Origin of the sequence: Haemophilus sp. SZY H36 (genome assembly GCF_018829625.1) — a bacterium.
Taxonomy (GTDB): Bacteria; Pseudomonadota; Gammaproteobacteria; order Enterobacterales; family Pasteurellaceae; genus Haemophilus; species Haemophilus haemolyticus_K.
Map to the genome: position 1 here is coordinate 57,672 of NZ_JAHKKA010000001.1, position 230,686 is coordinate 288,357.

General features: G+C 38.1%; 180 protein-coding genes, 2 tRNA genes, 1 other RNA gene, 6 pseudogenes and 1 riboswitch (1 of these 190 running past the window's edge). Of the genes and pseudogenes, 108 read left to right on the forward strand and 81 right to left on the reverse strand.

All coding sequences use genetic code 11. The features are described from left to right. On the reverse strand, window positions 1–121 hold the 5' end (the start) of the coding sequence (hmrM, locus tag KP713_RS00250; protein ID WP_215769511.1) for a sodium-coupled multidrug efflux MATE transporter HmrM. The gene continues 1,274 nt to the left of window position 1, outside the view; the window shows 121 of its 1,395 coding nt (coding positions 1–121); it begins with the start codon at window positions 119–121; its stop codon lies beyond the left edge, outside the window. Window positions 122–163: 42 nt separating this feature from the next. Here hmrM and ribE point away from each other — a divergent pair, with 42 nt between their 5' ends. Then, a complete protein-coding gene (ribE, locus tag KP713_RS00255; RefSeq protein ID WP_215769512.1) occupies window positions 164–778 on the forward strand; it encodes a riboflavin synthase in 615 nt (204 codons plus the stop codon). Between the two features lie 71 nt (window positions 779–849). On the opposite strand, the gene KP713_RS00260 is transcribed toward ribE, so the two are convergent. Then, entirely contained in the window at window positions 850–1,446 is a 597-nt protein-coding gene (locus KP713_RS00260; protein WP_215769513.1) for a DedA family protein, read from the reverse strand. Between the two features lie 225 nt (window positions 1,447–1,671). Between KP713_RS00260 and rplY the strand changes: the two genes are divergently transcribed. From rplY to aroG, 6 genes and pseudogenes are all read left to right on the forward strand, one after another. Then, window positions 1,672–1,959 carry a 50S ribosomal protein L25 gene (rplY, locus tag KP713_RS00265; protein ID WP_005633680.1) on the forward strand — a complete coding sequence of 96 codons (288 nt, stop codon included), beginning with the start codon at window positions 1,672–1,674 and terminating at the stop codon, window positions 1,957–1,959. Between the two features lie 297 nt (window positions 1,960–2,256). Next, a complete protein-coding gene (locus tag KP713_RS00270) occupies window positions 2,257–8,571 on the forward strand; it encodes an ESPR-type extended signal peptide-containing protein (protein WP_215769514.1) in 6,315 nt (2,104 codons plus the stop codon). A 287-nt stretch (window positions 8,572–8,858) separates the two neighbouring features. Then, complete coding sequence (locus KP713_RS00275) at window positions 8,859–12,086, forward strand: ESPR-type extended signal peptide-containing protein (RefSeq protein ID WP_215769515.1); 3,228 nt, start codon at window positions 8,859–8,861, stop codon at window positions 12,084–12,086. A gap of 49 nt (window positions 12,087–12,135) precedes the next feature. Further along, window positions 12,136–12,243: pseudogene (locus KP713_RS00280) on the forward strand (acylneuraminate cytidylyltransferase); the annotation flags it as partial. 295 nt (window positions 12,244–12,538) lie between these two features. Next, window positions 12,539–21,283 carry a YadA-like family protein gene (locus tag KP713_RS00285; protein ID WP_215769516.1) on the forward strand — a complete coding sequence of 2,915 codons (8,745 nt, stop codon included), beginning with the start codon at window positions 12,539–12,541 and terminating at the stop codon, window positions 21,281–21,283. Between the two features lie 275 nt (window positions 21,284–21,558). Continuing rightward, window positions 21,559–22,647 (forward strand): 3-deoxy-7-phosphoheptulonate synthase AroG, encoded by a 1,089-nt coding sequence (aroG, locus tag KP713_RS00290; RefSeq protein WP_252346284.1) that lies wholly within the window; start codon window positions 21,559–21,561, stop codon window positions 22,645–22,647. A gap of 69 nt (window positions 22,648–22,716) precedes the next feature. Here aroG and KP713_RS00295 read toward each other — a convergent pair whose 3' ends face one another. Further along, complete coding sequence (locus KP713_RS00295; protein ID WP_140450012.1) at window positions 22,717–23,157, reverse strand: LexA family protein; 441 nt, start codon at window positions 23,155–23,157, stop codon at window positions 22,717–22,719. 287 nt (window positions 23,158–23,444) lie between these two features. On the opposite strand from KP713_RS00295, the gene sstT reads away from it, so the two are divergent. The 3 genes from sstT (at window position 23,445) to KP713_RS00310 (ending at window position 26,002) form a co-directional block, all read left to right on the forward strand. Beyond that, window positions 23,445–24,689: a serine/threonine transporter SstT gene (gene sstT / locus KP713_RS00300; RefSeq protein WP_048953555.1), complete on the forward strand. Its 1,245-nt coding sequence runs from the start codon at window positions 23,445–23,447 to the stop codon at window positions 24,687–24,689. A gap of 120 nt (window positions 24,690–24,809) precedes the next feature. Further along, window positions 24,810–25,418 carry an NAD(P)H-dependent oxidoreductase gene (locus KP713_RS00305; protein ID WP_215769517.1) on the forward strand — a complete coding sequence of 203 codons (609 nt, stop codon included), beginning with the start codon at window positions 24,810–24,812 and terminating at the stop codon, window positions 25,416–25,418. Then, entirely contained in the window at window positions 25,418–26,002 is a 585-nt protein-coding gene (locus KP713_RS00310) for a TorD/DmsD family molecular chaperone (RefSeq protein WP_215769518.1), read from the forward strand. The genes KP713_RS00305 and KP713_RS00310 overlap by 1 nt, the downstream gene beginning before the upstream one ends. 17 nt (window positions 26,003–26,019) lie before the next feature. Here the strand turns inward: KP713_RS00310 and KP713_RS00315 are convergent, their stop codons facing one another. Beyond that, window positions 26,020–26,574, reverse strand: coding sequence for an NAD(P)H nitroreductase (locus KP713_RS00315; protein WP_215769519.1), 555 nt, complete (start codon window positions 26,572–26,574; stop codon window positions 26,020–26,022). Window positions 26,575–26,671: 97 nt separating this feature from the next. Between KP713_RS00315 and sppA the strand changes: the two genes are divergently transcribed. Continuing rightward, complete coding sequence (sppA, locus tag KP713_RS00320; RefSeq protein ID WP_215769520.1) at window positions 26,672–28,525, forward strand: signal peptide peptidase SppA; 1,854 nt, start codon at window positions 26,672–26,674, stop codon at window positions 28,523–28,525. A gap of 65 nt (window positions 28,526–28,590) precedes the next feature. On the opposite strand, the gene mnmC is transcribed toward sppA, so the two are convergent. Then, complete coding sequence (gene mnmC, locus KP713_RS00325) at window positions 28,591–30,603, reverse strand: bifunctional tRNA (5-methylaminomethyl-2-thiouridine)(34)-methyltransferase MnmC2/FAD-dependent 5-carboxymethylaminomethyl-2-thiouridine(34) oxidoreductase MnmC1 (protein ID WP_215769521.1); 2,013 nt, start codon at window positions 30,601–30,603, stop codon at window positions 28,591–28,593. A 148-nt stretch (window positions 30,604–30,751) separates the two neighbouring features. Between mnmC and fabB the strand changes: the two genes are divergently transcribed. After that, on the forward strand, window positions 30,752–31,972 hold the full coding sequence (gene fabB, locus KP713_RS00330; RefSeq protein ID WP_005633515.1) for a beta-ketoacyl-ACP synthase I: 1,221 nt from the start codon (window positions 30,752–30,754) through the stop codon (window positions 31,970–31,972). A 65-nt stretch (window positions 31,973–32,037) separates the two neighbouring features. Here the strand turns inward: fabB and KP713_RS00335 are convergent, their stop codons facing one another. Continuing rightward, on the reverse strand, window positions 32,038–32,301 hold the full coding sequence (locus tag KP713_RS00335; protein ID WP_005628952.1) for a GrxA family glutaredoxin: 264 nt from the start codon (window positions 32,299–32,301) through the stop codon (window positions 32,038–32,040). A 115-nt stretch (window positions 32,302–32,416) separates the two neighbouring features. Here KP713_RS00335 and KP713_RS00340 point away from each other — a divergent pair, with 115 nt between their 5' ends. Then, window positions 32,417–33,325 carry a RimK family alpha-L-glutamate ligase gene (locus KP713_RS00340; RefSeq protein ID WP_140527726.1) on the forward strand — a complete coding sequence of 303 codons (909 nt, stop codon included), beginning with the start codon at window positions 32,417–32,419 and terminating at the stop codon, window positions 33,323–33,325. Between the two features lie 56 nt (window positions 33,326–33,381). On the opposite strand, the gene hypF is transcribed toward KP713_RS00340, so the two are convergent. Then, a complete protein-coding gene (gene hypF / locus KP713_RS00345; RefSeq protein ID WP_215769522.1) occupies window positions 33,382–35,652 on the reverse strand; it encodes a carbamoyltransferase HypF in 2,271 nt (756 codons plus the stop codon). 85 nt (window positions 35,653–35,737) lie between these two features. After that, entirely contained in the window at window positions 35,738–36,964 is a 1,227-nt protein-coding gene (locus tag KP713_RS00350; RefSeq protein WP_215769523.1) for an ATP-binding protein, read from the reverse strand. A 429-nt stretch (window positions 36,965–37,393) separates the two neighbouring features. On the opposite strand from KP713_RS00350, the gene KP713_RS00355 reads away from it, so the two are divergent. The 11 genes from KP713_RS00355 to hycI all read left to right on the forward strand — a co-directional run bounded on the left by KP713_RS00355 (window position 37,394) and on the right by hycI (window position 49,226). Next, the gene (locus tag KP713_RS00355) at window positions 37,394–37,993 is read left to right on the forward strand and encodes a 4Fe-4S dicluster domain-containing protein (RefSeq protein ID WP_046938549.1); all 600 of its coding nucleotides are present in this window, start codon (window positions 37,394–37,396) and stop codon (window positions 37,991–37,993) included. A 42-nt stretch (window positions 37,994–38,035) separates the two neighbouring features. Then, a complete protein-coding gene (gene hyfB / locus KP713_RS00360) occupies window positions 38,036–40,057 on the forward strand; it encodes a hydrogenase 4 subunit B (protein WP_215769524.1) in 2,022 nt (673 codons plus the stop codon). Between the two features lie 9 nt (window positions 40,058–40,066). Next, complete coding sequence (locus KP713_RS00365; protein WP_005631964.1) at window positions 40,067–41,029, forward strand: respiratory chain complex I subunit 1 family protein; 963 nt, start codon at window positions 40,067–40,069, stop codon at window positions 41,027–41,029. 9 nt (window positions 41,030–41,038) lie between these two features. Then, a complete protein-coding gene (locus KP713_RS00370) occupies window positions 41,039–42,484 on the forward strand; it encodes a hydrogenase 4 subunit D (RefSeq protein WP_005631962.1) in 1,446 nt (481 codons plus the stop codon). A gap of 10 nt (window positions 42,485–42,494) precedes the next feature. Then, window positions 42,495–43,133 (forward strand): hydrogenase 4 membrane subunit, encoded by a 639-nt coding sequence (hyfE, locus tag KP713_RS00375; RefSeq protein ID WP_005626080.1) that lies wholly within the window; start codon window positions 42,495–42,497, stop codon window positions 43,131–43,133. Between the two features lie 4 nt (window positions 43,134–43,137). Next, a complete protein-coding gene (locus KP713_RS00380; RefSeq protein WP_140527722.1) occupies window positions 43,138–44,676 on the forward strand; it encodes a hydrogenase 4 subunit F in 1,539 nt (512 codons plus the stop codon). A 19-nt stretch (window positions 44,677–44,695) separates the two neighbouring features. Next, entirely contained in the window at window positions 44,696–46,426 is a 1,731-nt protein-coding gene (locus KP713_RS00385) for a hydrogenase large subunit (RefSeq protein WP_215769525.1), read from the forward strand. Between the two features lie 10 nt (window positions 46,427–46,436). After that, entirely contained in the window at window positions 46,437–47,012 is a 576-nt protein-coding gene (locus KP713_RS00390; RefSeq protein WP_005626087.1) for a formate hydrogenlyase complex iron-sulfur subunit, read from the forward strand. Then, a complete protein-coding gene (locus KP713_RS00395; RefSeq protein WP_065246297.1) occupies window positions 47,009–47,785 on the forward strand; it encodes an NADH-quinone oxidoreductase subunit B family protein in 777 nt (258 codons plus the stop codon). Before KP713_RS00390 ends, KP713_RS00395 begins: the two co-directional genes overlap by 4 nt. A gap of 582 nt (window positions 47,786–48,367) precedes the next feature. Then, window positions 48,368–48,775 (forward strand): formate hydrogenlyase maturation HycH family protein, encoded by a 408-nt coding sequence (locus tag KP713_RS00400; protein ID WP_215769526.1) that lies wholly within the window; start codon window positions 48,368–48,370, stop codon window positions 48,773–48,775. Continuing rightward, window positions 48,768–49,226 carry a hydrogenase maturation peptidase HycI gene (gene hycI / locus KP713_RS00405; protein WP_215769527.1) on the forward strand — a complete coding sequence of 153 codons (459 nt, stop codon included), beginning with the start codon at window positions 48,768–48,770 and terminating at the stop codon, window positions 49,224–49,226. Before KP713_RS00400 ends, hycI begins: the two co-directional genes overlap by 8 nt. Window positions 49,227–49,309: 83 nt before the next feature. Here hycI and KP713_RS00410 read toward each other — a convergent pair whose 3' ends face one another. From KP713_RS00410 to KP713_RS00440, 7 genes are all read right to left on the reverse strand, one after another. Next, a complete protein-coding gene (locus KP713_RS00410; protein WP_048953587.1) occupies window positions 49,310–50,257 on the reverse strand; it encodes a ribose-phosphate pyrophosphokinase in 948 nt (315 codons plus the stop codon). A 1-nt stretch (window position 50,258) separates the two neighbouring features. Beyond that, window positions 50,259–51,200, reverse strand: a complete 942-nt coding sequence (gene ispE, locus KP713_RS00415; RefSeq protein WP_215769890.1) for a 4-(cytidine 5'-diphospho)-2-C-methyl-D-erythritol kinase — start codon at window positions 51,198–51,200, stop codon at window positions 50,259–50,261. Window positions 51,201–51,211: 11 nt separating this feature from the next. Then, window positions 51,212–51,832 carry a lipoprotein insertase outer membrane protein LolB gene (gene lolB, locus KP713_RS00420; RefSeq protein WP_288144754.1) on the reverse strand — a complete coding sequence of 207 codons (621 nt, stop codon included), beginning with the start codon at window positions 51,830–51,832 and terminating at the stop codon, window positions 51,212–51,214. 71 nt (window positions 51,833–51,903) lie between these two features. Further along, window positions 51,904–53,154 carry a multifunctional CCA addition/repair protein gene (locus tag KP713_RS00425; protein WP_215769529.1) on the reverse strand — a complete coding sequence of 417 codons (1,251 nt, stop codon included), beginning with the start codon at window positions 53,152–53,154 and terminating at the stop codon, window positions 51,904–51,906. Window positions 53,155–53,160: 6 nt separating this feature from the next. Beyond that, entirely contained in the window at window positions 53,161–53,772 is a 612-nt protein-coding gene (locus KP713_RS00430; RefSeq protein ID WP_005641802.1) for a TIGR04211 family SH3 domain-containing protein, read from the reverse strand. 67 nt (window positions 53,773–53,839) lie between these two features. Then, window positions 53,840–55,102: an inorganic phosphate transporter gene (locus KP713_RS00435; RefSeq protein WP_118856286.1), complete on the reverse strand. Its 1,263-nt coding sequence runs from the start codon at window positions 55,100–55,102 to the stop codon at window positions 53,840–53,842. 24 nt (window positions 55,103–55,126) lie between these two features. Continuing rightward, a complete protein-coding gene (locus KP713_RS00440) occupies window positions 55,127–55,807 on the reverse strand; it encodes a TIGR00153 family protein (protein WP_005638079.1) in 681 nt (226 codons plus the stop codon). Window positions 55,808–56,025: 218 nt separating this feature from the next. On the opposite strand from KP713_RS00440, the gene KP713_RS00445 reads away from it, so the two are divergent. From KP713_RS00445 to KP713_RS00495, 11 genes are all read left to right on the forward strand, one after another. Beyond that, entirely contained in the window at window positions 56,026–56,466 is a 441-nt protein-coding gene (locus tag KP713_RS00445) for an HvfX family Cu-binding RiPP maturation protein (RefSeq protein ID WP_081278329.1), read from the forward strand. Window positions 56,467–56,500: 34 nt separating this feature from the next. Beyond that, window positions 56,501–56,737 (forward strand): oxazolone/thioamide-modified RiPP metallophore HvfA, encoded by a 237-nt coding sequence (gene hvfA, locus KP713_RS00450; RefSeq protein ID WP_204714063.1) that lies wholly within the window; start codon window positions 56,501–56,503, stop codon window positions 56,735–56,737. 77 nt (window positions 56,738–56,814) lie between these two features. After that, entirely contained in the window at window positions 56,815–57,735 is a 921-nt protein-coding gene (locus tag KP713_RS00455) for an HvfB family MNIO-type RiPP peptide maturase (protein WP_215769530.1), read from the forward strand. After that, entirely contained in the window at window positions 57,725–58,441 is a 717-nt protein-coding gene (locus KP713_RS00460; protein WP_215769531.1) for an HvfC family RiPP maturation protein, read from the forward strand. The genes KP713_RS00455 and KP713_RS00460 overlap by 11 nt, the downstream gene beginning before the upstream one ends. A gap of 404 nt (window positions 58,442–58,845) precedes the next feature. After that, window positions 58,846–59,883, forward strand: a complete 1,038-nt coding sequence (locus tag KP713_RS00465; RefSeq protein ID WP_215769532.1) for a CYTH domain-containing protein — start codon at window positions 58,846–58,848, stop codon at window positions 59,881–59,883. Between the two features lie 125 nt (window positions 59,884–60,008). Then, window positions 60,009–61,385 (forward strand): DNA repair protein RadA, encoded by a 1,377-nt coding sequence (gene radA, locus KP713_RS00470; RefSeq protein WP_215769533.1) that lies wholly within the window; start codon window positions 60,009–60,011, stop codon window positions 61,383–61,385. A 122-nt stretch (window positions 61,386–61,507) separates the two neighbouring features. Then, window positions 61,508–61,987 carry a leucine-responsive transcriptional regulator Lrp gene (gene lrp, locus KP713_RS00475; protein ID WP_048953599.1) on the forward strand — a complete coding sequence of 160 codons (480 nt, stop codon included), beginning with the start codon at window positions 61,508–61,510 and terminating at the stop codon, window positions 61,985–61,987. A gap of 8 nt (window positions 61,988–61,995) precedes the next feature. Continuing rightward, window positions 61,996–64,803 (forward strand): DNA translocase FtsK, encoded by a 2,808-nt coding sequence (locus tag KP713_RS00480; RefSeq protein WP_215769534.1) that lies wholly within the window; start codon window positions 61,996–61,998, stop codon window positions 64,801–64,803. A 17-nt stretch (window positions 64,804–64,820) separates the two neighbouring features. Further along, the gene (gene lolA / locus KP713_RS00485; RefSeq protein ID WP_215769535.1) at window positions 64,821–65,438 is read left to right on the forward strand and encodes an outer membrane lipoprotein periplasmic chaperone LolA; all 618 of its coding nucleotides are present in this window, start codon (window positions 64,821–64,823) and stop codon (window positions 65,436–65,438) included. Between the two features lie 60 nt (window positions 65,439–65,498). After that, a complete protein-coding gene (locus tag KP713_RS00490) occupies window positions 65,499–66,839 on the forward strand; it encodes a replication-associated recombination protein A (RefSeq protein WP_215769536.1) in 1,341 nt (446 codons plus the stop codon). Window positions 66,840–66,859: 20 nt separating this feature from the next. After that, complete coding sequence (locus KP713_RS00495; protein WP_215769537.1) at window positions 66,860–68,035, forward strand: multidrug effflux MFS transporter; 1,176 nt, start codon at window positions 66,860–66,862, stop codon at window positions 68,033–68,035. Between the two features lie 41 nt (window positions 68,036–68,076). Here KP713_RS00495 and KP713_RS00500 read toward each other — a convergent pair whose 3' ends face one another. From KP713_RS00500 to KP713_RS00540, 9 genes and pseudogenes are all read right to left on the reverse strand, one after another. Next, window positions 68,077–68,364 (reverse strand): c-type cytochrome, encoded by a 288-nt coding sequence (locus KP713_RS00500; RefSeq protein ID WP_373454881.1) that lies wholly within the window; start codon window positions 68,362–68,364, stop codon window positions 68,077–68,079. Between the two features lie 33 nt (window positions 68,365–68,397). After that, window positions 68,398–68,880, reverse strand: coding sequence for a TlpA family protein disulfide reductase (locus tag KP713_RS00505; RefSeq protein WP_140531122.1), 483 nt, complete (start codon window positions 68,878–68,880; stop codon window positions 68,398–68,400). Continuing rightward, window positions 68,867–69,541, reverse strand: coding sequence for an ABC transporter ATP-binding protein (locus KP713_RS00510; RefSeq protein ID WP_005636775.1), 675 nt, complete (start codon window positions 69,539–69,541; stop codon window positions 68,867–68,869). Before KP713_RS00510 ends, KP713_RS00505 begins: the two co-directional genes overlap by 14 nt. Before the next feature lie 41 nt (window positions 69,542–69,582). Continuing rightward, a pseudogene (locus KP713_RS00515) lies at window positions 69,583–69,741 on the reverse strand (ABC transporter permease); the annotation flags it as partial. Between the two features lie 80 nt (window positions 69,742–69,821). Then, a complete protein-coding gene (locus KP713_RS00520; protein ID WP_106014217.1) occupies window positions 69,822–70,976 on the reverse strand; it encodes an ABC transporter permease in 1,155 nt (384 codons plus the stop codon). Beyond that, window positions 70,963–72,303 (reverse strand): ABC transporter permease, encoded by a 1,341-nt coding sequence (locus KP713_RS00525; RefSeq protein WP_106014218.1) that lies wholly within the window; start codon window positions 72,301–72,303, stop codon window positions 70,963–70,965. The genes KP713_RS00520 and KP713_RS00525 overlap by 14 nt, the downstream gene beginning before the upstream one ends. A gap of 2 nt (window positions 72,304–72,305) precedes the next feature. Then, window positions 72,306–73,721, reverse strand: a complete 1,416-nt coding sequence (locus KP713_RS00530; RefSeq protein ID WP_215769538.1) for a Fe-S-containing protein — start codon at window positions 73,719–73,721, stop codon at window positions 72,306–72,308. Window positions 73,722–73,816: 95 nt separating this feature from the next. After that, the gene (locus KP713_RS00535) at window positions 73,817–74,338 is read right to left on the reverse strand and encodes an iron transporter (protein ID WP_005626197.1); all 522 of its coding nucleotides are present in this window, start codon (window positions 74,336–74,338) and stop codon (window positions 73,817–73,819) included. A gap of 27 nt (window positions 74,339–74,365) precedes the next feature. Further along, window positions 74,366–76,249 carry an FTR1 family iron permease gene (locus KP713_RS00540; RefSeq protein WP_252346294.1) on the reverse strand — a complete coding sequence of 628 codons (1,884 nt, stop codon included), beginning with the start codon at window positions 76,247–76,249 and terminating at the stop codon, window positions 74,366–74,368. A 203-nt stretch (window positions 76,250–76,452) separates the two neighbouring features. On the opposite strand from KP713_RS00540, the gene KP713_RS00545 reads away from it, so the two are divergent. The 4 genes from KP713_RS00545 to qseC all read left to right on the forward strand — a co-directional run bounded on the left by KP713_RS00545 (window position 76,453) and on the right by qseC (window position 79,920). After that, entirely contained in the window at window positions 76,453–77,340 is an 888-nt protein-coding gene (locus tag KP713_RS00545) for a Dyp-type peroxidase (protein ID WP_065264980.1), read from the forward strand. Window positions 77,341–77,471: 131 nt separating this feature from the next. Continuing rightward, window positions 77,472–77,837 (forward strand): YgiW/YdeI family stress tolerance OB fold protein, encoded by a 366-nt coding sequence (locus KP713_RS00550; protein ID WP_005636761.1) that lies wholly within the window; start codon window positions 77,472–77,474, stop codon window positions 77,835–77,837. Between the two features lie 64 nt (window positions 77,838–77,901). Further along, window positions 77,902–78,564: a response regulator gene (locus tag KP713_RS00555; RefSeq protein WP_140527707.1), complete on the forward strand. Its 663-nt coding sequence runs from the start codon at window positions 77,902–77,904 to the stop codon at window positions 78,562–78,564. Further along, window positions 78,565–79,920: a quorum sensing histidine kinase QseC gene (gene qseC / locus KP713_RS00560; protein ID WP_215769540.1), complete on the forward strand. Its 1,356-nt coding sequence runs from the start codon at window positions 78,565–78,567 to the stop codon at window positions 79,918–79,920. 47 nt (window positions 79,921–79,967) lie between these two features. On the opposite strand, the gene KP713_RS00565 is transcribed toward qseC, so the two are convergent. The 10 genes from KP713_RS00565 to KP713_RS00610 form a co-directional block, all read right to left on the reverse strand. Further along, window positions 79,968–81,341, reverse strand: a complete 1,374-nt coding sequence (locus tag KP713_RS00565; protein WP_215769541.1) for a sodium-dependent transporter — start codon at window positions 81,339–81,341, stop codon at window positions 79,968–79,970. A 59-nt stretch (window positions 81,342–81,400) separates the two neighbouring features. After that, entirely contained in the window at window positions 81,401–82,036 is a 636-nt protein-coding gene (nth, locus tag KP713_RS00570) for an endonuclease III (RefSeq protein ID WP_118855114.1), read from the reverse strand. Window position 82,037: 1 nt separating this feature from the next. Further along, complete coding sequence (locus tag KP713_RS00575) at window positions 82,038–82,736, reverse strand: electron transport complex subunit E (protein ID WP_215769542.1); 699 nt, start codon at window positions 82,734–82,736, stop codon at window positions 82,038–82,040. A 1-nt stretch (window position 82,737) separates the two neighbouring features. Further along, window positions 82,738–83,361, reverse strand: a complete 624-nt coding sequence (gene rsxG, locus KP713_RS00580) for an electron transport complex subunit RsxG (RefSeq protein ID WP_215769543.1) — start codon at window positions 83,359–83,361, stop codon at window positions 82,738–82,740. Beyond that, entirely contained in the window at window positions 83,361–84,437 is a 1,077-nt protein-coding gene (gene rsxD, locus KP713_RS00585; protein ID WP_215769544.1) for an electron transport complex subunit RsxD, read from the reverse strand. The genes rsxG and rsxD overlap by 1 nt, the downstream gene beginning before the upstream one ends. Window positions 84,438–84,441: 4 nt before the next feature. Further along, window positions 84,442–86,670 (reverse strand): electron transport complex subunit RsxC, encoded by a 2,229-nt coding sequence (gene rsxC / locus KP713_RS00590; protein ID WP_215769545.1) that lies wholly within the window; start codon window positions 86,668–86,670, stop codon window positions 84,442–84,444. Next, on the reverse strand, window positions 86,671–87,252 hold the full coding sequence (rsxB, locus tag KP713_RS00595; protein ID WP_046943227.1) for an electron transport complex subunit RsxB: 582 nt from the start codon (window positions 87,250–87,252) through the stop codon (window positions 86,671–86,673). Between the two features lie 87 nt (window positions 87,253–87,339). Further along, a complete protein-coding gene (gene rsxA / locus KP713_RS00600; protein WP_215769546.1) occupies window positions 87,340–87,918 on the reverse strand; it encodes an electron transport complex subunit RsxA in 579 nt (192 codons plus the stop codon). Window positions 87,919–88,009: 91 nt separating this feature from the next. Further along, on the reverse strand, window positions 88,010–90,142 hold the full coding sequence (gene yccS, locus KP713_RS00605) for a YccS family putative transporter (protein ID WP_215769547.1): 2,133 nt from the start codon (window positions 90,140–90,142) through the stop codon (window positions 88,010–88,012). 101 nt (window positions 90,143–90,243) lie between these two features. Further along, window positions 90,244–90,912, reverse strand: coding sequence for a curli polymerization inhibitor CsgI-related protein (locus KP713_RS00610; protein WP_215769548.1), 669 nt, complete (start codon window positions 90,910–90,912; stop codon window positions 90,244–90,246). A 156-nt stretch (window positions 90,913–91,068) separates the two neighbouring features. Here KP713_RS00610 and ribH point away from each other — a divergent pair, with 156 nt between their 5' ends. The 6 genes from ribH to dapB all read left to right on the forward strand — a co-directional run bounded on the left by ribH (window position 91,069) and on the right by dapB (window position 94,978). Then, window positions 91,069–91,542, forward strand: coding sequence for a 6,7-dimethyl-8-ribityllumazine synthase (gene ribH / locus KP713_RS00615; protein ID WP_005628657.1), 474 nt, complete (start codon window positions 91,069–91,071; stop codon window positions 91,540–91,542). A 3-nt stretch (window positions 91,543–91,545) separates the two neighbouring features. Then, window positions 91,546–91,980, forward strand: a complete 435-nt coding sequence (gene nusB / locus KP713_RS00620; protein WP_215769549.1) for a transcription antitermination factor NusB — start codon at window positions 91,546–91,548, stop codon at window positions 91,978–91,980. A gap of 65 nt (window positions 91,981–92,045) precedes the next feature. Further along, window positions 92,046–93,032, forward strand: a complete 987-nt coding sequence (gene thiL, locus KP713_RS00625) for a thiamine-phosphate kinase (protein ID WP_215769550.1) — start codon at window positions 92,046–92,048, stop codon at window positions 93,030–93,032. Continuing rightward, window positions 93,029–93,520 (forward strand): phosphatidylglycerophosphatase A family protein, encoded by a 492-nt coding sequence (locus KP713_RS00630; protein WP_215769551.1) that lies wholly within the window; start codon window positions 93,029–93,031, stop codon window positions 93,518–93,520. The genes thiL and KP713_RS00630 overlap by 4 nt, the downstream gene beginning before the upstream one ends. Then, window positions 93,520–94,149, forward strand: a complete 630-nt coding sequence (locus KP713_RS00635; protein ID WP_005671457.1) for a LysE family transporter — start codon at window positions 93,520–93,522, stop codon at window positions 94,147–94,149. The genes KP713_RS00630 and KP713_RS00635 overlap by 1 nt, the downstream gene beginning before the upstream one ends. A gap of 16 nt (window positions 94,150–94,165) precedes the next feature. Then, window positions 94,166–94,978 (forward strand): 4-hydroxy-tetrahydrodipicolinate reductase, encoded by an 813-nt coding sequence (gene dapB, locus KP713_RS00640; RefSeq protein ID WP_215769552.1) that lies wholly within the window; start codon window positions 94,166–94,168, stop codon window positions 94,976–94,978. Here the strand turns inward: dapB and yfaE are convergent. Further along, window positions 94,973–95,221: a class I ribonucleotide reductase maintenance protein YfaE gene (gene yfaE / locus KP713_RS00645; RefSeq protein ID WP_215769553.1), complete on the reverse strand. Its 249-nt coding sequence runs from the start codon at window positions 95,219–95,221 to the stop codon at window positions 94,973–94,975. The genes dapB and yfaE overlap by 6 nt on opposite strands. 48 nt (window positions 95,222–95,269) lie before the next feature. Here yfaE and KP713_RS00650 point away from each other — a divergent pair, with 48 nt between their 5' ends. The 5 genes from KP713_RS00650 to KP713_RS00670 all read left to right on the forward strand — a co-directional run bounded on the left by KP713_RS00650 (window position 95,270) and on the right by KP713_RS00670 (window position 100,336). Beyond that, the gene (locus KP713_RS00650) at window positions 95,270–95,947 is read left to right on the forward strand and encodes a hypothetical protein (RefSeq protein WP_252346285.1); all 678 of its coding nucleotides are present in this window, start codon (window positions 95,270–95,272) and stop codon (window positions 95,945–95,947) included. A gap of 148 nt (window positions 95,948–96,095) precedes the next feature. Continuing rightward, window positions 96,096–97,085, forward strand: coding sequence for a phenylalanine--tRNA ligase subunit alpha (pheS, locus tag KP713_RS00655; RefSeq protein ID WP_040033629.1), 990 nt, complete (start codon window positions 96,096–96,098; stop codon window positions 97,083–97,085). 33 nt (window positions 97,086–97,118) lie between these two features. Further along, entirely contained in the window at window positions 97,119–99,506 is a 2,388-nt protein-coding gene (gene pheT, locus KP713_RS00660) for a phenylalanine--tRNA ligase subunit beta (RefSeq protein ID WP_215769555.1), read from the forward strand. 1 nt (window position 99,507) lies between these two features. Continuing rightward, complete coding sequence (locus KP713_RS00665; protein ID WP_005628676.1) at window positions 99,508–99,798, forward strand: integration host factor subunit alpha; 291 nt, start codon at window positions 99,508–99,510, stop codon at window positions 99,796–99,798. Window positions 99,799–99,850: 52 nt separating this feature from the next. Next, window positions 99,851–100,336 carry an NlpC/P60 family protein gene (locus KP713_RS00670; protein ID WP_048953656.1) on the forward strand — a complete coding sequence of 162 codons (486 nt, stop codon included), beginning with the start codon at window positions 99,851–99,853 and terminating at the stop codon, window positions 100,334–100,336. A gap of 48 nt (window positions 100,337–100,384) precedes the next feature. On the opposite strand, the gene KP713_RS00675 is transcribed toward KP713_RS00670, so the two are convergent. The 4 genes from KP713_RS00675 to potA form a co-directional block, all read right to left on the reverse strand. Then, on the reverse strand, window positions 100,385–101,467 hold the full coding sequence (locus KP713_RS00675; RefSeq protein ID WP_111696885.1) for an extracellular solute-binding protein: 1,083 nt from the start codon (window positions 101,465–101,467) through the stop codon (window positions 100,385–100,387). 128 nt (window positions 101,468–101,595) lie between these two features. After that, window positions 101,596–102,366: a spermidine/putrescine ABC transporter permease PotC gene (potC, locus tag KP713_RS00680; protein ID WP_005628794.1), complete on the reverse strand. Its 771-nt coding sequence runs from the start codon at window positions 102,364–102,366 to the stop codon at window positions 101,596–101,598. Beyond that, window positions 102,366–103,226 carry a spermidine/putrescine ABC transporter permease PotB gene (potB, locus tag KP713_RS00685; RefSeq protein WP_005638601.1) on the reverse strand — a complete coding sequence of 287 codons (861 nt, stop codon included), beginning with the start codon at window positions 103,224–103,226 and terminating at the stop codon, window positions 102,366–102,368. Before potB ends, potC begins: the two co-directional genes overlap by 1 nt. Further along, window positions 103,210–104,328, reverse strand: a complete 1,119-nt coding sequence (gene potA / locus KP713_RS00690; protein ID WP_005645368.1) for a spermidine/putrescine ABC transporter ATP-binding protein PotA — start codon at window positions 104,326–104,328, stop codon at window positions 103,210–103,212. Before potA ends, potB begins: the two co-directional genes overlap by 17 nt. Before the next feature lie 296 nt (window positions 104,329–104,624). On the opposite strand from potA, the gene pepT reads away from it, so the two are divergent. Next, complete coding sequence (gene pepT, locus KP713_RS00695) at window positions 104,625–105,863, forward strand: peptidase T (protein ID WP_215769556.1); 1,239 nt, start codon at window positions 104,625–104,627, stop codon at window positions 105,861–105,863. Window positions 105,864–106,021: 158 nt separating this feature from the next. Here pepT and KP713_RS00700 read toward each other — a convergent pair whose 3' ends face one another. From KP713_RS00700 to KP713_RS00715, 4 genes and pseudogenes are all read right to left on the reverse strand, one after another. After that, window positions 106,022–106,651 (reverse strand): histidine phosphatase family protein, encoded by a 630-nt coding sequence (locus KP713_RS00700; RefSeq protein ID WP_215769557.1) that lies wholly within the window; start codon window positions 106,649–106,651, stop codon window positions 106,022–106,024. Between the two features lie 90 nt (window positions 106,652–106,741). Continuing rightward, window positions 106,742–108,109, reverse strand: coding sequence for a toxin/drug exporter TdeA (gene tdeA, locus KP713_RS00705; protein WP_215769558.1), 1,368 nt, complete (start codon window positions 108,107–108,109; stop codon window positions 106,742–106,744). A 76-nt stretch (window positions 108,110–108,185) separates the two neighbouring features. After that, on the reverse strand, window positions 108,186–110,117 hold the full coding sequence (locus KP713_RS00710) for a MacB family efflux pump subunit (protein ID WP_215769559.1): 1,932 nt from the start codon (window positions 110,115–110,117) through the stop codon (window positions 108,186–108,188). A gap of 18 nt (window positions 110,118–110,135) precedes the next feature. After that, window positions 110,136–111,320, reverse strand: a pseudogene (locus KP713_RS00715) (efflux RND transporter periplasmic adaptor subunit). Window positions 111,321–111,542: 222 nt separating this feature from the next. Here KP713_RS00715 and glnS point away from each other — a divergent pair. From glnS to pntB, 20 genes and pseudogenes are all read left to right on the forward strand, one after another. Further along, complete coding sequence (glnS, locus tag KP713_RS00720; protein WP_215769560.1) at window positions 111,543–113,213, forward strand: glutamine--tRNA ligase; 1,671 nt, start codon at window positions 111,543–111,545, stop codon at window positions 113,211–113,213. 77 nt (window positions 113,214–113,290) lie between these two features. After that, on the forward strand, window positions 113,291–113,743 hold the full coding sequence (locus tag KP713_RS00725) for a YcgN family cysteine cluster protein (protein WP_215769561.1): 453 nt from the start codon (window positions 113,291–113,293) through the stop codon (window positions 113,741–113,743). Window positions 113,744–113,813: 70 nt separating this feature from the next. Next, a complete protein-coding gene (gene malQ / locus KP713_RS00730) occupies window positions 113,814–115,904 on the forward strand; it encodes a 4-alpha-glucanotransferase (protein WP_215769562.1) in 2,091 nt (696 codons plus the stop codon). 9 nt (window positions 115,905–115,913) lie between these two features. After that, entirely contained in the window at window positions 115,914–118,103 is a 2,190-nt protein-coding gene (glgB, locus tag KP713_RS00735; protein WP_215769563.1) for a 1,4-alpha-glucan branching protein GlgB, read from the forward strand. A 3-nt stretch (window positions 118,104–118,106) separates the two neighbouring features. Continuing rightward, entirely contained in the window at window positions 118,107–120,083 is a 1,977-nt protein-coding gene (gene glgX / locus KP713_RS00740) for a glycogen debranching protein GlgX (RefSeq protein ID WP_215769564.1), read from the forward strand. Window positions 120,084–120,105: 22 nt separating this feature from the next. Beyond that, window positions 120,106–121,407 (forward strand): glucose-1-phosphate adenylyltransferase, encoded by a 1,302-nt coding sequence (glgC, locus tag KP713_RS00745; RefSeq protein WP_046949815.1) that lies wholly within the window; start codon window positions 120,106–120,108, stop codon window positions 121,405–121,407. A gap of 106 nt (window positions 121,408–121,513) precedes the next feature. Beyond that, on the forward strand, window positions 121,514–122,944 hold the full coding sequence (gene glgA / locus KP713_RS00750; RefSeq protein WP_215769565.1) for a glycogen synthase GlgA: 1,431 nt from the start codon (window positions 121,514–121,516) through the stop codon (window positions 122,942–122,944). Between the two features lie 240 nt (window positions 122,945–123,184). Continuing rightward, a complete protein-coding gene (locus KP713_RS00755; protein ID WP_215769566.1) occupies window positions 123,185–125,650 on the forward strand; it encodes a glycogen/starch/alpha-glucan phosphorylase in 2,466 nt (821 codons plus the stop codon). 180 nt (window positions 125,651–125,830) lie between these two features. After that, window positions 125,831–127,606 carry a ShlB/FhaC/HecB family hemolysin secretion/activation protein gene (locus KP713_RS00760; protein ID WP_215769567.1) on the forward strand — a complete coding sequence of 592 codons (1,776 nt, stop codon included), beginning with the start codon at window positions 125,831–125,833 and terminating at the stop codon, window positions 127,604–127,606. Window positions 127,607–127,676: 70 nt separating this feature from the next. Continuing rightward, a complete protein-coding gene (locus KP713_RS00765; RefSeq protein WP_215769568.1) occupies window positions 127,677–136,862 on the forward strand; it encodes a two-partner secretion domain-containing protein in 9,186 nt (3,061 codons plus the stop codon). Further along, window positions 136,831–137,487: a hypothetical protein gene (locus KP713_RS00770; protein WP_118781354.1), complete on the forward strand. Its 657-nt coding sequence runs from the start codon at window positions 136,831–136,833 to the stop codon at window positions 137,485–137,487. The genes KP713_RS00765 and KP713_RS00770 overlap by 32 nt, the downstream gene beginning before the upstream one ends. Window positions 137,488–137,797: 310 nt before the next feature. Beyond that, on the forward strand, window positions 137,798–139,492 hold the full coding sequence (locus KP713_RS00775) for a polymorphic toxin type 50 domain-containing protein (protein ID WP_215769569.1): 1,695 nt from the start codon (window positions 137,798–137,800) through the stop codon (window positions 139,490–139,492). Window positions 139,493–139,498: 6 nt separating this feature from the next. Then, window positions 139,499–139,801 (forward strand): MafI2 family immunity protein, encoded by a 303-nt coding sequence (locus KP713_RS00780; protein WP_048953334.1) that lies wholly within the window; start codon window positions 139,499–139,501, stop codon window positions 139,799–139,801. Between the two features lie 225 nt (window positions 139,802–140,026). Next, window positions 140,027–140,914: a toxin C-terminal domain-containing protein gene (locus KP713_RS00785; protein WP_215769570.1), complete on the forward strand. Its 888-nt coding sequence runs from the start codon at window positions 140,027–140,029 to the stop codon at window positions 140,912–140,914. Between the two features lie 3 nt (window positions 140,915–140,917). Further along, the gene (locus tag KP713_RS00790; protein WP_215769571.1) at window positions 140,918–141,262 is read left to right on the forward strand and encodes a hypothetical protein; all 345 of its coding nucleotides are present in this window, start codon (window positions 140,918–140,920) and stop codon (window positions 141,260–141,262) included. A 205-nt stretch (window positions 141,263–141,467) separates the two neighbouring features. After that, window positions 141,468–143,519 (forward strand): annotated as a pseudogene (locus tag KP713_RS00795) (hemagglutinin repeat-containing protein); the annotation flags it as partial. A 1-nt stretch (window position 143,520) separates the two neighbouring features. Beyond that, window positions 143,521–143,886 (forward strand): hypothetical protein, encoded by a 366-nt coding sequence (locus KP713_RS00800; protein ID WP_252346286.1) that lies wholly within the window; start codon window positions 143,521–143,523, stop codon window positions 143,884–143,886. 454 nt (window positions 143,887–144,340) lie between these two features. Further along, the gene (locus KP713_RS00805) at window positions 144,341–144,721 is read left to right on the forward strand and encodes a hypothetical protein (protein WP_179228230.1); all 381 of its coding nucleotides are present in this window, start codon (window positions 144,341–144,343) and stop codon (window positions 144,719–144,721) included. Between the two features lie 335 nt (window positions 144,722–145,056). Then, window positions 145,057–146,595: a Re/Si-specific NAD(P)(+) transhydrogenase subunit alpha gene (gene pntA, locus KP713_RS00810; RefSeq protein ID WP_005631652.1), complete on the forward strand. Its 1,539-nt coding sequence runs from the start codon at window positions 145,057–145,059 to the stop codon at window positions 146,593–146,595. Window positions 146,596–146,605: 10 nt separating this feature from the next. Next, window positions 146,606–148,030 carry a Re/Si-specific NAD(P)(+) transhydrogenase subunit beta gene (gene pntB / locus KP713_RS00815; RefSeq protein WP_215769572.1) on the forward strand — a complete coding sequence of 475 codons (1,425 nt, stop codon included), beginning with the start codon at window positions 146,606–146,608 and terminating at the stop codon, window positions 148,028–148,030. A 60-nt stretch (window positions 148,031–148,090) separates the two neighbouring features. On the opposite strand, the gene KP713_RS00820 is transcribed toward pntB, so the two are convergent. Then, window positions 148,091–148,633, reverse strand: a complete 543-nt coding sequence (locus tag KP713_RS00820) for a KdsC family phosphatase (protein WP_140518775.1) — start codon at window positions 148,631–148,633, stop codon at window positions 148,091–148,093. Between the two features lie 9 nt (window positions 148,634–148,642). Then, complete coding sequence (locus KP713_RS00825; RefSeq protein ID WP_215769573.1) at window positions 148,643–149,578, reverse strand: KpsF/GutQ family sugar isomerase; 936 nt, start codon at window positions 149,576–149,578, stop codon at window positions 148,643–148,645. 171 nt (window positions 149,579–149,749) lie between these two features. On the opposite strand from KP713_RS00825, the gene rnpB reads away from it, so the two are divergent. Next, an RNA gene (rnpB, locus tag KP713_RS00830) (RNase P RNA component class A) lies at window positions 149,750–150,126 on the forward strand. 3 nt (window positions 150,127–150,129) lie between these two features. Here the strand turns inward: rnpB and KP713_RS00835 are convergent. Genes KP713_RS00835 through KP713_RS00855 form a run of 5 tightly spaced genes read right to left on the reverse strand, consistent with a single transcriptional unit; the run spans window position 150,130 to window position 155,516 of the window. Next, complete coding sequence (locus KP713_RS00835; protein ID WP_048953251.1) at window positions 150,130–150,927, reverse strand: peptide ABC transporter ATP-binding protein; 798 nt, start codon at window positions 150,925–150,927, stop codon at window positions 150,130–150,132. Then, the gene (locus KP713_RS00840; protein ID WP_065264853.1) at window positions 150,927–151,976 is read right to left on the reverse strand and encodes a peptide ABC transporter ATP-binding protein; all 1,050 of its coding nucleotides are present in this window, start codon (window positions 151,974–151,976) and stop codon (window positions 150,927–150,929) included. Before KP713_RS00840 ends, KP713_RS00835 begins: the two co-directional genes overlap by 1 nt. Before the next feature lie 3 nt (window positions 151,977–151,979). Then, window positions 151,980–152,867 (reverse strand): ABC transporter permease subunit, encoded by an 888-nt coding sequence (locus tag KP713_RS00845; protein WP_140527925.1) that lies wholly within the window; start codon window positions 152,865–152,867, stop codon window positions 151,980–151,982. Then, window positions 152,857–153,822 (reverse strand): ABC transporter permease, encoded by a 966-nt coding sequence (locus KP713_RS00850; RefSeq protein WP_065264851.1) that lies wholly within the window; start codon window positions 153,820–153,822, stop codon window positions 152,857–152,859. Before KP713_RS00850 ends, KP713_RS00845 begins: the two co-directional genes overlap by 11 nt. Further along, on the reverse strand, window positions 153,822–155,516 hold the full coding sequence (locus KP713_RS00855) for an ABC transporter substrate-binding protein (RefSeq protein WP_215769574.1): 1,695 nt from the start codon (window positions 155,514–155,516) through the stop codon (window positions 153,822–153,824). Before KP713_RS00855 ends, KP713_RS00850 begins: the two co-directional genes overlap by 1 nt. A 69-nt stretch (window positions 155,517–155,585) precedes the next feature. Between KP713_RS00855 and KP713_RS00860 the strand changes: the two genes are divergently transcribed. After that, entirely contained in the window at window positions 155,586–156,998 is a 1,413-nt protein-coding gene (locus KP713_RS00860) for a YcjX family GTP-binding protein (protein ID WP_215769575.1), read from the forward strand. Between the two features lie 37 nt (window positions 156,999–157,035). On the opposite strand, the gene ppc is transcribed toward KP713_RS00860, so the two are convergent. Together ppc and purR are read right to left on the reverse strand one after the other, a co-directional pair. Then, window positions 157,036–159,675 carry a phosphoenolpyruvate carboxylase gene (gene ppc, locus KP713_RS00865; RefSeq protein ID WP_215769576.1) on the reverse strand — a complete coding sequence of 880 codons (2,640 nt, stop codon included), beginning with the start codon at window positions 159,673–159,675 and terminating at the stop codon, window positions 157,036–157,038. Between the two features lie 186 nt (window positions 159,676–159,861). Continuing rightward, window positions 159,862–160,869, reverse strand: a complete 1,008-nt coding sequence (gene purR, locus KP713_RS00870; RefSeq protein ID WP_215769577.1) for an HTH-type transcriptional repressor PurR — start codon at window positions 160,867–160,869, stop codon at window positions 159,862–159,864. Window positions 160,870–161,222: 353 nt separating this feature from the next. Between purR and dapD the strand changes: the two genes are divergently transcribed. Beyond that, entirely contained in the window at window positions 161,223–162,050 is an 828-nt protein-coding gene (dapD, locus tag KP713_RS00875) for a 2,3,4,5-tetrahydropyridine-2,6-dicarboxylate N-succinyltransferase (RefSeq protein ID WP_215769578.1), read from the forward strand. Between the two features lie 67 nt (window positions 162,051–162,117). Here the strand turns inward: dapD and tehB are convergent, their stop codons facing one another. Both tehB and metG read right to left on the reverse strand, forming a co-directional pair. Beyond that, entirely contained in the window at window positions 162,118–162,978 is an 861-nt protein-coding gene (gene tehB / locus KP713_RS00880) for an SAM-dependent methyltransferase TehB (protein ID WP_215769579.1), read from the reverse strand. 112 nt (window positions 162,979–163,090) lie between these two features. Continuing rightward, window positions 163,091–165,139 (reverse strand): methionine--tRNA ligase, encoded by a 2,049-nt coding sequence (gene metG, locus KP713_RS00885; protein ID WP_215769580.1) that lies wholly within the window; start codon window positions 165,137–165,139, stop codon window positions 163,091–163,093. Window positions 165,140–165,289: 150 nt separating this feature from the next. Here metG and apbC point away from each other — a divergent pair, with 150 nt between their 5' ends. The 4 genes and pseudogenes from apbC (at window position 165,290) to bioD (ending at window position 168,636) form a co-directional block, all read left to right on the forward strand. After that, a complete protein-coding gene (apbC, locus tag KP713_RS00890) occupies window positions 165,290–166,402 on the forward strand; it encodes an iron-sulfur cluster carrier protein ApbC (protein WP_215769581.1) in 1,113 nt (370 codons plus the stop codon). Window positions 166,403–166,505: 103 nt separating this feature from the next. Further along, entirely contained in the window at window positions 166,506–167,534 is a 1,029-nt protein-coding gene (add, locus tag KP713_RS00895) for an adenosine deaminase (RefSeq protein WP_215769582.1), read from the forward strand. A gap of 3 nt (window positions 167,535–167,537) precedes the next feature. Further along, window positions 167,538–167,803, forward strand: a pseudogene (locus tag KP713_RS00900) (YcgL domain-containing protein). 101 nt (window positions 167,804–167,904) lie between these two features. Further along, complete coding sequence (gene bioD / locus KP713_RS00905; RefSeq protein WP_215769583.1) at window positions 167,905–168,636, forward strand: dethiobiotin synthase; 732 nt, start codon at window positions 167,905–167,907, stop codon at window positions 168,634–168,636. A gap of 29 nt (window positions 168,637–168,665) precedes the next feature. On the opposite strand, the gene KP713_RS00910 is transcribed toward bioD, so the two are convergent. Then, complete coding sequence (locus tag KP713_RS00910; protein ID WP_215769584.1) at window positions 168,666–169,229, reverse strand: YceB family lipoprotein; 564 nt, start codon at window positions 169,227–169,229, stop codon at window positions 168,666–168,668. A gap of 78 nt (window positions 169,230–169,307) precedes the next feature. Between KP713_RS00910 and KP713_RS00915 the strand changes: the two genes are divergently transcribed. The 8 genes from KP713_RS00915 (at window position 169,308) to KP713_RS00945 (ending at window position 177,024) form a co-directional block, all read left to right on the forward strand. Further along, complete coding sequence (locus tag KP713_RS00915; RefSeq protein WP_215769585.1) at window positions 169,308–170,030, forward strand: BUD32 family EKC/KEOPS complex subunit; 723 nt, start codon at window positions 169,308–169,310, stop codon at window positions 170,028–170,030. Then, entirely contained in the window at window positions 170,030–170,164 is a 135-nt protein-coding gene (locus tag KP713_RS09055) for a hypothetical protein (protein ID WP_258182774.1), read from the forward strand. Before KP713_RS00915 ends, KP713_RS09055 begins: the two co-directional genes overlap by 1 nt. Window positions 170,165–170,267: 103 nt before the next feature. Continuing rightward, a tRNA-Met gene (locus tag KP713_RS00920) sits at window positions 170,268–170,344 on the forward strand. A gap of 186 nt (window positions 170,345–170,530) precedes the next feature. Continuing rightward, the gene (gene rimP, locus KP713_RS00925; protein WP_048953178.1) at window positions 170,531–170,986 is read left to right on the forward strand and encodes a ribosome maturation factor RimP; all 456 of its coding nucleotides are present in this window, start codon (window positions 170,531–170,533) and stop codon (window positions 170,984–170,986) included. A 17-nt stretch (window positions 170,987–171,003) separates the two neighbouring features. Continuing rightward, a complete protein-coding gene (gene nusA, locus KP713_RS00930; protein WP_215769586.1) occupies window positions 171,004–172,491 on the forward strand; it encodes a transcription termination factor NusA in 1,488 nt (495 codons plus the stop codon). A gap of 11 nt (window positions 172,492–172,502) precedes the next feature. Then, window positions 172,503–175,037, forward strand: a complete 2,535-nt coding sequence (gene infB, locus KP713_RS00935) for a translation initiation factor IF-2 (RefSeq protein ID WP_215769587.1) — start codon at window positions 172,503–172,505, stop codon at window positions 175,035–175,037. A gap of 143 nt (window positions 175,038–175,180) precedes the next feature. Continuing rightward, window positions 175,181–176,200: a quinone-dependent dihydroorotate dehydrogenase gene (pyrD, locus tag KP713_RS00940; protein ID WP_140449745.1), complete on the forward strand. Its 1,020-nt coding sequence runs from the start codon at window positions 175,181–175,183 to the stop codon at window positions 176,198–176,200. After that, a complete protein-coding gene (locus tag KP713_RS00945; protein WP_215769588.1) occupies window positions 176,200–177,024 on the forward strand; it encodes a PHP domain-containing protein in 825 nt (274 codons plus the stop codon). The genes pyrD and KP713_RS00945 overlap by 1 nt, the downstream gene beginning before the upstream one ends. Window positions 177,025–177,059: 35 nt before the next feature. Here the strand turns inward: KP713_RS00945 and KP713_RS00950 are convergent, their stop codons facing one another. Then, on the reverse strand, window positions 177,060–177,953 hold the full coding sequence (locus KP713_RS00950) for a LysR family transcriptional regulator (RefSeq protein WP_065264833.1): 894 nt from the start codon (window positions 177,951–177,953) through the stop codon (window positions 177,060–177,062). Between the two features lie 95 nt (window positions 177,954–178,048). On the opposite strand from KP713_RS00950, the gene topA reads away from it, so the two are divergent. Next, window positions 178,049–180,655: a type I DNA topoisomerase gene (gene topA, locus KP713_RS00955; protein ID WP_215769589.1), complete on the forward strand. Its 2,607-nt coding sequence runs from the start codon at window positions 178,049–178,051 to the stop codon at window positions 180,653–180,655. Between the two features lie 96 nt (window positions 180,656–180,751). On the opposite strand, the gene KP713_RS00960 is transcribed toward topA, so the two are convergent. Continuing rightward, on the reverse strand, window positions 180,752–181,234 hold the full coding sequence (locus tag KP713_RS00960) for a Dps family protein (RefSeq protein ID WP_065264831.1): 483 nt from the start codon (window positions 181,232–181,234) through the stop codon (window positions 180,752–180,754). A gap of 273 nt (window positions 181,235–181,507) precedes the next feature. On the opposite strand from KP713_RS00960, the gene cdd reads away from it, so the two are divergent. Beyond that, entirely contained in the window at window positions 181,508–182,386 is an 879-nt protein-coding gene (gene cdd / locus KP713_RS00965; RefSeq protein ID WP_215769590.1) for a cytidine deaminase, read from the forward strand. Window positions 182,387–182,479: 93 nt separating this feature from the next. On the opposite strand, the gene KP713_RS00970 is transcribed toward cdd, so the two are convergent. The 3 genes from KP713_RS00970 to ttcA all read right to left on the reverse strand — a co-directional run bounded on the left by KP713_RS00970 (window position 182,480) and on the right by ttcA (window position 184,069). After that, a complete protein-coding gene (locus KP713_RS00970) occupies window positions 182,480–182,689 on the reverse strand; it encodes a TOBE domain-containing protein (RefSeq protein ID WP_005631673.1) in 210 nt (69 codons plus the stop codon). Between the two features lie 107 nt (window positions 182,690–182,796). Continuing rightward, window positions 182,797–183,126 carry a TusE/DsrC/DsvC family sulfur relay protein gene (locus KP713_RS00975; protein ID WP_106014273.1) on the reverse strand — a complete coding sequence of 110 codons (330 nt, stop codon included), beginning with the start codon at window positions 183,124–183,126 and terminating at the stop codon, window positions 182,797–182,799. A 1-nt stretch (window position 183,127) separates the two neighbouring features. After that, entirely contained in the window at window positions 183,128–184,069 is a 942-nt protein-coding gene (ttcA, locus tag KP713_RS00980; RefSeq protein ID WP_054457008.1) for a tRNA 2-thiocytidine(32) synthetase TtcA, read from the reverse strand. Between the two features lie 443 nt (window positions 184,070–184,512). Between ttcA and KP713_RS00985 the strand changes: the two genes are divergently transcribed. After that, window positions 184,513–185,301 carry an AraC family transcriptional regulator gene (locus KP713_RS00985; protein WP_252346287.1) on the forward strand — a complete coding sequence of 263 codons (789 nt, stop codon included), beginning with the start codon at window positions 184,513–184,515 and terminating at the stop codon, window positions 185,299–185,301. Here KP713_RS00985 and KP713_RS00990 read toward each other — a convergent pair. After that, window positions 185,298–185,855 carry a YbhB/YbcL family Raf kinase inhibitor-like protein gene (locus KP713_RS00990; protein ID WP_215769591.1) on the reverse strand — a complete coding sequence of 186 codons (558 nt, stop codon included), beginning with the start codon at window positions 185,853–185,855 and terminating at the stop codon, window positions 185,298–185,300. The two genes, KP713_RS00985 and KP713_RS00990, sit on opposite strands and share 4 nt — an antisense overlap. A gap of 372 nt (window positions 185,856–186,227) precedes the next feature. On the opposite strand from KP713_RS00990, the gene mukF reads away from it, so the two are divergent. The 5 genes from mukF to sbcB all read left to right on the forward strand — a co-directional run bounded on the left by mukF (window position 186,228) and on the right by sbcB (window position 195,467). Next, the gene (mukF, locus tag KP713_RS00995; protein ID WP_215769592.1) at window positions 186,228–187,562 is read left to right on the forward strand and encodes a chromosome partition protein MukF; all 1,335 of its coding nucleotides are present in this window, start codon (window positions 186,228–186,230) and stop codon (window positions 187,560–187,562) included. Window positions 187,563–187,821: 259 nt separating this feature from the next. Further along, window positions 187,822–188,556, forward strand: a complete 735-nt coding sequence (gene mukE / locus KP713_RS01000; RefSeq protein WP_215769593.1) for a chromosome partition protein MukE — start codon at window positions 187,822–187,824, stop codon at window positions 188,554–188,556. After that, entirely contained in the window at window positions 188,556–193,088 is a 4,533-nt protein-coding gene (gene mukB, locus KP713_RS01005) for a chromosome partition protein MukB (RefSeq protein WP_215769594.1), read from the forward strand. The genes mukE and mukB overlap by 1 nt, the downstream gene beginning before the upstream one ends. Before the next feature lie 69 nt (window positions 193,089–193,157). Continuing rightward, the gene (locus KP713_RS01010; RefSeq protein ID WP_215769595.1) at window positions 193,158–194,033 is read left to right on the forward strand and encodes a DMT family transporter; all 876 of its coding nucleotides are present in this window, start codon (window positions 193,158–193,160) and stop codon (window positions 194,031–194,033) included. A gap of 12 nt (window positions 194,034–194,045) precedes the next feature. Then, on the forward strand, window positions 194,046–195,467 hold the full coding sequence (gene sbcB, locus KP713_RS01015; RefSeq protein ID WP_215769596.1) for an exodeoxyribonuclease I: 1,422 nt from the start codon (window positions 194,046–194,048) through the stop codon (window positions 195,465–195,467). A 174-nt stretch (window positions 195,468–195,641) separates the two neighbouring features. Here sbcB and KP713_RS01020 read toward each other — a convergent pair whose 3' ends face one another. Next, window positions 195,642–195,992 carry a hypothetical protein gene (locus KP713_RS01020; RefSeq protein WP_215769597.1) on the reverse strand — a complete coding sequence of 117 codons (351 nt, stop codon included), beginning with the start codon at window positions 195,990–195,992 and terminating at the stop codon, window positions 195,642–195,644. A 632-nt stretch (window positions 195,993–196,624) separates the two neighbouring features. On the opposite strand from KP713_RS01020, the gene ftnA (KP713_RS01025) reads away from it, so the two are divergent. The 3 genes from ftnA (KP713_RS01025) (at window position 196,625) to KP713_RS01035 (ending at window position 197,856) form a co-directional block, all read left to right on the forward strand. Continuing rightward, window positions 196,625–197,113, forward strand: coding sequence for a non-heme ferritin (gene ftnA, locus KP713_RS01025; RefSeq protein WP_048953195.1), 489 nt, complete (start codon window positions 196,625–196,627; stop codon window positions 197,111–197,113). Between the two features lie 15 nt (window positions 197,114–197,128). Further along, window positions 197,129–197,623 (forward strand): non-heme ferritin, encoded by a 495-nt coding sequence (gene ftnA / locus KP713_RS01030; protein ID WP_065264819.1) that lies wholly within the window; start codon window positions 197,129–197,131, stop codon window positions 197,621–197,623. A 147-nt stretch (window positions 197,624–197,770) separates the two neighbouring features. Next, a tRNA-Leu gene (locus KP713_RS01035) sits at window positions 197,771–197,856 on the forward strand. Window positions 197,857–197,961: 105 nt separating this feature from the next. Here the strand turns inward: KP713_RS01035 and KP713_RS01040 are convergent. Then, window positions 197,962–198,318, reverse strand: a complete 357-nt coding sequence (locus KP713_RS01040) for a DsrE/DsrF/TusD sulfur relay family protein (RefSeq protein ID WP_106014280.1) — start codon at window positions 198,316–198,318, stop codon at window positions 197,962–197,964. A 25-nt stretch (window positions 198,319–198,343) separates the two neighbouring features. After that, complete coding sequence (locus KP713_RS01045; protein WP_215769598.1) at window positions 198,344–199,297, reverse strand: oxidoreductase; 954 nt, start codon at window positions 199,295–199,297, stop codon at window positions 198,344–198,346. A 58-nt stretch (window positions 199,298–199,355) separates the two neighbouring features. On the opposite strand from KP713_RS01045, the gene ybaK reads away from it, so the two are divergent. Next, a complete protein-coding gene (gene ybaK, locus KP713_RS01050; RefSeq protein ID WP_005631703.1) occupies window positions 199,356–199,832 on the forward strand; it encodes a Cys-tRNA(Pro) deacylase in 477 nt (158 codons plus the stop codon). 46 nt (window positions 199,833–199,878) lie between these two features. On the opposite strand, the gene recD is transcribed toward ybaK, so the two are convergent. The 7 genes from recD to thrS all read right to left on the reverse strand — a co-directional run bounded on the left by recD (window position 199,879) and on the right by thrS (window position 209,850). Continuing rightward, entirely contained in the window at window positions 199,879–201,801 is a 1,923-nt protein-coding gene (recD, locus tag KP713_RS01055) for an exodeoxyribonuclease V subunit alpha (protein WP_215769599.1), read from the reverse strand. Further along, complete coding sequence (gene recB / locus KP713_RS01060; RefSeq protein ID WP_215769600.1) at window positions 201,801–205,436, reverse strand: exodeoxyribonuclease V subunit beta; 3,636 nt, start codon at window positions 205,434–205,436, stop codon at window positions 201,801–201,803. The genes recD and recB overlap by 1 nt, the downstream gene beginning before the upstream one ends. A 109-nt stretch (window positions 205,437–205,545) precedes the next feature. Then, on the reverse strand, window positions 205,546–205,899 hold the full coding sequence (rplT, locus tag KP713_RS01065) for a 50S ribosomal protein L20 (RefSeq protein WP_005596075.1): 354 nt from the start codon (window positions 205,897–205,899) through the stop codon (window positions 205,546–205,548). Window positions 205,900–205,964: 65 nt separating this feature from the next. Next, complete coding sequence (gene rpmI, locus KP713_RS01070) at window positions 205,965–206,162, reverse strand: 50S ribosomal protein L35 (RefSeq protein WP_005596065.1); 198 nt, start codon at window positions 206,160–206,162, stop codon at window positions 205,965–205,967. A gap of 207 nt (window positions 206,163–206,369) precedes the next feature. Further along, window positions 206,370–206,915 (reverse strand): translation initiation factor IF-3, encoded by a 546-nt coding sequence (gene infC, locus KP713_RS01075; RefSeq protein ID WP_425613348.1) that lies wholly within the window; start codon window positions 206,913–206,915, stop codon window positions 206,370–206,372. A gap of 129 nt (window positions 206,916–207,044) precedes the next feature. Further along, entirely contained in the window at window positions 207,045–207,857 is an 813-nt protein-coding gene (locus tag KP713_RS01080; RefSeq protein ID WP_215769601.1) for a D-hexose-6-phosphate mutarotase, read from the reverse strand. 61 nt (window positions 207,858–207,918) lie between these two features. After that, complete coding sequence (gene thrS / locus KP713_RS01085) at window positions 207,919–209,850, reverse strand: threonine--tRNA ligase (RefSeq protein ID WP_215769602.1); 1,932 nt, start codon at window positions 209,848–209,850, stop codon at window positions 207,919–207,921. A 449-nt stretch (window positions 209,851–210,299) separates the two neighbouring features. Here thrS and KP713_RS01090 point away from each other — a divergent pair, with 449 nt between their 5' ends. Then, a complete protein-coding gene (locus tag KP713_RS01090) occupies window positions 210,300–212,624 on the forward strand; it encodes a TonB-dependent receptor plug domain-containing protein (protein WP_252346296.1) in 2,325 nt (774 codons plus the stop codon). A gap of 116 nt (window positions 212,625–212,740) precedes the next feature. Next, the gene (locus tag KP713_RS01095; RefSeq protein ID WP_215769604.1) at window positions 212,741–215,521 is read left to right on the forward strand and encodes a M16 family metallopeptidase; all 2,781 of its coding nucleotides are present in this window, start codon (window positions 212,741–212,743) and stop codon (window positions 215,519–215,521) included. 73 nt (window positions 215,522–215,594) lie between these two features. Here the strand turns inward: KP713_RS01095 and KP713_RS01100 are convergent. Continuing rightward, a pseudogene (locus KP713_RS01100) lies at window positions 215,595–215,996 on the reverse strand (TGS domain-containing protein); the annotation flags it as partial. Between the two features lie 284 nt (window positions 215,997–216,280). On the opposite strand from KP713_RS01100, the gene KP713_RS01105 reads away from it, so the two are divergent. The 4 genes from KP713_RS01105 (at window position 216,281) to trpA (ending at window position 219,819) form a co-directional block, all read left to right on the forward strand. Continuing rightward, window positions 216,281–216,865, forward strand: coding sequence for an FMN-dependent NADH-azoreductase (locus tag KP713_RS01105; protein WP_140527667.1), 585 nt, complete (start codon window positions 216,281–216,283; stop codon window positions 216,863–216,865). Between the two features lie 175 nt (window positions 216,866–217,040). Further along, window positions 217,041–217,799, forward strand: a complete 759-nt coding sequence (locus KP713_RS01110; protein WP_111407407.1) for an SDR family oxidoreductase — start codon at window positions 217,041–217,043, stop codon at window positions 217,797–217,799. 17 nt (window positions 217,800–217,816) lie between these two features. Beyond that, a complete protein-coding gene (gene trpB, locus KP713_RS01115; protein WP_111407406.1) occupies window positions 217,817–219,013 on the forward strand; it encodes a tryptophan synthase subunit beta in 1,197 nt (398 codons plus the stop codon). Next, window positions 219,013–219,819 carry a tryptophan synthase subunit alpha gene (gene trpA, locus KP713_RS01120; protein ID WP_215769605.1) on the forward strand — a complete coding sequence of 269 codons (807 nt, stop codon included), beginning with the start codon at window positions 219,013–219,015 and terminating at the stop codon, window positions 219,817–219,819. Before trpB ends, trpA begins: the two co-directional genes overlap by 1 nt. A 42-nt stretch (window positions 219,820–219,861) precedes the next feature. On the opposite strand, the gene moaE is transcribed toward trpA, so the two are convergent. The 5 genes from moaE to thiI all read right to left on the reverse strand — a co-directional run bounded on the left by moaE (window position 219,862) and on the right by thiI (window position 223,842). Beyond that, a complete protein-coding gene (gene moaE / locus KP713_RS01125; RefSeq protein ID WP_111407404.1) occupies window positions 219,862–220,314 on the reverse strand; it encodes a molybdopterin synthase catalytic subunit MoaE in 453 nt (150 codons plus the stop codon). A gap of 1 nt (window position 220,315) precedes the next feature. After that, window positions 220,316–220,561, reverse strand: coding sequence for a molybdopterin synthase sulfur carrier subunit (moaD, locus tag KP713_RS01130; protein WP_111407403.1), 246 nt, complete (start codon window positions 220,559–220,561; stop codon window positions 220,316–220,318). 9 nt (window positions 220,562–220,570) lie between these two features. Then, window positions 220,571–221,053: a cyclic pyranopterin monophosphate synthase MoaC gene (gene moaC, locus KP713_RS01135; protein ID WP_215769606.1), complete on the reverse strand. Its 483-nt coding sequence runs from the start codon at window positions 221,051–221,053 to the stop codon at window positions 220,571–220,573. 30 nt (window positions 221,054–221,083) lie between these two features. After that, window positions 221,084–222,097, reverse strand: a complete 1,014-nt coding sequence (gene moaA / locus KP713_RS01140; RefSeq protein WP_111407401.1) for a GTP 3',8-cyclase MoaA — start codon at window positions 222,095–222,097, stop codon at window positions 221,084–221,086. Then, window positions 222,086–222,227, reverse strand: a riboswitch (molybdenum cofactor riboswitch). It overlaps the preceding gene by 12 nt. A 163-nt stretch (window positions 222,228–222,390) precedes the next feature. Beyond that, complete coding sequence (gene thiI / locus KP713_RS01145; RefSeq protein ID WP_215769607.1) at window positions 222,391–223,842, reverse strand: tRNA uracil 4-sulfurtransferase ThiI; 1,452 nt, start codon at window positions 223,840–223,842, stop codon at window positions 222,391–222,393. Between the two features lie 158 nt (window positions 223,843–224,000). Here thiI and xseB point away from each other — a divergent pair, with 158 nt between their 5' ends. The 3 genes from xseB to dxs are packed head-to-tail and all read left to right on the forward strand — an operon-like array spanning window position 224,001 to window position 227,062. Continuing rightward, window positions 224,001–224,240 (forward strand): exodeoxyribonuclease VII small subunit, encoded by a 240-nt coding sequence (gene xseB / locus KP713_RS01150; RefSeq protein ID WP_005628882.1) that lies wholly within the window; start codon window positions 224,001–224,003, stop codon window positions 224,238–224,240. Further along, window positions 224,240–225,130, forward strand: coding sequence for a (2E,6E)-farnesyl diphosphate synthase (ispA, locus tag KP713_RS01155; RefSeq protein ID WP_215769608.1), 891 nt, complete (start codon window positions 224,240–224,242; stop codon window positions 225,128–225,130). The genes xseB and ispA overlap by 1 nt, the downstream gene beginning before the upstream one ends. Before the next feature lie 54 nt (window positions 225,131–225,184). Then, window positions 225,185–227,062 carry a 1-deoxy-D-xylulose-5-phosphate synthase gene (gene dxs, locus KP713_RS01160; RefSeq protein ID WP_215769609.1) on the forward strand — a complete coding sequence of 626 codons (1,878 nt, stop codon included), beginning with the start codon at window positions 225,185–225,187 and terminating at the stop codon, window positions 227,060–227,062. Between the two features lie 35 nt (window positions 227,063–227,097). Here the strand turns inward: dxs and KP713_RS01165 are convergent, their stop codons facing one another. The 4 genes from KP713_RS01165 to rplM form a co-directional block, all read right to left on the reverse strand. Continuing rightward, on the reverse strand, window positions 227,098–227,550 hold the full coding sequence (locus KP713_RS01165; protein ID WP_215769610.1) for a ClpXP protease specificity-enhancing factor: 453 nt from the start codon (window positions 227,548–227,550) through the stop codon (window positions 227,098–227,100). Then, entirely contained in the window at window positions 227,550–228,188 is a 639-nt protein-coding gene (gene sspA, locus KP713_RS01170) for a stringent starvation protein SspA (RefSeq protein ID WP_111407396.1), read from the reverse strand. Before sspA ends, KP713_RS01165 begins: the two co-directional genes overlap by 1 nt. Before the next feature lie 173 nt (window positions 228,189–228,361). Next, a complete protein-coding gene (gene rpsI / locus KP713_RS01175) occupies window positions 228,362–228,754 on the reverse strand; it encodes a 30S ribosomal protein S9 (protein WP_106013213.1) in 393 nt (130 codons plus the stop codon). Between the two features lie 16 nt (window positions 228,755–228,770). After that, complete coding sequence (gene rplM / locus KP713_RS01180; protein ID WP_005628896.1) at window positions 228,771–229,199, reverse strand: 50S ribosomal protein L13; 429 nt, start codon at window positions 229,197–229,199, stop codon at window positions 228,771–228,773. A gap of 310 nt (window positions 229,200–229,509) precedes the next feature. Here rplM and metF point away from each other — a divergent pair, with 310 nt between their 5' ends. After that, window positions 229,510–230,391, forward strand: a complete 882-nt coding sequence (gene metF / locus KP713_RS01185) for a methylenetetrahydrofolate reductase (RefSeq protein WP_139989932.1) — start codon at window positions 229,510–229,512, stop codon at window positions 230,389–230,391. The last annotated feature ends 295 nt before the right edge of the window (window positions 230,392–230,686 follow it).

Genomic DNA, 230,686 nt, shown 5'->3' on the forward strand with positions numbered 1-230,686 from the left:
CCATAATGGTATCCGCTAATCCCATTGAGTTTTGTGCGATTTGCGCTAACAAAATGGGTAAAGAGATTTTAATTAATTTTTTAATATCAGCGTGATATTGGGACAAAAGACGAAAATTCATAAATTTGATATACTAAGAAAAATTTTTAGAAAAGGAGAAAATATGTTTACCGGAATTGTACAAGGCACGGCGCTTATTCATTCAATTACAGAAAAGGCTAATTTTAGAACACAAGTGGTAAAATTACCACCTGAAATGCGTAAAGACCTAGAAATTGGCGCATCGGTGGCAAATAACGGTGTATGTTTAACCGTGACTGAAATTAACGGCGATCTCGTTAGTTTTGATCTCATGCAAGAAACCTTAAGAATTACGAATCTAGGCTTGTTGAAAGTAGGTGACAATGTGAATATAGAACGAGCCATGCAAATGGGAACAGAAATTGGCGGGCATTTATTATCTGGTCATGTGTATTGCACCGCAAGCATTTCAGACATTATTGCCAGTGAAAATAACCGACAAATTTGGTTTGAGCTGCCAAGCGCAGATGTAATGAAATATATTTTAACGAAAGGATTTGTTGCGGTAGATGGTATTAGCCTTACTATTGGTGAAGTAAAAGACACGCAATTCTGTGTAAATTTAATTCCTGAAACTTTGCAACGAACCTTAATGGGGCAACGTAAAGTGGGCGATATTGTGAATATCGAAATCGATCCTCAAACGCAAGCCATTGTGGATACCGTGGAAAATTATCTGAAAACGAGAAATTTATAGTCCATTGAAATAAAAAGAGCGGTTAAAAAAACACAGAATTTTTTAACCGCTCTTTTGTTTGATGACTTCGCTTATTTTTTCGCTTTTTTCCATTTCCAGAACAGGAACAGGGCAAGTAAAGCAATAAGCACATAAATCACCATTTGACCTTTTTGGATTTGAGCATGTAACCAGTCTAAATTTTTTGCGCCAAATTCGCCTAAATACACCCAAATTGGCACAGAAATAATGGCAGCACAGAAATCAATTAAGACAAAACGTGTGTAACTTACACGGCGAGTAATACCAGAGATCATATAAATTGGTGCACGTAAACCTGGTAAAAAACGTGCGACAAATAATACTCGATTGCCGTATTGACTGAATTTTTCACGCACCATTCTTAAACGTTGTAATGTCACGATTTTACGCATTGGGCGGAAACGCAAAATCTTCGTACCATAAATACGACCAAGCCAATACATGGTCGAATCGCCCGCCAGTACACCAATCATACTGACGAGCAACATTAAATGTGAATTAACACTTTCAGGATAAAGCCCCGCAATCACACCACCAGAAACTAACGTAATGTCCTCAGGAATCGGCACACCAAATCCGCAAATAATTAAAACAAGAAGAACAGCCCAATAGCCGTACTCAGTAAAAAATCCAATCAGAAATTCCATAATCTTCCTACTTTATTTTTTAATGAATATCGTAAAAAACCGCTAAACATTCTAATCTTTTCAGGGTAAAAAACCTAGAAAAAGTTTGCTTTGAAAAGAGGGTTATTCTATAATTCACCGTCTCAAAGCATAGCTCAATGCTTGTCTTTGAGAACAATATTTGGAAAATTGCTGGGTCGCCTGCAATTTTCTTTCTTTTAACATTAATTTAAAGAGAACATTAAAATGGCATTTAAATTTAACGCTGAAGTTCGTACAGCGCAAGGTAAGGGTGCGAGCCGCCGCCTGCGTCACAATGGTCAAATCCCTGCAATCGTTTATGGTGGCAGCGAAGAGCCAGTTTCAATCATCTTAAACCATGATGAGTTAAACAACGCGCAAGCACACGAATCTTTCTATTCTGAAGTGATCACTTTAGTGATCGGTGGTAAAGAGGTTGCAGTTAAAGTACAAGCAATGCAACGTCACCCATTCAAACCAAAATTGGTTCATATTGACTTCAAACGCGCGTAATTTGTATTAATACGGTTTTACGTAAGTTAAAAAAAGCTCGTCAAATTTGACGAGCTTTTTTGTTTTTATAAATAACTATTTTTCACAATATATTAGGATATAGCATGCAAACGTTTACATATGTAAATGAATGTAAATATATGTAAATTGGGGGCTGAATTGCTTGACTTATATTTTTTCGCTGTTACCATGCGCGGCGTATTTTTCAGGTAATAGGGCGGTTTATGATAAATAAGTCGCTCTTAATTTTTATAACCTTTTAACTTAACTTTTTAATATTTAATAGGAAAGATATTCATGAATCAAATTTTCCGTGTAATCTGGAATCGCGCAACACAATCTTGGATTGCTGTTTCTGAATTAACTAAAGCACATAAGAAAGCAAGTTCAAGTAATACTATTAAGACTCTCTTGGGGGGAACTGCACTTTTATTAAGCCTTAATGGGGCTGAGGCTGCGCTTGCTATAAGTGATGTTACCTCTGATGGGAAGGTTGTTTCTAATGGGGCAACTGCTAGTGGAAATACTGCTATTGCGATAGGTGTTTCAACCGTTTCTGGTTCAGGCTTTGGTGTCGCTATTGGGAAAAATGCAAGGGCTGAAAAAGGTGGCCAAAGTATTGCAATTGGTGGGGGAAATAATTCAGGAGAGGGAGCTGTGGCTAAAGGAAGCCAATCTATTGCAATTGGTGGTAATACGATAGCTGAAGGTGATTCTTCGATTGCAATTGGTGGTGATGATGTTGATGATGCAGTTAAAGCTACTGTTACATATACTAATCCTCAGAATGGAGCTTCTAAGACCGATACAATTAAGCAGGCATTTCAGGATTTAACTGGTGTAGATATTTTGAATCCAAGATGGACTCCGACTAAAGCCTATAATGCTGCAACAGCAATTGGTATGAAAGCAGAAGCAAAAGAGCTTGCTGTAAGTATGGGTACGTTAGCCCGAGCTCAGAAAGTGAATTCTGTGGCTTTAGGTTCCGGGGCTCTTGCTACACTTGATAATGCTATTGCTTTAGGTGCGGGCTCTAAAACAGATAAACAAGGTACTAAGCAAACTCAAACAACAGTTCAAGGGATAACTTATAATTGGGCTGGTGGCGATAAGACTTCTATCGGGGATGTTGTATCTGTAGGTTCTGCTGGCTTTGAGCGTCAAATAAAAAACGTTGCGGCAGGTGAGGTGAGCAATGTATCTACTGATGCAATTAATGGTTCACAACTTTATGGTGTTTTGAGTAATTTAACGACGGGCGCGTTCTTAAATTATGCGGGTGATAATGCAGTCCAACCAAATGTGGATGATACTAAGGTCATCAAACAAAGCATAGCTAACAATCGTTTAGATATTCGTGGTGGTGCAGATAAAGATGCTTTAACCGAAAAGAATATTGGTGTGAACAATGAAAATGGCAAATTGTGGGTTAAATTAGCTAAAGATTTAAAGGGTTTAAATAGCACTAATGTTGGCGGTATTGTAACCAATGCAGACGGCATTGATATGAGCAATAAACCAATCACAAATTTAGCAGCGGGAACAAATTCAACTGATGCGGTTAATAAATCACAGTTAGATAAAGTCGCAAATAATAATATTAAACTCGGTGGTGATTCCGGGAACACTGATGCTCAGCAGTTAGATAAAGCTGGTGGTTTACAGTTTAATGTGAAAGGCACAAATGGCTTGACTACAACAGCCAGCGGTACGGATGTAACAGTTAAATTAGATGATGCCACGAAAGCAGCTGTAGATTCAATTGCGAATAAAATTGAAAATAACAAAATCAAACTATCCGCGACAAATGATTCAACTTCAACCTCTGAACAAGATTTAAATAAATCGGGAGGCATTGAGTTTAAGGTCAAAGGTGACAACGGATTAACAGCATCTGCGTCAGGTGATACTGTTACATTAAAATTGGATGATGCAACAAAAGCTAAAGTAGATTCAGTTGATAGTAAAATCGGCGACAATAACATCTCTTTAGGAAGTGATTCAGGAAGTACAGATACCCAGGCATTAACCAATGCAGGAGGGATGAAGTTTAATATCAAAGGTGAAAACGGCTTAACGACAACCGCGAGTGGTAAAGATGTAACCGTTAAATTGGATAATACCACCAAAGATAAAATTGATAATGCAGCGGATAAGAATTTAAGCAATATCACTCCTGCTGGTAAAAACAAAATAAAAGGTCTAGTCAGCTGGAACGCAAAAGCTATGAATTCTCATGCGGATTTAACTGAGAATGATGAATCTACAGATGTTGATGAGTTTGCTAAAATTGGTGTGGATGGTGAATTAACGTTGGATGCAGGTAAAAACTTACATTTGAAACGGAAAAATTCAATATTTACCTATGGCTTGGCTTCAGATTTAACGGGTATCAACAGCATCACTGGTTTAGCTAATACATTGCCAGTAACGAAAAATGATGCGGCAGCACCAACAAAAAATCAAACAGCTCCAACCGGTGTGGATGGAACTAAAGCTGCGTCTGTAAATGATATTTTAAATGCCGGTTGGAATTTAAAAGAAAATAATACAGACAAAGATTTTGTTAAAGCTTATGACACAGTGAAATTTGTTGATGGTACTGGTACCACTGCGAATATAACAGTCACTGAAAACGGTGCTGTAAGTGCGGTTAAATTTGATGTGAAAAAAACGACCCTTACTGCAGATGCTGATAAAGGTACGGTATCAGCTGGTAATGCAGGGGATAGTTTTGCGACAGCAAATGATGTTGCAAATGCGATTAATAGTGCATTCTGGAAAGTAACTGGCGCTGAAGATGGCGGTAAATTCGCTGACGGCAATACAACAACAGAAGAACAAGTAAAAGCAGGCGATAAAGTCACATTTAAAGCAGGCGAAAACATCAAGTTAAAACAAGCTGGTAAGGATTTTACTTATTCCTTAAACCCTGTGTTAAGTAACATTACAAGTATTGGTGGTAATGGTACGACAATGACCTTTAAAGATGCTGGTGTAGATTTAGGTGGTAAAAAAATTACAGGTTTAGCGCCAGGTGAAGCACCAACTGATGCAGTTAATAAGTCACAGTTGGATAAAGTCGCAACGAATAATATTAAACTTGGCGGTGATTCAGGAACTACTGATGCTCAGCAGCTAGATAAAACTGGTGGTTTACAGTTTAATGTGAAAGGTACAAATGGCTTGACTACAGAAGCTAGCGGTACGGATGTAACAGTTAAATTGGATAATGCCACTAAAGATAAAATTGATAATGCAGCGGATAAGAATTTAAGCAATATTACCGATGCTGGTAAAAAACAAATCAAAGATCAGGTAACTTGGAAGGCGAAAGCGACTAATTCAAAAGCTGATTTAGATCAAGACACGAAAGATTCTGATGATACTGCTGAAACTATTGGTGCAGACGGCATATTAACGCTAGATGCAGGTAAAAACTTACGTTTACAACGTAAAGGTAAGGAATTCACTTATGGATTAGAGTCTAATTTAACGGGTATCAACAGCATTACAGGTTTAACTAACACCTTGCCAGTAACGAAAAATGATGCAGCTGCACCAACAACCAATCAACCAGCCCCAACAAATGTAGATGGAACAAAAGCTGCGTCTGTAAACGATATTTTAAATGCCGGTTGGAATTTAAAAGAGAATGATACAGACAAAGATTTTGTTAAAGCTTATGACACAGTGAAATTTGTTGATGGTACTGGTACCACTGCGAATGTAACAGTTACTGAAAACGGTGCTGTAAGTGCGGTTAAATTTGATGTGAAAAAAACGACCCTTACTGCAGATGCTGATAAAGGTACGGTATCAGCCGGTAATGCAGGGGATAGTTTTGCGACAGCGAATGATGTTGCAAATGCTATTAATAAGGCATTCTGGAATGCAACTTCTGCAACAACTACAAATGGGGAGGTATCTGGTACTAAGGTACAACCAGTGAAAGCTGGCGATACTGTGACATTTGAAGCAGATAAAAATATCAAGCTTACTCAAGCTGATGGTAAGTTTACATTTGCAACTAAAGACGATGTTGAATTTAATACAGTAAAAGTTGGCGACAAAGAGGATGGTAAATCTCCAGTTGAGTTCAAAACAGAAAAGGCTAAACCGGCGAGTAATAATGGAGACAATAATCCAACAACTGCGTTAAATGTAAGTTCTGCTGATGGAAAACCTACACAAATTACAGGTGTGGCTTCATCATTAAATAAAGCACCAGTAACAACTGCGCCAAATGGTAAGGATGGGGCTAAACCTGAATCAAATCTAGTTGATTTGGCAAATGCTACTACACCAAATGCAGTTGCAACTGTAGGTGATTTACAAAACATGGGCTGGATTGTCGGTGCACCTGAAAATGGTTACGTGGATACAGTAAAGAACGCGAATAAAGTAGACTTCAAAGCTGGTTCTGGAGTTTCTGTAACTGGTGAAACTAAAGACGGTGTTCGTGAAATTACTATCGCAGTTAAAGATGGCGAAGTTGTAAAAGACGGTGATCTTACTGCAATCGTCAATGGTGAAAGTACCCCAGTAACTAAAGTGGGAGACAAATACTATAAAACCTCTGATATCGATCCTAAAACAGGTAAACCTGTCGATAATAAGGTATCAGCAGTAACACCAGATAAAGGCACGACACCAGTTGCTAATGCAGGTAATGGCTATGTAACAGGTAATAAAGTTGCAACAGCGATTCAAAAATCTGGTTTTGTTGTTGGTAAGCAAACAGAAACATTATCGGATGCAGACTTTAAAAATGAAGATGAAAAAGTGAATCCTAATGATGAACTGCGTTTTGCAGACGGTAAAAATACAAAAGTTAAGTTGGCAACGAAAGATGCTGTTGATAAGGAAGGTAATAAGGTTACGACCACAACAGTGAAATTTGATGTTGATACAGGCACAGTTACAAGTAATAAAGACGGTTCTGTTTCAGGCCCAGTTACGCCTGACATGAAGAAAGCCTTAGATGATGCTAAAAAAGCATTAGCGGATGCAACGACACCTGAAGCGAAGAAGGCCGCTCAAGATAAGGTTGATGCAGCGCAGGCTAATATTGATAATGTTGGCAACCCAATTGCAACAGTTCAAAATATTGCGGATGCAATCAATAATTCAGGTTTTACTTTAACAACTTCAGAAAATGGTGGTAAGAAGCTTTCTGGTAAAGATGAAATTATCAATCCAGGTAAGAAAGTTGATCTTGCAGCTGGCAAAAATATGACTGTGAAACAAGACGCTGAAGGTAAAGTCACTTATGCAACCGCGGATGAAGTAAACTTTAGTAGCGTTCAATTCGGTGATAATGGTCCGAAGATTAATGCTGCAGGTGATAACATCAATATCGGTGATAAAGACGGTAATCCAACAAAAATCACAGGTGTTAAAGCAGGTGATATTTCTCCAACAAGTACAGATGCGGTAAATGGTGCTCAAATTTATGCATTAAGTCGTGGTAATGTACCAAATGTGGAAAACATCACAGTAACAAACCCTGATGGTTCAAAAACGACTTATAAAGATATTGTTGTTGATGAGAATGGTACACCAATCTTAAAAACCTATAATGTACAAGGTCAGAAAGAAATTATTACTAACTCAGTCGTTGAGGCTGTTCATAATATGAATGAACAAGGTATCAAGTTCTTCCACTCTAATGATGGTGTAAATCGCCCTAAAGTGGAAACTGCAAATAGCTTTGACTCAAGTGCAAGTGGTAAATTTGCGACAGCAATTGGTAAAAGCTCTGTTGCCCATGGTGATAACGCTGTTGCAATGGGGAATAGCTCTAAAGCATTGGGTAATGACTCTATTGCAATCGGTACAGGCAATATTGTTGAGGCTAATAACTCAGGTGCCTTTGGTGACCCTAACGTAATTAAAGCTGATGCAACGGGAAGCTATGCATTTGGTAACAATAACGTGATTACGACAAAAAATACATTTGTATTAGGTAATGATGTTAATAATGCAGGCAACTCCACTTCGAGAGAAGGCACCGTTGAAAACTCTGTATATTTAGGTAATAAATCAACAGCAACCGCTGGAGATGGAAGCCGTACAGCAAGTTTATATAACATTAAACAAGATGGCACGAAAGGCACAAGTACTACTGCGGGTTCTGTAGGTACGGTAACCACCGCAACGGTAGGTAATATGACTTACGGTGGTTTCCAAGGAGCGAAAGCAAATGGTGTTGTTTCAGTTGGTGCTGCTGGAGATGAACGTCGTATCCAAAACGTAGCAGCAGGTGAAATTTCATCAACTTCTACCGATGCAATCAACGGTAGCCAGTTATATAGCGTGGCTAAAGGTGTAGGTAATCGTATTAATAACTTACAAGGTCAGGTTAATAGATTAGGTAAACGTATGAATGCAGGTGTAGCTGGTGCGATGGCTGCTGCTAACTTAATGCAACCTCACAAACCAGGACAATCAGCTGCGATGGCTGCAGTAGGGCAGCACCGTGGAGAAGCTGCATTAGCAGTGGGATATTCCCGTATTTCTGATAATGGGAAATATGGTATAAAATTATCTATGGGTGCAGATACACAAGGCCAAATAAGCACAGGTGCTGGTGTATCTTATTTCTGGTAATTCGATTTTACCCTATGTTTGATTTAAAGCCTCCGCATATACGGAGGCTTATTTTTTATTGATTTGGCATTATAATAGGTGTATGAGACAGGCAGTTTAATTGCAATAGCTAGTTTATTGAAAGCAAACATTTACAAATGTAAATGCATGTGAATTGGAGCTAAATTGCTTGACTTATATTTTTTGCTGTTAGTATGCGCGCGTATTTTTCATGTATAGAGCGGTTTATGATAAATAAGCCGCTCTTAATTTTTTATAACCTTTTAATCTTTATAGGGAAGACATCTATGAACAAAATTTTCCGTGTGATCTGGAATCACGCAACGCAATCTTGGGTCGCTGTTTCTGAGCTTGCTTCAGTAAAAGGCAAAACTAAATCAAAAACAATTTCAAAATTAGCCGCACTTTCGTTAGTAACGTGTTCTTCTATTGTGGCTGAACATGCGATGGCTGCTACTTATATTAATCAAACTAAAGTTAGCACTACAATTGCCGATGCAACTAAACAAATTGCAATTTTGCAGGGATCTTCTCAGGCAGCAAAAAGTTCGAATGGTACCATTCTTATCAGTAATAATCCTCTTATTCGAGCTGGTTCAGTGAAAATTGGTTTCGATATTGCTGATAATCAAGATGGTAATACTGGGGATACGTTAATTGGTAACCGTATCTCTGCAGGTGGGCAAGGTGGGAAAGATTCAATGTCTACTGCTGTTGGTTATGCTGCTCAAGTTGCAGGGCCGGCTGTATCCTTAGGTATTGGTGCACGAGCGGATATTAATGATAATAAGGGTTGGAAGGCTGTATCTAATAGTGGTGTTGCTATAGGTCCTTTTTCTTCAATCGGTGGGAATAGAGATGGTGGTGTTGCAATAGGTGCTATTGCTCAGGCTGATAATCATGGGTCAATTGCTATCGGACAGTTATCTGGTGCATATCGAGAGTTTTTTGATCGTGACGCTACATCGCAAAAGAAAGGAACTGTTTATCGAAATGCTGAGGCAGATGCTCAGTCGACAATTTCTATAGGTAAAGAGGCGGGGGCTCGGGCAACAAGTAGCATTGCTTTAGGTCATGGTGCTACTACTTCTCGTACAGGTTCGAATACGATTGCATTTGGTACAAATAGCGTTGCGATTAAGGATAATTCAATAGCATTAGGTAATAGCGCTGTTGCTGGTGGATATTCTAAAGACAATATATCAGATATCAATACTCAGTTAGGAAAGCTTAAAACTGATCTTGCTACAGCTGAAAAAAACTTAGGTACAGAGGAGGAGAATCTAAAAACAACAGATACTCCAGAGCAGAAATTTAGAGTAGCGAGTGCAACAGCAACTGTTGCGCGCTTGAAATTAGCAATAAAACGTTTAGAAAAAGATCTAACATATCTTGAGTCAGGAGAAAACGCTACTAATGCGATTGCAATCGGTAACCAAGCAAAAGCAACAAACCAGAATTCAACTGCATTAGGTAACAGTTCACGAGCAAATATTGCAACTGGTGTTGCTTTAGGTTCAAGTTCTGAAACAACGGCTGCAAAAGGTATTACTGGTTTTAGTCCTACAACTCAAGGTACTTCAGATATCCGTGCTAATACATATAAACCATTGGATGGTCGAGTGCTAACTTCAACCTTAGGTGGGGTATCTGTCGGTAGTGCAACAAACACTCGTCAAATTAACCATGTGGCAGCTGGTACTGCGGATGATGATGCGGTAAATGTGGCGCAACTTCGTTCTGTAAACTTAAAAATTGCAGGGGATACTACCAACAAAACAGAATCGGCAAAAAAAGGTCGCATTCGTGATAAGTCTACCTCAAAAGCTGATGTATTACTTGATAGTCAAACTTTGAATGTGGTAAGTAGTAATAAGGATTTATTAACTACAGATGCGACAAATAATACAATTACTATTACGCCAAAAACTACTAAGGTTAATGTTAATAATGACATAACAAAAGATGATTCTGGTAAAGTTTCTACTCCAACTACGAATGGGTTAGTAACCGCTACAGACTTAGCGGGTACATTAAATAATATGTATTGGAAAATAGCCGCAGATAAAAATGAGAAAGGTGATGTAAGAACTCCCTCAACAGAAGCCGTAAAAGCGGGGGATAAGGTGCGTCTAATCGCAGGTGATGGTGTAAAAATTGTACAAAAAGGTCGTGATTTTACGTTTTCTGTGAAGAATGTGATTAAACTTGCTAAGGCTGATGGTTCAAATAGCTTCTTTAGAGCAGGGCCAAATATGGATGTAGAGCTTAAAGGAGAAGGCAAAGATCAACACGTTGAATATAAATTATCTCCAGATATTACTATTAATAGTGTAACAACTAATGGGGGGGCTAAATTGGAAGGGACAACTCTGTCTGGTCTAAGTGATCATTTAGTACCGACTACGCCAAATGAGAAAGCAGGTACAAAACCCGCTGCGGCAGCTGGAGATCAACTAAAACAAGCCGCAACAGTTAATGATGTGTTAAATGCTGGTTGGAACCTACAAAATAATGGTGAAGCGAAGGATTTTGTAAAACCTTATGACACGGTAAACTTTGTAGATGGAAAGGGCACTAAGGCAGTTGTTGAATCAGATCATGAAACCAGTAATGTAACGTTTAATGTTGATACTGTTGACATGACTTCAACCCAAAATGGTACAGTTGAGAACCCGATGGGTAATAATGCTAAAAAGTTATTAGACGATTTAGCCGCTGCTAAAAAAGCAGTTGCAGACAATCCTGATGATGAAGAAGCAAGAGCAAAACTTAAAGATGCAGAAGATGCTGTAAATAAAGCAGGTGGAAACAAAATTGCAACGGCACAAAACGTTGCTAATATGATTAACAATTCAGGCTTTACATTAAAAGCGGATAAAGTTGACGGTGGTGAAAATACTACTGATGGTAATAACGCTAATGGAGATAAATTGACTGAAAAGGGTGAGTTAATCAAACCGGGTTCAACAGTAACGATGAAAGCTGGTAAAAATATGGCTGTTAAGCATGATACAAACGGCAATATTACCTATGCAACAGCTTCTAATGTAACCTTTAACAGCGTTCAGTTTGGTGATAATGGTCCTAAGATTACTAACAATGGTGAAAATATCAATGTTGGTACAGCGACAGGCGCACCAACTAAGATTACAGGCGTAGCACCAGGTGAAATTTCAGCAACTTCAAAAGATGCAGTAAATGGTAGCCAGTTATATAGTGTGGCAAAAGGTGTAGGTAATCGTATTAATAACTTACAAGGCCAAATTAATAAATTAGGCAACCGTATGAATGCGGGCATGGCGACTTCTGCTGCGATGGCAAACTTGTTACAACCGCATAAACCGGGTCAATCTGTCGCAACTGCGGGTATTGGTCAACATAAAAATCAATCTGCGGTAGCAGTGGGTTACTCTCGTATTTCTGATAACGGTAAATACGGTGTTCGCTTCTCAATGGGTGCTAATACTCAAGGTGAGGTGACCGGTGGTGCAGCAGTCGGATACTTCTGGTAATTTCACCGCACTCTTATAAATAAAACCGCTCCTTTGGGGCGGTTTTTTGTTTATTGCGCCAATGCGTTTTTATTTAATGCCAACTTATCGTTCCATTGATATTGATTCCACACTTGATTTGCAATTAGCAGAAAGTTTAATTTCAAAAGAATTCTAAAAAAATTGGCCGCACGTTGCGGCCTTTGTTTTTGATAAGCCTATTTGCTTTTTTCCAATAAAAAAACTCCCCTAAAACTCACCGCACTTTTGTTTACTTCTTGTGCAAAAAAAGGCAAACGTTTGCTATTGTTTTTCATTACACCTGATAAATGTAAATTATCGTAAAGATTGTATTTTTACATTGAACTTTATGACTAAATCTGTATAATTTTTCCACTTTATTTATGCCCAAGTTCTTTTATTAATTGAATAAGAGATTGAGGGTATTTTTAAACATCGTTAGAGAGACATTTATGAATAAAATCTTCCGTATCGTCTGGAGCCAAGCAACGCAATCTTGGGTGGTTGTTTCAGAATTAACCAAAGCACATAAAAAACAAAGTTCATCAAATTCACAAGGAAGTGCGGTTAAATTTTCAGGCAATTTTATTAAATCTTCAGCTATCGCCTTGACGCTATTAAGTGGCCATTCGGCTTATGCTGCTACAGCAGGCAACACTGCTGGGCAAGGTATAGCCAGTTCGGTTGCTTTTGGACCTGATTCAAATGCATCTCAAGATGGCGCTGTTGCACTTGGTAAGCAAGCCATAGCAACAGGAACTGAGGGTGCAGCATTAGGTAAAGGTGCTAAAGCTCAAGGGAATTTATCCGTAGCAGTCGGTGTTAAGGCCCAAGCTTCTGCTAATAATGCGATGGCTTTAGGTTTAGAAAGTAAGGCTACAAAAGACAATGCGGTTGCTTTAGGTAGAATGGCAGAGGCTACTCAAGAGAGTGCAGTGGCCCTTGGTTTCAAGTCAAAGGCTACAAGTTTCAATACTGTAGCTCTTGGTACAAATACAGAAGCGGCTGGGCAGCGTTCGATGGCATTTGGTAATGAAGCAAAGGCTACTGCGAATGATACAATTGCTTTTGGTTCATCTAGCGAAGCAAAGAAAAATAACGATATTATCATTGGTAAAGAAGCCAAAAGCCGTGATGAAGGGGGCGGACATAGCGTTGCTGTCGGCTATAATGCAACAGCCGGCTCTAATAAAACTGGAGCAGCTACTGATGTCACGAGAACAGGTACTAATGAAGCTGCAGGTGGCGTAGCTATTGGCGTCTCATCTTATACGGGGCTTAATAGAAATAATACAGCTATTAACTCTTCCGTAGCCATTGGTGCTGGTGCTGGTGCTGGGTATCGTGCGATTGGGGCAGACGGTTTACCGACAGGTAATGGTACCGATCCGGATGATAATGCTAAGGTATTGGTAAAAGCGTTTGGTGGCACTACTAGTACATTGGATTATTTTAAAAATACAGGAGATGCCAACAAGGATGGTTTCTTCTCTTTCCAAAATGTAGATATTAACGAAGGCACAGCCTTAGGTCGTAATACCCGTGCTATCGGGGACCAATCGGTAGCTCTTGGTGCACAATCTATAGCTGGTCAAGGCTCTATCGTTATTGGTGGTAATGATATTAAAGCTTATGTTAATAAGAAATACTTTAAGGCAGAAAGTCCGACTAGTGGACCAGCTAACACAGTAAATGATTTTGATGCGCCCACCACTCCTGCGACAGGAAAAAATGGACAGCCTATTACGATTACAAACAAGTATAGAGAGCTTGTAGGAGTCGCTTTAGATGATTCCTATCGTGCTAGCTATGGTCAAGACGGTTCTACCGTAATCGGTATGCAGGCCCACTCTACCACCCCGTTGGGCGTGGCGATTGGTACGAACTCTATCGTTAGAAAAGGTGCCTTTGGTTCGACAGCCATTGGTTCCGGTGCGTCCGTATTAGCGAATGCGGAGGCAGCAGTCGCCATCGGTATGGGGGCGGAAGCTCAGGGCAATTACGCCGTGGCTGCCGGTACGGCTGCCCGTGCTAAAGAATCTGCGGTAGCTGCTGGTTATCAGGCAAATGCTGATAAATCTGCGGTAGCTGTCGGCGATAGTTCTAAGGCGACAACATCTTCTGTTGCAGTCGGTCAGTTGGCACAAGCAACGAAAGAGGCTGATATTGCAGTTGGTCAAGGGGCGAAAGCGTCAGGTAATCAAGGTGCGATTGCCATGGGCTTGGGCACCAATGCGCAAGGCGATTCCTCTATTATGATTGGCGGTGCAAATATTGACTCCGCGTCTAAGCAAAATACAACATATGAAAAAGCAAACGGTCAAATATCGGAAAAAACGATAACTGAAATAATTAATGGCCATTCTGTTCAACGTAAATATAGTTTTGCAGGGACGACAACGACTACAGGAACTGTAGATAAAGCCTATAAAGAGTTAACCGGTCGTGATATGGATACATCTGCTATTAATTTTGCAGATACTACAAATAAAAATGGTCATGCATCCACATCCTTAGGGGTGCATGCCTTATCAAGAGGTGATTTGGGTACCGCTATTGGTGCAAGCTCTCGTGCTGACTCAATTGGATCTGTAGCCTTAGGTGTTGGCGCTCGGGCAACTAAACAAAATGCGGTAGCAATTGGTACGGGCTCCACAACCGATTTGGTGGGGACACGCCAATTAAGCGTGAATTACAACAGTGATGGCGAGATTGTTTCTGATAACTCAACAGATATAGCTTATACATTTAAGTGGGCAGGTGGTACCAATACCTCTGAAGGCGACGTCGTGTCTTTCGGTAGCTCCGGCGCAGAACGTCAATTGAAAAACGTGGCAGCCGGTCGCGTGGCAGAAGATTCTACCGATGCAATCAACGGTTCCCAGTTAAACTCCATCACCAAAAAAATTGCAGGGGGTTTTCACGCAAGCGGTAACGTGGTAACAGGATCTTCAGGTGAGTTCACATCTAAAAAAGCAAGTGTGACCCCAGCGGACAGCGCTTATGAAAGCGCAATCCGCCCGGAAGATAAAGTCCAATTTCAAGTCGGCAACAACTTGAAGTTAGATCGTGATGAAACCGAAGTTGAAGTTGAAGTTCCGGATGATTTTGATAAAACTAAAAAAGTTAAAAAGAAAATCAGAAAAGCCGATTTTGCCTACAGCCTGAACCCTGTATTAACCAACCTGACCAGCGCAGAGTTTAAAGGCAAAGATGCAAATGCGCCGACAACCAAGCTGACTAATGCAGGTGTTACTATTACTCCAGTAACAGCAGGTAAGAGCCCAGTTTCATTGACCGAAAACGGTTTAAACAACGGCGGTAATGCGATTACTGACGTAGCTGGCAACCTTGACGGTGCGAAAGCAAATACAAATGCACCAACAACTAATGCAACCAAACCGGCAACGCTTAATAACAGCAACGCCGCAACCGTAGGCGATGTATTGAATGCAGGCTGGAACTTGCAAGGAAATACGACAGCAAAAGATTTTGTTACCGCCTATGACACCGTTAATTTTGTTGACGGCGACGGCACAACTGTATCTGTTGAAAATACAGACGGCAAAACCAGCACAATCAAATACAGTGCAAACCTTGGCGATGGTTTGAAAAAGGATGATGCTACCAATAAGATCACTGTGAATGCTGCGGATAAATCCTTAACGGTAGGCTCTGACGGTGTTAAGGTTAATACTGGAAACATCAATACTGCAGCCGTGCCGACAGTAGATGCAGGAGATGAAAACAAAATCGCTACCGTAGGCAACGTCGCAGATGCCATTAAAGCAGCTGCTTGGAAGGCAACTTCGGCTGCCACAACAAGCGGTGAAAATACCGGCAAGAAAGAGCAAGAAGTCAAAGCTGGCGATACGGTAACCTTCGAAGCCGATAAAAACATCAAGATTGCTCAAGATAACGGTAAATTCACATTCTCGACAAAAGATGATGTGGTGTTTGAAACTGTGCAATTAGGTGGCGATCAAGGTCCTAAATTAAGTAAAACTGATGAGGGAGACCTTAAAGTATCTGGCTCTAATGGTACGGATCCAGTGAAAGTTACTAATGTGAAATCTGGATTGGATACGTATGGTGGTAATGTACCAGGTACAACGGCTAAAAACACTGGTTTAGTTGACTTGTCTAAACCTACGACAGGAGAACCTAAAGTAAGCGACAATACTGCCGCTACCGTAGGTGATTTACGTAATATGGGTTGGGTTGTATCTTCGGACAAAACAACAGGTGAATTAACAAAAGCGTACACAGACCAAGTAAAAAATGCGGACGAAGTGAAATTCGTTGGAGAAGGTGGCGTTACTGTATCTGGTAAAACAGAGAATGGTGTTCGTACTATCACTGTGAAAGCAGAGGCTCAAGAAATGCCTGAGCAACCTGTAAGTTATACAACTGCAGATGGTACAAAAGTATATCCTAAGACGGTAACAAAACCAGATGGAACTAAGGAAACTAAATACTATCCAAATCCAGATGGTACAGGCACTGAAATTCCTAAAGAGAATGTGATTGCATCTATCAATGGTCCAGAAGGTACTAAGGCACCAACTACATTATCCAATGTAGCAGGCAACTTAGATGGTGCTAAAAAAGGTACAACAGCGCCAACTACTGAACATGGCCCTGTAAATACAGCAGATAAAAATGCTGTTAACTATGTAAATCCTAATAATGCGGCTACTGTGGGTGACGTATTAAATGCAGGTTGGAATTTACAAAACAATGGCACTGCGAAAGACTTCGTAAAACCATATGACACAGTGAATTTTGTAGATGGAATCAATACCAAAGCGGTAGTGACCACGGATGCAGAAGGAAAAGTAAGTAATGTACAAATAGATGTAAAAGACTTACCGATCGCATATACAAATGAAGCTGGAGATAAAGTAGTTAAAGCAGCAGATGGAAAATATTACAAAGAAAGCGATTTAGCTGGAAAAGTATATGATCCAAAAACTAATCAGTTTAAAAATGCAGATGGAACAGCATTGAAGGAGCAACCAACAGAAGTAGCTGGAGATACTGTAAAAACTAATTTAGTAAATCCAAATGCAAAAGCAAACAAAGCTGGAGATGCAACACAATTGGGCAATGTAGCGAATGGTGCTAATACATTTGATCCAGTAGATGACAAAAAAATGGCTAACGATGGTAAATGGTATCCAGCTAATCAAGTTGAGCCTAATGGTCAACCTAAGAAAGATGCATCTCCAGTAGCTGTACCAAATAACATTGGTAAAGCAGGTTTAATTGATTTTAGCAAGTCTAATCCTAACAATGCAGCTACTGTAGGTGATTTACAAAACTTAGGTTGGATTGTATCTGCAAAAGGTAATGACTACTCAGATCAAGTACGTAATGCCAACGAAGTTAAATTTGTAGGTGAAGGCACAGCTTCAGTAACGGGTAAAACAGATGAGAATGGCGTTCGCACGATTACTGTGAAAGTAGATGACCAAGTATCTACAAATAATGCACAAATGCCTGTAAATTACACAACAGCAGATGGTACTAAAGTGTATCCAGTGAAGGATGAAAATGGTAATGTAACATATCACACAACGCCAGATGGAAAAGGTCAGGGAGATAAAGAAATACAAAAAGGTGATGTAATTACATCAATCAATGGCCCAGAGGGTACAACAGCACCAACAACATTATCTAATGTAGCAGGCAACTTAGATGGAGCTAAAAAAGATACAAAAGCGCCAACTACTGAACATGCTCCTGTAAATACAACAGATAAAAACGCTGTTAACTATGTAAACCCTAACAATGCGGCTACTGTAGGTGACGTATTAAATGCAGGTTGGAATTTACAAAACAATGACACTGCGAAAGACTTTGTGAAACCGTACGATACAGTGAATTTTGTAGATGGAATCAATACCAAAGCGGTAGTAACTACAGATGCAGAAGGAAAAGTAAGTAATGTAACGTTCAATGTCGATATGGCGGAAATGACACCTGAAACTGATGGTTCGGTGAAAGGTCCGGTTTCTCAAGACTTATTAGATGCATTAGATAAAGCTCAAGAAGAATTTGATAAAAATCCTAATGATGAAGCTGCGAAAAATGCATTAGAAGCAGCAGAAAAAGCAGTGAATGAAGCAGGTGGTAATAAAGTTGCTAACGCTCAAAATGTTGCAGATATGATTAACTCATCTGGCTTTACGCTGAAAACATCTGAAGTTGATGGTGGTAAAAAAGTTGCTGGAACTAAAGATAATGGTGAGTTAATTAATCCGGGTAAAACCGTTGAAATGGTGGCAGGCAAAAATATGTCTGTGAAACAAGATGAAAACGGTAAAGTGACTTATGCAACGAAAGACGATGTTGAGTTCAATACGGTAAATGTTGGCGAGCCTGAAACATACAAAAATGCAGCGGGCGAAACTGTTGTGAAAGGTAACGATGGTAAATTCTATAAACCAAACGAACTTAATGCTGACGGTAAACCAAATGAAGGAGCAACAGGTTTAGAACGAGACAAAGTGACGGTGGAAAATCCTCAAGTTACCTTGAAACGTGAAGCTGCGAAAGAGGCAACAAATAATGCCAATAAACCATCAAGTGCGTTGAATGTATCTTCTTCAGACGGCAAACCGACTCAGATTAAGGGGGTGGGCTCTGTATTAAATATCGAGGATGTTGATACCAAAGGTGATCAGGTTGATCCTAATGGCAATGTAACAACACCAGCTAAAGAAGCGAAAGACAAACTAGTTAACTTAGGCACTAACCCGAAAAAAGATGATAAACCTTTAAGCGAAGAGACATTAAATTCTGCTGCAACTGTTCGTGATTTAGCGAATATGGGCTGGGTGGTATCTGCAAAAGATAACAACTACACCAACACCGTGAAAAACGCGAACAAAGTGGAATTCAAAGGTGATAATGGTATCTCTGTAACAGGTAAAGATGTTACTCAAGCAGATGGTACTGTTACTCGCGAAATCACCGTTGCAATTGCAGATGGTAAAGTGACTGATAAGGTAACGATTACTAAAGATGGTAAAGACATTCCTGCAATTAAGATTGGTGATAACTACTATGAAGTAGATAAAAATGGTAAGCCAGTTGGCTACGAAGTAGATGAAAAGGGTAAACCGACAGCAAATAATAAACCAATTGATGTGGCAGGTGCGACTATTACGAATGAGGGTAATAAAGTCGTAACAGGTAATACCGTGGCAACAGCAATCCAAGAGTCTGGTTGGAATGTTGGTTTGGCTGATTCATCTAAAGCTAATGAAGCATTTAATGATGATAGTAAAGCGTTATCAGCAAATAAACTTGAGAAAGTCAATCCAAATGACAATGTTCGTTTTGCTGATGGTAAAGGTACAAAAGCAGCTGTTGCAACTGTTGAGCGTGTTGATGAGTTCGGCAAGAAAGTGACTGATACTTATGTGAAGTTTGATGTGGATGCGGGTGAAATTACTGCGGATACAACCAAACCTGGTGCGGTAAAAGGTCCTGTTACTGTAGATGAAGCGAAGAAACTGGCAGACGATCTGAAGAAAGCCGAACAGGCAGTAAAAGATTTGCCTGCGGATGCAACCCCGGAAACGAAAAAAGCTGCCCAAGATGCACTTAAACTAGCCCAAGATGCGGCAGCTCCGTTGAACAAAGTGGCAACCGCACAAAATGTTGCTGAAGCTATTAACAATTCAGGCTGGAGAACAAACTCTACCACTGCAACAGGCGGAGCGAAAGATACGCTAATCAATCCAGGTAAGGCTGTGAACTTTGAAGCTGGTAAAAATATGGAAGTGGCACAAACTGTCGATAAAGATGGCAATGTGGCATATACCTATAAAACCAAAGACAATGTTCAATTCAACAGCGTACAGTTTGGTGGTGATACGGGTCCTAAGATCAGTAACAATGATGGTAATATCAATGTAAGTGGTCCGGATGGTAAAGCACCAACTAAGATTACTGGTGTTGCTGCAGGCGATATTTCACCAAATAGTACCGATGCGGTAAATGGTGCACAAATTTATGCATTGGTTGGTGATCAAAGTAATGTTAACCAAACAAGTCCAACATACACTAAAGTGGATTTGGATGAAAATGGTAAACCAAGTTACACAACAGTAAATGCACCTGCTGGGAAAACAGTTGTGACGGCAAAAGATGATAATGGTCATGATGTTCCTGTGTTGAAAACTTATAACGTTCATAGCCAAAAAGAGATTGTGACTAACTCTGTTGTTGAAGCAATCCACAATATGAATGAGCAAGGTATTAAGTTCTTCCATTCAAATGATGGAGTTGAACGTCCTAAACAAGAGCAAACAAATAGTTTTGACTCAAGTGCAAGTGGTAAATTTGCAACAGCGATAGGTTCACGTTCAAAAGCGGATGGAACAAATGCAGTAGCAATAGGTTTTAATTCTGTTGTAACGGGTAATGATTCAATCAGTATTGGTACAGGCAACCGTGTAACAGGTAATAATTCTGGTGCATTTGGTGACCCAAGCACAGTTAGTGGCCAAGGAAGCTATTCTGTGGGTAACAATAATACCGTCGCAACCAATGATACGTTTGTGTTAGGTAATGAAGTGAAACATACTGTAGAAAATTCTGCTATCTTGGGTGCTAAATCAACAGCTCGTGGCGGTAATGGTTCTAAAACTGGTACTTTACGTAACTTGAAACAGGATGGCACTCAGGGTGCGAGCACAACAGCTGGTTCAACAGGTACTGTAAGTACTGCAACAGTTGGTCATATGACTTATGGTGGTTTCCAAGGTGATAAAGCTGATGGTGTAGTATCTGTAGGTGCTGCGGGTAATGAGCGTCGTATCCAAAACGTAGCAGCGGGTGAAATTTCTAAAACTTCAACAGATGCGATTAACGGTAGCCAGTTGTATGCTGTAGCTGCAGGTATTGGGCATAAACTTGGTGACTTGGATAACAAGATCAACAAAGTTGGAAAACGTGGTGATGCAGGTACTGCAAGTGCATTGGCAGCGGCGAATATTCCGCAGGCTTATACACCAGGTAAGAGCTTAGTTGGTATTGCAGCGGGTAGTTACCAAGGTCAAAATGGTCTTGCAGTAGGAATGTCTCGTATTTCTGATAACGGTAAGATCATCATTCGTTTATCTGGTACGGCAAATAGCCAAGGTAAAACTGGCGTCGCAGCTGGCGTAGGTTACCAATGGTAATCAGCTGATAGCAAAAACATAATGAAAAAACACCGCACTTTGCGGTGTTTTTTTATATCGGCTTTTAAAATATGCTTTAATTAACATTAAAAGAGGGAAAAATATGCCCGTATTATGTCATGCCATTTCACTTGCAATGCTTTATTAAAGATTGTTTAATAAGACTGTTCTCATAATAAGCTTAAAAAACAAAATGAACTAGTTTACTAGTACAAAAAATAAGTGTAGAGTAACAACATAATTAAACACAACATTTGAAAGCAAGAGAGTGATGTATGGCTAAAGAAAAAATTGAAATTGTCGTGGCAAACGATGATACGCGTATTGAGAAAGTCGATCAGGTTTTACCGCCCATTGCCTTATTAGAAAAATACCCAGCTAGTGAATATGCGGCTAAATTAGTAAAACAAACGCGTCATGAAGCACATAATATTATTCATGGTAAAGATGATCGTTTATTAGTGATTATTGGTCCTTGCTCTATTCATGATCCTAAAGCGGCAATTGAGTATGCAAACCGTTTAAAACCATTACGTGAAAAATATAAAGATAGCCTTGAAATTATTATGCGCGTGTACTTTGAAAAACCACGTACAACGGTGGGCTGGAAAGGTTTAATTAACGATCCGTATTTAAATGATACTTATCGTTTAAATGATGGTTTACGCATTGCACGAAAATTACTTTCTGATATTAATGATTTAGGTGTGCCATCTGCTGGTGAATTTTTAGATATGATCACGCCACAATATGTTGCAGATTTTATGAGTTGGGGCGCAATTGGGGCGCGTACGACTGAATCACAAGTTCACCGTGAGTTAGCTTCAGGTTTATCTTGTGCGGTTGGGTTTAAAAATGCAACTAATGGGGGCGTGAAAGTTGCTTTAGATGCGATTGGCGCAGCAGAAGCTCCTCATTATTTCTTATCTGTAACCAAATTTGGTCATTCTGCGATTGTTTCCACAAAAGGGAATGAAGATTGCCATATTATTTTACGCGGTGGTGATAAAGGACCAAACTATAACGCTGAAGATGTGGCAAAAGTTTGTGCGGATATTGAGAAGTCTGGTCGTATTCCACATGTTATGGTTGATTTCAGCCATGCAAATAGCTGTAAACAATTTAAAAAACAAATGGACGTTTGCCAAGATGTATGCAATCAGATTGCATCTGGTTCTAAACAAATCTTTGGCGTAATGGTGGAAAGTCATTTAGTGGAAGGCCGTCAAGATTTAGTTGATGGTAAAGCGCAGACTTATGGACAAAGTATTACAGATGCTTGCATTGGATGGGAAGATTCTGAAATTCTTCTTAAACAGCTTTCTGATGCGGTGATTGCTAGACGTAAAGTGAAGAGTAATTAATTGAAATATAATCTAGATACTAGATAGAAGTGCGGTTGATTTTCACCGCACTTTTTTATTCGCCTTTAACTACGCAGCCCATTTCATTTTATCGCGACGTTTCATTTGATGAATCGTATTGGTTACGGTGCCGACAATGGGTAAATTCGACCAATCTTTTGTATTTATATTTGGTGTAGTGGAATCCAATGCCATGAAAAGGTAATTGCCGCTATGCGCCATAAATTCATAGACATGAAATTCGTTATTTTCTTCTAGCACAACAAGATCACCTGTATAAAGATTGTCATTTTTTTCAACGACTAGCATATCTCCACTTTCAATCCCCCAAGCTAACATGTTTGGATTGGTGACATGAATAAAACAGGTTTGCTTTGGACGCTTAATGCAATAAAGATTCAAGTCTAGTTTTTTATTGAATTTAAGGCTGTCATCCATATCACTGAAAAAAGGGAGTGGATTATAAGAAAAATCCATTTCATATTGCGCAGTCAAAGTTTGGTTGTTCATTCTCTTATCTCCTGTTAAATAATATGGATAAATAACCTTTTACCTTGTTTTTTTGTACAGTTAAATTTTACTGGTGTTTCATACAGGGTGTCAATAGCTTAAATAAAAAATTTTTTTATCAGTATGTTTTTAGAAAATATCTAACAAATTTAGAAAAAAGTTCATTTATTGGATGACAAATAACAAAAAATATTTTCTTTCGATAAGAATTTACGCTATCTTTAATCTCCTCATAGGTGGATTGGCGACAATCTGAAGTTAAATTTATTAAAAAGAAAGATAAAAGTATGAACACATCTCGTTTATTTCGTCTGTTATTCCAGGGCAATTTAGTAAAAAGAATTGCAACTGGTTTAGTTCTAGGGATCATTATTGCGCTTGTTGGACCGGCACTTGAAGGTGCTTTAGGTTTTAATATTGCGGAAAAAGTAGGCGTTTTAGGTACCATCTTTGTTAAAGCATTGCGTGCTGTTGCGCCAATTTTGATTTTCTTCCTTGTTATGGCTGCGCTTGCAAACCGTAAGATTGGTACGAAAAGCAATATGAAAGAAATCATTGTGCTTTACCTTCTCGGTACATTCTTAGCAGCGATTGTTGCAGTTATTGCGGGTTTCGTATTCCCAACGGAAGTGGTTCTTGCAACCAAAGAAGATGCCAGCTCAGCGCCGCAAGCTGTTGGTCAAGTTTTATTTACCCTTATTTTAAATGTGGTAGACAATCCATTAAATGCGATTTTCAAAGCAAACTTTATTGGTGTATTAGCATGGTCTATCGGTTTAGGTTTAGCGTTACGTCATGCATCTGATGCAACTAAGAACGTATTATCTGATTTTGCAGAAGGCGTATCAAAAATTGTTCATGTCATTATTTCTTTTGCACCATTTGGTGTATTCGGTTTAGTGGCTGAAACCTTATCTGATAAAGGTTTAGTCGCATTAGGCGGTTATGCGCAGTTACTTGCAGTATTAATCGGTACAATGTTATTTACTGCTTTTGTTATTAACCCAGCATTAGTTTATTGGAAAATTCGTCGTAATCCGTACCCATTAGTATGGACTTGTGTACGCGAAAGTGGTGTAACAGCGTTCTTCACACGTAGTTCTGCGGCAAATATCCCAGTGAATATTGAATTAGCAAAACGTTTAAACCTTGATGAAGAAACTTATTCTGTTTCTATTCCATTGGGTGCGAACATCAATATGGCAGGTGCGGCAATCACGATCACAATTTTAACGTTAGCTGCAGTACACACATTAGGTGTGGAAGTATCTTTTGTTAGTGCGATTTTATTAAGTATCGTCGCTTCTCTTTGTGCTTGCGGTGCATCTGGCGTGGCGGGTGGTTCATTATTATTAATCCCATTAGCATGTAGCTTATTTGGTATTTCTGATGATGTAGCAGCACAAATGATCGGTGTTGGTTTCATTATCGGTATTTTACAAGACTCAACTGAAACCGCATTAAACTCATCAACTGACGTATTATTTACTGCGGCAGTATGTATGGAAGAAGAACGTAAAAACGCAGCATAATGATAATGCAAATAAGAGAGCGGGCTATGCCCGCTTTTTTTATGTGATTTTATATGCAAAGTGCGGTCTATTTTGATAGACTTCTGCCAAGTTTTATTTCCCTACAAATAGATAAGAAAAATGAACCACTTAATTATTTTTGCTCATCCTAATTCAGCGCGTAGTTTTGGACGAGCGATTGCCAATCGTATTGAGCAAATTAGTCAAGAAAATGGTGTAAATGTATTTTTTCGTGATCTTTATGAAATGAATTTCAATCCAATTTTATCTCATGAAGAATTGCAGAATGCTAACAAAGGTATTATTCCAGAAGATATTCAGCAAGAGCATGATTTTATTCTTCAAGCGAATTTAATTACGTTGGTTTATCCCCTTTGGTGGATGGGATTTCCATCAATTTTGAAAGGCTATTTAGATCGTGTATTAAGTCACGGCTTTGCCTATAAAACGGAAAACGGCGAATCGGTTGGATTGCTCAAAAATAAGCAAATGCAGCAATTTATTACGATTGGCAGTAATGTTGATAAATATAAAGAATTTGGTGTGGATAAATCGCTTAATCATTGTTTAATTAATGGATTATTTAATTACTGTGGCATTGAAAATGTTGAGTTTGAATTATTCGGTGATATTCATTTAATTGATGATGAGGCGCGTAAAGCAATGATTGAACTTGCCGCTCAAAAAACAAAAGAAAAATTGACCGCACTTTTAAAGGAAAAAGCGTAATGTCTGAAAAACAAATTAATAATTTTTCATTAATTAGTCGATTATTCGGTAATCTTTTTTATCGTTTTCCTACCGATGAAGTACTTGCAGGCGCGTTTACTTGGTTACAACAAAAAGGTCTGAATCAAGTTTGGGCATTAGATAGTGATAAAGAAAGTGAATTAGCGCTGAATAGCCTACAAGCTAAAATTGATCTCGATTTATTGAACGAAGAGTATCAAAAATTATTTGGTACCCATGGTAAAGTTATGACCTCTATTTCAGCTTATGGCATTGATGTTGAAGAATTTATGAATTTTCGCCTTGTACGCAATATGCCAGAAGTGGAAAGTGCGGATCATTTTGCTTTATTATTGCTTACCGCCTCTTGGCTTGAAGATAATTCGGATTCTTTAGTGGCTCAACAAGAATTGTTTGAAACCTTTTTATTGCCTTGTGCAGCGAAGTTTTTAACTCAAGTAGAAACTCAAGCAACTTTGCCTTTTTATCGTGCATTGGCCCTTCTTACTCGAGAAATATTGGCGGCGATGGCGGATGAATTGGAAGAAGAGTTGGGCAATATCTTGCTTTCCTCTAAGTCTTGAGGAAAGCAAGAAATATTTTATAGATAGGTTACAAAATCTTTTGTATCGATAATTCGGCATTCACGTTCGGCTTTTTCCATGCCTGTGCCAATCATGACTAATGCAATTACACGATCCTGTTCACGACATCCGAAAGCTTCTCGTAATGCAGTGCCATTAATCCATTTCCCTGAAATCCACACATTATCAAATCCTTGCGCTTGTGCAGCCAGTTGTAATCCATAAGTTGCACAACCTGCACTGAGCATTTGTTCCCATCCTGGTACTTTTGCGATTGTAGGATCAACTTTTGCTACAACACCGATTACCATTGGGGCTCGATGGGCTAAATTTTCAGCTTTTTTTAATCGCTCTTCACCAAGATCAAATTCGATAACCGCAGCTTTAAGCAGCTTTTCCAATTTATTAAGTCCTTCATTTTCCATGATAACAAAGTGATAGGGTTTTAATTTGCCATGATCAGGTGCACGCATTGCTGCTTGAAAAATTTGTTCTAATTGTTCAGCATTGGGCGCTGGTGCGGTTAATTTTTTATTTGATTTTCTTGTGGTTAAGAGGGTAAGTGCATCCATTGTATTATTCTCTGTCAATAAAAGTGCGGTAGATTATAGCATAGTTTTTGACAAGGCTTTGTGATACGCTAGCGCAAATTTTTTAAAGGTAATTCGTATGTTTCGAGTATTAAAATTATGTTGGAAAGCGCTGTGTTTCATTCGTGATCTCGTGATGAATGTGGTGTTTCTAGGTTTTGTCCTATTGCTAATGGCGATTATTAGCTTTTCAAGTGGTGGAAAAAAATCTACAACATTAACAGAGGAAGGTGGCTTATTGCTAAATTTAGATGGTTATTTAGCGGATAATCGTGATGAAACACTTCGTTGGCAAGATGCGCTAAGTGAATTGAACGGTGAGTATGTACCAAGAAAAATTTCAACATTTGATGTTGTGTCAGCGATTGAGTATGCGCAACAGGATCCTCAAATTAAAGGATTAGTACTCGATCTTAATCATTTTGAAGGAGCTGATTTACCTGCTTTAGATTTTATTGGTGCAACGATTAATCGCTTTAAAGAAAGTGGAAAACCTGTTATTGCTTATGCAGATAATTATACACAGGGGCAATATTATCTAGCTAGCTTTGCAAACGAGATTTATCTTAATACAATTGGTCAGGTGGATATACATGGGCTGGCTCAAGAGAATTTATATTTTAAAGATATACTCGATAAATTGGCAGTGACACCACATATTTTCCGCGTAGGAACTTATAAATCAGCGGTAGAACCTTTTATGCGCAACGATATGTCAGTTGAGGCAAAAACGAATATGCAGCGCTGGTTAAATTTAATGTGGAATCACTATACCTCAATGGTAAGCGAAAATCGTCATATTAAATCAAGTGATCTGTTGCCTGCGGCGAAACAATATTTAGATGAATTGAAAACATTGAAAGGGGATTCGACACGCTATGCGCAAAAACGTGGTTTGGTGACCCATTTGACAACACGTTTTGATTTAGAGAAAAAATTAACCATACTTTTTGGCAAAAATGCAGATGGGGAAGCTAATTTAGTCGCATTTGATGATTATTTAACACAATTCCCTGATCGTTTAACACCACAGGATAATTCACCAAATAAAATTGCCGTAGTGAATGTGGAGGGCACGATTATTGATGGGGAAAGTGATGAAGAAAATGTCGGAGGAGATACCATTGCGCGTCTTTTACGAAAAGCTTATGACGATAAAGCTGTAAAAGCGGTGATTTTACGCGTTAATTCTCCAGGTGGAAGTGCATTCGCTTCGGAAATTATTCGACAAGAGGCTGAAAATTTACAGAAAATTGGTAAACCTGTTATCGTATCTATGGGAGCAATGGCCGCGTCGGGTGGTTATTGGATTTCATCTACTTCAGATTATATCATTGCCGATGCAAACACCATTACGGGTTCTATTGGTATTTTCGCGATGTTCCCGACTTTCGAAAATAGCATTAAGAAAATAGGTGTGAATGCTGATGGCGTTTCAACTACTGAATTAGCCAATACATCCGCTTTTTCTCCGTTAGCAAAACCAGTGCAAGATATTTATCAAACAGAAATTGAGCATGGTTATGACCGATTTTTAGAAATTGTCAGCAAAGGCCGTCAAATTTCAAAAACACAAGTAGATAAACTTGCTCAAGGTCAGGTTTGGTTAGGCAGTGATGCATTCCAAAATGGTTTGGTAGATGAGATTGGTTCTTTTAATGAAGCAATCAATAAAGCTGAACAATTAGTGAATCAACGTCAAGAAAAAGCAATGGAATCTTTTAGCGTAGAATGGTTGATAGATGATGATAGCAATAGTTTTGTAAAGACATTATTACACGATACGAAAAAAACAACGCAACGTGCTTTTGCTAGCTGGATAGGGATGCCAGCTCCAATTCAAAAATTACAAAAGGAATTGAATGTATTAACTAAATTTAATGATCCTAAAGGACAATATTTGTATTGTTTGAGTTGTGGAAGCGTGAAGTAAAATTTACGTTTATTATGTTAACAGCACAAGTTTAATACCTGTGCTGTTATTTTTTTGAAGTAAAATTATTCCACGATGCTTCCTTTCAACCACTTTCTCACCCAAGCTCGGTTAGCTGAAAGATTATGTAATATGGCTTCGCTTATTGGTAATGGCTCGCCATAAATGATTGAGGCTAAGGTTTCACCTAAGAGTGGAGCGGAGGTGAGACCTCGAGAACCTAAGGCGGCTGTTAAGAAAAGATTCTGAAAATTGGCCGCACTTTGAATAGGTTGTTTACGGCGGCGGAGGTTGAATAAATTGTAATAATCCGCTTGTTGCTGTTTAAAATGAGGCACGTTTCCCACTATTGGGGCAAGATCTCTTACGGAGCAGCGGATGCCTACACGAGCGAGATTGCCTGATGTATCCACATCTTGAGTCCAAGCTTGAGCGATATTTTGTTGGAGTTTTTGTTGATTTTCTTGTTGTTCTTGTTCGCTAAAATGGCAATCAACATTATCACGAACATGGCTTGCGCCGATGCAATGTGAGGTTTTTAATTGATCGGCTGGGGTGAGATAACCATCATAACAAAGTACAGATTTTAGTTTGAGTAAGTTTTCCGATGTTGGGATTTGGCTGACTTGCCCGCGGATAGGGTAGAGCGGTAGCTTTTCTGTTTGAACAAAATCAGTAATTTTATATCCGTTCGCAAGAATCACGACTTCATGGTAGTATGTTTGGCCTTGCGTATTTTTTAGTTCCCAACCTTTTTGTTGTTGAGAAAGTGCGGTAATTTTTTGTGAGGTTTTAATGACGACACCCTGTTTTTCAAGAAATGAAAAGGCATTTTGAACAAATTGTCTTGGTGCAAGCCAAGCCCCTTGTTCAATCCAACCGCCTTCGCAATTAAGCGGTAATCCTACTTTTTCACTGAGTTGTTCAGCATTCAGCATTTGGAAGATTTCGTTCGGCAAACCAAGCTGAGAAATCTTTGTTAATTTGACCGCACTTTTTTCGTTGTAAGCACATAGTGCCACGCCACAAAATTCGTGTTCAAACGCTATGTTTTGTGAGATTGCCCAATCAAGTAATTGGCGACCGTAACTGAAAGCGTGCAGGTAAAAATCAACGGTGAGCCCATTATCATCGCTAAGTTGAGGATAAAATGCGCCTTGTTTATTGCCTGAGGCATTGAGTGCTAGCGCTTCATCCTCACAATAAATGGTGACTTTTGCCCCACGTTTTACTAAGGAAATGGCAGCACAAAGAGAAGCAATACCACCGCCGATAATAGCGACATCTTGTTTTTCCATTTTCGCAGGCTGAGCGAGATACCAAGGTGTCGAAAGTGCGGTCGATTTTGATTCTATTTTTAGCCCACTTAAGCATTCTCGTTTCTTGCCGAAGCCTTTACGTTTTGTCACATTAAAGCCAGCGGATTCAAGTCCTTTTCTGACCGCACTTGCTGCGGTGAAGGTGGCAAAAGAACCATTGGGTTTCGTGAAACGAAACATCAGATTATAGAGATCATCATTCCACATTTCGGGATTTTTGCTTGGCGCAAAGCCATCTAAAAACCACGCATCAATACGTTCATTCATATAATCGCCAAGTTGTGGCAAGTTTTCTGATACATCACCAAACCATAAATCTAACGTTGTCTCTCCAAAATGAATACGATGGCAACCTAGAATCAATGAAGGCCAATAACGTTGCAAATGAGCGCTTAAATCTTCAAACTGTGGATAGGCAAGGTGCGCTTGCGAAAGTGCGGTTATTTTTAGCGGATATTTTTCAAAGGAAATAAAATTAAGGCGTTTTAAAGGATGATTCTCGTGTTGCTGGCGAAATTCACGGAATAATTGGGTTACCGCAAAGAAATTTAATCCTGTACCAAATCCCGTTTCAGCGATGACAAAATTAGCTTCTTTGTGTGTTATCCAACGTTCCCAAAGTTGATTACCTTGTAGAAAAACATAATCTGTTTCTGCTAATCCATTTTCGTTAGAAAAATAGACATCATCGAATTGATCAGAGATGGGAATATGGTTTTGATTGAAGTGAATCTCAGCATGTTGGACGCTAAAAGTCATTTTTTATTCCTTCCTTGCCTAATGAAATTTGCATATAATAACGCGATTTTCTGAACTGGTCGAACAAATGAATTATTGCTTGAAATATTTTTATTTCGTAGTAATTTTGAGCCGTTATTTTTATATATAAAACAATAAGGAAGAAGCAATGAGAAGAGCTGTAATTACAGGCTTTGGGATTATTTCAAGTATCGGTAACAACAAAGAAGAAGTATTGGCTTCATTAAAAGCAGGGAAATCAGGTATTGAAGTTGTGCCTGAGTTTGTGGAAATGAATATGCGTAGCCATGTTGCCGGAACAATCAAATTAAACCCAAGCGAGCACATTGATCGTAAAGTGTTCCGTTTTATGGGTGATGCAGCAGCTTATGCTTATCTTTCTATGCGTGAAGCGATTGAAGATTCTGGCTTAACAGAAGATCAAGTTTCTAATGATCGTACAGGTTTAGTGATTGGTGCGGGTACGGGTTCTGCACATAATCAGTTAGTGGCTTGTGATGCGGTACGTGGCCCTCGCGGTGTAAAAGCGATTGGTCCTTATGCGGTAACGAAAACAATGGCATCAAGTGTTTCAGCTTGTTTAGCAACACCTTATAAAATCCGTGGTGTGAACTATTCAATCAGTTCTGCTTGTGCAACCTCTGCACATTGTATTGGTCATGCGGTTGAGTTAATTCAATTAGGCAAACAAGATGTAGTTTTTGCGGGTGGTGCAGAAGAGTTATCTTGGGAATGTGCTACTGAGTTTGATGCAATGGGTGCAGTTTCAACTAAATACAATGAAACGCCAGAAAAAGCATCTCGTGCTTATGACGCAAACCGTGATGGTTTCGTAATTGCTGGTGGTGGTGCAGTTGTAGTTGTGGAAGAATTAGAGCACGCACTTGCTCGTGGTGCAAAAATCTACGCTGAAATTGTAGGTTATGGCGCAACTTCTGATGGTTACGATATGGTGGCACCAAGCGGTGAAGGTGCAGAGCGTTGTATGAAACAGGCAATGGCAACTGTCGATACCCCAATTGATTACATCAACGTACACGGTACATCTACACCAGTAGGGGATGTGAAAGAATTAGGTGCAATTAAAAATGTATTTGGTGATAAAATCCCAGCGATTTCTTCAACCAAATCAATGACCGGTCACTCTTTAGGTGCGGCGGGTGCACACGAAGCAATTTACACGTTATTAATGTTGGATAATGATTTTATTGCGCCAAGTATTAATATCGAAACCTTAGATGAAGCCGCAGAAGGTTGCAATATCGTTACTGAGACGAAAGAAAATGCAGGATTACAAACGGTAATGTCAAATAGCTTTGGTTTTGGTGGTACAAATGCGACATTAATTTTTAAACGTTATAACGGTTAAACGATTCTATGAAAAAAGCCACTTTCAATCGAAAGTGGCTTTTTTGTATAAATTAAAAAGAAAAATTAAGCAACAATACCAAATTGTTCTTTCATTAATGCTTCAAAATCAGTGCAACCGCCGATTGGTTTTTCATCAATAAAGATTTGAGGTACGGTTTCTACTGGTTTACCAACAGATTTTGATAAATCTTCTTTAGTAATGCCTTCTGCGTGAATATCCACATAACGATAGTCAAAATCAGCAACTTCGCCTTTTAATTTTTCGGCAAGGTTTTTTGCACGCACACAGTAAGGGCAGCCCGGACGACCAAAAATAACAACGAACATAAGATTTCCTTTTTTGAGTTAAAATTCTAGGCAATTCTACCTGATTTTTATCGTCTACATAAAGTGTTTTTATTCGTGTAATATACGGAACATCGTAGACAATGAGTTAAATATTATGAAATTACTAATGCTTTGCCGCGAACCTCGTCTTTATAGTTGCCAACGCTTAAAAGAAGCTGCGAAATACCAAGGGCATGAGATGGATATTTTAGATCCGAATCGATGTCTCTTAAAACTCTCACAAAATCCACCGCACTTCCAGATTTTTTATCAAGAAAATTCCGAGTCGAAACCTTATTTATTGCCTGATTATGATGCTGTTTTGCCTCGATTTGGTACAACGAGTACGCAAATGGGATGTTCAGTCTTACAGCATTTTGAAGGCAAAGAGACTTTTTGTTTAAATTCATCTCAGGCATTTTTAAATGCTCGTGATAAATGGAAAAGTTTGCAACTTTTGCTGAATACAGGTGTTCCAGTTCCCAATTCACTTTTAAGTGGCGGTGAAGTGCAAGCTCAGGCGACAGTACCTTATATCAGTTCGCCGACAATTTTAAAAACGCTAAATGGTTCACAAGGAATTGGGGTTATTTTAGCTGAAAAGCCACAAAGTGCGGTGAGCATTATGGAAGCTTTTAAGCAAACCAATATATCTATGTTGCAGCAAGATTTTATCGAAGAAGCGGGCAACGCGGATATTCGTTGTTTTGTGATTGGTGATCAAGTTGTGGCAACAATGCAGAGAATTGGACAAGATGGTGAGTTTCGAGCGAATTGCCATCGTGGCGGAAAAACCGAAAAAATTACCCTAAGCGATGACGAGAAACAGATAGCCATTCGAGCTACAAAAGCTATTGGTTTAGATATAGCTGGTGTGGATTTAATTCGTTCAAAAAATGGATTATTGGTTTTAGAAGTAAATGCAAGCCCAGGCTTAGAAATGATTGAAAAAACAAGCGGGGTTGATATTGCCACTCAGATAATTACTTATGTCGAAACCGCTATAAGCTGTCATGTGAAATAGTATTACTGGTATATTTGATAATAAAAGCGCGTGTTTAGTATTCCACGCGTTTTTTATTAGTCAGATAAATTTGCGGCTATCATTGCTTGCCCTAAACTCAACCCGCCATCGCCCATAGGGTATTGATGGGCACTTAACACATTAAATTCTGCCAAATTTTCTTTTAATAGTTTGCGTAAAAGTTGATTATGCATCACGCCACCAGAAAGTACGATAGTTTTACAATGATGATATAGTGCTTGTTTCCGTGCTAATTCTGAGAATCCTTGTGCTAAGGCATAATGGAAAGCAAAGGCTTTATTAGCTTTAGACGTGTCGTATGCAAGCCAGCTTTGCCAGAAAGTTGATAAATCTAATTGATTATCTTTAATTGCCATTTTTACGGGAATATTCATCGTGCTTTTGTTTTCTTTAATAAAATCAGATTGTGTAGCAAGCGCTTCTAAATGGCAAGCCGCCTCTCCTTCCCAAGAGAGTTTAGTCTCTGTAATCCCTAAACCATAGGCGACTGCATCAAATAATCTTCCTGCTGATGAGATGAGTGGTGAGTTAAGTTTTCGTTGAATGGCATTGGTGAGGGGCTCCCAAGGTAAATAAGAGCAAGTTTTTGTTGCAAATGTTTGCCAATGAGGAACATTTTGTTGTAAATGGGCGATCCAATTACGCCAAGGTTGAGTTGCTGCAAGATCACCGCCAGGTAACGCCACGGCAGGTAATCCACCAAGATGTTGGCAAGTTTCGCCCTCTACAAGCAAACATTCTCCGCCCCAAAGTTGTCCATTCGCACCCATACCAATACCGTCTAATGCGATGCCAATAGCTTTTTCCTTGCAATGATGTTCCGCTAATACGGCTGTAATATGTGCATGATGATGTAAGACGGTGACATAAGGAATAGAAAATTTTTTTGCCAGATTTTTTCCTACTTTTGATGAAAAGTAGCCAGTATGAGCATCAATCGCAATTAAATCTGGTTTAAATTGATAAATTTGACAAAATAAATCAATGTTATTTTCTAATTGTTGTTGTATCAGTTCATTCGCTGTGTCACCAATATGTTGGCTGACAATGGCTTTATTTTGTTTGAGTAGGCAAAAGGTATTTTTAAGATCGGAACCCAATGCCAAAATATTTTTTTCAGTTTGGGTATTTAGGACAATTTCATCGGGTACATATCCTCTTGCTCTACGTAAGCTTTCCACACCGTCAAAGGCTACACGAACTAAACTATCATCTGCGCGTTGCAAAATATCACGATTATGGCAAAGATAGAAATCAGCCAAATGACTTAATTTTTTTACCGCACTTTGGTTATCTAGTACGGGCGGTTCTCCACTCGGATTGGCAGATGTCATCACAAGTGGTTGATTTATCTCTCGTAAAAGTAAATGCTGTAATGGATTACTTGGTAACATAATGCCGATTTCATTTAGATTAGGGGCAATATTTTCTGCTAAATTCGGCACTTTATATTTATTTAATAAGACTATTGGTGCAGCTGTGCTAGTGAGTAATTTAATTTCAGCTGGCGTTAGGTTTTGTAGAAAATCTAAACTAGGCACCATTACGGCAAGTGGCTTGCTAGGTCGATGTTTACGTTCACGTAATAATTGAACGGTATGAAAAGCTTGTGCATCACAGGCTAAATGGAAACCACCAATGCCTTTTATCGCAATAATTTTACCTTTTTTGAGTAAATCAGAAGTTTGTTTTAGCGCATTTTCATGTATTGAAAGTTGTTGATATTGATCTTGTAACCAAATGTGTGGCCCACAAACGTTACAAGCGTTAGGTTGGGCATGAAAACGACGATCTGCGGGATTTTTGTATTCATGTTCACAATCAGGGCAAAATGGAAAATCAGACATAGAAGTATTTTTACGATCGTAAGGGATTTTTTTTATGATCGTAAAACGTGGGCCACAGTGAGTACAATTTGTAAAAGGGTAGTGATAGCGGCGATTTTGAGTGTCAAACAAATCAGCGATACAAGCAGAACAGGTTGCCGCATCAGGTACAATTTGTGTATCCATGTCATTATTTTCACTTTCACGGATAACAAATTCTGAAAAGTGCGGTAAATCCTCCCAATATTTTTCTTGCTGTTGGATATCCGTAATTAATGCTAAAGGAGGAAGTTTTGTCTGTAAGTCCTGTAGAAACGCAGTAAGACTCTTTTCCTCTGGTTCGATAAAACGGATGAGTACGCCTTGGCCATCATTATTGACATCGCCTTTTAATCCATATTCATTGGCTATAAGCCATACAAACGGGCGAAATCCCACGCCTTGTACTTTTCCTTTTATACGTAATTCGATTCCTTTCATCATTTTTCCTGATGTGATATTGAGTGTATTTATAGTAACTTGAAATAGAAAAGTGAAATCTGATCTTTGTCAAAATTTGTTATTTTTAAATCCACCACACTGGCAATGCCACCAAATCTTCTGCAAGCCATAATTTTTGCGGATATTGATTAATAATCACGCCGTTCCCTATTTGGATTTCATCGGGCGGGAGATTATCTTTCAAAATACCAAAGGCTTTTGTCATTTTCTTGTTGGGGCTGGCGGTAGTCTTAATTTCGATGGGGTAGAGTGTGCGATTATGTTCAATCAAAAGATCGATTTCTTTTTGATTGGTATCGCGATAAAAATAAATAGGTGGCTCAATGCCGTTATTGTAGAAAGATTTAATGACTTCACTTACTACAAAAGTCTCAAAAAATTGACCGCTCTTTGCCCCTTGTTGAATAGTTTCCGGTGTCAACCATTTAGTTAACCAAGCCATTAAACCAGTATCCATCATATAAACTTTCGGTGTTTTGATTGCACGTTTTAGATGATTATTGTGATACGGCTGAAGCAGATAAATGATGCCTGATGTTTCGAGAATTGTCGTCCAGCGTTTAATGGTATCAACGGAAACACCAACTTCTTGCGCAACATTGCTGTAATTTAGTAATTCACCACTTCGTGCGGCGATAGTGATCATAAATCGCGTGAAATCAGTGATGTTGGTGATATTGGTGAGTGTGCGTACGTCTCGTTCAATATAGGTAGAAACATAGGATGCATAATAAATATCCCAGCTGGTTTCTTGTTGATATAGGCGTGGCATATAGCCTCGATGAATAATTTGCCAAATATTTTCTACAGGTTTAATAAGTCTTTCGCGCGTGTTGAGATAATCCATATTAGGCAGAAAAGGCGAATAAAACACCACTTCTTGAATTTCACGCAGAGAAAATCCTTGTAATTTTAATACTGCAATACGACCCGCTAAGGTTTCGGTAACATTTTGCATCAGTTGAAAAGCTTGTGATCCGGAGAGCAAAAAGAGCCCATTGATTTTTTGTTTATCAATGGCAAGTTTTAAACTGGAAAATAATTCAGGCGCATATTGTACTTCATCAAGGATTAATTTGCCTTGATGGTTGAGCATAAATAAGGTGGGGTCGTTACGTGCTTGAGCGAGCAAGATAGGATCATCAAAGGTAATATATTGATGTTCTTTGCTGATATGCTGTAACAACGTGGATTTTCCTACTTGGCGTGGGCCAGTAATGAGAATTGCTGGAAATTGTTTTATCAAAGTTTGCAATAAAGGTTGTATTTGACGTGAATAAAAATCTGACATGATAAAAATTAAGTTTAATTTAAGATTACATAGTAAATTAAACTAAAAAATAGATAAGAAGTAAAGATAAAATTAGTTTAATTTAAGATTGTGTCGCAAATTAAACTTAAAATTGCCGCACTTTCATATTTAAGTATCGACCTAAATGAAACATTATCAACAGCATTTTAACATTCCATTAATAATTATAACGCTAATTAATTCAATTGCTTACAATCATAACCTATGGAAATAAGAGTCAATCTCAATAATTATTTTACGCATTAAAAAATCGAAAAAATTTATGATCTCAGTCAATAAAACAATTGTTTTACTCTAGTCTGGGTAACTCCGAAGGAGTATCCTTATTTCCAGAGTGGTTATTGGACGTTTGGGTGTAATGCCCTCCACTTACTTTCTGTTTCTATCTATTATAATTTGGGGGAAAATATGAACCGTTTTGTTATAGGTGATCCGAAAGATTGCATTGGATGCAATACCTGTATGGCTGCTTGCAGCGAAGTACACAAAGCTTTTGGATTACAATCCTTTCCGCGGTTACAAGTAATGCGCAACGACGATATTACTGTGCCGATCTTATGTCGTCATTGTGATGATTCACCTTGTGCTACAGTATGTCCTGTGCACGCGATAAAGCATGATAATGACACCATTCAACTCAATGAAAGTTTATGCATTGGCTGTAAACTTTGTGCTATCGCTTGTCCATTTGGGGCGATTACACAGCATGGTAGCGCACCATTAGATGCACCAAACCATTATGACAGTTTTTCTTTCACTGATGCGGTAAAACGTGATATTCGCACTGCACCGAATAATACCGATGTTCACAATATGCTTGCATGGGAACCAGGTGTAAAAGCCATTGCGGTGAAATGCGACCTTTGCTATTTCCGTGAAGAAGGTCCTGCTTGTATGCAAACTTGCCCAACAAAAACTTTATTCTTAATTAGTGATGAGAGTATCGAACAAGCAAATCGCAAAAAACGCGAAATGGCAATGATGGGTTCTCCTGTCGTGCCAAGATAAAAATTTATTGTTTGTTTACTCGTTAATCAATGGAGTGAAATTATGAGTTCTTCAATCAGTTTACTCATCACGTCCTTGTTGATTTATGTCATTGGTGCGTTTATTTCTCTCGCTGTGCGAAAAAATGAACAACTTTCAATCAATATATCCGGCGTGACCGGTGTACTTGGTGGCTTGTTAGGCATTGTTGCCTGCATTCCCGTGCTTATCAGCAACGATACGGTCGTTGATGTGTTTTCAACCCCTTTCGACTTCGCCCAATTTTCAATCCGCATTGACGGATTAGCTGCGTTTATGGTGTGTGTAATTTCTTTAATGGTTATTATCACCGCACTTTATTCCTTTTCCTATGTGAAAGAATACATTGGCAAAGGCGCTGGCACGATGGGCTTCTTTATGAATTTGTTCATCGCCTCAATGGTTGCCTTAGTCACCAGCGATAACGCTTTCTACTTTTTAGTATTCTTTGAAATGATGTCTTTGGCATCTTACTTCTTAGTACTAACCGAACAAGATGACAACGCAACCAATGCAGGTTTATTGTATTTCTTCATTGCTCACGCTGGTTCTGTGTTGATTATGATCGCTTTCTTTATTTTCTATTGCTACGCAGGTAGCTTTGAATTTGAAGACTTCCGCCACACCGAGCTTTCAATGCCTTTAGCCTTTACGGTATTTATCTTGGCATTTCTTGGTTTTGGTGCAAAAGCAGGGATGATTCCATTACATAGCTGGTTACCAAAAGCTCACCCAGCTGCCCCTTCTCATGCTTCTGCAATGATGTCTGGTGTGATGGTTAAAATCGGTATCTTTGGGATTATCAAAGTTGGTATTGATCTACTTGGCGCACACAATATGTGGTTTGGTGTGATTGTACTTGCTTTTGGCGCAGTTTCTTCTGTGCTTGGCGTACTTTATGCCTTAGCAGAACATGACATCAAAAAACTTTTGGCGTATCACACCGTAGAAAACATCGGCATTATTATGATGGGTGTAGGTGTCGGTATGATTGGTATGGCAATCCATAATCCTATACTTGCTATTGTCGGTTTACTTGGTGGTTTATATCACTTACTTAACCATGCGGTATTCAAAGGCTTATTGTTCTTGGGTGCTGGTTCTGTGATGTACCGTTTACATTCAAAAGATATGGATTTAATGGGCGGACTTGGTAAATTAATGCCATTTACTGCTTTCTGTTTCTTGATTGGTACCATGGCAATTTCTGCATTACCACCGTTTAACGGTTTTGTGAGTGAATGGTTTACTTATCAATCTTTATTCAGCCTAAGCCAACACAATGATGTGGTATTACGTATTGCTGGCCCTGTTGCAATCATTATGCTTGCCTTAACAGGTGCGCTTGCCGCACTTTGTTTCGTGAAAGTGTATGGTATTAGCTTTGGTGGTGCACCACGCAGTGAAAAAGCAGCACATGCACGCGAAGTGCCAAAACCAATGGTGATTGCAATGGCAATTTTGGCATTATTCTGTGTACTTTTGGGTGTTGGCGCATCTGTCGTAACACCAATTATTGCCAATATTGCAACCGCACTTTCTCATAATGACATGCTTAATTTAGCTGAAAATGGCGTAGTGGTAGCAAGCAATACACCGAATACGGCGCTTTCTACACCAATGGTGAGCATTATGTTGATTGCATTCTTTGTGTTGCCGTTTATGTATTACGCTTATACCAAAGGCAATCGTATGGCAGATCGTGCAAAAGGCAATCCTTGGGCTTGTGGTTATGCTTACGAAATGGATATGGCAGCCTCTGCGGGTAGTTTTACTCGTCCGCTTCGTATTATTTTCAAACCACTTTATACCTTGCGTCAAGTGCTTGATCCAGCGCCTGCTGGTGCAAAAGGTATCAATGCATTAATTTCAGGTGCGACCAAAACAGAACCATTCTGGGAAGAAAAAGTAACAATGCCGATTGCGCATTTTATCCCATGGTTAGGTCGTAAAATTCAATGGCTACAACAAGGCGATTTCCGCGTTTATTGCGTGTACTTCGTGATTGCTTTGGTTGTGTTATTACTTTCCATTGCGTTGATGTAGGAGGAAATTATGATTTCATTACCTTCAGAAATTTCCACTTCCGCTGGAATGTTCCTTTTAGCCATTGTGCAAGCGTTAATTCTTCTCGCTTTGGCACCGCTCTTTTCAGGCATTTCACGGATGATTCGGGCTCGTATTCAATCTCGTCGTGGCCCGGGCTTGTTACAAGATTATCGCGACATTGCTAAATTAATGACGCGTCAAAATATTTGGCCAGATAATGCGGGTTGGGTATCTCGTGTTATGCCTTATGTGTTAATTAGCACAGTCATGGTGGTTGCGATGAGTTTACCCATGTTTACTCATCACTCACCTTTTGGGGCAGGCAGTGATTTAATCACCGTTATTTATTTATTCGCGTTGTTCCGCTTTTTCTTCTCAATTGCGGGTTTGGATTCTAACAGTACTTTCTCAAGTTTAGGTGCAAGCCGTGAAGTGACATTAGGCGTACTTGTTGAACCAATCTTAATGTTGGCATTCATTGTGATTGCTTTAATTGCAGGTTCTACAAATTTTGCAGTAATTAGCACCGCACTTTCTAGCCAACCTTGGCAATATCCTGTTGCAACAGTGATTGCCTTAGTTGCCGCTGCTTTTGCGATCTTTATTGAAATGGGCAAAATCCCATTTGACTTGGCTGAAGCAGAACAAGAACTTCAAGAAGGCCCACTTACTGAATATTCAGGCCCTTCTTTCGCCTTATTGAAAGTCGGTTTGAGTTTAAAATCAATGGTGGTTGCCTCTATCTTTGTGAGTGTGCTTTTCCCATTCGGTGCAGCACAAGAGTTCACAGTAAGTGCGGTTATTTTAGGTATCGTTTCTTTCTTTGTGAAATTGCTCGTGGTATTTATCGCCGCATGTGTGTTTGAAAACACATTGGCACGTACCCGCTTTATGCTAACAGGACGTTTAACTGTGGTCGGTTTCGGCATTTCAGTGTTGGCGTTTGTGTTTTACTTCACAGGATTGTAAGGAGGAAATATGGAACGTTTAGCACTAATTACAATCATTTTGCCGTTTGTCGGTGCGTTTATTGTGGGGTTGAACAAACAATCTTTCCCAAAAATTGCCACAATTTTTGCCGCACTTGCTACCCTTGGCACACTTGCTGTGGCGGGGCAGTGGTATGCAAATGGCGCACAATCTGTCACCTATGATTTAGTCAAATTTGGTGATACCGCAATCTTCGGAGTGACCTTAGATGCAGTGAGTACATTAATTGCCTTTGCCGTTGTGGGTTTAGGTTTCTTAATTTGCTTATATTCTTGTGGTTATTTAACCGATAAAAACCGTGAACATCCGCATAATGGATTACCTCGTTTTTATGCTTTCTTATTGATTTTCATCGGTGCAATGGCGGGCTTGGTGTATTCATCAACTTTAGCGGGTCAGTTGCTTTTCTTTGAAATTACAGGGGGATGTTCTTGGGCATTAATCAGCTATTATCAAAGCCAAAAAGCAATGGCGGCTGCGATGAAAGCGTTGATTATCACTCACGTAGGTTCATTAGGTTTATATCTTGCTGCGGCTTATTTATTTAGCCAATCTGGCACATTCTCTATCACCGCGTTAGAACATCTTGCGCCAGAAGCGAAAACTATCGTGTTGTTTGGGGTGATGTTTGCCGCATGGGGTAAATCAGCACAACTTCCAATGCAAATTTGGTTACCAAATGCGATGGAAGCACCAACACCAGTCAGTGCATATTTGCACGCGGCATCAATGGTAAAAGTGGGCGTCTATATTTTCGCTCGTTCCGTGATGTCTGCTGGTGAAATTCCGCACATTGTGGGTGAAGTGGGAATTGTGATGGCAATGATTACATTGATTTATGGTTTCTTAATGTACTTGCCACAAGCAGATTTAAAACGCTTACTTGCGTATTCAACTATTACTCAACTTTCTTACATTTTCATCGGGCTTTCTCTTGCAGCATTAGGTTCTAAATTAGCTTTTGTTGCAGCGATTGCTTATATCTTTAACCACGCCTTTGCGAAAAGCTTATTTTTCTTGGTTGCAGGTTCATTGAGTTATGCCACTGGTACACGTTCAATGCCTCGTTTACAAGGGATTATGCGCACCATGCCTGTTGTTGGTACAGGATTTGGTATTGCCGCATTGGCTATTGCTGGTGTGCCGCCGTTTAACGGTTTCTTCAGTAAATTCCCATTATTTGCCGCAGGTTTTGACCTTGGACAAGAATATTCATGGGTAACTTGGTTAATGGTGATTGCGTTGATTGAATCTACGGCAACATTTGTTTGGTTGCTTTATAAATTTGGTCAATGCGTTATCGGTAAACCATCTGAAGATGTGCAAAATGCGCAACCATTGCCATTCTCTATGACATTTGTTTTAGTGATTTTAATGGTGATGTCTGTGTGTTCTAGCTTTATCGCTGCCTATTGGTTAGGCCTTGCGGGTTAAGGAGAGAATTATGTTAATGATCAATGTATTAGCGAGTTTGCTCATCATTACATCGCTTTGTGTCATTATGGCAAAAACCGCAAAAAAATCCGCGTTGTGCTATGGTTTACAGTCTCTTGTATTGGTGGTGTTATTCGTTTATTTGGCATTTGAAATGCAAGCTCACGAACTTTATATGTGGTCCATTAGTGCATTCATCACGAAAGTATTATTAGTGCCAGGAATTTTAATCTTTTCTTTACGAAAAATTGACGAAAGTCAAACTCCTGCAGGAATGAATGTCGCTTGGTTGATCCCGATCACATCTATCATCGTTTGCTTATGTTACTTTGTTGTCATTCCAGTGAACTTACCGTTAGTTGAACATTTAAAACCAGCGTTGTCAGTATCTCTTAGCCACTTCCTTTTAGGTTTAGTGTGTATTGTGAGTCAACGCAATATTGTGAAACAAGTTTTCGGTTATTGTTTAATGGAAAACGGTGCGCATTTAACTTTGGCTTTACTTGCCAATAATGCGCCAGAATTAGTTGAAATCGGCATTGCCACCGATGCGATTTTTGCGGTCATCATTATGGTGGTGTTGGTGAATAAAATTTACCGCACTTTCAACACTGTTGATGCTAAACAACTTATGAGTTTGAAGGGGTAACGCTATGTATGAACAATGGATAATTGCGTTATTAGTCGCACCTTTAGTCATCGCTTTTGAAAGCTTTGCACTACGCGGAACAAAAAATCGGACAGTTTGTACCGCATTCCATATTACTGGGTTAATTTTGATGTTGTTCTTTTCCGTACAAGTCATTTCTGGCGTGTTGGAAAAAGGCAGTATCAGTGCATTTAACAACTGGGTGTATGTTGATAGTCTTTCTGCCATTTTCTTAGGCTTAATTGCTGTCGTGGGTTCACTTGCTGGGGTGTATTCCATCGGTTATGTGAACACAGAATTGGAAGAAGGACATATTGATTTTAAAACCTATGCTCATTACCACGGTTTCTTACACTTATTCTTCTTTACGATGATTGTGTCAGTTATCACCAATAACTTGATTTTAATGTGGGTTGCCATTGAAGCGACAACATTAAGCTCCGCGTTTTTGGTCGGTACTTACAAACAAAAAACATCCCTTGAAGCCGCGTGGAAATATATCATCATCTGTTCTGTGGGCGTTGCTTTCGGTTTATACGGCACACTTTTAACCTTTGCTAATGCAAATGGCGTGCTTGCCGATCCAAGCCAAGCAATTTTTTGGTCAGCAGTGAATCAACAAGCCACTGGTTTAAACCCAATGTTGATGTATATCGCATTCGCTTTCGTATTGATTGGTTTCGGCACGAAGTGCGGTCTATTTCCAATGCATACTTGGTTATCAGACGCACATAGTGAGGCACCAAGCCCAGTGAGTGCAATTTTATCAGCGGTGTTATTAAACTGTGCAATGCTTGTGGTGTTGCGTTACTACACATTGGTTTCAAAAGCGGTTGGCGCAGAATTTCCACAAACTTTAATGTTGATCTTTGGTTTACTTTCAGTGCTTGTGGCGGCGTTATTTATCATCGTGCAATTTGATATTAAACGTTTGCTTGCTTACTCAAGTATCGAAAATATGGGCTTAATCAGCTTTGCTTTCGGTCTTGGTGGCCCAATTGGAGTATTTGCAGGTTTACTTCACACTATCAACCACAGCCTTGCGAAAACCTTATTATTCTGTGCATCGGGTAATATTCTATTGAAATATAAAACCCGTGATATGAATCAAGTGCGTGGATTATGGCGTGTTGCACCAGTGAGTGCGGTGCTTTTCGCTGGTGGTGCGTTGGCATTAGGTGGTATCCCTCCATTTAACGTATTTGTGAGTGAATTTAGTGTTGTGGTCGCAGGGATTACAGCGGGTAAAACTTGGTTAGTTATTTTATGCTTAATTTTGCTTACTATCGTGCTTGCAGGACTTGCTTTGATGTTATTAAAAACGGTGCTTGGCAAACAACCTGATAATGTGGAAGCAGGCGAAGTCAGTAAAGTCTCTTTGGCGGCAATGGCCATACTATTGTTGTTAATGTTTGTAATGGGTATCCATATTGCAGAGCCAATCTTGCAGTTACTAAAAAGTGCGGTAGGAATTGTGCTTGGATCTGAACATGTGTCCTTTGGCGATATGCTAGTTTTACCTTGGCAAAGTTTAGCGAAATGATCGACAACTGGGGGAAAAAATGGAATTAACTAAAAATACATCGGTCGATCCGGTAAAAATGCTCGGCAAAAATTATATTGAAGCCGTTAATGCAAAATTTCCGAATACCATTTTAGATGAGGAGTGGTCTACACCGAATCAAGTAACTTTAACAGTGAAAACGAATATGTTACCTGATGTGGTGGAATATCTTTACTATCAACATGAAGGCTGGTTGCCATTAGTTTTTGGTAACGATGAACGTTCAATTCATGGTCATTATGCTGTTTATTACGTGCTTTCTATGGAGGGTGTCGTCAAAACTTTTGTGACCATTAAAGCACTCGTGGATCCTGTTACACTGGAATTTCCTTCCGTGACACCGAAAGTCAAAGCGGCGGTGTGGGGCGAACGTGAATTATTTGATATGTACGGTTTAAAAGCCGTCGGTCTTCCCGATCAACGTCGTTTAGTGTTACCAGATGACTGGCCAGATGATCTTTACCCATTACGTAAAGATTCTATGGACTACCGTTTGCGTCCCGATCCAACTACGGCAACGGAAACCTATGAATTTATTAACGAAAAAGGCGAAGCGCGTATTGTGCCTATCGGCCCTCTCCATATTACATCTGATGAACCAGGACACTTCCGTTTATTTGTCGATGGGGAAGATATTATTGATGCGGACTATCGTTTATTCTATGTACACCGTGGTATGGAAAAATTGGCAGAAACCCGAATGGATTACGATCAAGTCAATTTCTTGGCTGACCGTGTGTGCGGTATCTGCGGTTTTACCCATAGTGTTGCTTATGCTAACTCAGTCGAAAATGCGTTAGGTATTCAAATTCCTGAACGTGCACAATGGATTCGTGCAATTTTGTTGGAAGTTGAACGCTTACACAGTCATTTATTGAACTTAGGTTTATCTAGCCACTTTACTGGTTTTGATACAGGCTTTATGCAATTCTTCCGTGTTCGGGAAAAATCGATGACACTTGCGGAAGTGCTTACTGGTGCACGTAAAACCTATGGTATCAACTTAATCGGTGGTGTACGCCGTGATATGTTGAAACACCAACGTGAACAATGCATTAAGCTTATTGCAGAAATGCGTGAAGAGCTTAAAACTTTGGTAGATATTTTACTCAATACGCCAAATATGGAACAACGTACTGTGGGCGTAGGAGTGCTTGATCGTCAAGTCGCGCGTGATTTCAGCCCAGTCGGACCGATGATTCGAGGTTCCGGCTTCGCACGTGATGTGCGTAAAATTAACCCCTTCTCTGGCTATGGCGATGTACCATTCAATATGTTCACCGAACAAGGTGGCGATGTGATTTCTCGTGTAAAAGTGCGGGTAAATGAAGTATTTGAATCCATGAATATCATTGATTATATGGTAGATAACTTGCCTACTGGTGCGATTATCACTGAAGGTTTCAATTACACCCCAGGACGTTTTGCCTTAGGTATCACGGAAGCACCGCGTGGTGAAGACATTCACTGGTCAATGCTTGGTGATAACCAAAAATTATATCGCTGGCGTTGTCGTGCAGCAACTTATGCAAACTGGCCAACTTTACGTTATATGTTGCGTGGCAATACAGTATCAGATGCTCCGCTTATCATTGGTAGCCTTGACCCTTGCTATTCTTGTACTGACCGTGTGACTGTGGTGGATGTACGTAAACGCAAAGCACAAACGGTTTCTTACAAAGAAATCGAACGCTACGGCATTGAACGTAAAAATTCACCATTAAAATAGGGGGCGCACAATGTTTAAATTACTTAAAACCGTATTAAATGCGGGGGATGTTACCACTAAATATCCGTTTAAACCCTATGAAGTTGATCCTGATTTCCGTGGTAAACCAGAACTGAATTCTGATCAATGTATTGTTTGTGCAGCCTGTACAATGGCATGTCCAGCTAATGCGCTTACCATGCGTACTGATCCAGAAACAGGCGAACGTACTTGGTCATTATTTTTAGGTCGCTGCATTTTCTGTGGCCGTTGTGAAGAAGTTTGCCCAACAAAAGCGATTCGTTTAAGCCAAGATTTTGAATTATCAGTCAGCAATAAACAGGATCTTTATCAAGAAACAACTTTTACTACCACGATTTGTCATCAATGTGGTCAACCTTTTGTTTCTCATAAAGAACTCAATTATGCCGTGGATTTATTCAAACAAACATTGGATAACGATGAACTGGTAAAACATAAATTAGCGGTGCTCAACACTTGCCCAACCTGTAAACGCCAAAACAGTTTGGAAAAAACCGCCGATATGGAATCCAATATGCGCGTGAAATTGGCGTTATTTGATCACGTTAGGGAGATTGCAAGATGAACACACAAATCCCAATGCCCGTGAATGGTATTTCAACGCCATTTAGTGTGGATGAAAACATTGCGAAAATGAAACAAACTTTGTTGAAAAAGATTCAACGTTCCGCTTATGTTTACCGTGTTGACTGTGGTGGTTGTAATGGTTGTGAAATTGAAATTTTTAGTACCATTACACCAACCTTTGACGCTGAACGTTTCGGGATTAAGGTTGTTGCATCACCTCGCCATGCGGATATTTTATTATTTACTGGCGCGGTAACTCGTGCAATGCGTACACCTGCAATGCGTGCTTATCAAGCTGCACCCGATCCAAAAATCTGTATTTCCTATGGTGCCTGCGGTTGTGGTGGCGGTATTTTCCATGACTTGTACTGCGTGTGGGGCGGTAGCGATCAAATTGTGCCAATTGATGTGTATATTCCTGGTTGTCCTCCAACTCCAGCTGCGACTATTTATGGTTTTGCAATGGCACTTGGTTTACTTGATCAAAAACTCAAAGGTAAACAAGAAATTGCCGATCCTAATGCTGAGGCTAAATTACGTTTCCCTAATATTCCATTAGATTTACGCGTGGAATTAGAACGTGAAGCACGTCGTTTAGCGGGCTATCGACAAGGTGGAGACATTGCTAATCAATTTATGAGTATGATGTCTGAAAAAGATCAGGTTCCATTTGGTGTTCGTCTTGGCGAATTTTTGGAACGTGAAGCGGATCCTCGTTTGAGTGAAATCGTAAATCGATTACATGCAATTAGTATGCCGTTTTCGGGATAGTCTAACGATTGCTAAATAAACTAATAGCTCCGTTTTGATTTCTGCCAAATCTCCCCTTACCCCTCTTTGCTAAAGAGAGGAATAAGAGCGGTTGATTTCAATCTAGTTTTCTGCATTAACAACAGAAAATTAAAATGAGAGAGAAGATACTTTCTTGCTAAAGAAGAATCTTCTCTTTAGCAAAGAGAGGAATAAGAGCGGTCAATTTCAATCTAGTTTTTTGTATTAACAACAGAAAATTAAAATGAGAGAGAAGATACTTTCTTGCTAAAGAAGAATTCCCTCTTTAACTAAGAGAGGAATAAGAGCGGTTGATTTCAATCTAGTTTTTTGTATTAATAAGAGAAAACTAAAATGAGAGCAAGATACTTTCTTGCTAAGAAGAATCCTCTCTTTAGCAAAGAGAGGAATAAGAGCGGTTGATTTCAATCTAGTTTTTTGTATTAACAACAGAAAACTAAAATGAGAGAGAATTACTTTATTGCTAAAGAGAAATCCCCCTCTTTAGCAAAGAGGGGGAAGGGGAGATTTGGCAGTATTGATTAGCGAAGAAATTACTTTACAAGTTTTATAGGATGTACCATGACAACCCAAGTTTTTTTCTATTTACTCAATGAGCGTTTTGTTGAAAACGATGAGCAAGTTCCAGAGCAAGCCAAGCAAGTAATGTATTATTCCCTTGCGATTGGTCACCACGTTGGAGTAATTGACTGCTTTAAAAAATTGCTAATTTGTGATTATGCAGATTATCAACGTTTTGTAGATACCTTCCCTGAAGGCGATGCAAAACGTAAATTTGCGGGCTTAATGAAATTTGGCGAAATTGTGATTGATTCGAGTCATGTGAATTTATTGGCTAAGGCACTTGATGAAAATCGAGCTAATTTTTCGACTGAACATCAAAAATGGGTCGATATTTTAATGGACACGCTTGCTTCCATCCAGCGTGAACCTGTGATGTATATTATGGTGAAACGTCGTGATGAATGAAAATGTAATCCTAACTGTTGGTAACACAATGATGGGCGATGACGGCGCAGGCCCTTATCTTGCCCAGCTTTGTGCTGAAAATCCATTGCCAAATTGGACCACACTTGATGGCGGTTCCGCGCCGGAAAATCTTGTGCATCAGATCCGTGCCATGAAACCAAAGCGTTTAATTATCTTTGATGCAACAGAAATGGAATTGCCCGTTGGCAAAATTCGTATTATCGACAAAGAACTTATCGCCGAAATGTTCTTCGTCAGCACGCATAATTTGCCACTTAATTTTTTAATTGAGCAATTAGAGGAAGATATTCCTGAGGTTATTTTTATTGGTATTCAACCCGATCTTGTTTCTTTTGGTTTTCCGATGAGTGAAGCTGTAAAAAGTGCGGTGGAGTTTTTCTATGGATTTCTAAAAGAGGATGGTTCGTTAAACGAAATTGCAAGATTATAAAGTACATCTCAACGAAAGTGGGAATTTCACAAATATTGTTGAAATTCCCACAATTCTTAAAGATCATTGTCTAGCATTTTAATTTAATTAAACATAGCTGAAATTGACTCTTCATTACTAATACGACGGATAGCTTCAGCAAGCATTGCAGACAGAGTAAGTACGCGTACGCGACCTAATGCTTTGATTTCCTCAGAAAGTGGGATTGTATCTGTTACAACGATTTCATCAATAGCGCCACTAGCCAAATTTTTCGCTGCAGCACCAGAGAATACAGCATGAGTCGCATAAGCAAATACGCGTTTTGCACCACGTTCTTTTAATGCTTCAGCTGCTTTGCAAAGCGTACCGCCTGTATCGATCATATCATCGACAAGAATACAATCACGACCTGCTACATCACCAATAATATGCATTACTTGTGCTACGTTTGCACGTGGACGGCGCTTGTCAATAATAGCCATATCAGTATCGTTTAATAATTTAGCTACCGCACGAGCGCGAACAACACCACCAATATCTGGAGAAACAACAATTGGATTTTCAAGATCAGATTTTTTCAAAATATCGTGAATTAAAACTGGAGAACCAAATACGTTGTCCACAGGGACATCAAAGAAGCCTTGGATTTGTTCTGCGTGTAGGTCGCAGGTTAATACGCGGTCAATACCAACAGTTGAAAGTAAATCTGCCACAACTTTAGCGGTAATAGGTACACGTGCTGATCGTACGCGACGATCTTGTCGAGCATAACCAAAGTAGGGAACAACAGCCGTGATACGACCTGCAGATGCACGACGTAATGCATCTACCATCACAATCAATTCCATCAAGTTATCATTAGTTGGCGCACAAGTTGATTGGATGATAAATACATCCGCACCACGCACATTTTCATTAATTTGAACTTGGATTTCACCATCACTGAAACGGCCAACAGTGGCATCGCCTAGTGAAATATATAAACGTTCAGAAATATGTTTTGCAAGTTCTGGTGTTGCATTACCCGCGAAGAGTTTAATGTCAGGCATTTTATAAAACCTCAGGTTTAGATTGTCGATGAGTATGAATTGGTGATAGCTGCTTCAACATTGCGTGCAAGGGAGAAACATTGAGCCCTTTAGCGATAAAGCCAAAAAATTCTTCTGGTTTTTCTCTAAATACCGCTTGTGCCTCTGCTTCATGATCAAATTCAGCAAAAACACATGCTCCCGTTCCTGTTAATCTTGCCGGCGCATATTGTAGCAACCAGTTTAGCGCTTTTTCAACGTTTGAATAATGATTTATCACAACTTTTTCGCAATCGTTTACATAAGTCCCGCTCAAAAGTTGTTCTAGAGATTTTTTCGGTGTATTACGTGGTAAATTTGGATCTTGAAATATGACAGCAGTCGATATTGAATCATCGGGTTTTAATACAACAAACCATTTTTCAGCAGGTTCACAATAAGTGATTTTTTCCCCGACACCTTCAGCAAAAGCAGCGTGTCCATGTACAAATATTGGCACATCAGCGCCTAGTGTTAATCCTAATTTTGCCAGTTCATCAATAGATAAATTAGCTTGCCATAAATAATTTAAAGCGACCAATGCGGTTGCTGCATTAGATGAACCACCACCGACACCGCCTCCCATTGGAAGAATTTTATCTAAATGAATATTTGCACCCAATTGAATATTGGCTTTTTCTTGTAAAAGTTTTGCAGCCCGATAAATTAGATTATCTTCCGTTTTTAGATTTGGAATTTCAGGCGTTAAAACAATTTGATTGTCTTCTTCACGGATACTCATTTCTAACCAATCGCCAAAATCTAAAAATTGGAAAAGGGTTTGTAATTCATGATAGCCGTTCGGCAATTTTCCGTTGATATAAAGAAATAAATTCAGCTTGGCTGGGCTAGGGAAGCGCAATGGCTTCCCATTTGATTGTGTTGTATTTTGACAAAGTGCGGTAGAAAATTGATGTGATTTCATTAATGTATTCATTAGTAAATCCACTCATCTACGCGAATTTTTAGAGTTTGTTTCGTGCTGTCATTTTTTAGCAGAATATTTTCAGGCATCGAATTATTTGAGTGATAGGTTAGATAATCTGCTGTCCATTGAGAACCATCCACATGATAAGTAAATGCGCCAAGTAAATGGTTGGTACCGACTTGATAATCCGCATTCATTGCCGGTTGACCTTTTAACCAATAAGCTAAATGCTCTAACGGCACATCCATTCCAATGATTTCTTGTAATAATAGTTTCGCATCGGCAGCAGATTGTTGATTGCCGTTGTTATCGGAAATTGTCATCCCACTTTGATGCATTTGAATCCAAAGGGTAGATTTACTGATTAAAGAATAGAGTTTAAGCGTATAAGATTTCGGATTTTGGTATTGCCATTCAAAGCGACTAGAAAAACGTTCTGTTGGACTGATATAACCAATTTGTCCTTTAGCTTGATAGGATTGAATTTTTTGAATCTTTTGTAGATGCTGTTGCCATGTGGCATCCGTTTTATCGATGTATTGTACGTTAACTGGACGTTCAGCATCCATTGTACAGGCTGTAAGTATGTTGGTTACAAAAAGTGCGGTGAGAAATTTAAACGTTTTCATATTATTCATCAAGTTAATAAGCTCGCGTATTTTAAGGATTTAGTTGAATTGAGTAAAGTTACTTTTATTTGTTAATTTTTTGGGTAATTTGCTTTTGTTTGTTTAACCGCTAAGATTCTTCGTTTCGTCAATTCATTTCTGATTTCTTGTTTCTCAAATCCATCTGCAATAACTTGCTGGACATCTACTTCATTTGCCGCTTGTAATAATTGATTGATATAGTCTATTTGTGGATAGTCTTTATTTTCAAAACCTGTTCTACCTCGAGTATCAGCTAGACATACTTGTAGAAATTCTTGAAAGCGTTGAGGTTTTCTCCACACATCAAAACGATTAAACAGCGTTATGACGGTTTCAGCTCGAAGCTCAAAGGCCTTGTGAATATGCGTATGAAATTCACAAGTTAGTTCTGCAAGCTCTTGAAAATAACTTGGGACTTTCAAGCGTTTGCACAATGATCTAGTCGGTTTTATGCCAGCTTGTTCATGCCCATAATGATGGGGAAGAATATTTTTAGGTGTAAGAGCCTTGCCAAGATCATGACAAATTGCGGCAAAACGAACCGCACTTTTATTTAGGATAGGGTTATTTTCAGTCAAATTAACCGCTTGTTCTAATACCAACATGGTATGAATAAAACTATCTACTTCTGGATGATGTTTTACTGGATTTGGCACGCCATAAAGGGCATCGATTTCAGGAAATAAAACTCTTAATGCGCCTGTTTTATGTAAGGTTTCAAAATAAATTTCAGGATTTTTTTCGTTTAAGGCTTTTTCTGTTTCTAACCAAACTCGTTCCGCCGTGAGATGTTGTAATTCTCCCGATTGGGCAAGTTCTGCCATTAGAGATAGCGTTTCCGATGCGATTTTAAAACCGAGAGAATGATAACGGGCTGTAAAGCGTGCCACACGCAGTACACGTAAAGGATCTTCTGAAAAAGCGGGAGAAATATGGCGTAAAATTCGATTTTCTAAATCTTGTTTTCCGCTATAAGGATCGATCATTTCACCGTCTTCGCTTTGAGCCATAGCGTTAATAGTGAGATCTCGTCGAATTAAATCTTGTTCTAATGTAATTGTTGGGGAGAAATCACAAATAAAGCCAGTATAACCTGCGCTAGATTTACGTTCTGTTCGGGCAAGTGCATATTCTTCTTTTGTTTTAGGATTGAGAAAAACCGGAAAATCTTTGCCTACTTGTTGATAACCGAGAGAGAGTAGTGTTGCGGGGGTTGCGCCTACCACAATCCAATCACGATCTTTTACCGGTAAACCCAATAATTGATCGCGAACAGCCCCACCAACCAAATAAACTTTCATTCGTGATTATGCCCAACCATCACGACGGCGACGCTTGGGTAAAACATAAGGAATAAGCAAGCCGAAGAGTAAGCCTACGCCCAACACTGAACCGCCATAAATAAACCATTGGATCGCAATTTCTCGTTTACCTGCATCAAGCATCGCTTCTAAATCACGATTTTTATTTTTGGTCATTTCAAGTTCACGTTTCAATTGTGAATTTTGCTCTAAAAGATCCGCACTTTGTTGCTCAGCTTGTTTGGTTCGACGTTGCATTTCGACAGTACGTTGTTGCCAATCGCCATCTAAACGACTAAGTTTTAAGGTTAATTCTTGGACTTGAGCTTTTAATTTTGGATTTTCTTCTTTACTACTTGGCGTGTTGCTTAAGTCTGAATTTAAAATCCAAGCTTCACGATTTTTATTGTCGCGAATGAGTGTGTATTTGCCTTGGCGATCTAATACATTCACTGCTTCGCCAGCTTGAATTGAACCTGCAATTTTAAATTGTTCACCAGCACCGCGGCGTAAGAAGGTACTGAGATTTTCAGTAACATATTGCGTTTCTGCATGAGCAGTTGCAATACCTGTACCAAGTAAGGCGCAAGATAAAAGTGTATTGTAGATTTTTTTCATGCTTTCTCCTTAAAAATAAAAACAACAAAAGTGCGGCTGAATAAACCGCACTTTTTGTTGCAATAAATTAATTAAACACCGCACGCAGTAAATAGAAGATAATAATTGCGAAGAATGCGCCGGCTGGTAACGTGATTATCCAAGAACTAATGATGTTTCGGATAACCGTTAAATTGAGTGCTGCGATACCGCGAGCAAAACCGATACCTAAAATTGCCCCAACAAGTGTTTGTGTTGTTGAGATTGGCAAACCTGTACCGGATGCAACTACAACGGTCATCGCGGTGGCAAATTGAGCAGCAAAGCCACGGCTTGGGGTTAAATCGGTGATCCCAGATCCAACAGTCGCCATTACTTTTTGTCCCATAGTAATTAAGCCCACAGCAATGCCTAATGCACCTAGTGGTAAAATCCACCAAGTTAAGGCTCCGCCTGAAACAATTTTACCGCCTTGTTCTACGATTGATACCACCGCTGAAAGTGGGCCAATTGCATTGGCTACATCATTCGAACCGTGAGCGAAAGCCATCGCACAGGCTGTTAATAACATTAAAATACTGAAGACTTTTTCTACCGCACCAAAAGTCCCTTTGCTTGCAGATTGAGTGAATGTTTTGCTTTTAAAGTAGAAATGGAAAAACAGCATGCCTACAAGGCTAATGACAAGTGAAATGACTAAAGTTTCTTTATTGGAAAGATTTAAACCAACATGTTTTAAACCTTTTGTCATGGTTACGATACACAGTACAAATACGGTTATCCCCATGTAATAAGGACCATATTTTTGTGCATTTTTCAGTGGATGTTCGGTATCAAAAATAAGCTTTTGCGTACTTGCAAAGATTGCATAGGCGAGAATACCTGCAATGACAGGCGTGATGAACCAGCTACCAACGATGCTACCAATATTTGACCAATCTACTGCGCCAGGGCCAATCGTAATGCATGCAAATCCAATAATTGCACCGATAATAGTATGAGTACCAGAAACCGGCCAGCCCATTTTCGTTGCGATAAATAACCAAGCGCCAGATGCAAATAAAGCAGAAAGCATACCCAGTGCTAAAATATCTGGCGTATCAACAAATTGCATTGGATCGATTACGCCACTTTTAATGGTTTCTGTTACTTCACCACCAGCTAGATATGCGCCAGCGGATTCAAAAATTAACGCGATAATAATTGCTTGTTTGGCTGTTACAGTACCGGATCCTACGGATGTCCCCATTGAGTTTGAAACATCATTGGCTCCAATACCGAAAGCCATAAAAAAGCCGAAGGCTGCTGTAATCCACACCAACCATGAACCATATTGACTAATAACTTCCATAGTTAATTTCCTATGTTTTGTTGATTATGAACGCGCCAGCATTAATTCAATGCGTGAGCCAACACGTTGTGCTTGGTCAGCTAGTACGCCAACCCATTCAATAATTTTATATAAGAACATCACATCAATTGGATTATAACGGCTTTCTATGGTATAAAGCATTTTACGCAATTTGATCTGCATTTGGTCGGTATCATCTTCAATTGCATCGAGTTCTTGAATCATATCGTTAACTAATTTTAGTTCGCGGCCTTTAAAACCGGTTTCTAAAAGTTGATCCATTTCTTCGATTACTCGATGAGCTTGATGAATGGCATCTAAACTACGTTTGACGTAATGTAAGAATTCTTCCTGCATTTCTTCAGGAATACCAAATTGACGCCCAATCATACGCCCTGCAATATCTTTAGCAAAATTTGCTAATTTATCTTGTTGCGTGACTAATTCTAAGAGATCAGTACGATCGATAGGTAAGAATAAACCACGTGGCAATTTCAAACGAATCTCACGTTTCAAGCTATCCGCTTCACGTTCACGCTGAGAGATTTCTAAGCGTTTTTCTTCCGCTTTTTCCCAATCCTTTGAGAAGGTGGTTTCAAAAAAAGGAATTAAAAGATCGCTACATTCAGTGACTTTTTCCGAATGCTTTTGCAATGGTTTTAAAGGCGAATGGGCAAATAATCCGAGAATATTATTCATTGCCATAAGTGATTTACTCCATAAGGGGTTAAAAATTCGTGCGCATATTACCCGATTTTTGTTGATATTTAAAATTTTTCAAAAAAATTTGTAAGAAAAAAGGTTTATCTTCGACTAACTAAATAACTGGGTAATATTTCCTAGTGTGGTAAGATAAGTGACTCAATACACTTTTCGCTTTAAAAGCGAGAAAATTTGAAAGGTAAAAAGTGAAGGATTGTAAGATGCAAGGTATCAGCAGCAGCGTGAGTTTATTGATTTTACGCTTTTTTCTTGCGTGGGAATTTTTAGAGGCAGGGTTAGAAAAATGGAATGGTCAAAATTGGTTTACTGAAATACAAGATCGTTTTCCTTTTCCGTTTAATCTTATTCCTGCTGATATTAATTGGCACGTTGCAATGGGGTCGGAATTAATTCTCCCTTTTTTGCTAATATTCGGAGTACTAACTCGTTTTAGTGCATTAGGTTTAACGATTTTAATCTCTGTTGCGTGGTATAGTATTCATGCTGATTCAGGTTATAACGTTTGTGATAATGGTTATAAATTACCATTAATTTATGTGGTAACTTTATTAATCTTAATTACGCAGGGAGCAGGGAAACTCTCTTTAGACACGCTTATTAAGAAGGTTTATCCAACTAAAAGCTGGTTGAAATTCCTCTAACTATATATTCAAGAGCAAACTCTAGGAGACTTAAATGAAAAAATTATCCACTTTAGCCGCATTAGCTGGAGCATTAACGATGACAGTAGCTACTGCTACGCACGCTGAATCAAAATCAAGCAGTACGGATAAAGCTGCAACACCTTGTGTAGGTGATAAATGTGTGAAAACAAAAGCTGCAGAAGGTAAATGCGGAGAAGGCAAATGTGGTGCAAACGAAACGAAAGCCGCAGAAGGTAAATGTGGTGAAGGTAAATGCGGCTCTAAATAATCGTATTTTAATCTAGATGCCATACATAACACTGGTGTAAATTTACACCAGTGTTGTATTAAAAGGAGTAAATAATTATGTTACAAGGTGCAGGATTAGGGTATCGTCGAGATTTAGCGGATGATTTTTTGAATTTATCATCAAATAATGCGATTCAGTTTATGGAAGTTGCTCCAGAAAATTGGGTAAAAATGGGAGGAGCTGCTCGTTATAAATTTGATCAAGCCGCTGAAAGATATCCACTTGCGGTACACGGACTATCACTTTCATTAGGCGGGCAAGCACCACTTGATCGCGAGTTATTAAAAAATACTAAAGCATTAATGACTCAATATAATTCGACATTTTTTTCTGAACATTTGAGTTATTGTGAATGTGAAGGGCATTTATATGATTTATTACCTATGCCATTTACTGAAGAAGCTGTAAAACACGTAGCACAGAGAATCCGCTATGTGCAAGATTTTTTAGGATTACAAATTTCATTAGAAAACACCTCTTATTATTTACACTCTCCCACCAGCACAATGAATGAAGTAGAATTTTTAAATGCTATTGCACAAGAAGCGGATTGTGGTATTCATTTAGATGTGAATAATATTTATGTAAATGGCGTCAATCACGGTTTACTTGATCCTTATGTTTTTTTAGATCAAGTGGATGTGAAACGTGTCAATTACATTCATATTGCAGGACATGATGAAGAACATTCTGCCGCACAAGTTGTGGAGGGGTTAGAACGAGAATCATTTAATAAAATAAAAGGGGCATATCGCTATTTACCAGAGTTATTAATTGATACGCACGGTGAGGCAGTAAAAGGTACTGTCTGGGATTTATTAGAATATGCCTATCAACGACTACCTGTCATTCCGCCAACATTATTAGAGCGTGATTTCAATTTCCCTCCATTTGCAGAACTTTATGCTGAAGTTGAACATATAGCACAACTACAGCAAAAATATGCTCAAAAAGAGGTAATATCCTATGCAGCCTAAACTTTCGCTTATTGAAACACAAAAAGCACTTGCTACAGCAGTTCGATTGGCTCATGCTCAACCTTTAAATGGTTATGCTCCGAATCGCATCGCTGTTTATGCTCGCTTAGTTCGAAATAACATCTTTGGTTTTATTGACCGCTGTTTTGTTGAAGCACCTAAACACGTTTCTGCTGAGAGTTGGTCTCAGACAAAAGAAACGTTTGTATTAACAGGAAAATCACATTCGCCTTATTTTCAAGATATTGCAGGAGAATTTCTTTTATTTTGTCAAGAAAAAGAGAGTTTTGACGCCAATATACTGGCATTGATGGATTTTGAAAATACACAATTACTTGCAGAAGTTTCTTTAGCAAAAGTACCTGAAAAATTTGAGTGGAATAAGCATAGCGTAATGCAGTTATCTGATGCAGCTTATTTAAAAAGCTATGAAGTCGATTTTTTATCAAGCGATTTTAAACAATTTGATGAAAACCCTATGCAAGCTGTTATATGGCGGGATAGCGATTTTAATATTCTGCAACAACGCTTATCTGAACTTGACTTTTGGCTATTAAGTTATATACAAGAACAACCTTCATCTTTAGAAGAGGTATTATCTGCCTTAAATACTGTAGTTGAAGATAGCACCCCCTTAATTCCATTATTGGAAAACACTTGGGTGAATTGGATTAATGCTGAAGTGCTTTATCCGAAAGAGGGATAAATTTTGTATAGAAAAACTCAGAAAATGTTAGATAGGTGAAAAAGATGACTTTTTCACCTAATTTTTTCTTGGTTAGTATTTTCCATATATTATCTAAATCTTTTTAATATAGATTCGAGAACAGTCCGAATCATATTCTCCGCTTAAATGAAATCTTTCAGTTATAAATCTAAACATTTGATTTCCAATTTATTCAATTTCATATAATGAAAATTTTTCACATAATTTTTGAATGAACCTTTCATTTATAATTTCCTATATTTTAATTATAGGAAAATACTGCACAATAAATATAAATTAATTTATAGCTGTTTAATATGTAAAGTAAAACACCACAAAAACCTTGATTTATCTATTTTTATCTGTATATTTGAACAGTTTTAAGTTGAAGGGAGTATAATTTTATGAGTAATGAAATTGAAATTAAATTAGCGGTATCTGACCAAGCGTTTAATGAATTAGAAGAACATTTAAAAAACTTTACTTGTTTAGTGCATAAAAAACAGTTTCTGAGCAATACTTATTATGATTATCCTGATCATTTCCTTGCTAAACAAAAGATGGGATTACGTATTCGTCAAGAAGATCAAGAACTTACATTAACTCTTAAAACTAACGGCGAAGTTGTTGGTGGATTGCATAGTCGCCCAGAATATAATTTACCATTAACCGAAAAAGAAACGCCAACCAATGCCCAATTAAGAGAACTTTATCCTTTTGAACAATTACCTAGTTCTACACTACAACCTATTTTCTCCACAGATTTTAACCGCACTTTTTGGTTAGTTGAATTTCAACAATCCAAAATTGAAGTGGCGTTCGATCAAGGTAAAATTCTTGCAGGCGAATCTGAGCAACCTATTTGTGAAATTGAGTTTGAATTGAAATCTGGCAATGTGGAGGATCTTTTTGATTTTGTAGAAACCTTGCCTTTCGAAAGAGATATTTATTTTAGTAGTGCAAGTAAAGCGAAGCGTGGTTATTTGCTGGGCTCGAAACAATTTTTAACAGATTGGTTAAATAAATGGCGTGATTTCTTAAAAGAAGAACGAGAAGAAAGTGCGGTAGATTTTTGTGCAAAATTTAATTCCGTGTTGAAAATGGAACAGAAACTTTTGGAAGAAACCTTATCCTTTTCTCCCGCACTTTTTAGCCAAGATTTTATGAAAACAGTGGAGCGAGTTGGGGCATTTTTTAATCTTTATCATTATTATGATGAAAATGGAAAAATCCTAGAAGCGGTGGCAACAGAGAAACAAAAAGAAATGTTCTTACCAACTTTATTAGAAAGCAATCAAACAATCTTTGCTGAAATCCGTGATTTAATTCGTTTTCATAGTGAAACGAAAGACAATGAAAAAACTATTGAAAAATTGACTGCACTTTTGAAAAGTCGAGTTTATTTTGAGCGAATGATCAAATTAATGAGATTCTCGGCATAATGCGAATCAACCGTGCAAATGGGTAAGCTATACTTCTAGGCATTATGTACGCTTGTCCTGAACAATATAATGATATTTAGCCGTAGGTATATGAATACTCGGTTAAAGGATGAGAAGGATAAAAAATGGCTAAAGCCCCGAAAACAGCTTATGTATGTAACGATTGTGGTGCGGAGTTTTCTCGTTGGCAAGGGCAATGCTCGGCTTGTAAAGCGTGGAATACAATTACGGAAGTGCGGTTAATTTCCACGGCAAAATCAAAAAATGATCGTTTTAGTGGCTATGCGGGTGAAACTCAAGCAAAAATTCAAACGCTCTCTGAAATTAGTTTGCAAGAAACACCTCGTTTTTCCAGTGGCTTTAATGAATTAGATCGGGTTCTGGGCGGCGGGATCGTACCGGGTAGTGCGATTTTAATTGGTGGACATCCTGGTGCAGGGAAAAGTACCTTGTTATTACAAGTCATGTGTGGTTTAGCGAAAAATATGACCGCACTTTATGTAACGGGAGAGGAATCGTTACAACAGGTTGCGATGCGTGCTAGTCGATTGGGATTGCCAAACGATCAATTAAAAATGTTGTCAGAAACCTCTGTGGAACAGATTTGTAATTTGGCGGATCAGTTAAAACCGCAAATTATAGTGGTGGATTCGATCCAAGTAATGCATTTGGCAGATATTCAATCATCACCAGGAAGTGTAGCGCAAGTGCGTGAATGTGCTTCTTTCCTCACTCGTTATGCGAAAACCCGCCAAGTCGCCATTATTATGGTGGGGCATGTAACGAAAGACGGAACCCTTGCTGGGCCGAAAGTGTTAGAGCATGCGATTGACTGTTCATTACTATTAGAAGGCGAAGCCGATTCTCGCTATCGTACTTTGCGTGGCCATAAAAACCGTTTTGGTGCGGTGAATGAATTAGGCGTATTTGGTATGACCGAGCAAGGTTTGCGAGAAGTAAAAAATCCATCGGCGATCTTTTTAAGTCGAGGGGATGAGATTACATCAGGCAGTTCCGTTATGGTACTTTGGGAAGGAACTCGTCCTCTTTTAGTTGAAATTCAAGCCTTGGTGGATCATTCAATGTTAGCGAATCCTCGTCGTGTTGCGGTGGGATTAGAGCAAAATCGCTTAGCACTATTATTGGCGGTGTTACACCGACATGGGGGCTTACAAATGGCTGATCAAGATGTCTTTGTCAATGTTGTTGGTGGTGTAAAAGTGGGTGAAACAAGTGCGGATTTGGCTTTGTTGTTGGCGTTAATTTCAAGTTTCCGTAATCTCCCCTTGCCACAAGATTTAGTGATTTTTGGTGAGGTGGGATTAGCGGGAGAAATTCGCCCAGTACCAAGTGGACAAGAACGTATTAGTGAAGCGGCAAAGCATGGCTTTAAACGCGCGATTGTTCCTTTTGGTAACAAGCCGAAAAGTGCGGTCGAAAATATGCAAGTTTTTACGGTGAAGAAACTTGCTGATGCACTAGCCGTGTTGGATAATTTATAAATAATTCCATTAGAGATAATTAATCGCCTCAATGGAAATGAATTATCTAATTCCGTTGTACTGAAAACATTAGCAAAATTTGTTAAAATAAACATACTTTTTATTCAAAGAAAAATAAGAAAATGGAAAAAAAACTGAATAAAGCGCTGGATGCGATTGATATAAAAATTCTTAATGAATTACAACGCAACGGTAAAATTTCTAATATTGATTTGTCGAAAAAAGTAGGGCTTTCACCTACGCCTTGTTTAGAACGTGTGAAACGTTTAGAAAAACAAGGTGTCATTATGGGATACCGAGCCCTACTCAATCCAGAATTATTAGATGCGCCATTACTCGTAATTGTTGAAATCACTTTAGTACGTGGTAAGCCAGATGTATTTGAAGAATTTAATGCGGCAATTCAAGAGTTAGATGAAATTCAAGAATGCCACTTAGTGTCGGGTGATTTTGATTATCTTCTAAAAACTCGAGTTGCTGATATGGCAGAGTATCGTAAATTGCTTGGCTCAACTTTATTGCGCTTACCAGGTGTAAATGATACGCGCACTTATGTGGTGATGGAAGAAGTAAAACAAACTAATTATCTTGTATTGAAATAATAAACTATATGATTAAACGAATTACAGAACGCTTTACACCAAGACAGTATTTAGCTGAATTATTATTGGCATTAACCGCACTTTTTGGACTTTATTTAATTATTGCTTGGTCTAGTTATACACCTTTAGATAATTCTTGGGCAACTGCTGCATCTCATGATGGAACAATTAACAAGGCTGGAGCATTCGGTGCTTGGGTAATTGATCTCCTTTTTGTCTTTTTCGGATATGTTGCACATATTTTTCCTTTTGCTACGTTTTTAGTACCAGTTTATCTATTAAAAATTAAAGCGGTTAAACAGCTTTCATGTACGCGAATTATTTTACGTAGTTTTGGTTTTTTTACTTTAATCATCGGTCTTTGTGTGATGAGCATGTTGCTTTTATCAAGTAATTCTTTTTATTTGAGTGGCGGTGTGCTCGGTGGTTCACTTGTAGTAAATTGGATTTATCCTGTACTCGGTAAATTAGGTGCAATATTAATTGGGCTGGTCTTTGCTGTCATTGGATTCATTTTTTGTTCTGGTGCCTCATTTATTCGATTGCTTGTGACGTTTTATCATTGGCTTACTATGAAAAATGAACAAACTGAAGATGTTAAACAAGATGAATCTGGAGAGGAATTAGAGCAAATTTTGATTCAGAAACCAGATTTTATTCAAAATATGATATTGCCAGAAGTTGCGGAACAAAATGAACATAATCCAAAACTTGTGGAAGATAAGAATGATAGTGAGCTTGGAGAAAACGAAAAGTTATCTAATGAGCAAATGATAAATATTAGTGGATTAACACAAAATATCTCTATTCAAACAGATTATAACGAACTTAATTCACAAAATATTGATGAACAATTTATTTCTGATTTAGGTATGGAAAAATTGCCTAGTGTTCATATTTCAAATGAATTAAATCATCAAATGCCGAATGAAAATGATTTTGTCCCAGTGTGGATTAATAATAAAAAAGAAAAGGGACAGTTGAATAAATCAGAAAATGAAATAAGTGCGGATAATTTTTCAGAAATTTCTTTACTACAAGATGATGAAATCCCAACGGTTTCCTTGCGTGAAGGTTTAGCGCAGCAGAATGATGAAGAAAATAATTTTTCACACCTTGCTGAAGAATTTGCAGCTCGTGAAGCAGTACGTTTTGCTCAAGCTGATGAACAAGTTCGTTTAGCAGATAATAATTCAGAAATGATGGTTTCTTTACAGAATGAAGTGACTGAAGAACAAGTTAAAGCCACAGAAAATACACCTCATTATCAAGGTTATAGTGGTTCACTAATTCATCCTGCATTCCAACAGCAAACAACTAAACGTGAAAAGCCTAGTACACCGTTACCAAGTTTAGATTTATTATCAAAACATCCAGCAGTGGAACAAAATATTACGCAAGAAGAAGTTTTTGAAACGTCCCAACGTATAGAGCAACAATTACGTAATTTTAATGTGAAAGCGACTGTAAAAGATGTGCTTGTTGGCCCTGTTGTTACGCGTTATGAATTAGAATTACAACCTGGGGTGAAAGCGTCAAAAGTAACGAGTATTGATACCGATTTGGCGCGTGCATTAATGTTCCGTTCGATTCGTGTGGCAGAGGCTATTCCTGGCAAGCCTTATATTGGTATTGAAACACCTAATCTTCATCGTCAAATGGTGCCATTACGTGATGTGTTAGATAGTAGCGAATTCCGTGATACTCATGCTACTTTGCCAATGGCTTTAGGTAAAGATATTAGCGGAAAGGCTGTGATTGTTGATTTAGCGAAAATGCCACATTTGTTGGTAGCAGGTTCAACAGGATCAGGTAAGTCTGTTGGAGTGAATACGATGATCTTAAGTTTACTTTATCGTGTTCAACCAGAAGATGTGAAATTCATTATGATCGATCCTAAAGTCGTCGAACTTTCCGTTTATAATGATATTCCGCACTTGCTAACGCCTGTTGTAACAGATATGAAAAAAGCCGCTAATGCGTTGCGTTGGTGTGTAGATGAAATGGAACGCCGTTATCAGTTGCTTTCTGCGCTACGTGTACGCAATATTGAAGGCTTTAACGAAAAAATCGATGAATACGAAGCAATGGGAATGCCTATTCCAAATCCAATTTGGCGACCTGGTGATACAATGGATGCAATGCCACCTGCATTAAAAAAATTGAGTTATATTGTGGTTATTGTCGATGAGTTTGCTGATTTAATGATGGTGGCGGGTAAGCAAATCGAGGAACTCATTGCTCGCTTGGCACAAAAAGCACGAGCTATTGGTATCCATTTAATTTTGGCGACACAACGTCCTTCTGTCGATGTGATTACAGGTTTAATTAAAGCGAATATCCCAAGTCGTATTGCCTTTACCGTTGCAAGTAAAATTGACTCACGTACTATTCTTGATCAAGGTGGGGCAGAGGCTCTTTTAGGTCGTGGTGATATGCTTTATTCGGGGCAAGGTTCATCGGATTTGGTGCGTGTTCATGGTGCCTTTATGAGTGATGATGAAGTTATTCGTATTGCGGATGATTGGCGAGCACGTGGTAAACCTGATTATATCGATGGCATTTTAGAAAGTGCCGACGATGAGGAAAGCACAGAAAAAGGAATATCAAGCGGTGGAGAACTAGATCCACTCTTTGATGAAGTAATGGATTTTGTTATTAATACCGGTACAACTTCAGTATCTTCTATTCAACGTAAATTCAGCGTAGGCTTTAACCGAGCTGCTCGTATTATGGATCAAATGGAAGAACAAGGAATTGTTAGCCCAATGCAAAATGGTAAGCGTGAGATTTTATCGCGTCGTCCGGACTACTAATTTAAAAGGAAAGTAAAATGAAAAAAACAACGTTAAAATTTGCCTCACTTGCTTTACTTGGTTTGAGTAATTTGGCATTGGCTGATTCGGCAAGTGAATTGCAAATGCGTTTAGCTAAAGTCGATGTATTAAGTGCAGAATTTGTGCAAACAGTGACTTCTGGAAGTGGCAAAAATGTTCAACAGGGAAGTGGCAAACTTCAAATTAAACGCCCAAATTTATTCCGTATGGATACTAAAACCCCTCAAGAAACCCAGATTATTTCTGATGGTAAAACCTTATGGTTCTACGATCCATTTGTGCAACAAGTAACAGCACAATGGGTGAAAGATGCGGTAAATAACACTCCTTTCGTGTTGCTTACAAGTAATGATAAAAGCCATTGGGATCAATATTCGGTTATGCAACAAGTGGATACTTTTGTATTGAAACCTAAATCTTCAAAAAGTAATATCAAGCAATTTGATATTCGCGTCGATGCCAATGGCGTATTAAGAAATTTCAGTACGACAGAGAAAGATGGGCAAACCAATCTTTATGTTTTACGTAATATTACGAATCAAACCTTGTCTGATAGCTTGTTCCAATTCAAGCCAGAAAAAGGTGTGGAAGTGGATGACCAACGTAAAAAATAACAAATGATTATTTTAAATAAGGGCGTAGAAATACGCCCTTCAATTTTGTGAGAAATAAAAATGTCTAACCTCAATTTTGATTTTGCCGAAAATGATTTCCGTCCACTGGCAGCCAAGATGCGTCCAACGAATCTAGAGCAATATTTTGGGCAAACTCATCTTATTGGTGAAGGTAAGCCGCTGCGTAAAGCGATTCAAGCTGGACATATTCATTCTATGATTTTCTGGGGGCCACCAGGTACAGGAAAAACAACACTCGCAGAAATTATAGCGCAACGTATTAATGCAGAAGTTGAGCGAATTTCTGCGGTGACGAGTGGTATCAAAGAAATTCGTGAAGCCATTGACCGTGCAAAACAAAATCGTCTTGCGGATCGTAAAACTATTTTATTTGTGGATGAAGTCCATCGTTTTAATAAAAGCCAGCAAGATGCTTTTCTGCCACATATTGAAGACGGAACTGTTATTTTTATTGGGGCGACAACAGAAAATCCCTCTTTTGAGCTAAATAATGCGTTGCTTTCTCGTGCCCGAGTGTATGTGCTGAAATCACTCACCACGGCTGAAATTGAACAAGTTTTGCAGCAGGCTGTAGAAGATCCTGAACGAGGATTGGGTAAAGAGCGGTTAATTTTAGAAGAGAATTTACTACAAGTGCTTGCCGAATATGTTAATGGGGATGCGCGATTAGCCTTGAATTGCCTCGAATTAATGGTGGATATGGCGGATGAAACAGAAAATGGAAAGAAAATTGACCGCACTTTATTAAAAGAAGTTTTAGGCGAACGTCAAGCGAGATTTGATAAACAAGGCGATCGTTTCTATGATTTAATTTCTGCGCTACATAAATCTGTTCGAGGTTCTGCACCAGATGCTGCATTGTATTGGTATGCACGAATTTTAACAGCGGGTGGAGACCCTTTATATGTTGCGCGCCGATTACTTGCCATTGCTTCAGAAGATGTGGGAAATGCAGATCCTCGCGCTATGCAAGTCGCATTGGCTGCTTGGGATTGCTTTACTCGCGTGGGGGCTTATGAAGGGGAACGAGCCATTGCCCAAGCCATTATCTATCTTGCGGTAGCGCCAAAAAGTAATGCGGTCTATACTGCATTTAACACTGCGAAACAGCAAGCGAAAGATTTTCCAGATTACGATGTTCCACCACATTTATGCAATGCGCCGACTAATTTAATGAAAGAGCTTGGCTATGGTGCTGAATATCGTTATGCCCACGATGAACCTAACGCTTATGCAGCAGGTGAAAATTATTTCCCGCCTGAATTAAAGGACACTCAATATTATTTTCCGACGAATAGAGGTATGGAAATTCAGATTAAGGAAAAATTAGAACGATTACGTGAGCAAGATAAAAGTGCGGTGAAAAAACGGTATAAATAATCTTTATTTAGGAGATATAAATGCAAAAAACAAATTCAAAAGCCTTTTTAGTGATTTTACTTGGTGTACTTTCTGCCTTTGGACCATTTGTTGTCGATCTTTATTTGCCATCATTGCCACAGTTTGCACAATTTTTTGATACAACGGCTTCCATGACGCAATTAACGCTCACAACGGCAATGATCGGTTTAGCCGTTGGGCAGCTATTACTTGGCCCGATGAGTGATAAATTTGGACGCAAAAAGCCGCTGATTATTTCACTTTTAATTTATATCATCAGCACGATTTTACTGATTTTCTCACCGAATATTGAAACGATGATTGTATTAAGAGCGGTACAAGGGCTTTCCTCTGCTGGAAGTGTAGTAATTTCTCGTGCGGTAGCGACGGATTTATATCGTGGCCGTGAAATGACACGTTTTTTTGGGTTATTAATGACGATTAATGGTATCGCACCGATCATTTCACCGATTCTAGGCAGCTTATTATTAGAATATATTGGTTGGAAAGGCGTATTTTTCTTTTTAGCAATTATCGGTATTGTTGTATTACTATTTTGTCTTCGTTTAAAAGAAAGCCTAATTATTGAAAAACGTTTGAAAGGTTCTGTACTTTCCACATTCTTTACATTTGGCAAGATTATAAAAAATAGAATGTTTATGAGTTATGTTGGTATTGAAAGCTTTTTGCTTGCCACCATGTTTGCGTATATTTCCGCTTCACCTTTTATTTTGCAAAGTTTTTACGGATTAAGTGCGTTTACCTTTAGCTTATGTTTTGGAGCAAATGGTGCAGCATTAGTTATTGGAGCAAATATAGGTGGTAAGTTGTCAAATCGTACAGCCCTTTCTTTTGGAGTATTGGGCTTTGGGATTGTTGTTCTTTACACCATTTCGACACTTATTATTCAACCTAACTGGTTTTTAGTTGAAATTGGCTTCTTCCTTATGTTATTGATGATGGGGCTTACCTTTCCTGCAATTTCTTCATTGGCAATGGAAAGTGAACGTCAATATGCAGGAAGTGCTTCTGCGTTACTTGGTTTTACTCCCTTTTTTCTAGGGGGCATTGTTTCACCATTAGTCGGTATTGGTAATATTTTCTATGCAACAGCCCTGGTGATTTTAGTTTGTGCTTTCATCAGTTTGATAATTTATTTTTTAATTCGTACTAATATTAAGTCATACACAGAATAAAATTTAAATGCGATTAATTTCAAAAATTAATCGCATTTTCTTTATTTTTTTAATGTAGGAACAAGTTCAGATAAGTTTTTTATATCCTCTTCACTTAATTGGCTTTTTATCCTATTGCCCGCTCCTTCAATTTTTCCACTTTTTCGCTCAGAAAGTGCGGTATAAATTTCTTGAGGAGTCAGGTTATTGATAATTCTTGATTCTCCCATAGCAGATTTCTCACCAGATTTTCCATGGCAGGTAGTGCAGCTTCGTTTGTAGAGTTTTTCGCCTTGGGCAAGATTAGTATCAGCAAAGGCCACTTTAGTTAAGCTAAGGCCGAAAATCATAATCAGAATTATTGGGTTAGTTTTTTTCATTGTTTATCCTTTAAACAATTTATCTAAATCATTAGATGGAATTGCGCCTTCATATTTAGCTTGAATTTTCCCTTCGGGATTAATTACAAAAGATGTAGGGGTTCCCATAAGCTGATAACGTTCTGCGGTAATTTTCATTTGATCTTTAATTACAGGCAAGTGGAGTTCACGTTTAGCCACTACGGCTTTGGTGTCCATTTTATCGCCATCCACATTAATTGCAATGAGCGAAACTTTGCCAGGATTGTCTTCTGCGAGTTTTTCAAATTCTTTTAACTCTGCGATGCAATGTCCACAGGTTTCTGACCAAAAAACTAATAATCGTGTGCCTTTCCAATTCTCAAGGTTTGCCGGATTGCCTTGAAGATCATAGGCGGCAATATCAGGTGCTTTTTGCCCTACTGAGGCAACTTCATCTTTACAAGAAACAGCACCCAAAATAACCGCACTTATGGCAACTAATTTCAATAGTTTATTTGTTCGCATGATTTTCTTCCTTTACAAATTTTCCGTGATGTAAATAAATAACACGATCGGTGAGTTCACCTAACTCTGGATTATGCGTCACCATTACAATGGTACGCCCTTGTTGATTAAGTTTTGTGAGCAAATCTAGCACCAACGATTCGTTTTGCTCATCTAAATTTCCCGTTGGTTCATCAGCAAAGATCACGGGCGGTTGATTTACTAACGCACGTGCAATGCAAACACGTTGTTGCTCACCCCCTGAAAGTTGGCTAGGACGATGATCAATACGATGGCCTAAGCCTACTTGTTCCAATACCGCTTTGGCGGATGCTTCATCAATCACGCTGTGATAATGTTGTGCCAGCATCACGTTTTCAAGTGCGGTCAAATAAGGGATTAAATGGAATTGTTGAAACACTAAGCCGATTTTTTCTGCGCGGAAACGTTGACGACCGACTTCATCTAATTGAGCAGCATCCACGCCATCTAAAATGACTTTGCCTTCGCTAGCGGTATCTAAGCCTGTTAAAATATTCATCAACGTGGTTTTACCAGAGCCTGAAGCCCCCATAATCGCAACAAATTCTCCTTGTTTGATTTGAATATTAATGTCTTCCAGGGCGGTAACTTGCCCGAAGCGTTTGTATAAATGTTGGGTTTCTATTACAAAATTGGTCATGGTTTTTCTCTTTTATTATCTAATTTATAAGCGTTTCAGTTTTACTCACCCTTCAACACATTCGCAACATTAATACTCAATGCTCGACGTGTTGGAATAATAACAGCCACAAATGCTACTAATAACGAAAGCACAACCGTAATTGGTAACACTGGTAATCTCATATCAATATAAGATTTGAATACGGTTATTCCCCATATCCCCCCCTCTTTAGCAAAGAGGGGTAGGGGAGATTTGGCAGAAGTAAAAACGAAGAACAGGATTTATAAGCGTTTCAGTTTTACTCACCCTTCAACACATTCGCCACATTAATACTCAATGCTCGACGTGTTGGAATAATAACAGCCACAAATGCCACTAATAACGAAAGTACAACCGTAATTGGCAATACAGGAAGTCGCATATCAATATAAGATTTGAATACAGTTATTCCCAATACTTGAGCTAATAAATAACCCAAGCCAAGCCCGATAATAATCGCACAAAACGCGATAATTAAAATTTCGGTGCTGATTTGGCGAATGATGTCAAATTTTTTCGCGCCCAGTGATTTTTGTAAGGCAAATTCTTTGGCTCGTTCACCGACAATTGCAATTAATGTAGTGTTCACACATAAGGTTGCAAGCACCAAAATTACAAGGGAAATTAAGCCCATTAAGCCTTTAATTTTTTCTAAAATTTGTCCTTCTGAGGCGGAAACTTTACGGATCGGGCGAGCGGTTAAATCGGGATATTGTTGCATGATTTTTTCGGCAAATTGATCCACTGTATTAGTGCCTTGCTCATTTTGCACATTGAGTAATGCGTTGTTTACTACGCCTTCTTTATCCAACCAATTTTGTGCAAATTCAACATTTACAATAAGCATATTATCAGTTGCATCACCAGCTTCTACAATTCCTTTAATGTTGAAACTGTGTTTTTCTACGGCATTTTTAGAAAGTTGTAAGCTATCTCCCACTTTCACATGTAATCGTTCCGCAAGGGTTTTCCCGATCATCGCATTGCGGTCGTCAAAGTTTACGTTGATTTCAGATCCCGTAATTTGCCAGTAAGGGGCGAGGATGCGCATAGCATCAAAATTTACGCCCATCAGAACAATTTTTTCCAAATCACTGCGTGCGACGCCATAAAGATAAGGACTGGCAGCAGCGATAAAACCATCAGGTGATTTTTGCAAAATTGCATTTAATTCTGCTTGATTCATCATTCCACCATCGGCTGAACCAATGTAGAAATTTGCTCCGAAAGTGCGCAGTTCTTGGCTCATTTTGGTATTGATGTCGAAGTAAACCGCTGCCATTGCAGTGACGATACTTGCGCCGACTGTAAGTGCGGTGAAAATAATGAATACTCGTTGGAGGCGTAATCGCAACGCGCGGAAAATTAATCGCCAGAACATGCTTTGAGTATTTGCGCTTTTATGCTCTGCCATAAAGTACCTCGACAGGGTAAAGTTTAGCGATTTTATGTGCTGGGAACCAAGTGCCAATCACAGCAATAAGAATGGAGAGTACGAGAACACAAGGCACGACGATCCAAGCAAAATCAAGAGGCGCGCCAAATAGTGCGGCACCGATAAACTTGGCTAATCCCCATCCAGCTAAACAGCCAAATATTCCGCCTACTAATGCACTTAATACCGCTTCGCAGTAGAACAGTAAGGTAATTTGCCATTGATAAGCCCCTAGGGCTTTCATTAAGCCAATTTCTTTTGAGCGTTCGATAATGCCTGCACTCATTAAGGAAGCAATACCCATTGCTGCAGCGATTAATGCCGCGAAGGTAACTACAGCTAGTAAGAGTTGGATTTTACCAATGACGACACCTTCAGACGCAGCGACTTGCCAAATTGGGCGAACCATTGCGCCAGAAATGGCTTCTTCTAATTGATGGGAAATTGAAGAAACATAAGCGGTGCAATACCAACGGTCATAGGCTTCCGCATCTAAGGCATCCGTATTGGCGCGCGCTTTACGGGAAAGATCGTTTTCAGGCACGGTGAGGGCAGATACACGAACGGATTGCACTTTGCCTTCTAAACCCAGCAAATTTTGTACCGCACTTAGGGGCATCACAAGCTGATTATCTTCTGTTCCACCCGTACTTAAAATCCCTTTAATTTCTACCGCACTTTGTTGGCTTTCGCCGTTATCGTTTGTGTAGCTTAAGCTAAGTTTATCGCCAATTTTCCAATCATTACTTTTGGCTAGTTGTTCGCCAGCAAGTACAGGGACGATTTCGCCAAAGTCATTGTTTAAATCATCAACCCATTCCCCTTCTACTTTCCAGTAAGGGCTAATGATTCGTTGTCCTGTGTGGTAATCCTCTTCATCGGGTACGGCAATATTATGATCGAAGAAGGTACCAAGCACATTAATCGTTTTCGGCGCTGAAAGTGCGGTGGAATTTTGTGAAGATTTTGTCACCTGTACATTTGCTGAAAGCAATGGTGCAAAACCCACGATATTATTTCGCCAGAAAATATCTTTGATATTGGGAAGCTCTTTCTCATCTAAAAAATCTTGGCTAGATAATGAAGCACTATGACTGAGTTCATCAGGCAATGCCGCATTGCTGGCTGGCTCCACCAAAATATTGGCACCGTAAGATTTCAGCTCTTTTGCCATTTTGTCACCAATATCAATGGAAACAGCAAGCAGCGCAGAGACTAGGCCAGCGGCTAAGAAAATAGTGATAATGGCGAGCAATTTACGTTTGATCCCAAATCGCCAAGATTGAAATAACATTCTAGCAAGCATTGTTATTCCCCTTTTGGATTTTCGTTTTTGTTAATACCGAGATAGTTATCGGGATTATCGCGGAATAAATCGAGATTTTTTTCGTTCTCAAAGAAATAAGTATGCCCTTCGTGGCTATATTTATATTCAGTTTTGGTGTTTTTGAGTTTGGCGCCACTAATCGGATCTTGCACTTCAATTTCCGCAATCGTACTGAATAGATTTAAGCCATCTTCAAGGCTTTTACGAGAAATCACGATTTCATTTTCAGTTTGTTGCCAATTTTCAATCGGTACAGGGTTGCAACCGCCCGGTTTACCGATAGATGGAATAAAGAGATGCACGCCACAACCAACACAGACCACTTGATTGCCTTGCATGACATAGCCTTGATCGCCGCAGAGTAGGCAAGCATCGAATACTGCCGCCATACTGACTTTATTTGGTTGGCGATTGATAATGAAAAAGCGTACGGCTTTGCCATCATCTGCAATCCAAACAAAACGGTGAAGTTTACCGTCTTTAAGTGGCTCTAGTGCTAAATGCACTTCATTTTTGTCATTTAGTTGTACAGGAACCGCTTCGGAAAGTTGTGGCGGTTGAGAAGCAACTTTTTCCCAATAAAGTTGGCTTGCGGCAACAAATAAAATCCCCAATATTCCCCAATAAATGGTGCGTTTTGATGTTTGTACGAAAGCTAATTTTTTGCGTTTTTCAATCAGATCTTTTTCGGCTTTAGCTTCTCTTAAACGTTTTGAATGTGTTTGAATGGTAAAAATACATAAAACAACTAACATTAACACAACACAAATGATATTGAGCCAAGCGGTGATTTCCCCTGATTTTGCCACAAAACTTAACCGCACTTTGGTGAGTTCAATGAGTTGTAATTTCATTAAGGTAAGCAGTAGTTCTGCTACAAGAGGAAGAATTAACGCGATAAAAAGTAAAAAGCTGAGTGCAAAAAGTGCGGTAGATTTTCCTTGTGTTTTTTGTTGCTGTTTAAGTAATAAATAGATCCATGCACTTGAGGCTAAACTAAAAATTACGCCAAAAATAACCGCACTTATATTTAAAATAAAGTCAGTGTTAATCACATCTGTGTTGGTGAGTGCGGTGATGTTTGGATCTTTCGCCCAGGTTGCTCCCGCGATAAGCATTAATACAAATTGCCAGAATGCGGCAAGGTTTGATGATTTGCTCCATTGGCTGATTGCAAAAAGTAAAAAGATAATTAAAAAGCCGATGGTTAGAATAAGATTGCTGGTTTGTCCATTAGGAATATTTAGTCGTAGGACAACACCCAAAGCCAAGCCAATAAGGCTTAACCAAATAAGCATTTTAGGCGAAATATTGCCTTTTTTAATTGCCCAAGATGCACCGAGTAAAAGCGAAATTGGCAAAAGAGCTTGCAAAACAAAAATGAAAAAATAAGTCATAGAAAGCGGATTTTAAATGGTAGGGTGGGCTTTAGCCCACCGTTTTTTTATGTCTGATTGTTAATTGGTGGGCTGAAGCCCACCCTACAGCACTATTATTTTAAACCAGTAAATTTGAATTCATAATTTACATCAAATGGTTTCCACCAACGACCCACACCAGTTTCTTCATCAGTGTGGCGGTGCATACCAGCTTTTGGTGGCGGATCGATATGGTAAGTTAATTTGTAGTTACCCACGCCCATCATTTTGATGTTTGCGCCATAGTGTGGGCCATCGCCAGCAACCATTGGCATGAAGGTACCTTCTTGTTTAGCACCAGTATCGGTATTGACTAAGGTATAGTTGATGGTTAAATAAGGCATCCATTCACCTTCACCAAAACCGTTTTTGTTACCTTTCACCGCGTGAATATCTGCTTCTAAGTGAATATCAGATTTTGCTGCAGGTAAGCCCATGCCGCGAGGTTCCATATCTACTGGTTTTAAGTAAACCGCTGCAATTTCCATGTCATTCATAGTAACTGCTTCACCGATTGGATATTCTTGGAATGCGTAAGCAGAAGTTGCTGCAAACATTCCTGCTAATAAACTTGCGCTAAGAAGTGCTTTTTTCATAGTTTCTCTCCTGAGATGAGTTTTGAGTTAATTTGAAACCGCTTTTTTGCTTTGATATTTCATAACAAACAAAGCAAAAATAGCAGCAAGAATTAAGATTGCTTGTGGCACAAGGGTTTCCACATAAGGATAAACACCTAACCACGAGATTTCTGGTACACCATTAATTAATGTCGGTTCAAACAGTTTACCTTCAATAAGTTCAAGTACAGATTTGCCAGCGAATACAAATGCCATTAAATACATAAATGAACCAGTAAACATAAAGAATGGTTTTAATGGCAATTTAACCACGGTGTAACGCATTATAAAGTAGCAAATCGCCAGTAAAATCACCCCGCAAATAAAGCCAGCAAAAAGATAGGCTAAACTGACCGCACTTTTCGCATCGCCAACTAGGGCATAATAGAACAATACGGTTTCTGCGCCTTCACGATATACTGCGAGGAAACTGGTCAGCCATAAGCCGAATAGAGAGCCTGCTGTTAATGCCGTTGAAAGTTTGCCTTCGAGATAGCGTTTCCAGTTTTGTGCTTCGACTTTAGAAAGCAACCAGTAACTCATACTAAACAGCATGAAGACCGCAATAATCATTGTGAAACCTTCAAGCAATTCGCGGTTTTGCCCTGAGTTTTCAAAAATAAGTTGGAAGATGAATGCGGTAACGACGCTTGCCCCTAACGCCACATAAACGGATTGGCGAATAACTGGTAATTTATCGTGATGATTATTTTTCACCATATAAGCGACAATAGCGGCAACAATTAATAATGCCTCTAAGCCTTCACGTAAAATAATAAGCAAGCTATATAAGAACATGGACCAATCACTTTGTTCGCCACCTTGCAATATTTGAACGGCTTTCGCTAAGTTTTGGCTTAAACCTGCGGCTTGTTCTTGCAATTTGTCGCCATTTCCCGCTTTCATCAGACTGACTAAACGAGTGAAATAACCTTCTAATTCTGCTTTAAAATTGCTATCGCGCGAGCCTACTTTGTTTTCCATGCCCGAGCTTTCAAATATATCAAAATAAGTGTCTTGCACCGCAAGCATAGCTTTTTTCGCATCGCCTTGTTCATAAAGGGTAATAGCTTGTTGAATACGTTGGTTGATTTCACTCGTAATTTTTGCCCAATCTTGATCTGCAACGTTATCTGAAGTTTGTGCTTGTGATTGTGTCGCTTGAGCGTTTTGTTCATCGCGAGTGGTTGGCAAATTAGGAAGTTGTTCTTCAATATCTTGTAAGAGTTGTGTGCTTTGGTAAGCAATCTCTGTCATTTGATCAGGTTGTTCGCTCAAACGAATCAAATTATAGAATTGTTGATTGATCGCGGCTGAAATTTCAGAAGAGCGGTTAGTTCTAACCGACATTTCCATTTCAGAGTTTTTGTAGCCGTCGTATTGAGCTTGTTGGAATGCTTTTTTAGCATTGGCAAAATCGCCGCTTTCATAAGCGGTAATGGCTTGAGCAATAAAATCATCAATAGTTTTGAAACTTTGTTGCCAATAAGGTTTGATGGCTTGATTATCATAAACGCCGTGCTGACTATCAGCATTGAGTTGATGCCCTTCAACAAGAGAAGGTAAAACTTCTTGTAATTCCTTTTTTAAACCGTTGATTTTGGCTTGAACCTCATTCATTGGTTTACCTTCGCCAATCATTTTGCGAATTTCACCAAAAGTGGCTTCCATTTGGTAGCTTTTTTGCGCTGAAAAATTAATGCGAATCGGCCCTTCTAAATTTTCAAATATTTCAAAATAGGCCATTTGTACTTCGGTTTTAGCATCATCAATTTTGTTTTCTTTAAGAAGTTGTTCGGTGTGATTCAAGCGTTGAGTGATGTCATCTACCCATTTTTGATAGTTGTCTGCAAGAACAGATTGAGACAAAAGAAAGAGGAAGGGAATCATTACGTAACGAAAAACGCGAAACATAACAGTTAATCCTTTAAATGAAATTTATTCTTGTTTAGAGGTTATATTAAATAATAAAAAACCGCAATAATGAAATCGTATTTTTGTGATGGAAATCAATTTATGCTGAAATATTTAGGATTTTTATACAGTGTTTTTGTATAATTTGACCGTTTTTTTATTGATGTACGGAGATTTTTATGACTGCACAAACGGGTATTTTACTTGAATCTTGTAAAGCAGGTGTATTTTTAGAAGCAAATATTACGGATTATTCTGTTGTCTCTAAAGCTATTCATCAATTCCTTGACAGTCTTGAACAGTTACAACAAGCGTATCCTGATGCTCGTCTAGGTGCTGTGCTCGCTTTTGGTGATAGCGCATGGAAAAAGTTAGGTGGTCAAAGTGCGGTAGAGCTTAAACCTTTCGTAACCTTAGGCAAAGGTGATCTATCTGCGCCTAGTACACAAACTGATCTTTTAGTGCATATTCAATCGTTGCGCCCTGATGTTAATTTTTCTGTGGCACAAGCTGCAGTGAATGCTTTTGCTCAAGCTATTGACGTTCAGCAAGAAATTCATGGTTTCCGTTGGGTGGAGGAACGAGATCTCACCGGTTTTATTGACGGAACTGAAAACCCAAAAGATGCAAAGCGAGCAGAAGTTGCCTTAATTTCAAATGGCAATGATAAAGATGGGAGTTATGTATTTACCCAACGTTATGAACATAATCTCGCTAAATGGGAAAAATTAAATACAGCAAAACAAGAAAATGTGTTCGGACGCACCAAAACGGATAGCGTAGAAATGGAAGATAAGGCAGATACTTCTCATGTTGGTCGTACAGATTTAAAAGAAAATGGCAAGGGATTAAAAATCTTACGTCAAAGCTTACCTTATGGTACAGCCAGCGGTACACACGGATTATTCTTTATTGCTTACTGTGCAACGCTTTATAACATTGAACAACAGTTGCTTAATATGTTTGGTGAAAAAGACGGAAAAACTGACCGCATTTTAGGTTTCACCAAGGCTGTAACGGGCGCTTATTATTATGCACCATCTATTGAGCAGTTGAATAAACTTTAATTTATGAAAAACCTAAATTAAAAAAATTTAGGTTTTTTTATGTTTCTTAACTTTTTCTTAAGATTTATTTGTTTTAATACACACATCCAAGCAATGGTGCTTGAAATTAACTGACTTAAAAAGGAAACATTATGAAAAAATTTGCATTAGCAACAATCTTCGCATTAGCAACCACTTCTGCATTTGCAGGTTTTAACGGCGGAAATACTCAAGGGGGTTTTCAACAAGCAACCCCTTCAGCAATTAGTGTAAAACAAGCTTTATCTGCTGCAGATAATTCAATGATCACTTTAGTGGGGAATATCACACAACAAATTGATGACGATGAATTCTGGTTTAGCGATGGTACAGGTCAAATCAAAGTAGAAATTGAACGCCACGTTTGGAATGGTTTAAATGTAGATCCAAGTGATAAAGTGAAAGTTTACGGTAAACTAGATAACGAAGCATTCGAGAAAGCGGATCTTGAAGTATTACGTATCGAAAAAGTAAAATAATCATTCTTTGAAAATGGCGAGCATTGCTCGCCATTTTTATATAGGTAATTTTTTGGGAGGCTTGATGAAAATTTTACTTATTGAAGACGATAGCTTGATTGGTAATGGGTTGCAGATTGGTCTAACTAAACTAGGTTTTGCCGTAGATTGGTTTACGGATGGAAAAACAGGAATGGATGCCTTAACCTCTGCGCCTTATGATGCGGTTGTATTAGATTTAACTTTGCCGAAACTTGATGGATTAGATGTATTACAACAATGGCGTTCTAAGAATCAAGATGTACCTGTATTGATTCTGACTGCCCGTGATACTTTAGATGAACGTGTCAAAGGATTGCAAAGTGGAGCGGATGATTATCTTTGTAAGCCTTTTGCTTTGGCTGAAGTTGCGGCACGCTTGCAAGCACTGATTCGTCGTCGTTATGGCCATCATCATTCGGTGATTGAGCATGCTGGCGTTAAACTCGATCCAAATCAACGTTCTGTTTGGCTAAATAATCAACCTATTTCTTTAACAAGCCGTGAATACAAATTACTTGAATTATTTATGCTGAATAAAGATCGCGTACTGTCTCGCGCATCTATTGAAGAAAAATTATCAAGCTGGGATGAAGAAATTAGCAGCGGAGCGTTAGACGTGCATATTTATAATTTGCGTCAGAAATTAGGTAAGCAATTTATTCGAACAGTACACGGCGTAGGATATGCGTTGGGAGTAACGCAATAAATGAAAAACAAACGTTTAAGTTTTCGTCTTATTTCTGTTCTTTCTTTCACCGCACTTTTGGTGTGGGGCGTATCTACTGCTGTCGCATGGTGGCAGGTGCGTAGTGAAGTGAATGATGTTTTCGACGCCCAACAAATTCTTTTTGCTGAACGTCTTGCCAATTCAGATCTTAGTCATATTCTGTTAGAGCATGTGGAAGATATTAATAAACTCCAGCCACATTCGTTCAAAAAAAACTATGATGATGACGCATTGGCTTTTGCTATTTTTTCTAAAGAGGGAAAACGTTTATTAACAGATGGGCGTAATGGCGATAATTTTGTGTTTGATAATGAAATTGGCTTTGCAAAAGGTTATATGCTGAATGATGACGATGAATGGCGTATTTTCTGGCAGCCTGTAGCGAATGGAAATTTGATTATTGCCGTTGGGCAAGAGCTTGACTACCGCGAAGATTTAATTGAAGAAATGATCTTTGGGCAAATGTGGATTTGGTTTGCGAGTTTGCCTATTTTGATCATCGTTTTAGGATGGTTGATTCATAAAGAACTTCGACCAATTAAACGTTTAAGCCAAGAAGTTCAAACGAGAAAATCTGGTGATGTGTCATTGCTGAATACAGAGGGCTTACCTGCTGAAATTTTACCCTTAGTAAAAAATTTAAATCAATTTTTTGACCGCACTTCGGCTATGCTACAACGCGAACGCCGTTTTACCTCTGATGCAGCCCATGAATTGCGTAGTCCATTGGCGGCATTGCGTATTCAAACTGAAGTTGCTCAACTGGCTGGTGATGATAGGGAATTACGAGAACAAGCGCTTTTGCATTTAACACAAGGGATTGATCGTGCATCGCAGTTAATTGAGCAACTTTTGACCCTTTCAAAACTGGATAATTTACAAGAATTGGAAGAATTACAGCCTATTGATTGGGAAGGCATCATTCAATCGCTGATTGCTGAGCGCTATTTTGTGGCAGAAAAACGTAAAATTACCTTGGCTTTTGAGAAAGAATCTGAACCAAAGCAGAAACAAGGGCAACCAATTTTAGTTTCATTGATGCTTAGAAATTTACTAGATAATGCCATTAAATATTGCCCAGAAGACACAACTGTTTCAGTGAAAATCGCATCTTCTCAGATTATTATTGAAGATAATGGTGGTGGTGTTGACTCTGAAGATTTGAAAAAACTTGGTCAGCGTTTTTATCGCCCAGCTGGGCAAAATGAAAAGGGTAGTGGTCTAGGGCTTTCTATTGTCATGCGAATTGCAGAATTACACGGATTCAAAGTGCAGTTAGAAAATGTGATAAAAGAAGGGCAGCGAATTGGCTTAAAGGCTCAAATATTTTTATAAACATTTCCTTTAAAAAAGAAAACCGAGTAAAGACTCGGTTTTCTTTTTTATAATAGGTTGCTGATAAAGATGACTAAAATAATCACTGGCACAACGAACTTCACATAATTAAACCAGATTTTAGTGAATGTTGAGTCAGGTGTTGGAGAAAGTTCTTTTTTAGCATCATCTTTTAACACGAAACCAACGAAAATAGCACAACCAAGTGCGGTCAGCATAAAGAGAATATTTCCACTGACATAATCATAAAAATCAAAAATGCTTTTGCCGAAAATGGTGACATCTTTCCATACATTATCCCCTAAAATTGCTGGAATATTACCCAAGATAAAAATCCCACCAAGGGTTAAGACAATCGCTTTGCCACGGCGCATTCTGAGCTTTTCTTGTAATGCGGTAATGATCACTTCATAAATTGTGATAGAAGTAGTTAGCGCAGCAATTAATAATAAGCCGAAGAAAATAATTGCAAAGAATTTACCCGCCCATAAGTGAGAGAATACGATAGGTAAACTTTGGAATACTAAAGTTGGGCCTGCATTTGGTTCAATCCCAAAGGTGAAAAGTGATGGAAAGATCATAAAGCCCGCAAGTACGGCAATAATTGTATTGGTAAAACCAGTAATAACTGCAGTTTGTATTAAGTCTTCTTCTTTATTTAAGTAGCTTGAAAGCGTAATTAATACGCCAAAACCAAGACTCAACGCGAAGAATACTTGACCTAAAACGAAGATAAATAATTGTGGTGTAATTTTGCTGAAATCTGGTTTTAAATAAAATGTAATTCCTTCCATTGCACCTGGTAATGTTACGTTGCGAATAACCATTCCAATGAGGAAGATGAATAGCAATGGCATTAAATATTTTACAGAACGCTCAATCCCACCAATGATCCCTTTAGCTAAAATAATGTAATTCACCACAACAAATAAGAAGGTGTACAGTATAATTTCATAAGGGCTATTGCCGATATGCAGCTCGTAGAAATCTTTGGCAATGTCTTTTGTAATTGGTGTTGAAATATCTAATGTACCGCTAATTAGGCTGATGATATAAGAAATAACCCAGCCTCCAAGCACCATATAATACGCCATGATACCGAATGAACCGAGTAATCCCATGTAGCCAAGGATTTTCCAATATTTGGAAATGCCTTTTCCTTTATCCAGAATTTTATCGCCAAAGGCATCAATGGAATTTACACGTAATCGACGACCGATCACGTTTTCAACGAGAATCATCGGAATACCGATTACGATCATTGCGATACAGAAAAGTAGAACGTAGGCTCCGCCACCATTTTCGCCCACAAGGTAAGGGAAGCGCCAAGTAGCGCCGAAACCGACAGTTGCGCCTGCGACAGTCATGACATAGGTGAGTCGGCTCGACCAAGTTTGTCGCTGTTTATTATTTGTTGTCATTTGTTTTCCTATTTTTAATAAAAAGTGCGGTAAATAATTAGAGTGTTTTATCGCAAAAATTAAAACTCAATTTTTTCTTTATATTCACACAGATCTTCAATAATGCATGAGCCACAACGAGGTTTCCGTGCGATACAAGTGTAGCGCCCGTGTAAAATTAACCAATGGTGAACATCTACTTTAAATTCATCAGGTACGACTTTAAGCAGTTTTTCTTCCACTTTTACCACGTCTTTACCAGGTGCAAAATTAGTTCGATTGCATACACGGAAAATATGGGTATCCACCGCAATGGTTGGATGACCAAATGCCGTATTTAGTACAACATTGGCTGTTTTTCTGCCCACACCTGCTAATGCCTCTAAGGCTTCGCGATTTTCAGGCACTTCACCGTTGTGCTTTTCAATTAAATCACGGCAGGTTTTGATAATATTTTCTGCTTTACTATTAAAAAGCCCGATAGTTTTAATATAGCCTTTTAAACCATCTAATCCTAAATCTAAAATCGCTTGTGGCGTGTTTGCAACAGGGAATAGTTTTTCTGTTGCTTTATTCACGCCTTTATCGGTTGCTTGTGCCGATAGAATCACCGCAATTAATAATTCGAAGGGCGAATTATACTGTAATTCTGTGGTCGGGTGGGGATTTTGATCTCTTAATCGGGTTAATATTTCGATTCTTTTTAATTTATTCATCTTATTTATCAATTCGATTTTTTATTGCAAGGAGCAAGCCTAATCCTATAAATGCGCCTGGTGGCAGAATGAAAAGTAAAAAGCTACTGTCTGTATGGTAAATATGGAGCGTTAAAAATTTAGCTTGTTCGCCAAATAGATTTTCGATGCCATCAAAAACCGTACCTTGTCCAATGATTTCACGCAATGCACCAAGTACTGTCAAGCTAAGTGCCATCCCTAATCCCATTGAGAAACCGTCCCAAACTGAATGGAGTAAGCTGTTTTTTGAGGCGAACGCTTCTGCTCGACCTATCACAATACAGTTGGTAACGATGAGTGGAATAAAAATTCCAAGTGATTGATAAAGCGTATAGGTATAAGCATTCATTAAAAGTTGAACGACAGTTACTGTCGTCGCAATAATCATCACGTAGATTGGAATGCGGATTTCATTCGGAATATATTTACGGAAAAGTGAAATGACCGTATTTGTGCAAGTGAGCACAAGCATTGTCGCTAAACCTAAACCAAGTGCATTGGAGGCTGTGCTAGACACCGCTAAAAGCGGACAAAGACCGAGAAGTTGAACAACCGCTGGATTATTTTTCCAAATTCCTTGAGCAAAGATTTCTTTCCACATGGACTTTTGTTGATTTTCAACCGCACTTTCTATTTTTTCTTCTTCAAGTGCGGTATTTTTTTCAGTTAAATCTGTCATATTATTTCACTTGTGTTGAAAGCTGTTGTAACAAGGCTTGATTATTTAGCATGATTAATGCTGAACGTTTAGTTTGATTAACCACTGCGCGAGGTGTAATGGTTGCACCAGAAAATTGATCAAATTTTCCACCATCTTTTTTTACTGCCCATTCGCTCAAATTATGCTCATTAATCGATTGATGAGTGAAATTTAAAATCCAGTTGGAAATACGGAGTTCAATTTTATCGCCTAAGCCAGGTGTTTCATGGTGTTCAATGACTCGCACGCCTAACACTTGACCTTTCGGATCTAATCCCACAAGCAAGCGAATATCGCCAGAATAGCCATCAGGCGCAGTGGTTTCATAGGCATAGGCAGAAACATTTCCATCTTTTTTCGCAAAATAAATTTTCTGAATACCCACCAAATTTTTATCTTGAGGGATAACCGCACTTTCTAGCAAATTATTATTGAAATAATCTTGTGGAATGACCTGTAAAAGTAATTCTCGTTGTTGTGCCGCCATCACCGCGTCAATTTTATCTTTTGTTAGGAAAAAAATACCCGCAGAAATTGCTGTGCAGAGTAGGGCGACAAAGCCTAACAATATCCCGTAACGCGATGTGATTTTTACTGTGCCCATTATTTTTTTCCTTTTGTTGGATAACCAGATACTCGAGGACGTGTGTAATGATCGATAAGTGGAACGCAAATATTACTTAATAAAATTGCGAATGCTACACCATCTGGAAAGTTTCCGTGATAGCGAATGAGATAGACAAATAACCCCACTAATGCGCCAAAAATAATTTTTCCTCGTGGTGTAATGGAGGCTGTGACAGGATCTGTCGCAATAAAAAATGCGCCAAACATCATTGCGCCACTAACCAGTTGGCTAATCGCACTTAAATGCGTGAAGCCAGTAAAAGCGGTCGCGGTGGCTAAACAGAAAAAGGTGACAAGCATCGCCACTGGAATTTGCCAGTGAATTACACGTTTTAAAATAAGGAAAATTCCGCCCGCTAAGAAAGCCACGTTCACTTGCCACCAGCCTTGAGCAAAGTCGGTTCCATTACCCATAAAAATCGGCAGTTTAATTAATTCATAAAAATCATTTAATTGAGTGTGACTTTTATAGAAAATTTTTGCGCTATCCAAAGGTGTGGCTTGGGTGATGCCATCAATGTTATGTGTAAGTTGTGAAAGTGTAAATCCGTCAGTGGTTAAACCTGAAAATATTAATGAAAACGCATCTGAAAAAGTCGGTGGTTCCTGTAATAAATTAATTGGTGGCATCCAAGTTGTCATTTGTAACGGGAATGAAATTAGAAGAATGACATAACCAATCATCGCTGGATTGAATGGGTTTTGTCCTAAGCCACCATAAACCTGTTTACCTAATAAAACTGCACAAAGTGTTCCAATGATGATGACCCAATAAGGTGCATAAGGTGGAATAGCCATTGCCAAAATTAAAGCAGTCAGGGATATGCTGAAATCTGAAAGATAATTTAGCGGTTTTTTACCACGTAATTTTATTGCAATAAATTCCGCAATGATTGCTGTACCAATGGCTAATGCAGATTGAAACACCACGCCAAATCCAAAATAATAAATTTGCGTGAAAAAAGCTGGCATCATTGCCAACATTACCCAAAGCATAATACGCGCTGTGAGTTTCCCCGAATGAGTATGAGGAGAGCTAACCATTTTAAACATTATTTTATTCCTGATTATTTTCTAATGTTGCTTGTGTTTTTGCCAATTTCTTTGCTTTTGCTCGAGCAATAGCCGCAGCTACGGCTGCTTTTTTCGGATCGAGTGTGCTTGAATTTTCTTCTGTTTTTTCTATCGCACTTTCTACGGTTTGAGTATTTGAGACTGATACAGCGGTTTCATTTACTTGTGCAAGTTTTTTTGCTTTTGCTCGAGCAATAGCCGCAGCTACAGCCGCTTTTTTCGGATCGAGTGCGGTTGAATTTTCGTCTATTTTTTCTACAGCACTTTCTACGGTTTGAGTATTTGAGACTGATTCATCGGTTTCATTTGCTTGTGCAAGTTTTTTTGCTTTTGCACGGGCAATCGCTGCAGCTACCGCCGCTTTTTTTGGATCAAGTGCGGTTAAATTTTCGTCTGTTTTTTCTACCGCACTTTCTACGGTTTGAGTATTTGAGACTGATTCAGCGGTTTCATTTACTTGTGCAAGTTTTTTTGCTTTTGCTCGAGCAAGTGCGGCTGCAACTGCTGCTTTTTTCGCATCGGTTGGTTGAGTTTGTTGTTCTTGGTTTTCAACTTGAGATTCCGCTTGCTGACGAGCCAGACGACGAGCTTTACGTTGTGCTATTAAATCAGCGTTATCAGGTAAAACTTCCCCTTTTTCTGAGGTAATCGTTTTAACTTGTTTTGATTCTGTTTCATTGGCTTTTTTCGCTTTCAAGCGTTCTAGCGCCGCTTTAACAGGATCTTCACCTTTGGTTTGCGCTAATTCTTCACGACGTGCTTCTGCTGCACGTTGTGAACGTGCTTTACGCTCTTGTTCTTCACGTTCCATTCGCTCTTGTTTCGCTTCAAAGCGAATTTTGGCTTCATCTGATTTTTTCTGTTTTTCTTTTATTTGCCAAATTTTTGCTTTTTCTTGGCGGAAATACTGAATCAGCGGAATATGGCTTGGGCATACGTAGGCGCAAACTCCGCACTCGATACAATCCTTGAGGGCGTATTCTTCCGATTTTTTGTGATCATCACTACGCGCAAACCAGTAGAGTTGCTGTGGCATCAAGTTGACTGGGCAGGCATCAGAACAGCTAGAACAGCGAATACAAGCCTGTTCAGGCTCTGGTTCTGCATATTCAAAATAGTCTGGTGCAAGCAAGCAGTTGACAATTTTTGTCACTGGTGCATTGAGGTTGGAAAGTTCCAATCCCATCATTGGGCCACCCGCAAACACTGGATAACGTTCATCAAATTGATAGCCAGCGTGCGTCAATACTTGAGAAATTGGTGTACCAAGTCGAACCCAATAATTACCTTTTTCAGAAATTTTATCACCAGTAAGGGTGACCACTCGTTCAATTAAAGGTTCGTCATTTATCACCGCTCTTTTAATTGCAAAGGCTGTACCAACATTATGCATCAGTACGCCAATACTAGAAGAACGCGCGCCACTTGGCACTTCCATTCCTGTAAGTAAATAAATAAGCTGTTTTGCGGCACCCGAAGGATATTTTGTTGGAATTACTCGAACGCTAATGTCATTTGCTCCCTGTAGCGCTTTGTTAATTGCCTCTATTGCTTCAGGTTTGTTATCTTCAATAGCAATGACTACGTTTTCAGGTCGTAGGATGTAACGCAAAATACGAATGCCTTCTATGATTTCATCGGCCCGTTCACGCATAAGACGATCATCACAAGTGATATAAGGCTCACATTCTGCACCATTGATAATTAAGAGTTTAACTTTTTTCTCTGCTGATTGAATTTTAGCGGCAGTCGGAAATACTGCACCGCCCAAGCCAGCTATACCAGCTTGATAGATTTTGTTAATGAGTTGTTCTGGCGAGAGTGTTAAAAAATCATCAATAGGATTACGCGCTAGCCATTGATCTAAGCCATCTGCTTGCAAATGAATTGCTGGTTCATCAAGACCAGACGGATGTGCAGCGACATAAGGTTTAATAGATTTAATTGTGCCTGAAGTTGGCGCATGAACGGGTAGCATACGTAAGCCATCGCCTCGCGTTAAAGGTTGACCTTTTAATACGTAATCGCCTTCCTTTACTAAAAGGTGACCTGTTATTCCTGCGTGCTGTTTAAGAGGAATGTAAAAATCCGTGACTAAAGGGTGATGACGTAATGGTTGTGAATTAGATTGTGATTTCATTTCAGGCGGATGAATACCACCTTTGAAATCCCATAATTTACTGGAATTGAAACGAGATAATACGTCCGCCATTTATTCCCCCACAACCAATTTTTTCTCAGTGCCATTTACATTCATTACTGGAATGACTAATTTTGCATCAAACTTCCAATCCCAATTATCGATATTTTTTTTCACGGGAATCATTGATATACAATCTGTCGGGCAGGGCGCTACGCAAAGTTCACAACCTGTACAGAGATCTGGAATAATCGTATGCATGAATTTATTTGTACCAATAATGGCATCAACAGGGCAGGCTTGAATGCATTTTGTGCAGCCAATACACATATTTTCATCAATAAAAGCGACTTTCTCGATAGGTTCTTCTACTCCGTCCATAGCTGGCACATCAACACCTAAAATCTCTGCGATTTTTACGATGGTCGGTTGACCACCAGGAATACATTTTGTGATGTCATCTCCATTGCAAATAGCTTCAGCGTATGGTTTGCAGCCTGGATAACCACATTGTCCACATTGGCTTTGTGGCAAAATAGAGTCTATTTTTTCCACAATAGGATCGGCTTCAACTTTGAGTTTAAGTGAAGCAAATCCTAAAATCGCACCGAAAATTAAAGCGAGTAAAGTGATTACGATGAATAGAAGGGTCATTATTTCTTTCTTTTTCCTGAAAAATACTGAGAGAACCCAATAAATAAAATCAAAATGGTAATAGCCATTAAAAGATAAATCATTTTATTACTTCACTAGTCCTGCAAATCCCATAAATGAGAGAGACATTAAACCAGCGGTGATAAGTGCAATAGATGAACCTTTGAAAGTTAAAGGTACATCGGCTGCGACAAGACGTTCACGGAGTGCAGCAAAAAGCACTAATACAAGTGCAAACCCAAGAGATGCACCAAAACCATAAATGACAGATTCCGTTAAATTATGAGCAAGATTTACATTTAATAATGCGACACCGAGAACTGCACAGTTTGTGGTTATCAAAGGCAAGAAAATTCCAAGTAAACGATACAACGTTGGGCTAGTTTTATTTATCACCATTTCGGTAAATTGTACAACTACGGCAATAACCAAAATAAATACTAATGTACGCAAAAAAGTAGCATTCAAGGGAACAAGAATATAATGATCAACTAAATATGCGCAAAGGGAGGCGACGGTTAATACAAACATTGTTGCTAGTCCCATACCTACTGCGGTTTCAATTTTCTTTGATACCCCCATAAACGGGCATAGTCCTAAAAACTTTACAAGTACAAAGTTGTTAATTAATGCAGTACCGATAATCAATAAAATATAATTTGTCATTTTTCTTTGCCTTTTATGTGGGGAAGTATTATCGCTATTTATGAATTGAAGAACAATAGGTATTTTTAAATGCGATAAACCCTACTATTTATCAGTATTCTTTGTGAAAATAACCATAAAAAGCGGGCAATAATTGTGTGATTAAATTTAGTTGCTGATAAGGCAAGCTAAATGCTGTGCGATCTTGTTCTGTCATTTCCTGTTTCTCTAACTCCTTTAGGTGGGTTTCAATGTTTTTTTGGAGTTTAGCAAATATATCTGGCGGTATTTTTTCGATATTTTCAAGAGAATAAATGATTTTTTTGGCAACAGGATAGAAACCAGATAAAAATTGTGTAGTTTGTTGTAGAGTATTCATTTTTTCACGATAGGAACCTAGCGCAGAAATATAACTTAATAAGGAATAATTCAGTTTAAGTAAATCAAACCCTTGTTGTAAAAATGCTTTGTATTTTTCAGGTTCATTATTCATGTTTGAAAGCGTTGTACTAAGTGCTGCTGCATATTGATGTGCATTACGACGAGCAATGCGATACTTTAGATCATCACTTTTACCAAATTGTAGTTGACTAATAATATGTAAAAGATAAGTTGCATCACTTTGAACCGCTTTATGGCTAACTTTATCTAATTGTAAATATTTCCAATCAGGCCATAAATAAGAAACAGCAAACCACGAGATAGCCGAACCTAGTAATGTATCAAGTAAACGAGGCATGAGTGCAGCTGAAGTATTAAAACCCATAACATCAAAGCTTAACAAGACCTGTAATGTGATAAAAAAGGTAGAGAAGCTGTAATTATTACTGCGAAAGAAGAAAAATAGTGTACTAGTAAGGACTACAAGACCCAGCTTAAGTTCTAGGGTTGGATTAAAATAGGGTAAAAGCGATCCTATCACCACGCCAAGAAAAGTGCCGATAATCCGCTGGCGTAAACGTGTTTTGGTGGCAGAATAGTTTGGTTGGCAGACAAAGACAGCGGTGAGTAAAATCCAATAACCAAGATTAAATTGGAAAAACTCTACGATGACACAGCATAAAAAAACCACTATCGATAAACGTATTGCATGGCGAAAGAGTTGAGATTCAAAGGTAAAGTGGCTAAAAATTGCAGTAGAGATATTTTTTAAGCCAGTAATTTGATCCGTATGAATTCTTGCTAAATGATCAGCATCATCTGTTTCTTGAGTAAGTTGTCGAAGTTGCCAGTTAATACTTTGCAAGTTGTCTAGTAGGGTCTGAATCTCAATAAGCTGATCTTTATCGTGGATGTGTTGTTCTCGATATAGCTGGAATGAGTGCAATGTCCCCGATAGTGCGCGCTCAACCCGTTCATTGAATTGATAGTTTTTATTTTGGCGTAAACTCGTTGTTACTTCTCGGCAAGATTGTGCTTGTAATTCTAGTAAGCGCTGAATACGAAAAATTAAGTCTGTATTTTTTAGTTTTTCAGTAATTTGCTGATAATCAAAATGAGTAGAATTTACACGTTCATGGATATCTTGCGCAGCAAAATAATAGCGGAGCATTCGTTGTGTGCGAGGATGTCGATGTTGACCACGAATACGATAGAATAGTGCTGTACGAACAATATTAAATGCAGAAACTACATTTGCATTTTTCATAGCGAAATTAAGATGTTTTTTTTCTATTTCATTTATTTCATCGGGATCAAAAAAATAAGATTTGGCATCTAAGTAATCACCTAGCGCACAGAAAGCTTTAGCAACACTTTCTTGTACGGGACGATTTGGAAAGAATAAATAGACAATGAGTGTTATTACACTATAAAGTAGCGTACCGCATAGAATCATGACAGGGTTGATAAACCATTCATGTATTTCAGGTGTATAGGTTAGTGTAGTATAAAGTGCCACAACTAGTGTACCAAATGCAATGGTACTATAGCGTTGCCCAACAGCACCTATCATAGTAAAAATAAATGTAAGCGCAGTCATCAAGGCAATATATTGTATTGGCTTGCCGATATTTAATTGGACAATAAAGGATGAAATAGAGAAAGCTATCAATGTATAAAAGACATTTTTTAAACGCCCAGTTAAACGATTGTCTAAATCAACTAATCCTCCTGCAATAATACCTAGAATTAAAGGCATAGACTGTTGAGATATATTAAATGCCCATACGCTAATTGCGGCAATATTTACAGCAATAAAAATAGGAATGGCAGCAATCACTTTAGCATTTAACCAGTTGTTCATTATTCATCCTTATTACAATAGAAAAAGTGAGCAGCAAGGCTCACTTTTATTATCTATATAAGCGTACTCAAACATCAAAGCTTTTTGAACGAGATAATGCGTTACTTGTGGGATTTTGCCCAGTTTAAGAAACGTATTTGAGTTTCCTTATCTGCTTGTTGGAACCAGTATTGAAGTTGCTGTTCTGCAACATTCTCACCTTGAACAACAACTTTCCCTTTGTTTATTTTAGCATTGCTTGCAGAAGCAACTGGCATTGTGGTTGGTATTGCTGCAGTCGAAAATGCTGCAACAGATGCGGTTGCACCTGAGGCATTATATGTAGAAAGATCGTTTACCACGTTTGCACTAGGGAATAAACCCTCTTGTTTTAAAACATCTACTTTCGCTACAATAGTATTGCCTGACTTGCTAGTAATATTAATTGTTGGTGTACTATTAAATTTTTCACCTTCGGAGCGGCTACGGATTGAAGGTGCAGAGATAGTAATATCTTCTGGGGAACCTTTGAATGTAACAATGATAGGACTAGATTCAAATAAAGATTGATTAGAACCTGAACCAATAATATCACCTAAACGAACAACCACTTGATGTGTTTCAGTATCATTGATGTTAAATGATTTTGTTTCTTTTAATAATGCTTTTGATGCTTTTTGTCCATCAATGGCTAAAAACTCAAGATTAGATGACGTTGAAACCATTCCAGCAAAGCTCGTTGAGCTAGCACATAATATCGCTAGGCCTAATGCAATAGTGCGTAATTTCATAATTGCTCCTTTTAATAGATGAAAATGAGAACAATGCTTATGCTATGCTAAATTCACTAAAATGAAAATAAAAAAGTGCGGTTGGTTTTAAAAAAGTTTTTTTATGCTAGAATTCTCTACCAAATTAACGATAGCGATTTTTTAATAGGAAAAAATATGAAAGTTTTAGAAGGCTCAGTCGCAGCACCTAATGCAAAAGTTGCAGTAGCAATTGCTCGTTTTAACAGTTTTATTAATGAAAGTTTATTAGAAGGCGCAATTGATGCATTAAAACGTATCGGCCAAGTGAAGGATGAAAATATCACTATCGTGCGTGCTCCTGGTGCGTATGAGTTGCCATTAGTTGCTCGTCGTTTAGCTGAAAGTAAAAAATTTGATGCGATTGTGGCATTAGGCACAGTTATCCGTGGTGGTACAGCACATTTTGAATATGTAGCAGGGGAAGCAAGCAGCGGTTTAGGAAAAGTTGCAATGGATGCTGAAATTCCTGTCGCTTTTGGGGTATTGACCACAGAAAATATTGAGCAGGCGATTGAACGTGCTGGTACTAAAGCTGGAAATAAAGGTGCAGAAGCAGCCTTAACCGCACTTGAAATGGTTAATCTTATTCAACAAATTGATGCGGCATAAATCATGACAGAACAAAAACAAGTGAAAAAGCCTTCTGCTCGTCGTCGTGCGCGTGAATGTACTGTTCAAGCCTTGTATTCTTGGGCTGTATCTGGCAATCCTGCAGAGCAAGTTGAATTAGCCTTTGTGTTAGATCAAGATATGGATGGGGTCGATAAACCTTACTTCCGTAAATTATTTCGACAAACAGTAGAAAATATTGAAACCGTTGATCTTTCAATTTCGCCTTATATTGACCGCGCTTTTGATGAGCTTGATCCTATTGAAACTGCAATTTTGCGTTTGGCCGTTTATGAATTACGCTTTGAATTAGATGTGCCATATAAAGTGGTTATCAATGAAGCGATTGAAGTGGCAAAAGTATTCGGTGCAGATGAAAGCCATAAATATATCAATGGCGTACTTGATAAAATTGCACCAGCATTAGGGCGTAAATAATCTTTTTAAACTGAAAATGGCGCGCGTTTTTAACGCGTGCCTTTTCTTTTATAAGATAGGTGAAAATGGCAATGGGTGAATTTGATTTAATTAAACGATATTTTCAGCCACAAATATTAGTTGATGATTCTGTTCAATTATCTATTGGCGACGATTGTGCGCTGGTTTCCGTGCCAGCGAATTATCAGCTTGCCATTACGACCGATACAATGGTGGAAAATATGCATTTTTTACCAAGCATTTCGCCTGAAGATTTAGCTTATAAGGCCGTTGCAACAAATTTAAGTGATCTTGCTGCAATGGGGGCTCAGCCCAAATGGATTTCACTGGCATTAACTTTGCCAAATGTAGATGAAAATTGGATTTCAACATTTAGTCAAAGTTTATTGCACACGTTAAAACAATACAACGTCACATTAATTGGTGGCGATACCACAAAAGGCAACTTATCTATTACCATTACAGCACAAGGTTTTGTCGAAAAAAGTAAAGGGATTTGTCGGCATAAAGCGCAAGTTGGCGATTTAATTTATGTTTCAGGTACTTTAGGCGATAGCGCAGCAGGTTTAACACAAATTTTATTGGGCAAAAGTGCGATTGATTCTGATGATGTTTTTTTGCAACAACGACATCTTAGACCCACACCTAGAATAGAACTTGGACGGGCGTTAATTGATATTGCTCACGCTGCCATTGATCTTTCCGATGGGTTAATCTCTGATTTAGGGCATATTCTTGAACAAAGTCAATGTGGCGCAGAAGTTGAACTTTCTGCATTACCTTTTTCATCCGCGATTTTGCATAAATATGATCGCACTCAAGCGGAACAATTTGCCTTAAGTGGTGGAGAAGATTATGAACTTTGTTTTACCATACCGCCCGAATATAAAGATGAATTAGAATTACGCTTGAAAAAATTGAACGTGCCTTGTACTTGCATTGGTAAAATCACTGAAAAGTGCGGTGACTTTTCACCACTTTTTTTATGTGATGGAAAACCTGTGAATATTAGGTTTTCAAGCGGTTTCGATCATTTTAAGGAATCAAAATGACAGAAAATAATCCTCTAAAAAAAATCTCTCTTTTAAATCCTATTCATTTGCTTGCCGTTGGTTTTGGCTCGGGCTTAATTCATCCTGCTCCAGGCACGTGGGGGAGCTTAGCTGGAACAATTTTAGGTGTAATTTTGCTTTCTTTGTTAGGCGTAAAAATCTTTTTAATTTTTACCGCACTTTGTTTTCTGCTAGGTTGCTACCTTTGTCAAAAAACTACTGCAGATATGGGGGTGCACGATCATGGTTCTATCGTCTGGGATGAATTTGTAGGCGTATTTATTGTATTAGCGGCGATACCGTCATTATCTTGGCAATGGATTTTGGCTGGTTTTGCGTTATTTCGCTTTTTCGATATTTTAAAGCCGTTCCCAATTCGTTATTTTGATGAAAAACTAGAAAGTGGTTTTGGTATTATGGTCGATGATGTTTTAGCGGCAATTTATGCGGTGATTGTCGTATTTGCTATTCAGTATTGGATGTTGTGATGCTGAATTTAATCATTGTGCATTTATTTGGATTAATGACTCCAGGGCCAGATTTCTTCTATGTAAGCCGAATGGCGGCAAGTAACTCTCGTCGTAATACAGTTTGTGGCATTTTAGGCATAACGCTTGGTATCGCTTTTTGGGGAATGCTTTCCATGTTGGGATTGGCGGTGTTATTCGTTACTATTCCTGCATTACATGGTGTTATTATGTTGCTAGGCGGTAGTTACTTAGCATATCTCGGTTTTTTAATGGCTCGCAGTAAAAAATACGCTCAATTTGAACCGCACTCTGATACCGAATTTAATCAACAAACCACGATCAAAAAAGAAATTGTGAAAGGGCTTTTAGTGAATTTATCTAATGCAAAAGTCGTGGTGTATTTTAGTAGCGTGATGTCGCTTGTCTTAGTGAATATCACTGAAATGTGGCAAATTATCTTGGCTTTTATGGTAATTGTGGTAGAAACATTTTGTTATTTTTATGTGATTTCATTGATTTTTTCACGTAATATTGCCAAGCGTTTATACAGTCAATACAGCCGTTATATTGATAATATGGCGGGTATTGTATTTTTATTTTTTGGTTGTGTGCTTGTTTATAACGGCATCAACGAAATAATTCATTAATAAAAAAGGAAGTAACATGACATTAAAAATTGCAATCGCTGGTGCTGGCGGAAGAATGGGACGTCAATTAATTCAAGCGGTTTATTCTGCGGAAGGCGTAGAACTCGGTGCGGCTTTTGAACGCAAAGGATCATCTTTAGTCGGGACGGATGCGGGAGAACTGGCGGGAATTGGTCAACTTGGTGTAACAGTTTCGGACGATCTTGAAAGCCAAAAAGATAAATTCGATTTATTAATTGATTTCACTCGACCAGAAGGCACCCTTGAACATATTGCATTTTGCGTGGCGAATAATAAAAAAATGGTGATCGGTACAACTGGTTTTGATGAAAATGGTAAAGCGGCGATTGAAGCAGCTTCAGATAAAATTGCTATTGTGTTTGCATCAAATTTCAGTGTTGGCGTGAATTTAGTCTTCAAACTTTTAGAAAAAGCAGCAAAAGTGATGGGGGATTATTGCGATATTGAAGTGATTGAAGCTCATCACCGTCATAAAGTTGATGCGCCATCTGGCACCGCACTTTCTATGGGCGAACATATCGCGAAAACCTTAGGTCGTGATTTAAAAACGCACGGCGTATTTTGTCGTGAAGGAATCACAGGCGAACGTAAACGCGATGAAATTGGTTTTTCTACTATTCGTGCTTCGGATGTGGTGGGGGAACACACGGTTTGGTTTGCAGATATTGGTGAGCGTGTAGAAATTTCACATAAAGCATCAAGTCGAATGACTTTCGCTAATGGCGCAGTTCGAGCTGGTAAATGGTTAGAAAATAAAGCGAATGGCTTATTTGATATGACCGATGTATTGGATTTAAATAATTTATAAATCAATTTCAATGTCACTTTCTACGTGACAGCAGCATAATAAAATCTCATCAGGTTGAATAAAGGCAAGGGGCGAATCTTTATAGGATACCTTGCCTTTTTTGATCTTCACACGACAAGAACCACAATAGCCACTACGGCATTGATATTCATGGTGAATATTATTTTTCTCGAGATGCTCAAGTAAACTTGTTTCATTATTGAATTCTAATGTGGTTTTACTGTAGATTAGATGAATTTTCATAATAACAATGCAGTGAAATTTGCTGGGCATTATATAAGGAAAATCCATATGTTAAAAATACTGTGTTTTATAACCGCACTTTTGATTACGGCTTGTAGTTCTATTAGCAAAGAACCAGTGAAGACAATGGATGTTTATATCAAGCCTTATTATTCTGCTGAAAACGGAAAAACAGAAAATGTATTTGTACATAAAGAAATTGATCCTATGCTACGTAAAAATACGGTAAAAGGTTATGAAAGTGCGGTGAAATTTGTAGAAGAAAATCCGGCTCGCATTTCACCAATGACGATGTTCACGTTAGCCGCTCGGGCTTACGATTTTGGCTTAAGAGATGAAGCTGTTACTTGGTTTTATCGTGGACAAAATCGTTTGATCACCGCACTTTATGTGTTGGATTTACCAAAACAAACGGTTCAGGATAATACAGGGTTCAGCCATGTTGTAGGGCAGTTTGTTAATGCTTATGCGTTTTGCAATTTTGATAAACAAAGTCTTGCTGCCGAAAATGCGGTGAAATGGACAATTACTAATCCTTATGAAGTTATTTTCTTACCAGCATTGCCCTCAAAATTTGCAGATCGTCAAAAAGCGTTAAAAGAAGCAGAAGAAAAATTAGTCCAACGTTTACAGGAACAAGCACGTTTTTTTGCTAATCCAAACAATAAAGAAAAATGGCAAAAAGAGCGGTCAGAAAATTTTGTGAATGAACGATTTTGTTGGTAACAAGAAAAAATGGAATAGCGATAACGTTATTCCATTTTTATTTTTGATAAACCAATGATTTTTCGTATTATTCTTTTACTTTTTAAGTACTTGGTATTATCATTACTCGGTTTTTTATTTTATAGAGAAAAGAGAAGCAGGGGAAACTATGCAACATCTGAACGAGCTTGTCGAGAAAGCGAAATTAGCGATTGAATCCATTCAGGATAAAAGTTTAACGGCTTTGGATGAAATCCGTGTCGAATATTTTGGTAAGAAAGGGTATTTTACTCAATTAATGCAAGAATTGCGTAATGTGTCAGCAGAAGAACGTCCTGCGATGGGCGCAAAAATTAACGAAGCAAAACAAGCTGCATTAGAATTTTTAAATGCTAAAAAAGCGGAGTGGGAACAGGCTGAACTTAACGCAAAATTAGAAAAAGAACGTGTAGATGTCAGCTTACCAGGTCGCAAAGTTGAAACAGGTGGCTTACACCCAGTTACCATGACGATTAATCGCGTAACAAAATTTTTCTCAGAACTTGGCTTTTCAGTTGAAAATGGCCCTGAAATTGAAAGTGATTATTACAACTTCGATGCGTTAAATATTCCTAAACATCACCCAGCACGTGCCGATCACGATACTTTCTGGTTTAATCCAGAATTATTACTTCGCACTCAAACTTCTGGCGTGCAAATTCGTACTATGGAAAAAATGCAGCCACCAATTCGCATTATGGCTCCAGGACGTGTATATCGTAATGACTACGATCAAACTCACACGCCAATGTTCCACCAAATTGAACTACTTTATGTGGATAAAAAAGCAAATTTCACAGAATTGAAAGGCTTATTGCACGATTTCTTACGCGCTTTCTTTGAAGAAGATTTACAAGTGCGTTTCCGTCCCTCTTATTTCCCGTTTACTGAACCTTCAGCCGAAGTGGATGTGATGGGTAAAAACGGTAAATGGTTAGAAGTGTTGGGCTGCGGTATGGTGCACCCAAATGTGTTACGTAACGTTGGTATTGATCCGAATGAATATTCTGGTTTTGCTGTGGGAATGGGCGTTGAGCGTTTAACAATGTTACGTTATAACGTAACAGATTTACGTTCGTTCTTTGAAAACGACTTACGTTTCTTAAAACAATTTAAGTAATTTCTCGGATTTGAATTAAAAGGATAACAACAAATGAAATTTAGTGAACAGTGGGTAAGAGAATGGGTGAACCCTGCGGTGTCCACCGAGCAATTATGCGAGCAAATTACCATGCTTGGCTTAGAAGTAGATGGCGTGGAAAGCGTTGCGGGTAAATTTAATGGTGTCGTTGTTGGTGAAGTGGTGGAATGTGCACAACATCCAGATGCGGATAAATTACGTGTAACTAAAGTGAACGTAGGTGGTGATCGTTTATTGGATATCGTGTGTGGCGCACCAAATTGTCGTCAAGGCTTAAAAGTCGCTTGCGCAACAGAAGGTGCGGTATTACCTGGCGATTTCAAAATTAAGAAAACGAAATTACGTGGTCAACCATCAGAAGGAATGCTTTGTTCATTTTCTGAATTAGGTATTGATGTTGAAGCTGACGGTATTATTGAATTGCCACTTGATGCACCAATCGGTACAGATTTACGCGAATATTTAGGTTTAAATGACAATGCTATCGAAATTAGCCTAACACCAAACCGTGCGGATTGTTTGAGCATTGCGGGTATTGCGCGTGAAATTGGTGTGGTAAATAAACAGCCTGTAAATCAACCGCACTTTGAAGCGGTTTCCGCAACAATTTCTGATAAAGTTCAAATTGATTTACAAGCACCAGAAGCGTGTCCGCGTTATTTATTACGAGTGGTGAAAAACGTTAATGTGAAGGCTGAATCGCCAATGTGGATGCAAGAAAAATTGCGTCGCTGTGGTATTCGTTCTATTGATCCTATTGTTGATATTACTAACTACATTTTGCTTGAGCTTGGTCAACCAATGCATGCGTTTGATGCGGCTAAAGTTGCACAACCTGTTCAAGTTCGTTTAGCAAAAGAAGGTGAAGAATTAGTATTATTAGATGGCTCAACCGCAAAACTTCAATCAAATACTTTATTAATTGCCGACCAAAATGGTCCTTTAGCAATGGCAGGAATCTTTGGTGGTGCAGCCAGTGGCGTGAATAGCGAAACGAAAGATGTGATTTTAGAATCCGCATTTTTCGCTCCATTAGCGATTGCAGGCCGTGCAAGACAATATGGTTTACATACTGATGCATCACACCGTTTTGAGCGTGGTGTGGATTTTGAATTAGCCCGTAAAGCTATGGAACGCGCAACCGCATTATTGCTTGAAACCTGTGGTGGTGAAGCGGGTGAGATTTGTGAAGCAAGCAATGAAGCTCATCTTCCTAAAGTCAATACCGTTCAACTTCGCCGTAGTAAATTAGATGCACTTTTAGGTCATCATATTGAAACAGAAAGCGTAACAGAAATTTTCCATCGTCTTGGTTTCGATGTTACTTATGCTAATGATATTTGGACGGTAACTTCTGCAAGCTGGCGTTTTGATATTGAAATCGAAGAAGATTTAATTGAGGAAGTGGCGCGTATTTATGGTTATAACAGCATTCCAAACAATGCGCCATTAGCGCATCTCCGTATGCGTGAGCACAAAGAATCTGATTTAGATTTAGCTCGAATTAAGACCGCACTTGTGGATGCAGATTATCAAGAAGCCATTACTTATAGCTTTGTGGATCCAAAAATTCAAAGTTTATTACATCCACATCAAGAAGCACTTGTATTGCCAAATCCTATTTCTGTGGAAATGTCAGCAATGCGCGTGTCTTTGATTAGTGGTTTATTAGGTGCAGTGCTTTATAACCAAAATCGCCAACAATCTCGTGTTCGTTTATTTGAAACAGGATTACGTTTTGTGCCAGATGCCAATGCTGAATTTGGCGTACGTCAAGAATTTGTTTTAAGTGCGGTGATTACTGGAACGGCAAAATCTGAACATTGGGCAGGTAAAGCAGAGTCTGTAGATTTCTTTGATCTTAAAGGCGATTTAGAATCAGTACTTTCTTTAACAGAAGGTGGTAATAGAGTTCGTTTTGTTGCAAAACAATTTGATGCATTACATCCTGGTCAATCTGCTGCTATTGAATTAGATGGTCAAGAAATTGGTTTTATTGGTGCAATTCATCCATCTATTAGCCAAAAACTTGGCTTAAATGGCAAAACTTTTGTATTTGAAATTCTTTGGAATGCAATTGCGGCACGTAATGTGGTGCAAGCAAAAGAAATTTCTAAATTCCCAGCAAACCGTCGTGATTTAGCTTTAGTTGTCGCAGATATGGTACCCGCAGGGGAATTGATCGCAGCATGTAAACAAGCAGGCGGCGAAAAATTGGTGCAAGTGAACTTGTTCGATGTATATCAAGGTGTGGGCGTTGCTGAAGGCTATAAAAGTTTAGCGATTAGCTTGACTGTCCAAGATAATGAAAAAACACTTGAAGATGAAGAAATTAATGCAGTGATTTCAGCAGTATTAGCGGAGGTAAAACAACGCTTTAATGCTGAATTAAGGGATTAATATGGCTACGATAACCAAAATTGATATTATTGAATATTTAAGTGATAAATATCAGTTATCTAAACACGATACGAAAAATGTGGTGGAGAACTTTTTAGAAGAGATTCGTTCATCGCTAGAATCTGGTCATGATGTGAAATTATCAGGATTTGGTAATTTTGAACTACGTGATAAGTCATCTCGCCCGGGGCGTAACCCGAAAACTGGTGATGTTGTGCCAGTTTCTGCTCGCCGAGTGGTGACATTTAAACCAGGGCAAAAGTTACGTGCTCGTGTAGAAAAAACTAAATAGTAAGCAACAAAAAGTGCGGTGAATTTCTACCGCACTTTTCATATGAAAAGGTATGAAAGTATATAAATCGTTTTTAATCGCCACTGCCTCGCTGTTTTTATTCGCTTGTTCTAGTTTTCAAAATGATGATTATGCGATGAACTATAAAGGCCAAATCGGTGATCCTATTATGGCTATAGCCATGTTGAGTGAACAACAACATGAATGGGCTGGTACACCTTATGTGCTCGGCGGTGTTTCACGCCGTGGCGTAGATTGTTCTGGTTTTGTGCAGAAAACTTTCTTCGATCGTTTTAATCTTCGTTTGCCAAGAAGTACAACTGAACAAGCCAATTATGGTAAACATGTACGCAAAGAAGATATTCAAACGGGTGATTTAATTTTCTTTAAAACTGGACGAGGCCCTAATGGCTATCACGTGGGAATTTATGTAAAAGAAGATAAATTCCTTCATGCTTCCACCAGAGGGGGAGTTGTCTATTCTTCAATGCATAACCCTTATTGGTCTAAGGCATTTTGGCAGGTTAGACGGATTTAGATGATTTAAGTATAAGTGCGGTTTTAACCGCACTTATATTTATTAGAATTATTTAGCTGCTTTTAATTCTTGATAATATTGCTCATAGAATTGAATTGCATCGCCAACGTCATCTTGCCAGTGGCTATTTTTTAATACATCAGCCGGTGGATAAATCGCTGGATCTTCAGTTATTTCTTTTGGTAATGCTTTTTTCGCTTCTAAGTTAGCTGTTGGATAGCCAATTGCTAAGGTTAATTTTTCCGCAGCTTTAGCGCCTAACATGTAGTTAATAAGTTTATGAGCGCCATCTGGGTTTTTAGCGGTTTTAGGAATTGCTAGAGTATCAACCCAAAGTACAGGGCCTTCTTTCGGGAATACCATGTCTAAAGGTGCTTTTTCTTTTTTAGCAATACGTACAGAACCATTCCATAATTGACCTACTTCAACTTCACCTGAGATGAAAGAGTTCGCTGGGTTATCGGAATTGAAAGAAAGTACATTTGGACGTAGTTTTAATAATTCTTCATAGGCTTGTTTGATAATGGCTGGATCTTGAGTATTTGGATCTTGACCAATTTTCAACAAAGCGATGTTGAATACTTCGCGTGCATCGTCTAATAACTGAACTTTGTTTGCAAATTCTGGTTTCCACAAGTCAGCCCAAGAAGTGAATTGAGCGCCTTTATAAGTGTTGGTATTGAATGCAATACCTGGTGCACCTAATAATTGAGGAAGAGAGTATTTGTTACCTTTATCATAAGGTTTATTTAGCCAATCAGGGTCTAATTCTTTAATAACAGGTAATTTGCTGTGATCTAGCTCCATTAACATGCCTTCTCTAGACATTTTAGAGACGAAATAGTTAGATGGTGCAATAACATCATAGCCACCAGCAGCACCTTGAGTTTTGAGTTTTGCATACATTGTTTCGTTTGATTCTAGGCTTGAAACGATAACTTTGATGCCAGTTTCTTTAGTAAACTCATCTAAAAGACCATCTGGTACGTATTCAGTCCATGTGTAGAGGTACACGGTGTCATTGGCAGTAGCCGGAGATTTTGCAGCTTCAGCTTTGCTATCTTTATCATTACAAGCAGTTAAAGTTGCAGCTACTAAGCCTGCAGTAATTAAACCTGCGAATTTTTTCATTTTTGTTTGTTCTCCGTAAAGAGTCGTAAAAAAACCACCTGCCGAATGACAGGCATAAAAAAACGCCTTGATTGTGCGTCAAGGCGTATTCTATTTTAAATTCAAAGGTTTGTGAAACCTTTTGTTTATTAATGGTTATTTTTTCGTGTAATTAGTTGGCTTAAAACGACAAGAGCTAATGAAAGCACGATCATAATTGTTGCTAAAGCATTAACTTCAGGTGTTACACCAGTTTTCACTAAAGAGAATATTCTCAATGGTAAGATTTCATAACTTACGCCACTGACGAATGATGAAACTACAACATCATCTAATGAAATAGTGAAACTTAATAACCAACCAGATACAACAGCAGGTAATGCTAAAGGAAGGATAATTTTACGTAAAATGGTCACTTCGCTTGCACCTAAGTCTTTCGCCGCTTCTAACATTCTGGAATCAAAGCCATTTAAGCGAGAGAAGATAGTTACGGTCACATACGGTAAACAGAAGGTCACATGGGCCAGTAATAAAGACCAGAAACCTAATGAAATACCAACAACCATAAATAATGCAAGTAAAGATACTGCCATTACAATATCTGGTGACATCATAACGATAAATAACATACCGCTTACCGCTTGTTTACCGCGGAATCGATAGCGGTAAAGTGCGATTGCTGTTAATCCACCTACAATAGTAGCTAGTGTAGCCGCAAAAAATGCAATAGTTACTGAATGAATCGCAGCTTGTATTAAGGTATCGTTATTAAATAAACGCTCGTACCAGTTCCAGCTAAAGCCTTTCCAACTTAAACCATAACGATCTTCGTTAAAGGAATTGGTGACTAAAATAATAATTGGGATATACAAATAAGCGTATACCACAAACATAAATGCATTACGTAGTAAACGACTCATTATTCTAACTCCACTTTCTTATTCAATAGTTTGTTTGCGCGGTAGTACACGAAAATCAACAATGCCATTAGAACAGTTAAACCAATACTGATTGCAGAACCAAATGGCCAGTTACGAGAAATTAAGAATTCGCTCTTAATTACGTTACCAACAAGCAATACTTTTGCTCCGCCAAGTAAGTCTGCAACGTAGAACATTCCCATTGCCGGTAATAATACTAATAAACATCCCGCGATAATGCCGGGCATGGTTAGTGGTAAAATGACACGGAAGAAACGTTGGAAGGCATTTGCACCTAAATCTCTTGCAGCCTCTAATAAGCGACCGTCTAATTTCTCAATCGCAGAGTAGAGGGGCAAAATCATAAATGGCAATAGCAAATAAACTAAGCCAATGATTACCGCAATTTCTGTATTCAAAATGCGAATGGGTTCACTCAAAATTCCCATGTCCATCAACATAGTGTTAAGAACACCTTTCACGCCAAGGAACACTTTCATTCCATAAATACGGATTAATGAGTTTGTCCAGAATGGTAAAACCACAAGGAACAATAAGAGCGGTCGATATTTAGGATTAATTTTGCTCATCATGAAAGCAAATGGATAGCCAACTAATAAGCAAATAATGGTAGCTATGCCCGACATATACAATGAATTCCACACAACTTGTGCATAAAGCGGATTAAACAAGTTTGTGTAGTTTTCAATAGTGATTGGGAAAGCGTAAAAGTCGCTACCGTCTCTAGTCAGAAAACTTACGGCGAATACCAATAAGTTTGGAATCAACACAAAGAAGATGAGCCAACTGAAGATAATCGCAACAGTAATTTTCTGGAATTTATTATTGATTATCTTCATCGTTGAGAACAACCTCCCAGCCTTCATGCCATGTGATACCTACGCGTTGACCTACGCTATGATCCATATGCGGATCGTCTTCGTTAAAGAATTCACTTACAAGTACACGCATGCCATTGTGATCAAATTCTACCGTTGATTCTAATGTCATTCCTTTGTAAGTGCGGTCAACAATGTGGCCGATAATTGCTTTAGAATGTTCATTTTCATCTAATTCTTCAATCACAATATCTTCAGGACGAAGTAGTACTTGAAGTTTTTGATCTTTCTCTACAGGCATGTCTGTGTAAATATCACAAACTCGACCTTCCACATTAGCCAGTACAACTTGTTCTGACTTACGCTCAATCACTGTCGCTTCAAATACGTTAATTTCGCCAATGAAACGAGCAACGAATAAGTTAGCTGGATCTTCATAGATTTCACGTGGAGAACCATCTTGTGCGATTTTACCTTTACGCAACAACACGATGCGATCAGACATTGTAATTGCTTCTTCTTGATCGTGGGTAACGAAAATAAAGGTGATGCCAAGCTGACGTTGTAACATTTTGAGTTCATTTTGCATTTGTTTACGCAATTTGTAATCCAATGCTGATAAAGACTCATCAAGTAACAACACTTTTGGTTTATTTACTACGGCGCGAGCGATGGCAATACGTTGTTGTTGCCCGCCAGAAAGTTGGGTTGGCTTACGATCTGCCATTTCTTCTAGCTGTACCATACGTAAGGCTTCTAAAACACGCGGTTTAATTTCGTCGTTTGGTACTTTTTGCATACGCAAACCAAAAGCCACGTTCTCAAAAATTGTCATATGTGGAAATAGCGCATAGCTTTGGAATACCGTATTAATATGACGTTTTTCCGCAGGCACATTGGTGATATCTTCACCATCTAAAATAATGCTACCTGAATCCAATTCTTCTAAGCCTGCAAGTAAGCGCAAAACTGTGGTCTTACCACAGCCTGAAGGGCCGAGAATAGTGACAAATTCACCGTTATTAATTGTAAGATTGAAATCGTTAATAATGGTGTTAGAACCATAGGATTTTTTGATTGAACGAAGCTCAATAATAGGCTTGTTTTGAAGCTGATTTTCCACTAGCTTTGGTTTTCTCCCTAATTTCACCAATGATTTGGTACTGAGTAGAAATAAAACCTGCAAGACTGCAGGGGCGACATATAAAAATAGACGTCTATGATATAGTGAATTGTTAATAATTAAAAGGACTTAATGCCTTAGAAAGTAAAAAAACTGCCGTTCATAAAAATAACGAGAAATTTAACCGCACTTTCGATGAATTTTACTTCGTTAATTTTATAAATATTGTTATATATCAAGATGTTTTCTATTTTTCTCGTTAAACTAAAAAAGATATTTTTAAAAGGAGCGAGAATATGATTTCTCAAACAGATAAAACAGAACTTTTAGAACGATTTTTATATTATGTGTCTTTTGACACCCAATCAAAACCTAATGCTAAGCATTCCCCCAGCTCAGTCGGGCAAATGAAGTTAGCCATGCAGCTGCAAAAAGAGCTCATTCAACTTGGTTTAGAGAATGTTGAAGTAAGTAAATATGCAGTTGTGACAGCATTCTTACCCGCTAATGATCCTAACTTAACGAAAACCATTGGTTTAATTGCGCATCTTGATACATCTCCGCAATGTAGTGGCAAAAATGTACGTCCCGAAGTGATAGAGCAATATCGTGGTGGAGATATTGCATTAGGTATTGGCGAGGAGTTTATTAGTCCTGTTTATTATTCTTTTATGCAAAAATTGGTCGGGCAGACTCTGATTGTTACCGATGGAACCACTTTGCTTGGGGCGGATAATAAAGCGGGAATTGCAGAAATTATGACCGCACTTTCCATTCTTCAAAAAGAGAATATTCCTCATTGCAATATTCGCGTTGCTTTTACGTCTGATGAAGAAATTGGTTTGGGTATCCATTATTTCCCAATGGAAAAGTTTTCCTGTGATTGGGCATATACCATTGATGGGGGAGAAGTAGGGGAATTAGAATACGAAAACTTTAATGCTGCCACGGCAAAAGTGCGGTTTTTCGGGCGGAGTATTCATCCTGGTTACGCAAAAGGAAAAATGGTAAATGCACTGACTTTAGCTTGCGAGTTCCAGCAAGTTTTTCCAGTTGATGAAGTACCAGAAAAAACAGATGGGAAAGCGGGCTTTTATCATTTAGAAGATTTTTCTGGCGATATTGAGCAAGTAGAGCTCACTTATTTGATTCGTGATTTTGATGAGCAGAATTTCGCACAAAGAAAAACTTTTATTAAAAGTCAGGTGGAAAAATTTAATGCTAAAAAAGGTTTGAAAAAGCCTATTGAGTTAGAAATTCAAGATAGCTACCAAAATATGTATGATGTGGTAAAAAATGTTCCTCAATCAATTGAACTTGCTGATCGAGCAATGAAAGCGGTAGGGGTTAAACCAAGTCATAAGCCGATTCGAGGTGGTACAGATGGGGCATTTTTAGCATCTAAAGGTTTAGCATGTCCGAATATTTTTACTGGTGGCTATAATTTCCATAGTAAACACGAGTTGGTTTCTTTACAAGGTATGGAAAAGACGGTTCAAGTAATTATAGAAATGTTGAAATGTAAAGAACTGTAAAGATTTGTAAAGAACTGTAAAGATTTTTCTTGCTATTCTCTAGATTAGTCAATATACTAGCCTTGTTTTATCGAGATTCCTTTGATAAAGCTAAACTTTAGAGATTTTATTCATAAATTCCTTTTTGATGCCCCTAATGATTTAGGGGCTTTTTTTATCTATTGTAAATGCGTCGTGTCATTTAGTTTTTCAAGGCTAAAGCCTTTTTCATTGTCATAATGAATAATGCTAATAGCAGTATTTAATAAAGATACTGATTTGTCTTTGTCTCGGTGATTTTGCCAAGTTGCGCCATTAAGTAAAGCAATCAATAGACGCAAGGTATGGCCATGGGATACTACTAAAATATTCCCTTCTTGATGAATCTTAATGATGTCTTGTACTGCTGCGATAGCTCGTTTGGCTAGTTGTTCATAGGTTTCTCCACCATTCGATTCAGCTTTATAGTTTGCAGGATCATTAATCATTTGTTGGAATTCGGGTAAAGGTCGAATCAGTTCGACATTTGTTCCTTCCCAATTACCAAAATAATGTTCATTTAATCCACGATGTTGGAATAAGGGAATATCTCGATCGCCAATAATATAATTGGCTGTGTCAATGGTACGTTGTAAACAGCTCGAATAGGCCGCAATAAAATCGACATTTTGTAAAGCTTGCCCAGTTTTTACCACACTTTGAATGCCTTCTTCTGTTAATGGAGAATCTCCACTGCCTTGCATTAATCCTTGTTCGTTCCAAACTGTGCGGCCGTGACGAATAAAATAAAAAGTCAGTTGTTTTTTCATTTTTAGGAATATTTATTGGTAAGGTTTATACCTTAAGTGAGGAATCAAATATTAAAAAGGGCGCTTAAAAACGCCCTATGTTTGGTTTTATTAACGAGAGTAATATCCCGCCATTGAGCTATACACTGCATTTTCACTTTGCAACACTTGATATTTTGCATTCAAAATTGCAAGTTGTGATGATTTTTCAGTATTGGCTGCAACTAACCATTCGCGCAATTCGGACACGCCCGCATTATAGCGATTTCGATAATATTGCGTGATACGCTGATTGTAACTATGGGTTTGCTGTAAATTCCTTAAGGTGCTTTGCGCTTGGGTAAAGGCAAAGTAGTTGGTATCCACATTATTGAGAGCCGTAGTAATACGTTGTTCGTAATTTAAACGTGCGGTTTCATAGTCAGCTTCAGAAATTTTAACGTTCCATTTTACGGTGTTCCAATTTAAGAATGGCAAGCTAATTCCGACTGTGCCTGCAGCCACAGGATTGTGTAACGCGGTGCCAACAGTACTTGCGGTTGAAGATAGACTTCCGCCTAAATTAACTTCAGGGAACCAACTTTTTTGAGTTGCTTTGGCATTTTTGAATGCGCTACTTAAACGGAATTGCGCTGCTTTTACATCAGGACGATTTGCAATCACAGATACAGGAACATTCAAATTTACCCCTGCTGTTTTCACATTCATAATATGTGGGAAAGTGATATTTAAAGCATCGTTTGGTTTTAAGTTCAGCAGATTGCGTAAGGTTTGTTCTGCCGTTTTGCGTTGGGTTTCAAAATTTAATTTGTTATTACGCGCCGTTAATACTGCTTGTTGCGCTTGATCAACACTGACCCCATCAGCCACACCTTGTGCTAAACGCGTTTGCATAATATTACCAATGTCAGTGTAATATTTGATTGTTTCGTTGGTTGTGCTAATTGCATCATTTAAATAAGCAATTTGATAATAAGTCGTGACCACAGAATTGATTAATGATAAACGAGCAGATTCCATGTCTTCAGCGGTTGCTTTGTGCGACCATTCTGCAGCATCAGCGGCATTGGCTAAACGTTGCCAAAGATCCAATGTATAGCTCACATTTAAAGAACCTTTGTGTGAAATGGCAGAGTTTGCACTTGTGTCAACTCGGCGTTGTGCCGCAGATGAAGTTGAACCATTAAATGCAGGCACTAAATTTGCACCCACTAAATTTGCACTGTAAAGCGCACGGTTTACTGCCACAGCTGCTTTAGCTAAATCTTTGTTGTTTATTAACGCTTGTTCTATGACGCGATTTAATTGCGCATCGTTATACAATGACCACCAATTTTCTTTTACATTATATTGCTTGGTAATTTCTTCATATTGCTTGTAATCTTCAAGGCTAGCTTGATAAGAATCGCCAATATTGGCACATCCCACTAATGCACCAGACATCAACAAAGCAAGCGTCATATTTTTCATTTTAAACATTGAGTTTTCCTTCTTACGAAAATGAGTGGAAAGTGCGGATGATTTTAACCGCACTTTTGTGTTTTACAAAATGTCTTTATTCTCTTGCAAGAGCTGTAATTGGATCTAATTGTGCTGCGCGTTTTGCCGGCATATAACCGAAGATCACACCAATCAAGGTCGAGAAGACCACTGCAGCAACAATTGAGCCCGTTGAGAATGCCATTGTAAAGTCAGTCATAAATACGTTAAATAGCAGACCGATTAAGCCTGAAAGTAGAATACCCGTCACACCGCCAATTAAACAAATCAGAACGGCTTCAATTAAAAATTGTTGCAGAATATTGAATTGTCTTGCCCCAATAGCCATGCGCAAACCAATTTCTTTGGTTCGCTCTGTTACGGAGACCAACATAATATTCATCACCCAAATCCCACCAACGATTAATGAAATAAAGGCGATAGAGGAAATGAGTAATTTCATCGTGCCTGTTGTGCTTTCAATAGTTTGTTTAATGGTATCGCTATTCATGATGAAGAAATCTTTTTTACCATGACGCATAGTGAGCAATTCAGTAATTCCTTTTTCAGCGACAGTCGTATTCACTGAATCATCCACTTTAACGGTAATCGAACCAATTTTTTTGCTACCCGAAATACGATTCATCACGGTGGTGTAAGGTGCATACAGATTAAGTGAACTGCTTGCTCCGCCCATTTGTTTATCAGATACCACACCAATAATACGTAATGGACGTTTATTAAACATCACAATTTTGCCGATAGGATTTTCATCCGGGAAAATCGACTTTTTCGCACTTTCATCGATTAAGGCTACTTGATTGTTATCAGCCACATCTTGAGCAGAAAATAAATTACCGGATTTTAGTTTTAATCCATCTACATCAAAATATTGTTCGCCTACACCTTTTAAACTGGTTGAAGAGAAAGTCTGGTTACCATAAATTAATGTGCCACTTGATGAGCTATTTGGTGTGACACTTTGTACATAGCTTTGTTGATTTAAAGCAGTGGCATCATTAATTGTAAGGTTCTGCATCTGTTCAGCACGACGATCACCAAAACCAGTACCATTAAAGATGGTCATGGTACTTGTACCAATGCCTTTAATGTTAGCCAAGATTTTTTGTTGAGAACCGTTTCCCAATGCCACGACGGAAACCACAGAAGTAATCCCGATAATAATCCCGAGCATGGTTAAAAGAGAACGCATTTTGTGGGCAATAATTGCACTCACAGACATACGAAAGGCTTCAACAAATTGATCTTTGCTGAACCCAAAGTGCGGTTTAGATTTGGTTGGATTTTCGACCGCACTTTTTACCGCTTCTTTTTGCGTATCGCCAATGATTTCGCCGTCTTTAATTTCAATCACGCGATTGGCACTAGCGGCAATTTCTCGGTCGTGGGTTACCATAATAATAGTGTGGCCTTCTGCGTGTAATTGACGCAGAATTTCCATCACATTTTGACCGCTTTGTGAATCCAATGCACCAGTGGGTTCATCGGCTAAAATAATTTCACCGCCATTCATCAACGCACGCGCAATACTCACACGTTGTTGCTGACCACCAGAAAGCTGGCTTGGTTTATTTTGCCATTTATCGCCTAAACCTAATTTTTCTAGAAGTCGCTTCGCACGAGAAAGACGTTTTTCTTGTGACATTCCTGCATAAATAGCAGGCAAGGCGACGTTCTCAGCGGCAGTTAAACTCGACAATAAGTTATAGCGTTGGAAAATAAAGCCGAATTTTTGGCTACGTAAATCTGAAAGCTGATCTTTGCTTAATTCAATGGTTTCTTTACCATTGATTTTGTAAGAACCACTGGTTGCCGTATCCAAGCACCCGATGATATTCATCAAGGTTGATTTGCCTGAACCTGATTGCCCAATAATCGCGACGAAATTGCCTTTTTCAATATTTAAAGAGACATTCTTTAAAATATGAACGCGATTCTCGCCTTCACCGAAGTAACGGTTGAGATCCTTAATTTCAATAATATTCATTAATTTTCTACCGTACTTTTAGAACATTCTTGGACCACGAGGCATAGAGCCTACTTTTTCACCATTCTCGACTTGTGACACGATAACTTTTTCACCTTCGTTTAAACCAGATTTGATTTCAGTTTTGAAATCATTTTGAACACCAGTTTCCACTTCACGCTGTTCAGGTTGATTTTTGTCATTCAATACATTGACAAAGCTTTTGCCATCACGTTTTTGAATCGCCATATTGGAAACCAATAACACATCCTTAGCGTTGGCAATTTTGATGTTGTTTTCTGTCGTCATTCCGATGCGTAAAGTTCGATCAGGATTATCAATCAGTACATTGGCGTAATAGTAAATCGCACTGGTTGTGGAGTTGCTACTGCTTGAACTTGTCGAAGATGATGTTGAAGAGTTATCACTTGTTGTGGTATTGGCTGGATCAACAGAATCAATGACAGAGTGATACAGGGTTTGGCTATCCGATAAAATCTTAAAGCTAACTTCTTGACCTGCTTTAACTTTCGTAATATCGCCTTCTGAAATTTCAGGCTTAATTTTCATTTTGCTTAAATCGGCAATAGTCACAATTGTTGGCGTCGTTTAGTTGGCATTAACGGTTTGACCTTCAGAAACAGGCACGGAAATAACGGTACCATCCATTGGTGCGGTGATTTTGGTGTAGCCCACATTGGTTTCTGCGGTATTCACTTCAATTTCAGCTTGTTTGATATTGGCTTCAATGGCTTCCATTTCAGCTTTTGCATTATCAAGTGTGCTTTTTGCAGTATTCAAACTATCCAAAGACGTCGCTTTTTGTGTATAAAGTTTTGATAAGCGGTTATAGCTTGAAAGGGCAACATCATAAGCGGTTTTCTTCGCTTTTAATTGAGCTTGATGGCTGACTAATGCGGCCTTTTTGGTATTTAAAGCATTAATTTGAGTTGTGGAATCAATATCTGCGATCATTTCGCCTTTTTTGATTTCTTGCCCTAGTTTGACATAGAGTTTGGTGATTTTACCCGAAGCCTGGGCGCCGACATCAACTTCATTCACGCTTTCAACTGAACCAGAAGCGACAACGGTTTTTTCCACATTGCCACGGGTAACGGATTCCGTCAGATAGGTGGTTTCTTGTTTGTTATTGCTTGAGAAAAAATAATAAGCTGCACCAGCAGCGACGAGTAATCCGAGTAAAATAAAAAAGCGTTTTTTCATAAAGACTTTGTTATCCTAAATAAAAATGAACGTTTGTTCAGTAAAGAGGTATTCTAAAGGTAAACTTTTCAGTTTGCACGAAAAATCTTCAAGTTAGACCTAAAAATCCTAAAAAATTCAGTATTAATTTAATCAAAGTGCGGTTAGTTTGGTGATCAAATTCACAAAGCCTTGCTTTTCGTATAGAATGGCAAAATTATTTTTTCTATTTATGAGAAAGTTATGAGCAATACAGAAATTCTAGAAAGTGCAGAAAATACTCGCACTCACAATTTTATTACCCAAATTATTGATGAAGATTTAGCTTCGGGTAAACATAAAAGTGTGCATACCCGTTTTCCGCCTGAGCCGAACGGTTATTTACATATTGGTCACGCAAAATCTATTTGTTTAAACTTTGGCTTAGCCAAAGAATATCAAGGTTTATGTAACCTACGTTTTGACGATACCAATCCAGTGAAAGAAGACGTGGAATATGTGGATTCCATCAAAGCTGACGTGGAATGGTTAGGTTTCAAATGGGAAGGTGAACCGCGTTATGCATCTGATTACTTCGATGCGCTTTATGGTTATGCGATTGAATTAATTAAAAAAGGCTTGGCTTATGTGGATGAGCTTTCTCCAGAAGAAATGCGTGAATATCGTGGTACGTTAACCGAGCCAGGTAAAAACAGCCCATATCGTGACCGCACTATTGAGGAAAACTTAGCTTTATTTGAAAAAATGAAGAACGGTGAGTTTGCAGAGGGTAAAGCAAGTTTACGTGCAAAAATTGATATGGCATCGCCATTTATGGTCATGCGTGATCCAGTAATTTATCGTATTAAATTCGCTAGCCATCACCAAACAGGTGACAAATGGTGCATTTATCCAATGTATGATTTCACCCACTGTATTTCTGATGCAATCGAGCGTATCACTCATTCAATCTGTACATTAGAATTCCAAGATAACCGTCGTTTATATGATTGGGTGTTGGAAAATATCAGTATTGAGCGTCCATTACCGCATCAATATGAATTCTCTCGTTTAAATTTAGAAGGCACGTTAACGTCTAAACGTAAATTATTGAAATTAGTGAATGAAGGCATTGTGGATGGTTGGAACGATCCACGTATGCCAACGATTTCAGGTTTACGTCGTCGCGGTTATACCCCAGCTTCATTACGTGAATTCTGCCGTCGTATTGGTGTGACTAAACAAGATAACGTGGTGGAATATTCTGCACTTGAAGCCTGTATTCGTGAGGATTTAAACGAAAACGCGCCGCGTGCAATGGCGGTGATTGATCCTGTTCGAGTAGTAATTGAAAACTTTGAAGGCGAAGAAACCTTAACTGCACCAAATCACCCGAATCGTCCTGAATTAGGTGAGCGTCAATTACCGTTTACGAAAGAGCTTTATATTGATCGCGCAGACTTCCGTGAAGAAGCAAACAAACAATATAAACGCTTAGTATTGGGTAAAGAAGTGCGTTTACGTAATGCTTATGTGATTAAAGCTGAACGTGTAGAGAAAGATGCAAATGGTGAAATCACCACGATCTTCTGTACTTACGATCCTGAAACTTTAGGTAAAAATCCTGCTGATGGTCGTAAAGTGAAAGGTGTCATTCACTGGGTTTCTGCAGCACATAATCACCCAGCTGAATTCCGTTTGTATGATCGCTTATTTACCGTACCAAATCCAGGTGCTGAAGATGATATTGAAAGCGTGTTAAATCCGCATTCTCTCGTGGTAAAACATGGTTTTGTAGAACAAAGCTTGGCGGCTGCGGAAGCAGAGAAAGGTTATCAATTTGAACGTGAAGGTTATTTCTGTGCGGATAGTAAAGATAGCCGACCTGAACATTTGGTGTTTAACTTAACAGTAAGTTTAAAAGAAGGCTTCTAATTTTAATCAACCAAGTGCGGTCAAAATAAATGTGATTTTGACCGCACTTTTTATTTGTATCTACTATGCAATCCAGTATGCAACTTGAACCTAATTTTTGGCAAACAAAATCCCTGCTTGAAATGACCGAATCTGAATGGGAAGCCTTATGTGATGGCTGCGGCAAATGCTGTTATCGCAAATATATTCAAGGGCGAGGGAAACGCCAAAAACTTTATTACACCCGAATTGCTTGCAACCTTTTAGATGTGGAAACAGGAAAGTGCGGTAATTATTCAGAGCGTTTTAAAATTAAAACCGACTGCACCAAACTTACCAAAAAGAATTTACCTGATTTTCATTGGTTGCCTGATACTTGTGCCTATCGTTTGCTTTATGAAGGAAAGACACTACCTGAATGGCATCCACTCATTTCTGGCCATTCGGATTCCTTGAAAAATGCTGATATTTTAATTAAAAATGGGGTGCATGAACGCGATGTGATTGATTGGTTTGAATTTATTATTGACGAAGATCACACTTTTAAATAAAGCCGGTTGTCATCACTTTCAGCTTGGTTATAATCCCTAACAAGAGTTATACAGTTGTCATGTGGTATCTATGCAAATCTCGGATTCTCTCAAACAAAAAGCAGAAAAATGCGGTATCGCGCTTTCTCATTATGATATTGATGGACATCTTATTTTCGCAGATGAAAAGACGGTTTCAACTTTTGTTGAGCTTTTGCAACCTCGGCCAAAAGCGAAAGGACAGTTTGACGATGTACTGGCTGCATTTGAAAATGAACCGATTGATTATCGACTCAATCGTCTAGATTTGCCGCCTGCCAGTGAATATCGTTATCAGCTGATTGATGAATCTAATGCTATTCTGTTAGAAAAAACACTTTCAAATTTATCCGCACTTTCCTTACCGCCACTTCCTTTTGGCTATTACCAATTATCTATTTTTTCTGATACTGAACAGTACCGCGTTCGTTTACTTATTTCTCCTAAAACAGCTTTTCAACCACCCGTATTAAAAAATAAAAAAGTGTGGGGCGTGAATGTGCAACTTTACAGTTTACGCTCAGAACAAAACTGGGGCATTGGAGATTTTGGTGATTTAGCCACTTTGATTGAACAAAGTGCAAAACAAGGCGCAGATTATGTGGGAATTAATCCATTACATTTGCCGTATCCTGCCGTGCCAAAATGGGCTAGTCCTTATAGTTCATCCTCTCGTCGTTGGTTGAATTTTTTATATTTGGCGATTCCAAAGTTACCAGAATTTAAGCGTTGCTGTTCAGTGCAAAATTGGTTTAAGCGTGAGGATATTCAAGCAAAAATAGGCGCTTTGCGTGAAAGTGATTGCGTCGATTATTCTTCAATATTGGTTTTAAAATTAACCGCACTTGAGTCCCTGTTTGATTTCTTTCAACGTAGTCAATCTGTTGAAATTACGACGCGTCGAAAAATCTTTGCTGATTATTTAAAAAACAAAGGTGAACCTTTGTTGTTACAGGGCTTATTTAATGTATTAGATTTACAAGAACACGCTGACCATCAAGCAGAAGAAAATACTATTGGTTGGCTTGGCTGGCGTAAGGAATGGCAACATTTAAGTGCGGCAAAAAGAAAAGCCCTATTAAAAACACACCATGAGCAAATCCAATTTTTTGCTTGGTTGCAATGGCTCACGGAAGAACAACTTTCCGCATTACAAAATCTTTGTAAACAATCTGGTATGAAGTTGGGCATTTATGGCGATTTAGCGGTGAATAGTTCTCGTGGTAGTGCTGATGTATGGAGCGATCCTGATTTATATTGTGTAAATGCCTCTATTGGTGCGCCACCTGATCCGTTAGGCCCTGTCGGACAAAATTGGAATTTGCCACCTTATAATCCAACGGTGCTAAAAGCACGTGGCTTTGCACCATTTATCGATATGCTACGTGCCAATATGCAATATTTTGGTGTGCTTCGCATCGATCATGTTATGGGCTTATTTCGTTTGTGGTGGATTCCAGAAGGAAAAACCGCGGCTGATGGCGGTTATGTACATTATCCTTTTGATGAATTAATGGCGATTCTTGCCATTGAAAGTGTACGCAATGAATGTTTGATTATCGGTGAAGATCTCGGCACCGTGCCTGATGAAGTGCGGTGGAAATTAAACGAGTTTCAAATTTTCTCTTATTTTGTATTGTATTTCGCCCAACGAAATGGCGAATTTCCTCGTATATCTGATTATCCTCGAAATGCTTATGCCACTATTGGCACGCATGATGTTCCCTCATTACAAAGTTTTTGGCATTGCCGTGATTTAGAATTATTTAATCAACTCGGTATTTTGAATGGGGAAGTGCTCAAGCAAAAATACGATCAACGCGTCATGGATAAACAAGCCTTATTAAATAGTTTACATCGTGATAATTATTTACCGCCGCATTATGAAGGTGATGCACTTTCTATGGCGATGCACGATCATTTAAACCGAATGATCCATCGTTATTTAGCGGAAAGTAACAGCCGATTGATTGGTGTGCAATTAGAAAATTTACTTAGCCAAGAAATTAGTTTTAATTTGCCGGGCACATCAAATGAATACCCAAACTGGTGCAAGAAACTTGCTCAACCGTTAGCGTTTATTTTTAGCAATGAAGCTTTAAAAACGTTCTTTGTGCAAATTAACCAAGGGCGAAATGTATAAGGAGTAAATATGACAACCGCAGTAACACAAGCAATTATTGATGGTTTTTTTGATGCGAGCAATGGCGATCCTTTTGCTACGCTTGGTATGCACGAAACCGAGCAAGGAATTGAAATCCGTACGTTGTTGCCAGATGCCAATCGAGTTGTGGTGGTTGAACGTGAAAGTGGTAAAGAAATAACGGAACTGGATTGTGTCGATGAGCGTGGCTTTTTTGTCGGTGTTATTCCAAATTGTCGTCATTTTTTTGCTTATCAATTACAGGTTTTTTGGGGCAATGAATCGCAAATAGTCGAAGATCCTTATCGTTTTCATCCTATGATTGATGATTTAGAACAATGGCTACTTTCTGAAGGCTCTATGCTTCGCCCATATGAAGTGCTTGGTGCGCATTTTATGGAATGTGATGGTGTGAGCGGGGTGAATTTCCGCTTATGGGCACCTAATGCAAGACGAGTTTCTATTGTGGGTGATTTCAACTATTGGGATGGTCGCCGTCATCCTATGCGTTTTCATCTAAAAAGTGGTGTTTGGGAGCTATTTTTACCAAAAGCCAGTTTAGGACAGCTCTATAAGTTTGAATTAATTGATTGTCATGGCAATCTTCGTTTGAAAGCCGATCCCTTTGCCTTTAGTTCGCAACTTCGCCCTGATACAGCATCGCAAGTGAGTGCATTGCCAAATGTGGTGGAAATGACGGAACAACGTCGTCAAGCAAATCAAGCGAATCAACCGATTTCCATTTATGAAGTGCATTTAGGATCTTGGCGTCGTAATTTAGAAAACAATTTTTGGCTAGATTACGATCAAATTGCTGATGAATTAATTCCTTATGTAAAAGATATGGGCTTCACCCATATAGAATTTTTACCGCTTTCTGAATTTCCATTTGATGGTTCTTGGGGCTATCAACCACTCGGACTTTATTCGCCAACCAGTCGCTTTGGTTCACCTCAGGCATTCCGCCGTCTAGTAAAACGCGCACATGATGCGGGAATTAATGTGATTTTAGATTGGGTGCCAGGTCATTTCCCAAGTGATACCCATGGTTTAGTCGCATTTGATGGCACCGCTTTATATGAGCATGAAGACCCTCGCGAAGGCTATCATCAAGATTGGAATACCTTGATTTATAACTATGGGCGTAATGAGGTCAAAAATTTCTTATCCAGTAATGCATTGTATTGGCTTGAACGCTTTGGTGTAGATGGTATTCGCGTGGATGCCGTGGCTTCTATGATTTACCGCGATTACAGCCGTGCGGAAGGGGAGTGGATTCCAAATCAATATGGTGGACGCGAAAACTTAGAAGCCATTGAATTTTTAAAACATACCAACTGGAAAATTCACAGCGAAATGGCGGGGGCAATTTCTATTGCGGAGGAATCTACCTCTTTTGCTGGCGTGACTCACCCGAGTGAAAACGGTGGGTTGGGATTTAATTTTAAATGGAATATGGGCTGGATGAACGATACGCTCGCCTATATGCAGCTTGACCCAATTTACCGCCAATATCATCACAATAAAATGACTTTTGGGATGATGTATCAATACAGTGAAAATTTTGTGCTACCGCTTTCCCATGATGAGGTGGTGCATGGCAAATATTCGCTCCTCGATAAAATGCCAGGAGACGCATGGCAAAAATTTGCGAACTTACGTGCTTACTACGGTTATATGTGGGGGCATCCGGGTAAAAAATTGCTTTTTATGGGGAATGAATTTGCTCAAGGTCGTGAGTGGAATTACGAAGAAAGTTTGGACTGGTTCTTGCTTGATGAAAATATCGGTGGTGGCTGGCATAAAGGCGTTTTGAAATTAGTAAAAGACTTGAATCATATTTACCGAGAAAACTTACCGCTCTTTGAATTGGATTATTCACCTGAAGGCTTTGATTGGCTTGTCGTTGATGATGCGGCAAATTCTGTATTTGCTTTTGAGCGTCGCAGCTCAAATGGTGAGCGCATTATTGTCATCAGTAACTTCACCCCTGTGCCTCGCCATAATTACCGTATTGGGGTAAATGTTACAGGCACTTATGAAGAAATTCTGAATACTGATTCTATGTATTATCAAGGCTCTAACGTGGGCAATTTTGGCTATGTAACAAGTGAAGAAATTGAAAGCCATGGACGAGAAAATTCTATTTCGATTTCTATTCCACCATTGGCGACAGTTTATTTGAAATACAATTTGTAAGATATGTTTACGATTTATAACAACGGCAAACCAGCGCCAATGGGCTATTCAATATTTACCGAGAATGGCGTGAAGGTGACTAATTTTGCACTATTCTCTGCTGCGGCGAGTGGTGTGGAACTTTGCCTGTTTGATGGGGATAAGGAAACTCGCTTTCCTATGGTTCGCACAAATAATGTATGGCATTTATCTGTAGCAGGCGTTGAGGTTGGGGCAGAATATGGATTCCGCATTCATGGTGAACATGCCAATCCGAATAAATTAATGCTCGATCCTTATGCAAAAGCGGTGAATGGTAAACCAGATTTAACTACTGAAGAAAGTCGTTCTTGGTTCTTGATGAATGATCATCGCGATAATGCTCATATTGCGCCAAGAGCGGTGATTATTTCAGAAGATTTTGATTGGGAAAATGATACCGCATCCAATACACCTTGGGCGGAAACCATTGTGTATGAATTGCACGTTAAAGGTTTTAGTCAACTTAACGACAAGATTCCTGCTGAATTACGGGGTACCTATACGGGCTTAAGTCATCCTATCAATTTAGCTTATTTAAAAGAATTAGGTGTGACTACTGTGGAATTGCTGCCTGTAAATTTCTATATAAATGAACCGCACTTACAGGCACGAGGCTTACAAAATTATTGGGGATACAATCCCTTAGCCATGTTTGCGGTGGAACCTAAATATGCGGCAACAAATAATCCATTATCTGAATTTAAAGCGATGGTGAAGGCGTTTCACAAAGCGGGTATTGAAGTTATTTTAGACGTGGTATTTAACCATTCCGCAGAATCAGAGCAAACTTATCCCACATTCTGCCAGCGTGGTATTGATGATCAAACTTACTATTGGCGCAACGATCAAGGGAGTTATATCAATTGGACAGGCTGCGGCAATATGCTCAATTTATCCTCTGATGTAGGGCGAAAATGGGTCGTAGATTGTTTACGTTATTGGGTTGAACACTGTCATGTTGATGGTTTTCGATTTGATTTAGCCTCCGTAATCGGGCGTGATACACCTGATTTTAATGCACAAGCTCAGCTTTTTACTGATATAAAAAATGAACCAAGTTTACAAAATATTAAATTGATTGCAGAGCCTTGGGATATAGGGCATTACGGTTATCAAGTCGGGAATTTCCCAAATTATTTTGCGGAATGGAATGATCGTTTTCGTGATGATCTTTGCCGTTTTTGGTTATGGAAAAGTGGTGAAATCGGCGCATTTGCAGAACGCTTTGCAGGTTCGAGCGATTTATTTAAGAAAAATGATCGCTTGCCACACACAACGCTTAATTTTATTACTGCTCATGATGGTTTCGTCATGCAAGATTTGGTGAGTTATAACCAAAAACATAACGAAGCGAATGGCGAAGAAAATCGTGATGGTCGCAATGAAAATTACAGTTATAACCATGGGGTAGAAGGTTCTACTGAATCCCTTTCTGAACCGCAAAAAAGTGCGGTGGAAAATAACCGCACTTTTGCACAAAGCGGATTATTAATGAGTTTATTGCTTGCAAATGGTACACCTATGCTTTTGGCGGGCGATGAGTTCGGCAACACTCAATATGGTAATAATAATGCCTATTGCCAAGATAACGAAATTACTTGGCTTAAATGGGCAATTTTTAACAAGGAATTATTTGAACTTACCAAGCAAACGATTGCAGCGCGTAAGCAAATTGGTAGTTTAAACCGGAATCAATGGTGGTCAGGTGACAATGTGCAATGGCTTAACATTCACGGTAACCAGATGACAGTTGACGATTGGCAAAATCAACAAACCAAAGCATTACAAGTAGTTTTAGATAAGCATTGTCTTTTATTGATTAATGCCAAAGCCGAAGGACAGGTATTTCACTTACCTGATGGAAAATGGAAACCTCAAATTGGCACACATAATTTAACCCTCGATGCACAACAAGCAGAGCTTAGCTCAATGGGCTTTTGTATGCTGAGTGACGAATAACTATAAGACTATGGAGATCCTTATGAAAGCTGGCGACCTTAACAAATATGATTTAGTTAAAAATACTTTGGTGCTTATTCTTGCAGGTGGACGTGGTTCACGCTTGCATGAACTTACGGATAAACGTGCAAAACCCGCCCTTTATTTTGGTGGTAACCGTCGTATTATTGACTTTGCACTTTCTAATTGTATTAACTCTGGTTTGAACCGAATTGGGGTAGTGACTCAATACGCGGCACACTCTTTACTTCGTCATTTGCAAACTGGTTGGTCTTTCTTACCACAAGAAAAAGGGGAGTTTGTTGATATGCTTCCCGCACGCCAACAAATTGATGATTCAACTTGGTATCGTGGTACGGCGGATGCTGTTTATCAAAATATGGCGATTATTCGTGATCACTATCGCCCTAAATATGTTTTAATTTTGGCGGGTGACCATATTTACAAACAAGACTATAGCGTCATGTTGATGGATCATGTGAACAGCGGTGCAAAATGTACGGTGGGTTGTATTGAAGTACCACGCTCTGAAGCACATGAATTTGGTGTCATGGCGGTAAACGAAAATTTAAAAGTCAAAGCCTTTGTTGAAAAACCAAAAGATCCACCGGCAATGGTAGGTAAACCTGATATTTCACTCGCATCAATGGGGATTTATGTGTTTGATGCGGATTATCTTTACAAAATGTTGGAGAGAGAGGTCAATACACCACAAACTAGCCACGATTTTGGTAAAGATGTATTACCAAAATGTTTAGCAGAAGAAACCCTTTATGCGCATCCTTTCAGCCGTTCTTGCATGGGACGTAATACTGAAGGTGAAATTTATTGGCGTGATGTGGGTACATTAGATAGCTTCTGGCAATCTAATATTGATTTAGTATCTGAAAATCCACAGCTTGATATTTATGATCAAAGTTGGCCAATTCGCGGTAATCCAATTCAAGCTTACCCGTCAAAATTCTTCTACAAAAATTCAAATGTTCATCCAGTCGATAATTCTTTAATTGGTGGTGGTTGTGTGATTACTGATGCCTCTATCAGTAATTCCGTGCTATTCGATCGCGTTAAAATTGATGCTTTCTCAAAAGTGGATCATTGCGTGGTATTGCCACAAGTTAAAATCGGTAAGAATTGTATATTGAAAAACTGTATTCTCGACCGTGAATGTATCATTCCCGATGGTATGGAAATTGGTGTGAATATGGAAGAAGATAAAAAACGATTCCGTATCAGTTCAACAGGTAAAGTTATTCTAGTTACCCCGAAAATGCTGAAAAAATTAGAAGGGGAAGAAGTCGTATCTGAAGAGCATTTAGACTAATGATGAAAAGTGCGGTGAATTTTGACCGCACTTTATAACCCCCTCTTTTCTAAAGAGGGGAGTTGATCGAGCATTATTTATGTTTTATAGGGAAAATAAAAATTAAATGAAAGTTTTACACGTTTGCTCTGAATTTTATCCTCTCCTTAAAACAGGCGGTTTAGCCGATGTTTTAGGAGCTTTGCCACAAGCCCAAAATCAAATAGGGCTTGATGCACGCATTTTATTGCCTGCGTATCCAGCGATTTCTGCAGGTATTTCTAATACACAAGTTGTGGCTGAATTTGATAATTTTGCGGGACATGTGGTGTTGCGCTATGGCGAATATAATGGTGTGGGTGTTTATTTAATCGATGCGCCACATTTATATGCGCGTGAGGGGAATCCATATCACGATTGTTACTACAATGATTATGGTGATAACTATAAACGTTTTGCCTTACTTGGTTGGGTTGGCGCTGAATTATCCACTGGTTTAGATAGCTGGTGGCGTGCGGATGTGGTTCATGCTCATGATTGGCATGCAGGTTTATGTGCCGCGTACTTATTTAATAAAGGCCGCCCAGCAAAATCTGTATTTACAATCCATAATTTAGCGTATCAAGGACAATTCCATTATCAGCATTTATTTGAAATTGGATTACCAGCAGGCATGTTTAATGTTGATGGTTTAGAGTTATTTGGGCAGATTTCCTATTTAAAAGCAGGCTTATTTTACTCCGGTGCCAGCACTGCAGTGAGCCCGACGTATGCTAAAGAGATTACAACACCTGAATTTGCCTATGGCTTAGAAGGTTTACTTTCTGGTTTAAAATCTCAAGGGCGTTTAGTGGGGATTCTTAATGGGGTAGATGAAAATATTTGGCATCCAAATGCCGATCAATATATTCAGCATCGTTATAAATTGAAACATATGGCAGGTAAAAAACAGAATAAAGCTGAACTGCAAGCTTATTTTAATTTACCGCAAGATGAAAATGCATTGGCATTTGTGATGGTAACCCGCTTAACCGAGCAAAAAGGCGTGGATTTATTGATTGAAAGTGCGGATGAAATTGTAAAACAAGGTGGCCAGTTGATGATTTTAGGTTCCGGCGCACCGCACTTTGAACAAGGTATTCGTGAGCTTGCTGAACGTTATCCACAAAATGTTGCAGTCAAAATTGGTTACGATGAAACACTGTCACATTTATTAGTGGCTGGTGGTGATGTGATTTTAGTGCCAAGCCGTTTTGAGCCTTGTGGCTTAACACAACTTTATGGTTTGCAATATGGCACACTTCCTCTTGTTCGTAAAACGGGTGGTTTAGCCGATACGGTGGTGGATAGCACACCAGAAAATATTAAAGATCGCACGGCAACGGGTTTTGTGTTTGAGCAAGCGACAGCTGAAGATTTACGCAGAAGCATTCAACAAGCGTTTGATATTTGGAAAAAACCGAGAGTGTGGTCAGCATTGCGAGCGAATGCGATGACACAAGATTTCAGCTGGCGTAAAGCAGCAGAACAATATCGTGCGCTTTATGAACGTTTGTAGTTTTATTTATAAACGTTAAGAGTAATAGTCTGTTTGTAGATTATTGTTGCAAGCTCTGTGATTATGCTTGTTTTTCGACAAGATAAGCATAAAATTTGAACGAATTTATTAGAGGTATAAAGGTTCTCGGATACAAAGAGCGGTCTATTTCGATTGATTTTTTGAAATGTGCGTGAATTTTTAAATCAACATCTCTTTTATTATAGATAATTTTTTAACATTCAAACCGAGGTTTTACTTATGATAATGGATAATTTTGATTCTCCATTCCTATACAATCGCCCACAAATGACTGTTGAGGCAATCAAAAAATCAATTGTTTATAAGCTTATTTTTTTAATTGGTCGATCACCGCGTGAAGCGAGCCAACGCGATTGGCTTAACGCAACACTCCACGCTGTGCGTGACTTAGTAACAGAGGGTTGGATCACTACTGCGCGTCAAACACGAGCGGAAGATTCTCGCCGTGTTTACTACCTTTCAATGGAATTCTTAATTGGACGTACCCTTTCTAATGCTATGATCGCAGAAGGTATTTATGGATTAGCACAAGAAGCCTTGTCTGAATTAAATGTCGATTTAGAAGAAGTTTTAGAAAAAGAAGTTGATCCTGGCTTGGGTAATGGCGGTTTAGGTCGTTTAGCAGCTTGTTTTATGGATTCGATTGCGACTCTTGGTTTACCAGGTATGGGTTACGGTATTCGTTATGAATATGGTATGTTCCGCCAAAAAATCGAAAATGGTCAGCAAGTCGAGCGCCCAGATGCATGGCTTGAAAAAGGTGCACCTTGGGAGTTCATTCGTCCATCTAAACGCTTTACCGTAGAATTTGGTGGAAACATTCATTTCGAAGGCAAAAAATGTATTTGGCAAGATACCGAAAAAGTGACCGCACTTGCTTACGACCAAATGATTCCAGGTTATCAAAACAATTCTGCAGCAACATTACGCTTATGGTCTGCTCATGCAGGTGAAGTCTTTAATCTTGCAGACTTTAACCGCGGTGAACACTTAGCGGCATTAGAAGAACACTCCGCAAATAAAAACTTATCACGCGTACTTTATCCTGATGATTCTACTTGGAATGGTCGTGAATTGCGTTTACGTCAAGAGTATTTCTTAGTATCAGCATCACTTCAAGATATTTTACGTCGTCACAAACGTACCCACGATAGCCTTGAAAACTTGGCAGATAAAGTGGCGATCCACTTAAATGATACCCACCCAGCTTTAGCAATTCCTGAATTAATGCGAATTTTAGTGGACGACGAAGGTTTTGAATGGAAAAAAGCTTGGGAGATGACGCGTAACATTTTCTCTTACACCTGCCATACTTTAATGTCAGAAGCATTAGAAACTTGGCCAGTGGAAATGATGGCAAAAATTTTGCCACGTCACTTACAGATGATTTTTGAAATCAATGATCATTTCTTAGAGTATGTTCGTTCTTACGTCACCACGGATAACGATTTTATTCGTCGAGTTTCATTGATTGAAGAAGGTTATCAACGTAAAGTGCGTATGGGATGGCTATCTGTTGTGGGTTCACACAAAATTAACGGTGTGGCAGAAATTCATTCTGATTTAATGGTGACTTCAACCTTTGCAGATTTTGCTCGTATTTTCCCAGAACGCTTTACCAATGTAACGAACGGTATTACCCCTCGTCGTTGGTTAGCCGTTGCGAATCCTCAATTGGCAGACTTATTCGATAAATACATTGGTTCAGAATGGCGTTGTGATTTAAGTCAAATTGAAAAACTTAAACCATTTACGCAAGAAAAAGCATTTAAAGAAGCGATTGCGGATATTAAATTTGCGAATAAAGTGAAATTGGCGGAATACGTGAAATCTGAATTAGGTGTTGAACTTGATCCACATGCGTTATTTGATGTTCAAGTCAAACGTATTCACGAATATAAACGTCAAATGTTGAACGTATTGCATATTATTGCTCGCTACAATGAAATGCTTGCTCATCCTGAAAAAGATTGGCAACCGCGTGTATTTATTTTAGCTGGTAAAGCAGCTTCGGCTTATTATGCAGCGAAACAAACAATCCATTTAATTAATGATGTGGCGAATGTAATCAACAACGATGAGCGTTTGAAAGGCCGTTTAAAAGTTGTATTTATTCCAAATTACAGCGTAAGCCTTGCCCAGTTGATTATTCCAGCAGCGGATATTTCAGAGCAAATTTCACTTGCAGGTACAGAGGCTTCTGGCACCAGTAATATGAAGTTTGCCTTAAATGGCGCATTGACACTCGGTACACTTGACGGTGCGAACGTGGAGATCTTGGAAAACGTGGGTGAAGATAATATCTTTATTTTCGGTAACACAGTGGAACAAGTTGAGCAACTTCGTCGAGAAGGGTATCGCTCGTTTGAATATTATCAAAATGATGCTCAATTACGCACAGTCGTGGATCAAATCATTGAAGGTAAATTCTCACCAGAAGATCCTCAACGTTATCATCAACTATTACAAGGTTTGCAATACCACGATTATTATCAAGCTTTCGCTGATTTCCGTAGTTATGTAGAAACTCAAAAAGCCGTAGATGAAAAATACAAACAACGCGACCAATGGATTGAAAGCACCATTCAAAATATTGTGAATATGGGCTTCTTCTCATCTGACCGCACGATTAAAGAGTATGCAGAGAGAATTTGGAAAGTTGAGTCAGTTCAATTAGGTGATTAATTTTATATTAATAGCCAATAAATAAGTTATCTGCATCAAGCCCGAGTTTGATGCAGATTTTTTATATTTAAACTAATGAAAAATAACAGAAATTACCGATGTAAACTTTATGGTCTTTTTAAATAGATTTTGATATCTTATCAACCATAATTTATTAATAACTTTATCTTTAGGGTAACAATGAAAAAATCCTCACACTTTTTTCTTTCTAGTTTATTATTTATTTCACCTTTTGGTTTTTCAGCGCCAAGCTCACCAAATACCAATTTAGAAAAACAAATCGATGCTAAACAACAGAGGCAACAAGCGGAACAAGATGCAGCGATTTTAGCCCAGCAAACACAATCCGCAAATGTGCGTTTAGAGGGGGAAAAAGAAGCCTCTCTAGGCTTTCCACAGAATGAAGCACAATGTTTTACTATCAATCAATTGGTGCTGACCGATTATCAAGCTGAAGAAGAAAATTCACCAGCCTCTTCCCTTAAATTAATCCAACCAAGCCGATTCTCTTGGGCATTAAAGTCTGTTTATGCTGAGAGTGATTTTGCGCTGCCTGCTTGTATTAGCTCTGAGGGGATTAACGTATTACTTCGCCGTATTCAAAATCGCTTAATTGATTTGGGTTATGTCACTACCCGCGTGGTGATAGAGCCGCAGGATTTACGTTCAGGTATGCTCGTGTTAACCGTGATTCCAGGTAAAGTAGGCCGTATTCAATTACAAGACCAAAGTGCGATTCCGTTTGCGACCCGTGGTACCTTGTGGTTTGCCATGCCAATGGCGCAAGGGGATATATTAAATATTCGCAATATTGAACAAGGTTTAGAAAACTTAAAACGTGTACCGAGTGCTGATGCGAATATGGAGCTAGTACCAACGGATGCGGTAGGTGAAACCGATGTGGTGATTGCTTATAAGCAAAGCTTACCTTTTCATTTGACTTTGGGCTTAGATGATTCAGGCAGTAAAGCTACGGGGCGTTTACAGGGTTCAGCCACGTTTTCTTGGGATAACGTGCTAACACTTAATGATATGTTCTATATCAGCGGTACGCGCAGCTTTAAACGTGATAGCGATGATGCGGAAGGGGATTATGGCAGTAAAAATGTTAGCCTCTATTATTCTATTCCTTGGAAGAATTACCTCTTAACCCTTTCGGGTTCAAAATATTCTTATCACCAAACGGTGGCGGGGGCATTTGAGTCTTATACCTATTCGGGCGAAAGCCAGCAAATGAAAGCGAATTTAAGCCGTTTATTATCGCGTGGAAGTCTTTATAAAACCTATGTGAATGCCGCGTTATGGACGAAAAAATCGCATAACTACATCAATGACACCGAAATTGAAGTACAGCGTCGTCGAACTGCTGGTTGGGAAGTGGGACTTAATCATACTCAGTATATTGGTAATGCAACGTTACAACTTAGTACGAATTACAAACGTGGTACGGGTGGGAATAAATCCTTACCCGCTCCGGAAGAAGAGTTTGGCGAAGGGACTTCCCGTATGCAGATTTTTACGGCAGGCATTGATTTTACCTACCCTTTCACTATCGGCAATCAGCCTTTTCGCTTTAACACTAGCTGGAATGGACAATGGAACGGCACACCTTTAACACAACAAGATAAATTTAGTATTGGTGGTCGTTATACCGTACGCGGATTTGATGGCGAGCTATCACTTTCCGGTGAAAAAGGTTGGTTATGGCGAAATGAGCTAGGTTGGAATATCGCCAATAAGGGACATGAGCTTTATTTAGGGATTGACCGAGGTAAAGTGCACTCCAGCCAAGAAGAGCTTCAAATTGGTGATAGCTTAATGGGTGGTGCAATTGGACTTCGCGGCAAACTATGGGGCATTAACTATGATTATTTTGTGGGGGTTCCAATTAAAAAACCAGAAGGATTTAGAACCAGTCATGTGACAACCGGATTTAATGTGAGCTACCGTTTTTAATGCTTATGCTTTCAGATTAGTGAATGAATTAAAACTAAACAGAATTTAAAACTTAAAGGAAATTAAAAAAATGAATAAACATCATTATAAAGTGATTTTTAGCCGTGTATTAAACCAGCTTGTGGTGGTCTCAGAGCTGGCAAAATCTCAAGGTAAAGCGCAAAGTGAAAATGTGAGTTCAGAACAAGAAAAAACAGACTTATTTTCAACCGCTCTTTCCTTCTCCCTCAACTCCATTCATTTTAGCTTAATGTTGGCATTAGGCTTTGTCTTCTTATCGCCTTCTGTTTATGCAGAAGATATGGCCATTCGAGCAGATAAATCGGCACCAGGTAATCAACAACCCACGGTGCTCCAAACAGCGAATGGTTTACCGCAAGTAAATATTCAAACACCAAGTGCAGGTGGGGTATCACGTAACCAGTATTCGCAATTTGATGTGGCAGAAAAAGGCGCTGTGCTAAACAATGCCCGTAAAGCAGCTCAAACGCAACTTGCGGGCTGGGTGCAAGGTAACCCGAATCTTGCTCGCGGTGAAGCGAAAGTCATTCTTAACGAGGTCAATTCCGCTAATCCAAGCCGTTTAAAAGGTTATGTGGAAGTGGCAGGTAAAAAAGCAGATGTGGTGATTGCCAACCCAAGTGGTATCCAATGTGATGGCTGTGGTGTGATTAATGCGGGGCGAACAACCCTGACAACTGGTAAAGCAGAAGTAGAAAATGGTGAGTTGAAAGGCTATCGCGTAAAAGGCGGTAAAGTGACGGTTGGTCAAAAAGGGATGGATAACAGCCAATCTGATTACACTGATATTATCGCGGAGAAAGCGGAAATCAAAGGTGGGATTTGGTCGAAGAAAGGCATTAAAGTCACCACGGGTAAAAATAATGTTGACCGCACCAATGATTCGGTTGTGTACATAGGTGATAAAAATACGAATGAAACGGACAGCACTTCCGATACCCAAAGTGAAAATCAATCTACTTACAGCGTTGATGTAAGCCAATTGGGTGGGATGTATGCAGAGAAAATCCATTTAGTGGATAACGGTCAAGGTCTTGGTGTACGCAATGCGGGGCACATTGGTGCATCAGCGGGTGAGGTGAAGATTGATAGCCAAGGAAAAGTTATCAATAGTGGCACTATCAGCTCAACGCAAGAAGCCGAGATTAACGCCCAAAAATCTATTGAAAATACAGGTAAAATTGAAACTAAGCAAGGTAATGTATCATTACGCTCTCAAGCTAATGTAGCACAACATGGTTCGATTGTTTCGCGTCAGGGTGGGATCTCAGTTCAAGCTAAGGATAATCTCACTCAAACAGGTGAAACTGTAGTGAAGGGTAATGTTACTTACCAAGCGAAGAATATTGAGGCTAGTAAAGGTGCGTTAATTGCTGCAGGTGTAACTGCTCAAGAAACGACACAGGGTGAGACTCGTTCATTAGATAGTCAAAGTGCCCAAGGTGCTAGCATTACGCTCTCAGCTGAAAATTCTGTTTCATCTAAAGCTCAGCATCTAGCGAGTGGTCAAATTAATGCTAAAGCAGATACCCTTGATTTATCTGAAAGTCAATCAACAGCTGATAGTATTGCTTTCCAATCTACTCAATCACCTTTAAATTTGAATCAAGCAACATTATACAGTGAGGGGCGTACTGCATTAAGCAGTCCTGATATTATTTTAGCGGAGAATGCTAACCTAAATGCAGGGTATTTTGCGATAGATACCGCACAACTTAATAATAAGAAGAGTAGCTGGGTTCAGCGTGGTAAAGAGGCCTTTTCATTGAATTTGAAAAAAGGGTTAGATAATACTGAAGGGAAGATTGCTGCTGAAGGTTTGATCTCTATTCAAAGTCCGTTAATTCAAAACAATCAAGGTGTGATTTGGTCAAATCAAGGTTTACAACTTAATACAGCTAAAGGGCATATTTCTTCTCAATTAGGTTATTTATTTGGAAAAAATAGTCTTGATATTAGTACTTCAACCTTGAATAACCAAAAAGGTGAAATGTTAGGTGGACAGGTTTTATTGGCTTCACAGCAAGTTAATAATGAGGAAGGAAAGTTAATTGCCAGAAATCGCTCAGATTTATCAGTTAATCAATTTAATAATCAGCGTGGTATTGTTTATAGCCAAGATGAACTATCATTAAAAACAGAAAATTTACACAACCAAGATGGCCTTATTTCATCTGTTTCTCGTGCGACATTGCTTGCAAATGATTTAAACAACCTTAAAGGCGTGATTCAGGGCGAGTCTGATTTAACGATTCAAACCCAAAATTTGAATAATACACAAGGTGATATTTCAGCGAAAACAGCAGCGATTTCTTCTGCTGCAATAAATAATGCACAAGGTGTAATTTCATCTCAGGATTTAACATTATCTGGTACAAATTTAAATAACAAAGGTGGCATTGTTCAAAGTGTGAATTCAACATTAAATTTGACCACGATGGATAACCAGGCTGAAGGTGATAAAGGCTCTTTGGTTAGTGCAACAAATCGTTTAGTGTTGAATGTTACAAATGTAAATAATAAAAATACAAAAGCTAAGCAAGATGCCCCTACTCAAGGTATTCAAACAGCTAATTTAGTAATGAATGCAGATCATATTGAAAACCAATCGGGTGGTATTTATGCTGGAAAATCAGCAAATATTACAGTTAATCAATCTCTTGATAATCAACAAGGTGAGATTTTATCAGCTGGTCGAGTTGATATTATAAATCCAGATTTGACCTTAGTTGTAAATAACGCTCTAGGAAAAGTTGAATCAGTGGTTGGCACAACATTGCAAGCTAAAACATTAGTTGATGAGGGTTCTATTAGTACAAAAGGAGATTTGGGTATTGAGTTAAATGATAGCTTTACCCTAAATAAAGCCTTTGGTGTAAGCAATAATCTTACTTTTAAAACAAAAGGTGATTTTGTTAATAATTCCAACCTTGTGGTAGGTAATTCAGCATCAGTTGAAGGATCTACTATTCAAAATAATGCTAATGCAGAAATTTCTTCAATAAATACACGTATTCAAACTAATAAGTTAAATAACTTTGGCTTAATTGATGGAGATACCACAGTGATTAAAGCCAATGATGTAAATAACATTGGTACGGCTCGTATTTATGGCGGGCACCTTGCCATTCAAGCAAATAAATTAAATAACCTTGAGAATGCTGATGGAACTGCAGCCACTATTGCTGCTCGTGAGAGACTTGATTTAGGTGTGGGGAATCTTATCAATCGCAATCATTCCTTAATTTTAAGCCTTGGTAATCTCTATATCGGTGGAAAACTTGATGAAAATAATCAAGCAATCGGTCAATCACAAAAAATTGAAAATGCCAGTGCAACTATTGAAGTGCTAGGTAATGCATGGATTAATACATCTAATTTTCTAAACACTGATTTACATTTAACGTTAGGACATAAATATACTAAAAATCATTTTGTTACGTATTCCCCGTTTGATAGCAGTGCGACTTATTATGGTAATGAAGGAGAAAAAGGTGAGGGCTATTTAGATCATGTTAATAATAGTCGTCATAATAGCAATCAATATTTTCGTTTCAATGATGGACGTCAAGCGGTGGCAGCTCAAAATTGGCTGAAACAAGATTACATTCGAACCACCGATACTCATACCATTGAACACCAAGATCCAGGTAAATTGCTTATCGGGCAGTCTTTACATTTGGAAGGGGGAGAGTACACGAATAAATACTCCCGAATTATGATTGGTGACACTTTATATTTAGCAGATAAAGCGATTAAGGAACCCGTTAGTACAGTAAGTCAAGGATTACTAAAACTTGATAATATTGATGTTGATGGTGAAATTCATCGTCGAGATATCGGTTTGAAAAAAGACATTAAAAAAGAAAGACATCGTCATGGTGCGAGAGGTAAAAAAGTTTGGGCTGTGTATGGCCGAAATGAACAAAAAATTGACCGCCTCTTACCTGTCGAACCGTTCAAATTTGGGCTGGAACTTTTAAAAATAGGTGAGCAGGTTGAGTCTACTGGCACAATTGTTGGGGATAAATCAGGTTTCCAAGGCATTTCATTAGCGGAGAAAACACCTTTAAATACGGATTTAAATGTTCACCGCGTTAATCTAGAAGCAATCACGTCTGGAGTGATGAAAAATAAAGATAACCTCGATATCAAAACGCATTTACCAGATATTTCATTGCCACAGGCGAGCCTTTATAAAATCAACCCCGAAGTATCAGGACAGTTTTTGGTTGAAACAGATCCGCGTTTTACACAGAAATCTAAGTGGCTCAGTTCTGATTATATGTTCAAGCAGCTGCGAAACGATCCACAAAATATGCTTAAACGTTTGGGCGATGGTTTCTATGAGCAACGCTTGGTGAACGAGCAAGTGAATAAGCTGACAGGCAGACGTTTCCTTGATGGGTATTTATCAGATTATGATCAATATAAAGCCCTGATGGATAATGGTGCACAATATGCTAAGCGTTTAAATTTGATTCCAGGCGTAGCATTAACATCAGAGCAGATGAAAGAACTAACATCTGATATGGTGTGGATGGTAAAACGTGAAGTGACGTTAAAAGATGGTTCGAAAACAGAAGTACTTGCACCACAGGTTTATATAGTGGGTCGTAATGCTGATATTGATAGCCGAGGCGCAGTGATTTCAGCCAATGATGTGATTGTGAATATTCAAGGCGACATTAAAAACAGTGGCGTGATTGCAGGGCGTAATTTGACCCATTTGGCGGCAAATAATATAGAAAACCTAGGCGGAAAATTGCAAGGGCGTGAGCTTTACTTAAAAGCGAAAGAAACGCTTCATAATCTCGGTGGAGAACTCAATGCAGAAAATCGTTTAGTGGCTCAAGCTAAAAACATCAACATAGAAAGCCGCACGAGTGAAACTGAGGATACTGGCAATTTTTACCGCAAATCCCTTGTTCAGCAAGCCTCAATTAATGTGGGTAGAAAAGATGCAGCTGACAAGGGGCAAAAAGGCACTGCTCTTTTAATGGCAACGGAAAATATCACAGTAAAAGGCGCTAACTTTAATATTAAAGGTGATGCGGCATTGCAAGCGGGTGATAAATTAAATCTCGACACGATTGAAACCCAAAACAAAGAACATTATGTCTCTAACGCTGATAATTATTACAAGCTAGATCAAAAACAAGAAGTGGGCAGTCAGTTAAATGTCACTGGAAATCTTGATGCTGTAGGTAAAAGTGCGGTTGAAATGCGAGGCGTTTCTGTAACCAGTAATGGCACCATGAATGTGATGTCTGAGGGGAATATTAATATCCAAGAAGCTCGTTATAAAGAGCAGCTTTCTAGTGGTTCAAAAAGTAAATCTAGAGGTTTAACAAGCTCAACGACAGAAGTTTATCGACATAAACACGATTATGATGTTGCGGAAGCCTCAAATTTGGATGTGGATAAGATAAATATTCATTCAAGCAAAGGTAATGTCACTATTCAAGGCTCAAATGTGGCTGCAGGTAATGGTTTGACGGTGAAGGCCAAAAATATTGATATTCGTGAGGCTGAGAACCGAGTCTACTCTGATGATTATTACAGTAAGAAAAAATCAGGCATGTTGGGAGGTGGTATTGGAGTAACTTTGGGTTCTCAAAAACAAACCACAGAAAGTGATCAGACTAAGCTTTATGCACAAGGTAGCCAAGTAGGTAGCTTAAGCGGCAATACGACGATGATTGCGGAAAACACTTATACTCAAACTGCGAGTAAGGTGAGTGCAATCAAAGACGGCGATGTGAATATTCTAGCGAAAAAAGTCGATATTAAAGCGGCAGATGATAAATATGAAACCAATACCAAACAAACCTTTGAGCAAAAAGGTTTAACGATTGCTATTACCTCTCCTGTTATTTCTGCTATGCAAGCAGTACAAGGCGTAGTGCAATCAACTCGACAAGTAGGTGAGAGTAAGCATGGTCGTGTGAATGCGATGGCGGCAGCTAATGCTGGTTTTGATGCTTATCGTGCATCTGATAGCGTAATGAAAGCTAGCGACTCTATTCAAAAAGCAATGAGTAATAGTGATGTGGATTCCGTAGTAGGGGCACAAATCACTTACGGCCAACAAAAGAGCGAATCACGTACTCATACTGAAGGAAAAACCGCAGCCAAATCTCAAGTTAATGCAGGCGGCAAGGTGAATGTTGTAGCAACGGGTGCTGGAAAGAATTCTGACATTAATATTAAAGGTTCGGATATCTCAGGCAAACAAGGCACAACATTGATTGCAGATAACCAAGTCAATATTAAAGCCACGGAACAAAACCACCAAGAACGTAGCACTAATAAATCGAGTGGTTTTAATGCAGGGGTAGCCATTAAAGTGAGTAATGGTGCGGTTGCTGGGGCTACTTTAGGCGGTAATTACGGAAAAGGTTACGGCAATGGTGATGAAACCATTTATGTTGCAAGCCATGTAGGCGATAGTCAAAGTAAAACTGTGATTAATGCAGGTGGTGATGCCAATATTATTGGCAGCCAAGTAAAAGGCAAACGAGTAGAACTTAATGCTGAAAACCTGAATATCGAGAGCTTGCAAGATAAATCTCGCTACCATGGTAAACAAATGAATGTAAATGGTAGTGTGACAGTGGGGTATGGCGCATCCGTTGGAGGCAGTTTCAATAAATCGAAAATCAATGCTGATCATGCAAGCGTGAATGAACAGGCAGGAATTTATGCCGGAGATGAAGGTTATGATATTAATGTTAATAAACATACCGATCTTAAAGGTGCATTGATTACCTCTACCCAAAAGGCAGAAGCAGATGGCAAAAACCATTTTAGTACTGGCAGCATTACCCATTCAGATATTGAAAATCACTCAAATTATAGTGGCAGCAGTTTTAGTGTGAGTGGCAGTGTGTCAGCTAACTTTGAAACACCATTTGGTAAAAATGGTGCAGCTCAAAGTACAAAACAAGCCACGGATAAAGATGGTAATCTGCTTTATACCGATAAAAATGGCAACACAACTGTTAATTCTAAAGGAGTAGATGGACAAGAGAACACCAAGAAATTGGCTGAAGGCAAGGAATCTCTCCAATTCTCCTATGGCATGGGCTATGGTAAAGATTCCGATAACCAATCTAGCACAACAAAAAGTGGTATTAATACACAAAATATCATTATTAAAGATGAAGCAGAGCAATTAAAACGTACAGGTAAAACGGTACAAGAAGAGATTGCTGCGATAAAAACCGATATCACTACAGAGAGTGCACCAAGTCAAAGTGGTAAATTAGAGAACCGTTTTAATAAAGATGATGTTCAAAAAGAACTTGATTTCCAACGTGAGGTGACAGAGAAATTTGGACAGAATGTCGTGGAAGCAGGAAGTTTGCTTGCTAATAAATTTGGCGAAGAAGCGAAAGCGAAGCGTCATGAAGCCGCAATTGCGTTAGAAGAAGCAGAAAAAGCCAAGGCAGAAAACAACAACGAAACTAACCGCGCTTTAGTCAAACAAGCACGAGATAATTTTGAGACAGCGAGTCGCAAAGCTAAAGAATGGGAAACGGGTGGAAGTCAACGTCTTGTCATTGATTCGGCATTAAATGTTATCAGCACCGCTTTAGCCGGTAGACCGGCAGCGGAGGTGGTGGCTTCAGGATTATCACCTGCGGTGAATAATCAAATTAAGAAAGCGACAACAGATGCAAAAGGCAATGTGAATACCGCGCTCAATTTGACTGCTCATGCACTTTGGGGCGCGGTAGAGGCTTATGCGGGCAATCGTAATGTTGCTGCGGGTGCGGCAGGTGCAGCGGGCGGAGAGGTTGCGGCTCATTTCCTAGCCTCGACACTTTACAATAAATCACCTGAAAAGCTCAGCGAAGAAGAAAAACGTACAGTATCTTCTTTAAGCCAAGTAGCAGCAGGTATTGCGGGTGGTAGTTTATCAGATAGCTCTGATGGAGCGATTATTGCGGCTAAAACAGCGAAAGATTCAGTGGAGAATAACAGCATGGCTGATAACGTTCATCCTAGTGATGAGCGTAAGCAAAACATTGAAATGTATGCCAAGGTTTTATTCAATGGAGATGAGGATAAAGCTAAAGAATATCAAGAAGGTCTAGAGCTTGCAGAAGCTCAGGGTCAAATTGATAGTGTTAAAGAAACAGCAGATGCAGTTGTTAATTTAGATGATACTGTTGTGTCTTTATGGGAAGCAATCTCAAATCCAGAGAAAACCTATAATAATGTTGTGGTTTCGTTGAAAGATTGGGATGAGGCTTATGCGCTTGCCCTTCAAGAAAATCCAAAGCTCGCGGGAGAAATGCAAGGTTACCGCCAAGGTAAAATGAAAGGTGTTTCAACTGGAGGCGTGGTTCTAAGTGGTGCGGGATTGGGGATAGCTAAGTCTATTGCCAAATTAAAAAATGGCACGATTGATGTAGCTCATTCTAGTGTTAATATCGCGAAGATAAAACCTAAAACTTGTTCTTTCCGTGGTGACATGGAAGTGAAAACAGAGCAAGGTTATAAATCGATAGCGTCTATTAAAATTGGTGATAAGGTTTATGCGAAAAACGAACTGACAGGACAAATGACCTATCAGCGCGTACAAGCGCACTACAATAACCCGTATGACTTTACAGTATATGTAGAAGTGATTGATGAACAGGGTAAACAGCAAACCATTGTTTCAAACAAAATTCACCCATTCTTTACACAAGTAAGTCAAGGTGAATTAGTGCCAAGTTCGGAGGGGCATTTCTATAAAGGTGAAATCCAAAACGCTCAGTGGGTAGATGCACAAAACCTGAAAGCGGGTTATAAGTTGTTGTCAGAAAATAATCACTGGCAAACGGTGAAAGGTGTTAGCATCAAGGCTGAGAAGTTAAGTGCATATAACTTGACAGTTGAGACTGACCATACTTACTTTATCAAAGGGGCGAATTCTGACCTTGGTGGGGTTTGGGTGCATAATGATTGTTTTCTAGATAAGCCAAAACAAAAAGTAAACACAACTCAACCTGGAGATATTGTTAGAACACCAGACAGTCATCCTGATGATTTTGTGAAATTGAGAGGAGGTCAAAAATATAAGAATAAAAATACAAATGAAATTTGGGAGAAAAGCAGAACCAGTCACTCAGATAAAAATGGTGAATGGAAAGTTGGACTTAATGGGCGAGATCCCATTGATACGAAAAAGATTACTATAGGAAGAAGTGATGGAAAAGTTATTAAATTTAATGGCAAATAAAACTATATCATTAGGTGGAATTAACTTTAATGGATTTTCATCTAGTAATAATTGGATTGGATATTTTGAAGCTAAAAATATATCTGATGAGACAATGATTTTGAAAGCAAATGAGCTTATTAAGAAATTTTTTGGTGAGGATTTGAGTGGTTTTTTTTTACTAAGTTCTTTAACATTTGATGATGGTAGAGGCATTGATGACTACTCTAATGAATTTATTAATAAGCTTGAAAAGTTATATAAAGAAGCAAAGAGGGATGGCTTTCTCATTCCTTACAATGGATTAATGGAGGAATACTATGAGGCTGATAATTTTGATGAAATCTTATATCCTGCGAACTTGCTAAATTTTACCTTTGATAAGGATAAGTTCCTTTCATATTGTGAGCTAGTGATGGGGTATAATAAGGTTTTTGGAGAGATTTGCTTTCTTATAAACCCAAATCTCTCTTTGTTATTGTATCCTCATAGTGAAAAAGGGTATGGTTGTATTTCTTTAAGTGATGACTGTAATAATGCAATAGAATTCTTAAATTTTTGCTCAAAAGATGATAAGTTTGAGGTGGTTTTTTCTGAGAATATTGATCACTTGGTAGCTTCGAAAACTATGTCCAAAGAATGTTAAGTTAGACTAAAGACACCAGCGCTGTTTGATACTTAAGATGTATACAGTTTGAATTGGGATATAAAGTGCGGTCAATTTTCAAAGAGTTTTTAAAACTTTCAGAAATTGATTGCACTTTTTATTTTCAACGATGCTTATGTTAAGTAGAGCTTATAATTTCACGTCCAACTTCGCGTAAGCTCGCTCCACTTTTTCCAATGTTTTTTCCACAGAAATATCACGAGCGAGTAACGCATCTAAACGGCAATGACTATTTATTTCTCTTTTGCCGAAAATGTGAATATTACTATTAAACCTAAACACTGCATTGGTGTATAGTAAAGATTCCGATAGTCAATCTAGCACAACAAAAAGTGGTATTAATACACAAAATATCATGATTAAAGATGAAGCAGAGCAATTAAAACGTACAGGTAAAACGGTGCAAGAAGAAATTGCTGCGATAAAAACTGATATCACTACAGAGAGTGCACAAAGCCAAAGTGGCAAATTAGAGAATCGTTTTAATAAAGATGATGTTCAAAAAGAACTCGATTTCCAACGTGAGGTGACAGAGAAATTTGGACAGAATGTCGTGGAAGCAGGGAGTTTGCTTGCTAATAAATTTGGCGAAGAAGCAAAAGCGAAGCGTCATGAAGCCGCAATTGCGTTAGAAGAAGCAGAAAAAGCCAAGGCAGAAAACAACAACGAAACTAACCGCGCTTTAGTCAAACAAGCACGAGATAATTTTGAGACAGCGAGTCGCAAAGCTAAAGAATGGGAAACAGGTGGAAGTCAACGCCTTATCATTGATTCAGCATTAAATGTTATCAGCACCGCTTTAGCCGGCAGACCGGCAGCGGAAGTGGTGGCTTCAGGATTATCACCTGCGGTGAATAATCAAATTAAGAAAGCGACAACAGATGCAAAAGGCAATGTGAATACCGCGCTCAATTTGACAGCTCATGCACTTTGGGGAGCGGTAGAGGCTTATGCGGGTAACCGTAATGTTGCTGCGGGTGCGGCAGGTGCAGCAGGTGGAGAGGCGGCGGCTCATTTCCTTGCCTCGACTCTTTATGATAAATCACCTGAAAAGCTCAGCGAAGAAGAAAAACGTACGGTATCTTCTTTAAGCCAAGTGGCGGCAGGTATTGTTGGTGGTAGTTTATCAGATAGCTCTGATGGAGCGATTATTGCAGCTAAAACGGCAAAAGATGCGGTGGAGAATAATTATTTATACAACGGAGAGGTAAATAGCCTCGTTAAGGAATTGGCAAAAGCTGAAAAGGAAGGGAAAGATACAAGACCTATTTTTGAAAAATACGCAAAATTAAGTGAGAAGAATCGACAAGAAATATTGAAGCTTTGTGGTAATAATCCAGCTTGTTATATACCACATATTCAGATGATGCAATCAGGCGATGAAGCGGCATATGAAAACTTTAGTTATTTAAGGTTTGGATCCTATTTTAATAATTTAAGTAGAGAGACCCAGGTTAAATTGAGTGATTTTGTGGAATTGGAAAACGGTAAAACAAGAAACCAGTTACCAAAGAGCGTACACTATGCAACTCTTGCTTTAGGTGCTGCGGAAGCTGTGGGGTTAGGGGGGATAGCCTTAACTAAGTTGCCAAAAGGAGCCAATGCAAACGAAAAATTGCCGATTGTTGGGGAGACTAAGGGATATCGCACTACAAAAGTTAATTTAAATAACTTAGAAATTGAGATATCTAAGCAAAATAAGCATTTAGAAAACACAAATGAGTATAAAGTTTCTCTTTCTAATGGACAACAGAAAAGCATTATCACTGTAAGTTTAGATTCTTTAAAAGGTTATGTAGGAACTGGACAGCAGGTGGGAAAAACTGAAATTGGGCTTCCTGGTTCTAAAGAAAGGGTGAACTTCAATAAAAATATCGGTATTTATATCGATCCTGTTACAGGAAATCAAACCCCAACAACTATGGGGATTATTCATTATAGTAAAAATGGATATCATGTAGTTCCGGCTAAACCAAAGGAATAATAGTCTATGAATAATGACATTATAAGATTAAGAATTGTTACCCAAAATGCCTTGATAGGTAAAATTACCAAAGAGGTTAGAGGTGTTTATGTAAGAATCAATGAAAATTGTATAAGTATTTATATCGTTATTGATGGAGATATCTCTACCTATTGGAATGAAGAGATTTATGAAGTTGGTACAGATATTATTTCTAATTTTAGTGAGGATTATACTATTGATGAGAATTTAGTTAGGATTGATTACCCTAAATATTTATCTTTTGATAATTATATATGTGTATATAAGCGCCATGAAAAATATGAATAAGATTGGAACCTAAAAATTGGACCGAAGCTAATTTGCATAAGTCCATAGAGAAGTTTGCAGGAAAGAATCCTATCATTACAATGACAGACAAAGGAAAAGAATATATGAAAATCCTACAACTAAAGTTCAAGTTGTTGAAGATATTAATGGGAAATATTTCCGTATATATGATCCAAGTATAAGAGGTAAGAGAAATTATTTAGATCTTAATGGAGTTGTTCCTAATTGACAGGACAAATGACCTATCAGCGCGTACAAGCGCACTACAATAACCCGTATGACTTTACAGTATATGTAGAAGTGATTGATGAACAGGGTAAACAGCAAACCATTGTTTCAAACAAAATTCACCCATTCTTTACACAAGTAAGTCAAGGTGAGCTAGTACCGAGTTCTGAGGGGCATCACTACAACGGAGAAATCCAAAACGCTCAGTGGGTAGATGCACAAAACCTGAAAGCGGGTTATAAGTTGTTGTCAGAAAATAATCACTGGCAAACGGTGAAGGGTGTTAGCATCAAGGCTGAGAAGTTAAGTGCATATAACCTTACAGTTGAGACTGACCATACTTACTTCATTAAAGGAGCAAATTCTGACCTTGATGGCGTTTGGGTGCATAATGATTGTTGGAATAGCCTACCGGCAGATGCAGTTAATACTGGTAAAACTACGCCCGATGGAAGAGCTTTATATACCTTTAAAGATAATACAGGTAAGCAGGTAACGGCTTACAAAGGTAAAGATGGACGTTATTACGATCCTAAGGTTTATTCTCCAACGAAAAGTGTTCCAGAGGGAGTTAAATCTTTTAATCCTCATCCAAATAGAAATGGACTTTTGTCAGCTAAAGGCCATGTTTATTACACAACTCCAGAGGCTACTGAAGCAGCTAAAAAATTAGGATTTGAAAAAACAAACTTTAATTTAAAAGGAGAAGCGATTTATAAAGATAGTAAAGGGAGATATATTACAGTCGATGTTGGTAATGGTCGAAGCAAAGGCGGTTCTCATAATGGAGGTGTCTGGAAAATGGCTGACTCCGTTAAGAATCTAGGTAAAAAAGAAACTAGAATGGGAACATATGATGCAGATTTAAATAGAATTGGAGATTAGTATATGGACTATTCATTTTTACAAAAAAAAGTAAATCATTTTATATTATCTCTAGAAGATGGAAAGTTTGACTGTAAAGAATATTTAGAAATAGAACGTAATTTGTTAAGTATTTCTTCTTATTATGAAAAAGATTCCAATTTGGAAAAAAAAATAGTAGAGATGTTTTATGACTTTGTATCATCAATAAATTCAAGTTATTATTTCCATATTAATGAGAATGATGTATTTGAGGTCGAAGATATAGATATTGATCTATTTAAATCATATTGCGATAGGGCGAGCTTGCTTATGGGAATATTACTTGGGAAATTCTCATACTCAAGTCAATCTTACTATTTTAGCTGATCTTTAATCTAAGATATGTCTCAAAAGGTACACTTATACAACTTAGTAGTTAATTGTAATTGAACATAAGATATAAAGTGCGGCCAATTTTCAAAGAGTTTTAAAACCTCTCAAAAATTGACCGCACTTTTTGTGTTTTAAATATAGGCTTTGTAGTGTTTTTAAGCAAAATTTGATGCAACATTGTAAGTTTTATTAATAGCTTAAAAAGAGCGAATCACGTACTCATACTGAAGGAAAAACCGCAGCCAAATCTCAAGTTAATGCGGGTGGCAAGGTGAATGTTGTAGCAACGGGTGCTGGAAAGGATTCTAATATTAATATTGAAGGCTCGGATATTTCTGGTAAAGAAGGCACGACTTTGATGGCAGATAATCAAGTAAACATCAAAGCAGTAGAACAAAACTATCAAGAACGCAGTACTAATAAATCGAGTGGTTTTAATGCTGGGGTAGCTATTAAAGTGAGTAATGGTGCGGTTGCCGGGGCTACTTTAGGCGGTAATTCCGGAAAAGGTTACGGCAATGGTGATGAAACCACTTATGTTGCAAGCCATGTAGGTGATAGTCAAAGTAAAACCGTGATTCATGCAGGTGGTGATGCGAACCTCATCGGTAGCCAAGTAAAAGGCAAACGAGTAGAACTTAATGCTGAAAACTTGAATATCGAAAGTTTGCAAGATAAATCTCGCTACTATGGTAAACAAATGAATGTAAATGGTAGTGTGACAGTGGGGTATGGCGCATCCATTGGAGGCAGTTTCAATAAATCAAAAATCAATGCCGATCACGCCAGCATCAATGAACAAGCTGGAGTTTATGCTGGTGATGAAGGTTATGATATTAATGTTAATAAACATACCGATCTTAAAGGTGCATTGATTACCTCTACCCAAAAGGCAGAAGCAGATGGCAAAAATCATTTTAGTACTGACAGCATTACTCATTCAGATATTGAAAATTACTCAAATTATAGTGGTAGTAGTTTTGGTGTGAGTGGTAGTGTATCGGCTAACTTTGAAACACCATTCGGAGAGAATGGTGCAGCTCAAAGTACAAAACAAGCCACGGATAAAGATGGTAATCTGATTTATAGAAACGACCGAGGAGAATTGACCACAGAAGCCAAAAATGCACAGGGTAAAGACAACGCAAAAAAACTTGCTACAGGTTGGGATTCTTTAGAAACTTCAACAGGATTAGGTGTTGGGCGAGATAAAGAAAGTCAAAGTAGCGTGACAAAAAGTGGTATTAATACTTCGAATATTGAAATTAGAGACCAAGCGGGGCAACTGGTAAAAACCGGTGAAACGGTTGAGCAAACTCTAGATAGCATTAGAACCGATGTGACTACGGATAATGCAGAGCAGCATTCCGGCAAGTTGGAAAATCACTTTGATAAAGACAAAGTGATGAAAGAACTCAACATTCAAGTGAAAGTTACTCAAGATTTTCGTAAAAATGCCTTCTCAATGATTGATGCCTATGTGCTTCCAAAACAGGCTGAATTGAGAAAACAAATCAAGGAAGCGAAAACTGAAGAGGAAAAGACCGCACTTTATGGAGAAATTTATAAATTGCAATATCAAAAACGTTTGCTTGAAACAGTGGTTGGTATTGCCGCTGGCTCACCAGATGTTGCAATCACTCAAGGAACTTTGCAATTAGCCGCGACGAAGATGAGAGAGGAGACTTTGGCCAATTCAAGATTATTTAAAGGTATTAAAGATGCTAAGACGGGGAAAATTCTTCGTAATGATAGTTATGATAGCGGTTATTTTGATGGAGTAAAATTAGGTGGTGTAAGGATTGGTGTTGATGCTATTTGCAATAGTAACATGGGGACTTGTACTTATTATGATGATAATTCAATCACATTTAAAGGTAATAAAGACTATACATTAGATGATGCTATTGATCCGCAACAAAATAAAAAAGCGGGTGGATTGTATGGAGAAACCGGTGGTTTTCAACCTGTTCAAGGTGAGTGGAATCTACATTTTACGAGAATTCCGTATAGCATCGGTTCTATCTCGGATATGGCGGTAGAATCCTTTGCTGGTACTCACGACCTGTTAGGAGGCCAAGCATGGGGCTGGTATGATAAACAAGGAAATACTACAGAAAAAAATAAACTTACTGGTGTAGCATCAGGTGTAACAACTGTTATTGCAATACCGGTATCCGCACCATTTGCTTTATCCGATGTCATGTCATCAGATATGTTTGAACTTTTAATGAAAATAGGGGGTAAATAAAATGAGATACACTTTATTTCTTCTTTGTTTTATATTAAACGGATGTTGGTATTCAAACGGATGTTTTTATACTCCACAAATGGTTAATTGTGTTGATAAGGGGAAAGAATATCCATTAATTGCAGGGTATCAAAAAAAAGAACTACTAGGACATACAAACTCAAAACAACGATGGAAAGATTTTGTTTCTTGTGGAGGAAAGTATGGTGATATAAATCTACACTACTATCCGCAAAACTATCAAATAAATGACAAAAGATATAAAAATCTTGATGAATGTATGAATACTAAGGGGTATATATATCTTTCTCCCGCTGAATGTGGCTATCAAGAGCCTAAGTGGGATAAGGGAAAATGTAATTTATAAAGCATTGAATTTATTATTTAAATAGAGTGCGGTCAAAAATTTGGGAGTTTTTAAATTTTAAAAACAATCATGAAAAATGACCGCGCTTTTTTTAGAGAAAGAAAATTAATTCGTCATCAAGGTAGCGTACGTTAATCGTTAGTTCAACGCACCTTGCGTTAGCTATGGGGATGGAAGTAATGAAAATTTTAGTTATATTCTTTATGACTATTTTTATTCAATCTTGCCTTTCATATTCTTCAGATGAGGCTTGGCATAATCTTAATCAAATGTACAAAGAGGCTAATGGAAAGAAAATATGTATGAAATATAAAGGAAATGTACATGTCATATATTATTGTGAAAATGAAAACAAAGAACAATAGCAAAGTAAAAAATATGTATAATTAATGAGATCTTTTTTTACTGTACACTTATCTATATAAGTTATGAATTTTTTATTTAGAGTAAGATAATGAAAAAAGTGATATTTATCCTAATTTTTATATCCATCACAACAGGATGTTATTCAGCAAAAGACGATTGTTATTATGGAATGACAACAATTTGTTTTGGTAAACCGTATAGCCCAATTGCTAAATTTCAAAAACCTTATAGCTTTGGGCATACGGATTCCGTGAAAAGAATGGATGATTTGGTAAGCTGCGGATTAAGGAAAGGGGATTTAAGTATGAGGAGTGCTTGGGCAATGGATCATTTACCAAAGGCTGATCCCCGTTTACAACAAAAAAATTGGGATGCTTTTTTTAAATGCATGGAAATAAAAGGTTATATATGGGTAGAAGATTGTGGCAGAAAGAATTCAACTTCAGATAAAGGATTATGTAATGAATGATGAATATAACTTATCAACCAAAACAAAGGCAAACGTGTAGAAGTCAATGCTCAAAATCTCAATACAAGTCAAAGTGGTAAATTAGAGAATCGTTTTAATAAAGAGGTAATGGATAATTATTCCACCAGAGTGCGGTAAATTTTGAGGTGTTTTTTATATGATATTTTTCGTGATCCCTATCACAATATCTTGTAAAACCACTTAAAAACGTTACCTATTTTTATTCAATCAGTGATACAGTTGTATCCGTTTGACTTTTTGTCATTTTAACGATGAATAGGCGAAGGTTTGTTCATTAATCTCATCAACCCAATCATCAATCAGAGGGAAACAGTATGTTAATTGGTGTACCTAGAGAGCTGCTTGAGAATGAGAGCCGTGTGGCGGCAACGCCGAAAACGGTTCAGCAAATATTGAAATTGGGCTTTGACGTGATCGTGGAACACGATGCAGGTTTTAAAGCTAGTTTTGAAGATCAAGCATTTTTAGAGGCAGGCGCGAAGATCGGTACGTCGGCTGAAATTTGGCAATCGGATATTATCTTCAAAGTAAATGCACCGACAGATGAAGAAATCGCTCAAATGAAGGAAGGCGCAACGCTTGTGAGCTTTATTTGGCGTATGCAAAATCCTGAGTTAATGAAAAAACTCACTGCGAAGAAAATTAATGTGTTAGCAATGGATGCGGTGCCTCGTATTTCTCGTGCGCAAGCATTGGATGCACTTTCTTCTATGGCGAATATTTCTGGTTATCGTGCTGTCATTGAAGCTGCGCATGAATTTGGTAGTTTCTTTACAGGGCAAATTACTGCTGCAGGTAAAGTTCCACCAGCAAAAGTGTTGGTGATTGGTGCTGGTGTGGCTGGTTTGGCGGCAATTGGTGCAGCAAATAGCCTTGGGGCGATTGTTCGTGCTTTTGACTCTCGTCCTGAAGTGAAAGAGCAAGTTCAAAGTATGGGTGCAAGCTTCTTAGAAATTGATTTTAAAGAAGAAGGCGGCAGTGGTGATGGTTATGCGAAAGTGATGTCGGAAGAATTTAACCGTCGTGCGATGGAGCTTTACGCAGAACAAGCTAAAGAAGTCGATATTATTATTACTACGGCAGCCATTCCGGGTAAACCAGCGCCTCGTTTAATCACCAAAGAAATGGTAGATTCAATGAAACCTGGTTCGGTGATTGTGGATTTAGCGGCTGCAACTGGCGGTAACTGTGAATATACGCAAGCAGGGAAAGTTGTTACAACTGAAAACCAAGTGAAAGTGATTGGTTATACAGATTTCCCAAGCCGTTTACCAACGCAATCTTCCCAACTTTATGGCACAAACTTAGTCAATTTATTAAAACTTTTGTGCAAAGAGAAAGATGGCAATATCAATATTGATTTTGAAGATGTGGTTCTTCGTGGTGTAACCGTTGTTCGTGATGGGGAAGAAATTCCACCGGCACAAATTCAAGTGTCTGCACAACCAAAACAAGAAACCAAAGCTGCACCAGTGGCAGAGAAAAAAGAATCTAAACCAACAGATCCTCGAGTGAAATACGGTGTGATGGCAGGTGTAGGTGTGTTATTCCTTTGGTTAGCTTCTGTGGCGCCAGCTGCATTTTTATCACATTTCACCGTATTTGTTTTAGCTTGTGTGGTGGGTTATTACGTGGTTTGGAATGTTAGCCATGCACTTCACACACCATTAATGGCAGTAACAAATGCAATTTCAGGCATTATTATTGTAGGCGCGTTATTACAAATTCGTCAGCCAACAGGCAATCTATTTATCGATGCCTTAGCTTTTGTGGCGATTTTGGTGGCAAGCATCAATATTTTTGGTGGTTTCCGTGTCACACAACGTATGTTAGCAATGTTTAGAAAAGGTTAAGGAGCGCACAATGTCTGAAGGTTTAGTACAGGCTGCGTATATTTTAGCAGCATTACTTTTCATTATGAGCTTGGCAGGACTTTCTAAACATGAAACTGCTAAAGCGGGTTGTTGGTTCGGTATTGTTGGTATGACAATTGCCCTTATCGCAACAATTTTTGGGCCTCATTCTGAAGGAACATTTTGGATCATTATTGCGATGATCATCGGTGGTGCAATTGGTGTTCAACGTGCATTAAAAGTAGAAATGACTGAAATGCCAGAACTTGTGGCGATTCTTCACAGTTTCGTCGGTTTAGCGGCTGTACTCGTAGGCTTTAATAGCTATGGTTTACACCATGAGGCGTTAATGCCAGAAGGATTAGATGCAGCAGCACAAGCCGCATTTGTAGCAGAGCAAGCAGTATTAACGAATATTCATAATGTTGAAGTATTTTTAGGTATCTTTATCGGTGCAGTAACTTTCACTGGTTCTGTTGTCGCATTTGGTAAATTAAGCGGAAAAATTAATTCAAAAGCATTAATGTTGCCGCATCGTCATAAATTAAATTTAGCCGCACTTGTGGTATCTGCATTATTGATGGTTGCATTCTTGAATAATCCAGAAAGCATTTTCCCTGTGTTATTAATGACAGCGATTGCGCTTGCATTCGGCTGGCACTTAGTGGCATCAATCGGTGGGGCAGATATGCCAGTTGTGGTATCAATGCTTAACTCATATTCTGGTTGGGCAGCGGCTGCAGCAGGTTTTATGTTGAATAATGATTTACTTATCGTAACAGGGGCGCTTGTTGGTTCTTCTGGTGCAATTCTTTCTTACATTATGTGTAAAGCAATGAACCGTTCATTTGTGAGCGTAATTGCAGGTGGTTTTGGTAACGATGTTCAAGTTTCTTCAAGCGAAGAACAAGGCGAACACCGTGAAACTACAGCAGAAGAAGTGGCTGAATTGTTGAAAAATGCAAGTTCTGTGATTATCACGCCGGGATATGGTATGGCTGTTGCACAAGCACAATATCCAGTTGCTGATATTACGGCAAAATTGCGTGAACGTGGTGTGAACGTTCGTTTTGGTATTCACCCTGTTGCAGGACGTTTACCAGGCCACATGAACGTGCTTTTAGCCGAAGCAAAAGTGCCTTACGATGTGGTGCTTGAAATGGATGAAATTAACGACGATTTCGCTGATACTGATGTGGTATTGGTTATCGGTGCGAACGATACAGTAAACCCAGCTGCGATGGAAGATCCAAATAGCCCAATCGCGGGAATGCCTGTATTGGAAGTATGGAAAGCACAAAATGTGGTTGTGTTCAAACGTTCAATGGCAGTGGGTTACGCTGGCGTACAAAACCCATTATTCTTCAAAGAGAATACGCAAATGCTCTTTGGTGATGCAAAAGATCGTGTTGAAGATATCTTAAAAGCATTATAAAAACACGCATAAAAATAACCGCACTTGGGATTATCTAAGTGCGGTTTATTTTTAGGTATTTTATTGTCCCATGTTTTTCACTGATTTTAGGAAACCTTGGGCGCTATCAAACACAGAAGATTTTCCCTGAGCTTGTAAAATCATATCGGACATTTCTCGGAAAGCACCTTTGCCACCATTGGCGGAAAGTACATGATCAACGGCATTTTTCACATAAATAGGGGAGTCTGCCACAGCAAAAGAAATTCCACATACTGTAAAAGCTGGGAGATCTACACTATCATCGCCAATATAAGCGGTTTGCTCGGCAGTGACGCCAGCTTGTTTCATAAGATCAAAACAGGCTGTTTCTTTTTCAAGTTTGCCGAGAAAGTATAATTTAATGCCTAGATCGGCAATACGACGACGTAAAATAGGGGAGTCTCGACCAGAAAGCACTGCGACTTGAATACCTGCATCCATCAGCATTTTTATACCTAAACCATCTCGTACATGAAAGCTTTTGATGGCTTCACCATTGGCATCATAATGGAGTTGTCCATCGGTGAGCACGCCGTCCACATCAGTAATAACAAATTTAATATTTTCTAATTTTTGTTGCATTGGGATTCCTTAGCTTGAAAATTCCACTAAACCCACCACGTGATTTTCATCATTAACAACAACTAGCGAGTGAATTTTTTTCGCTTTCATAAAGTCTTCTGCTTTTGCTAGGAATTCATCTTGGTGAATTGTCTTAGGTGAGTTTGTCATAAAATCTTGTGCAGTTTTATTTAAGGTATCAGCGCCATTTGTCGTTAATGCTCGACGAATATCGCCATCCGTAATAATGCCTTTTAATTGATTATTCTCCATGACTAATGCAACGCCCATTCGGCCTTCATTCATTATAGTTAAGCAATCAGTGAAATTGGTTTCCGGTTTGATAATTGGTAAACGAGTTTGCATTTGATCTTTTACTTTACAGAGTAAACGGCGACCAAGACTACCACCTGGATGGAATTTGGCAAAGTCAGCGGGTTGGAAATTGCGTGCCGTAATGAGCGACACAGCGAGTGCATCGCCAAGCGCAAGCGTTACAAGTGCCGACGTTGTTGGCGCGAGATTATTTGGACACACTTCTCGCTCAACAGTAATATCTAAAACGTAATCTGCATGGCGTGCGAGTGTGGAATTTTTATTACTCGTCACGGCAATAATTTTATTACCGAAATTTTTTAAACTTGGAATCAGTTTATTGACATCATCGGTTTCACCGCTATAGGAAATTAACATCACGATATCAATTGGTTTCAGCATACCTAAATCGCCGTGGAAGGCTTCCGTTGGATGTAAAAAGAAACTTGGCGTGCCCGTAGAGGCAAATGTCGCTACCATTTTTTTTCCGATTAAACCGGATTTGCCTATCCCGCCGATGACTAATCGTCCTTCGCAACTAAGGATTAAATCTATGACTTGATTAAAATCCTCTCCTAAACGTTGGCTGAGTTGCAAAAGTGCGTTGCTTTCCACTGAAAGGGAATCCTGTGCGATTTTTAGATAGTTCATTCTTCTTCCTAAAAGAGCGGTTGAAATTGGCGTTATTTTAGCGGAATCATAAAAAAATACGAATGAAAAATTCGATGCAAGCTAGGCATTATTGTTTATAAGATTGACGCGTAATATCTAAAAATTGGGGATTTTATTGACCTCACTAATGATTGCCCCTATACTACGCGCCGAGTTGGTTAGACAATCGCTGGTTTATTGAAGCCCTTAACCGTATTTATACGACCTAGTGGGACAAGTAAACGAGAGGAAAGTCCGAGCTACACAGGGCAGAGTGCCGGATAACGTCCGGGCGGCGTGAGCCGACGACCAGTGCAACAGAGAGCAGACCGCCGTGTAAACGGTAAGGGTGAAAGGGTGCGGTAAGAGCGCACCGTGCCTCCGGTAACGGTTGGCAGCAGGGTAAACTCCACTCGTAGCAAGACCAAATAGGAATCCAATGAGTGGCCCGCTCAGGATTCGGGTAGGTTGCTTGAGCGGCAGAGTAATTTGTCGCCTAGAGGAATGATTGTCCACGACAGAACTCGGCTTATCGACCAACTCAATTTTTTCTAATTATTTATCCAAGCATTCTCATCAAGAATTTTTCCAAAATGACTTTCAACTAAACGACGAGTAATTTCAGTTTGTGGTGCGCTAAATAATGTTCTTGGTGGCCCATATTCAATCATTTTTCCTTCATCCATCACAATAACTTGATCGGCAATATGTTTAATCATGCCAAGATCTTGTCCAACATAAATATAGGAAATACCAAGCCGTTGTTGTAAATCTAATGTTAAGTTGAGTAGTTGTATGCGTACGGAAGCATCAAGATTACCCAGTGCATCATCAATAATGATAATTTCAGGTGATAGAATAAGAGCTCGAGCTAATGCAATTCGTTGTTTCTGGCTTACAGAAAGGTTTTTGATTTTTAAATTGGTGTAATCAGGATAAAGTCCAACAAGTAAAAGTGTATCAAAGATTTTTTGATTACGGTGCGACTCATCCCAATTAGTAGCCAGACGTAAAGGGGTATCAAGTATCTCACCAATATTTAATCGTGGATTGAAAGCTGAATTAGCATCTTGGAAGAGCATGCGAATATGCTGGGCTCGATATTGGATATCATCATGTTGTAATTCATGATGATTAAATATAATACGACCTGAAGAGGGTGGAATTATACCCGCGATCATTTTGACCAATGTGGATTTTCCCGAGCCATTTTTCCCAATAATAGCGATTGTTTGCTGGCGTTCAAGAGAAAAACTTATATTTTCTACTGCATTAAAATAGCTGGTACCAAATAAGCGTTTTCGACCTTTGAAGGTTTTAGTTAAATCTTCTACTTTTAATAACGGCATTATTCATTTCCTTTACGATGGAGCGTTAATGGTGTAGTAGTGGTTTTTTCTTTAAAATTTTTCTCGCGAAGATTAACGGGGTAATGGCAAGAAAATTCATGTTGCTTAATTTTGGTCTTGTTCGGCTTTTCAATACATTTCTTTTGTGCGAAAGGACAACGTGGTCCAAGGCGACAACCTATAGGCATTTGTTCTAGAATTGGTACTGTTCCTTCTAATGTACCTAATTTAGTTTTAAATCCTAAAGGCTGAGTAAAATCCGGGATCGCATTGATTAATGATTGAGTGTAGGGGTGGTGTGGCGACGCTAATAATATTTCTGTTGGGGCAGATTCAGCATTTTGTCCACAATAAAGAACAGAAATGTGATCACACCATTCACTGATGCTTTTAATATCGTTACTTGCAAGTAAAATAGTCGTACCTTGGTTTTTGTTCATACTAGAAAGTAATCGAAAAACTTGTAGTGCAGTCGTAGATTCTAGCGTATTCGTAGGTTCATCTGCAATGAGTAGACGAGGTTGGTTTGCTACGGCAATAGCAATCATTACTTTCTGACCTTCACCTTCAGTAAGTTCGCTTGGATAGCTGGACATAATATCATGGTGATCTTTAATACCAACACGGTGTAATAATTCAATAGCACGGCGTTTTTTCCATCCGAACCATTGCCACCATTTTCCCTTAAATGTCCAATTAGGAATATTTTGGATAATCTGCTTACCGACTTTTCGACTTGGTTCAAGGCAAGAAAGAGGATCTTGGAAAATCATAGATATTTCTTTACCGACAAGTTTACGACGTTGATTTGGATTAAGCTTTAGTAATTCTACATCGTCAAATCGGAAACGATCTGCGGTGATAATCCAGTTTTCTTTGACCGCATTACAAATAACTTTGGCGATTAAACTTTTACCAGAACCTGATTCACCCACAAGTCCACCGATTTCTCCTTCATTGAGTGATAAATTAATACCGTCCACAATTTTAATGCGACCGTTTGGTGTTTTTATTTCAATATTTAAGTTGCGAATATCTAATAGTGCCATAAGTTATTCATAATATTGATTAATGGCTTTAATTAAGCCGTTACTAAAAATAATACTAAGTAAAATGGTGAAAATAATAGCAAAACCAGGTAAAAGTACTGTCCATGGCGCAAGATAGAGTAGCTCAAGTGAATCTTTGATCATCGCTCCCCATTCTGGTGTAGGACGTTGAGCGCCAAGAGATATAAAACTTAGTGCGCTGATATCTAGTACTGCAACAATAAAAGCCCGTGAGATTTCTTGAATATACACAACTGTGATATTAGGCAAAATGGTGGTTTTTAATAATGTCCAGTTAGAAATCCCCTCAAGTTTGAGCATGATGACATAATCTTTTTTTAATTCTTCTTGAATTGCGCGATAAATAGCATGAATAAAATAAGGTAAAATTGCGAATAGCGTTGCAAACATAGCATTCCATAAACTAGGTTCCATTAATGTGGAAATGATGATTGCAATAAGTAAAATAGGTAAAGATAAAAAAGCATCGAAAATATGCCCTACAAAACGTGCCTTTATCCCTTTTAGCATACCAGCAATAATGCCAAGGGCTCCCCCAATGAGTGCGGTGGCAATAAGTACTAATAAGGAAGAACCCAGGGTATAGCGAGTCCCCATAATTAAGCGACTTAAAATATCTCGTCCTATATCATCTGTGCCAAAGAAAAAAGCTATTTGTCCTTTATCAACCCAAGATGGTGGCATTAATTCTTGCCCAACAAACTGTGTGTTATCAGAATAAGGCGCTATCCAACTGCTGAAAAGTGCGGTCAGAGTTAACAACGCTAATAAATAAAAGCTGAACAACGCAATGGTATTTTTGCGAAATAGTAGCCATATTTGGAATATTGAGGTATTTTCTCGAAATTCTTCAGGTTCTTTATCTTGCATACCAACCTTTCTTTTTAAATGGATCGAGTATAAAAGTGATACTTTTAATTAAGGTATCAATTAAAATAATACATATACCAATAACTATAACGCCTGCTGCAATACTGTTATAGTCTTGTTCAGCTACAGCATTAATAAGCCAACGACCAATACCTGGCCAACCAAGTGCTGTTTCGACTAACATACATTGCGTTAGCACAAGTGTAAATACACGTGGCACTTGGGGTATCAATAATGGAAGGGTATTACGAAAAACATATTGATGTAAAATTTTCCATTTTGACCAACCTCGTGTTGTTGCTACCTTAGCAAAGTTTTGACAAAGAATGTATTCAGCCCGTTGTTGAATAAGACGAATAATTTCCATTGTAGGTAAAATACATAAAACAAGCGTAGGTAATGCTAGATGTTGTAAAACGTTTTGTATAATCTTAGTGCGATATGGCTCATTAACGAACCAAACATCAATAACTGGAAAGCCTGTAATCGGTATGATTTCATAGAGTAAATTATATTGTCCTATAGCGGCAATCTCCCAATGATTGATGGATGCGGTGTAAAGTAAAAGAGGTGCAAGCCAAAATATAGGAATGGATAAACCTAAATAGGATAAACTTTGTAAACTTTTAGCAAAAATTTGTTGAGAACTGACCGCTCTGATGATACCGAGAGGTAAGCCAAAGATAAAAGCTAATAAAAGTGCAGTAAAGCAAAGCTCTAGAGTAGGAGGTAATACAGTCAAAATTAAATCAATTAAGGATTTTCCTCCGTTATAAGTGATGCCAAAATCACCCTGTAACAATGTTTTTAAATAGACGTAATAAGCGTTATAGATATTTTGTGTGACAAGATCAGCATTGAGTGGATCACGCAATAAGATCATAAAACTGATTAAGGATAGTACTAATAATAATATGATTACCCAGATAATATGACGAATAGCAGACCACAACATTAAGGTTTCTCCTTACTTAAATGTAAAGTTGAAAAATTTAGGCTACCAAAAGGAGTCATTTCAACACCTTTTACACGAGTATTGGCAACTAAGATGCGTTTTACATTCGCAATGGGAATAATAGGTAATTCATGTAATACGAGATTTTGAGCATCGTTATAAAAACGAACACGTTCTGCTAAGTGTGTTGTTGCAATAGCACTATCCATTAAATGATTAAAATCCTGATTACACCAATTAGATAAGTTAGTTACTTCATTTTGTGTATTACAACTTAAAATTGGTCGCATAAAACCATCAGGATCAAGATTCCCAGCTAACCATCCTGTAAGAATTAAATCATAATTTTCTGTTTTATTACGAAGTTGTTCACTTAAAAAAGTACGTGTCACAGCTCGAACGTTAATTTCAACTCCGGTTTGTGCTAAATCCCATTTTATCATTTCAGCCATTTTAAACGGTGCGGGGTTATATACTTGTTCTTCATTAATGACCCATAAATTAAGTGAAAGATGTTTATTTTTTAAGACTTTTTGAGCAATTTTGGGATTATAATCAAACTCAAATTCTGGGCTATTCACATTTGATGCCCAAGAAACCTCAGGAATAATATTATTCGCAACAGTTGCTGTATTATGATAAATATTGTGAATAATACGCGCCCGATTTAAACTTTGCGAGATAGCTTCCCGAATAGTGCGATCCTGCATGATCGGCTTATCAAAATTAAATGCTAAATATGCCAAGTTCATTCCATCAGTAGATTGCATATAATAGTGTTTGTCATCGCTTTTTAATAAACCAATTTGGCTAACATCAGGATAAGAAGCAATTTGGCATTCGTTGTTAAAAAATTTAACTAAACGACCATTTCGGTCAGTAGAAAGATCAACAACAATATTTTTGATTTTCGCTTCTTTTTTCCAGTAATTTTCATTACGCACTAAGCGGACATGTTGGTTATATACATAGTCTTTCACTTGATAGGGCCCCGTACCAACAGGGTGGGTATCTAATTGGGCAAGATTATCATCGGCACTGAGTTGATACGCATATTCTTGTGAGAAAATAATTGCATATTGACTAGCAAGATGTGACAAAATAGATGAGTCTTGTGTAAATAACTCAATTTTGACTTGGTAAGGTGAAAGAGCGGTAACGGATTTAATTTTTTCGTTTAGCTTTATACTTTCAAAGTATGGGAAATGTACCTTCTTAGCTTGTTCATGAAATACACGATACTGTGGATTTTTATACGTAATAAGGTTTTCGCTTAATTGTGGCAAATAAGTTGTATGTCCAAGTACCCGATTAATAGAAAATACTACATCTTCTGCATTAAAATCGCGTGTTGGGGTAAACCATGGCGTTTGGTGAAATTTAACACCACGACGCAAATTGATTAATATTTCTTTTCCATCAGGTGAAATAGTATAAGACTGAGCAAGCACTGGTGTAACATTTGCGCTATGGTTTTTTATTTCAAAAAGTTTGTTATAAATTTGCTCTGTTACCACATTCATACTCGTGCCTGCATCCGCAGTTTGAGGATTAAAAGAAAATCCCGAGGCATTAGTACAATAAGTTAGTCCGTTTTCTGTTAGGTGTTCTGGTACGCGCGGAGCCGCTTGAAGTTCGGAGTTCAAGCCAATACCAAATAGAAAGCAGAAAAACGTAAGATTTTTGCGTAACATAACAAATGCATTGTGATAAATTATGTGCCAAATTGTAAGGCATATTAGTAAAAATGGCTAGGATATTGAATGTTTAATAGGGTTCAAAACGAAATCAATCAAATTATTAATCGTGGTTTTGACCGCAATTTGCGCTTGGCGGTAACAGGGTTAAGTCGGAGTGGAAAAACGGCGTTTATTACAAGTTTAATTAATCAACTTCTCTCCATTAATCAAAATTCATCACAGCATTTGCCCTTGTTTGAAGCGTCTAGAAATGGTGCAATCTTGGCGGTGAAACGAGTGTCCCAACAAGATCTCAGCGTGCCACGTTTTGATTATGAAAGTAATTTAAATGATTTGTCACAAAATCCACCTCAGTGGTTTCAATCTACTCGTGGCGTGAGTGAAACACGTTTAGCAATTCGTTTTCAACGTCAATCTGGCTTGCTACGTCATTTGAAAGAACGCGGTACGCTTTATCTGGATATTTTTGATTATCCGGGGGAGTGGCTGCTCGATTTGCCGTTGTTAAATCTAGATTTTCAACAATGGTCACAAGAGCAAATCAAGGTCACCACTGGCGTTCGTGAAGAATTGGCGCAGAATTGGCTTTCCATGTTACAGGATTTGGATTTAAGTGCAGTCGCAAATGAAGATATTTTAGCCAAGATAGCGAAAAGTTATACGGATTATTTACACCAATGTAAGTCACAAGGCATGCAATTTATTCAGCCTGGGCGATTTGTTTTGCCCAGTGATTTAGAGGGGGCGCCCGCATTACAATTTTTTCCCTTAACTCATCTTTCAGAAGAACATTGGCAAACCTTGAAAAAAACAGCTAAATCGAATAGCTATTTTGCCGTGCTGACAACACGTTATAATTATTATCGCAATAAAATTGTGAAAGGTTTTTACGAAAATTATTTTTCTACCTTTGATCGCCAAGTTATTTTGGCAGATTGTTTAACGCCTTTAAATCACAGTCAGCAAGCCTTTTTAGATATGCAAATGGGTTTAAACCAGTTATTTAATAATTTCCATTATGGCAGTAGAAATTTTATTCATCGTTTGTTTTCCCCGAGAATTGATCGATTAATGTTTGTTGCGACGAAGGCGGATCATATTACTCGGGATCAAATTCCTAATTTAGTGAGTTTAATGCGCCAAATTGTGCAAGAGGGTGGTCGTCATGTGGAATTTGAAGGAATCGATACGGAATACACTGCCATTGCTGCTGTTCGTACCACAAAGCAAGTGATTGTGAATCAGCAAGGAAAAGAAATAAAAGCGATTCAAGGGATTCGTTCTATTGATAAACAACCTATTACGCTTTATCCAGGCACTGTACCGAGCAAATTACCAAGATCAGAATTCTGGCAAAAACAACCGCACTTTGATTTTGATAGTTTTGAACCTCAGCCTTTAGAACAAGGGGAGAGCATTCCTCATTTGAGAATGGATGCGGTTTTACAATTTTTATTAAGTGATCGATTTGAATAAAAAAGTGCGGAAAATTTTCCGCACTTTTTTCATCTTTCTAGCCCGTATTGCGCATCCCAGCCGCGATACCTGTGATGGTAATCATCAATGCTTGTTCCACATCGGGATTGACTTGTTCTGGATTTTCACGGAAACGGTGAAGCAATTCTACTTGCAGAAGATTGAGCGGATCCGTGTAGATATTACGCAATGCGATTGAATCTGCAATCCAAGGTAAATCAGACATCAATTCACTTTGGTGAGAAAGTGAAAGCACAGTTTGAATATCATCTTCAAGTTGCTTACGTAAATTTTCGCCTAAATACCAAAGTTCTTTTTTCACTAATCGTTGATCATATTGTTGGGAAAGCCAGGTATCTGATTTACTAAAGACCATTTCCAACATACCGATCCGCGTTGAAAAGAACGGCCAGTTTTCGCACATTTCATGAATGATATCGCCTTTGCCTTGTTCAATAATCTGGCGGATAGAGGCACCCGCGCCTAGCCAAGCTGGCAGCATTAAGCGATTTTGCATCCACGCAAAAATCCAAGGGATGGCGCGTAAACTTTCCACGCCGCCATTTGGATTGCGTTTGGCAGGGCGAGAGCCAAGCGGGAGTTTGGATAGTTCCTGTTCTGGCGTTGCACTGCGGAAATAAGGAACGAAATCTTTATCGCCACGAACTACACCGCGATAAATATCGCAAGAAATAGTGGAAAGCTCGTCCATTATAGTGCGCCATTCTGGTTTCGGTTCTGGTGGTGGTAAAAGATTGGCTTCTAAAATGGCGCTGGCGTAGAGATCAAAGGTTTCTACCGCTACAGCTGGTAAACCCAGTTTGAAGCGGATCATTTCACCTTGTTCTGTTACACGTAAACCATTTTTTAGTGAACGAGGTGGTTGAGAAAGTAATGCCGCATGTGCTGGCGCACCGCCACGACCAATCGTACCACCACGTCCGTGGAATAAAGTGAGTTCAATGCCAAGTTTTTCCGTTAAATTCACTAAGGCTTCTTGTGCACGGTATTGCGCCCAAGAGGCTGCCATCATTCCCGCATCTTTTGCCGAATCTGAATAGCCAATCATCACCATTTGACGATTATTGATCACGCCACGATACCAACCTACATTGAAAAGTTGAGTCATCACTTTTTCGGCTGCATCTAAATCGTCTAAGGTTTCGAATAATGGCACAACAGGAATGTGATATGGTACGCCTGCTTCTTTTAAGAGTAAATGAACGGCTAAAACATCAGATGCACTGCGTGCCATCGAAATAACATAACACGCAATGACACCTTGTTTTTGTTGAGCAATGACTTTGCAAGTGTCTAAAATTTCTTTGGTTTCAGGCGATGGCGTCCAGTTTTGCGGAATTAATGGACGGCGAGAGCTTAATTCACGAATTAAGAAAGCCTGTTTATCGTCTTCCGTCCATTGAGAGTAATCGCCTAAACCAATATAGCGCGTAATTTCAGCAATCGCATCGGTGTGACGTGTGCTTTCTTGGCGAATATCCATTTGAGAAAGTGTCACGCCAAAACAACTAATACGGTGCAAAATATTCAACAATGAACCATTTGCAATAATGCGCATACCGCATTGAATTAAAGATTGATAACAATCGTAAAGCGGTTCCCAAAGTTGATTATCTTCTAAAATAATCTCGCTTTCGGATACGCGCGGTGTGCGATCTGATAGGTGATCATCAAAATAAGCTAATGTTGCTGTAAGCTGATTGCGTAAATTTTTCACCACAAAGCGATAGGGTTCTAAATGCTTGCCGTATTTAGCACGAAATTCATCGCTACATTTCACCATTGAAAGTTCATCGGCTAATTTGCTGATGTCTTGTAAGAATAAATCAGCGGCTTTCCAACGGGCAAAATAAAGTACTTTTTTGGTGATTTGTGCGGTGACAAATGGATTTCCATCACGGTCGCCACCCATCCAAGAGGAAATGCGTACGGGTTTTAATCCTACTGGCAAATCGTAACCTAAAAATTCACGGGCAGTTTCGTTGAGTTGGCGTAAAAATTCTGGCACAGCTTGCCACAAACTATTTTCCAACATCGCAAAGCCCCATTTAGCCTCATCAAATGGCGTTGGGCGAACAGTACGAATTTCGTTGGTATGCCATGCTTCAGCGATTAAGCGAAGTAATAGGCGCTCAATAATATTGCGTTCTTTTTCAGTTAAATCATGATGTTCTAGCTTGCTTAAACATTTATTGATTTCAATGTGTTTATGAATGAGTGAACGACGTGTTGTTTCTGTTGGATGTGCGGTCAGAACAAGCTCAATTAATAATTTTTCGACGGTTTTATGCACCTCTTCCACTGAAGCATTTTGTTCTTTTAAACGTTTGAAAAGTTCGCTTAAGGATTGAGAAGAACTTTGTGCAAGAGAATGTTCACGCGAAATTGTTTGATATTGTTCAGCTATGTTAGTGAGGTTTAAAAATTGGCTGAAAGCACGCGCGACGGGAATAATATTGTCATTAGAAATACTACCGAGCGTGTCGAGCAATTCTTGTCTTGCTTTATCATCACCAGCACGAGAATTACGAGAAAGTTTACGAATATTTTCGATTAATTCGAGAATATCGGCACCTTGGGCATCGTTGATGGTTTCTCCGAGAAAACGCCCTAACATACTAATGTTATTACGCAGAGTACGGTACTCTTGTGTCATAGGAACTCCTAAAAGTAAAAAATAAAATTCGTAAGTTGGTGATAGATATAGCTAAAAACGGCAGATAGGGCAAATGCTATTCAAGGAAACCTTGAAGATAATCAAGAAAAGCTAAAAAATAGATAAAAAAGAACCGCACTTTTTATGGATTGTTTAAAAAGTGCGGTTTATTTTTAATAAGTTTTATTAAATTGATTTAACGGATTTTCGAATAATAAGTTCGGGGCCAATGTCAATACGGCTATATTGCTGAACGCCTTGATCTTTTTGACTGATTCGTTCTAATAAAATATTCACCGCCTGTCTGCCTAATCGCAGCTTCGATTGGTGAATGGTGGTTAATGGTGGCGCATAGAAACGTGAAGCATGGATATCATCATAGCCGATAATGGACATATCATCGGGCACGCGTAACCCTTTTTCTGTTAGTGCAGAAATTGCACCAAGCGCCATGACATCGTTACAACAGAATAGGGCAGTTGGTAATTCCTCTTGAGCCAGTAAACGATTCATACATTCATAACCGTCTTCAGGCTCAAATGCACCTTCCAGTACCCAAGATGGATTGATTGTTAATTTAGCTTCTTCCATTGCTTTTACAAAGCCTTCATAACGAGTTCTTGCAGTAGTTTTATTGAGTTCACCGCAGATAATACCGATTTTTTTATGACCGCACTCAATGAGGTGTTTGGTTGCTAAATAACCGCCATCAAAACTATGATCATAAATAATATCTGTATTGGCATTTGGGCCCCAATCCATCACAACCATTGGAATACTGGAAAATGACGAAAGTAAATCCAATGAGTCTTGCGTATATTCAGAACACATCACCAGCAAACCATCTACCCGTTTTTTTGTTAGCATTTCTAGATGGTTTTTTACTTTTTCAGAATCATTTTGTGTATTACATAAGAAAAGGGAATAACCTTGACGATAACAATGTTCTTCGACAGAATGAATGATCTCAGCAAAGTAGGGGGCTTCACTAGTGGTGACAATCATGCCGATCGATTTAGTTGTATTCACTTTTAAACTTCTTGCAACAGCGCTTGGTGAATAATTCAGTTGTTTAATTGCAAGTAATACAGATTCTTCTGTTTCTTTTGCAACAAAACGCGTTTTATTTATTACGTGTGATACTGTCGTGGTAGATACGCCAGCCATTTTTGCGACATCTTTAATTGTTGCCATACATTGACCCCTAGAAAATTTTTCCTATTATAAAGGTTTATAGAATATTTCGTTACTTTTATTATAATTTTTTTGTAAAAGAGATGATTTTTTCTAATAAATATTGTTAGAATGTACGCAAATTTTTTATTTAGGAGAAAAAGATGAGTGATTTTGGTTACGCCATGATAATGGTTGTTTTTAGTATGACAGTTGTTGTAGGGCTAGCACTATCAATTTTTTAATTGTGTTTATTTTATGAATTACCGCGCTTTGTTAGAAAACAAAGGGCGGTATTTTTTTAGGTTTTTGCTTGAGACGCAAAAGTATGGTAAAAATAACAACGTTTTATTCATTAACTAATAGGAATTATCATGTCAAACTTACTTCAAATTATTGAAGCTGCATTTGAGAAACGTGCAGAAATTACACCAAAAACCGTTGATGCAGAAACGCGCGCGGCAATTGAGGAAGTGATCGAAGGATTAGATTCGGGTAAATACCGTGTTGCAGAAAAAATTGATGGCGAATGGGTAACACATCAATGGTTAAAAAAAGCGGTTTTACTTTCATTCCGTATTAATGACAACCAAATCATTGACGGAGCAGAAACAAAATATTACGACAAAGTAGCATTAAAATTTGCGGATTACACCGAAGAACGTTTTGCTGAAGAAGGTTTCCGTGTTGTGCCTTCTGCAACGGTGCGTAAAGGTGCATACATTTCTAAAAACTGCGTATTAATGCCATCCTATGTAAATATTGGTGCTTACGTTGGCGAAGGCACCATGGTAGATACTTGGGCAACGGTTGGTTCATGTGCACAAATCGGTAAAAACGTTCACTTATCTGGTGGAGTAGGCATCGGCGGCGTATTAGAGCCATTACAAGCTAACCCAACCATTATCGGTGATAACTGCTTTATCGGCGCACGTTCAGAAGTGGTGGAAGGGGTTATCGTAGAAGATGGCTGTGTTATTTCAATGGGCGTATTTATCGGTCAATCAACCAAAATTTATGATCGTGAAACCGGTGAAATTCACTACGGCCGTGTACCAGCGGGTTCTGTGGTGGTATCTGGTAGCCTTCCATCAAAATGTGGAAAATATAGCTTATACTGCGCAGTGATCGTGAAAAAAGTAGATGCAAAAACTTTAGGTAAAGTTGGCATCAATGAATTATTACGTTCTATTGAAGAATAATAGAACGTAAATAAAATAATGACCGCTCTTTTTTCATAAAGGCGGTCATTTTTTTATAAATGAGTGATTATTTCTTTCTCGCTAACATCGTAGCAAATTTCATTTTAATGCGATTGCCGTTTTCATCGGTTTTGTGTAATTCGCCCATATTTTCGTTATATTCTAAGAATTCCCAATCTTTGTAATATTCTTTCAATTCGTTTTCAGCGAAGGTGAAGGAGAATGGAAGCGGGCAAGGCACATCATCAGTGGACATAGCGGCAACGATTAAGTTATATCCGCCAACATTGGTATGTTCTTGCATATTTTTAATGATTGACGGCACACGTTCACGATTTAAGAACATAAACACCACTGTTGAAACAATGAAATCGTAGTTTTCTTGAATATTGGCAGCGTTAATATCATAAAGTGCGGTAGAAATATTAAGGTTTTCTTTCTCTTTGGTTTCATTTAAAAAGGCAATGCTATTTTCATTGTGATCCCAAGAGGTCACATCATAGCCTAATAAACTTAAATAAAGTGAATTACGCCCTTGGCCGCAACCTAAATCTAATACTTTACAAGGCGAGATAATTTTTGCGGCATCCACCACATCGCCGTGAGTGGCTGTCATGTTGTATTTTTTACTGAAGTAATCTTCTTTTTTGCAATAGAAACCTAGGGTACATTCTAAATCATCAGAAAGTGCTTCAACACGATGCCACGCTTGAGGTTCAACAAAAGGAATGTTGCTTTCTGGGGTAAAAATATGCTCGGCAATCACATCGCCATTTTCGGTTAGCTCATAAAATTTGAGTTTGCCTTTTAATACGGTTAATTTCCCCCAAGTGCCGACTTTTGTGTTGTGCTTTTCTTGGAACATTTGTGGCAATTTGTCTTTTGTCCACACTGGCATTTGTTTATAGCAAATTAATTCGTTTTTCATAATATTCTCCAAACAGGTAAATAGTTGAGTGTTATAGTAGGTTATAAGTCACCTATTTTCAACAAGAAAATAAAAGGGCAACGTAATGTTGCCCTCATTTAGATTGAATTGATTATTTTACTTGCATACCCGCAGTGACACCGTTATCAGCAGATAACAAGAATAAATCACTACCGCCTGTTCCTGCGGATAGAATCATTCCCTCAGACACGCCGAATTTCATTTTACGTGGTGCAAGGTTTGCTACCATAATCACAAAACGACCTTCTAATTCTTCAGGCTTATTATAAGCCTCTTTAATGCCAGAGAAGACTTGACGAGTATGATCGCCAAGATCCAATTCAAAACGTAAAAGTTTATTAGATTCTGGCACAGATTCGCATTTCAATACTTTTGCTACACGCATATCAAGTTTAGCGAAATCATCAATGGTGATGGTTTCCGCAATAGGTTCAACGGCAGAAAGTGCGGTTGGTTTTGCTTCTGTTTTTTCTGCGGCTTTATTGGCTGCTGCAAATAAGGCTTTGGTTTCTTCCACAACGGCATCAATTTGTTTTTTCTCTAAACGAGAGAATAAGGCTTTAAACGGTGCAAGAGTATGGCCAAGTAATGGTTGATGAATATTATCCCAACGTAATTCAGCTTGTAAGAAGGCTTCTGCACGTTCTGCCAGTTTTGGAAGAACAGGTTTTAAGTAAGATATCAACACGCGGAAAAGCTCAATTCCCATTGAACATACGGCTTGTAATTCTGCCTCTTTGCCTTCTTCTTTTGCAATCACCCAAGGGGCTTTTTCATCAATGTATTTATTGGCTTTATCCGTTAATGCCATAATTTCACGAATGGCTTTATTGTATTCACGGCTTTCGTAATAATTGGCGATTTGCTCGGCTTGGGCGGTAAATTCTGCAAATAATGTTTCATCTTCCAGTTTATTTGCAAGTTTGCCTTCAAAGCGTTTCGCAATAAAGCCAGCATTGCGTGAAGCTAAATTCACTAATTTGTTTACAATATCCGTATTTACACGTTGTACGAAATCTTCAAGGTTAAAGTCTAAATCTTCAATGCGATCATTTAATTTTGCCGCATAGTAATAACGCAAACATTCAGGATCGATATGATTCAAATAAGTGCTTGCTTGAATAAAAGTCCCGCGAGATTTTGACATCTTCGCCCCATCCACCGTGACATAGCCATGAGTGAACACATTAGTTGGTTTACGATAGCCACTGCCTTCAAGCATTGCAGGCCAGAATAGACTGTGGAAATAAACGATGTCTTTACCGATGAAATGATAAAGTTCCGCATCACTGCCTTCAGCCCAAAATTCATTGAAATCAATGCCTTCACGATTACATAGATTTTTGAATGAAGCCATATAGCCGATTGGCGCATCTAACCAAACATAGAAGAATTTATCTTTTGCACCCGGAATTTCAAAACCGAAATAAGGCGCATCGCGTGAAATATCCCATTGTTGTAAACCGCTCTCAAACCATTCTTGCATTTTGTTCGCAATTTCAGATTGAAGTGAGCCAGAACGTGTCCATTCTTTTAACATGCCTTCAAATGCAGGTAGGTCAAAGAAAAAGTGTTCAGATTCTTTTACGATAGGTGTTGCGCCAGAAACAGCTGAACGAGGATTAATTAAATCCATTGGGCTGTAAGTAGAAGCACACACTTCACAGTTATCGCCATATTGATCTTCGGCTTTACATTTCGGGCAAGTGCCTTTCACAAAACGATCAGGCAAGAACATATTTTTTTCAGGGTCGAATAACTGAGAAATAACTTTACTCTTAATAAAGCCATTGGCTTTGAGTTTATTGTAAATTTCTGCAGTGAGTTGTTTGTTTTCTTCGCTGTGAGTGGAATGGTAGTTATCAAAACTAATATTGAAACCTACAAAATCACGCACGTGATCGGCTTTTGCTTTGGCAATTAATTCTTCAGGTGTAATGCCAAGTTTATCAGCATTCAACATAATCGGTGTGCCGTGCGCATCATCCGCACAGACAAAATGGATTTTATTGCCACGCATACGTTGAAAACGCACCCAAATATCCGCTTGGATATGTTCTAACATATGGCCTAAATGAATTGCCCCATTGGCATAAGGCAAGGCGCAAGTGACTAAAATTTTACGGGGTTGAGTTGTCATTTATTATTCTCTTTTTTAACATATAAAAATTGTGGACATCTTACCTGATACAGGGCTTTTTTTCTAGTTTGAAAAACTTTAACTTAACATACCGCACTTTCCGTGATTAAATATGTCCGACAAATTTACTCTACTAAACAGGAAGTTATTATGGCAACCTACTTTTCTGATAATTTGACTGCCGAGCAGCAAAATCAAGTTCAGCAGATTATCCAACAATTTCAGCATCCAACCCTGCAAAAGGATCTGATTACGCTTAATACTTTGAAAAAAGTGGAAAAGGGCGGCGATACTTTACGCATTGAATTGAAATTACCTTTTGCATGGAATTCTGGTGCAGAACAGTTAAAACAAGCGGTTTCAGATGCGTTGTTGAAAGCAACAGATTGCAAAGCAATTAAATGGGCGGTGACTTATCAAATCGCCACACTTAAACGTGCAAATAATCAACCAGCCGTAAAAGGTGTGAAAAATATTATTGCGGTGAGTTCTGGCAAAGGCGGCGTAGGGAAATCATCGGTTTCTGTTAATCTAGCTTTAGCATTACAAGCACAAGGCGCACGTGTTGGGATTTTAGATGCGGATATTTATGGCCCTTCTATTCCACATATGTTAGGCGCAGCGGATCAACGTCCGACTTCACCAGATAATCAACACATCACTCCAATTAAAGCACATGGTTTATCTGCAAATTCCATTGGCTTTTTAATGAATGAAGATAGCGCAACAATTTGGCGTGGTCCAATGGCGAGTAGTGCATTAAGCCAATTATTAAATGAAACCCTATGGGATAGTTTAGATTATCTTGTTATCGATATGCCTCCGGGCACTGGTGATATTCAACTTACCTTATCACAACAAATCCCTGTGACTGGTGCCGTAGTTGTGACAACTCCACAAGATATTGCTTTGCTTGATGCGGTGAAAGGTATTTCAATGTTTGAGCGAGTATCTGTGCCAGTGTTAGGCATTGTAGAAAATATGTCAATGCACATTTGTAGCGAGTGCGGTCATCACGAAGCGATTTTTGGCACAGGCGGTGCAGAGAAAATGGCTGAAAAATACAATGTAAAAGTATTAGCTCAACTTCCTTTACACATTCGTATCCGTGAAGATTTAGATGCGGGCAACCCAACTGTTGTGCGAGTGCCTGAAAATGAAATTTCACAAGCGTTTCTACAACTCGCAGAAAAAGTCTCCACAGAACTTTACTGGCAAGGTTCCGTCATCCCAAGTGAGATTTTATTTAGAGAAGTAAAATAAAAAATTTGACTAGGGCTGCAATTGCAGCCCATTTTTTTCCTGGGTTGATCTTCTTACTGTTTCTCAATAAAATCTAGCGCAATTTCTTATTTGGTGGATCATTATGATGAAAAATATATCAAAATATGCTTTGATAGACCTCCATCTTCATTTGGATGGTTCGCTTTCTCCTGAATGGATTTTTGAGTGGGCGGAAAAACAAAACACCAACTTACCTGTAAATGACATTGAATCACTTCTTAGATTAATTTCAGCGCCCAAAGATTGTAGTGATTTAAATCAATATTTAAATTGTTTTGCAATTCCCGTTTCTTTATTACAAACACAAGATTCCATTTCTTCTGCGGTTTTTGACTTGGTAAAACGTTTAGATAAACAAGGTGTAGTTTATGCTGAAATTCGTTTTGCACCACAGCTTCATATAAAAAAGGGATTAAATCAATCAGAAGTGGTGGAAGCAGCATTAGTTGGCTTAAAACAAGGACTAAAAGATACCGCACTTTTTAAAGTAAATTTAATTTTATGTTGTTTAAGAGGAATTGGCTCTTTAGAAAATAACTTAGAAACTATTAATATAGCCAAAAAATATCTGACTATAAAAGATGCCGGGGTCGTTGCGGTGGATTTAGCTGGACCAGAGGCCGGTTATCCAACCCAAAATTTTTCCCAAGAATTTCAGCTTGCTAATCAACTTGGTATTCCTTTTACGATTCATGCAGGTGAAGCAGCCGGAGCCGAAAATGTGCAACAGGCTATCAATCTTGGTGCTAGTCGTATTGGGCATGGTATTCGAGCGCTAGAATCTGAGCAAGTTATGTCTGATTTAGCTATAAAAAATATTGCTGTAGAGATGTGTCCTTGTAGTAATTTACAGACAAAAGCAATTGATAATTTAAAAAATTATCCACTTAGAACTTTTTTACAAAAGGGGATTATGGCGACGCTAAATACAGATAATATGACCGTATCACAAACTGAAATTAAACAGGAATTTGAATTATTAGAGTCTGATTATCAATTAACTGAATTTGAAGCAAAAAAATTGCTGAATAATGCTATTAATGCATCATTTCTTAGTATAGAAGATAAAATTGCATTAAAAACATATATTAAAATGAAAGGAATAGATTAATTTATGTTGTGTGCAATTTATAAGAGTAAAAAGAAACCAGGAAGTTATTTATATTTAGCAAAGCGCGATGATTTTTCTTCTTTGCCTGAAGCACTGTTAGAGCAATTTGGTAAACCTGAAATCGTGATGATGTTTAATTTATTAGGCTCAAAAAGATTGCATTCTGTAGATAATCAAGAGATTTTGGAAAAATTAAACAACAGGGATTTTATTTACAAATACCTAAACAGGATGATGGTTTATTTAATAGTTTGAGTGAGATCAAATAATCTGTTTATTTTTAAAGCTAAAAAGCAAAAGTTTGCGTTACCTCAATTTCTTTCTTCAAAAATTCTTTTAAAATCGCCCGCACTTTTTTAAGGAGAACGAAATGAGTAGCTTTTTTGTTGCGGGGACTGATACAAATGTGGGAAAAACCACTGCTTGTCGAGCAATTATACAAGCCTTACAAAATAAGGGTGTACAAATAGTAGGATATAAACCTATTGCCTGCTGTGGTGAGGATGGGGTTTATCCTACAGTTCAAGTTGAGAAAAATGATTCAGATTATGACAGTTTCAGCAATTCTGATGTTTTAACCTTGATGGCTTCAACAAATCAGAATGTAAAGTATCAAGATATTAATAGCTATACATTTACTCACCGTTTTCCGATGCTTACAGAAGATAGAACGAGAATTAAGTTAGAGAAGATCAATCAGGATCTTATGCGTTTAACTTCCCAGTATCAGTCTGTTGCAGTAGAGGGATCCTTTGGATTAATGACTCCGATGTCAGAGGGAAAAAGTTTTGCAGATTGGATTGTTTCCCATAAAATGCCTTTAGTTCTTGTAGTGGGAATTAAAGACGGTTGTGTTAATCATGCTTTATTAACAGTTCAAGCAATTCAGCAACTAGGTGTACCTTTATTAGGATGGGTTGCCAATCGTGTTAATCCTTTATTAGGTCATTATGCTGAAATAATTAGTCTTTTAGAGAAGCATATTGAGGCACCTCTATTAGGACAAATACCCTATTTACATAAACCAGAAGAACAGGAATTAGGGCATTATTTAACAAATATTGAACGTTTAATGTATATGAAAACAGAATTAGTTAAATAAAATTCTTAATAAAGAGTACTACTTGTTATTTAAAAAATTCCTGTATCCAATGTAAGTTTACCTTGTTCAATTAAAATCTTTTTTGCAAATTTTTTTATAAGCACATCACGCATATTGTTTTTATCTAATGTATAAACAGGAATATGTTCTAGTAATTTAGCGACATTTGCATTTAAAAAAGGCATGATTGTTTGCATTTGTTGCATATATTGCTGTGGTTCTCCTGACCAACGTAAAATACGCATTTTCTTTAAATAAACCGCACCTTCTTCGGGGTTATAATAAGGAACTGTATCGAAGGTCAGATTTAATTTTCCTGGCAAATTTTTATTGCCAAATTGAAATAAACCTTCTAAAGTACCGCTCATTTCTACGCGTTTATCATTAGCTTGCCCAATTTTAGTACTCAAATTTTTTACTTGATAATCAAGAAAAAATAATCCTGGTAAGCCAAATTTATCCGCAATAGCTCCTTTTTCTTGTAGATATTGATTGATTTGAGATTCAGTTATTGAAAAAGGTGAGGCCGATATATTAGGGGATACCGCTAAAATAAACGTTAGCGTAAGAAATAATAATTTAATTTTTTTCATATCTAATTGTAGTTAAGTTAAAAGCAAAATAAAAATGGTGGACAAATATACCATAAATAGCAATGGAGTGGTGTAGTAATGAGCCCTGAGTTTAGGGAATATGTTAATCAATTGGTTATAGAGCATTGTGATGAACGAATTTATCCTTTTCAATATGAAGGCAAAAAATTCTGGTTAAAGCAACCTGAAAAGTTGAAGGGGATTTGGCTATTATTGAAACCATATCCTAAGCAATCCTTTAAAAATGAATTACAAACTTTGTTGAATCTTAATGAAAAAAAAGCACCAGTTCCAAAAGTCTCTTATCATGGTGAGGATTTTTTTGTATTGGAAGATGCGGGAATCACTTTATCACAATGGTTATGTAATAAGAGGACAAATAATCAGCAAAAATTTTCTATAATTTATGATACGTGCCTTGCTTTGATTAATTTACATGCTAAAAATCTGGTACATGGCCGTCCTGCTATTCGAGATATTACTTGGGATAAGGGAAAAGTTACTTTTCTTGATTTTGAATCTCGTTCAAGTAGTCAAAATCAAAATTGGTTAATCGTTCGAGATATGCTATTTTTCTTTGATAGTTTATGTCGAGAAGAAGATATTTCAGACGATTTTATTCAAAAAGTGGCATTGTATTATCAAGATCATTGTAGAGTAGAAAATTGGCAGAATATGATCGTATTTTTGCAGCGTTTTCGCTGGGTTTATTATCTTTTATTGCCTTTTAAACCTCTTGCAAAGAAAGATCTAATTGCAGTTTATCGCTTATTTGAAATTTTATTAATAAAGGAAAAATGATGAAGAAAACACTTTTTATTATTGTATTATCAAGCATATTAGCGGCTTGTTCTGTAGGTGGTGGCGTCAGTGCTGGCGGCGGAAGCAACGGTGTTGGATTAGGACTAGGGATTGGCTCTGGTATTCGATTTTAGTGATGATGGAAAGTGCGGTAAGTTTTGACAAAGTTTTTAAGGAACTTAGTAAAACTTCTTGCATTTTAAATTTTTATCACTATAATGCATCCCATATTTCGGACGCGGGGTGGAGCAGCTTGGTAGCTCGTCGGGCTCATAACCCGAAGGCCGTCGGTTCAAATCCGGCCCCCGCAACCAATAATAAGTTCAGTAAAAGAACCCCAGTTTTGGGGTTTTTTTCTATAAGAAATTTAATAAAAACTGGGCTTAGGTTCCTGTGAACCTAACCCTTTTTTTATGCCTAAAATTTTTTGTAGAAGTTTTTAGATTAATCAAAAGCAGTTATTTTGACTAAAAGCTGACACTACAGTATAGGAGTAGAAATTGGCTACATTAGAACAAAATTTACAAGAAATGCTACAAGGCGCAGTAGAGGATTTAGGCTGTGAACTTTGGGGCATTGAATGTCAACGTACAGGCCGTTTTATGACTGTGCGTTTATTTATTGATAAAGAAGGTGGCGTAACTGTCGATGATTGTGCTGATGTAAGTCGTCAAGTGAGCGCAATTTTAGACGTGGAAGATCCAATTGCAGATAAATACAATCTAGAGGTGTCGTCACCAGGTTTAGATCGTCCGTTATTTACCTTGCCACAATTTGAACGCTATATTGGGCAAGATATCGCGGTGCATTTGCGAATTCCAGTGATGGAACGTCGTAAATGGCAAGGTAAGTTAGAGCGTATTGAAAACGATATGGTTACTTTAATCGTTGATGGACAGGAACAAGTTTTAGTCTTTGGTAACATTCAAAAAGCGAATGTTGTTGCAAAATTTTAAAAGGAGTAAAAGAAAAAATGAGTAAAGAGATTTTACTAGCGGCAGAAGCCGTATCCAATGAAAAGTTATTACCACGTGAGAAAATTTTTGAAGCGTTAGAAAGTGCTATTGCGCTCTCAACCAAGAAAAAATATGAATACGAAATTGATATTCGAGTATCAATAAACCCAAAAACAGGTGATTTTGATACTTTCCGCCGTTGGTTAATTGTTGATGAAGTCAAAGTACCAACTAAAGAAATCACTTTGGAAGCGGCACAATTTGAAGATCCAAATCTTCAAATTGGCGATTATGTAGAAGATCAAATCGAATCTATCGAATTTGATCGTATTGCAATGCAAACAGCACGTCAGGTCATTAGCACTAAAATTCGTGAAGCAGAGCGTGAGAAAGTGGTTGAACAATTCCGTTCAGAAGAAGGTAAAATTGTAACGGGTACGGTGAAAAAAGTTACTCGTGATAATATTATCCTAGATTTAGGAAATAAAGCAGAAGCCATTATTGCCCGTGAAGATATGCTTCCTCGTGAAAATTTCCGTCCGGGTGACCGCGTACGTGGTGTGCTTTATAAAGTGAACCCTGAAGGCAAAAATGCACAATTATTTGTGACGCGTTCTAAACCAGAAATGTTGATCGAATTATTCCGTATTGAAGTGCCTGAAATTGGCGAGGAAATGATTGAAATTCGTGGTGCAGCTCGTGATCCTGGTTCTCGAGCTAAAATTGCAGTGAAATCAAACGATAAACGTATTGACCCAGTTGGTGCTTGTGTGGGTATGCGCGGTGCGCGAGTTCAAGCCATTACCAATGAACTTGGTGGTGAGCGCGTAGATATCGTGCTTTGGGATGATAATCCAGCACAATTTGTGATCAATGCAATGGCACCAGCTGATGTGTCTTCTATCATTGTTGATGAAGATAATCATTCTATGGATATTGCAGTTGAAGCAGCTAACCTGGCACAAGCAATTGGTCGTAATGGTCAAAACGTGCGTTTAGCAACACAGTTAACCGGTTGGACACTAAACGTAATGACAACTGATGAGTTAAATGCAAAACATCAAGCAGAAGATAACAAAGTTTTAAACTTATTTATGAACGCATTGGAACTTGATGAAGAATTTGCTCAAATCCTTGTAGAAGAAGGCTTCACAAGTTTAGAAGAAATTGCTTATGTGCCAATGAATGAATTGACAGCAATTGATGGTTTAGAAGATGAGGATCTTGTAGAAGAACTTCAAACTCGTGCTAAAAATGCGATTACAGCCGCAGCGGTTGCTGAAGAAGAAGCATTGAAAAAAGCGAATATTGAAGATCGCTTATTGAATTTAGATGGGATTAATCGCCATGTGGCATTCAAATTAGCTGAAAAACAAATTACTACTCTCGAAGAACTCGCTGAACAGGGTGTAGATGATTTAGCAGATATTGAAGAATTAACAGCAGAACAGGCAGCAGATTTAATTATGGCTGCACGTAATATCTGTTGGTTTGGCGAAGAATAAGGAGAGTAGTAATGACTGAAGATGTTAAGGCTGATGCGCCAAAAAAATTAAGTATTCAACGCAGAACAAAAACAACAGTGAGCAGCACAACAACTGGCGGTAAAAGCAAAGAAGTACAGGTAGAAGTACGTAAAAAACGCACAGTAAAAACTGATATTGCTCAACAAGAAGAAGCAAAATTAAAAGCACAGCAAGAAGCGGAAGCGAAAAAAATTGCTGAACAAAAAGCAGCAGAAGAAAAAGCTCGTTTAGAAGCTGAAAAAGCGGCAGCTAAGAAAGAAGCTGATGAAAAAGCAAAAGCCGAAAAAGCGAAAGCAGAAGCTGCTAAGTCAGCAAAAAGTGCGGTAGATTCTAAAACAAAATCTGTTGATCCTGAAAAAGAGAAACGTAAAGCAGAAGAAGCTGAACTTCGTCGTAAAGCTGAAGAATTAGCTCGTCAAAAAGCTGAAGAACAAGCTCGTCGTGCAGCAGAAGAAGCGAAACGTTATGCTGAAGCAGATGATTCAGATAATGAATCTTCTTCAGAAGACTATTCTGATTACAACTTAAGTTCAAGATATGCACTTGAAGCAGAAGATGAAGAAGATCGTCGTAACGAAAATCGTGGTCGTGGCAAAAATAAAGTAGCGAAAGCGAAAAAAGGCGGTCGCGACGATGAAAATAGCAAAAACTCGAAAAACGAGCGCGAATCTAATCGTAAAAATCAAAAAGACGCTAAGTTTGGTAAAGGTAAAAACGGCAAAAAAGGTGCCGCACTTCAACAAGCCTTTACTAAACCAGTTCAAGCTGTAAAAGCGGATGTTGTCATTGGTGAAACCATTACTGTTGCTGAATTAGCGAATAAGATGGCTGTAAAAGCGACTGAAATCATCAAAACGATGATGAAGATGGGCGAAATGGTTACTATTAACCAAGTTATCGACCAAGAAACCGCTCAATTGGTTGCGGAAGAGCTTGGTCATAAAGTAATTCTTCGCAATGAAAATGAGCTTGAAGAAGCGGTATTAGGCGATCGCGATATAAACGCAGAAAAAGTAACGCGTGCACCGGTTGTAACTATCATGGGTCACGTTGACCACGGTAAAACCTCTTTACTTGACTATATTCGTAAAGCGAAAGTTGCAGCAGGTGAAGCGGGTGGAATTACCCAACATATCGGTGCGTATCACGTAGAAATGGATGATGGCAAAATGATCACCTTCTTGGATACTCCAGGACACGCAGCGTTTACTTCTATGCGTGCACGTGGTGCGAAAGCAACAGATATCGTTGTTCTTGTTGTTGCAGCCGATGATGGTGTGATGCCTCAAACTATCGAAGCGATTCAACACGCAAAAGCAGCGGGTGCACCTTTAGTGGTTGCAGTAAATAAAATTGATAAACCAGAAGCCAATCCAGACCGTGTTGAGCAAGAATTATTACAACATGATGTAATTTCTGAAAAATTCGGTGGTGATGTGCAATTCGTTCCAGTATCTGCGAAGAAAGGTACAGGAGTTGATGAGTTATTAGATGCAATCCTACTTCAATCTGAAGTACTTGAATTGACCGCTGTAAAAGACGGCATGGCAAGTGGTGTAGTCATTGAATCTTACTTGGATAAAGGTCGTGGCCCTGTGGCAACTATCTTGGTTCAATCAGGTACATTACATAAAGGTGACATCGTACTTTGTGGTTTTGAATACGGCCGTGTGCGCGCAATGCGTGATGAAAACGGAAAAGAAGTTGATGAAGCAGGTCCTTCAATTCCAGTTGAATTATTAGGTCTTTCAGGTGTGCCAGCAGCGGGTGATGAAGCAACCGTTGTACGTGATGAGAAAAAAGCACGTGAAGTGGCGTTATATCGTCAAGGTAAATTCCGTGAAGTGAAATTAGCTCGTCAGCAAAAAGCGAAACTTGAAAATATGTTTAGCAATATGTCTGAAGGCGATGTGGCTGAATTGAACGTCATTGTGAAAGCGGACGTACAAGGCTCTGTAGAGGCGATTGTTCAAGCGTTAAATGAACTTTCTACCAATGAAGTAAAAGTTAAAGTGGTTGGCTCTGGTGTAGGTGGTATTACTGAAACTGATGCAACTTTAGCGGCAGCATCTAATGCCATTATTGTTGGCTTTAACGTTCGTGCTGATGCATCTGCGCGTCGTGTCATTGAAGCTGAAAACATTGATTTACGCTACTACTCAATCATCTATGAATTGTTGAATGAAATTAAAGCAGCAATGAGTGGTATGTTAGAGCCTGAATTTAAACAAGAAATTATTGGTTTAGCTGAAGTTCGTGATGTATTCCGTCATCCGAAATTTGGTGCAATCGCAGGTTGTATGGTGACCGAAGGTATAGTGAAACGTAACAACCCAATCCGTGTATTACGTGACAACGTCGTTATCTTTGAAGGGGAATTAGAGTCTCTTCGCCGTTTCAAAGACGACGTATCTGAAGTTCGTAACGGTATGGAATGTGGTATCGGCGTGAAAAACTACAACGATGTAAAAGTCGGCGACCAAATCGAGGTGTTTGAAGTAGTTGAAGTTAAACGTTCAATCTAATACTAGATAATTTATGTAGGGCATAGTGATATGCCCTTTTTATTTGCAGTTTATTATCCTTAACCTTAAAATATACTTGATTAAGCTTTATTAAAAATTCTCCTTTCTTTATTACAGTAAACTATCCTGAGAGATAAACGCGTATGTATAAATTATTTCGATATGCCATTTTCCAAATGGATGCTGAAAAAGCTCATGATTTTACTCTTCAGTGCTTAAAAATAACTGCTCATCCATTATTTTATCCACTTTTTAAATCACTTATTGATACGCCGAAAGGTTTATCTAAAACAGTAATGGGAATAAATTTTTCTAATCTTATTGGTTTGGCGGCAGGAGCGGATAAAAATGGTGAGGCAATTGATGGTTTCGGCATGCTGGGGCTGGGGTTTATTGAAGTTGGTACGGTAACACCATTTGCTCAGGATGGTAACGCAAAGCCTCGTCAATTTCGTTTAATAGAAGCTGAGGGTATCATTAACCATAATGGGTTTAATAATAAAGGTATTGATTATCTGATTGAAAATGTAAAAAACACCCATTATAAGGGAGTGATAGGCATTAATATTGGCAAAAATAAATGGACCCCATTGGAAAGAGGAAAGGATGATTATATTCTCTGTTTAAATAAGGCTTATAATTATGCAGGTTATATTACAGTGAATATTTCATCACCTAATACGCCAGATTTGCGTCAATTACAATATGGTGATTATTTTGATGATTTATTAAAAGAGATTAAATCCCGCCAATCAGTCTTAGCTAAACAATATAATAAGTACGTACCTGTTGTAGTGAAAATTGCACCTGATTTGAATGATGCCGAACTTGTCCAAATTGCAGATGGGTTAATCCGTCATAAAATCGATGGGGTGATTGCCACAAATACGACCATTTCTCGTGACAATGTCACCGGATTAAAATATTCAGAACAAGAAGGTGGATTAAGCGGAAAACCCTTACAATATAAAAGTACAGCTATTATCAAACGATTACATGAAGAATTACAAGGGCGTATCCCAATTATTGGTTGTGGTGGTATTGATAGCGTATCAGATGCACAAGCTAAAATGAACGTTGGGGCAACATTACTGCAGATTTATTCGGGGCTAATTTATCATGGCCCTAAATTGGTTGCGGAATTAATAAGAAACATAAAATAATGACAAAAATATTTGATTTACATTGCCATAGTACGGCATCTGATGGTGTACTTTCACCTCGTGAAGTAGTTCTACGTGCTCATGAACAGGGCGTAAATGTACTAGCATTATGCGATCATGATACAGTTGATGGCATTGATGAGGCACAATTAGCGGCAAAAGAAATAGGGATCAAGCTAATTACAGGTGTTGAGATTTCAACCAACTGGGAGGGGCGCGGAATTCATATCGTTGGGTTAAATTTTAATAAAATGCATCCAAAAATTACCGCACTTTTGGAAAGTCAAAAAATACTACGTGCTAAAAGGGCAATTGAAATTGGTAAAAAATTAGAAAAGGTAGGTATACCGAATGCTTATAATGGTGCAAAATTATTCGCCAATGGAGAGGTTACACGCGCACATTATGCACGCTATTTAGTGCATATTGGTAAAGTATCAAATGATGGACAAGCCTTTAAGCGTTATTTAGGACAGGGACAATCTGCTTTTGTTAAATCACAATGGACTGATATTCCCACTGCAATTGAAGCTATTCATGCGGCAGGCGGAATCGCCGTTATTGCCCATCCATTACGCTATAATATGACAGGGAAATGGGTACGTAAGTTAATGGCCGATTTTAAAACCTGGGGTGGTGATGGTATGGAGATGGCAGATTGCGGTACAACAAAGGATCAACGTCAAATACTTACACGATTAGCTGGTAAATTTAAATTCGTTGGTTCAGTAGGGTCTGATTTTCATTTTCCTTGCGGATGGATTGAATTAGGAAAAAATTTAACCTTAATGGATGAAGTCACCCCAGTTTGGACGTTATTTTAGTACGTAGGACAAGTAATATTTGCCTATATATTTAATTAGATCTCATTACACAAACCTAATCCAGATAAAAATTCAATAAATGCCCGCACTTTTATTGGTAAATGTCTTCTGTTTGGATATACCACATGAATTTCTAATTTTTGTTGTTTATATTCTGGCAATACTTCGATGAGTTCCCCTTTTTCGAGAGATTCACCAACAATAAATCTAGGTAAATTCACAATGCCTAGTCCTGCTTTTGCCATTTCTAATAAGGCTAAACCGCTATTGCTTACCACTTTGGATTGGATTTTGAAACGTTGTGTTTGATTTATGCGTGAGCCAACCCAATTCACTTGATTCATTACATTTTTATAAAGTAAGCCATTGTGATGCTCTAAATCATCAGGCGTTTGTGGAATACTATTCGCCTCAAGATAGCTTTGTGAGGCTGCAAAATGGAGTGTAGTGGTGCTAATTTTGCGTGATACAAGAGAACTGTCCGCCATATAGCCGATACGTAATGCAAGATCATAGCCTTCTGCTACAAGGTCAATTTTTTTGTCATTAAACTCAATTTCAACATTTAGATTAGGATGTTCCGCAATAAATAGCGGTAAATTCGGTACGATGAAAAGTAAACCAAAATCACGAGGAACAGAAATAAGTAAATTTCCTTGTAATGAACTGGTAAGGTGGGTGATGCTAGAATCAGCCTCATCTAAATCAAGTAAAATTCCTTGGCAGCGTTGGTAATACATCATTCCCGCTTCAGTAGGCATAATTTTTCTGGTAGTACGTTGTAACAATCGTGTTTTTAAATGTTCTTCTAACTGTGAAACTAATTTGCTTGCCATCGCCACAGAAATATTTTGTTGCTTTGCAGCCAATGTAAAACTTTGGGTTTCAATGACTTTGCAGAAAATAGAAATCGCGTTGAGTTTATCCATTTATAGACCTTTTTTGAAAAAATGCTTGATTTTGCCTACATAACTTTGCACTATACCCCCAATTTTACAAAATTCTAGTGATATTAGGTAATCAAATGAGTAAATCCTTGGTGATTGTGGAGTCGCCGGCAAAAGCAAAGACCATCAATAAATATTTAGGTAGCCAATATGTGGTGAAATCGAGTGTTGGACATATTCGTGATTTGCCGACGGTTGGTTCTAGTACAGGTGAAAAAGCTAAACCAATTTCAACCAAAGGTATGGATGCCGAAGAAAAAGCAAAAATTAAGGCTGAAAAGGAACGTAACGCCTTAGTTAAACGTATGGGGATTGATCCTTATCACGATTGGAAAGCAAATTATCAGATTTTGCCTGGTAAAGAAAAAGTGGTTTCCGAATTAAAATCGCTTGCTAAAAAAGCAGATCATATTTATCTCGCAACCGACTTGGATAGAGAAGGAGAAGCTATTGCATGGCATTTACGCGAGGTGATTGGTGGCGATGATGAGCGCTTTAGCCGTGTAGTGTTTAACGAAATCACTAAAAATGCCATTAAACAGGCTTTTGAAAAGCCTGAACAATTAAATATGGATCGCGTTAATGCACAACAAACTCGTCGTTTTTTAGATAGAGTAGTGGGCTTTATGGTGTCGCCATTACTTTGGAAAAAAGTCGCACGAGGGCTTTCTGCGGGTCGAGTTCAATCTGTTGCGGTTAAATTATTAGTAGAACGCGAGCGTGAAATTAAAGCCTTCCAGCCAGAAGAATATTGGGAAGTTGCCGTTCTTACGAATAATCAAAATAAACAAGCTATACGTTTGGATGTCACGGATTATAAAGGCAAAAAATTTGATCCAAAAAATCAAAAAGAAGCACAAAGTGCGGTAGATTTTCTGAGTGTTTCAGATTACGTTGTCACAGATTTGGAAACTAAGCCGACAAGTTCTCGTCCTCGTGCACCATTTATTACGTCAACACTTCAACAAACTGCAAGTACTCGCTTGGGATTTGGTGTTAAGAAGACAATGATGTTAGCCCAACGTTTATATGAAGCGGGTTACATTACTTATATGCGTACGGATTCAACCAATTTGAGTCAAGATGCGCTTAATATGGCACGTAGCTATATTGAAAATCATTTTGGTGCACAATATTTACCAGAAAAACCAAATTTCTATTCTAGTAAGGAAAATGCGCAAGAGGCGCATGAGGCTATTCGTCCATCTGACATTCGAGCATTGCCCGAATCCTTAGAGGGAATGGAAAAAGATGCGGTACGCCTTTATGATTTAATTTGGCGTCAATTCTTAGCATGTCAAATGCCACCAGCGCAATATGATAGCAGTACATTGACTGTGTCAGCTGGCGATTATACCTTGAAAGCAAAAGGCAGAATTTTACGTTTTGATGGTTGGACAAAAGTATTGCCACAGATAGGCAAGAATCCTGAAGATCAAGAATTGCCTTTAGTTGCTGTTTCAGAAAAACTTGCTTTAAAAGAAGTGCAACCAACCCAACATTTTACCAAGCCACCTGCTCGTTTTACTGAAGCGGCTTTAGTAAAAGAATTGGAAAAACGTGGTATTGGCCGTCCTTCCACTTATGCGGCAATTATTTCCACCATTCAAGAACGTGGTTATGTTCGTACTGAAAATCGTCGTTTCTACGCAGAAAAGATGGGCGAAATTGTGACGGATCGCCTCAATGAGTCTTTTGGTGAATTAATGAATTACGATTTCACCGCGAATATGGAAGATACTTTAGATAAAATTGCCTCTGGTTCAGTGAATTGGAAAACTGAATTGAATCAATTCTTCAAGGATTTTTCTAGCCAGCTTTCTAAAGCTGAATTGGATGAACTTGAAGGTGGTATGCGTCCAAATAGCCTTGTGGAAACCGATATTAAATGCCCAACCTGTGGTAGAAAGATGGCTATTCGTACGGCGAGTACGGGGGTATTTTTAGGGTGCACGGGTTATGCATTGTCGCCAAAAGAGCGGTGTAAAACGACGATTAATTTAATTCCTGAAGCGGAATTATTGAATGTTTTAGATGAATCTTCAGAAACCAAAGCATTAATGGATCGTAAACGTTGTACAAAATGTGGAACGGCAATGGACAGCTATGTAATCGATGCCCATCGTAAGATCCATATTTGCGGTAATAATCCAAATTGTGATGGATATTTAATTGAAGAAGGCTCATTCAAAATTAAAGGTTATGATGGTCCTGTTGTTGAGTGTGATAAATGCGGTGCAGATATGCATTTAAAACTTGGTCGTTTTGGCAAGTATATGGGATGTACAAATTGTGATAATACGCGCAAAATTTTGAAAAATGGCGAAGTCGCCCCACCGAAAGAAGAGCCAGTACATTTCCCTGAGTTAAAATGCGAAAAATCTGATGCATATTTTGTATTGCGTGATGGTGCGAGTGGGGTATTTATGTCAGCACATAACTTCCCGAAATCCCGAGAAACACGCCCAGTTAAAATCGCTGAACTTGTGCAATATCGCGAGCGTTTGCCTGAAAAATTAGCTTATTTAGCGGATGCACCACAAAAAGACCCAGAAGGGAATGAAGCGATTGTTCGTTTTAGTCGTAAAGAGAAGAAACAATATGTGACTTCTGAAAAAGATGGAAAAGCGACTAAATGGATTGTTGATTTCACCAATGGAAAATGGGTTGAACGGAAAAAATAAGAAGAAAAGTGCGGTAAAATCACCGCACTTTTTAGTATATAAAGAAGAAAAAATAAAAGCCCGCAATGGCGGGCTTATTCGATAGAACTTTATAAATTAAGCATGACAGGTTTGACAAGCTGCTTGGAACATCCACACTAATTTTTCTTGTTCTTTAATGTAATCACTCATTTGTGAAGCGGTACCTTCATCATCTGCTTCACCTGCTAGGGTAAGAATTTCACGTTGTTGTTCTAGTAGTGTTTTTAGGCCTTGTAATGTACCTGATAAACATTCTTGTGCACCGCTTATAGCGATATCTTCTTTAATGCGTGAAACTTCTAAATACTGGCTATAAGCATTATTTGGCACATAGCCTAATGTAAGAATACGTTCTGCAACTTCATCAACTTTGGTGATTAAATCGGTATAAATTTCTTCAAATTTTGCATGTAATTCGAAGAAATTTACACCTTTAATATTCCAGTGGTAGCCACGTACATTTGTGTAGAAAACTTGATAGGTGGCAAGTAATTCATTTAGTTTATTTGCTAATTCAGCTGATTGAACTTTATCTAAGCCTATTGATGTTTTTGACATAGTATTTTCCTTCTATCAATGTTAATAATTTGAGCTAATGCTCTCCCTTTGTTGAGAGTCATTATACGTCCCTAAAATATACTGTGAAATTGTTCTATTCAATAAAATTGATAGTTATTAGCTATATGTTAATAAAATGTAATAATTTAAATCTATCAAATTAAGTGATCCAGATCACAGTTTTAAGGAATATTTAGTGAGACACTCGCAGCAAGTAATAAATTTTGTTCTAATAAGTCACATGTATTTTAGATGTTTTAAAAAGGATAATTTATGCAAGAACTTATTAAAAATGCATTACCACAAGAAAATATAATGAATCAAGCGATTGTAGAAGCGCTTCGTTTACAACATTGGTCTGGCTTTTTAAGCCACTCACAAGTGTTACAACTTTGTCGTGATTTTGAATTAACACCATTAAAACTTGCGATACATTTATTACCAATTGCGGCCTGTTATAGCCATACAGCAGTTTCTCATTTTAATGTTGGTGCAATAGCGATTGGAGAACGAGGAGACTTTTATTTTGGTGCAAATCAAGAATTTGCAGGAAAAGCGATTCAACAAACTATTCATGCGGAGCAAAGTGCGATTAGTCATGCCTGGTTACGTAATGAAAGCCGAATTACGGATATTGTGGTGAATTATACGCCTTGTGGTCATTGCCGCCAATTTATGAATGAATTAGATGGCGCTGATAAACTATCAATTCACTTACCACATAGCCAAAATAATTTATTGCATACTTATTTACCTGATGCATTTGGTCCTAAAGATTTAGATATCGAAACACATCTTTTAGCGAAAGAAGAGCATCATTTAGCAGTAGACTCCCAAGATCCACTTATAAATCATGCAATTTTAGCCGCTAACCAATCCCATTGCCCTTATTCGAATAGTCCACACGGTATTGCGATTTTATTTAAAGATGGAGATGTCGTAACTGGACGCTATGCGGAAAATGCTGCATTTAACCCAAGTTTACCCGCTTTGCAAACTGCGCTTAATTTTGCTTATTTAAATGATAAAAAATTAAGTGAAATTGAAAGGGTTGTGATGGTTGAAAAAACACTTACACTAAGTCATCGAGCAATGGCAGAATCTTTATTATTGGGGCTGTCTGCAATTAAATTAGAATATATCGCATTATAGAAATTTAAAGAACTATCTTGTCATTATTATAAATATATGAAAAAGCCGAACTTTAAAAGTACGGCTTATTAATTTCTACCTTTATGGAAGAAATTATTCTACCCCAACCATTACAGACGTTGCTTTGATGATTGCGTATGCTTCTTTACCAACTTCTAAGTTTAATTCTTTAACTGCTGCTAAAGATACAGTAGAAGAAAGCACGTTACCGCCACCGATATCAATGTGAACGATTGCATTTACTGAACCGTTTTCGATTGAAACAACTTTACCTTTTAATTGGTTTCTTGCACTAATTTTCATAACATTTCCTTGTTAGTTAGGGTTTAAAAGAAGCTATATATTAGCTTACAAAAAGCCAGTCGTAAATAAACCTAGAGTTTAAAATTCTCAAAAAATTGACCGCACTTTTATAGGCATTTGGCAGGTTTCGGCAAGCCTGCTAATTTTGTAGCTTGTTTTGCTGGGCCTTCAGGAAATAAACGCTGCAAATAACGGCTATTACCTTTATCCTCGCCAAGCTTTTCAGCCATGGCTTTTACCAACATACGGATGGCTGGGGAGGTGTTATATTCCTGGTAAAAGTCTCGCACAAAGTAAATCACTTCCCAATGTGCATCAGTTAATTCAATACTTTCTAACTGCGCAATAGAGCGAGCGACATCTTTGTTCCATTGTTGACTATTAAGCAAATAACCATCTTTGTCAGTTTCAATTTCCATTCCATTGATATTCAACATATTAATTTACTTCTTTAAAGTTAATCATTTCGTTGTTTGAAAAATCGGTTTGATCTTCATCTTCAAATTGCATTGGCGTGATTCGCTCTTCATCAAATGCTGTATCGCCTTCAATGCCATCAATTAGTTGCCCATGTTTAATGCCTTTGAAATCAAATAATTTCGGATCACACATATGTGACAATGTAATGTTTTGCATTGCGCTGAACATGGTTTCTAAGCGTCCTGGATATTGGCGATCCCAAGTATTAAGCATTTCTTTTACAACTTGTCGTTGAAGATTTGGTTGTGAGCCACATAGGTTACAAGGAATGATCGGAAATTCTTTCGCGATGGCATATTTTTCAATGTCTTTTTCTTTGCAGTAAGCAAGCGGACGAATCACAATTTGTTTGCCATCATCAGAAATTAATTTAGGTGGCATTGATTTCATTTTGCCGCCATAAAACATATTTAAAAATAGCGTCGCTAACATATCGTCTCGGTGGTGTCCTAACGCGATTTTGGTTGCACCAAGTTCTGTGGCTGTGCGATATAAAATTCCACGGCGTAGGCGAGAGCAGAGAGAACAAGTTGTTTTTCCTTCTGGAATTTTTTCTTTCACAATTCCGTAAGTATTTTCTTGTACAATTTTGTAATCTACGCCAATGCTTTTTAAATATTCAGGCAATACATGCTCAGGAAAACCCGGTTGTTTTTGATCAAGGTTTACTGCAACAATATCAAATTTTATCGGCGCACTTTGCTGTAAATTCAACAAAATATCGAGAAGCGTATAACTGTCTTTACCTCCAGATAAACATACCATGACTTTATCGCCATCTTCGATCATTCCAAAATCTGCAATGGCGTTGCCTACATTACGGCGAAGACGTTTTTGTAATTTATTAAAATTATAGGTTTGTTTTTTTTCTTGTTGGGCTAACTGGGTTAATTCGCTCATTCTGTTATCTTTAGTTATTCATGAAAGGCGCACATTATACGTGAAAAATTAGAGCAAGATCGCATTTTCCTAAAATTTAGGAGTAATATCTTCTTAAACTGTAGAAGATTAGATCTGAGCTGACAATAATGGCATTTTAATCATAGTGACATAAAATCTAGAATCTCCATTTTAAAACAATAAGTTAATGGTTAAGTACTAGTTATCTAGTACAATCCTAAACTATAAACTAGTTAGATTCTCTGTAATTTTCTACTTCTATTTGATTACATAATTGAATGATGATTTTATCTGTCTAGTGAGCATTTGTACGTTGAAAATAGCTATAGGTAGCAGATTAATTCTAAATGATCCTTCATTTAAAAATTAGGAGAGTGTTTAGCCTAATATAGAACATTCATAAAAAATTACTTAAAATGACCGCACTTTTATAAGGAATTTTTATGCCCATTCGTCCTAATCTTGCTGAAAAAAATACCATTATACAACGACATAAATTGAAACTAGATAAATCCTATTTTACGCAACCTACCGTTATTTGGGTTAGGCGTGGTAGGAAAATTTTGCGTTGGATAAATGGAGAGAAAATTATCCAAGCTGGTGAAATGATAATGTTGGCAGGAAATCAACGCTTTGATGTGATTAATGAACCTGATGAAATAGGTGTATATCAAGCGGATTGGTTATCTATTGATAATGCAGTGGTTGAGAGATTTTTTGGGCTGCTTTCGGATCCAAAAACCTTTGAAAGCCTGTTTCACTTGCCTGCACATCCTTTTATACAGCAAGCTTTTTCGATTGTTTCAAAAGCGCTTTCCAGTGATGAAATTCCTGATCGTATTGTAGAAATTCGCTTGTGGGAATTGCTGGCTTGGTTGTCTGAACAGGGGGGTATCTTTAATCCCTTTTCTACACCTTCTTTAAAATGTCAAATTAGTAAGAAAATTTCAGAAAATTTTGAGTATCACTGGAAAATTGGAGACATTGCAAAATTGTTAAATACCAGTGAAGCTACATTGCGCCGTCATCTCGTCGCAGAAAAAACATCGTTTCGGGAAGTATTAACCACAGTTCGAATGATGCGAGCGTTGAATTTGTTACAACTCACTCAACGCCCAATTTCACAAATCGCCTATGAAGTTGGCTATGAAAGTCATTCACGTTTTTCTGTGAAATTTAAACAATATTTTGGCTGTTCTCCGTTAGAGGTTCGGCAATCTAGTGCTGTTTAACGACTATGTTCTACAATAATAGAAGCTTCGGCAAGGGCATTAGCTTTAGTAAAATAGCCGACTACAGCAGGCATTGTATCTGCAGTCACATTTGGCAGGGTTTCTACACTTACCGCTGTGACTTTAATTTCGTAGCGATGTGTTTGTCCTTCGGGTGGACAAGCTCCGCCAAAGCCTGGCACACCAAAATCAGTGCGGGTTTGTAGCGCACCTTGTGGTAAATTAGTACCATCAGCTTTAATGCCTTCAGGAAGAGCGGTCGTTTTTGCAGGAATATTTACAACTATCCAATGCATCCAGCCAATGCCTGTTGGTGCATCTTTATCATAGATCGTCACCACAAAACTTTTCGTCCCTTTCGGGGCATTTGCCCAAGAAATCGCTGGTGACAGATTTCCTCCATTGCAACCAAAACCATAATCGGCACTTAACAAGTTTTTAGCGTGAAATCCGTGTTTAGGTAAATCTGGCACATTAATGCTAAAAACTGATGAGTTTGCACAAGATGTACCAGCAATAAGCGAACAAAATACTGTTGAGATCATTTTTTTCATGATTTTTCCTTTTCTGATGATGTACATGAGGTATCAGTATATGAAATCTTATTAACTAAAACTGTGCAAAAACGCTCAAATGTTTTTTATTTCTAGTATTTTTTGAAAATTTCTGAAAAATTAAATTATTTCTTTTATTTTACCAACTACCACTTTTCACAGCAGAAATCTCCTGAAATTAATTATCTAAAGTATTATATTTTTAGAAACCTATAAATATCTTTATTTTTTAATAAAATAGGTAATATTTGTGTTTCTCCTGCGTTAGAAATAGGAAAAGTGCGGTCAATTCAAAAGAAGATTTTTAAGATCCGCAAAAAATCCTGTATAATCTTTCCAATTTTTTGTTCAATTTTAACGCTTTGCAATTCAATGATTGAAACATCCCAAACTATTCCTGAACTCGTCTCTTGGGCAAAAGATCGCGAGTTTTCTTTGAATTTACCTACCGAGCGCTTGGTTTTCCTGCTAGCGATTGCAATTTATAACAACGAACGTTTAGACGGCGAAATGTTAGAAGCCGATCTTGTGGATATCTTCCGCCATACGATGAATGCTTTTGAGCAATCCACCGATGCCATTGCAACACGAGCGAATAATGCAATTAATGAATTAGTGAAACAACGTTTATTAAATCGTTTTAGTAGCGAATTTACGGAGGGCTTGGCGATTTATCGTTTAACGCCATTAGGTGTTGGCGTGTCTGATTATTACATTCGTCAGCGTGAATTTTCCGCATTGCGCCTTTCTGTACAACTTTCCATAGTGGCAGATGAAATTCAACGCGCTTCTGATTCTGCAGAAGAAGGCGTGGAGAATAATGAAAGTGAACATTATTGGCGTCGTAATGTGTTTGCGCCATTAAAATATTCCGTTGCGGAGATTTTTGATAGCATCGATCTTTCACAACGTATTATGGATGAAAACCAGCAAAGTATTAAAGATGAAATTGCAGAGCTTCTTACTAAAGATTGGCAAGCGGCAATTTCAAGCTGTGAACGTTTATTAGATGAAACATCAGGGAATTTGCGCGAATTGCAAGATACGTTAAATGCAGCTGGGGATAAGCTTCAGGCACAATTATTGCGTATTCAAGATTGTGTGATCGGGCGAGATGATTTGTATTTTATTGATCAATTAATTACCGATTTACAATCAAAACTTGACCGAATTATTAGCTGGGGACAACAAGCCATAGACTTATGGATTGGTTATGACCGCCATGTGCATAAATTTATTCGTACAGCCATTGATATGGATAAAAATCGCGTGTTCTCACAACGTTTACGTAATTCTATTCATCATTATTTTGATCATCCTTGGTTCTTATGGACAGCGCAATCTGAGCGTTTAGTTGATCTACGCGATGAAGAAATGGTGTTGCGTGAAGATGATGCTTTAGGTGAATTACCAGAAGAATTGCAATACGAATCCCTTTCTGATTTACATGATCAAATTGTAGAGCATATGCAAGGCTTACTGATTGCTTATCGTGAAAATAACCGTCCGATTGATTTGAGTTTAGTGTTAAAAGAACAACTGGAAAATTATCCACTTTCTCGTCATTTTGATGTGGCTCGAATCATTGTTGATCAAGCCGTGCGCCTTGGTATGGCGAATGATGATTTATCAGGTATTTATCCAGATTGGCAAGCAATTAATAAACTTGGCGCAGAAGTGCAAGCGCATGTGATTGATAAGTATTGATTTTAAGATAATTTAAAAGCTAATTTCGACGGAATTACTTCTGTTAGATCTCCCTAATCCCTCTTTGCTAAATAGGGGAATAATAATGAAATAATCGACATTGAGATTATTTCATTGTGTTAGAAAATGCTGAAGGAATCAGCAAGAATTGATTTGCTAAAGAATATCCCCCTCTTTAGCAAAGAGGGGCTAGGGGAGATTTGGCAATAATGATTAACGAAGAAAGTAACTGAATAAAGTTTTAATAGAGAAATAACCTATGACAGACAACCTTCAAGATGTAATTTCCCCAAAACTCGCTGTGGCGATTGCAAATCCAATATTTCCAGTGGTAGATAGTCTATTGCGCTCAGGTCGCCATATCAGCACAGAGCACTTAGATAATCACGCATTTTTAATGGATTTCCAAAATGAATTAGACGGATTTTATCGCCGCTATAACGTGGAACTCATTCGTGCACCAGAAGGATTCTTCTATCTTCGCCCGAAAGCAACGACATTAATTGCGCGTTCAGTACTTTCTGAGTTGGAAATGCTTGTTGGTAAAGTGCTTTGTTATCTTTATTTAAGCCCAGAACGTTTAGCTCAACAGGGCATTTTTAGTACGCAAGAAGTGTATGATGAATTATTAAATCTTGCCGATGAAGGAAAATTATTAAAAGCAGTTAATCAGCGTTCAAGTGGTTCTGACCTAGATAAACAAAAATTGGCAGAAAAAGTGCGGGCGGCAATTGGTCGTTTACGTCGTTTAGGTATGATTCAAACTGTTGGTGAACAAAATAGTGGGAAATTTACGATTTCTGAATCTGTATTTCGTTTTGGTGCGGAAGTACGTAGCGGAGATGATCCATTAGAGGCACAAGCTCGACTCATTCGTGATGGGGAAGCGGCAACACCAGAATCCTTAGCGTTGGAAAAACAAGCACAATTAGCGGAAAACGATACGGAAAGTGCGGATGAAATTGACGAAGAATTTGACGGAGAACAAGAATAATGTCTGATGTTTTTGAATTAGAAAATGAAATCGAATTAGAGAGCGATGAAGTCATTATGGAAAATGAAAACGTCGAAGAAATCGTTGAAACGCCAATGCCTTTTAGCATGACGACAAATAATGGTGTAGAGCGCGGTAAATTCCGTTCTTTAACCTTAATTAACTGGAATGGTTTTTTTGCGCGTACTTTCGATTTAGACGAATTAGTTACCACACTTTCTGGTGGTAACGGTGCAGGTAAATCAACCACAATGGCTGGATTTGTGACAGCATTAATTCCTGATTTGACCCTTTTACATTTCCGTAATACAACAGAAGCTGGCTCCACAGGCGGTTCTCGCGATAAAGGTTTACATGGTAAATTGCGTCCAGGTGTTTGTTACGCGGTATTAGACACCATTAACTCACGTCATCAACGTATTCTTGTTGGTGTGCGTCTGCAGCAAATTGCGGGTCGTGATAAAAAGGTTGATTTAAAAACTTTCTCAATTCAAGGTGTAGAATTATCTCAAAATCCGACCGCACTTTTCACTGAAACAGTGGGCGAACGTCAAGCTCGAGTACTTAATTTAAACGAACTCAAAGATAAAATTGAAAATATTGGTGCGCAATTTAAACAATATCATTCCATCACCGATTATCACGGCATGATGTTCGATTTAGGTATTATTCCGAAACGTTTACGTTCAGCATCAGACCGAAGCAAATTCTATAAACTTATCGAAGCGTCTTTATACGGTGGTATTTCCAGTGCGATCACACGTTCTTTACGTGATTATTTATTGCCAGAAAATTTAGGTGTGCGCAAAGCCTTCCAAGATATGGAAAGTGCATTGCGTGAGAACCGTATGACTTTAGAGGCGATTAAGGTCACGCAATCAGATCGAGATTTATTCAAACATTTAATTACTGAAACCACCAACTATGTTGCTTCGGATTATATGCGTAATGCGAATGAACGCCGTGGCAATATTGAAGCTGCATTAGAATTTCGTCGCGAGTGGTATAAAGCAAAAGCAGAGCAGAATTTATCTCAACATCGTTTGGTTGATTTAAGTCGAGAAGCAGAAGAATTGGCAGAAAGTGAACGTACTTTAGAAGTTGATCACCAAAGTGCGGTTGATCATCTTAACTTAGTGTTAAATGCTTTGCGTCACCAAGAAAAAATTACGCGTTATCAAGAAGATATTGCTGAACTCACCGAGCGTTTAGAAGAACAAAAAATGGTGGTTGAAGATGCGAATGATGCGTTAGAAGAAAGCCAAGCCCAATTTGAGCAAACTGAAATTGAAATTGACGCTGTACGAGCCCAATTAGCAGACTATCAACAAGCATTAGATGCCCAACAAACTCGCGCACTTCAATATCAACAAGCCATTGCAGCACTTGAAAAAGCGAAAACATTATGCGGTTTAGTGGATTTAAGTGTTAAAAATGTAGAAGATTATCACGCAGAGTTTGAAGCACATGCTGAAAGTTTAACAGAAACCGTGCTTGAACTCGAGCACAAAATGTCCATTTCTGAAGCAGCAAAATCTCAGTTTGATAAAGCGTACCAATTGGTATGCAAAATTGCGGGGGAAATGCCTCGTTCTGCGGCGTGGGAAAGTGCCAAAGAATTATTACGTGAATATCCAAGCCAAAAATTGCAGGCACAACAAACGCCACAACTTCGCACAAAATTACATGAACTTGAGCAACGTTACGCACAACAACAAAGTGCAGTCAAATTACTTAATGATTTTAATCAACGTGCCAATTTAAGTTTACAAACGGCTGAAGAATTAGAGGACTATCACGCAGAGCAAGAAGCGTTAATTGAAGATATTTCTACTGAACTTTCAGAACAAGTGGAAAACCGTTCTACACTTCGTCAAAAACGTGAAAATTTAACCGCACTTTATGATGAAAATGCGCGTAAAGCCCCAGCATGGCTGACAGCTCAAGCCTCATTAGAACGTTTAGAGCAACAAAGTGGCGAGACGTTTGAACATAGCCAAGATGTGATGAACTTTATGCAATCACAACTTGTGAAAGAGCGTGAACTCACGATGCAACGTGATCAACTTGAACAAAAACGTTTACATTTAGATGAACAAATTTCTAGTTTAAGTCAGCCAGATGGTTCAGAAGATCCTCGTTTAAATATGCTGGCAGAACGTTTTGGTGGGGTATTGCTTTCAGAGCTTTACGATGACGTAACCATTGAAGATGCGCCTTATTTCTCCGCACTTTATGGGCCTGCACGTCATGCTATTGTTGTGCGTGATCTCAATGCTGTGCGTGAACAACTTGCGCAGTTAGAAGATTGCCCAGACGATTTGTATTTAATTGAAGGCGATCCTACCGCATTTGACGACAGCGTATTATCCGCACAAGAACTTGAGCTAGGTGTTGTCGTGCAAGTTTCAGATCGTGAATTACGCTATTCAAGATTCCCTGAAATCCCGTTATTTGGACGCGCAGCACGTGAAAAACGTTTAGAAGAATTACAAATTGAACGTGATGAAGTGGCAGAACAACATGCACAAATTGCGTTTGATGTACAAAAATGCCAACGTTTACACGAACATTTCAGCCAATTTGTTGGGTTGCATCTGGCGCTTGCGTTCCAGCCAAATCCAGAAGAGTTAATGTCTGAAATTAATCGCGAACGTAATGAAATTGATCGTGAATTAAACCAATTTAATAGTGGCGAACAACAATTACGCATTCAATTAGATAATGCAAAAGAAAAACTGCAATTACTCAATAAGTTGATTCCACAACTCAATGTATTGGCCGATGAGGATTTAATTGATCGTATTGAAGAATGTCGTGAGCAATTAGATCTTGCAGAGCAAGATGAATATTTTATTCGTCAACACGGTGTAACGTTGTCACAATTAGAGCCGATTGCAAATAGTTTACAAAGTGATCCAGAAAATTACGAAGGCTTAAAAAATGAATTAACTCAAGCGATTGAGCGTCAAAAACAAGTTCAACAACGCGTATTTGCGTTAGCTGATGTTGTACAACGTAAACCGCATTTTGGTTATGAAGATGCTGGGCAGGCTGAAACTTCTGAACTAAACGAAAAACTTCGCCAACGTTTAGAACAAATGCAGGCACAGCGAGATACGCAACGTGAGCAAGTTCGTCAAAAACAAAGTCAATTTGCAGAATATAATCGCGTATTGATTCAGTTACAAAGTTCTTACGACAGTAAATATCAACTCTTAAATGAGTTGATTGGTGAAATTAGCGATCTTGGCGTGAGAGCTGATGATGGTGCAGAAGAACGTGCACGTATACGTCGTGATGAATTACATCAACAACTTTCAACGAGTCGTCAGCGTCGTTCTTATGTAGAAAAACAACTGACATTAATTGAAAGCGAAGCGGACAACTTAAATCGTCTTATTCGTAAAACCGAACGTGATTATAAAACTCAACGTGAATTAGTTGTAGCAGCGAAAGTGAGTTGGTGTGTGGTTTTACGCTTATCCCGCAACTCTGATATGGAAAAACGCCTCAATCGCCGAGAGCTCGCTTATTTATCTGCAGATGAGTTACGTTCAATGTCGGATAAAGCATTAGGTGCGTTGCGTACAGCAGTGGCAGATAATGAATATCTGCGTGATAGCCTAAGAGTGTCGGAAGATAGTCGCAAACCTGAAAATAAAGTGCGGTTCTTTATTACGGTGTATCAGCATCTACGTGAACGTATTCGCCAAGACATCATTAAGACGGATGATCCAATCGATGCCATTGAACAAATGGAAATTGAGCTTTCTCGTTTAACGGCTGAATTAACTGGCCGTGAGAAAAAATTGGCTATCAGTTCTGAAAGTGTTGCAAATATTATGCGTAAAACGATTCAGCGTGAACAAAACCGTATTCGTATGCTCAACCAAGGTTTACAAAACATTGCGTTTGGTCAGGTGAAATCTGTTCGTTTAGTAGTAAATATTCGTGATACCCATGCCATGTTGTTGGATGCGCTTTCAGGTCAGCAAGATGAATATCAAGATTTATTCAACGACAACCGCATCACCTTCTCTGAAGCCATGGCGAAGCTCTATCAACGCATCAATCCACATATTGATATGGGGCAACGCACAGCGCAAACAATCGGAGAAGAATTGTTAGATTACCGTAATTATCTTGAGCTTGAAGTGGAAGTATTCCGTGGTGCTGATGGTTGGTTACGTGCAGAAAGTGGTGCACTTTCTACTGGTGAAGCTATCGGTACAGGTATGTCAATTCTCTTAATGGTTGTTCAAAGCTGGGAAGAAGAAAGCCGTCGAATTCGTGGTAAAGATATTGTGCCTTGTCGCTTGTTGTTCTTAGATGAAGCAGCGCGTTTAGACGGTAAATCTATTTCTACTTTATTCGAGCTTTGCGAACGTTTAGATATGCAATTGCTTATTGCAGCGCCAGAAAATATTAGCCCGGAAAAAGGTACAACCTATAAACTCGTACGTAAAATCGCAGGCAACCAAGAACATGTACATGTTGTTGGTTTACGCGGATTCGGTGCGACAGAATAAAAAATAGAAGGGAAGTGCGGTTAAAATTTTAAGATTTTTGACCGCACTTTAATTATATAAGGAATTTAAATGCACAATCTTATTCTTGCCATTCTTTGCAGCGTAGCGGTTTCAGTTTTGCTTAAAATAGCCCGTAAAAAAAATATTATTATCGAACAAGCTATCGCGTTCAACTACATCACTGCCATCACTTTCAGTTATTTCTTACTCAAACCTGATTTTAAAGGCTTAGAATTTACTGATTACATCGTACAAAGCGAAAACTCACCCATTTTTTTAGCGCTAGGTTTATTGTTACCTAGTGTGTTTATTATTATGTCAAAAGCGGTGGAGTTTGCTGGAATTGTACGTTCAGATGCAGCACAACGTCTTTCGTTATTTCTTCCCATTTTAGCAGCGTTTTTAATTTTTCATGAAACACTAAGCCAATCTAAAATCATTGGCGTTGTATTAGCCTTTATTGGTTTATTTTGTTTATTAACTAAGCCAAATCAAGGGCAAAGTGCGGTCAATTTTAAAGGTGTTTTAGGATTAATCGGCGTGTGGTTTGGTTACGGCATTATTGATATTTTATTCAAACAAGTGGCGAAAAGCGGCGGTGCATTCCCTGCAACATTGTTTATTTCCTTCTCACTTGCAGCTTGCGTTATGTTTATCTATTTATTCTTAAAACGTGCCCAATGGACATCATCAAGTGTAATTGGCGGCATCGTTTTAGGTGTATTGAATTTCTTTAATATTTTATTCTATATAAAAGCACATCAAAGTTTTGCTGGAAATCCGACGCTTGTTTTCGCTGGGATGAGCATTGGAGTGATTTGCTTAGGTACGATAACTGGCGCATTAGCTTTTAAAGAAAAAATCAGTAAGTTAAATTGGCTAGGTATTATTTTTAGTTTATCGGCTATTTTCTGCCTATATTATTTAGATAAAATTATCGCGTAAAAGAGAGTAGTCATGGCAAAAGATTTCAGCTTTTTTATTTACGATTATGAAAGTTTTGGTGTAAATCCAGCAACAGATCGCCCTGCGCAATTTGCGGGTATTCGTACGGATGCTGATTTTAATATCATTGGTGAACCAATAATGTTTTATTGTAAACAAACCAACGATTATTTACCGGCTCCTGAAGCCGTAATGGTAACAGGAATTACACCACAAGAATGTAATGAAAAGGGGCTTTCTGAACCTGAATTTGCCGCAAACATTTTAGCAGAGTTTTCCCAGCCAAATACTTGTGTCATGGGCTATAACAATATTCGCTACGATGATGAAATGACGCGTTATACGTTTTATCGTAATTTTATTGATCCTTATGAATATAGCTGGAAAAACGGGAATTCACGCTGGGATTTGTTAGATTTAGTGCGAGCCTGTTATGCCTTGCGTCCAGAAGGGATAATTTGGGCTTATGACGATGATGGAATGCCAAGTTTCCGATTAGAAAAACTCACTAAAGCAAATGCTATTGCGCATGAAAATGCTCACGATGCAATGGCGGATGTATATGCAACTATTGCTATGGCAAAATTAATTAAAGAAAAACAGCCTAAATTATTTCAATATTTCTTTGAAAACCGAGGTAAAAAAGAAATAGAAAAATTGGTTGATACAGGCGCAATGGCGCCTTTAGTGCATGTTTCTGGGATGTTAGGGAATTATCGTGGAAATTGCACTTGTGTTGCTCCTTTAGCTTGGCATCCAACAAATCAAAACGCATTAATTGTGTGTGATTTAACTGGCGATATCGATAATTTATTAGCCAAAAGTGCGGATGAATTGCGGACAGATTTATATACAAAAAAATCAGAATTAGAAGAAAGGGGAGTTTCATCTGTTCCATTAAAGCTTGTGCATATCAATAAATGTCCTATTTTAGCGCCAGCTAAAACCTTATTACCAGAAACAGCAAATCGCTTGGGTATTGATAGACAATTATGCTTGGATAATCTTGCAAAATTACGAGCGTCTTTTGATATTCGTGAAAAAGTGGCAGATATTTTTAATGAAGAACGTCAATTTGAATCGAATGATAATGTAGAAACTGAACTATACAATGGTTTTTTCAGCAATGCTGATAAAAATAATATGTCTATTTTACGTAGTTTACCTGCAGAAAAATTAGCTGAACATGGTTTAGCTTTTGAAGATAAACGTATCCCAGAATTATTATTCCATTATCGAGCGCGCCATTTTTATAAAACCCTCACACGCGCCGAACAAATTAAATGGCAAAAATACCGACAGAATAAACTTGAAAAAAGTGCGGTAGATTTTGAATCAAGTTTACAACGTTTAGCAGAGGAACATTCAGATAACCCTGAAAAACTATCTTTGCTACAACAAGTATATGAATATGGTATAAAACTACTAGGTTAGCTGATACGTTGTCACATCTATTAGAAGAGCACGTTTTAATAAAAACGTGCTTTTTTGTTGTTTTTTCTAAGGATTAATTCTTCAAAAAATCACCACATTAAATTCCCCCCTGTAAATAACAAAGCGATAGTTAATTACTTACAGGACTTAATGCGAAAGGCTAAAATACATATTTTATTTAGGCATTTTTCTATAGAACATCACTTTTTTTCTTGCATCAGGGCTTCTGACATAAATAAGCAAAATGTACATAGATAAAACGAACAGAATAAATGCAAGAATGCCAAAAAGGGTAAAGCCAGCAGATCCACTTAGATTTTGTATAGACGTAAAAATATGTTCACCTAAGAAGCGTAAGGTGAAATAAGCACCTATAACGCTGATAATTAATGAGATGATGAAATAAGGCATTAAACTTTCACCATACTTAACGGTAGCTTGGCAACCTCTGCAAACCTTAATGCCCCTTTCTGACTCTGTAAAACAGAATGGGCATTTAATAATTTCATTCTTATTATCAGTCATGCTGACTCCTTTCTATCTAACTACGTTGAGATTGTATATAAATGTAGGTTTTCTATCAAGTTATAAGCTCAGCCTTGAACATAGATAATCTTTACATTTCATTGACATTTTAACCTGACCATTCAATAAAACGATAAAATAACGCGTTACAACGTGTTATCCATCCTTATTTTGTCTTGTTTTACTAGTACCTGTGACTTGTGCATAACTATGTGATTTATTTAATCCGTAGCTTTCGCTAACCTGATAACTAATTTCGCATAATGTATATTATGTTAAATTAATTAATTGCGAAGTAACGCTTATAGGATTAATCGCTACTCTTCTTTCAAAGCTTTTTCAGGCCGCCCGATGCTATTTTCAATAGAATATGGAAGTCAAAAAATAAGATCGCGCTACGTAAAATCTGAGCTCTTTATTGCAGGGATAATTAAGATGTGACGTTGTATTATTAATCAGAACATTAATTCAACATAAATGAGAATAGTTGCTATTGATTTTACTCTTTAAAATTAATAAGTTATAAAAAAAATCAAAGAAAAAACTTGCAAATTCTCATTTAGACACCTAAAATGAGAATCGCAAATTGAGCTTTATTGCATTTTTATCAATCAAATGGAAAGGAATTAGTTATGCTTAATCAAGCCATCACAAACAAACTCAATGAACAAATCAATTTAGAGTTCTACTCTTCTAATGTTTATCTACAAATGAGCGCATGGTGTTCAAAACACGGTTATGAAGGTGCAGCCGCATTTTTGCTTCGTCACGCTGATGAAGAATTAGAACATATGCAAAAATTGTTCCAATATGTAAGCGAAACCAGTGGTATGCCACTTTTAGGTAAAATTGATGCACCAAAACATGAGTATGCTTCATTAAAAGAGGTGTTTGAAATAACTTTAGAACACGAAAAATTAGTTACATCAAAAATTAATGAATTAGTTGAAGTTACTTTCGCAAACAAGGACTACTCTACTTTTAATTTCTTACAATGGTACGTTGCTGAACAACATGAAGAAGAAAAATTATTCAGCAGCATCATTGATAAATTTAACCTTGTAGGTGAAGACGGCAAAGCATTGTTCTTCATCGATCGTGATTTAGCGACTTTAGAATAATATAGGAGAAATAAAATGTTATCAGCAAACGTAATCAAACTGTTAAACGATCAAATGAATTTGGAATTTTATTCTTCTAATCTTTATCTTCAAATGAGCGCATGGTGTGAGCAACAAGGCTTTGAAGGTGCTGCAAAATTCTTATCTGCACACGCGGCAGAAGAAATGCAACATATGCGTAAATTATTCACTTATTTAAATGAAACCGGTGCTCAAGCAATTATTTCTGCCATCGAAGCACCATCACACGAGTATAAATCATTAAAAGAAGTGATCGAAATCACTTATGAACACGAAAAACTGATTACCAGCAAAATCAATGAATTAGTAGGTAAAACTTTTGAAGAAAAAGACTACTCTGCTTTCAATTTCCTACAATGGTACGTTGCAGAACAACACGAAGAAGAAAAATTATTTAGTAGTATTTTAGATAAACTTAATCTTCTTGGTGATGATGGTAAAGGTTTATTCTTAGTTGATAAAGATTTAGGTAATCTTGCAGCGGCTTAAATTTACTTTTTTGAAATACCTAGCTTTTAGCTAGGTATTTTTTATTCAAAAAAATTATATTGGCTATTTATAAATCAAATAAGATTTTTTATTAAATTTTTTCTTGCTCATAGACTAAATATCCGTATAATTCAAATCATAGATATTGCCTGGGTGGCGAAATTGGTAGACGCAGCGGATTCAAAATCCGCCGGTGAATAACCGTGTCGGTTCGAGTCCGACCCTAGGCACCAAATATAGATCCCTGCTCCTTGAGCAGGGATTTTTATTTTATCTATACTTTATAAGAATAATATATTCTCCCTCATTAGTTATGAGGGAGTATTATGTATCTATTATTAAAAATTTAATACTTTGTCAGCTTCCATCGTCCAGTCTGCCAACTCTGCTAACGTCCCTATTTCCACACCGTCCACCAGCGGCAATTCGGTGATACCACGAGCATTGGTGCAGGTTTTACAAAGTTTAATTGTCGCCCCTTGTGCCGTTAAAATTTCCAACATTTGTTGTAAATGATACCCTTCTGATGGATTTTGTTTTGCTAAACCACCAGTTACCGCATCAGACATTAAAAATACTTTTAAATTAACCGCACTTTTATGCTGCTCTTGCAACTGTAACGCCAAACGTAATGCACTAAAAAAATGTTCGTCACCATAAGGGGATGAATGGATAATAAATAGAATATTTTGCATACTATTCTCCTCAATTTCCTGGGTATTAATAACCTTGCTGATAAATTCCTTCCAACAATTTCACTGAAAGTAAGGCGAGATTAAAGCGTTGTTCATCTGCCACGGACCAAAATTCTACGCCATTTTCTACCGCACTTATTTGACTTAAATGAAGTTTTACTGATTCTTCTCCATTTTCTTGTTCTCCATTAAGCACAGGCGTAATTAAGGTTTCTTCTAAAGCAATAAGCTCGCTATTTTGAGGCTGATAGTCGAAATTATAATCTGAAAGAGCGGTGACTTTTTGTGCCAATCCATAAAATACAGGCACTTGGATTGCGTGGAATGTAGCACGATCTAATTGAGGAAAGATTCGTTGTAATTGATTCAATAAACTAGGTGTTTGATGTGGATAAACATCAAACGCTAAGCGAGTTTCTTCTTCATCCAATGGAATACCATTTAATAAACGGGCTGTTTGTCCCGCAAGTTTAGTGACGGTTTCCGCATCTGTATAAGAGGCTGGTAATAAAGAGGTAACAAACACTTGATTAAGATTAGTCTCTTGTAAAATCAGGGCAAGGGTTAAGGCAAGTTGGCTTACTTGTGGATCAGGTAAGCTGACAATGTTACGTTGTCTCAGCTCAAATAGTTGTGATTCATTTACCGTTGGGACAACAACGGGCACATCCGAAAGCGCACTGCAAACGCCTAACATATCAATGACAATACAGCCCTGCTCTGCTGCCTGCGCAATATGGGAAACTTGCTCAAGTTTTCCTGCAAAAAAGACATAATTAAAATCAGCCCACTTAACTTCATTTGGCGAAAGTTGTTCAACGCCTTTATTGCGAAAACGAATATTTTGTTCTTCTTCAAAAGGTATCATTTCAACAATAGAAACGTTACTAATTTCAAGCGTACTTTGTTCTAAACGCTCTACAATTTTTTCACTTAATTCAAATTCTGCTGCTATCGCAATATTTAAGGTTGCGTCCATTTTTCTCTCCGCTGTAAAATAATCGACATTATTTTACACCAAAACCAGGAAGGAAATAATGACACCCGCAATTGATTTACTTAAAAAACAAAAAATTCCTTTTATTTTGCATACTTATGATCATGATCCAAACAATCAACATTTTGGTGATGAAGCCGCAGAAAAACTAGGTATTGATCCTAACCGCTCTTTTAAAACCTTACTTGTGGCGGAAAATGGCGATCAGAAAAAACTCGCTTGCTTTGTGCTTGCAACGGCCAATATGCTGAATTTAAAGAAAGCGGCAAAATCTATCGGTGTGAAAAAAGTAGAAATGGCAGATAAAGATGCAGCACAAAAAAGTACAGGCTATCTTGTGGGGGGAATTAGTCCGCTGGGTCAAAAGAAACGCGTGAAAACCGTGATAAATTCAACCGCACTTGAGTTTGAAACGATTTATGTTTCAGGCGGAAAACGTGGACTAAGTGTAGAAATTGCACCACAAGATTTAGCAAAAGTATTAGGTGCAGAATTTACTGATATTGTTGATGAATAACCGATGGATTTATGAATTTAAAGGCGGATTCATTCCGCCTTTTTGACTAATTCAACTCTTCCAATAATTTCCCCAATCCGCTCTGGCGTCTCACTGTCTGGCGAATTGCTGTTTTCCATATTTTTTCATCGGCAAATACAGTAAGTTCTTTTTTCGCACGAGTGACCCCGGTGAAAACTAATTCTCGCGACAATACTGGATTCACTTCTGTTGGAAGAACCATTACAGTGTGCTCAAATTCTGAACCTTGAGATTTATGAATCGTCATCATAAAAGCGGGTTCGTGTGCTGGAATTCGGCTTGTCAGCACTTCTCGATTGCCAAACCATACTTTACCATTCGCCAAGCACAGCCCAATATCGCCGTTATAAAGGCGAACATTATGATCGTTTTCAGTAATCATAATTGGCTTGCCGATATACCAATCTTGTTCATTACGGAACCAAAGCAATTTTTCTTCTCGCAACGCTAACGAGATTTCTTTATTGAGATTTTCAACTCCTAAATTGTTATTACGAAGTGAGGTTAAAAATCTCACAGAATTAAATTGCGCTTGAATGGCTTCAGCATAGGAAATGCCTTGTTCATTTTTAGCGTTAGGATCAATTTTTTGTTTACGTAAATCATCCAACATTTTTAAGAAAGTGCGGTAATTTTCCACCGCACTTTTCACCACTTGATTAACTGCATCGCTTTCATCATTTAAGGCATTAAAGTGCAATTCTTGCGGATAATGTTCAAATAACCCAAGGCTATCGTCTGCTTTGCCTTTTTGAATAACTTCAGCCAACTTGCCAATACCTGAATCTTTATCAAAACGGCGACTTTCTATTAGATGGCATAAGCAATCACGTATTGAATTTGAACGATCAGAACCTTCGACTTTATAGCCTGTTGTCGCTTGTAAATACGCAGCTTGTTCATGACTATAAGATTGAATAACAAATTGAGCCAATTCCCCCAATACTGCCCCCGCCTCAACAGAGGCTAATTGCGCCTGATCACCTAATAAAATTAATCGAGTTTCAGGCTTTAACGCATTGATAAGTTTTGCCATCATCGGCAAATCAATCATTGATGTTTCATCGACAACTAACACATCTAACTGCAAAGGATTATGACTGTTATAGCGCGTGTAATCATTAAAGGCATTCACACCCAGTAAACTATGCAAAGTGCTGGCTTTTTGTGGTATCGCATTGAAAAGTGAATAGGATAAATTCATTTTTTCTTGCATAAAACCTAAAGCATTTTTAATCGATTCTTCCAAACGAGAGGCGGCTTTGCCAGTCGGCGCAACCAATTTGATATGTAATTTACAATCAAATAATTCTTGTAGAACGAGCAATAAACGCGTAACTGTGGTGGTTTTTCCTGTTCCTGGGCCGCCTGTAATAATCGAAAATGGGCTTTTAATCGCTGTTGCTACAGACACTTTTTGCCAATCTATTTTTTCCTGTTTTTCAGGGAAATATTTATCCAATTTTTGACGAATTTCATCATAAGAAAAGGCTAAAGTTCGGTGTTTTTTTAAAGTGTTTTTTATATATTGTGCGATACGATATTCATCTTGCCAAGCGCGATAGAAATACAACGCGCCAAATTGAAATGCCATTGGCGCAATGTGATTGACGGGATCTTGCGTAAATGCCATATGCCCGCGCAACGCATTTTGCCAATCTTCAACGGGTAAATAACCAATCTTTTCACGAATTTCTGCTAAGTAATCTTCTTCCGTTGTACGATAAGCCAAGCCAAATAAATTATGTTCTAAATAGCGATCTAATTGGCTGCAAGTATTTCCCTGCGTATAACGCCAGCTACAAAGTGCGGCTAATAATATGGCTAAATTTTTGACAGGTTCTGGATAATCCGTATGACATTGTTTATCAGCTATCAACTTAGCAAAATAATAATCACCTTGAGAAAGAATGCCCTGCTCTTTAAGTTTTTGTAATACGGATAACATTAAAACACCCCGTCTAATTCTGTGATTAATTCAACGCGTGGACGATCATAAAATACGCCAGATTGTGGCTCTCCGTTCATTCCACGTAAGAAAAGATAAAATACCCCGCCGAAATCTCGCGCATAATCGTAATGAGGCACAACGCTTTGCAAATAACGATGTAATGCCAGCGTATAAATTAAATATTGCCAATCATAGTGACTGTGTAACATTTCTCTTTTTAATACCTCTTGATTGTAATCATCAAGGGTTGAACCTAAGAAATTAGATTTATAATCAACAAGATAATATTTCCCATTATGGCGGAAAACTAAGTCAATTGAACCTCTCACCATGCCTTGAATTTGTTCAAATTGAAGTGGCTCGCTTGGCAAATGATGACGGGCTTTCAACGCGTGATTAAATGCTTCAACATCAAAATGTTCACGAATAGCCAGATAAAATGGCATTTCTTTAATACAATCTTTATTTGCCAAATCAGCTAATGCTATTCCTATTTCATTAGAAAGTGGCGTATGTGAAATCTGTTGTAGCCAATTTTGTAGCGGCTCTGTAAAAGTTTCATCTAAATGTAAAGATTGTCTTAATTTGTCAATTTCTTCGGTATTTGCTAAATCAGAAAAATAGCAATTTTCAAAATGGCGATGCAATGCAGTCCCGACTTGTTTACCTCGTGGCAAATCTAAAATGTTTGATTCATTTTCATTTAAAAGTGCGGTCGAAATTTCAATAGAATTTTGGCTATCGTAATCTTTTGCATCATCAAAAACAGCGTGTTTTTTACCCACACTTTCAGTGAAATAATTTTGGCGGCGATGACCTTGTTCAATTGAAGTAAAACTGGTTATTCGCCAATCTTGCTCAATATTGCCAGTAAATTCTGCGGCTTTAAGCTCATCATTTTTTGTATTGATTGATAAAGCCGGAAAAGCCTCTAGATTTGGCTTCGTGCAGATTTCCACATTATCTTGCATTTTTTCTTTAAAGGTTTGCAACAACGTCTCGGTATTTTTAGAATCTGACAAATTTATTTCTTTGCCTATTTCGCCTTGGCTTAATACATAATGTAAGGCATTCCATTTTTTATCAAATTGCGCAGGCAAAGCGAATGCCATTTGATATTTGGCACGGGTTAAAGCCACATAGAGTAATCGCAACTCTTCCGCAAAAGTTTCTTCATAAAGTGAGTTCAAATTACGATTTTCCATATCCCATAAGGTTTCATCTCGTTCTTTAGAATAATAAATATTGATGTCTTTTTTACTTGGATCTTTGCTCGGCACAGCTAAAAATGGTAGCCAAACTAAATCGTATTCTAAGCCTTTGGATTTATGGATACTCACGATTTTTACCAACTGGCGTTCGCTTTCTAAACGAATTTGAGCCTCTTGCCGACCTTCGCCTTGAATTTGTTTTTCAAACCAACTAAGCAATGCCGCTTCAGTTTCGTGTAATGTGGCAGATTGTTGTAAAATTTCTGCTAAATGTAGGAAATCCGTTAAATCTCGCTCGCCCGTGGCTTGGCTTAATAATCGCTCTGAAATGCCTTGCTCCAATAAAATTTGATGTAACATTGCCAATATTCCTTGGCGTTGCCAAGTTTGTTGATATTGAGCAAAGCTATCTGCCCAGCGTTGCCAGTCTGCTTCATTTTGCTGAATTTGATGAATATCCGCCGCATTTAAGCCAAAAAGTGCGGTCGCAATCGCATTCAAAATTGGACGTTCAGCAACATTTAAACAAGCTTTTAACATTCTGAGTAACTCCACTGCTACATGGCTATCAAAAACACTACTTTGATCTGAAAGATAAACTGACGCGATCCCCAATTTTTGCAATTCATTTTTTACTAAAGCCGCTTCATTTTTATCACGCACCAATACGGCAATATTCGCCGCTTGTAAGGTTTTACAGGTATCTTCGTTTTGAAAAACTGCCTGATTTTCTGCCGCACTTTTTAGCCAATGTTGAATAGAAATAGCACATATTTTTGCCATTTCAGTTTTATTCACTTTGTCACTTTCAGTTAAATAAAAACGATAAGCAGGTTCTGCCTTACCGTTTAAATAAAATCGCAGATGATCATCACGAGAATCAACAGCAGTAAAGTTAATATTTTGATAAATAAATGGCGATTGAGGAAAATCAAACAACGCATTGACGCCATCAACCAAATGCTTCTCTGAACGATAATTTTTAGTGAGTTCAAAGCGAGATTGGGCTTCATCCGATGCTTTTAGATAAGTAAAAATATCTGCGCCACGGAAACGATAAATCGCCTGCTTCGGATCGCCAATCATAATAAAACCAGTATTTTTTTCGGGATTATCACGATAAATTTTTGAAAAAATAGCGTATTGTTGTGAATCAGTATCCTGAAATTCATCAATCATCGCGAAAGGATATTGGAAACGAATCATTTCCGCTAATTCATTCCCTTGTGGGCCTTGCAAGGCTTCGCAAAGCAAACGCAATAAATCATCAAAGGATTTTTCTTGGTGATTAAGTTTATAGTCTAAAAGTTTTTGTTGTAAGCCTTGTCGATAATGATAAAGAATGATTCTACGAAGTAAATCTGGGGATATTAAAGAATTAACTCGCTTTTCAAGCTCTTCAAAAATCGGTGCATAAAAAGGCGTTGCCGGTTTTTTATCTTTATTTTTATCAGTTTGTTCTTCGTAATTTTTCTCAATAGATGATTGTAGAAAATACTCTTTCAATGTGGTATTAATTTGATAATCTCTAGGATTATTTGACCATTGATTAATTTTATTAATCCAATCCCATAAACGCTTTACTTGGTACTTTTTACGATTTAACGATTTCAACTGATCTTTTGGATAATCTTTCTCCAGTTCATTGGTAATAATCGCTGAAATTTCATCCGCACTTTCTAACCAAAATGCCTTTAATTCATTCAACGCCTTTTGATAACCACCCAGATATTGCGGTAAAAAGATTTGTATTGGTACAGATAACGCCTGTTTATTTTCAATCTCCACCTGCAAATCTTTACCTAAATCCGCTTTCAACAAAGACAACACATTTGCAGGTGATACTAATTCTGTCGCGATAAAATTCGAAGATTCAAAATCCAACGGATAAAAATGTTCTCGCCAAAATTCATTAGCAAAACGAACTAACAAGTCAGATTGATCTTTAATTAATTCTAAATTGAAATGAATGCCAGAATGGAAAGCATATTGCATCAACATACGGCGACAAAAACCGTGAATAGTATAAATCGCCGCCAAATCCATATTTTGCTCGGCTAATTTCAAGCGATGAATTGCCTCAAAAATATCCAAATCCTGAGAAAGTGCGGTAAGAAATTCATCATTTTTAAATGCGGATTTATCTTGGGTTTCTGCAAAGGCAGTGAGTTTATCAATCGCATCTGTTATACGCTCACGAATTTTTTTCTTGAGTTCTTCTGTTGCCATTTCCGTAAATGTTACTACCAGAATTTCTTCTACATTTAACGGACGAGAAAAGTTATTTTCTCCCTCCTTTAATAAAAGTCGGAGATATAAAGATCCAATAGTGTAGGTTTTCCCCGTACCAGCGGATGCTTCGATTAAGCTAATTTGATTTAAAGGCAACGTGATAGGATTCAGTGGGATTGTTTCGGACATAGATTTTAACAGATGAGAACTAATGGCATTATTTTACAAAATTTGAAATCACAAATGCAAAAAAAGGACGCTTTTCAGCGTCCTAATTCTTTATCTAAACTTTAACAAATTAAAGTGCAGATTTTGCTTTTTCAACTAATGCAGCGAACGCTACTTTGTCGAATACAGCGATATCAGCAAGAATCTTACGGTCGATTTCAACAGATGCTTTTTTCAAGCCGTTGATGAATTTACTGTAAGATAAACCATTTTGACGCGCTGCAGCGTTGATACGTGCAATCCATAATTGACGGAATTGACGTTTACGTTGACGACGGTCACGATATGCGTATTGACCAGCTTTGATCACCGCTTGGAAAGCAACGCGATACACGCGTGAACGTGCACCATAATAACCTTTAGCAGCCTTAAGAACTTTCTTATGGCGTGCTCTTGCAATAACACCACGTTTTACACGAGCCATTATTTAATCTCCTATGTAATATTTTTCTAAAATGAACTAATCGTACGTTTTGCTTAAATAACGACTTATGCGTATGGTAAGCAAGCTACTACTAAAACTTGGTCTGCTTTCGCAACCATTGATTTATGACGTAAATGACGTTTACGTTTAGTTGTTTTTTTAGTCAAAATATGACGTAAGTGAGATTGTTTACGCTTGAAACCACCAGAAGCAGTTTTTTTGAAGCGCTTCGCTGCGCCGCGTACTGTTTTGATTTTAGGCATTGTTAAAATAACTCCGCATTTTTCGTTTAAAACAACATAATCAGGCGAACTTAAGTTACTTGGAAGCACTGATCATTTCCATCATAAGGCAAATTAAATTGCCTTTTCAAAAGCAGTTAGGCTGCGTAGTGTGCCCAACGTGCAGTTGTCTTTTCATTTAAGTCAAACTTAAACAAAAAGATTTGCTGAGAAATCTCAGCAAAATCCTTATTTTTTCTTAGGTGCTAACACCATTACAGCCTGACGGCCTTCTAATTTACCTGGTGCAGATTCAACGACAGAAATTTCAGCTAAATCGTTTTTTACGCGCTCCAACACATCAAAACCGATGTCTTGGTGAGCCATTTCACGACCGCGGAAACGCACGGTAATTTTTGCTTTGTCTCCGTCTTCTAAGAAACGGATTAAGCTACGTAATTTAACTTGATAGTCACCTTCGTCTGTGCCTGGACGGAATTTAATTTCCTTCACTTGCACAACTTTTTGTTTTTTCTTTTGTTCTTTAGCGGTTTTACTTTTTTCGTAAAGGAATTTACCGTAGTTCATAATGCGACAAACCGGCGGCTCTGCATTTGGGCTAATTTCAACAAGATCAAGCTCTGCTTGCTCTGCCATTTCTAGGGCTTGTTGAATAGAAACAATCCCTGCTTGTTCACCATCTTGGTCAATTAAACGAACTTCTTTTACACGAATCTCTTCATTGATACGGTTTGGGCGATTTACTGCCGGCGCTTTTTTTACGGTTTTAATAATCGTATTCCTTCTATTGGTTAATAGTAAAAATCTTTTCGCTAAAAATAAAAGATTTCAAATTTGTTGCCCGCAAGGAACGAGCAAAATCCCGCGAATTCTATAGTATTCACACCACTTATGCAACAAAATTTAGCCTTTAAGCGAAATTTCTACGCTTAAACTTTCGCCAAATTCAAGCAAGTGATGAATGCGAGCAGTTTCTAAGCACAACATCGTTTGATAGCCAGTTTCACTCATTCCACTCGTCTTTTTATGCCAAGGATTCCAAAGGACAAATTGGCTTGCATTATGATGATGCAGTGCAATCGTACGATTGAAACTTTTATCTACGATTTGATTCTGCATTGTTTCTGCGGAATAAATGCAATCCACACTTTCAGAAATGTGACGCGGTGACGAAACGTTTTCTTGTTGTTGATTTAAACTATTAAAACAAGTTTCAGGTAAACCTTGTACTTCCACTTGATTAATATCCCCAATATTGAAATAGGTATGTAATGCTGCTTGCGCGGGTTCTTTGCCATAATGTGTAAAGGTTAAATGACATTTGTCCGTGAACACCATTACAATTTTAGCTTCGATAATATTTAAATCAGAAAACAACTCGAATTCTAACCGCACTTTATTCGCTGAAATATCGTAGTGACTCAACTGCCATAAGCGAATTCGAGCTGTCCCGTGTGCTGGTTGTTTTACACCACCAAACCAAGGATAACAAATCGGTACGCCACCACGAATAGCATTGCCATTTTCGAATAGTTCTACTTCACTTAACCATAATACATCTTGCTTCGCATTTTGCGGTTTCCAACTGATAAGCTGTGCCCCTTGCAAGGAAACTTTTGCTTCTCCAACAGCATGTTTTAGGTGAAGAACAGGGATGTCATTATATTGAACTAAATTTAGCTCTGGCGTTAATGTTTTAAGAAAAGTAATCTTCATATTTATTCCCTATATGAGATGAAAAAACCGCACTAAAGTGCGGTCTCTTTTTCAAAGTTTTTTATTCTTCATTAAGTAATTTTAATTCACGGCTTCTTACTTGATTTTTCAAGATTTCCGCAAATTCTTCCACGGTAAATGTACCTAAATCAGCACCTTTACGGGTACGTACCGCCACTTTACCTTCAGCGATTTCTTTATCACCGCAAACAAGCATATAAGGCACGCGACGTAAAGTATGTTCACGGATTTTGAAACCCACTTTTTCGTTACGTAAATCAGTTTTCACTCGTAAACCTACATCAGAAAGCTGTTTCGCAACTTTTTGTACGTAGTCTGCTTGACTATCAGTGATATTCATTACAACCGCTTGGGTTGGCGCTAACCATGCTGGGAAGAAACCTGCATATTCTTCAGTAATGATACCAATGAAACGCTCAATAGAACCTAAAATTGCACGGTGAATCATTACAGGGGTTTTACGGCTATTATCTTCTGCCACGTAAGTTGCATCTAAACGACCTGGTAAAGCGAAGTCTAATTGCACGGTACCACATTGCCATTCACGGCCAATGCTATCACGTAATGCGAATTCAATTTTTGGACCATAGAATGCGCCTTCACCTTCTTGAATTTCATATTCAAGACCGTTATGCGCCAATGCTGCTGCAAGACCTGCTTCAGCACGATCCCACATTTCATCTGAACCGATACGATTTTCAGGGCGAGTAGAAAGTTTTACTGCGATATTAGTGAAACCAAAGGTGCTATAAATGTCGTACACCATTTTGATACAGCTAGTTACTTCGCTCTCAATTTGATCTTCAGTACAGAAAATATGTGCATCATCTTGAGTAAAGCCACGAACACGCATTAAACCGTGTAAAGAACCTGATGGTTCATTACGATGGCAAGAACCAAATTCCGCCATACGGATTGGTAAATCACGGTAAGATTTTAAACCTTGATTAAAAATTTGAACATGTCCTGGACAGTTCATCGGTTTAATTGCATATTCACGGTTTTCAGATTGAGTTGTGAACATTAAATCTGCGTAATTTTGCCAGTGACCAGTTTTTTCCCACAACACGCGATCCATCATAAATGGACCTTTTACTTCTTGATAATCGTATTGTTTTAATTTAGTACGCACGAACGTTTCAAGTTCACGGAAAATTGTCCAGCCATCATTGTGCCAGAACACCATACCTGGCGCTTCTTCTTGCATATGATATAAATCTAATGCTTTGCCAATTTTACGGTGGTCACGTTTTGCCGCTTCTTCTAAGCGTGTTAAGTATTCAGCAAGTTGTTTTTTATCCGCCCAAGCCGTACCATAGATACGTTGTAACATTTTGTTTTTACTGTCACCACGCCAGTACGCACCAGCAACTTTTTGTAATTTGAAATGCTGACAGAAACGCATATTTGGCACGTGTGGGCCACGGCACATATCAATATATTCTAAGTGATGATATAACGCAGGCGTTTCAGTACGTTCAATGTTTTCATCTAAAATTGCCATTTTGTATGGCTCGCCGCGTTTTTCAAAGGTATCACGCGCTTCTTGCCAAGTAACACGTTTTTTCACAACGTCATAATTGGTTTTTGCCAATTCCAACATACGTTTTTCGATTGCATCTAAATCTTCTTGCGTTAAAGAGCGGTCTAAATCAATGTCATAGTAGAAACCGTTTTCAATAGTTGGACCGATTGCCATTTTTACATCTGGGAATAATTGTTTAATGGCATGACCAAACAAGTGTGCACAGGAGTGGCGAATAATTTCTAAACCATCTTCATCTTTAGCGGTAATGATTTCAAGCGTTGCATCTTGGTCGATAACATCGCATGCATCACGACGCTCACCATTTACACGGCCTGCGATAGTAGCTTTAGCAAGACCCGCACCAATATCTTGTGCGACTTCAAGAACAGAAACAGGATGATCGAATTGACGTTGGGAACCGTCAGGTAAAGTAATAATTGGCATTGTTTTTTCCTTATACAGTGGTCACCCATACGAAAGGTGACGTGTTCGTTTAAAATTCTATAAAAATTAACCGCATTTTTGCCCTACTTGGCTTCATTCCTACCATTGAACGAGCGAAATTAGACAAAAAACGCGTGGCGAATTCTATCACTTTCTTAAGGCGTTGTTAAATAAATGCACATATTTTACAGAAAGGAAATAATCTTTTTCAACTAGGGCCTTTATATCCTAAAAATAAAGGTTAGAATAACCGCACTTTTAAAAGTGCGGTTTTTTTATGCTTTCTCTTTCACTAGCACCTATTTTGAAGTACATCTTGCATTTAATAATGCATGAAAATATAATGATAATAGTTATCATTTATATTTTATTTAGTAAGGGAGTATACTATGCATCAAAAGAAACCGTTAATGTTGTTATTCTGCTCAACATTTGTTAGCCCATTTATTATGGGGCAAACTGTTGAAAAAACCAACAAAAATATATTGCCCGAAATTGTTGTGTATGGTGACAACAATAAATCGCTTTCTTCCATTGAAACGCTCTCTTCTGCCGAGATAAGTAAAACGCCCACATCAAACGGTAATATCACTGATTACCTTCGTTCTAACCCCCATATTCGTTATGAAAATAGCGACCAAAATGGTTTTCAACGTGGTGAAATCAAACCTGAAAATATTTCAATTAACGGTGCCGATCCAAATCAAACCGCCTATTTTGTTGATAATGTCAATATAAATAATGATCTTGCTATTGATAACAGTATTTTTGACGGTTCTATGCAAGTTGTTCCAGGAATTAGTCACACTCAAGCTTATTTTTTTGATGCTACTATGCTTTCTAAAGTGGAAGTACAAGATAGTAATATTTCTGCTAGCTTAGGTGGCTTTATGGGTGGTGCCGTTATCGCTAAAACCAAACAATATAGTGGTACTGACAACATAAAACTTAAATATCGCACGACGAATTCATCTTGGGCAAAAATGAAAGCAGATAGTGCAGCGCAAAAAATACTGAAGTTGGTACGTCCAGATGATATCGGAGTGGCAGAGTTACAACCTAAATATGATAAACAAACATTCAGTGTTGTAGCTGAAAAAAGATTAAGTGATAATTTGGGAATGGTTTTAGGCTATAGTCGCAGAACATCGTCTATTGAACAAAATCGCTTGATTGGCTTTGATAAACATGCCAATAACAAGGCACAATTAGACAAACAAAATCATCAACGACTTTCCGATAATCTTTTATTAAATTTCAATTGGACACCGCAAGAAAAAGAACGTATTGAACTCGGTTTACGTTATTCAAATTATAAAGAATTGAAATATTTCAAGGAAAATATAGATAACAACGTAAGCGATTATCATCAAGCTCTAGGAGCAACGCTTGCTTGGGTACATTCATTTGACTCTGGCGTTTGGACAAATACCTTAGCATATGATCGTTTTAAGGATAAGCGTAAATCAGTTTCAGCAGATGTTTCTTCTGTAAGTGTTGTACTAGATAATGGTCTTTCATACGACTATGAAAAAGGCGGATATGGCAACAGTCAATTAATTCAAGATAATTTACATTTTTCTACTGAATATGCAATGGAATCTTTTCATTTAGGTTCTACCGAGCATTCCATTTCTATCGGAAGCATTTATCAGGCAACAGAATATCAATTCTATCGTCCACAAGATGTTCATTCAAAAGTGGTTCAAGTGATTTTAGATGCAAATGGAAGTAATCCAACAGAAATGATCCTGTCGGATAGCACAACATCAAAAGGTCGGGTTAAAACTACCTATCAGAATATTGTGGCTTATGCTGAAGATCTAATAAAATGGAATAAATTTGAATTACGTCCTGGTATTCGTATTGAACGTGATGATTATTTAAAAAACAATAATATTGCCCCGCGCTTTGTTGCACGTTATCACCCTTGGGATGATACAGGATTTACATTGGGTTTAAATCGTTATTACGGTCGTTCTTTTGCTTCTTTAAAATTAGCCAATAGAATCTTAAAGATTAACGATGATTCAACACGTCAGCATCAGAACTTTTCATCCCTTAAAACGCCTTATGCAGATGAATTAAGCTTAAGCTTTGATCAGAATATAGGTAATTTAGCACTCAAACTTGGTTATATTCATCGTGATAATAAGAATCGTATTATGTTGAAGAAAGAATCGACAAAAAGTTTTTATATTAATGGTCATAACTTTGGTGTTGATGTTTATACTTTCCAACTTAACAATATTGAACCCTGGAAATTGGGTAAAACTTATTGGACAACATCACTCGGTTTTGATTGGCTAAATACAAAACGAGCAGATGTAAGTAATGAATTTGATCCAAATGAACCCGTCTATTTAGACGGAAAATTAATGACTCGTAGTCAAATGCTACAACAAGTTAATAGCAGTACAGAAGATTGGATTGCTCGTTTAGGTATTGATATGGAGATGCCAGATTACAATATCACTTGGTCTAATAAAGTGTATATGAAAGCCCCAATTCGTAGCTATGAGGAACTTGAGAGCAATGATAATGGCATTTCACGCTTCCGTAGCTATCACTATGGCAGACATACACAATGGGATAGTAGCATTCGTTGGCAGCCGACCATTCTAGGTAAACATAGTGTCTATTTGCAAGTAGATATTTTAAATGTACTCAATAAAACACGTAAAAATAAAGTCACTACTCTTTCCACTAGCGATGAATACGGTGTTTATACGCCTGGGCGTGAATTTTGGCTAGAAGTTGGCTATCAATTCTAATATTCTTCAATGTATAGGGCTTGTGGGCTTTGAAACATCCACCAGCCCTACTCTACACTCGTTTTACTTAGCGTAGAGTTTTCTTTTTTTATCAGGTGAAAAATCAGGTGAAAATAATGAAAAAAATAACCGCACTTTTTTTGCTTATCTTTTCGTTAATTGCTTGTCAATCACTGAATCTATCACCCAATAGTGATTTACCTTTTGATCCAAATATTCAGCACGGTAAACTATCAAATGGTCTGCAATACTTTGTATTAAAAAATACTGAACCCAAAGAACGCGTTTATATTCGATTAGTGATCAATGCTGGGTCAATGCATGAAGATGACGATCAAAAAGGCATTGCTCATTTAGTTGAGCATATGGCATTTAATGGCTCAAAGAAATATCCGGAAAATCAAATTATTAATGCGTTAGAAAAACTTGGAATGAGGTTTGCACGAGATATTAATGCTTTCACCGATTTTGAAAATACAGTCTATACTTTAAATTTAGATAGCAACAATCAGCAAAAATTAGAATTGGCTTTTGATGTCATCAATGAATGGATGAATAATATTACTTTTTTGCCTAAAGATGTGGATGGCGAACGTGGCGTAGTACAAGAAGAATGGCGGAGACGTTTAAGCCCAATGCTACGTATTGGCAATAAGAAAAGTGCTATTGAAATGGCTGGTTCTCGTTATGTGTTGCGTGATCCTATTGGAGATATGGATATTATTAAAACAATTTCAGCTAAACGCGTAGCTGATTTTTACCACAAATGGTATCGACCAGATAATATGTCAGTAATTATTGTAGGCGATATTGATACAAAACAAGTTGTAAAATTATTAAAACAAAGCCTATCCCAAGAAAATCCAATTACTAAAACAACATTGGAAAAAATTGATTTTAATATTCCTCTTATCAACAAATGGCGACTAGATTCTATTTCTGAACAAGGCACAACAATTCCGAGTATTGAATTAAGTTTTTTTGAAAATACAATTGAAACCAATACATTAGCGAGTTATAAACAAGAATTAATTCATCAAATTACCACTCGATTACTTAACTTACGTTTACAGCAATGGGAAAAGGAAACAGAAAATGGAGTAGATTCTGCGAATTTTTATCGTACTCATTTAGGTAAAGAAACGCTACAAAGCATTTTTTCTCTCCAGCTTATAGATACACAATATTCAAAAACGATAGATAAATTATTTGCCTTTATTGCCAGTATAAAACAACAAGGTTTTACTCAAAATGAATTAAACGGCGAGATTAAGCGCTTAACTCAACTCAATGAAAAACAATTAAATATTCGTTCTGGTAGTTTAAAAATTGCCGATGATCTCATTACTTCTGTGGCAAATAAACAAGTAGTATTGAGCGTAAATGATCGTTATGAACTCAATAAACGTTTTTTATCCCAAATTACATTAGCTGATTTACAACGCACGTTAAATCAAACCTTAGCATTAAAAGCAAAATTATTATTAATCACTCAACCTTTGCCACAAAAAGCCTTGCCTTTTGATGTAGTAGAAATAGAAACTCGTTGGAACAATGCAATGGAAATGCAACAACACCAATGGGATGAAAAAAGACAAATCGAAAAATTACCGCACTTAACATTTAACACAGGGTCACTTTCTCAAGAAAAATATTGGGATCGTGGCGATATTTATGAATTTCGTTTAAGTAATGGAAGTAAATTAATCTATCACTATAGTGACAAGACTCCAAATCAAGTACATTTTCGAGCTGTTACTCAAGGTGGTTTACGTTCTATCCCAGATAAGGACTATCACTTATTGCGTGCTGCCGTTAGTGTAGTTGATGAAACAGGTGTTGGAGAACTTTCTCTTTCTGCGGTTAATCAAATTTTTTCGCGCGATCCATTGGTGATTGCCACTGTGATTGATGATGATAAACAAGGTTTTACTGGTGTATCTAAACCTAAAGATTTGGAAAATTTACTGACATTGTTTCGTTTAAAATTACGTTCTTCTCCTATATCTGATCTTGCCTTAGAAAAATACCGACGTGAAACCCGTGATTATTTCAAACAGATTGATTTAGAAACACAATTTATGAAAGCCGTTTCAAAACTGCGTTTTCCAAATATTGAAACTGTCTATACTCAAAAACAAGCACAGCAATTAGCATTTGATAAAAACCAATTAAGTAACGCTTATCAACGTTATATTTTAAATAAAACAGATTTTACCTATTTTATTATTGGAGATATTGAACTTAATCAAGTAAAGAAATTGGCGGAACGTTATTTAGCCTCAGTTGAATCAAAAACTCAGATACGTCACTTTGTCCCAACTATTATTCATACACCAACTCAATCATTTATTATGAACGGCTTGAAAGAACCGAGAGCTGATGTAGAAATATACCTTACCGCAAATAATACTTGGCGAGCGGAACAAAAATATTTATTCAATATTCTTTCGGATATTGTGCAAGAAAAATTACGCTTAATTCTACGTGAAAAAGTTTCAGGTGTTTATTCTGTAAATAGTTGGTTTATGCAAGATGCTCATACACCACAAATTGAGGGAAAAATTGAATTTAGTTGCGATCCTCATCGCGTAGAGGAACTTACGCATCTCACAAATCAGGTGCTAGATGATATTGTAAAAAATGGCATTGATGAAAACTTATTACGTAAAAAACTAGCGGAACAACATACTCAGATTCGACGTGAATTTGATTCTTTAGTTTCAATTGCTTCAATTATTGAAGAAAGTTACTGGCAACAAGATAATACAGATACTATTTACACCTATCAACATTTAGATCAGTTAACGACAAAAGCCACAATAGACGCGTTGGCGCAAAAAGCTCTAAAAAAATCAGGCAGATTTGTCAGCGTATTAAAAGCAACTACTTATTAGAAAATAAATGAAATCTCAATAGATATGAAACAGATAAAAATAACGGTGATCGATTAAACGATCATCGTTAATTTTGTAATTTGAAATGCTGACAGAAACGCATATTTGGCACGTGTGGGCCACAGCACATATCAATATATTCTAAGTGATGATATAACGCAGGCGTTGCAATACGTTCAATGTTTTCATCTAAAATTGCCATTTTTACATCTGGGAATAATTGTTTAATGGCATGACCAAATAAGTGTGCATATGAGTGGCGAATAATTTCTAAACCATCTTCATCTTTAGCGGTAATGATTTCAAGCGTCGCATCTTGCTCAATCATATCACATGCATCACGACGCTCACCATTTACACGGCCTGCGATAGTGGCTTTAGCAAGACCCGCACCAATATCTTGTGCGACTTAAAGAACAGAAACAGGATGATCGAATTGACGTTGGGAACCGTCAGGTAAAGTAATAATTGGCATTGTTTTTTCCTTATACAGTGGTCACCCATACGAAAGGTGACGTGTTCGTTTAAAATTCTATAAAAATTAACCGCACTTTTGCCCTACTTGGCTTCATTCCTACCATTGAACAAGCGAAATTAGGCAAAAAATGCGTGGCGAACTCTATCACTTTCTTAAGGTATTGTTAAATAAATGCACATATTTTACAGAAAGGAAATAATGTTTTTCTGGCTAGGGGCTTTATATCCTAAAAATAAAGGCTAGAATAACCGCACTTTTAAATACCCAGTTAAGGAATAAAAATGAGCAACGTATTAGTATTAAAGTCTAGCATTTCAGGAAATAACGCCCAGACCAATCAATTGGCTGATTATGTTATCGAAAAATTACAAGGTAATCACATTGTCGTACGCGATCTAGCCCAACAACCACTTCCATATTTTGATGCCACAGCAGCAACAGCTGTACGTGGTGAACCTAAAAACGATGAAGAAAAACAACTTCTTGCACTTTCCGATGAATTAGTCTCTGAATTAAAAAATGCAGATACTTTGGTTATTGGTGCGCCAATGTATAATCTTGGCATTCCAACACAATTAAAGACTTATTTTGATTTTATCGCACGTCCACGTGTTACTTTCCAATATACGTCAAATGGACCAGAAGGGTTATTAAAAGATAAAAAAGCAATTGTGTTATGTGCATTTGGTGGGTTATATGATGAAGAAAATTTGGTGACCCAGTATATGAAAGCTATTTTGGGCTTTATTGGTATCACCGATGTAAAATTTGTCTATGCAAAAGGCATCGGATTAGGCGCTGAAGCCATTGAAAAAGCACAAGTATCAGCAAAAGCAAAAATTAATGAAATTATTACCGCTCTTTAAGCCTTCATTTTATTTCATCTGAAACTTATAAAATGACTACACTAGATAGATTCAAATACTTCTAGTGTAGTTTTTTTATAGAAAATAAAATTCCTACATTTTCTTCACAAATTTATATATTTTTTTGTACTAGTGTAGTAGTATAAAAATATTCTACATAAGAAAGGAGAAAATGATGTCTAAAATTGCCCTTATTACTGGTGCTACTGCAGGATTTGGTACTGCAATCTGTAGAACGCTTATTCAAGCTGGATATTTTGTAATTGGTACTGGCCGTCGTACCGAACGTTTAACTTCACTAAAAGCTGAATTAGGTGAAAAATTTCTGCCCCTTGCTTTCGATATATCTGATCGACTAGCCACTCAAGAAGCAATTAAATCTTTACCTACACAATGGAAAAATATTGATTTACTCGTTAATAACGCAGGATTGGCTCTTGGCTTAGAATCTGCTGATAAAGCGAATCTTGATGATTGGGAACAAATGATTGATACCAATATTAAAGGATTGGTTAATATTACTCGATTCGTTTTGCCTCAAATGGTTGAAAGAAATACGGGTCATATTATTAATTTAAGTTCAATTGCAGGTACCTATCCTTATCCCGGCGGTAACGTATATGGCGGTACAAAGGCTTTTGTGACACAGTTCAGCTTAAATTTACGTGCAGATTTGGCGGGTAAAAATATCCGTGTTACTAGCGTCGAACCTGGGCTTTGTGGTGGAACAGAATTTTCTAATGTGCGTTTTAAAGGTGATGATGCACGAGCAGAAAAACTCTATGAAAATGTGCAATACGTTACGCCACAAGATATTGCGAATATGGTTTTATGGCTCAATCAACAACCAGAACACGTTAATATTAATCGCATTGAAGTGATGCCAACAGCACAAACTTTTGCACCACTGAATGTGGCAAGAAATTCAAATTAAAATAATAAGGAAACACAATGTCAGAGACTCTTTTAAATCCCTATTTTGGTGAGTTTGGTGGTATGTATGTACCTGAAATACTCGTGCCAGTGCTTAAACAGCTTGAGAAAGCCTTTGTCGAAGCGAAAGACGATCCTGAATTCCAATGTGAATTTCAAGATTTACTCAAAAATTATGCCGGAAGACCGACCGCACTTACCCTTTGTCGCAACCTAACAAAAGGTACTAAAGCGAAAATCTATCTTAAACGTGAAGATTTATTACACGGCGGTGCCCATAAAACTAACCAAGTATTAGGTCAAATTTTATTGGCTAAACGCATGGGCAAAACGCGTATTATTGCCGAGACTGGTGCGGGTCAGCATGGTGTCGCGACTGCCCTTGCTTGTGCTATGTTAGATATGCCATGCCGTATTTATATGGGCGCAAAAGATGTTGAGCGTCAATCGCCGAATGTATTTCGTATGCGTTTAATGGGTGCGGAAGTGATTCCTGTACAAAAAGGCTCTTGCTCTTTAAAAGACGCTTGTTGTGAAGCTATGCGTGATTGGTCAGCAAACTATGAAACCACCCATTATTTACTTGGAACCGCTGCAGGCCCTCACCCCTTCCCAACGATTGTAAGAGAATTTCAAAAAATGATTGGGATTGAGACGAAACGTCAAATTCTCGAACGAGAAGGTCGTTTACCTGATGCAGTGATTGCTGCTGTTGGCGGTGGTTCTAATGCAATTGGTATGTTTACTGATTTTATTGATGAACCAAATGTGCGTTTGATTGGCGTTGAACCTGCGGGTAAAGGCATTGAAAGCGGTGAACATGGCGCACCATTAGGTCATGCAAAGGTGGGCATTTATTTCGGGATGAAATCTCCTTTAATGCAAACGGAAGATGGTCAAGTAGAGGAATCCTACTCTGTTTCAGCCGGGTTAGACTTCCCTTCTGTTGGGCCTCAACATGCTTATTTACAAAGCATTGGACGTGCAGAATATCCAAGTATTACCGATGATGAAGCATTGAATGCTTTCCAAGAGTTAGCTAAACATGAAGGCATTATTCCTGCATTAGAAAGCTCACATGCTCTTGCTCAAGCCCTAAAAATGATTCATCAAGAACCTAATAAAGAACAAATTTTAGTCGTGAATCTATCTGGTCGTGGCGATAAAGATATTTTCACCGTAGATAAAATTTTGACAGAAAAAGGAATGAAATAATGAGCCGTTTTGAAACTCAATTTGTTACGCTTAAAGCAAAAAATGAAGGGGCATTTGTTCCTTTCGTCACCTTATGTGACCCTACTTTTGACCGCTCTTTTGACATTATTTGTACGCTTGTGGATAACGGTGCGGATGCTTTAGAACTTGGTTTTCCTTTTTCCGATCCGCTACTCGATGGCCCAGTTATTCAAGCTGCGAATAATCGTGCTTTAACTGCGGGTCATAGTACTGAAGATAGCTTTAAGTTATTAGAAAAAGTGCGGTCAAAATATCCAGAGATTCCGATTAGCTTGTTACTTTGTGCCAATTTAATTTTTGCCAAAGGACTAGATACTTTTTATCAACGTTGTGCAGAAGTCGGTGTTGATGCTGTGCTTGTGGCAGATATTCCTTTACTCGCAAAAGAAGATTATGTACAAGCGGCTAAAAAACACGGCATTCAACCAGTATTTATTTGCCCGCCAAATGCGGACGAGAAAACGATCCAAGGTGTAGCACAAAATAGCGAGGGCTATACTTATTTAGTCTCTCGTGCAGGTGTAACCAGTGCTGAAAACCAAGCTCATGCAGCAAATTTAGATACCCTTGTAGAACAGCTTAAGGCACATAATGCTCCGCTAATTTTACAAGGCTTCGGCATTGCTCAACCAGAGCAAGTAAAAGAAGCATTAGGTTTGGGAGCAGCGGGTGCGATTTCAGGTTCTGCAACGGTGAAAATCATTGAGCGGAATTTAGATAATCACGAGCAATGTTTAGCTGAATTAGCTGAATTTGTTCAAGCAATGAAAGCAGCAACAAAATAATTTATAAAATACCAAAAAGCGGTGAAATCCACCGCTTTTTTATTACCATTTCTTTAATGCTTCTTTATCTGAATCTCTCGCCTCTATCCAGCGCTCCCCTTTGTTGGTTTGTTCTTTTTTCCAAAAAGGTGCTTTAGATTTTAGATAATCCATAATAAATTCATTTGCATGATAGGCATCGCCACGGTGAGCAGAGCTTATTCCTACTAATACGATTTCATCTCCCGTATGCAATAATCCTACTCGATGAATCACACTAACTCGTTGGATATTCCAACGGGATTGAGCTTCAGAAATAATTTCTTGTAGTGCTTTTTCTGTCATTGCAGGATAATGTTCTAAGTATAGACTCGAAACATCATCACCTAAATTAAGATCACGAACTTTTCCAACAAAAATTACTGTTGCACCAACAGAGTGAGATTCAGAAAGCCAATGATAAACTGCATTTTGATCAAACTCAGCTTCCTGTACTGAAATATGAACATTACTCATCTTATCCCCCTGTTACTGGTGGAAAAAATGCAATTTCATCACCCGATTTTAGCGCACTTTCAAGAGGCATTAAAGTTTGATTTATCGCAACTAGCAGTTTTTCTTTTTCTAAAGCTAATGCCCATTTATCACCTTTTTGCGCTAAATATTCACGTAATTTATCAGCTGTTGTAAATTCTGCCTCAATAGAAAGTTCATCTACACCAATTAATTCTCGTGTTTGAGCAAAAAATAATACTTTTAGCATGTTATTTCCCTATTTATATTGGGCAACAAAGTGACCTGATTTTCCACCACTTTTTTCCAATAAACGTACATATTCAATAACCATATCTTTTTGAACAGACTTACACATGTCATAAATAGTTAAAGCAGCAACACTTACCGCTGTTAATGCTTCCATTTCTACGCCAGTTTTTCCCGAAAGTTTACATAAAGACTCAATTCGTACTTGGTGTTTTTCCACTAAAGGTTCAAGACTGACCTCTACTTTAGAAAGTAGCAAAGGATGACAAAGCGGAATTAATTCCCATGTTCGTTTAGCTGCTTGAATACCTGCAATACGCGCAGTTGCAAAAACATCACCTTTATGATGCTGCCCACTAAGAATCATAGTTAAAGTTTCAGGCGCCATTGTCACTAAAGCTTCTGCACGTGCTTCGCGTACGGTTTCTATTTTGCCAGAAACATCCACCATATTGGCTTCACCTTGGCTATTGATATGCGTAAATGTTTTCATAATTTAAAAGTGAGGTTAATTTTAAGAAATTTATCCACCGATAGATGCTAAATGCTGACGAATGCCAGTGTCGCCTTGGTGTAAGTAATGGTGTTCACGCTTACCTTGAAGCGCAGAAAAAATCCGAGCCTGTAAAATTGATTGCTGATCATCTGAACGTAAAAGATCGCGCAGTTCAATTCCCTCTTCACCAAATAAACAAAGATGTAATTTTCCTTTTGCTGACACACGAAGACGATTACAACTTGCACAGAAATTCTTTTCATATGGCATGATCAATCCTATCTCACCCATATAATCAGGATGTTTAAATACCTTTGCAGGACCATCTGTTATAGCTTTTTGTTGTAATTGCCAACCCTGCTCTAATAATTTCTTGACTAAAATTTCACCAGAAAGATGGTGATGATGAAAGAAACTATCCATTTCTCCCGTTTGCATTAGCTCAATAAAGCGCATTTGGATTGGTCGATTCTTTACCCAAGCTAAAAATTGATTGAATTCATGATCATTTAAATTTTTCATCAATACTGAATTGACTTTAACTTTTTTATAACCAATCTCAAAGGCTCGCTCAATTCCTCTCATCACCTCATCAAATTTATTAATTCCTGTAATTTGATGAAACATTTTAGGATCAAGACTATCAACACTAACATTAATGGAAGTAATGCCCGCACGTTGCCAAGCATCTACATCTTTTGCCATACGATAGCCATTTGTAGTTAAAGCTAACTGACGAATGCCACTTACATTCGCTACATTTTCAGCAATCGTAATAAAATCTTTACGTAAAGTAGGTTCTCCACCAGTTAAACGAATCTTTTCTGTCCCCATAGCAGCAAATGCTTCTGCGACACGAACAATTTCACTTAAGGTAAGAAAACTTGGTTTATTTGCTTCAGGCTGATAACCATTGGGTAAACAATAGTTACAACGAAAGTTACACTGATCAGTTATTGACAGTCGTAAATAATAATAGGCACGCTGGAACGCATCGACTAATCCCACGTTCCCTACGTTTTTAATGGGAATTGATTGCATGTGACACCTTTCTAATATGGAGAGGATAAACCGTTTCCAGCGTATCCCTGAATAACAAACATCGTTATTGGCATTGCGACCCTATTTTGAATATAAACGTAGGTCAACAAGCTCGGAGTTATGCGTAAAATTTATTGCTCGTGATTTTAAAAGATTTCACTTCGCTAACACAATTACTAATTTTGATGAAAAACAAAATTTATACAAATTCTTAAAAATTAATTATATAAAAAAATACATAATGGTATTTTAAAACAACATATACGCTTACTAATATATAATAAATTTAAACATTATTTTTTTGAGAAAACTTGCACATTTGAAAAACCATTTTCTTTCAAATATAAGGCTTGTAATTTGCTCATCACACCACGTTCACAATACAACACGTAATTTTTACTTTGATCAAGGCTACCAAATTGAGAAGAAAGTTTGTAGAACGGCATTTGAATGACTTCATGTGTATCTGATTCAAATGGATTTTCATCCGTTTCTTCTGGGCTACGAATATCCAAAATCACTTCATTTTCACCCAATACAGAAATTGCCTCGACTTCTACCACTTCTTTTTCTGTTTCTTCTGCAATCTGGCGAATATCTAAATATTTTGCATTTTGCACCGCACTTTCAAGAATCTCGAAATTAAAATGCCCTTCTTCTTCAAGAATCTTTTCACGAACAGCTTTGATCGTAGGATTTTTTGAAATCACGCCACAAAATTCCGGCATAGATTTTGCAATATCGTCAGTGCCAATTTCTTTCGCCATCGCAATAATTTGTTCTTTATCGTGCGTAATTAACGGACGTAATACTAAGGCATCAGCCGCTTCATCAATCAAGCGTAAATTGGTTAAAGTTTGGCTAGAAACTTGTCCTAATGCCTCCCCTGTCACAATCGCTTCAATATTAAAACGTTGAGCGACTTTACTTGCTGCACGCACCATCATCCGTTTTAATACAACGCCCATTTGGCCGTTATCGACTTTCTCTAAAATCTCACCGACAACCCCTTCAAAGTTAATCGCAATAAAGCGTACTTTATGTGAAGCGCTATAGCGTTGCCAAATATGATAAGCCATTTGTTTTACGCCAATTTCATGGGCTGCACCGCCAAGATTAAAGAAACAATAATGAACTCGGGAACCACGACGAATCAACATGTAACTCGATACACCTGAATCAAATCCCCCAGAAATCAAAGAAAGCACATCCTCTTGCGTCCCAATTGGATAACCACCAATCCCTGCGTGACGTGCTTTAACTAACATCATTTTGTCATCTTCAATATCAATACGAACAGTCACATCTGGATTTTTCAACCGCACTTTTGCGCTTTCAATATGTTGATTTAATCCACCGCCGATATAACGTTCTGCTTCAATAGAACTAAATTTATGTTTCCCCTTACGTTTTACTCGAACGCAAAAGGTTTTGCCTTGAAGTTGTTGCGCGACATCAGCAAGCGTCAATTCAAAAATATGATGTAAATCGGTAAACGGTTTTTCTTCAACTTCTAAAAAATGATGAATACCAGGAATACGTTGTAACAAGGCGATTAATTCTTCACTATTTTCTTCATTTTTTGACCGCACTTCAATGTAATCCCAGTGACGTACAACTGCAGTTTCTTCATCATATTTCTGTAAAATATTGCGGATATTAGAGGTTAAAATTTTTGCGAAACGTTTACGAACAGTTTCGCTCTTAATCATAATTTCAGGAAAAAGTTTAACGATAAATTTCATATAAATAGCTTGGGCATTTCTTGGGTATTTAAAGTGGCGAGTATTTTACGCAAAGATAGTGAAAAGTCCACTGGTCCTAGCTTGAAATAATTTTTTAACAACTCAAGCAAAATACAGTAAAATGGCAAGCAATTTTTACCGTGAAAAAGGATAATTCCATGGCGCGTAAACCCGCATCTTCACAAGATTTTGAAACAACATTAGCGCAGTTAGAAAATATTGTTACACATTTAGAAAATGGCGATCTGCCGTTAGAAGAAGCGTTAAAAGAATTTGAACAAGGTGTGCAACTGGCTAAGTTAGGGCAAGAACGTTTACAACAAGCAGAACAACGTATTCAGATCTTATTGCAAAAAACTGAAGATGCCCCACTGAATGATTATGAAGGGAATGCTTAATGGGTAACTTTTCCGAAGAATTACAACAGGTTCAAACCCGTATTAACCACTTTTTAGAAGCTCAATTTGAGGGCATTGAAAGTTATAATGCGCCTTTACTTGACGCGATGAAATACGCATTATTACTTGGTGGTAAACGGGTTAGACCTTTTTTAGTTTACGCAACAGGTCAAATGCTTAACGCTGAGAAACAAACCTTAGATTACGCCGCTGCCGCTATTGAAGCCATTCATGCCTATTCCTTAATTCACGATGATTTACCTGCAATGGATAATGACAATTTGCGTCGTGGGCATCCAACTTGTCATATCCAATTTGATGAAGCTACGGCTATTCTTGCGGGCGATGCGCTGCAAAGTTTTGCTTTTGAAATGTTAACTAAAACGCCAAATATTTCTTCTGAACAAAAACTGGCTTTAGTTCAGATTTTAGCTCAAGGCGCTGGTGTACAAGGAATGTGCTTAGGGCAAAGTTTAGATCTTATCTCTGAGCATAAACAAATTAGTTTAAGCGAATTAGAATTAATCCATCGTAACAAAACGGGCACATTGCTGATTGCCGCATTAAAATTAGGTTTTATTTGTTCTCCGCATTTTGCCGACAAAAGGTTAGAACAATCCTTAACGCAATATGCGGAAGCCATTGGCTTAGCCTTTCAAGTTCAAGATGATATTTTAGATATTGAAGGTGATAGTGCAGAAATTGGCAAACAAGTCGGCGCTGATCTTGATTTAGATAAAAGTACGTATCCAAAATTACTTGGATTAAGTGGCGCAAAACAAAAAGCGCAAGATCTATATCAAAGTGCTTTGTCTGAATTAGAAAAAATTCCTTTTGATACGACCGCACTTCGTGCATTAGCTGAATTCATTATTACTAGAAAAAGTTAATACTGACCGTATCAATGCTCACAAAGTGCGGTCAAACATTATAAAGTTTTAAAAATGACTAACAATATGAACAATTACCCCTTATTATCTTTGATTAATTCACCAGAAGATTTGCGTCTTTTAAATAAAGAGCAGCTACCACAACTCTGCCAAGAATTACGCGGTTATCTTTTAGAATCTGTTAGTCAAACTAGCGGGCATTTGGCATCAGGTTTAGGCACTGTAGAGCTAACCGTTGCACTACATTACGTATATAAAACACCATTTGATCAGTTAATTTGGGATGTTGGACATCAAGCTTATCCCCACAAAATTTTAACCGGTCGTCGAGATCAAATGTCCACAATTCGTCAAAAAGACGGTATTCATCCTTTCCCTTGGCGTGAAGAAAGTGAATTTGATGTATTAAGCGTTGGCCACTCCTCTACTTCTATTAGTGCTGGATTAGGTATTGCTGTCGCCGCAGAACGAGAAAATGCAGGTAGAAAAACGGTATGCGTAATCGGTGATGGCGCAATTACTGCGGGAATGGCTTTTGAAGCGCTGAATCACGCAGGTTCTGTTCACACTGATATGTTGGTCATTTTAAATGACAATGAAATGTCTATTTCAGAAAATGTTGGCGCGTTAAATAATCACCTTGCTCGTATTTTCTCTGGTTCTATCTACTCCACATTACGAGATGGAAGTAAAAAAATTCTCGATAAAGTTCCGCCTGTAAAAAACTTTATGAAAAAAACCGAAGAACATATGAAAGGAGTGATGTTCTCACCAGAAAGTACATTATTTGAAGAGCTCGGTTTTAACTATATTGGCCCAGTGGATGGACATAACATTGACGAATTAGTGGCAACACTTACGAATATGCGTAATCTGAAGGGACCACAATTCTTACATATCAAAACGAAAAAAGGTAAAGGATACGCACCCGCGGAGAAAGATCCGATTGGTTTCCACGGCGTACCAAAATTTGACCCAATCACTGGTGAATTGCCTAAACACAATACTAAACCAACTTATTCAAAAATTTTTGGTGATTGGCTATGCGAAATGGCAGAAAAAGATTCCAAGATTATTGGTATCACACCTGCAATGCGTGAAGGTTCTGGCATGGTGGAGTTTTCCCAACGTTTTCCAGAACAATATTTTGATGTGGCAATTGCAGAGCAACACGCCGTCACGTTTGCCACTGGGCTTGCTATTGGCGGATATAAACCTGTAGTCGCGATTTACTCGACATTTCTACAACGTGCTTACGATCAATTAATTCACGATGTTGCTATTCAAAATCTACCTGTATTATTTGCGATTGATCGAGCGGGTATCGTAGGGGCTGATGGCCCAACACACCAAGGGGCATTTGATCTTAGCTTTATGCGTTGCATTCCCAATATGATTATCATGACACCAAGTGATGAAAATGAATGCCGTCAAATGCTCTATACAGGTTATCAATGTGGGAAACCTGCGGCAGTGCGCTATCCTCGCGGAAATGCCATTGGTGTTGAACTAACACCTTTAGAAATGCTTCCTATCGGTAAATCACGTTTAATTCGAGAAGGTCAAAAAATTGCGATTTTAAATTTTGGTACCCTTTTACCATCCGCTTTAGAGGCAGCAGAAAAACTCAATGCAACAGTTGTCGATATGCGTTTTGTGAAACCGATTGATATTGAAATGATTAATGTGCTTGCACAAACTCATGATTATTTAGTCACATTAGAAGAAAATGCAATTCAAGGTGGAGCGGGATCTGCTGTAGCGGAAGTGCTAAATTCATCTGGAAAATCGACCGCACTTTTACAGCTTGGTTTGCCAGATTATTTTATTCCACAAGCAACACAGCAAGAGGCATTAAAAGATTTGGGATTAGATTCAAAAGGAATTGAAGACAAAATTCTTAACTTTATTGAAAAACAAGGTAATTTATAAAAATAAACGCGATGATAACTTCATCGCGTTTTTTCTTAATCAACAATTCTTAAATGAGAAGCTGATTTTGTTTTCTTTTTTTCTTCTCGTTTTCTAGGACTATCTACAGCCTCATGAAAACCAGTTGGTTGTTCAGTACCTGGCTCAGAATTAAGTTCATCGTAAACCTCTTCTGGCTCAAACATCACGCCATCACCATTTTCACGAGCATAGATTGCAAGCGCTGCGCCCATTGGAATATACAGTTCACGAGAGACACCTTTAAATCGGGCATTAAACTGGATGAAATCATTTGTCAGTTGTAAATTGCCCGTAGCATTGGCAGACAAGTTCAATACAATCTGTCCATCTTTTACATATTCGACAGGAACATTCACACCTAAGTAAGTCGCATCAACAACTAAATAAGGCGTGAAACTATTATCTACTAGCCAATCATAATAGGCGCGTAATAAATAAGGGCGCTTAGGGGAAGCTTTATATTCCATTACTTATCATCCATTAAATTTTTTGGTGCAGCTTCACCTACAGACTGCAAGAATGAATCTCGACTAAATACACGATCCATATATCCCTTAATTGGTTTACTACCTGGACCTGTAAATTCCACGCCTAAATGTTTTAATTTCCATAACAATGGCGCAACGTAACAATCCACTAAACCAAACTCTTCATTCATGAAATAAGGCATTTGCTGGAAAACTGGTGTGATTGCTAAAAGTTCTTCTTTTAATTGTTTGAGCGCTTCAGCTTTTTCACTTTCTGTGCCATTTTCTGCTTTCTTGAGGGTTGGATACCAATCTTGTTCAATTCGTAACATCAAAAGACGATCTTTTGCTCGAGAAACTGGATACACTTGCATTAATGGTGGATGCGGAAAACGCTCGTCAAGATATTCCATAATAATTCGCGAACTAAACAAAACAAGATCACGATCAACTAACGTAGGCACTGTAGCATACGGATTTAATTCCATTAAATCTTCTGGTAATGCTTGCAAATCAACTTCTTCGTTCTCATAAAGTACACCTTTTTCAGCTAAAACAATTTTTACCTGATGACAGTAAATATCATCTTTATTTGAAAAAAGGGTCATTACTGAACGTTTACTTGATGCGCTGGACATTTATTCCTCCGAAGATCCAAAAATATTCTATATTTTATAAGGGGTGTGTATTCTACCACAAAGCGTAAGTCATTTGCCAAACAATTCTTTTTTATTGTTTTATAATCAATAAGTTAGATAACAAAAAAGCAGAGATTTCTCTCTGCTTTTCTTTTTCGAAACGAAAATAAAAATTAACGTTTTGAGTATTGTGGACGACGACGTGCTTTGTGTAAACCCACTTTTTTACGTTCAACGCGACGTGCGTCACGAGTAACGAAACCAGCTGCACGAAGTGCTGGGCGTAATGTTTCATCGTATTCCATCAATGCACGAGTGATACCGTGACGAATTGCACCCGCTTGACCAGAAATACCACCACCTTTAACAGTGACGTATAGGTCTAATTTATCAGTTAATTCAACCAATTCTAATGGTTGACGTACTACCATGCGCGCAGTTTCACGGCCGAAGTAAACGTCTAATTCACGTTGGTTGATAGTGATTTTACCACTGCCCGGTTTGATAAATACACGAGCTGAAGAGCTTTTGCGGCGACCTGTGCCGTAGTTTTGATTCTCTGCCATTTTCTAAACCTCGTGATTAAATATCTAATACTTGTGGTTGTTGTGCAGCGTGTTGGTGTTCAGCACCTGCGTACACTTTTAATTTACGGAACATTGCACGGCCTAATGGACCTTTTGGCAACATACCTTTAACCGCAATTTCAATCACTGCTTCAGGACGGCGAGCGATCATTTCTTTGAAAGTCGCTTGTTTAATACCACCTACATAGCCAGTGTGCCAGTAGTAAAGTTTATCTGTTTCTTTACGACCAGTTACTGCCACTTTGTCTGCGTTAATAACGATGATGTAATCACCTGTATCTACGTGTGGAGTGTACTCAGCCTTGTGTTTACCACGAAGACGACGTGCTAATTCAGTCGCTAAACGACCTAAAGTTTTACCTGTCGCATCTACTACGTACCAGTCGCGTTTAACCGTTTCTGGTTTTGCTACAAAAGTTTTCATTAATTAATTACCAAAAATTAGTTTGATACCCAGTGTTCTTACGAACACAACCATTGATCTTAATCGTCACCCCTTCGAGTGAGATCTCGATAAAATAATGTACGATGGGAATTCGCACATTTACAGGGTCGGTGTATTATACATATTTATTTCATTAATGCTAATTTTTTATGCAAAATTTTAGTATTTTTGCTGAAACCTATTTACATTAACTAAATTAATATTTTTAATGAATTTATTAAAATTGACTCATACATAAAGTTATTTTATTGTTAACTCAAATATCATCATACTAGTTATAGGAATTTTTATGAGCTACGCTAAAGAAATTGATACGCTTAATCAGCACATCGCTGACTTCAATAAAAAAATTAATGTTTCTTTTGAATTTTTCCCACCAAAAAATGAAAAAATGGAAACGCTTTTATGGGATTCGATTCATCGTTTAAAAGTGTTAAAACCGAAATTCGTTTCTGTTACTTATGGCGCAAACTCTGGAGAACGTGACCGCACTCATAGCATTGTAAAAGCAATCAAACAAGAAACTGGCTTAGAAGCGGCTCCGCATTTAACTGGTATTGATGCCACACCTGAAGAATTAAAACAAATTGCTAAAGATTACTGGGACAGTGGTATTCGTCGTATCGTTGCGTTACGCGGTGACGAACCCAAAGGATATGCCAAAAAACCATTTTATGCGTCAGATCTTGTGGAATTACTCCGCTCTGTCGCTGATTTTGATATTTCTGTAGCGGCTTATCCAGAAGTTCATCCAGAAGCAAAATCAGCACAAGCAGACTTGATTAATTTAAAACGAAAAATTGATGCAGGTGCAAATCATGTTATCACTCAATTTTTCTTTGATATTGAAAACTACCTACGTTTCCGTGATCGTTGTGCATCAATTGGTATTGATACTGAAATCGTGCCGGGCATTTTACCTGTAACTAACTTTAAGCAATTACAAAAAATGGCTTCTTTCACTAATGTGAAAATTCCTGCATGGCTTGTTAACGCTTATGAAGGATTAGACGATGATCAAACTACTCGTAATCTTGTAGCGGCTAGTGTTGCAATGGATATGGTGAAAATTTTATCTCGTGAAGGAGTGAATGACTTCCATTTCTATACGCTAAATCGCAGTGAATTAACTTATGCAATTTGTCATATGTTAGGTGTAAGACCTAGCTAATATACGACTTATTTAATATTCAAAACCCACGTTCTTTCAAAGCGTGGGTTCTTTTTTCTTTACAATTTTTATCATAGATAAATGATTATCAAAAAAACCGAGCCTTTGGAAAATGCCGTGACGGAATAATTGATACATACTCGTTTATCTCTCGGGATAGTTGACTGTAAGAAAAGTGCGGTCAATTTAAAGGTGAAATCGCTCGTATTCTACGAGGAACAGGAATAATGTGCAAATAATAAAAAATGTGATGATCACAACGCAATCATCACATTTTAATATCAACCTTTCATTC

Bases quoted from the DNA above. Each gene is read 5' to 3' on its own strand.
- ribE (WP_215769512.1), top strand. From the start codon at position 164: ATGTTTACCGGAATTGTACAAGGCACGGCGCTTATTCATTCAATTACA.
- KP713_RS00260 (WP_215769513.1), bottom strand. From the start codon at position 1,446: ATGGAATTTCTGATTGGATTTTTTACTGAGTACGGCTATTGGGCTGTT.
- rplY (WP_005633680.1), top strand. From the start codon at position 1,672: ATGGCATTTAAATTTAACGCTGAAGTTCGTACAGCGCAAGGTAAGGGT.
- KP713_RS00270 (WP_215769514.1), top strand. From the start codon at position 2,257: ATGAATCAAATTTTCCGTGTAATCTGGAATCGCGCAACACAATCTTGG.
- KP713_RS00275 (WP_215769515.1), top strand. From the start codon at position 8,859: ATGAACAAAATTTTCCGTGTGATCTGGAATCACGCAACGCAATCTTGG.
- KP713_RS00285 (WP_215769516.1), top strand. From the start codon at position 12,539: ATGAATAAAATCTTCCGTATCGTCTGGAGCCAAGCAACGCAATCTTGG.
- aroG (WP_252346284.1), top strand. From the start codon at position 21,559: ATGGCTAAAGAAAAAATTGAAATTGTCGTGGCAAACGATGATACGCGT.
- KP713_RS00295 (WP_140450012.1), bottom strand. From the start codon at position 23,157: ATGAACAACCAAACTTTGACTGCGCAATATGAAATGGATTTTTCTTAT.
- sstT (WP_048953555.1), top strand. From the start codon at position 23,445: ATGAACACATCTCGTTTATTTCGTCTGTTATTCCAGGGCAATTTAGTA.
- KP713_RS00305 (WP_215769517.1), top strand. From the start codon at position 24,810: ATGAACCACTTAATTATTTTTGCTCATCCTAATTCAGCGCGTAGTTTT.
- KP713_RS00310 (WP_215769518.1), top strand. From the start codon at position 25,418: ATGTCTGAAAAACAAATTAATAATTTTTCATTAATTAGTCGATTATTC.
- KP713_RS00315 (WP_215769519.1), bottom strand. From the start codon at position 26,574: ATGGATGCACTTACCCTCTTAACCACAAGAAAATCAAATAAAAAATTA.
- sppA (WP_215769520.1), top strand. From the start codon at position 26,672: ATGTTTCGAGTATTAAAATTATGTTGGAAAGCGCTGTGTTTCATTCGT.
- mnmC (WP_215769521.1), bottom strand. From the start codon at position 30,603: ATGACTTTTAGCGTCCAACATGCTGAGATTCACTTCAATCAAAACCAT.
- fabB (WP_005633515.1), top strand. From the start codon at position 30,752: ATGAGAAGAGCTGTAATTACAGGCTTTGGGATTATTTCAAGTATCGGT.
- KP713_RS00335 (WP_005628952.1), bottom strand. From the start codon at position 32,301: ATGTTCGTTGTTATTTTTGGTCGTCCGGGCTGCCCTTACTGTGTGCGT.
- KP713_RS00340 (WP_140527726.1), top strand. From the start codon at position 32,417: ATGAAATTACTAATGCTTTGCCGCGAACCTCGTCTTTATAGTTGCCAA.
- hypF (WP_215769522.1), bottom strand. From the start codon at position 35,652: ATGAAAGGAATCGAATTACGTATAAAAGGAAAAGTACAAGGCGTGGGA.
- KP713_RS00350 (WP_215769523.1), bottom strand. From the start codon at position 36,964: ATGTCAGATTTTTATTCACGTCAAATACAACCTTTATTGCAAACTTTG.
- KP713_RS00355 (WP_046938549.1), top strand. From the start codon at position 37,394: ATGAACCGTTTTGTTATAGGTGATCCGAAAGATTGCATTGGATGCAAT.
- hyfB (WP_215769524.1), top strand. From the start codon at position 38,036: ATGAGTTCTTCAATCAGTTTACTCATCACGTCCTTGTTGATTTATGTC.
- KP713_RS00365 (WP_005631964.1), top strand. From the start codon at position 40,067: ATGATTTCATTACCTTCAGAAATTTCCACTTCCGCTGGAATGTTCCTT.
- KP713_RS00370 (WP_005631962.1), top strand. From the start codon at position 41,039: ATGGAACGTTTAGCACTAATTACAATCATTTTGCCGTTTGTCGGTGCG.
- hyfE (WP_005626080.1), top strand. From the start codon at position 42,495: ATGTTAATGATCAATGTATTAGCGAGTTTGCTCATCATTACATCGCTT.
- KP713_RS00380 (WP_140527722.1), top strand. From the start codon at position 43,138: ATGTATGAACAATGGATAATTGCGTTATTAGTCGCACCTTTAGTCATC.
- KP713_RS00385 (WP_215769525.1), top strand. From the start codon at position 44,696: ATGGAATTAACTAAAAATACATCGGTCGATCCGGTAAAAATGCTCGGC.
- KP713_RS00390 (WP_005626087.1), top strand. From the start codon at position 46,437: ATGTTTAAATTACTTAAAACCGTATTAAATGCGGGGGATGTTACCACT.
- KP713_RS00395 (WP_065246297.1), top strand. From the start codon at position 47,009: ATGAACACACAAATCCCAATGCCCGTGAATGGTATTTCAACGCCATTT.
- KP713_RS00400 (WP_215769526.1), top strand. From the start codon at position 48,368: ATGACAACCCAAGTTTTTTTCTATTTACTCAATGAGCGTTTTGTTGAA.
- hycI (WP_215769527.1), top strand. From the start codon at position 48,768: ATGAATGAAAATGTAATCCTAACTGTTGGTAACACAATGATGGGCGAT.
- KP713_RS00410 (WP_048953587.1), bottom strand. From the start codon at position 50,257: ATGCCTGACATTAAACTCTTCGCGGGTAATGCAACACCAGAACTTGCA.
- ispE (WP_215769890.1), bottom strand. From the start codon at position 51,200: ATGAAATCACATCAATTTTCTACCGCACTTTGTCAAAATACAACACAA.
- lolB (WP_288144754.1), bottom strand. From the start codon at position 51,832: ATGAAAACGTTTAAATTTCTCACCGCACTTTTTGTAACCAACATACTT.
- KP713_RS00425 (WP_215769529.1), bottom strand. From the start codon at position 53,154: ATGAAAGTTTATTTGGTTGGTGGGGCTGTTCGCGATCAATTATTGGGT.
- KP713_RS00430 (WP_005641802.1), bottom strand. From the start codon at position 53,772: ATGAAAAAAATCTACAATACACTTTTATCTTGCGCCTTACTTGGTACA.
- KP713_RS00435 (WP_118856286.1), bottom strand. From the start codon at position 55,102: ATGGAAGTTATTAGTCAATATGGTTCATGGTTGGTGTGGATTACAGCA.
- KP713_RS00440 (WP_005638079.1), bottom strand. From the start codon at position 55,807: ATGGCAATGAATAATATTCTCGGATTATTTGCCCATTCGCCTTTAAAA.
- KP713_RS00445 (WP_081278329.1), top strand. From the start codon at position 56,026: ATGCAAGGTATCAGCAGCAGCGTGAGTTTATTGATTTTACGCTTTTTT.
- hvfA (WP_204714063.1), top strand. From the start codon at position 56,501: ATGAAAAAATTATCCACTTTAGCCGCATTAGCTGGAGCATTAACGATG.
- KP713_RS00455 (WP_215769530.1), top strand. From the start codon at position 56,815: ATGTTACAAGGTGCAGGATTAGGGTATCGTCGAGATTTAGCGGATGAT.
- KP713_RS00460 (WP_215769531.1), top strand. From the start codon at position 57,725: ATGCAGCCTAAACTTTCGCTTATTGAAACACAAAAAGCACTTGCTACA.
- KP713_RS00465 (WP_215769532.1), top strand. From the start codon at position 58,846: ATGAGTAATGAAATTGAAATTAAATTAGCGGTATCTGACCAAGCGTTT.
- radA (WP_215769533.1), top strand. From the start codon at position 60,009: ATGGCTAAAGCCCCGAAAACAGCTTATGTATGTAACGATTGTGGTGCG.
- lrp (WP_048953599.1), top strand. From the start codon at position 61,508: ATGGAAAAAAAACTGAATAAAGCGCTGGATGCGATTGATATAAAAATT.
- KP713_RS00480 (WP_215769534.1), top strand. From the start codon at position 61,996: ATGATTAAACGAATTACAGAACGCTTTACACCAAGACAGTATTTAGCT.
- lolA (WP_215769535.1), top strand. From the start codon at position 64,821: ATGAAAAAAACAACGTTAAAATTTGCCTCACTTGCTTTACTTGGTTTG.
- KP713_RS00490 (WP_215769536.1), top strand. From the start codon at position 65,499: ATGTCTAACCTCAATTTTGATTTTGCCGAAAATGATTTCCGTCCACTG.
- KP713_RS00495 (WP_215769537.1), top strand. From the start codon at position 66,860: ATGCAAAAAACAAATTCAAAAGCCTTTTTAGTGATTTTACTTGGTGTA.
- KP713_RS00500 (WP_373454881.1), bottom strand. From the start codon at position 68,364: ATGATTTTCGGCCTTAGCTTAACTAAAGTGGCCTTTGCTGATACTAAT.
- KP713_RS00505 (WP_140531122.1), bottom strand. From the start codon at position 68,880: ATGCGAACAAATAAACTATTGAAATTAGTTGCCATAAGTGCGGTTATT.
- KP713_RS00510 (WP_005636775.1), bottom strand. From the start codon at position 69,541: ATGACCAATTTTGTAATAGAAACCCAACATTTATACAAACGCTTCGGG.
- KP713_RS00520 (WP_106014217.1), bottom strand. From the start codon at position 70,976: ATGGCAGAGCATAAAAGCGCAAATACTCAAAGCATGTTCTGGCGATTA.
- KP713_RS00525 (WP_106014218.1), bottom strand. From the start codon at position 72,303: ATGCTTGCTAGAATGTTATTTCAATCTTGGCGATTTGGGATCAAACGT.
- KP713_RS00530 (WP_215769538.1), bottom strand. From the start codon at position 73,721: ATGACTTATTTTTTCATTTTTGTTTTGCAAGCTCTTTTGCCAATTTCG.
- KP713_RS00535 (WP_005626197.1), bottom strand. From the start codon at position 74,338: ATGAAAAAAGCACTTCTTAGCGCAAGTTTATTAGCAGGAATGTTTGCA.
- KP713_RS00540 (WP_252346294.1), bottom strand. From the start codon at position 76,249: ATGATTCCCTTCCTCTTTCTTTTGTCTCAATCTGTTCTTGCAGACAAC.
- KP713_RS00545 (WP_065264980.1), top strand. From the start codon at position 76,453: ATGACTGCACAAACGGGTATTTTACTTGAATCTTGTAAAGCAGGTGTA.
- KP713_RS00550 (WP_005636761.1), top strand. From the start codon at position 77,472: ATGAAAAAATTTGCATTAGCAACAATCTTCGCATTAGCAACCACTTCT.
- KP713_RS00555 (WP_140527707.1), top strand. From the start codon at position 77,902: ATGAAAATTTTACTTATTGAAGACGATAGCTTGATTGGTAATGGGTTG.
- qseC (WP_215769540.1), top strand. From the start codon at position 78,565: ATGAAAAACAAACGTTTAAGTTTTCGTCTTATTTCTGTTCTTTCTTTC.
- KP713_RS00565 (WP_215769541.1), bottom strand. From the start codon at position 81,341: ATGACAACAAATAATAAACAGCGACAAACTTGGTCGAGCCGACTCACC.
- nth (WP_118855114.1), bottom strand. From the start codon at position 82,036: ATGAATAAATTAAAAAGAATCGAAATATTAACCCGATTAAGAGATCAA.
- KP713_RS00575 (WP_215769542.1), bottom strand. From the start codon at position 82,736: ATGACAGATTTAACTGAAAAAAATACCGCACTTGAAGAAGAAAAAATA.
- rsxG (WP_215769543.1), bottom strand. From the start codon at position 83,361: ATGGGCACAGTAAAAATCACATCGCGTTACGGGATATTGTTAGGCTTT.
- rsxD (WP_215769544.1), bottom strand. From the start codon at position 84,437: ATGTTTAAAATGGTTAGCTCTCCTCATACTCATTCGGGGAAACTCACA.
- rsxC (WP_215769545.1), bottom strand. From the start codon at position 86,670: ATGGCGGACGTATTATCTCGTTTCAATTCCAGTAAATTATGGGATTTC.
- rsxB (WP_046943227.1), bottom strand. From the start codon at position 87,252: ATGACCCTTCTATTCATCGTAATCACTTTACTCGCTTTAATTTTCGGT.
- rsxA (WP_215769546.1), bottom strand. From the start codon at position 87,918: ATGACAAATTATATTTTATTGATTATCGGTACTGCATTAATTAACAAC.
- yccS (WP_215769547.1), bottom strand. From the start codon at position 90,142: ATGAACAACTGGTTAAATGCTAAAGTGATTGCTGCCATTCCTATTTTT.
- KP713_RS00610 (WP_215769548.1), bottom strand. From the start codon at position 90,912: ATGAAATTACGCACTATTGCATTAGGCCTAGCGATATTATGTGCTAGC.
- ribH (WP_005628657.1), top strand. From the start codon at position 91,069: ATGAAAGTTTTAGAAGGCTCAGTCGCAGCACCTAATGCAAAAGTTGCA.
- nusB (WP_215769549.1), top strand. From the start codon at position 91,546: ATGACAGAACAAAAACAAGTGAAAAAGCCTTCTGCTCGTCGTCGTGCG.
- thiL (WP_215769550.1), top strand. From the start codon at position 92,046: ATGGCAATGGGTGAATTTGATTTAATTAAACGATATTTTCAGCCACAA.
- KP713_RS00630 (WP_215769551.1), top strand. From the start codon at position 93,029: ATGACAGAAAATAATCCTCTAAAAAAAATCTCTCTTTTAAATCCTATT.
- KP713_RS00635 (WP_005671457.1), top strand. From the start codon at position 93,520: ATGCTGAATTTAATCATTGTGCATTTATTTGGATTAATGACTCCAGGG.
- dapB (WP_215769552.1), top strand. From the start codon at position 94,166: ATGACATTAAAAATTGCAATCGCTGGTGCTGGCGGAAGAATGGGACGT.
- yfaE (WP_215769553.1), bottom strand. From the start codon at position 95,221: ATGAAAATTCATCTAATCTACAGTAAAACCACATTAGAATTCAATAAT.
- KP713_RS00650 (WP_252346285.1), top strand. From the start codon at position 95,270: ATGTTAAAAATACTGTGTTTTATAACCGCACTTTTGATTACGGCTTGT.
- pheS (WP_040033629.1), top strand. From the start codon at position 96,096: ATGCAACATCTGAACGAGCTTGTCGAGAAAGCGAAATTAGCGATTGAA.
- pheT (WP_215769555.1), top strand. From the start codon at position 97,119: ATGAAATTTAGTGAACAGTGGGTAAGAGAATGGGTGAACCCTGCGGTG.
- KP713_RS00665 (WP_005628676.1), top strand. From the start codon at position 99,508: ATGGCTACGATAACCAAAATTGATATTATTGAATATTTAAGTGATAAA.
- KP713_RS00670 (WP_048953656.1), top strand. From the start codon at position 99,851: ATGAAAGTATATAAATCGTTTTTAATCGCCACTGCCTCGCTGTTTTTA.
- KP713_RS00675 (WP_111696885.1), bottom strand. From the start codon at position 101,467: ATGAAAAAATTCGCAGGTTTAATTACTGCAGGCTTAGTAGCTGCAACT.
- potC (WP_005628794.1), bottom strand. From the start codon at position 102,366: ATGAGTCGTTTACTACGTAATGCATTTATGTTTGTGGTATACGCTTAT.
- potB (WP_005638601.1), bottom strand. From the start codon at position 103,226: ATGAAGATAATCAATAATAAATTCCAGAAAATTACTGTTGCGATTATC.
- pepT (WP_215769556.1), top strand. From the start codon at position 104,625: ATGATTTCTCAAACAGATAAAACAGAACTTTTAGAACGATTTTTATAT.
- KP713_RS00700 (WP_215769557.1), bottom strand. From the start codon at position 106,651: ATGAAAAAACAACTGACTTTTTATTTTATTCGTCACGGCCGCACAGTT.
- tdeA (WP_215769558.1), bottom strand. From the start codon at position 108,109: ATGTTTAAAATGAAAAATATGACGCTTGCTTTGTTGATGTCTGGTGCA.
- KP713_RS00710 (WP_215769559.1), bottom strand. From the start codon at position 110,117: ATGAATATTATTGAAATTAAGGATCTCAACCGTTACTTCGGTGAAGGC.
- glnS (WP_215769560.1), top strand. From the start codon at position 111,543: ATGAGCAATACAGAAATTCTAGAAAGTGCAGAAAATACTCGCACTCAC.
- KP713_RS00725 (WP_215769561.1), top strand. From the start codon at position 113,291: ATGCAACTTGAACCTAATTTTTGGCAAACAAAATCCCTGCTTGAAATG.
- malQ (WP_215769562.1), top strand. From the start codon at position 113,814: ATGCAAATCTCGGATTCTCTCAAACAAAAAGCAGAAAAATGCGGTATC.
- glgB (WP_215769563.1), top strand. From the start codon at position 115,914: ATGACAACCGCAGTAACACAAGCAATTATTGATGGTTTTTTTGATGCG.
- glgX (WP_215769564.1), top strand. From the start codon at position 118,107: ATGTTTACGATTTATAACAACGGCAAACCAGCGCCAATGGGCTATTCA.
- glgC (WP_046949815.1), top strand. From the start codon at position 120,106: ATGAAAGCTGGCGACCTTAACAAATATGATTTAGTTAAAAATACTTTG.
- glgA (WP_215769565.1), top strand. From the start codon at position 121,514: ATGAAAGTTTTACACGTTTGCTCTGAATTTTATCCTCTCCTTAAAACA.
- KP713_RS00755 (WP_215769566.1), top strand. From the start codon at position 123,185: ATGATAATGGATAATTTTGATTCTCCATTCCTATACAATCGCCCACAA.
- KP713_RS00760 (WP_215769567.1), top strand. From the start codon at position 125,831: ATGAAAAAATCCTCACACTTTTTTCTTTCTAGTTTATTATTTATTTCA.
- KP713_RS00765 (WP_215769568.1), top strand. From the start codon at position 127,677: ATGAATAAACATCATTATAAAGTGATTTTTAGCCGTGTATTAAACCAG.
- KP713_RS00770 (WP_118781354.1), top strand. From the start codon at position 136,831: ATGGAAAAGTTATTAAATTTAATGGCAAATAAAACTATATCATTAGGT.
- KP713_RS00780 (WP_048953334.1), top strand. From the start codon at position 139,499: ATGAATAATGACATTATAAGATTAAGAATTGTTACCCAAAATGCCTTG.
- KP713_RS00790 (WP_215769571.1), top strand. From the start codon at position 140,918: ATGGACTATTCATTTTTACAAAAAAAAGTAAATCATTTTATATTATCT.
- KP713_RS00800 (WP_252346286.1), top strand. From the start codon at position 143,521: ATGAGATACACTTTATTTCTTCTTTGTTTTATATTAAACGGATGTTGG.
- KP713_RS00805 (WP_179228230.1), top strand. From the start codon at position 144,341: ATGAAAAAAGTGATATTTATCCTAATTTTTATATCCATCACAACAGGA.
- pntA (WP_005631652.1), top strand. From the start codon at position 145,057: ATGTTAATTGGTGTACCTAGAGAGCTGCTTGAGAATGAGAGCCGTGTG.
- pntB (WP_215769572.1), top strand. From the start codon at position 146,606: ATGTCTGAAGGTTTAGTACAGGCTGCGTATATTTTAGCAGCATTACTT.
- KP713_RS00820 (WP_140518775.1), bottom strand. From the start codon at position 148,633: ATGCAACAAAAATTAGAAAATATTAAATTTGTTATTACTGATGTGGAC.
- KP713_RS00825 (WP_215769573.1), bottom strand. From the start codon at position 149,578: ATGAACTATCTAAAAATCGCACAGGATTCCCTTTCAGTGGAAAGCAAC.
- KP713_RS00835 (WP_048953251.1), bottom strand. From the start codon at position 150,927: ATGCCGTTATTAAAAGTAGAAGATTTAACTAAAACCTTCAAAGGTCGA.
- KP713_RS00840 (WP_065264853.1), bottom strand. From the start codon at position 151,976: ATGGCACTATTAGATATTCGCAACTTAAATATTGAAATAAAAACACCA.
- KP713_RS00845 (WP_140527925.1), bottom strand. From the start codon at position 152,867: ATGCAAGATAAAGAACCTGAAGAATTTCGAGAAAATACCTCAATATTC.
- KP713_RS00850 (WP_065264851.1), bottom strand. From the start codon at position 153,822: ATGTTGTGGTCTGCTATTCGTCATATTATCTGGGTAATCATATTATTA.
- KP713_RS00855 (WP_215769574.1), bottom strand. From the start codon at position 155,516: ATGTTACGCAAAAATCTTACGTTTTTCTGCTTTCTATTTGGTATTGGC.
- KP713_RS00860 (WP_215769575.1), top strand. From the start codon at position 155,586: ATGTTTAATAGGGTTCAAAACGAAATCAATCAAATTATTAATCGTGGT.
- ppc (WP_215769576.1), bottom strand. From the start codon at position 159,675: ATGACACAAGAGTACCGTACTCTGCGTAATAACATTAGTATGTTAGGG.
- purR (WP_215769577.1), bottom strand. From the start codon at position 160,869: ATGGCAACAATTAAAGATGTCGCAAAAATGGCTGGCGTATCTACCACG.
- dapD (WP_215769578.1), top strand. From the start codon at position 161,223: ATGTCAAACTTACTTCAAATTATTGAAGCTGCATTTGAGAAACGTGCA.
- tehB (WP_215769579.1), bottom strand. From the start codon at position 162,978: ATGAAAAACGAATTAATTTGCTATAAACAAATGCCAGTGTGGACAAAA.
- metG (WP_215769580.1), bottom strand. From the start codon at position 165,139: ATGACAACTCAACCCCGTAAAATTTTAGTCACTTGCGCCTTGCCTTAT.
- apbC (WP_215769581.1), top strand. From the start codon at position 165,290: ATGGCAACCTACTTTTCTGATAATTTGACTGCCGAGCAGCAAAATCAA.
- add (WP_215769582.1), top strand. From the start codon at position 166,506: ATGATGAAAAATATATCAAAATATGCTTTGATAGACCTCCATCTTCAT.
- bioD (WP_215769583.1), top strand. From the start codon at position 167,905: ATGAGTAGCTTTTTTGTTGCGGGGACTGATACAAATGTGGGAAAAACC.
- KP713_RS00910 (WP_215769584.1), bottom strand. From the start codon at position 169,229: ATGAAAAAAATTAAATTATTATTTCTTACGCTAACGTTTATTTTAGCG.
- KP713_RS00915 (WP_215769585.1), top strand. From the start codon at position 169,308: ATGAGCCCTGAGTTTAGGGAATATGTTAATCAATTGGTTATAGAGCAT.
- KP713_RS09055 (WP_258182774.1), top strand. From the start codon at position 170,030: ATGAAGAAAACACTTTTTATTATTGTATTATCAAGCATATTAGCGGCT.
- nusA (WP_215769586.1), top strand. From the start codon at position 171,004: ATGAGTAAAGAGATTTTACTAGCGGCAGAAGCCGTATCCAATGAAAAG.
- infB (WP_215769587.1), top strand. From the start codon at position 172,503: ATGACTGAAGATGTTAAGGCTGATGCGCCAAAAAAATTAAGTATTCAA.
- pyrD (WP_140449745.1), top strand. From the start codon at position 175,181: ATGTATAAATTATTTCGATATGCCATTTTCCAAATGGATGCTGAAAAA.
- KP713_RS00945 (WP_215769588.1), top strand. From the start codon at position 176,200: ATGACAAAAATATTTGATTTACATTGCCATAGTACGGCATCTGATGGT.
- KP713_RS00950 (WP_065264833.1), bottom strand. From the start codon at position 177,953: ATGGATAAACTCAACGCGATTTCTATTTTCTGCAAAGTCATTGAAACC.
- topA (WP_215769589.1), top strand. From the start codon at position 178,049: ATGAGTAAATCCTTGGTGATTGTGGAGTCGCCGGCAAAAGCAAAGACC.
- KP713_RS00960 (WP_065264831.1), bottom strand. From the start codon at position 181,234: ATGTCAAAAACATCAATAGGCTTAGATAAAGTTCAATCAGCTGAATTA.
- cdd (WP_215769590.1), top strand. From the start codon at position 181,508: ATGCAAGAACTTATTAAAAATGCATTACCACAAGAAAATATAATGAAT.
- KP713_RS00970 (WP_005631673.1), bottom strand. From the start codon at position 182,689: ATGAAAATTAGTGCAAGAAACCAATTAAAAGGTAAAGTTGTTTCAATC.
- KP713_RS00975 (WP_106014273.1), bottom strand. From the start codon at position 183,126: ATGTTGAATATCAATGGAATGGAAATTGAAACTGACAAAGATGGTTAT.
- ttcA (WP_054457008.1), bottom strand. From the start codon at position 184,069: ATGAGCGAATTAACCCAGTTAGCCCAACAAGAAAAAAAACAAACCTAT.
- KP713_RS00985 (WP_252346287.1), top strand. From the start codon at position 184,513: ATGCCCATTCGTCCTAATCTTGCTGAAAAAAATACCATTATACAACGA.
- KP713_RS00990 (WP_215769591.1), bottom strand. From the start codon at position 185,855: ATGAAAAAAATGATCTCAACAGTATTTTGTTCGCTTATTGCTGGTACA.
- mukF (WP_215769592.1), top strand. From the start codon at position 186,228: ATGATTGAAACATCCCAAACTATTCCTGAACTCGTCTCTTGGGCAAAA.
- mukE (WP_215769593.1), top strand. From the start codon at position 187,822: ATGACAGACAACCTTCAAGATGTAATTTCCCCAAAACTCGCTGTGGCG.
- mukB (WP_215769594.1), top strand. From the start codon at position 188,556: ATGTCTGATGTTTTTGAATTAGAAAATGAAATCGAATTAGAGAGCGAT.
- KP713_RS01010 (WP_215769595.1), top strand. From the start codon at position 193,158: ATGCACAATCTTATTCTTGCCATTCTTTGCAGCGTAGCGGTTTCAGTT.
- sbcB (WP_215769596.1), top strand. From the start codon at position 194,046: ATGGCAAAAGATTTCAGCTTTTTTATTTACGATTATGAAAGTTTTGGT.
- KP713_RS01020 (WP_215769597.1), bottom strand. From the start codon at position 195,992: ATGACTGATAATAAGAATGAAATTATTAAATGCCCATTCTGTTTTACA.
- ftnA (WP_048953195.1), top strand. From the start codon at position 196,625: ATGCTTAATCAAGCCATCACAAACAAACTCAATGAACAAATCAATTTA.
- ftnA (WP_065264819.1), top strand. From the start codon at position 197,129: ATGTTATCAGCAAACGTAATCAAACTGTTAAACGATCAAATGAATTTG.
- KP713_RS01040 (WP_106014280.1), bottom strand. From the start codon at position 198,318: ATGCAAAATATTCTATTTATTATCCATTCATCCCCTTATGGTGACGAA.
- KP713_RS01045 (WP_215769598.1), bottom strand. From the start codon at position 199,297: ATGGACGCAACCTTAAATATTGCGATAGCAGCAGAATTTGAATTAAGT.
- ybaK (WP_005631703.1), top strand. From the start codon at position 199,356: ATGACACCCGCAATTGATTTACTTAAAAAACAAAAAATTCCTTTTATT.
- recD (WP_215769599.1), bottom strand. From the start codon at position 201,801: ATGTTATCCGTATTACAAAAACTTAAAGAGCAGGGCATTCTTTCTCAA.
- recB (WP_215769600.1), bottom strand. From the start codon at position 205,436: ATGTCCGAAACAATCCCACTGAATCCTATCACGTTGCCTTTAAATCAA.
- rplT (WP_005596075.1), bottom strand. From the start codon at position 205,899: ATGGCTCGTGTAAAACGTGGTGTTATTGCAAGAGCACGCCATAAGAAA.
- rpmI (WP_005596065.1), bottom strand. From the start codon at position 206,162: ATGCCTAAAATCAAAACAGTACGCGGCGCAGCGAAGCGCTTCAAAAAA.
- KP713_RS01080 (WP_215769601.1), bottom strand. From the start codon at position 207,857: ATGAAGATTACTTTTCTTAAAACATTAACGCCAGAGCTAAATTTAGTT.
- thrS (WP_215769602.1), bottom strand. From the start codon at position 209,850: ATGCCAATTATTACTTTACCTGACGGTTCCCAACGTCAATTCGATCAT.
- KP713_RS01090 (WP_252346296.1), top strand. From the start codon at position 210,300: ATGGGGCAAACTGTTGAAAAAACCAACAAAAATATATTGCCCGAAATT.
- KP713_RS01095 (WP_215769604.1), top strand. From the start codon at position 212,741: ATGAAAAAAATAACCGCACTTTTTTTGCTTATCTTTTCGTTAATTGCT.
- KP713_RS01105 (WP_140527667.1), top strand. From the start codon at position 216,281: ATGAGCAACGTATTAGTATTAAAGTCTAGCATTTCAGGAAATAACGCC.
- KP713_RS01110 (WP_111407407.1), top strand. From the start codon at position 217,041: ATGTCTAAAATTGCCCTTATTACTGGTGCTACTGCAGGATTTGGTACT.
- trpB (WP_111407406.1), top strand. From the start codon at position 217,817: ATGTCAGAGACTCTTTTAAATCCCTATTTTGGTGAGTTTGGTGGTATG.
- trpA (WP_215769605.1), top strand. From the start codon at position 219,013: ATGAGCCGTTTTGAAACTCAATTTGTTACGCTTAAAGCAAAAAATGAA.
- moaE (WP_111407404.1), bottom strand. From the start codon at position 220,314: ATGAGTAATGTTCATATTTCAGTACAGGAAGCTGAGTTTGATCAAAAT.
- moaD (WP_111407403.1), bottom strand. From the start codon at position 220,561: ATGCTAAAAGTATTATTTTTTGCTCAAACACGAGAATTAATTGGTGTA.
- moaC (WP_215769606.1), bottom strand. From the start codon at position 221,053: ATGAAAACATTTACGCATATCAATAGCCAAGGTGAAGCCAATATGGTG.
- moaA (WP_111407401.1), bottom strand. From the start codon at position 222,097: ATGCAATCAATTCCCATTAAAAACGTAGGGAACGTGGGATTAGTCGAT.
- thiI (WP_215769607.1), bottom strand. From the start codon at position 223,842: ATGAAATTTATCGTTAAACTTTTTCCTGAAATTATGATTAAGAGCGAA.
- xseB (WP_005628882.1), top strand. From the start codon at position 224,001: ATGGCGCGTAAACCCGCATCTTCACAAGATTTTGAAACAACATTAGCG.
- ispA (WP_215769608.1), top strand. From the start codon at position 224,240: ATGGGTAACTTTTCCGAAGAATTACAACAGGTTCAAACCCGTATTAAC.
- dxs (WP_215769609.1), top strand. From the start codon at position 225,185: ATGACTAACAATATGAACAATTACCCCTTATTATCTTTGATTAATTCA.
- KP713_RS01165 (WP_215769610.1), bottom strand. From the start codon at position 227,550: ATGGAATATAAAGCTTCCCCTAAGCGCCCTTATTTATTACGCGCCTAT.
- sspA (WP_111407396.1), bottom strand. From the start codon at position 228,188: ATGTCCAGCGCATCAAGTAAACGTTCAGTAATGACCCTTTTTTCAAAT.
- rpsI (WP_106013213.1), bottom strand. From the start codon at position 228,754: ATGGCAGAGAATCAAAACTACGGCACAGGTCGCCGCAAAAGCTCTTCA.
- rplM (WP_005628896.1), bottom strand. From the start codon at position 229,199: ATGAAAACTTTTGTAGCAAAACCAGAAACGGTTAAACGCGACTGGTAC.
- metF (WP_139989932.1), top strand. From the start codon at position 229,510: ATGAGCTACGCTAAAGAAATTGATACGCTTAATCAGCACATCGCTGAC.